Annotated in this window: 236 protein-coding genes, 6 tRNA genes, 1 other RNA gene and 3 pseudogenes (1 of these 246 cut by a window edge); 126 read left to right on the top strand and 120 right to left on the bottom strand. The window is 50.4% G+C overall.

Features of this window, described 5'->3' with window-relative positions; translation table 11 throughout:
- Together groL and K0335_RS09420 are read left to right on the top strand one after the other, a co-directional pair.
- Positions 1-910 carry the 3' portion of a chaperonin GroEL gene (gene groL, locus K0335_RS09425; protein ID WP_000729132.1) on the top strand. The gene continues 737 nt to the left of window position 1, outside the view, so only the last 910 of its 1647 coding nucleotides appear in the window; the start codon falls outside the window, past its left edge; it ends in the stop codon at positions 908-910.
- A gap of 134 nt (positions 911-1044) precedes the next feature.
- The gene (locus tag K0335_RS09420; RefSeq protein WP_002431742.1) at positions 1045-1398 is read left to right on the top strand and encodes a DUF4156 domain-containing protein; all 354 of its coding nucleotides are present in this window, start codon (positions 1045-1047) and stop codon (positions 1396-1398) included.
- Positions 1399-1451: 53 nt separating this feature from the next.
- Here the strand turns inward: K0335_RS09420 and yjeJ are convergent, their stop codons facing one another.
- Positions 1452-2318 carry a YjeJ family protein gene (gene yjeJ / locus K0335_RS09415; RefSeq protein WP_001008087.1) on the bottom strand — a complete coding sequence of 289 codons (867 nt, stop codon included), beginning with the start codon at positions 2316-2318 and terminating at the stop codon, positions 1452-1454.
- A 374-nt stretch (positions 2319-2692) separates the two neighbouring features.
- The gene (gene epmB / locus K0335_RS09410) at positions 2693-3721 is read right to left on the bottom strand and encodes an EF-P beta-lysylation protein EpmB (RefSeq protein WP_000940515.1); all 1029 of its coding nucleotides are present in this window, start codon (positions 3719-3721) and stop codon (positions 2693-2695) included.
- Between the two features lie 41 nt (positions 3722-3762).
- Between epmB and efp the strand changes: the two genes are divergently transcribed.
- The 4 genes from efp (at position 3763) to sugE (ending at position 5256) form a co-directional block, all read left to right on the top strand.
- A complete protein-coding gene (gene efp, locus K0335_RS09405; RefSeq protein ID WP_000257278.1) occupies positions 3763-4329 on the top strand; it encodes an elongation factor P in 567 nt (188 codons plus the stop codon).
- Positions 4330-4380: 51 nt separating this feature from the next.
- Positions 4381-4506: a lipoprotein antitoxin entericidin A gene (gene ecnA, locus K0335_RS09400; protein WP_000977757.1), complete on the top strand. Its 126-nt coding sequence runs from the start codon at positions 4381-4383 to the stop codon at positions 4504-4506.
- Between the two features lie 110 nt (positions 4507-4616).
- Positions 4617-4763 (top strand): lipoprotein toxin entericidin B, encoded by a 147-nt coding sequence (gene ecnB, locus K0335_RS09395; protein ID WP_000239596.1) that lies wholly within the window; start codon positions 4617-4619, stop codon positions 4761-4763.
- Positions 4764-4938: 175 nt separating this feature from the next.
- The gene (gene sugE, locus K0335_RS09390) at positions 4939-5256 is read left to right on the top strand and encodes a quaternary ammonium compound efflux SMR transporter SugE (protein ID WP_000118482.1); all 318 of its coding nucleotides are present in this window, start codon (positions 4939-4941) and stop codon (positions 5254-5256) included.
- Here sugE and blc read toward each other — a convergent pair.
- The 6 genes from blc to frdA form a co-directional block, all read right to left on the bottom strand.
- Positions 5253-5786 (bottom strand): lipocalin Blc, encoded by a 534-nt coding sequence (gene blc, locus K0335_RS09385; RefSeq protein ID WP_001238369.1) that lies wholly within the window; start codon positions 5784-5786, stop codon positions 5253-5255. The two genes, sugE and blc, sit on opposite strands and share 4 nt — an antisense overlap.
- An 88-nt stretch (positions 5787-5874) precedes the next feature.
- Entirely contained in the window at positions 5875-7008 is a 1134-nt protein-coding gene (locus K0335_RS09380) for a BlaEC family class C beta-lactamase (protein ID WP_104919872.1), read from the bottom strand.
- A gap of 62 nt (positions 7009-7070) precedes the next feature.
- Complete coding sequence (frdD, locus tag K0335_RS09375; protein ID WP_000609663.1) at positions 7071-7430, bottom strand: fumarate reductase subunit FrdD; 360 nt, start codon at positions 7428-7430, stop codon at positions 7071-7073.
- Positions 7431-7440: 10 nt separating this feature from the next.
- Positions 7441-7836 (bottom strand): fumarate reductase subunit FrdC, encoded by a 396-nt coding sequence (gene frdC / locus K0335_RS09370; RefSeq protein WP_000208757.1) that lies wholly within the window; start codon positions 7834-7836, stop codon positions 7441-7443.
- 10 nt (positions 7837-7846) lie between these two features.
- The gene (gene frdB, locus K0335_RS09365; RefSeq protein ID WP_000829498.1) at positions 7847-8581 is read right to left on the bottom strand and encodes a fumarate reductase iron-sulfur protein; all 735 of its coding nucleotides are present in this window, start codon (positions 8579-8581) and stop codon (positions 7847-7849) included.
- Entirely contained in the window at positions 8574-10382 is a 1809-nt protein-coding gene (frdA, locus tag K0335_RS09360) for a fumarate reductase (quinol) flavoprotein subunit (protein WP_001192973.1), read from the bottom strand. The genes frdB and frdA overlap by 8 nt, the downstream gene beginning before the upstream one ends.
- A gap of 325 nt (positions 10383-10707) precedes the next feature.
- On the opposite strand from frdA, the gene epmA reads away from it, so the two are divergent.
- From epmA to K0335_RS09345, 3 genes are all read left to right on the top strand, one after another.
- A complete protein-coding gene (gene epmA, locus K0335_RS09355) occupies positions 10708-11685 on the top strand; it encodes an elongation factor P--(R)-beta-lysine ligase (protein ID WP_000004800.1) in 978 nt (325 codons plus the stop codon).
- A 218-nt stretch (positions 11686-11903) separates the two neighbouring features.
- Positions 11904-13406, top strand: coding sequence for a glutamate/gamma-aminobutyrate family transporter YjeM (gene yjeM, locus K0335_RS09350; protein ID WP_104919873.1), 1503 nt, complete (start codon positions 11904-11906; stop codon positions 13404-13406).
- Positions 13407-13503: 97 nt separating this feature from the next.
- The gene (locus K0335_RS09345; protein WP_001276181.1) at positions 13504-13818 is read left to right on the top strand and encodes a YjeO family protein; all 315 of its coding nucleotides are present in this window, start codon (positions 13504-13506) and stop codon (positions 13816-13818) included.
- A 28-nt stretch (positions 13819-13846) separates the two neighbouring features.
- Here K0335_RS09345 and mscM read toward each other — a convergent pair whose 3' ends face one another.
- The 3 genes from mscM to rsgA all read right to left on the bottom strand — a co-directional run bounded on the left by mscM (position 13847) and on the right by rsgA (position 19309).
- Entirely contained in the window at positions 13847-17170 is a 3324-nt protein-coding gene (gene mscM / locus K0335_RS09340; RefSeq protein WP_104919874.1) for a miniconductance mechanosensitive channel MscM, read from the bottom strand.
- A 21-nt stretch (positions 17171-17191) separates the two neighbouring features.
- A complete protein-coding gene (gene asd / locus K0335_RS09335) occupies positions 17192-18160 on the bottom strand; it encodes an archaetidylserine decarboxylase (protein WP_000934929.1) in 969 nt (322 codons plus the stop codon).
- Between the two features lie 96 nt (positions 18161-18256).
- Positions 18257-19309, bottom strand: coding sequence for a small ribosomal subunit biogenesis GTPase RsgA (gene rsgA, locus K0335_RS09330; RefSeq protein ID WP_000041957.1), 1053 nt, complete (start codon positions 19307-19309; stop codon positions 18257-18259).
- Positions 19310-19403: 94 nt separating this feature from the next.
- Here rsgA and orn point away from each other — a divergent pair, with 94 nt between their 5' ends.
- The gene (orn, locus tag K0335_RS09325; protein WP_160193808.1) at positions 19404-19949 is read left to right on the top strand and encodes an oligoribonuclease; all 546 of its coding nucleotides are present in this window, start codon (positions 19404-19406) and stop codon (positions 19947-19949) included.
- Between the two features lie 39 nt (positions 19950-19988).
- Here the strand turns inward: orn and K0335_RS09320 are convergent, their stop codons facing one another.
- Positions 19989-20729 carry an arginine ABC transporter substrate-binding protein gene (locus tag K0335_RS09320; RefSeq protein WP_000810815.1) on the bottom strand — a complete coding sequence of 247 codons (741 nt, stop codon included), beginning with the start codon at positions 20727-20729 and terminating at the stop codon, positions 19989-19991.
- Between the two features lie 283 nt (positions 20730-21012).
- On the opposite strand from K0335_RS09320, the gene K0335_RS09315 reads away from it, so the two are divergent.
- The 4 genes from K0335_RS09315 (at position 21013) to K0335_RS09300 (ending at position 21599) form a co-directional block, all read left to right on the top strand.
- Positions 21013-21088, top strand: a tRNA-Gly gene (locus K0335_RS09315).
- Between the two features lie 36 nt (positions 21089-21124).
- Positions 21125-21200, top strand: a tRNA-Gly gene (locus K0335_RS09310).
- Between the two features lie 36 nt (positions 21201-21236).
- Positions 21237-21312: transfer RNA gene (locus K0335_RS09305), tRNA-Gly, on the top strand.
- Positions 21313-21545: 233 nt separating this feature from the next.
- Complete coding sequence (locus K0335_RS09300) at positions 21546-21599, top strand: hypothetical protein (RefSeq protein WP_104917837.1); 54 nt, start codon at positions 21546-21548, stop codon at positions 21597-21599.
- On the opposite strand, the gene queG is transcribed toward K0335_RS09300, so the two are convergent.
- Complete coding sequence (gene queG / locus K0335_RS09295) at positions 21582-22721, bottom strand: tRNA epoxyqueuosine(34) reductase QueG (protein WP_001294196.1); 1140 nt, start codon at positions 22719-22721, stop codon at positions 21582-21584. The two genes, K0335_RS09300 and queG, sit on opposite strands and share 18 nt — an antisense overlap.
- On the opposite strand from queG, the gene nnr reads away from it, so the two are divergent.
- From nnr to K0335_RS09190, 22 genes and pseudogenes are all read left to right on the top strand, one after another.
- A complete protein-coding gene (gene nnr / locus K0335_RS09290; RefSeq protein WP_160193809.1) occupies positions 22720-24267 on the top strand; it encodes a bifunctional ADP-dependent NAD(P)H-hydrate dehydratase/NAD(P)H-hydrate epimerase in 1548 nt (515 codons plus the stop codon). The genes queG and nnr overlap by 2 nt on opposite strands.
- Entirely contained in the window at positions 24239-24700 is a 462-nt protein-coding gene (gene tsaE / locus K0335_RS09285) for a tRNA (adenosine(37)-N6)-threonylcarbamoyltransferase complex ATPase subunit type 1 TsaE (protein WP_000981977.1), read from the top strand. The genes nnr and tsaE overlap by 29 nt, the downstream gene beginning before the upstream one ends.
- Before the next feature lie 18 nt (positions 24701-24718).
- The gene (gene amiB / locus K0335_RS09280) at positions 24719-26056 is read left to right on the top strand and encodes an N-acetylmuramoyl-L-alanine amidase AmiB (RefSeq protein WP_032185741.1); all 1338 of its coding nucleotides are present in this window, start codon (positions 24719-24721) and stop codon (positions 26054-26056) included.
- A 9-nt stretch (positions 26057-26065) separates the two neighbouring features.
- Complete coding sequence (gene mutL, locus K0335_RS09275) at positions 26066-27913, top strand: DNA mismatch repair endonuclease MutL (RefSeq protein WP_104919877.1); 1848 nt, start codon at positions 26066-26068, stop codon at positions 27911-27913.
- Positions 27906-28856: a tRNA (adenosine(37)-N6)-dimethylallyltransferase MiaA gene (miaA, locus tag K0335_RS09270; protein ID WP_001280339.1), complete on the top strand. Its 951-nt coding sequence runs from the start codon at positions 27906-27908 to the stop codon at positions 28854-28856. Before mutL ends, miaA begins: the two co-directional genes overlap by 8 nt.
- An 85-nt stretch (positions 28857-28941) precedes the next feature.
- Positions 28942-29250, top strand: a complete 309-nt coding sequence (hfq, locus tag K0335_RS09265; RefSeq protein ID WP_001051883.1) for an RNA chaperone Hfq — start codon at positions 28942-28944, stop codon at positions 29248-29250.
- Positions 29251-29326: 76 nt separating this feature from the next.
- The gene (hflX, locus tag K0335_RS09260; protein WP_104919878.1) at positions 29327-30607 is read left to right on the top strand and encodes a ribosome rescue GTPase HflX; all 1281 of its coding nucleotides are present in this window, start codon (positions 29327-29329) and stop codon (positions 30605-30607) included.
- A gap of 85 nt (positions 30608-30692) precedes the next feature.
- Positions 30693-31952: an FtsH protease activity modulator HflK gene (hflK, locus tag K0335_RS09255; protein WP_000312477.1), complete on the top strand. Its 1260-nt coding sequence runs from the start codon at positions 30693-30695 to the stop codon at positions 31950-31952.
- 2 nt (positions 31953-31954) lie between these two features.
- Positions 31955-32959: a protease modulator HflC gene (gene hflC / locus K0335_RS09250; protein WP_136740639.1), complete on the top strand. Its 1005-nt coding sequence runs from the start codon at positions 31955-31957 to the stop codon at positions 32957-32959.
- 81 nt (positions 32960-33040) lie between these two features.
- Positions 33041-33238, top strand: coding sequence for a DUF2065 domain-containing protein (locus tag K0335_RS09245; protein ID WP_001089292.1), 198 nt, complete (start codon positions 33041-33043; stop codon positions 33236-33238).
- Between the two features lie 103 nt (positions 33239-33341).
- Positions 33342-34640, top strand: a complete 1299-nt coding sequence (gene purA, locus K0335_RS09240) for an adenylosuccinate synthase (RefSeq protein ID WP_000527955.1) — start codon at positions 33342-33344, stop codon at positions 34638-34640.
- A gap of 204 nt (positions 34641-34844) precedes the next feature.
- On the top strand, positions 34845-35270 hold the full coding sequence (nsrR, locus tag K0335_RS09235) for a nitric oxide-sensing transcriptional repressor NsrR (RefSeq protein ID WP_001177637.1): 426 nt from the start codon (positions 34845-34847) through the stop codon (positions 35268-35270).
- 38 nt (positions 35271-35308) lie between these two features.
- Positions 35309-37750 carry a ribonuclease R gene (gene rnr / locus K0335_RS09230; RefSeq protein WP_104919879.1) on the top strand — a complete coding sequence of 814 codons (2442 nt, stop codon included), beginning with the start codon at positions 35309-35311 and terminating at the stop codon, positions 37748-37750.
- Between the two features lie 58 nt (positions 37751-37808).
- Positions 37809-37907, top strand: a pseudogene (locus K0335_RS22615) (hypothetical protein); the annotation flags it as partial.
- Positions 37908-37930: 23 nt separating this feature from the next.
- Entirely contained in the window at positions 37931-38662 is a 732-nt protein-coding gene (rlmB, locus tag K0335_RS09225) for a 23S rRNA (guanosine(2251)-2'-O)-methyltransferase RlmB (RefSeq protein ID WP_219393800.1), read from the top strand.
- A gap of 126 nt (positions 38663-38788) precedes the next feature.
- Positions 38789-39184 (top strand): YjfI family protein, encoded by a 396-nt coding sequence (locus K0335_RS09220; protein WP_219393799.1) that lies wholly within the window; start codon positions 38789-38791, stop codon positions 39182-39184.
- An 18-nt stretch (positions 39185-39202) separates the two neighbouring features.
- The gene (locus K0335_RS09215; protein ID WP_000511991.1) at positions 39203-39901 is read left to right on the top strand and encodes a PspA/IM30 family protein; all 699 of its coding nucleotides are present in this window, start codon (positions 39203-39205) and stop codon (positions 39899-39901) included.
- A gap of 165 nt (positions 39902-40066) precedes the next feature.
- Positions 40067-40726, top strand: a complete 660-nt coding sequence (locus K0335_RS09210) for a YjfK family protein (RefSeq protein ID WP_000012528.1) — start codon at positions 40067-40069, stop codon at positions 40724-40726.
- Positions 40727-40743: 17 nt separating this feature from the next.
- Complete coding sequence (locus tag K0335_RS09205; protein WP_000547766.1) at positions 40744-41142, top strand: DUF350 domain-containing protein; 399 nt, start codon at positions 40744-40746, stop codon at positions 41140-41142.
- Positions 41143-41151: 9 nt separating this feature from the next.
- Positions 41152-41799 carry a DUF1190 domain-containing protein gene (locus K0335_RS09200; RefSeq protein ID WP_001085610.1) on the top strand — a complete coding sequence of 216 codons (648 nt, stop codon included), beginning with the start codon at positions 41152-41154 and terminating at the stop codon, positions 41797-41799.
- Positions 41800-41801: 2 nt separating this feature from the next.
- Entirely contained in the window at positions 41802-42965 is a 1164-nt protein-coding gene (locus tag K0335_RS09195; RefSeq protein WP_104919880.1) for a glutathionylspermidine synthase family protein, read from the top strand.
- A gap of 83 nt (positions 42966-43048) precedes the next feature.
- Positions 43049-44674 carry an isovaleryl-CoA dehydrogenase gene (locus tag K0335_RS09190; RefSeq protein WP_160193813.1) on the top strand — a complete coding sequence of 542 codons (1626 nt, stop codon included), beginning with the start codon at positions 43049-43051 and terminating at the stop codon, positions 44672-44674.
- A gap of 142 nt (positions 44675-44816) precedes the next feature.
- Here the strand turns inward: K0335_RS09190 and yjfN are convergent, their stop codons facing one another.
- Entirely contained in the window at positions 44817-45092 is a 276-nt protein-coding gene (gene yjfN, locus K0335_RS09185; protein ID WP_024256572.1) for a DUF1471 family protease activator YjfN, read from the bottom strand.
- A 228-nt stretch (positions 45093-45320) separates the two neighbouring features.
- Positions 45321-45692 (bottom strand): biofilm peroxide resistance protein BsmA, encoded by a 372-nt coding sequence (gene bsmA, locus K0335_RS09180; protein WP_001007725.1) that lies wholly within the window; start codon positions 45690-45692, stop codon positions 45321-45323.
- 183 nt (positions 45693-45875) lie between these two features.
- Between bsmA and yjfP the strand changes: the two genes are divergently transcribed.
- Entirely contained in the window at positions 45876-46625 is a 750-nt protein-coding gene (yjfP, locus tag K0335_RS09175; protein WP_000569738.1) for an esterase, read from the top strand.
- Here the strand turns inward: yjfP and ulaR are convergent.
- Both ulaR and ulaG read right to left on the bottom strand, forming a co-directional pair.
- A complete protein-coding gene (gene ulaR, locus K0335_RS09170; protein WP_000133647.1) occupies positions 46622-47377 on the bottom strand; it encodes an HTH-type transcriptional regulator UlaR in 756 nt (251 codons plus the stop codon). The two genes, yjfP and ulaR, sit on opposite strands and share 4 nt — an antisense overlap.
- Before the next feature lie 107 nt (positions 47378-47484).
- Positions 47485-48549 (bottom strand): L-ascorbate 6-phosphate lactonase, encoded by a 1065-nt coding sequence (gene ulaG / locus K0335_RS09165; protein ID WP_002431733.1) that lies wholly within the window; start codon positions 48547-48549, stop codon positions 47485-47487.
- A 351-nt stretch (positions 48550-48900) separates the two neighbouring features.
- On the opposite strand from ulaG, the gene ulaA reads away from it, so the two are divergent.
- Genes ulaA through ulaF form a run of 6 tightly spaced genes read left to right on the top strand, consistent with a single transcriptional unit; the run spans position 48901 to position 53307 of the window.
- Positions 48901-50298 (top strand): PTS ascorbate transporter subunit IIC, encoded by a 1398-nt coding sequence (ulaA, locus tag K0335_RS09160; protein ID WP_046082068.1) that lies wholly within the window; start codon positions 48901-48903, stop codon positions 50296-50298.
- A gap of 15 nt (positions 50299-50313) precedes the next feature.
- Positions 50314-50619 carry a PTS ascorbate transporter subunit IIB gene (ulaB, locus tag K0335_RS09155; RefSeq protein ID WP_000218362.1) on the top strand — a complete coding sequence of 102 codons (306 nt, stop codon included), beginning with the start codon at positions 50314-50316 and terminating at the stop codon, positions 50617-50619.
- Between the two features lie 9 nt (positions 50620-50628).
- Positions 50629-51093 (top strand): PTS ascorbate transporter subunit IIA, encoded by a 465-nt coding sequence (gene ulaC, locus K0335_RS09150; protein ID WP_000776505.1) that lies wholly within the window; start codon positions 50629-50631, stop codon positions 51091-51093.
- 13 nt (positions 51094-51106) lie between these two features.
- Positions 51107-51757 carry a 3-keto-L-gulonate-6-phosphate decarboxylase UlaD gene (gene ulaD / locus K0335_RS09145; protein WP_000056740.1) on the top strand — a complete coding sequence of 217 codons (651 nt, stop codon included), beginning with the start codon at positions 51107-51109 and terminating at the stop codon, positions 51755-51757.
- Positions 51758-51766: 9 nt separating this feature from the next.
- A complete protein-coding gene (ulaE, locus tag K0335_RS09140) occupies positions 51767-52621 on the top strand; it encodes an L-ribulose-5-phosphate 3-epimerase UlaE (protein ID WP_000949498.1) in 855 nt (284 codons plus the stop codon).
- Positions 52621-53307 carry an L-ribulose-5-phosphate 4-epimerase UlaF gene (gene ulaF, locus K0335_RS09135; RefSeq protein WP_160193814.1) on the top strand — a complete coding sequence of 229 codons (687 nt, stop codon included), beginning with the start codon at positions 52621-52623 and terminating at the stop codon, positions 53305-53307. Before ulaE ends, ulaF begins: the two co-directional genes overlap by 1 nt.
- Positions 53308-53435: 128 nt before the next feature.
- Here the strand turns inward: ulaF and yjfY are convergent, their stop codons facing one another.
- Positions 53436-53711 carry a DUF1471 family protein YjfY gene (gene yjfY / locus K0335_RS09130; protein ID WP_000492914.1) on the bottom strand — a complete coding sequence of 92 codons (276 nt, stop codon included), beginning with the start codon at positions 53709-53711 and terminating at the stop codon, positions 53436-53438.
- A 327-nt stretch (positions 53712-54038) separates the two neighbouring features.
- Here yjfY and rpsF point away from each other — a divergent pair, with 327 nt between their 5' ends.
- From rpsF to rplI, 4 genes are read left to right on the top strand one after another with little or no spacing between them, the layout of a single operon-like run.
- Positions 54039-54434, top strand: coding sequence for a 30S ribosomal protein S6 (gene rpsF / locus K0335_RS09125; protein ID WP_001216676.1), 396 nt, complete (start codon positions 54039-54041; stop codon positions 54432-54434).
- 6 nt (positions 54435-54440) lie between these two features.
- Complete coding sequence (priB, locus tag K0335_RS09120) at positions 54441-54755, top strand: primosomal replication protein N (protein ID WP_104919883.1); 315 nt, start codon at positions 54441-54443, stop codon at positions 54753-54755.
- Between the two features lie 4 nt (positions 54756-54759).
- Positions 54760-54987 carry a 30S ribosomal protein S18 gene (gene rpsR, locus K0335_RS09115; protein ID WP_000135199.1) on the top strand — a complete coding sequence of 76 codons (228 nt, stop codon included), beginning with the start codon at positions 54760-54762 and terminating at the stop codon, positions 54985-54987.
- Between the two features lie 41 nt (positions 54988-55028).
- Entirely contained in the window at positions 55029-55478 is a 450-nt protein-coding gene (gene rplI, locus K0335_RS09110) for a 50S ribosomal protein L9 (RefSeq protein WP_001196062.1), read from the top strand.
- 111 nt (positions 55479-55589) lie between these two features.
- On the opposite strand, the gene K0335_RS09105 is transcribed toward rplI, so the two are convergent.
- Genes K0335_RS09105 through K0335_RS09070 form a run of 8 tightly spaced genes read right to left on the bottom strand, consistent with a single transcriptional unit; the run spans position 55590 to position 64513 of the window.
- Positions 55590-56561, bottom strand: coding sequence for a TRAP transporter substrate-binding protein (locus K0335_RS09105; RefSeq protein ID WP_104919884.1), 972 nt, complete (start codon positions 56559-56561; stop codon positions 55590-55592).
- A gap of 52 nt (positions 56562-56613) precedes the next feature.
- Complete coding sequence (locus K0335_RS09100; RefSeq protein ID WP_032304372.1) at positions 56614-57915, bottom strand: TRAP transporter large permease; 1302 nt, start codon at positions 57913-57915, stop codon at positions 56614-56616.
- A gap of 42 nt (positions 57916-57957) precedes the next feature.
- Positions 57958-58434, bottom strand: a complete 477-nt coding sequence (locus K0335_RS09095; protein WP_001244359.1) for a TRAP transporter small permease — start codon at positions 58432-58434, stop codon at positions 57958-57960.
- Positions 58435-58454: 20 nt separating this feature from the next.
- Entirely contained in the window at positions 58455-60536 is a 2082-nt protein-coding gene (locus K0335_RS09090) for an FAD-binding protein (protein WP_104917794.1), read from the bottom strand.
- Positions 60533-62074: an acyl CoA:acetate/3-ketoacid CoA transferase gene (locus tag K0335_RS09085; RefSeq protein WP_219393798.1), complete on the bottom strand. Its 1542-nt coding sequence runs from the start codon at positions 62072-62074 to the stop codon at positions 60533-60535. Before K0335_RS09085 ends, K0335_RS09090 begins: the two co-directional genes overlap by 4 nt.
- A gap of 9 nt (positions 62075-62083) precedes the next feature.
- On the bottom strand, positions 62084-62860 hold the full coding sequence (locus K0335_RS09080; protein WP_219393797.1) for an enoyl-CoA hydratase/isomerase family protein: 777 nt from the start codon (positions 62858-62860) through the stop codon (positions 62084-62086).
- Between the two features lie 9 nt (positions 62861-62869).
- Complete coding sequence (locus K0335_RS09075) at positions 62870-63712, bottom strand: sugar phosphate isomerase/epimerase (RefSeq protein ID WP_104919887.1); 843 nt, start codon at positions 63710-63712, stop codon at positions 62870-62872.
- Positions 63713-63721: 9 nt separating this feature from the next.
- Positions 63722-64513 carry a 3-ketoacyl-ACP reductase gene (locus tag K0335_RS09070; protein ID WP_000843391.1) on the bottom strand — a complete coding sequence of 264 codons (792 nt, stop codon included), beginning with the start codon at positions 64511-64513 and terminating at the stop codon, positions 63722-63724.
- A 210-nt stretch (positions 64514-64723) separates the two neighbouring features.
- Here K0335_RS09070 and K0335_RS09065 point away from each other — a divergent pair, with 210 nt between their 5' ends.
- Positions 64724-65362, top strand: coding sequence for a TetR/AcrR family transcriptional regulator (locus K0335_RS09065; protein WP_104919888.1), 639 nt, complete (start codon positions 64724-64726; stop codon positions 65360-65362).
- On the opposite strand, the gene K0335_RS09060 is transcribed toward K0335_RS09065, so the two are convergent.
- Positions 65363-65992 carry a LysM-like peptidoglycan-binding domain-containing protein gene (locus K0335_RS09060; protein WP_001119493.1) on the bottom strand — a complete coding sequence of 210 codons (630 nt, stop codon included), beginning with the start codon at positions 65990-65992 and terminating at the stop codon, positions 65363-65365.
- Between the two features lie 218 nt (positions 65993-66210).
- On the opposite strand from K0335_RS09060, the gene fklB reads away from it, so the two are divergent.
- Together fklB and cycA are read left to right on the top strand one after the other, a co-directional pair.
- The gene (gene fklB, locus K0335_RS09055) at positions 66211-66831 is read left to right on the top strand and encodes an FKBP-type peptidyl-prolyl cis-trans isomerase (protein ID WP_104919890.1); all 621 of its coding nucleotides are present in this window, start codon (positions 66211-66213) and stop codon (positions 66829-66831) included.
- A gap of 307 nt (positions 66832-67138) precedes the next feature.
- Positions 67139-68551 (top strand): D-serine/D-alanine/glycine transporter, encoded by a 1413-nt coding sequence (cycA, locus tag K0335_RS09050; RefSeq protein ID WP_000228377.1) that lies wholly within the window; start codon positions 67139-67141, stop codon positions 68549-68551.
- 44 nt (positions 68552-68595) lie between these two features.
- Here cycA and ytfE read toward each other — a convergent pair whose 3' ends face one another.
- The 3 genes from ytfE to qorB all read right to left on the bottom strand — a co-directional run bounded on the left by ytfE (position 68596) and on the right by qorB (position 71300).
- Positions 68596-69258, bottom strand: coding sequence for an iron-sulfur cluster repair protein YtfE (gene ytfE / locus K0335_RS09045; RefSeq protein ID WP_000331457.1), 663 nt, complete (start codon positions 69256-69258; stop codon positions 68596-68598).
- A gap of 107 nt (positions 69259-69365) precedes the next feature.
- On the bottom strand, positions 69366-70331 hold the full coding sequence (locus K0335_RS09040; protein WP_046076428.1) for a DMT family transporter: 966 nt from the start codon (positions 70329-70331) through the stop codon (positions 69366-69368).
- 108 nt (positions 70332-70439) lie between these two features.
- On the bottom strand, positions 70440-71300 hold the full coding sequence (qorB, locus tag K0335_RS09035; protein WP_104919891.1) for an NAD(P)H:quinone oxidoreductase: 861 nt from the start codon (positions 71298-71300) through the stop codon (positions 70440-70442).
- An 88-nt stretch (positions 71301-71388) separates the two neighbouring features.
- Between qorB and K0335_RS09030 the strand changes: the two genes are divergently transcribed.
- Positions 71389-71769: a helix-turn-helix domain-containing protein gene (locus K0335_RS09030; RefSeq protein WP_000084623.1), complete on the top strand. Its 381-nt coding sequence runs from the start codon at positions 71389-71391 to the stop codon at positions 71767-71769.
- Between the two features lie 124 nt (positions 71770-71893).
- Here K0335_RS09030 and cpdB read toward each other — a convergent pair whose 3' ends face one another.
- The gene (gene cpdB / locus K0335_RS09025; RefSeq protein WP_104917785.1) at positions 71894-73837 is read right to left on the bottom strand and encodes a 2',3'-cyclic-nucleotide 2'-phosphodiesterase; all 1944 of its coding nucleotides are present in this window, start codon (positions 73835-73837) and stop codon (positions 71894-71896) included.
- Positions 73838-74025: 188 nt separating this feature from the next.
- On the opposite strand from cpdB, the gene cysQ reads away from it, so the two are divergent.
- Positions 74026-74766: a 3'(2'),5'-bisphosphate nucleotidase CysQ gene (gene cysQ / locus K0335_RS09020; protein WP_000893392.1), complete on the top strand. Its 741-nt coding sequence runs from the start codon at positions 74026-74028 to the stop codon at positions 74764-74766.
- On the opposite strand, the gene K0335_RS09015 is transcribed toward cysQ, so the two are convergent.
- A complete protein-coding gene (locus tag K0335_RS09015) occupies positions 74756-75313 on the bottom strand; it encodes a YtfJ family protein (protein ID WP_000175262.1) in 558 nt (185 codons plus the stop codon). The genes cysQ and K0335_RS09015 overlap by 11 nt on opposite strands.
- A gap of 324 nt (positions 75314-75637) precedes the next feature.
- Here K0335_RS09015 and K0335_RS09010 point away from each other — a divergent pair, with 324 nt between their 5' ends.
- On the top strand, positions 75638-75844 hold the full coding sequence (locus tag K0335_RS09010) for a DUF1107 domain-containing protein (protein ID WP_000689228.1): 207 nt from the start codon (positions 75638-75640) through the stop codon (positions 75842-75844).
- A 60-nt stretch (positions 75845-75904) separates the two neighbouring features.
- On the opposite strand, the gene K0335_RS09005 is transcribed toward K0335_RS09010, so the two are convergent.
- Positions 75905-77248: a hemolysin family protein gene (locus K0335_RS09005; RefSeq protein ID WP_000934982.1), complete on the bottom strand. Its 1344-nt coding sequence runs from the start codon at positions 77246-77248 to the stop codon at positions 75905-75907.
- A gap of 252 nt (positions 77249-77500) precedes the next feature.
- Here K0335_RS09005 and yjdN point away from each other — a divergent pair, with 252 nt between their 5' ends.
- Complete coding sequence (gene yjdN / locus K0335_RS09000) at positions 77501-77947, top strand: VOC family metalloprotein YjdN (RefSeq protein ID WP_001131297.1); 447 nt, start codon at positions 77501-77503, stop codon at positions 77945-77947.
- A gap of 44 nt (positions 77948-77991) precedes the next feature.
- Here the strand turns inward: yjdN and yjdP are convergent, their stop codons facing one another.
- Positions 77992-78321 carry a DDRRRQL repeat protein YjdP gene (yjdP, locus tag K0335_RS08995; RefSeq protein ID WP_000847205.1) on the bottom strand — a complete coding sequence of 110 codons (330 nt, stop codon included), beginning with the start codon at positions 78319-78321 and terminating at the stop codon, positions 77992-77994.
- Positions 78322-78388: 67 nt separating this feature from the next.
- Positions 78389-78838, bottom strand: coding sequence for a bifunctional allose-6-phosphate isomerase/ribose-5-phosphate isomerase RpiB (rpiB, locus tag K0335_RS08990; RefSeq protein WP_000716786.1), 450 nt, complete (start codon positions 78836-78838; stop codon positions 78389-78391).
- Between the two features lie 360 nt (positions 78839-79198).
- Here rpiB and alsR point away from each other — a divergent pair, with 360 nt between their 5' ends.
- The 13 genes from alsR (at position 79199) to yjcO (ending at position 95584) form a co-directional block, all read left to right on the top strand.
- Positions 79199-80089: a D-allose utilization transcriptional regulator AlsR gene (gene alsR, locus K0335_RS08985; RefSeq protein WP_000083220.1), complete on the top strand. Its 891-nt coding sequence runs from the start codon at positions 79199-79201 to the stop codon at positions 80087-80089.
- 56 nt (positions 80090-80145) lie between these two features.
- Complete coding sequence (gene alsB, locus K0335_RS08980; RefSeq protein ID WP_046082056.1) at positions 80146-81081, top strand: D-allose transporter substrate-binding protein; 936 nt, start codon at positions 80146-80148, stop codon at positions 81079-81081.
- A gap of 63 nt (positions 81082-81144) precedes the next feature.
- The gene (gene alsA, locus K0335_RS08975) at positions 81145-82677 is read left to right on the top strand and encodes a D-allose ABC transporter ATP-binding protein AlsA (protein WP_000258618.1); all 1533 of its coding nucleotides are present in this window, start codon (positions 81145-81147) and stop codon (positions 82675-82677) included.
- A complete protein-coding gene (gene alsC, locus K0335_RS08970) occupies positions 82656-83636 on the top strand; it encodes a D-allose ABC transporter permease (protein WP_046076422.1) in 981 nt (326 codons plus the stop codon). Before alsA ends, alsC begins: the two co-directional genes overlap by 22 nt.
- Positions 83637-83646: 10 nt before the next feature.
- Positions 83647-84342, top strand: a complete 696-nt coding sequence (alsE, locus tag K0335_RS08965) for a D-allulose 6-phosphate 3-epimerase (RefSeq protein ID WP_000684966.1) — start codon at positions 83647-83649, stop codon at positions 84340-84342.
- Positions 84326-85240 carry an allose kinase gene (gene alsK, locus K0335_RS08960; protein WP_104919893.1) on the top strand — a complete coding sequence of 305 codons (915 nt, stop codon included), beginning with the start codon at positions 84326-84328 and terminating at the stop codon, positions 85238-85240. Before alsE ends, alsK begins: the two co-directional genes overlap by 17 nt.
- 239 nt (positions 85241-85479) lie before the next feature.
- Positions 85480-87465, top strand: a complete 1986-nt coding sequence (locus K0335_RS08955; protein WP_104919894.1) for an alkyl/aryl-sulfatase — start codon at positions 85480-85482, stop codon at positions 87463-87465.
- Between the two features lie 206 nt (positions 87466-87671).
- Positions 87672-87947, top strand: a complete 276-nt coding sequence (locus tag K0335_RS08950; protein WP_024256574.1) for a YtcA family lipoprotein — start codon at positions 87672-87674, stop codon at positions 87945-87947.
- A gap of 20 nt (positions 87948-87967) precedes the next feature.
- Entirely contained in the window at positions 87968-88999 is a 1032-nt protein-coding gene (gene mdtN, locus K0335_RS08945; protein WP_000446399.1) for a multidrug transporter subunit MdtN, read from the top strand.
- Complete coding sequence (gene mdtO / locus K0335_RS08940; protein WP_104919895.1) at positions 88999-91005, top strand: multidrug efflux transporter permease subunit MdtO; 2007 nt, start codon at positions 88999-89001, stop codon at positions 91003-91005. Before mdtN ends, mdtO begins: the two co-directional genes overlap by 1 nt.
- Positions 90999-92459 carry an MdtP family multidrug efflux transporter outer membrane subunit gene (locus K0335_RS08935; RefSeq protein WP_219393809.1) on the top strand — a complete coding sequence of 487 codons (1461 nt, stop codon included), beginning with the start codon at positions 90999-91001 and terminating at the stop codon, positions 92457-92459. The genes mdtO and K0335_RS08935 overlap by 7 nt, the downstream gene beginning before the upstream one ends.
- 197 nt (positions 92460-92656) lie before the next feature.
- Complete coding sequence (locus K0335_RS08930) at positions 92657-94804, top strand: formate dehydrogenase H subunit alpha, selenocysteine-containing (RefSeq protein ID WP_015953946.1); 2148 nt, start codon at positions 92657-92659, stop codon at positions 94802-94804.
- A gap of 90 nt (positions 94805-94894) precedes the next feature.
- Complete coding sequence (yjcO, locus tag K0335_RS08925) at positions 94895-95584, top strand: Sel1 family TPR-like repeat protein YjcO (RefSeq protein ID WP_015953947.1); 690 nt, start codon at positions 94895-94897, stop codon at positions 95582-95584.
- A gap of 73 nt (positions 95585-95657) precedes the next feature.
- Here yjcO and gltP read toward each other — a convergent pair whose 3' ends face one another.
- The 8 genes from gltP to nrfA form a co-directional block, all read right to left on the bottom strand.
- On the bottom strand, positions 95658-96968 hold the full coding sequence (gene gltP, locus K0335_RS08920) for a glutamate/aspartate:proton symporter GltP (protein WP_046083076.1): 1311 nt from the start codon (positions 96966-96968) through the stop codon (positions 95658-95660).
- A 350-nt stretch (positions 96969-97318) separates the two neighbouring features.
- Positions 97319-97906 carry a heme lyase NrfEFG subunit NrfG gene (nrfG, locus tag K0335_RS08915; RefSeq protein ID WP_046083075.1) on the bottom strand — a complete coding sequence of 196 codons (588 nt, stop codon included), beginning with the start codon at positions 97904-97906 and terminating at the stop codon, positions 97319-97321.
- The gene (gene nrfF / locus K0335_RS08910; protein ID WP_046083074.1) at positions 97903-98286 is read right to left on the bottom strand and encodes a heme lyase NrfEFG subunit NrfF; all 384 of its coding nucleotides are present in this window, start codon (positions 98284-98286) and stop codon (positions 97903-97905) included. The genes nrfG and nrfF overlap by 4 nt, the downstream gene beginning before the upstream one ends.
- A complete protein-coding gene (locus K0335_RS08905) occupies positions 98279-99997 on the bottom strand; it encodes a heme lyase CcmF/NrfE family subunit (RefSeq protein ID WP_072274185.1) in 1719 nt (572 codons plus the stop codon). The genes nrfF and K0335_RS08905 overlap by 8 nt, the downstream gene beginning before the upstream one ends.
- A gap of 19 nt (positions 99998-100016) precedes the next feature.
- Positions 100017-100973: a cytochrome c nitrite reductase subunit NrfD gene (nrfD, locus tag K0335_RS08900; protein WP_000195167.1), complete on the bottom strand. Its 957-nt coding sequence runs from the start codon at positions 100971-100973 to the stop codon at positions 100017-100019.
- Entirely contained in the window at positions 100970-101641 is a 672-nt protein-coding gene (nrfC, locus tag K0335_RS08895; protein WP_000220281.1) for a cytochrome c nitrite reductase Fe-S protein, read from the bottom strand. The genes nrfD and nrfC overlap by 4 nt, the downstream gene beginning before the upstream one ends.
- The gene (gene nrfB, locus K0335_RS08890) at positions 101638-102204 is read right to left on the bottom strand and encodes a cytochrome c nitrite reductase pentaheme subunit (RefSeq protein ID WP_001296647.1); all 567 of its coding nucleotides are present in this window, start codon (positions 102202-102204) and stop codon (positions 101638-101640) included. Before nrfB ends, nrfC begins: the two co-directional genes overlap by 4 nt.
- A 44-nt stretch (positions 102205-102248) precedes the next feature.
- Positions 102249-103685, bottom strand: a complete 1437-nt coding sequence (gene nrfA, locus K0335_RS08885; RefSeq protein WP_104919897.1) for an ammonia-forming nitrite reductase cytochrome c552 subunit — start codon at positions 103683-103685, stop codon at positions 102249-102251.
- Positions 103686-104077: 392 nt separating this feature from the next.
- On the opposite strand from nrfA, the gene acs reads away from it, so the two are divergent.
- From acs to actP, 3 genes are all read left to right on the top strand, one after another.
- Positions 104078-106036, top strand: a complete 1959-nt coding sequence (gene acs, locus K0335_RS08880; RefSeq protein WP_046083071.1) for an acetate--CoA ligase — start codon at positions 104078-104080, stop codon at positions 106034-106036.
- A 225-nt stretch (positions 106037-106261) separates the two neighbouring features.
- Positions 106262-106576, top strand: a complete 315-nt coding sequence (locus K0335_RS08875) for a DUF485 domain-containing protein (RefSeq protein ID WP_001014565.1) — start codon at positions 106262-106264, stop codon at positions 106574-106576.
- Positions 106573-108222, top strand: coding sequence for a cation/acetate symporter ActP (gene actP / locus K0335_RS08870; RefSeq protein ID WP_000832551.1), 1650 nt, complete (start codon positions 106573-106575; stop codon positions 108220-108222). Before K0335_RS08875 ends, actP begins: the two co-directional genes overlap by 4 nt.
- Before the next feature lie 40 nt (positions 108223-108262).
- On the opposite strand, the gene msrA is transcribed toward actP, so the two are convergent.
- Positions 108263-108901, bottom strand: a complete 639-nt coding sequence (msrA, locus tag K0335_RS08865; RefSeq protein WP_104919899.1) for a peptide-methionine (S)-S-oxide reductase MsrA — start codon at positions 108899-108901, stop codon at positions 108263-108265.
- 205 nt (positions 108902-109106) lie between these two features.
- Here msrA and tamA point away from each other — a divergent pair, with 205 nt between their 5' ends.
- The 4 genes from tamA to K0335_RS08845 all read left to right on the top strand — a co-directional run bounded on the left by tamA (position 109107) and on the right by K0335_RS08845 (position 116579).
- The gene (tamA, locus tag K0335_RS08860) at positions 109107-110840 is read left to right on the top strand and encodes an autotransporter assembly complex protein TamA (RefSeq protein WP_001269286.1); all 1734 of its coding nucleotides are present in this window, start codon (positions 109107-109109) and stop codon (positions 110838-110840) included.
- Positions 110837-114613, top strand: a complete 3777-nt coding sequence (gene tamB / locus K0335_RS08855) for an autotransporter assembly complex protein TamB (protein WP_104919900.1) — start codon at positions 110837-110839, stop codon at positions 114611-114613. Before tamA ends, tamB begins: the two co-directional genes overlap by 4 nt.
- 2 nt (positions 114614-114615) lie before the next feature.
- Positions 114616-114957 carry a gamma-glutamylcyclotransferase gene (locus K0335_RS08850; protein ID WP_001219160.1) on the top strand — a complete coding sequence of 114 codons (342 nt, stop codon included), beginning with the start codon at positions 114616-114618 and terminating at the stop codon, positions 114955-114957.
- Between the two features lie 149 nt (positions 114958-115106).
- Positions 115107-116579 (top strand): tetratricopeptide repeat protein, encoded by a 1473-nt coding sequence (locus tag K0335_RS08845; protein WP_219393796.1) that lies wholly within the window; start codon positions 115107-115109, stop codon positions 116577-116579.
- 412 nt (positions 116580-116991) lie between these two features.
- On the opposite strand, the gene ppa is transcribed toward K0335_RS08845, so the two are convergent.
- Complete coding sequence (ppa, locus tag K0335_RS08840) at positions 116992-117522, bottom strand: inorganic diphosphatase (RefSeq protein WP_000055072.1); 531 nt, start codon at positions 117520-117522, stop codon at positions 116992-116994.
- A 309-nt stretch (positions 117523-117831) separates the two neighbouring features.
- On the opposite strand from ppa, the gene ytfQ reads away from it, so the two are divergent.
- The 4 genes from ytfQ (at position 117832) to yjfF (ending at position 122441) form a co-directional block, all read left to right on the top strand.
- Entirely contained in the window at positions 117832-118788 is a 957-nt protein-coding gene (gene ytfQ / locus K0335_RS08835) for a galactofuranose ABC transporter substrate-binding protein YtfQ (protein ID WP_000265933.1), read from the top strand.
- A 132-nt stretch (positions 118789-118920) separates the two neighbouring features.
- Positions 118921-120423, top strand: coding sequence for a galactofuranose ABC transporter, ATP-binding protein YtfR (gene ytfR, locus K0335_RS08830; RefSeq protein ID WP_104919903.1), 1503 nt, complete (start codon positions 118921-118923; stop codon positions 120421-120423).
- Between the two features lie 13 nt (positions 120424-120436).
- Entirely contained in the window at positions 120437-121459 is a 1023-nt protein-coding gene (ytfT, locus tag K0335_RS08825) for a galactofuranose ABC transporter, ATP-binding protein YtfT (RefSeq protein ID WP_219393808.1), read from the top strand.
- Complete coding sequence (gene yjfF, locus K0335_RS08820; RefSeq protein WP_000596013.1) at positions 121446-122441, top strand: galactofuranose ABC transporter, permease protein YjfF; 996 nt, start codon at positions 121446-121448, stop codon at positions 122439-122441. The genes ytfT and yjfF overlap by 14 nt, the downstream gene beginning before the upstream one ends.
- 32 nt (positions 122442-122473) lie before the next feature.
- On the opposite strand, the gene fbp is transcribed toward yjfF, so the two are convergent.
- Positions 122474-123472, bottom strand: coding sequence for a class 1 fructose-bisphosphatase (gene fbp / locus K0335_RS08815; protein WP_000853758.1), 999 nt, complete (start codon positions 123470-123472; stop codon positions 122474-122476).
- A gap of 175 nt (positions 123473-123647) precedes the next feature.
- On the opposite strand from fbp, the gene mpl reads away from it, so the two are divergent.
- Positions 123648-125021: a UDP-N-acetylmuramate:L-alanyl-gamma-D-glutamyl-meso-diaminopimelate ligase gene (gene mpl, locus K0335_RS08810; protein ID WP_001219809.1), complete on the top strand. Its 1374-nt coding sequence runs from the start codon at positions 123648-123650 to the stop codon at positions 125019-125021.
- A gap of 82 nt (positions 125022-125103) precedes the next feature.
- Here the strand turns inward: mpl and yjgA are convergent, their stop codons facing one another.
- A complete protein-coding gene (gene yjgA, locus K0335_RS08805; RefSeq protein WP_219393795.1) occupies positions 125104-125655 on the bottom strand; it encodes a ribosome biogenesis factor YjgA in 552 nt (183 codons plus the stop codon).
- A 93-nt stretch (positions 125656-125748) separates the two neighbouring features.
- Between yjgA and pmbA the strand changes: the two genes are divergently transcribed.
- The 3 genes from pmbA (at position 125749) to K0335_RS08790 (ending at position 127971) form a co-directional block, all read left to right on the top strand.
- Positions 125749-127101, top strand: coding sequence for a metalloprotease PmbA (gene pmbA, locus K0335_RS08800; protein WP_001162157.1), 1353 nt, complete (start codon positions 125749-125751; stop codon positions 127099-127101).
- A gap of 52 nt (positions 127102-127153) precedes the next feature.
- Positions 127154-127540 (top strand): cytochrome b562, encoded by a 387-nt coding sequence (gene cybC / locus K0335_RS08795; protein WP_001232264.1) that lies wholly within the window; start codon positions 127154-127156, stop codon positions 127538-127540.
- 191 nt (positions 127541-127731) lie between these two features.
- Entirely contained in the window at positions 127732-127971 is a 240-nt protein-coding gene (locus K0335_RS08790; RefSeq protein ID WP_000212716.1) for a type II toxin-antitoxin system RelB/DinJ family antitoxin, read from the top strand.
- Here the strand turns inward: K0335_RS08790 and nrdG are convergent, their stop codons facing one another.
- The 15 genes from nrdG to arcA form a co-directional block, all read right to left on the bottom strand.
- Positions 127972-128436, bottom strand: a complete 465-nt coding sequence (gene nrdG / locus K0335_RS08785) for an anaerobic ribonucleoside-triphosphate reductase-activating protein (RefSeq protein WP_219393794.1) — start codon at positions 128434-128436, stop codon at positions 127972-127974.
- Positions 128437-128669: 233 nt separating this feature from the next.
- Positions 128670-130808, bottom strand: a complete 2139-nt coding sequence (nrdD, locus tag K0335_RS08780) for an anaerobic ribonucleoside-triphosphate reductase (protein ID WP_219393793.1) — start codon at positions 130806-130808, stop codon at positions 128670-128672.
- 393 nt (positions 130809-131201) lie between these two features.
- Positions 131202-132857 (bottom strand): alpha,alpha-phosphotrehalase, encoded by a 1656-nt coding sequence (gene treC / locus K0335_RS08775; RefSeq protein WP_046076416.1) that lies wholly within the window; start codon positions 132855-132857, stop codon positions 131202-131204.
- 50 nt (positions 132858-132907) lie between these two features.
- Positions 132908-134329 carry a PTS trehalose transporter subunit IIBC gene (gene treB, locus K0335_RS08770; RefSeq protein ID WP_072274311.1) on the bottom strand — a complete coding sequence of 474 codons (1422 nt, stop codon included), beginning with the start codon at positions 134327-134329 and terminating at the stop codon, positions 132908-132910.
- Between the two features lie 118 nt (positions 134330-134447).
- On the bottom strand, positions 134448-135395 hold the full coding sequence (treR, locus tag K0335_RS08765; protein ID WP_046076414.1) for a trehalose operon repressor TreR: 948 nt from the start codon (positions 135393-135395) through the stop codon (positions 134448-134450).
- A 122-nt stretch (positions 135396-135517) separates the two neighbouring features.
- A complete protein-coding gene (locus K0335_RS08760) occupies positions 135518-135973 on the bottom strand; it encodes a transposase (protein ID WP_104919906.1) in 456 nt (151 codons plus the stop codon).
- A gap of 65 nt (positions 135974-136038) precedes the next feature.
- A complete protein-coding gene (gene ridA / locus K0335_RS08755) occupies positions 136039-136425 on the bottom strand; it encodes a 2-iminobutanoate/2-iminopropanoate deaminase (protein ID WP_000047539.1) in 387 nt (128 codons plus the stop codon).
- 71 nt (positions 136426-136496) lie between these two features.
- On the bottom strand, positions 136497-136958 hold the full coding sequence (gene pyrI, locus K0335_RS08750) for an aspartate carbamoyltransferase regulatory subunit (RefSeq protein WP_000148581.1): 462 nt from the start codon (positions 136956-136958) through the stop codon (positions 136497-136499).
- A gap of 12 nt (positions 136959-136970) precedes the next feature.
- On the bottom strand, positions 136971-137906 hold the full coding sequence (pyrB, locus tag K0335_RS08745) for an aspartate carbamoyltransferase (RefSeq protein ID WP_000013065.1): 936 nt from the start codon (positions 137904-137906) through the stop codon (positions 136971-136973).
- 35 nt (positions 137907-137941) lie between these two features.
- On the bottom strand, positions 137942-138043 hold the full coding sequence (gene pyrL, locus K0335_RS08740; RefSeq protein WP_032243432.1) for a pyr operon leader peptide: 102 nt from the start codon (positions 138041-138043) through the stop codon (positions 137942-137944).
- A gap of 89 nt (positions 138044-138132) precedes the next feature.
- On the bottom strand, positions 138133-138621 hold the full coding sequence (locus K0335_RS08735) for an arginine repressor (RefSeq protein ID WP_000666045.1): 489 nt from the start codon (positions 138619-138621) through the stop codon (positions 138133-138135).
- 125 nt (positions 138622-138746) lie between these two features.
- A complete protein-coding gene (locus tag K0335_RS08730; RefSeq protein ID WP_104919907.1) occupies positions 138747-140150 on the bottom strand; it encodes a YfcC family protein in 1404 nt (467 codons plus the stop codon).
- Between the two features lie 56 nt (positions 140151-140206).
- A complete protein-coding gene (argF, locus tag K0335_RS08725) occupies positions 140207-141211 on the bottom strand; it encodes an ornithine carbamoyltransferase (protein ID WP_160193819.1) in 1005 nt (334 codons plus the stop codon).
- 23 nt (positions 141212-141234) lie between these two features.
- A complete protein-coding gene (gene arcC, locus K0335_RS08720) occupies positions 141235-142167 on the bottom strand; it encodes a carbamate kinase (RefSeq protein ID WP_104919909.1) in 933 nt (310 codons plus the stop codon).
- A gap of 10 nt (positions 142168-142177) precedes the next feature.
- The gene (arcA, locus tag K0335_RS08715) at positions 142178-143398 is read right to left on the bottom strand and encodes an arginine deiminase (protein WP_046083064.1); all 1221 of its coding nucleotides are present in this window, start codon (positions 143396-143398) and stop codon (positions 142178-142180) included.
- A gap of 676 nt (positions 143399-144074) precedes the next feature.
- Between arcA and K0335_RS08710 the strand changes: the two genes are divergently transcribed.
- The gene (locus K0335_RS08710; protein ID WP_000635213.1) at positions 144075-144527 is read left to right on the top strand and encodes a YhcH/YjgK/YiaL family protein; all 453 of its coding nucleotides are present in this window, start codon (positions 144075-144077) and stop codon (positions 144525-144527) included.
- Between the two features lie 44 nt (positions 144528-144571).
- On the opposite strand, the gene argF (K0335_RS08705) is transcribed toward K0335_RS08710, so the two are convergent.
- Entirely contained in the window at positions 144572-145576 is a 1005-nt protein-coding gene (gene argF / locus K0335_RS08705) for an ornithine carbamoyltransferase (RefSeq protein ID WP_000094241.1), read from the bottom strand.
- A gap of 162 nt (positions 145577-145738) precedes the next feature.
- On the opposite strand from argF (K0335_RS08705), the gene rraB reads away from it, so the two are divergent.
- Positions 145739-146155: a ribonuclease E inhibitor RraB gene (rraB, locus tag K0335_RS08700; protein WP_104919910.1), complete on the top strand. Its 417-nt coding sequence runs from the start codon at positions 145739-145741 to the stop codon at positions 146153-146155.
- A 46-nt stretch (positions 146156-146201) separates the two neighbouring features.
- Here rraB and K0335_RS08695 read toward each other — a convergent pair whose 3' ends face one another.
- On the bottom strand, positions 146202-146705 hold the full coding sequence (locus K0335_RS08695; protein ID WP_000096223.1) for a GNAT family N-acetyltransferase: 504 nt from the start codon (positions 146703-146705) through the stop codon (positions 146202-146204).
- Between the two features lie 172 nt (positions 146706-146877).
- Here K0335_RS08695 and K0335_RS08690 point away from each other — a divergent pair.
- Positions 146878-148053 (top strand): annotated as a pseudogene (locus tag K0335_RS08690) (YjgN family protein).
- Between the two features lie 58 nt (positions 148054-148111).
- Here K0335_RS08690 and valS read toward each other — a convergent pair.
- From valS to pepA, 3 genes are all read right to left on the bottom strand, one after another.
- The gene (valS, locus tag K0335_RS08685; RefSeq protein ID WP_046082035.1) at positions 148112-150967 is read right to left on the bottom strand and encodes a valine--tRNA ligase; all 2856 of its coding nucleotides are present in this window, start codon (positions 150965-150967) and stop codon (positions 148112-148114) included.
- Complete coding sequence (gene holC / locus K0335_RS08680; RefSeq protein WP_000786399.1) at positions 150967-151410, bottom strand: DNA polymerase III subunit chi; 444 nt, start codon at positions 151408-151410, stop codon at positions 150967-150969. Before holC ends, valS begins: the two co-directional genes overlap by 1 nt.
- A 133-nt stretch (positions 151411-151543) precedes the next feature.
- Positions 151544-153055, bottom strand: a complete 1512-nt coding sequence (gene pepA / locus K0335_RS08675; RefSeq protein WP_046076408.1) for a leucyl aminopeptidase — start codon at positions 153053-153055, stop codon at positions 151544-151546.
- Between the two features lie 153 nt (positions 153056-153208).
- Here pepA and K0335_RS08670 point away from each other — a divergent pair, with 153 nt between their 5' ends.
- The 3 genes from K0335_RS08670 to lptG all read left to right on the top strand — a co-directional run bounded on the left by K0335_RS08670 (position 153209) and on the right by lptG (position 155504).
- Positions 153209-153259, top strand: a complete 51-nt coding sequence (locus K0335_RS08670; protein WP_212734113.1) for a hypothetical protein — start codon at positions 153209-153211, stop codon at positions 153257-153259.
- A 62-nt stretch (positions 153260-153321) separates the two neighbouring features.
- Entirely contained in the window at positions 153322-154422 is a 1101-nt protein-coding gene (gene lptF, locus K0335_RS08665) for an LPS export ABC transporter permease LptF (protein ID WP_000584139.1), read from the top strand.
- Entirely contained in the window at positions 154422-155504 is a 1083-nt protein-coding gene (gene lptG / locus K0335_RS08660) for an LPS export ABC transporter permease LptG (protein WP_002431714.1), read from the top strand. Before lptF ends, lptG begins: the two co-directional genes overlap by 1 nt.
- 143 nt (positions 155505-155647) lie before the next feature.
- On the opposite strand, the gene dolP is transcribed toward lptG, so the two are convergent.
- The 4 genes from dolP to lpoA are packed head-to-tail and all read right to left on the bottom strand — an operon-like array spanning position 155648 to position 159223.
- Entirely contained in the window at positions 155648-156223 is a 576-nt protein-coding gene (gene dolP / locus K0335_RS08655; protein WP_000646051.1) for a division/outer membrane stress-associated lipid-binding lipoprotein, read from the bottom strand.
- Between the two features lie 9 nt (positions 156224-156232).
- Complete coding sequence (gene diaA / locus K0335_RS08650) at positions 156233-156823, bottom strand: DnaA initiator-associating protein DiaA (RefSeq protein ID WP_001158034.1); 591 nt, start codon at positions 156821-156823, stop codon at positions 156233-156235.
- 19 nt (positions 156824-156842) lie between these two features.
- Positions 156843-157238, bottom strand: a complete 396-nt coding sequence (locus tag K0335_RS08645) for a YraN family protein (protein WP_000246848.1) — start codon at positions 157236-157238, stop codon at positions 156843-156845.
- Positions 157196-159223 (bottom strand): penicillin-binding protein activator LpoA, encoded by a 2028-nt coding sequence (lpoA, locus tag K0335_RS08640; RefSeq protein ID WP_104919912.1) that lies wholly within the window; start codon positions 159221-159223, stop codon positions 157196-157198. The genes K0335_RS08645 and lpoA overlap by 43 nt, the downstream gene beginning before the upstream one ends.
- A 64-nt stretch (positions 159224-159287) precedes the next feature.
- Here lpoA and rsmI point away from each other — a divergent pair, with 64 nt between their 5' ends.
- Complete coding sequence (gene rsmI, locus K0335_RS08635) at positions 159288-160151, top strand: 16S rRNA (cytidine(1402)-2'-O)-methyltransferase (protein WP_032281647.1); 864 nt, start codon at positions 159288-159290, stop codon at positions 160149-160151.
- Positions 160152-160200: 49 nt separating this feature from the next.
- Here rsmI and K0335_RS08630 read toward each other — a convergent pair whose 3' ends face one another.
- The 12 genes from K0335_RS08630 to kbaZ all read right to left on the bottom strand — a co-directional run bounded on the left by K0335_RS08630 (position 160201) and on the right by kbaZ (position 170630).
- A complete protein-coding gene (locus K0335_RS08630) occupies positions 160201-160968 on the bottom strand; it encodes a galactosamine-6-phosphate isomerase (RefSeq protein ID WP_072157066.1) in 768 nt (255 codons plus the stop codon).
- Entirely contained in the window at positions 160969-161760 is a 792-nt protein-coding gene (gene agaD / locus K0335_RS08625; protein WP_104919913.1) for a PTS galactosamine transporter subunit IID, read from the bottom strand.
- Entirely contained in the window at positions 161750-162553 is an 804-nt protein-coding gene (gene agaC, locus K0335_RS08620) for a PTS galactosamine transporter subunit IIC (RefSeq protein ID WP_104919914.1), read from the bottom strand. The genes agaD and agaC overlap by 11 nt, the downstream gene beginning before the upstream one ends.
- A gap of 39 nt (positions 162554-162592) precedes the next feature.
- The gene (gene agaB, locus K0335_RS08615; protein ID WP_000098011.1) at positions 162593-163069 is read right to left on the bottom strand and encodes a PTS galactosamine transporter subunit IIB; all 477 of its coding nucleotides are present in this window, start codon (positions 163067-163069) and stop codon (positions 162593-162595) included.
- A 166-nt stretch (positions 163070-163235) separates the two neighbouring features.
- On the bottom strand, positions 163236-164096 hold the full coding sequence (kbaY, locus tag K0335_RS08610; protein ID WP_000022766.1) for a tagatose-bisphosphate aldolase subunit KbaY: 861 nt from the start codon (positions 164094-164096) through the stop codon (positions 163236-163238).
- Positions 164097-164108: 12 nt separating this feature from the next.
- The gene (locus tag K0335_RS08605) at positions 164109-165263 is read right to left on the bottom strand and encodes an AgaS family sugar isomerase (RefSeq protein WP_104919916.1); all 1155 of its coding nucleotides are present in this window, start codon (positions 165261-165263) and stop codon (positions 164109-164111) included.
- Positions 165264-165613: 350 nt separating this feature from the next.
- Positions 165614-166747 (bottom strand): N-acetylglucosamine-6-phosphate deacetylase, encoded by a 1134-nt coding sequence (gene nagA, locus K0335_RS08600; RefSeq protein WP_104919917.1) that lies wholly within the window; start codon positions 166745-166747, stop codon positions 165614-165616.
- Positions 166744-167178, bottom strand: coding sequence for a PTS galactosamine/N-acetylgalactosamine transporter subunit IIA (gene agaF / locus K0335_RS08595; protein ID WP_032303830.1), 435 nt, complete (start codon positions 167176-167178; stop codon positions 166744-166746). The genes nagA and agaF overlap by 4 nt, the downstream gene beginning before the upstream one ends.
- Before the next feature lie 17 nt (positions 167179-167195).
- Complete coding sequence (gene agaE / locus K0335_RS08590; protein ID WP_001295548.1) at positions 167196-168074, bottom strand: PTS N-acetylgalactosamine transporter subunit IID; 879 nt, start codon at positions 168072-168074, stop codon at positions 167196-167198.
- Positions 168064-168843 carry a PTS N-acetylgalactosamine transporter subunit IIC gene (agaW, locus tag K0335_RS08585; RefSeq protein WP_000406214.1) on the bottom strand — a complete coding sequence of 260 codons (780 nt, stop codon included), beginning with the start codon at positions 168841-168843 and terminating at the stop codon, positions 168064-168066. Before agaW ends, agaE begins: the two co-directional genes overlap by 11 nt.
- 10 nt (positions 168844-168853) lie before the next feature.
- Positions 168854-169327, bottom strand: coding sequence for a PTS N-acetylgalactosamine transporter subunit IIB (gene agaV, locus K0335_RS08580; RefSeq protein ID WP_032303829.1), 474 nt, complete (start codon positions 169325-169327; stop codon positions 168854-168856).
- A 22-nt stretch (positions 169328-169349) separates the two neighbouring features.
- On the bottom strand, positions 169350-170630 hold the full coding sequence (gene kbaZ / locus K0335_RS08575) for a tagatose-bisphosphate aldolase subunit KbaZ (RefSeq protein ID WP_104917761.1): 1281 nt from the start codon (positions 170628-170630) through the stop codon (positions 169350-169352).
- A gap of 248 nt (positions 170631-170878) precedes the next feature.
- On the opposite strand from kbaZ, the gene agaR reads away from it, so the two are divergent.
- Positions 170879-171688 carry an aga operon transcriptional regulator AgaR gene (gene agaR, locus K0335_RS08570; protein ID WP_000072187.1) on the top strand — a complete coding sequence of 270 codons (810 nt, stop codon included), beginning with the start codon at positions 170879-170881 and terminating at the stop codon, positions 171686-171688.
- Positions 171689-171742: 54 nt separating this feature from the next.
- Here agaR and yhaV read toward each other — a convergent pair whose 3' ends face one another.
- The 3 genes from yhaV to garD all read right to left on the bottom strand — a co-directional run bounded on the left by yhaV (position 171743) and on the right by garD (position 174262).
- Positions 171743-172207, bottom strand: a complete 465-nt coding sequence (gene yhaV / locus K0335_RS08565; protein WP_000347270.1) for a type II toxin-antitoxin system ribonuclease toxin YhaV — start codon at positions 172205-172207, stop codon at positions 171743-171745.
- A complete protein-coding gene (gene prlF / locus K0335_RS08560; RefSeq protein WP_104919918.1) occupies positions 172207-172542 on the bottom strand; it encodes a type II toxin-antitoxin system antitoxin PrlF in 336 nt (111 codons plus the stop codon). Before prlF ends, yhaV begins: the two co-directional genes overlap by 1 nt.
- Before the next feature lie 148 nt (positions 172543-172690).
- Positions 172691-174262 (bottom strand): galactarate dehydratase, encoded by a 1572-nt coding sequence (garD, locus tag K0335_RS08555; protein ID WP_104919919.1) that lies wholly within the window; start codon positions 174260-174262, stop codon positions 172691-172693.
- 470 nt (positions 174263-174732) lie between these two features.
- Between garD and garL the strand changes: the two genes are divergently transcribed.
- The 3 genes from garL to rnpB all read left to right on the top strand — a co-directional run bounded on the left by garL (position 174733) and on the right by rnpB (position 176956).
- Complete coding sequence (gene garL, locus K0335_RS08550) at positions 174733-175503, top strand: 2-dehydro-3-deoxyglucarate aldolase (RefSeq protein ID WP_001058567.1); 771 nt, start codon at positions 174733-174735, stop codon at positions 175501-175503.
- Between the two features lie 24 nt (positions 175504-175527).
- Positions 175528-176418 (top strand): 2-hydroxy-3-oxopropionate reductase, encoded by an 891-nt coding sequence (gene garR, locus K0335_RS08545; RefSeq protein ID WP_000178100.1) that lies wholly within the window; start codon positions 175528-175530, stop codon positions 176416-176418.
- 161 nt (positions 176419-176579) lie between these two features.
- An RNA gene (rnpB, locus tag K0335_RS08540) (RNase P RNA component class A) lies at positions 176580-176956 on the top strand.
- Positions 176957-177133: 177 nt separating this feature from the next.
- Here rnpB and K0335_RS08535 read toward each other — a convergent pair.
- Entirely contained in the window at positions 177134-177835 is a 702-nt protein-coding gene (locus K0335_RS08535) for a pirin family protein (RefSeq protein WP_104919920.1), read from the bottom strand.
- A 104-nt stretch (positions 177836-177939) separates the two neighbouring features.
- Here K0335_RS08535 and yhaJ point away from each other — a divergent pair, with 104 nt between their 5' ends.
- Positions 177940-178836 (top strand): DNA-binding transcriptional regulator YhaJ, encoded by an 897-nt coding sequence (gene yhaJ, locus K0335_RS08530; protein ID WP_001041001.1) that lies wholly within the window; start codon positions 177940-177942, stop codon positions 178834-178836.
- Positions 178837-178869: 33 nt separating this feature from the next.
- Here the strand turns inward: yhaJ and K0335_RS08525 are convergent, their stop codons facing one another.
- The 11 genes from K0335_RS08525 to exuT all read right to left on the bottom strand — a co-directional run bounded on the left by K0335_RS08525 (position 178870) and on the right by exuT (position 186146).
- Positions 178870-179238 carry a DUF805 domain-containing protein gene (locus K0335_RS08525; RefSeq protein WP_002431712.1) on the bottom strand — a complete coding sequence of 123 codons (369 nt, stop codon included), beginning with the start codon at positions 179236-179238 and terminating at the stop codon, positions 178870-178872.
- A gap of 123 nt (positions 179239-179361) precedes the next feature.
- Entirely contained in the window at positions 179362-180348 is a 987-nt protein-coding gene (locus tag K0335_RS08520; RefSeq protein ID WP_000531226.1) for a glutathione S-transferase family protein, read from the bottom strand.
- A 69-nt stretch (positions 180349-180417) separates the two neighbouring features.
- Positions 180418-180810, bottom strand: coding sequence for a DoxX family protein (locus K0335_RS08515; RefSeq protein ID WP_000732228.1), 393 nt, complete (start codon positions 180808-180810; stop codon positions 180418-180420).
- A gap of 186 nt (positions 180811-180996) precedes the next feature.
- A complete protein-coding gene (locus K0335_RS08510) occupies positions 180997-181296 on the bottom strand; it encodes a YqjK-like family protein (protein ID WP_000014523.1) in 300 nt (99 codons plus the stop codon).
- The gene (locus tag K0335_RS08505; RefSeq protein WP_000785897.1) at positions 181286-181690 is read right to left on the bottom strand and encodes a phage holin family protein; all 405 of its coding nucleotides are present in this window, start codon (positions 181688-181690) and stop codon (positions 181286-181288) included. Before K0335_RS08505 ends, K0335_RS08510 begins: the two co-directional genes overlap by 11 nt.
- Before the next feature lie 2 nt (positions 181691-181692).
- Positions 181693-181998: a YqjD family protein gene (locus K0335_RS08500; protein WP_000031408.1), complete on the bottom strand. Its 306-nt coding sequence runs from the start codon at positions 181996-181998 to the stop codon at positions 181693-181695.
- A gap of 37 nt (positions 181999-182035) precedes the next feature.
- Complete coding sequence (locus tag K0335_RS08495) at positions 182036-182404, bottom strand: DUF1090 domain-containing protein (RefSeq protein ID WP_000877304.1); 369 nt, start codon at positions 182402-182404, stop codon at positions 182036-182038.
- A 147-nt stretch (positions 182405-182551) separates the two neighbouring features.
- The gene (mzrA, locus tag K0335_RS08490; RefSeq protein WP_001176809.1) at positions 182552-182935 is read right to left on the bottom strand and encodes an EnvZ/OmpR regulon moderator MzrA; all 384 of its coding nucleotides are present in this window, start codon (positions 182933-182935) and stop codon (positions 182552-182554) included.
- A 3-nt stretch (positions 182936-182938) separates the two neighbouring features.
- Positions 182939-183601 carry a DedA family general envelope maintenance protein YqjA gene (gene yqjA / locus K0335_RS08485; protein WP_000422144.1) on the bottom strand — a complete coding sequence of 221 codons (663 nt, stop codon included), beginning with the start codon at positions 183599-183601 and terminating at the stop codon, positions 182939-182941.
- 345 nt (positions 183602-183946) lie between these two features.
- Positions 183947-184723, bottom strand: coding sequence for a transcriptional regulator ExuR (gene exuR / locus K0335_RS08480; RefSeq protein WP_000406500.1), 777 nt, complete (start codon positions 184721-184723; stop codon positions 183947-183949).
- A 124-nt stretch (positions 184724-184847) separates the two neighbouring features.
- Complete coding sequence (gene exuT, locus K0335_RS08475) at positions 184848-186146, bottom strand: hexuronate transporter ExuT (RefSeq protein WP_001226464.1); 1299 nt, start codon at positions 186144-186146, stop codon at positions 184848-184850.
- Between the two features lie 470 nt (positions 186147-186616).
- Here exuT and uxaC point away from each other — a divergent pair, with 470 nt between their 5' ends.
- From uxaC to K0335_RS08460, 3 genes are all read left to right on the top strand, one after another.
- Positions 186617-188029 (top strand): glucuronate isomerase, encoded by a 1413-nt coding sequence (gene uxaC / locus K0335_RS08470; protein ID WP_000187461.1) that lies wholly within the window; start codon positions 186617-186619, stop codon positions 188027-188029.
- A 14-nt stretch (positions 188030-188043) separates the two neighbouring features.
- A complete protein-coding gene (uxaA, locus tag K0335_RS08465) occupies positions 188044-189531 on the top strand; it encodes an altronate dehydratase (protein ID WP_046083051.1) in 1488 nt (495 codons plus the stop codon).
- A 76-nt stretch (positions 189532-189607) separates the two neighbouring features.
- Positions 189608-190174, top strand: a complete 567-nt coding sequence (locus K0335_RS08460; RefSeq protein WP_000219551.1) for a YgjV family protein — start codon at positions 189608-189610, stop codon at positions 190172-190174.
- Between the two features lie 3 nt (positions 190175-190177).
- Here K0335_RS08460 and sstT read toward each other — a convergent pair whose 3' ends face one another.
- The 5 genes from sstT to K0335_RS08435 form a co-directional block, all read right to left on the bottom strand.
- Positions 190178-191422: a serine/threonine transporter SstT gene (sstT, locus tag K0335_RS08455; protein WP_000211670.1), complete on the bottom strand. Its 1245-nt coding sequence runs from the start codon at positions 191420-191422 to the stop codon at positions 190178-190180.
- Positions 191423-191629: 207 nt separating this feature from the next.
- The gene (gene alx, locus K0335_RS08450) at positions 191630-192598 is read right to left on the bottom strand and encodes a TerC family membrane protein Alx (protein ID WP_001098799.1); all 969 of its coding nucleotides are present in this window, start codon (positions 192596-192598) and stop codon (positions 191630-191632) included.
- A gap of 283 nt (positions 192599-192881) precedes the next feature.
- Positions 192882-193868: a Gfo/Idh/MocA family protein gene (locus tag K0335_RS08445; protein WP_219393792.1), complete on the bottom strand. Its 987-nt coding sequence runs from the start codon at positions 193866-193868 to the stop codon at positions 192882-192884.
- A gap of 78 nt (positions 193869-193946) precedes the next feature.
- The gene (locus K0335_RS08440; protein ID WP_046076396.1) at positions 193947-194639 is read right to left on the bottom strand and encodes a vancomycin high temperature exclusion protein; all 693 of its coding nucleotides are present in this window, start codon (positions 194637-194639) and stop codon (positions 193947-193949) included.
- Between the two features lie 76 nt (positions 194640-194715).
- Positions 194716-195219, bottom strand: a complete 504-nt coding sequence (locus K0335_RS08435) for a M48 family metallopeptidase (RefSeq protein ID WP_104919921.1) — start codon at positions 195217-195219, stop codon at positions 194716-194718.
- Positions 195220-195303: 84 nt separating this feature from the next.
- Between K0335_RS08435 and rlmG the strand changes: the two genes are divergently transcribed.
- Both rlmG and K0335_RS08425 read left to right on the top strand, forming a co-directional pair.
- Positions 195304-196440 (top strand): 23S rRNA (guanine(1835)-N(2))-methyltransferase RlmG, encoded by a 1137-nt coding sequence (gene rlmG / locus K0335_RS08430; protein ID WP_104919922.1) that lies wholly within the window; start codon positions 195304-195306, stop codon positions 196438-196440.
- Between the two features lie 162 nt (positions 196441-196602).
- Positions 196603-197391, top strand: a complete 789-nt coding sequence (locus K0335_RS08425) for a hypothetical protein (protein ID WP_219393791.1) — start codon at positions 196603-196605, stop codon at positions 197389-197391.
- Between the two features lie 83 nt (positions 197392-197474).
- Here the strand turns inward: K0335_RS08425 and opgB are convergent, their stop codons facing one another.
- From opgB to K0335_RS08395, 6 genes are all read right to left on the bottom strand, one after another.
- The gene (gene opgB / locus K0335_RS08420) at positions 197475-199766 is read right to left on the bottom strand and encodes a phosphatidylglycerol--membrane-oligosaccharide glycerophosphotransferase (protein ID WP_104919923.1); all 2292 of its coding nucleotides are present in this window, start codon (positions 199764-199766) and stop codon (positions 197475-197477) included.
- A gap of 253 nt (positions 199767-200019) precedes the next feature.
- The gene (locus K0335_RS08415) at positions 200020-200514 is read right to left on the bottom strand and encodes a DUF2501 domain-containing protein (protein WP_000858933.1); all 495 of its coding nucleotides are present in this window, start codon (positions 200512-200514) and stop codon (positions 200020-200022) included.
- A gap of 50 nt (positions 200515-200564) precedes the next feature.
- Positions 200565-201302: a DNA replication protein DnaC gene (gene dnaC, locus K0335_RS08410; RefSeq protein ID WP_002431706.1), complete on the bottom strand. Its 738-nt coding sequence runs from the start codon at positions 201300-201302 to the stop codon at positions 200565-200567.
- A gap of 2 nt (positions 201303-201304) precedes the next feature.
- Complete coding sequence (gene dnaT / locus K0335_RS08405; protein WP_000098569.1) at positions 201305-201844, bottom strand: primosomal protein DnaT; 540 nt, start codon at positions 201842-201844, stop codon at positions 201305-201307.
- Positions 201845-201951: 107 nt separating this feature from the next.
- Positions 201952-202425 carry a threonine/serine exporter gene (locus tag K0335_RS08400; RefSeq protein WP_000538172.1) on the bottom strand — a complete coding sequence of 158 codons (474 nt, stop codon included), beginning with the start codon at positions 202423-202425 and terminating at the stop codon, positions 201952-201954.
- Positions 202416-203192 carry a threonine/serine exporter ThrE family protein gene (locus tag K0335_RS08395; protein ID WP_001192845.1) on the bottom strand — a complete coding sequence of 259 codons (777 nt, stop codon included), beginning with the start codon at positions 203190-203192 and terminating at the stop codon, positions 202416-202418. Before K0335_RS08395 ends, K0335_RS08400 begins: the two co-directional genes overlap by 10 nt.
- A gap of 289 nt (positions 203193-203481) precedes the next feature.
- Between K0335_RS08395 and pobA the strand changes: the two genes are divergently transcribed.
- The 4 genes from pobA to bglJ all read left to right on the top strand — a co-directional run bounded on the left by pobA (position 203482) and on the right by bglJ (position 207148).
- Positions 203482-204666 carry a 4-hydroxybenzoate 3-monooxygenase gene (gene pobA, locus K0335_RS08390; RefSeq protein ID WP_000857123.1) on the top strand — a complete coding sequence of 395 codons (1185 nt, stop codon included), beginning with the start codon at positions 203482-203484 and terminating at the stop codon, positions 204664-204666.
- 10 nt (positions 204667-204676) lie between these two features.
- The gene (locus K0335_RS08385) at positions 204677-205591 is read left to right on the top strand and encodes a helix-turn-helix domain-containing protein (RefSeq protein WP_176912998.1); all 915 of its coding nucleotides are present in this window, start codon (positions 204677-204679) and stop codon (positions 205589-205591) included.
- A 202-nt stretch (positions 205592-205793) separates the two neighbouring features.
- A complete protein-coding gene (locus tag K0335_RS08380; RefSeq protein WP_000936673.1) occupies positions 205794-206519 on the top strand; it encodes a response regulator transcription factor in 726 nt (241 codons plus the stop codon).
- A complete protein-coding gene (gene bglJ / locus K0335_RS08375) occupies positions 206477-207148 on the top strand; it encodes a DNA-binding transcriptional activator BglJ (protein ID WP_024256742.1) in 672 nt (223 codons plus the stop codon). The genes K0335_RS08380 and bglJ overlap by 43 nt, the downstream gene beginning before the upstream one ends.
- A 59-nt stretch (positions 207149-207207) precedes the next feature.
- Here the strand turns inward: bglJ and fhuF are convergent, their stop codons facing one another.
- Complete coding sequence (gene fhuF / locus K0335_RS08370; protein WP_104919924.1) at positions 207208-207996, bottom strand: siderophore-iron reductase FhuF; 789 nt, start codon at positions 207994-207996, stop codon at positions 207208-207210.
- Between the two features lie 140 nt (positions 207997-208136).
- Here fhuF and K0335_RS08365 point away from each other — a divergent pair, with 140 nt between their 5' ends.
- Positions 208137-208373 carry a DUF1435 domain-containing protein gene (locus K0335_RS08365; RefSeq protein ID WP_141095959.1) on the top strand — a complete coding sequence of 79 codons (237 nt, stop codon included), beginning with the start codon at positions 208137-208139 and terminating at the stop codon, positions 208371-208373.
- Positions 208374-208411: 38 nt separating this feature from the next.
- On the opposite strand, the gene K0335_RS08360 is transcribed toward K0335_RS08365, so the two are convergent.
- The 4 genes from K0335_RS08360 to rsmC all read right to left on the bottom strand — a co-directional run bounded on the left by K0335_RS08360 (position 208412) and on the right by rsmC (position 209965).
- Positions 208412-208498, bottom strand: a tRNA-Leu gene (locus tag K0335_RS08360).
- Positions 208499-208532: 34 nt separating this feature from the next.
- A tRNA-Leu gene (locus K0335_RS08355) sits at positions 208533-208619 on the bottom strand.
- Between the two features lie 28 nt (positions 208620-208647).
- A tRNA-Leu gene (locus K0335_RS08350) sits at positions 208648-208734 on the bottom strand.
- Positions 208735-208933: 199 nt separating this feature from the next.
- Positions 208934-209965, bottom strand: coding sequence for a 16S rRNA (guanine(1207)-N(2))-methyltransferase RsmC (rsmC, locus tag K0335_RS08345; RefSeq protein ID WP_104919926.1), 1032 nt, complete (start codon positions 209963-209965; stop codon positions 208934-208936).
- A 102-nt stretch (positions 209966-210067) separates the two neighbouring features.
- Here rsmC and holD point away from each other — a divergent pair, with 102 nt between their 5' ends.
- The 5 genes and pseudogenes from holD to K0335_RS08325 all read left to right on the top strand — a co-directional run bounded on the left by holD (position 210068) and on the right by K0335_RS08325 (position 213197).
- Positions 210068-210481 carry a DNA polymerase III subunit psi gene (holD, locus tag K0335_RS08340; protein WP_219393790.1) on the top strand — a complete coding sequence of 138 codons (414 nt, stop codon included), beginning with the start codon at positions 210068-210070 and terminating at the stop codon, positions 210479-210481.
- The gene (gene rimI, locus K0335_RS08335) at positions 210450-210896 is read left to right on the top strand and encodes a ribosomal protein S18-alanine N-acetyltransferase (RefSeq protein WP_104919927.1); all 447 of its coding nucleotides are present in this window, start codon (positions 210450-210452) and stop codon (positions 210894-210896) included. Before holD ends, rimI begins: the two co-directional genes overlap by 32 nt.
- A 14-nt stretch (positions 210897-210910) precedes the next feature.
- Positions 210911-211588 carry a pyrimidine 5'-nucleotidase gene (yjjG, locus tag K0335_RS08330; RefSeq protein WP_000870712.1) on the top strand — a complete coding sequence of 226 codons (678 nt, stop codon included), beginning with the start codon at positions 210911-210913 and terminating at the stop codon, positions 211586-211588.
- Between the two features lie 90 nt (positions 211589-211678).
- Positions 211679-211747 (top strand): annotated as a pseudogene (locus K0335_RS22695) (hypothetical protein); the annotation flags it as partial.
- 226 nt (positions 211748-211973) lie between these two features.
- On the top strand, positions 211974-213197 hold the full coding sequence (locus K0335_RS08325; RefSeq protein WP_001218281.1) for a site-specific integrase: 1224 nt from the start codon (positions 211974-211976) through the stop codon (positions 213195-213197).
- 260 nt (positions 213198-213457) lie between these two features.
- On the opposite strand, the gene K0335_RS08320 is transcribed toward K0335_RS08325, so the two are convergent.
- The 6 genes from K0335_RS08320 to K0335_RS08295 all read right to left on the bottom strand — a co-directional run bounded on the left by K0335_RS08320 (position 213458) and on the right by K0335_RS08295 (position 217835).
- Positions 213458-213790, bottom strand: a complete 333-nt coding sequence (locus tag K0335_RS08320; RefSeq protein ID WP_073527871.1) for a FlxA-like family protein — start codon at positions 213788-213790, stop codon at positions 213458-213460.
- Between the two features lie 202 nt (positions 213791-213992).
- Positions 213993-214268 (bottom strand): hypothetical protein, encoded by a 276-nt coding sequence (locus K0335_RS08315; protein ID WP_071529091.1) that lies wholly within the window; start codon positions 214266-214268, stop codon positions 213993-213995.
- 234 nt (positions 214269-214502) lie between these two features.
- Positions 214503-215039: a 5'-deoxynucleotidase gene (gene yfdR / locus K0335_RS08310; protein ID WP_181198707.1), complete on the bottom strand. Its 537-nt coding sequence runs from the start codon at positions 215037-215039 to the stop codon at positions 214503-214505.
- 128 nt (positions 215040-215167) lie between these two features.
- The gene (locus K0335_RS08305) at positions 215168-215992 is read right to left on the bottom strand and encodes a YfdQ family protein (RefSeq protein ID WP_000081304.1); all 825 of its coding nucleotides are present in this window, start codon (positions 215990-215992) and stop codon (positions 215168-215170) included.
- A gap of 65 nt (positions 215993-216057) precedes the next feature.
- The gene (yfdP, locus tag K0335_RS08300; protein ID WP_000135680.1) at positions 216058-216420 is read right to left on the bottom strand and encodes a protein YfdP; all 363 of its coding nucleotides are present in this window, start codon (positions 216418-216420) and stop codon (positions 216058-216060) included.
- A gap of 722 nt (positions 216421-217142) precedes the next feature.
- Positions 217143-217835, bottom strand: a complete 693-nt coding sequence (locus K0335_RS08295) for an XRE family transcriptional regulator (protein ID WP_050922063.1) — start codon at positions 217833-217835, stop codon at positions 217143-217145.
- 97 nt (positions 217836-217932) lie between these two features.
- Between K0335_RS08295 and K0335_RS08290 the strand changes: the two genes are divergently transcribed.
- From K0335_RS08290 to essD, 17 genes are all read left to right on the top strand, one after another.
- The gene (locus tag K0335_RS08290) at positions 217933-218193 is read left to right on the top strand and encodes a helix-turn-helix transcriptional regulator (protein ID WP_001191669.1); all 261 of its coding nucleotides are present in this window, start codon (positions 217933-217935) and stop codon (positions 218191-218193) included.
- Entirely contained in the window at positions 218186-218737 is a 552-nt protein-coding gene (gene ymfL, locus K0335_RS08285; RefSeq protein ID WP_219388854.1) for a protein YmfL, read from the top strand. The genes K0335_RS08290 and ymfL overlap by 8 nt, the downstream gene beginning before the upstream one ends.
- 145 nt (positions 218738-218882) lie before the next feature.
- Positions 218883-219062, top strand: a complete 180-nt coding sequence (locus tag K0335_RS22475; RefSeq protein ID WP_223671932.1) for a DUF4222 domain-containing protein — start codon at positions 218883-218885, stop codon at positions 219060-219062.
- On the top strand, positions 218992-219882 hold the full coding sequence (locus K0335_RS08280; protein ID WP_223671933.1) for a Rha family phage regulatory protein: 891 nt from the start codon (positions 218992-218994) through the stop codon (positions 219880-219882). The genes K0335_RS22475 and K0335_RS08280 overlap by 71 nt, the downstream gene beginning before the upstream one ends.
- Entirely contained in the window at positions 219879-220103 is a 225-nt protein-coding gene (locus K0335_RS08275) for a hypothetical protein (RefSeq protein WP_000620696.1), read from the top strand. Before K0335_RS08280 ends, K0335_RS08275 begins: the two co-directional genes overlap by 4 nt.
- Positions 220100-220918, top strand: coding sequence for a helix-turn-helix domain-containing protein (locus K0335_RS08270; RefSeq protein ID WP_219388855.1), 819 nt, complete (start codon positions 220100-220102; stop codon positions 220916-220918). The genes K0335_RS08275 and K0335_RS08270 overlap by 4 nt, the downstream gene beginning before the upstream one ends.
- Positions 220919-220920: 2 nt before the next feature.
- The gene (locus tag K0335_RS08265) at positions 220921-221400 is read left to right on the top strand and encodes a PerC family transcriptional regulator (RefSeq protein ID WP_219388856.1); all 480 of its coding nucleotides are present in this window, start codon (positions 220921-220923) and stop codon (positions 221398-221400) included.
- A complete protein-coding gene (locus K0335_RS08260) occupies positions 221400-222053 on the top strand; it encodes a phage N-6-adenine-methyltransferase (protein ID WP_000066917.1) in 654 nt (217 codons plus the stop codon). Before K0335_RS08265 ends, K0335_RS08260 begins: the two co-directional genes overlap by 1 nt.
- The gene (locus K0335_RS08255; RefSeq protein ID WP_000210156.1) at positions 222050-222376 is read left to right on the top strand and encodes a LexA family transcriptional regulator; all 327 of its coding nucleotides are present in this window, start codon (positions 222050-222052) and stop codon (positions 222374-222376) included. Before K0335_RS08260 ends, K0335_RS08255 begins: the two co-directional genes overlap by 4 nt.
- A complete protein-coding gene (locus K0335_RS08250; protein WP_000767113.1) occupies positions 222373-222762 on the top strand; it encodes a RusA family crossover junction endodeoxyribonuclease in 390 nt (129 codons plus the stop codon). The genes K0335_RS08255 and K0335_RS08250 overlap by 4 nt, the downstream gene beginning before the upstream one ends.
- A gap of 19 nt (positions 222763-222781) precedes the next feature.
- A complete protein-coding gene (locus K0335_RS08245; RefSeq protein WP_001061438.1) occupies positions 222782-223591 on the top strand; it encodes a KilA-N domain-containing protein in 810 nt (269 codons plus the stop codon).
- Between the two features lie 7 nt (positions 223592-223598).
- A complete protein-coding gene (locus K0335_RS08240) occupies positions 223599-224588 on the top strand; it encodes a DUF968 domain-containing protein (protein ID WP_001360050.1) in 990 nt (329 codons plus the stop codon).
- A gap of 13 nt (positions 224589-224601) precedes the next feature.
- The gene (locus K0335_RS08235) at positions 224602-225354 is read left to right on the top strand and encodes an antitermination protein (RefSeq protein WP_001047112.1); all 753 of its coding nucleotides are present in this window, start codon (positions 224602-224604) and stop codon (positions 225352-225354) included.
- A 280-nt stretch (positions 225355-225634) separates the two neighbouring features.
- On the top strand, positions 225635-226060 hold the full coding sequence (locus tag K0335_RS08230; RefSeq protein WP_000217632.1) for a hypothetical protein: 426 nt from the start codon (positions 225635-225637) through the stop codon (positions 226058-226060).
- Positions 226061-226283: 223 nt separating this feature from the next.
- Positions 226284-226487 (top strand): hypothetical protein, encoded by a 204-nt coding sequence (locus K0335_RS08225; protein WP_000917724.1) that lies wholly within the window; start codon positions 226284-226286, stop codon positions 226485-226487.
- Between the two features lie 150 nt (positions 226488-226637).
- Positions 226638-227690: a site-specific DNA-methyltransferase gene (locus K0335_RS08220; RefSeq protein WP_000799656.1), complete on the top strand. Its 1053-nt coding sequence runs from the start codon at positions 226638-226640 to the stop codon at positions 227688-227690.
- A gap of 66 nt (positions 227691-227756) precedes the next feature.
- The coding region (gene essD / locus K0335_RS08215; RefSeq protein ID WP_001666404.1) for a phage lysis protein EssD at positions 227757-227965 on the top strand (209 nt) is incomplete at its 3' end.

Raw genomic sequence — 227965 nt, 5'->3', positions numbered from 1 at the left:
GCTGCTGATCATCGCTGAAGATGTTGAAGGCGAAGCGCTGGCAACTCTGGTTGTTAACACCATGCGTGGCATCGTGAAAGTCGCTGCGGTTAAAGCACCGGGCTTCGGCGATCGTCGTAAAGCTATGCTGCAGGATATCGCAACCCTGACCGGCGGTACCGTAATCTCTGAAGAGATCGGTATGGAGCTGGAAAAAGCGACCCTGGAAGACCTGGGTCAGGCTAAACGTGTTGTAATCAACAAAGACACCACCACCATCATCGATGGCGTGGGTGAAGAAGCTGCAATCCAGGGCCGTGTTGCTCAGATCCGTCAGCAGATTGAAGAAGCAACTTCTGACTACGACCGCGAAAAACTGCAGGAGCGCGTAGCGAAACTGGCAGGCGGCGTTGCAGTTATCAAAGTAGGTGCTGCTACCGAAGTTGAAATGAAAGAGAAAAAAGCACGCGTTGAAGACGCCCTGCACGCGACCCGTGCTGCGGTAGAAGAAGGCGTGGTTGCTGGTGGCGGTGTTGCGCTGATCCGCGTAGCGTCTAAACTGGCTGACCTGCGTGGTCAGAACGAAGAGCAGAACGTGGGTATCAAAGTTGCACTGCGTGCAATGGAAGCTCCGCTGCGTCAGATCGTCCTGAACTGCGGTGAAGAACCGTCTGTTGTTGCTAACACTGTTAAAGCTGGCGACGGCAACTACGGTTACAACGCAGCAACCGAAGAATATGGCAACATGATCGACATGGGTATCCTGGATCCAACCAAAGTAACTCGTTCTGCTCTGCAGTACGCGGCTTCTGTGGCTGGCCTGATGATCACCACCGAGTGCATGGTTACCGACCTGCCGAAAAACGATGCAGCTGACTTAGGCGCTGCTGGCGGTATGGGTGGCATGGGTGGCATGGGCGGCATGATGTAATTGCCCTGCACCTCGCAGAAATAAACAAACCCTCAGGCAGAAATGTCTGGGGGTTTTTCTTTTAGTCATCTTTTTAGTATAAGATTCACACACAGACGCGAGTGGCGTCCAGCTCATTGATTATGGGGAATAACATGCACGTAAAATACTTAGCAGGGATTGTCGGTGCCGCGCTACTGATGGCGGGTTGTAGCTCCAGCAACGAATTGAGTGCTGCCGGTCAGAGTGTACGCATTGTAGACGAGCAGCCAGGTGCAGAGTGCCAGCTGATTGGTACTGCGACAGGTAAGCAAAGTAACTGGCTTTCCGGGCAACACGGTGAAGAAGGCGGTTCTATGCGTGGTGCGGCAAACGATCTGCGCAACCAGGCAGCTGCAATGGGTGGTAACGTGATTTATGGTATCAGCAGCCCGACACAAGGTATGTTGTCCAGCTTTGTTCCGACTGACAGCGAAATCAGCGGTCAGGTTTACAAGTGCCCGAACTGATTAATGTGAGAGATGATGAACCCCATCGCTGGGGTTCATTGGTATATCTGCTATTACTTTTGTTCAGCAGCTTTTTGGGCAGTTTGGACTCGCAAATGATGCAGGGCACGTAAACACTGCTCCTGAGTCAATTGTTGCGAACTGTTAGCCGTTAACGTTCTGACAGACACCTGGCACGGTGTTTGCGCGATTTTCTTCAGACGTGGGCTAAAATCAAGCAGTCGACGGGTGATGCCCTCAACTTCTTTACCGCCTGAGGGCGCGCGGGATTTCACAATAGAACCGCAAAACTGTTCTTTGCCTTCCTGATCCTGATAACGATAAATAACTGCCAGATAATGGCTAAATAAATTATGTTTCCACTCTGGCTGATCATAAGAGTCATATTCCAGATTACCGTTATCCTGACAATCGACATCAAATAAAGGTAAGAAATCTAATAAAGAAGTCATTCTCTGAGCCAGTTCGAGCATTTCAGCATTATTGATGGCATGAATGATCGCTCTTGCTATCATTTCAATTTGCAGTTCATTCACCTGTAATTCACATTGACTTCCGTCATGTAAAGTTAATGCGAAAATTAAATCTTCACCCTGATTACTGATTAATGAAAGCGTTTTAATTCGACGATTAATATCGGCATTTTTCAGTTCCTCTACCTGAAGTTCCGGGATGTTTTCAACCATCTTTTTGTTGGCTTTATCGCGGGCTTTCTCGTAGTTCTGTCGCTCATCAGCATTTATCTGCTGTTTTTGCCAGAGTCTGCTTTCAAGCGCGATCAGCAGGTCACGCAGCTCCATAACGGAAAAGAAAAATAATGATTCTTTATTGCGTGGTTCGCGAATTTTTAATGCCAGCGCAATAAAAGTATCTTTTTGACGAATAACACCAGTATTTACGCCTTTAATACTTATGGCCATTGTAGGTTCTCCCTAACCATTACTAAATCTAATTATTATTGAAGATTTATATAGTTAATGAATGATGTAGTGGTAAAGGCGATTAAAATAACACAAATTTGAATGTTTACTCTATGGGTTGAGTAACAAAAAGCATCCAGCAAATTTAATGGTTAAGTTGCAAGCCATAAATAAAGGCGCCTGAAAAAGACTCCTTATATTGAGGACAAAGTGCATTGTACCCATTGCCGGATGCGGCAGAAATGGCTTATATGGCCTACAAATCTAGAAAATTCAATATATTGCAGAAACCATGTAAGCCCGATAAGCATAGCGTATCGGGCAATTTCGCGTGTGTCATTAGCTGTAGGTGACTGAAAAATCCATCTTTTGGTTTAATGCTGACGTAATTGCAGATCCAGCGGCGTTTTACTGGGTTCGCCGCCAATTTCACGCGCCAGTTTCGGCACCAGATATCCCGACACCAGTGTCAGCAACTCACGCATAATCTGCCGTGCTTCGTCATCACTCACCATAAAATGCGCCGCGCCCTGTACTTTATCGAGCACATGCAGGTAATACGGCATCACGCCCGCATCGAACAACGCATTACTCAGGTTTGCCAGCGTTTGTGCGTTATCGTTCACACCACGTAACAGAACGCTCTGGTTCAGCAAAGTAACGCCTACCCGGCGCAACTTAGCCATAGCCTGGCGGAATGTTTCATCTACCTCATTGGCATGGTTGATGTGATTCACTAGCAAGATTTGCAGCGTAGAATGTGAAAAGCGTTCAACCAGCGCATCTGTGATGCGTGCCGGGATCACAATCGGCAGACGGCTGTGAATCCGCAGACGTTTGATATGCGGGATGGCTTCCAGTTGTGTAAGCAACCAGTCCAGCTCGTGATCTTTCGCCATCAGCGGATCGCCGCCGGAGAAAATCATCTCGTCCAGTTCCGGATGCGCAGCAACATACTCAAGTGCAGTCTGCCAGTTACGCTTGTTGCCCTGATTTTCGGCATACGGGAAATGGCGACGGAAGCAATAGCGGCAATTTACCGCGCAGCCGCCTTTGACCAGCAAAAGCGCCCGGTTGTGGTATTTATGCAACAAACCAGGCACTACGCTGTGCTGTTCTTCCAGCGGGTCGGTGGAGAATCCGGGCGCGACGACAAACTCATCTTGCGAGGTAAGTACCTGACGCAAAAGCGGATCGTCCGGATTACCTTTCTCCATGCGATCGATAAATGAGCGGGGCACACGCAGGGCAAACAGCTTTTTGGCGCTGCGTCCGGCCAACAGTTTTTCGTCCGCGTCTATATTCAAAAGACGCAGAAGTTCATCAGGATCGGTCACAACATCGGCAAGTTGCGTTAACCAATCTTCTCTGGATGGGGTATTTAGGGTTACAATATGCGCCATTTTGTGGCTTAGCTACCAATTAACAAATTTCAGAGGGCCTTATGGCAACGTACTATAGCAACGATTTTCGTGCTGGTCTTAAAATCATGTTAGACGGCGAACCTTACGCGGTTGAAGCGAGTGAATTCGTAAAACCGGGTAAAGGCCAGGCATTTGCTCGCGTTAAACTGCGTCGTCTGCTGACCGGTACTCGCGTAGAAAAAACCTTCAAATCTACTGATTCCGCTGAAGGCGCTGATGTTGTCGATATGAACCTGACTTACCTGTACAACGACGGTGAGTTCTGGCACTTCATGAACAACGAAACTTTCGAGCAGCTGTCTGCTGATGCAAAAGCAATTGGCGACAACGCTAAATGGTTGCTGGATCAGGCAGAGTGTATCGTAACTCTGTGGAATGGTCAGCCGATCTCCGTTACTCCGCCGAACTTCGTTGAACTGGAAATCGTTGATACCGATCCGGGCCTGAAAGGTGATACCGCAGGTACTGGCGGCAAACCGGCTACCCTGTCTACTGGCGCTGTGGTTAAAGTTCCGCTGTTCGTACAAATCGGCGAAGTCATCAAAGTGGATACCCGCTCTGGTGAATACGTCTCTCGCGTGAAGTAATGCGGTTGTGGTGCGGCCTGCAGGCTGCACCATCACTTATTCAGGTCAGAGATGATGAAACGCCTTATCGTTCTTGTTTTGCTTGCCAGCACGCTGCTCACGGGCTGTAACACCGCTCGCGGTTTCGGCGAAGATATCAAACATCTCGGCAACTCCATCTCCCGCGCTGCCAGCTAATTTTTCTTCTCTTCCGAAAAATCATCAGATTTCCATCATTTTTGGCGATGTTGTCTATTATTAATTTGCTATAGGCAAACATAAATAACATTACCTAAAAGGAAGACGTTATGGTGAAGAAGACAATTGCAGCGATCTTTTCTGTTCTGGTGCTTTCAACAGTATTAACTGCCTGCAACACCACGCGTGGCGTTGGTGAAGACATTTCTGATGGCGGTAACGCGATTTCTGGCGCAGCAACGAAAGCGCAGCAATAAGCAATAACGGTACGACAGCTGTGTCGTGCCGTTTGTTTTTTCTGCGATAGTCACTAAGGTAATAGTTGAAATTCCCCTGTCACCTGGCAAAATATTCGTTCAACCAACCGCTTTGCAGGACGACCTGCAAACGCGTCTTTTCACCGGGGACGGCCCCAATTCTCCGGAGCCTGATATGTCCTGGATTATCTTAGTTATTGCTGGTCTGCTGGAAGTGGTATGGGCCGTTGGTCTGAAATATACCCACGGTTTTAGTCGTTTGACGCCAAGTGTTATTACCGTGACGGCGATGATTGTCAGTATGGCACTACTTGCGTGGGCGATGAAATCGTTACCGGTAGGGACAGCTTATGCCGTGTGGACGGGTATTGGCGCAGTCGGCGCGGCCATCACCGGTATTGTGCTGCTCGGTGAGTCCGCTAACCCGATGCGCCTGGCGAGCCTGGCGTTAATCGTATTGGGGATTATTGGTCTGAAACTCAGCACTCACTAACTACCGGGCTGCTGTACCCAAATAAACTTACTGACATCAAACCCTTCCCGGGTCGCGACTGCCAGCATTTCCTGTTTCACTTCGTCAGAAATGGTTGGCGTGCGGGAGAGTATCCACAGGTAGTCGCGGTCCGGGCCGCAAACCAGCGCATGGCGGTATTCCCGATCGAGTGCAATAACGTTATAACCGCCATAGAAAGGACCAAAGAATGACACTTTCAGCGCAGCGCGGGTAGGCGCGCCGGTAAAGTACGCTTTCCCTTCACTCTGCTGCCACATTTCTCTGTCAGGATTATAGCCTTTATTAATGACATTCAGGCCGCCGTCATCCCGTAGGCTGTATGTTGCGGTGACTTTTTCCAGTCCACGTTCAAAGCGGTGATCAAAACGGGCAATCTCATACCAGGTACCGAGATAGCGTTTAGCGTCGAAATTATTCACTACGGTCACGCCACGCGGTGGCGTAGGAGAACTGCAGGCAACGACCAGAAATGCAGCTGTCGCTGCGGCAACGAGAGGGAGCAGGCGCATAAATGTTTCCTTACTGGTTTTTTTCTAAGTGTAGATGACAGCAAGGAAAAGCGGAGAAAAGGTCCGAAAATTCGGACCCGATGAAATTTTACTGTAGAGCGTTGAGAATCTGCCAGGCGGCGGTAACTCTCGCTGGATTGGGATAATTTTTGTTAGCCAGCATCACGATACCCAGCTCTTTTTCTGGAATAAACGCGACATAGCTACCAAATCCGCCGGTCGCCCCCGTTTTATGTACCCATGATGCGCGTACTGCAGGAGTTGGGGGCGTAATCGCTTTTACGGGGCGTGCTGCCAGTGCAATTTTATTATCACTGCCGTTTATGATGGTGTCAGGATTTACCGGCCAGTCCAGCATTTCCCAGCCCAGGCCCTGATACATATCGCCGGTTTGCCAGTAGCGAGATTGTGCCAGTTGTATCCCTTGTTGAAGTGTTTTCTCAGTGATATCACGGGGGTTTAAATTGCTTTGCACCCAGCGGGCCATATCTTCAATGGTCGACTTCACACCATAAGCTTCAGCGTCTAATGCCCCTGGCGAAACATGCACTGCCTTACCTTCGCGATATCCCCAGGCGTAATGCTTTTCTTCTGCGGACGGCACATTAATCCACGTATGGTTGAGTTTGAGAGGCTGGAAGACACGAGTTTGCATCGCCTGCTCAAAACTTAAACCAGACGGCTTCACAGCCATTGCGCCGAACAAACCGATACTGGCGTTGGCATACAAACGTTGTGTTCCTGAAGCCCATTCAGGCTGCCAGTTTTGATAGAAGCGCAGCAAGTCGCTTGAGGATTTAACATCATCCGGCACCTGTAACGGCAGGCCGCCAGCGGTGTAGGTCGCAAGATGTAATAGTGTGATCCCATTCCACTGTTTAGCGGTAAGTTCAGGCCAGTATTTTGTTGCGGGATCGCTTAGGTTGATTTCCCCTCGCGCAATAGCGTCGCCACCAAGCACGCCCGTAAATGTTTTGCTGACCGAGCCTAACTCAAACAGCGTTTGCTGCGTGACGGGCTGCTTTTTATCTACGTCCGCATAGCCCCAGGTAAAGTAATAAGGTTTGCCCTGATAAATCACCGTCACCGCCATACCGGGGATCTTTTGTTGCTCTATAAGCGGGGTAATTGTGCGATGCACAATCTCGTTGAGCTGTTGCGGGGCGGAAAGTGCGGAGCAAGAGGCGGTAATTAATAAGGCGCAGAGCGTCGTTTTGAACATAGCGTCTGGTTTCCATACAAAACGGCCCGCCATAGGCGGGCCGGATTTACATTGGCGATGCGTTAGATTGTAACGACACCAATCAGTGTGACAACTGTCAGGATAGCAGCCAGACCGTAGAAAACCCATTTGCCCGCAGGTACGTGGATTTTCAGATCGTGCATCGCGTGGTGCATACGGTGTAAACCACACCACAGCGGCAGAACGATCATCAGGAACAGGAATACGCGACCAATGAAGCTCTGCGCGAACGCCAGAACGCGCTCGTAGCTCAGCGCATCACCCGGAAACAGCCCCAGCGGCAGCAGAATACCCACCAGCAGGATCATCACCGGCGCAATGATGGCGCTCCACATACCACCGGCCCCGAAGAGGCCCCAGAATACCGGTTCGTCAGAACGCTTTGGATTTGGATTAATCATCTCAGGCTCCTTACCAGTACAGGGCAACAAACAGGATTACGATGGTGGCAACCACGGTTACCGCCCAGAGACTTTTGATAATTGGCTCTGGTCCCATTTTTTCGTCTTTTACAATGATATTGGCCGCTTTCGGTGCCAGCTCAAACCAGGTTTTGGTGTGCAGCAGAGCTGCTGCCAGAGTGATCAAGTTAATGATCACGATAACCGGGTTTTGTAAAAAGTCGACGAATCCCGCCCAGGCTTCCGGGCCATTTTTCAGGGCAAACAGCCCGAAAATCAGTTCAATGCTGAACCACACAGCCGGAACTGCCGTGCCTTCGCGCAGCATGTAAAAGCGATAAAACGGCAATTTTTTCCACCAGGTGGACGTCATTGGCCGTACATACGGTTTACGTTTAGTCGTCATGTTGCACTCCTTAGCGTGGTTTCAGGGTCGCGATAAGAAAGTCTTTCGAACTTTCTACTTTGCCCTGCTGAATGGCCGCAGCCGGATCGACGTGTTTCGGGCAGACTTCGGAGCAGTAGCCCACGAAAGTACAGCTCCATACGCCATTCTGGCTGTTCAACTGCGCCATACGCTCCTTCTTACCGTGGTCGCGGCTATCTTCGTTATAACGATGCGCCAGCGTAATGGCAGCCGGACCGATAAACTCTGGGTTCAGGCCAAACTGCGGGCACGCGGCGTAGCACAGACCACAGTTGATGCAACCGGAGAACTGGTGATACTTCGCCATCTGCGCCGGGGTCTGGATGTTAGTACCCTGATCCGCAGTGCGGGAGTTGCCGATGATGTACGGTTTGATCGCTTCCAGACTTTCGATAAAGTGAGTCATATCGACCACCAGATCGCGTTCAATCGGGAAGTTAGCTAACGCTTCAACCTTCATACCGTCGGTGTAGTCACGCAGGAAGGTTTTGCATGCCAGTTTTGGCACGTTGTTAACCATCATGCCGCAGGAACCACAAATCGCCATACGGCAGGACCAGCGGTAGCTCAGGTCCGGTGCCAGGTTGTCTTTGATATAGCCCAGCGCATCCAGTAATGAGGTAGTTGCGTCATAAGGCACTTCATAGAATGCGCTATGCGGTGCGGTATCGACTTCCGGGTTATAGCGCACCACCTCAATTTTCAGGTTTTTCATCTCAGCCATTCGCCTTCTCCTTCTTATTGGCTGCTTCCGCCTTATCGGCTGCATCCGCTTCGCCACCGTAAACGCGTTTAGCTGGCGGCAGCGTAGTAATCTTCACGTCGCTGTACTCCAGGCGAGTAGTGCCATCAGCATCGCGGAAGGCGAGGGTGTGTTTGAGGAAGTTGACGTCATCACGCTCGGTGCAACCTTCGTCCAGACGCTGGTGCGCGCCGCGAGACTCTTTACGTGCCATTGCAGAGTGCGCCATACATTCAGCAACGTTCAGACCGTGGCCCAGTTCAATGGTGTAGAGCAGGTCGGTGTTGAACACGCTGGAAGTGTCGGTGATGCGCACGCGCTTGAAGCGTTCCTGTAGCTCAGCCAGCTTGTCGATGGTTTTCTGCATCAGTTCCGGCGTACGGTAGATACCGCAACCTTCTTCCATAGCCAGGCCCATTTCGTCGCGGATCTTCGCCCAGTTTTCGCCGCCATCCTGGTTAACCAGATCTTTCAGACGTTGTTCAACGCCAGCAGCCTGCGCTTCAATTGCCGCTTCGTTGCCATTACCGGCAGTTGCTGCACGTTCTGTCGCTTGTTCACCGGCCAGACGACCGAAGACCACCAGTTCCGCCAGGGAGTTGGAGCCCAGACGGTTTGCACCGTGCAGACCAACAGAGGAACATTCACCCACGGCGAACAGACCTTTAATGCGGGTTTCACAGTTCTGATCGGTTTCGATACCGCCCATGGTGTAGTGTGCGGTCGGACGTACTGGAATCGGTTCTTTAACCGGATCGACGCCAACGTACGCTTTCGCCAGTTCGCAGATGAACGGCAGACGTTCATGCAGTTTTTTCTCGCCGAGGTGACGCAGGTCGAGATAAACCACATCGCCACGCGGCGTGGAGATGGTGTTGCCTTTACGCCATTCGTGCCAGAAGGCCTGAGAAACTTTGTCGCGTGGACCCAGTTCCATATATTTGTTTTTCGGCTCGCCCAGCGGAGTTTCCGGGCCCATGCCGTAATCTTGCAGATAACGGTAGCCATTTTTGTTGACCAGAATACCGCCTTCACCGCGGCAGCCTTCGGTCATCAGGATACCGGAACCTGGCAGACCGGTTGGGTGATACTGAACGAATTCCATGTCACGCAGCGGAACGCCGTGGCTTAGCGCCATACCCATACCGTCACCGGTAACGATACCGCCGTTGGTGTTGTAACGATAAACGCGACCCGCACCGCCGGTAGCCATAACGACCGCGTTAGCGCGGATCTGCACCAGCGTGCCTTCCATCATGTTCATTGCCACCAGGCCGCGAACATGACCATCATCAACCAGAATATCCAGTACGAAGTGCTCGTCAAAACGCTGGATCTGCGGGAATTGCAGAGAGGTCTGGAACAGCGTGTGCAGCATATGGAAGCCGGTCTTATCGGCGGCGAACCAGGTACGCTCGATTTTCATGCCACCGAAGCGACGTACGTTGACGCTACCATCCGGGCGACGACTCCACGGGCAGCCCCATAACTCAAGTTGAGTCATTTCAGTAGGGCAATGATGAACAAAATAGTCCACGACATCCTGTTCACACAGCCAGTCGCCACCGGCTACTGTATCGTGAAAGTGGTATTCAAAGCTGTCATGATCTTGCGCGACAGCGGCAGACCCCCCTTCTGCAGCAACAGTGTGGCTGCGCATTGGGTATACTTTTGAGATTAGTGCGATTTTTGCATTAGGATTTGCCTGCGCGGCAGCAATTGCAGCACGTAATCCCGCGCCACCGGCGCCTACAATGGCAAGATCGGCTTGAAAGGTTTGCACGACATTCCTCCAGATTATTGTTACTTCGCAGCCTCATAATTCCAGGCAAAGCGCCTGAAAAATACCGACTACGAACGCTATTCCACTGCTCCTTTATAGGTACATCAGTATAGTCTTACGCACTCCTGGAAAATTTGACGTGTTCGAATTTTTTGGCAGGCAAGTGGCCTGAATTATCACTGATTTTGATTAATTTAATTACGAAACCAGCGGTTTGCACTTTTTTTAATCTTTCTTTTTCATCTGAATAATAACGTGCAAAATTTGTCTCCCCGACGCGATACGAGTAGACTTCCTGCCCTTGTCATAAACAGGAGAAAGCATCATGAGCGAAACGGCAACCTGGCAGCCGAGCGCATCCATCCCAAACCTTTTAAAACGTGCAGCGATTATGACGGAAATTCGGCGTTTCTTTGCCGATCGCGGCGTACTGGAGGTGGAAACGCCTTGTATGAGCCAGGCAACGGTTACAGATATTCATCTCGTCCCGTTTGAAACGCGTTTCGTAGGCCCTGGGCACTCTCAGGGGATGAATCTTTGGTTAATGACCAGCCCGGAATACCACATGAAACGCTTGCTGGTAGCCGGTTGCGGGCCAATCTTTCAGTTGTGTCGTAGTTTCCGCAATGAAGAGATGGGGCGACATCACAATCCTGAATTCACCATGCTGGAGTGGTATCGTCCCCACTATGACATGTATCGACTGATGAATGAAGTGGATGATCTACTGCAACAAGTTCTTGATTGTGCCCCTGCGGAAAGTCTTTCATATCAGCAGGCCTTCCAGCGTTATCTGGAGATTGATCCTCTCTCTGCCGACAAAGCGCAGCTTCGGGAAGCGGCAGCAAAACTCGATTTGAGTAACGTGGCTGACGAAGAAGAAGATCGTGACACTTTGCTACAACTGCTCTTTACCTTTGGTGTAGAACCAAATATTGGTAAAGAAAAACCGACATTTGTGTATCATTTTCCGGCCAGTCAGGCATCACTGGCGCAAATCAGTACCGAAGATCATCGGGTCGCTGAACGCTTTGAGGTTTACTATAAAGGTATTGAGCTGGCGAATGGTTTCCATGAATTAACGGATGCTCGTGAACAAGAGCAACGATTCGAGCAGGATAACCGCAAACGTGCCGCGCGCGGGTTACCGCAGCATCCTATTGATCATAACCTGATTGAGGCGCTGAAAGTTGGGATGCCTGACTGCTCTGGCGTGGCGCTGGGGGTGGATCGCCTGGTCATGCTGGCGTTGGGGGCTGAGCGTTTGTCTGACGTTATTGCCTTTAGTGTCGATCGGGCATAATTCTGAAAAATTACTGAATCAACCGCGAAGAATGGCGTGATAGGCGCCATTCTGTAGCATATATTTTCATTTTTCCGCTAAAGACCACAATTTAAGACTGGATATTTGATATCATCCAGGTATCAATTCTGTATTGGTTTTCACGCTGCCCGCTCAATGTTGGGCAGTGCAGTTCAGTGGGCGCGTTTTATACACGCGCTGAAATGAAGGATGGTTTCATGCCTCACACGATAAAAAAGATGAGTCTGATAGGACTCATATTGATGATCTTTACTTCCGTATTTGGATTTGCCAATAGCCCATCGGCTTATTACTTAATGGGTTATAGTGCGATTCCCTTTTATATATTTTCTGCATTGTTATTCTTTATTCCATTCGCCTTAATGATGGCTGAAATGGGAGCTGCTTATCGCAAAGAAGAAGGCGGTATCTATTCCTGGATGAATAATAGTGTCGGACCACGTTTTGCCTTCATTGGTACATTTATGTGGTTTTCCTCTTATATCATCTGGATGGTGAGTACCTCCGCGAAAGTTTGGGTACCGTTCTCAACATTCCTCTATGGTAGCGACATGACCCAGCACTGGCGTATTGCCGGACTGGAGCCTACGCAGGTGGTTGGTCTGCTGGCAGTGGCATGGATGATTCTGGTCACCGTCGTTGCTTCAAAGGGGATTAATAAAATTGCCCGCATTACTGCGGTGGGCGGTATTGCAGTAATGTGTCTGAATTTAGTATTGCTGTTAGTAAGCATTACTATTTTGTTATTAAATGGTGGGCATTTCGCGCAGGATATTAATTTCCTTGCATCACCGAACCCAGGTTATCAGTCCGGTCTGGCAATGCTATCGTTTGTGGTATTTGCTATTTTTGCCTATGGCGGAATTGAAGCGGTTGGTGGTCTGGTCGATAAAACGGAAAATCCAGAAAAGAACTTTGCCAAAGGTATTGTTTTTGCCGCTATTGTTATTTCAATCGGTTATTCGCTGGCAATATTTTTATGGGGCGTCAGCACAAACTGGCAGCAGGTATTAAGTAATGGTTCCGTTAACCTCGGCAATATTACCTATGTGCTGATGAAGAGCCTCGGAATGACTCTGGGTAACGCACTGCATTTGTCACCTGAAGCGTCATTGTCGCTGGGTGTGTGGTTTGCGCGTATTACCGGACTGTCGATGTTCCTCGCCTATACCGGTGCGTTCTTTACGCTTTGCTATTCACCGCTGAAAGCCATCATCCAGGGGACGCCGAAAGCATTGTGGCCGGAACCGATGACTCGCCTGAATACGATGGGTATGCCTTCTATCGCAATGTGGATGCAGTGCGGGCTGGTTACTGTCTTCATCCTGCTGGTTTCGTTTGGTGGCGGTACCGCATCGGCGTTCTTTAACAAACTGACGCTGATGGCGAACGTGTCTATGACGCTTCCTTACCTGTTCCTCGCGCTGGCTTTCCCATTCTTTAAAGCACGTCAGGATCTCGACAGACCGTTTGTGATTTTCAAAACACATATGTCGGCAATGATTGCGACAGTGGTTGTCGTACTGGTGGTGACATTTGCGAACGTGTTCACCATCATTCAACCTGTGGTTGAAGCCGGAGACTGGGACAGCACATTGTGGATGATTGGCGGCCCTGTCTTCTTCTCGCTGTTAGCGATGGCGATTTACCAGAACTATTGCAGCAGAGTGGCAAAAAATCCGCAGTGGGCGGTGGAATAACCCGATGCCCTATCGTCTGCCTGACGATAGGGCGCAATGACAGGGAATTAGCGGGATTTCGTATGCGCTATAGCGAAATTAAGCGACCGATTATCTCATGAGTGCGCGCATGTTTGTCTTGTGCTGCATCTGGTTTGTTGTAGCGATCCCCTGGATAGTCATCACTTCCACGCTGGACAAAGAGTGGATGATTGATGAAGGTGGGGTTAAAAATATCTGCCATGTGCTGGAGTATCTGGAAAATGACGATACCCGTGATGTCGGTGTGATAATGACGTTACCGCTCTTTTTCCCCTTTTTCTGGTTCGCGCTGTGGCGAAAAAAACGCGGTTGGTTTATGTATGCCACCGCACTGGCTATTTTCGGCTACTGGTTGTGGCAGTTTTTTCTGCGCTATCAGTTTTGCTTGTGAGCCGGATGGGGTCATCCGGCACAAAACCTTACAAACTTCCTGCCTGACGACCTTTGCCCGCAGAAGTTAATGTTCTTCCCGTTTGCTTACCGTTGAGGCTTTCCAGACGCATCTGGAAGGGCGGGAATGGCATATCAATACCGTGGGTATGGAATCCTGCCAGAATCAGCTGGTGAATCTCATGGCGTAGTGGCATGCGGTGACCCATCTCAGCGGCGTAAATACGCAGCTCGAAAATCTGAATCCCCTGTTGCAGATCCACCAGGAAGACTTCCGGTGCTGGGTTATCGATTACCAGCGAGCAGCGACGCGCTGCGGTTAGCAGGATTTCCGTCACTTCTTCACTGTTGGCATCGGCAGGGGCCGGAATTGTCAACACCACGCGCGTGACCGAGTCAGAGAGAGACCAGTTGATAAACTGCTCGGTAATAAACGCCTTGTTTGGCACGATTATCTCTTTACGGTCCCAGTCGCTGATGGTGGTGGCGCGGGTGTTAATTTTCGTCACACTACCGGTAAGATCGCGGATCGTTACCGTATCGCCAATGCGAATCGGTTTTTCGAACAGGATTATCAGGCCAGAGATAAAGTTGGCGAAAATTTCCTGCAAACCAAAACCGAGACCAACACCGAGCGCGGCGACCAGCCACTGCAATTTCGACCACTCAATACCAATCATTGAGAAGCCGACCAGCCCGCCAATCAGCATCAGCAGATATTTGGTGATGGTGGTGATGGCGTAACCAGTGCCCGGCGTTAAATCGAGGTGCTGCAAAATCGCCAGTTCCAGCAGCGCGGGCAGGTTGCGCACCAGCTGCGTGGTGATGATAAACACCAGAATGGCAATCAGCACCGCACCGAGGGTAATCGGCTCCAAACTTTCTACGCCCTGTACCGTGGAAGTGACATCCCACAGCGAAATATTTTCAAGGAAGCCGAAAGCGGAATGGATTTCTGACCACAGCACAATGACCGAAAGCAAGGCGATCAACATCAAAATTGAGCGCACCAGCCGCAAGGATTGCGCACTGATGGCATCGAGATCGACTTCACTTTCATCGACTTCAATTGCCCCTTCCGGGCTACTGTGATGATGCGCTTCCTCTTCGCCACGCGCACGCTGCGCTAACATCTCTGCCCGGCGATGCTTCGCCCGGTCAAACGCCAGCCTGCGGCGTTGGATCAGCATCCAGCGGCGGATAACGTGATAAACCACTAATAGTAGGAACCAGATGGCAACTGAGGTTTCAAGCCTTGCTAACAGTGCCTGCGCCGTTGCCAGATAACCCACCGCCGACGCCAGAATGGCAACCAACGGCGCGCCAATCATCATGTTCCACAGCATATGGTTGGTAATGTTGTCGCCGCTGCCTTCTTTGTTGAGATACAACGGAATCCCGGCCTTTTTCAGGCTGAGGGTGACTACCGCCAGTGCACCGCAAATGAGGATAAAACAAAGCCGTCCCAGCGAACCGGAGAATTCACGGTCGTCGAGGTTATCGAACATCATCAGCGCCATAATCAGCGGCACAATAAGCCCGATGCTCATCAGGTAGTAACGCATCCCACGGGAAACCCGTTCGCGTGGCCAGCCGAAATGAGCGATAAACAAGCCGTTCGGACGGGCAAAGGTGGCACAAATCATCACTACCCACAGCAGCGGTACGGTGGCCGTTACGCCATCACCAATTGCGACCGCCAGCGGATAAGGCCACGCCTCGCGCAAGCCGTAACCCAGCGTCATCCACAGCACCGGTAGCGGTGATGCGACGAGAATCGACCAGAAAAGGGTGCGCAACGTCAGCCAGAAGTGATCCTGAGTCACTTTGCCGACTTTCGCCGCCGAACGTTCAAGAAAACGGGTGAAATAGCGGCGTGAGTAAATACTGCAACCGACCAGAATCAACGCGCCAAACAGCGGCAAAATCGTCTCTTTGCTGGTCAGCATCATTACGCTGGCTTTGCCCAACTGACTGAAGGTGTCCAGCGAAATGAGACGACGCAGATCCTGGGCGATCTCCAGCGGCCAGGCGATGGTCATCGGGCGCACGTCAGAAGTCCAGAACAGGTATCGGTGCGTCGCTTCATTCACTTCTTTCAGCGCATCTTCCAGTTGCCCGTTGGAGACTTTCAGCTTGGTCAGCTCCAGCAGTAACGTATCGCCGCCCTGTAACAATGAGTTAAGTAACTCACGCTGAGTGCGTAGCTGTGCTTCCAGAATACGGTTTTGCTCGGCGGTCAGCGGCTGACCGTCTGCCTGATGGATTTGTCGTAGCAGCGGCTGTTTATTAAGCAGATCCTCATAACGTAACCGTTGCACACGCAACTGCGCCATTTCGGTATCAAGCTGTTGTGGTTTTGGCATTTCCGGCAGCCGTGCCACCTGCGCCCGCAACGCTTCGCCGAGCAGGTTGGACGATCCCAGCCATTGTGATTGTTCACGCAGCGTATTCAACGCCTGCCGGACCTGTAACGTCTGGCTGGCAGCCTGACGCTGTTGCGAGGCAACGAGATCCATCCGCTGCGCCTGTTGATTCAACGCCGCCGACAGCTCGCGGTTAATTTTGAATTGCGCGACGATATCTTTCGGCAAATCGGCACTGTTTTCCGCCAGAAGTTCGGTGCTTTCCAGCGCCCGCTCCGCCTCAAGCTGACGTTGGCTGTTCAACTGATTACGCAAGGCCTGCAAATATGCATCCAACTGCTGGCTCTCTTTTTCCGCCAGCTCTGAGCGTAAACGCGCTAATTCCTGGCGGTTATTGGCAGACAGCTGCGCCAGTTCCAGTTCATCAACGAGCGCCTTCAGTCGCGCAGAGTCAGACTGCAAAGCAAAATTTTGCGCCTGATTAAGCGGGGTATTGCCGGTAAGCGTTCCAAGGCGGCGCTCGATTTCATTCAACTGGCGGCGGGCGTCAGTTTGCTGTTGCGGCAGTTGATTCAGCGAATCGGCAATCTCGCGGGCGCGCTCTTGCTCTTGCTGGGCCTGACGGCTCTTATCCAGTAACTGACTGCTGACCTGGAGAATTTCCTGATTCAGCGCGTCGGTAGACATTCCCGGCGTTACGCTGCGCGGCTCGTCACGCATGTTGTTTAATTGCGCGCGCAGAGTAGCGGAGAGTTTCGGGTAATTATCAATGACTTCTTGATATTGCTTGATGCGCTCAAGGGAACCTTTTCGTTCCTCAAGCGCATTTAAGGCGGACTGGAGTGCCTCTACGACTTCCGGCTGAGCGGGTTTCGCCGCTTTTGCCTGCTCCAGTTCCTGGGTGATTTGTTTACTATCGGGGGCCGTCGCGGCGTACGCCCCCCAACTGAGGCACCAGGCCATCAGAAAAGTGATAATCAGGCGCACGTCAGCGTTTCCTTTGATGGATTAGACCTGGTCTTTTTTATCGTCAACCAATGGGCTGGCGTCGTGTTCTGCCTCGATCTCTTCAGCAGGAAGCGGGGCAGGTTCAGAGTCTGGCGTAACAAAGGTTTCGGTAGATACTGCCAGCGGCTGGCCAATTTTCGTGACAGACAGGCTTTCCAGTTGCTCAACCAGATTAACTTTACCCGGTGCAAACAGGTTGATAACGGTAGAGCCGAGTTTAAAGCGCCCCATTTCCTGGCCTTTCAGCAGCGCCACAGAACCGTCGTTTTCTCCGGCAGGCCAGGTCCAACGCTTGATGATGCCTTCGCGCGGCGGCGTAATGGTGCCCGCCCAGACAGTTTCAATGCTGCCAACAATCGTCGCCCCGACCAGAATCTGCGCCATCGGGCCAAATTCGGTATCGAACAGGCAGATCACGCGTTCGTTACGGGCAAACAGATTCGGCACGTTCTGAGCGGTGAGATGGTTAACGGAGAAGAGATCGCCCGGCACATAGATCATCTCACGCAGAATACCGTTGCACGGCATGTGTACGCGGTGGTAGTCACGCGGGGAGAGGTAAGTGGTCACAAACGTACCGTTACGGAAAAGATCCGCCATCAGATAGTTCCCTGCCAGCAGAGCTTCGAGGCTGTAGTTGTGGCCTTTAGCTTGCAGGATTTTATCTTCTTCGATTTTACCTAACTGGCTGATAACGCCATCGGCAGGCATGACCAGTACATTAGGATCGGTATCGATTGGGCGTACTTCGTCACGCAGCGGACGGACAAAGAATTCGTTAAAGGTGCGGTAGCTGGCGGTGTCCGGCTTTTGCGCCTCTTTCATGTCGACCTTGTAGTATTTAACGAACAGATCGATAACCAGTTTTGTCAGCCATCCTGCCCGCTTGCTTGCGCCCCAACCCGCCAGGCGAGTAAGCCATAATTTCGGCAGAATGTACTGTAGCGAAAGTTTAAATGAATTTAACAAGGTAGCCTCCAGGCCATTGTTTTGTCGTTCCTGATCCGGCCTACATGCCGGATCCTGAAAAAAAGGGGACGATTCTAACGACGGTTAGCTTAATTGTCAGTCATCCGTATCAGAAAAGTTTTTACGCGTTTTTACCTGCGCCATGCTTTCCAGAATACGGTGATAGTTTTCGAAACGGGTTTCCGCGATTTTCCCTTCCTCAACCGCTTCCCGGATAGCGCAGCCCGGATCGGTATCGTGTTTGCAATCGCGATATTTACACAGACCTAAGTAGTCATGGAATTCGACAAAGCCCTGAGTGATTTGTTCCGGCTCCAGGTGCCAAAGGCCGAACTCGCGCACACCAGGGGAGTCAATCACATCACCGCCGTGCGGGAAGTGATACAGCCGAGCGGCGGTCGTGGTGTGCTGACCGAGACCCGAGTTGTCAGAGACGTCGTTGGTCAGGATCTCTTTTTGCAGCCCCAGCAACGCGTTCAGCAGGCTGGATTTGCCTACGCCAGACTGCCCGGCAAAAATACTGATGCGCCCGGTCAACGCCTCTTCCAGCGGTTTCAGCCCATCCTGAGTATGGCTGGAAACCATCAATACGCGATAACCGATATTGCGGTAGATATCCATCTGCTCGTTGACGAATGCCATGCCTTCGTCGTCCAGCAGGTCTATCTTGTTGAGCACAATAATCGGCTCAATTTGCAAGGTTTCGCAGGCCACCAGGTAACGGTCGATAATATTGAGCGACAGCTCCGGCAAAATGGCGGAGACAATAACAATCTGGTCGATGTTGGCGGCAATAGGTTTCACGCCATCGTAGAAATCCGGGCGCGTTAACACCGAGGTGCGCTCATGCACCGCTTCCACGATCCCTTTGACATTTACGCCTTCCGCCGCCAGTTTACCCGGACGCCAGACTACGCGGTCGCCGGTCACCAGCGAACGGATGGTACGGCGAATATTGCAGCGGTGAACGTCGCCATCGGCGGATTCCACATCAGCGTGCATACCAAAGCGGCTGATGACGATACCTTCATCAGGCTCGCCAAACAAATTGTCGTCGTAGTCGGGCTTCTCCTTAGACGTTTTAAGACGACGCTGGTGATTGGCGTTCACGCGGCGCTGCTGGCCTTTGGAGAGTTTATTTTTACTCAATCGTACTGACTCCTGGTCGCCCCTGATGGGCAAAACATCTATGATACACGCAATTGTGGATCAATATAGTCACTGTGAATGGGTGGAAAATAGCATGAGTGCCAATGAAAACAACCTGATTTGGATCGATCTTGAGATGACCGGTCTGGATCCCGAGCGCGATCGCATTATTGAGATTGCCACGCTGGTGACCGACGCCAACCTGAATATTCTGGCAGAAGGGCCGACCATTGCAGTACATCAGTCCGATGAACAGCTGGCGCTGATGGATGACTGGAACGTGCGCACCCATACCGCCAGCGGGCTGGTGGAGCGCGTGAAAGCGAGCACGATGGGCGATCGGGAAGCTGAACTGGCAACGCTCGAATTTTTAAAACAGTGGGTGCCTGCGGGAAAATCGCCGATTTGCGGTAACAGCATCGGCCAGGATCGTCGCTTCCTGTTTAAATACATGCCGGAGCTGGAAGCCTACTTCCACTACCGTTATCTGGATGTCAGCACACTGAAAGAGCTGGCGCGCCGCTGGAAGCCGGAAATTCTTGATGGTTTTACCAAAAAGGGGACGCATCAGGCGATGGATGATATCCGTGAATCGGTGGCGGAGCTGGCTTACTACCGCGAGCATTTTATCAAGCTGTAATACGAAATCGGGGCGTGGTGATTACGCCCCGGCAAATGATTACTGTGTAAACCACTTCTCTTGCATTTGCGCGTATTCGGGCGAGGCTTTGACCTTATCAAGTGCCGCGTTGATTTCTGCCAGCAACGCATCATTGCCTTTGCGTACCGCGATACCTAAACCTTTACCGTAATACTCCGGATCTTTTGCCCGTTCGTCCATGATGGCGTAATCCGGGTTGTTTTTAAGCCATTTGCCAATGGCTGCAACATCACCAAAAACACCATCCAGTCGGTTGCTTTTCAGATCGGTAAATGCATTCAGATAACTGTCATAGGCGACAGCTGTAATCTCTTTTTGCTTATCTTGCAGATATCGCTGATGAGTGGTGCCATTTTCCAGACCGATTTTTTTGCCTTTCAGTTCTGCGAAACTGTTGTAAGCCCCTTTGCGAGTGACAACCACAGCTGATAGCCCTTCATAGTAGGGTTGGCTGAAAGAAACCTGTTGTTCTCGTTTGGCTGTCATATCCATCCCCGCGATGACGGCATCAAACTTTTTGAAGCGTAATCCGGGGATAAGGCTGTCAAAGCTCTGATTTGTAAACTGACACTCTGCCTGCATCTCTTTGCAAACTGCTTTGGCAACATCAATATCGAATCCTACGATTTGATTGTCTGCGTCAACAAATTCATACGGAGCATAGGTTGCAGAAGTGCCGAAATGCAGTGTTTTGGTGTTTGCGGCAGTAGCCTGAAAGGAGAGCCCGGCGAGGAGCATGACAAGTAATTTTTGTTTCATCTGATTCCCTGATATTCCATGTTGTGTTGTGGACTGCCCAAGGCTGTGTGCTACGCTTTTATCTGCCTGGGGCAACAGACAGATTCTGTCCTTTTAGGCGGAGAGTGAAAAGTTTTTTGTTAAGCTGTTCGTTTTTCGCTAGATTTGTCGAATAAATCAGCATTCAAACAATTTTTGCGAAAAAATTCGTTTGGGGGGTTGCAGAGGGAAAGATTTCTCGTATAATGCGCCTCCCGTAACGACGCAGAAATGCGAAATTACGAAAGCAAAAATTAGGTAGTACGCGGGAATAGCTCAGTTGGTAGAGCACGACCTTGCCAAGGTCGGGGTCGCGAGTTCGAGTCTCGTTTCCCGCTCCAAAATTTGCAAAGTGCTGTAAAGCACAGACCACCCAAGCGGGAATAGCTCAGTTGGTAGAGCACGACCTTGCCAAGGTCGGGGTCGCGAGTTCGAGTCTCGTTTCCCGCTCCAAAATTTGAAAAGTGCTATAAAGCACAGACCATCCAAGCGGGAATAGCTCAGTTGGTAGAGCACGACCTTGCCAAGGTCGGGGTCGCGAGTTCGAGTCTCGTTTCCCGCTCCAAATTCTTCTCCAAGTAAAATATCCACAGCGATGCGATGCGTTATTGCTGGTTTTTATTGTCTCTGACAAACTCTTGTAAACAGAGTTATCCACAGGCTCAGGCTGATATCTTAATCTCAAAGAAACTTCGCACGGTGAATAGTATTTTTTTAACTTATTGATATATAAGTTGAAAATTAAGATCTCGTTTTGTCGAGTCGATCACTTGACGATTTTATTCGTCTTGAATTGCAATGCGTTTTTATTTTTATTCACAAGCTGTGGATGAATCAGGCATCTCGTGGTAATCCCTTTTCAATGACCCGAACCAGACGCTGTTTTTTCGGTAGTTGTACCTCCACGACGCACGCATTTCGCCTCTCGATTTGCTGCGCAATCGCCCACGCTATGTGCTCATCAAGAAGTGGGTGCTCACCTTTACGACTTTCCAGCGCTGTCAAAATCGTTTTATCCCAGGGGGCATTGCCTAATGCCACGGCGATATTACGCAGCCAACGCAGGTGACCTATACGGCGAATCGCCGAACCTTCCGTGACTTTTAAAAACTTCTCTTCACTCCAGGCGAATAACTCAATGAGTTCCGGTGCGTGTAGTGGTTTGCGCGGGCTGAAATCGTCTTCTTTAGTGAGTTGCGAATAGCGATTCCACGGGCAGATAAGCTGGCAGTCATCGCAACCGTAAATACGGTTTCCCATCAATGGACGCAGCTCTTCCGGGATCGCCCCTTCCAGTTCAATGGTGAGATAAGAGATACAGCGGCGAGCATCGACGGTATATGGCTCGACGATGGCGCCGGTCGGGCAAATCGTCATACAAGCCACGCATTTACCGCATCCTTCCTCGACCGGTTGATCCACGGGCAGCGGAATATCGACCAGTAATTCACCTAAAAAGAAGAACGAACCGGCCTCGCGATTGAGGATAAGTGAGTGCTTACCTGTCCAGCCAAGACCTGCTTTTTCAGCTAACGGGCGCTCGAGAATAGGCGCAGAATCGACAAACGGTCTAAAATTCAGCGAAACACAATGTTGCTGAATCATCTCGCCCAGCTTTTTGAGTCGGTTGCGCAGAAGTTTGTGATAGTCACGGCCCAACGCATAACGACTTACATAGCCGAGTTTGGGGTTTTTCAGCGTGCTGGCAAATGCGGCGTTAGCAGGAAGGTAATTCATCCGCACGCTGATGACGCGCAGCGTACCGGGCAATAACTCGTGGGGGCGGGCGCGCAGCATACCGTGACGCGCCATCCAGTCCATTTCGCCGTGGTATTGTTTGTCCAGCCATGCTTGCAGTTTGGGCTCGGACGCGCTGAGATCGGTATCGGTAATGCCTACCTGCTGAAAGCCCAGTTCTAGCCCCCACTGTTTAATTTTTTGCGCTAACTGATTGAGATCGAGGGGCTCTGACATGACGGACCATACAATGAAGAAAAACCCCGTAAGTATACCACATACCGTCTGGCACGCCGACGATATCCGCCGCGGCGAACGCGAGGCGGCAGATGCGCTGGGGCTTACACTCTATGAATTGATGCTTCGCGCTGGTGAAGCCGCATTTCAGGTGTGTCGTTCGGCTTATCATGATGCCTGCCACTGGCTGGTGCTGTGCGGTCATGGCAATAACGGCGGCGATGGTTATGTGATTGCGCGGCTGGCAAAAGCGGTCGGCATTGAGGTCACGCTGCTGGCCCAGGAAAGTGACAAACCGTTACCGGAAGAGGCCGCGCTGGCACGCGATGCATGGTTAAACGCGGGAGGCGAGATCCATGCTTCGAATATTGTCTGGCCTGAGTCGGTAGATCTGATTGTTGATGCGCTGCTCGGTACCGGATTGCAGCACGCGCCCCGCGTATCCATTAGCCAGTTAATCGACCACGCTAATACTCACCCTGCGCCGATTGTGGCGGTTGATATCCCTTCCGGCCTGCTGGCTGAAACTGGCGCTACGCCAGGCGCGGTAATCAACGCCGATCACACCATCACTTTTATTGCGCTGAAACCTGGCTTGCTCACCGGGAAAGCCCGGGATGTTACCGGAAAACTGCATTTTGACTCGCTGGGGCTGGACAGTTGGTTGGCAGGTCAGGAGACGAAAATTCAGCGGTTTTCGGTAGAACAACTTTCTCACTGGCTGAAACCGCGTCGCCCGACTTCGCATAAAGGCGATCACGGGCGGCTGGTGATTATTGGTGGCGATCACGGCACGGCGGGGGCTATTCGTATGACGGGGGAAGCGGCGCTGCGTGCTGGCGCTGGTTTAGTCAGAGTGCTGACCCGCAGTGAAAACATTGCGCCACTGCTGACCGCACGACCGGAATTGATGGTGCATGAACTGACTATGGATTCACTTACCGAAAGCCTGGAATGGGCCGATGTGGTGGTGATTGGTCCCGGTCTGGGCCAGCAAGAGTGGGGGAAAAAAGCCCTGCAAAAAGTTGAGAATTTTCGCAAACCGATGTTATGGGATGCCGATGCATTGAACCTGCTGGCAATCAATCCTGATAAGCGTCACAATCGCGTGATTACGCCGCATCCTGGCGAGGCCGCACGGTTGTTGGGCTGTTCCGTAGCAGAAATTGAAAGTGACCGCTTACATTGCGCCCAACGTCTGGTACAACGTTATGGCGGCGTAGCGGTGCTGAAAGGTGCCGGAACCGTAGTTGCCGCGCATCCTGACGCTTTAGGCATTATTGATGCCGGAAATGCAGGCATGGCGAGCGGCGGCATGGGCGATGTGCTCTCTGGTATTATTGGCGCATTGCTTGGGCAAAAACTGTCGCCGTATGATGCAGCGTGCGCGGGCTGTGTCGCACACGGTACGGCAGCTGACGTACTGGCAGCCCGTTTTGGAACGCGCGGAATGCTGGCGACCGATCTCTTTTCCACGCTACAGCGTATTGTTAACCCGGAAGTGACTGATAAAAACCATGATGAATCGAGTAATTCCGCTCCCTGATGAGCAGGCAACATTAGACCTGGGCGAGCGGGTAGCGAAAGCCTGCGATGGTGCAACCGTAATCTATCTGTATGGCGATTTAGGCGCAGGTAAAACCACCTTTAGCCGGGGCTTTTTACAGGCTCTGGGTCATCAGGGTAATGTCAAAAGCCCCACTTATACGCTGGTCGAACCCTATACGCTCGACAACTTAATGGTGTATCACTTTGATTTATACCGCCTTGCCGATCCCGAGGAGCTGGAGTTTATGGGGATCCGCGATTATTTTGCCAACGATGCCATCTGCCTGGTGGAGTGGCCACAACAAGGTACAGGTGTTCTTCCTGACCCGGATGTCGAAATACACATTGATTATCAGGCACAAGGCCGTGAGGCGCGCGTGAGTGCGGTTTCCTCTGCGGGTGAATTGTTGCTGGCGCGTTTAGCCGGTTAACCTTTGAAAGGTGGCGGGATGATGTATCGCATCAGAAATTGGTTGGTAGCGACGTTGCTGCTGCTGTGCGCGCAGGCTGGCGCCGCTACGCTCTCTGATATTCAGGTTTCTAACGGTAATCAACAGGCGCGAATAACATTGAGTTTTACTGGCGATCCTGATTACGCGTTTAGCCATCAAAACAAACGCACCGTGGCGCTCGATATCAAACAAACGGGCGTGATTCAGGGGCTACCGTTGTTGTTCAGCGGTAATAATCTGGTGAAGGCGATTCGCTCTGGAACGCCTAAAGATGCACAAACGCTACGGCTAGTGGTCGATCTCACCGAAAATGGTAAAACCGAAGCGGTGAAGCGGCAGAATGGTAGCAATTACACTGTCGTCTTTACGATTAACGCCGATGTTCCGCCACCGCCTCCTCCGCCGCCTGTGGTTGCGAAACGCGTTGAAACGCCTGCGGTTGTCGCACCGCGCGTCAGCGAACCGGCGCGCAATCCGTTTAAAACGGAAAGTAACCGCACTACGGGTGTTATCAGCAGTAATACGGTAACGCGTCCGGCAGCGCGCGCGACGGCTAACACTGGCGATAAAATTATCATCGCTATTGATGCAGGACACGGTGGTCAGGACCCTGGCGCTATCGGCCCCGGTGGTACGCGGGAGAAAAATGTCACCATCGCCATCGCACGTAAATTGCGTACTTTGCTCAATGACGATCCAATGTTTAAAGGCGTTTTAACCCGTGACGGGGATTACTTTATCTCGGTGATGGGGCGCAGCGATGTGGCACGTAAGCAAAACGCCAATTTCCTCGTGTCGATTCACGCTGATGCCGCACCGAACCGCAGTGCGACTGGCGCTTCCGTATGGGTGCTCTCTAACCGTCGCGCCAACAGCGAAATGGCCAGCTGGCTGGAGCAGCATGAGAAACAGTCGGAGCTGCTGGGCGGAGCGGGCGATGTACTGGCGAACAGTCAGTCTGACCCGTATTTAAGCCAGGCGGTGCTGGATTTACAGTTCGGTCATTCCCAGCGGGTAGGGTATGATGTAGCGACCAGTATGATCAGTCAGTTGCAACGCATTGGCGAAATACATAAACGTCGACCAGAACATGCCAGCCTTGGCGTTCTGCGTTCGCCGGATATCCCATCAGTACTGGTCGAAACCGGTTTTATCAGCAACAACAGCGAAGAACGTTTGCTGGCGAGCGACGATTACCAACAACAGCTGGCAGAAGCCATTTACAAGGGCCTGCGCAATTATTTCCTTGCGCATCCGATGCAATCTGCGCCGCAGGGGGCAACGGCACAAACGGCCAGCACGGTGACGACGCCAGATCGCACGCTGCCAAACTAAGGATTATTGATGCCAATTCAGGTCTTACCGCCACAACTGGCGAACCAGATTGCCGCAGGTGAGGTGGTCGAGCGACCTGCGTCGGTAGTCAAAGAACTGGTGGAAAACAGCCTCGATGCAGGTGCGACGCGTATCGATATTGATATCGAACGCGGTGGGGCGAAACTTATCCGCATTCGTGATAACGGCTGCGGTATCAAAAAAGATGAGCTGGCGCTGGCGCTGGCTCGTCATGCCACCAGTAAAATCGCCTCTCTGGACGATCTCGAAGCCATTATCAGCCTGGGCTTTCGCGGTGAGGCACTGGCGAGTATCAGTTCGGTTTCCCGCCTGACGCTCACTTCACGCACCGCAGAACAGCAGGAAGCCTGGCAGGCCTATGCCGAAGGGCGCGATATGGACGTGACGGTTAAACCGGCGGCGCATCCGGTAGGAACGACGCTGGAGGTGCTGGACCTGTTCTACAACACCCCGGCGCGGCGCAAATTCCTGCGCACCGAGAAAACCGAATTTAACCATATCGATGAGATCATCCGCCGCATTGCGCTGGCGCGTTTCGACGTCACTATCAATCTGTCGCATAACGGCAAAATAGTTCGCCAGTACCGCGCAGTGCCGGAAGGCGGGCAAAAAGAACGGCGTTTAGGCGCGATTTGCGGCACCGCTTTTCTCGAACATGCGCTGGCGATTGAATGGCAGCACGGCGATCTCACGCTGCGCGGTTGGGTGGCAGATCCAAACCACACCACGCCCACACTGGCAGAAATTCAGTATTGCTACGTGAATGGTCGCATGATGCGCGATCGCCTGATCAATCATGCGATCCGTCAGGCCTGCGAAAACAAACTGGGGGCCGATCAGCAACCGGCATTTGTGTTGTATCTGGAGATCGACCCACATCAAGTGGACGTCAACGTGCACCCCGCCAAACACGAAGTGCGTTTCCATCAGTCGCGTCTGGTGCACGACTTTATCTATCAGGGCGTGCTGAGTGTGCTACAACAACAGCTGGAAACGCCGCTGCCACTGGACGATGAACATCAACCTGCACCGCGCACCATTCCGGAGAACCGCGTGGCCGCCGGGCGTAATCATTTTGCTGAACCGGCAGTTCGTGAACCGGTAGCTCCCCGCTACTCTCCTGCGCCCGCCTCTGGTGGTCGTCCAGCAGCTTCCTGGCCGAATGCGCAGCCAGGCTACCAGAAACAGCAAGGTGAAGTGTATCGCCAGCTTTTGCAAACGCCTGCGCCGATGCAAAAACCAAAAGCACCTGAACCGCAGGAGCCAGCGCTTGCGGCGAACAGTCAGAGTTTTGGTCGGGTACTGACTATCGTCCATTCCGACTGTGCGTTGCTGGAGCGCGACGGCAACATTTCACTTTTAGCCCTGCCAGTGGCAGAACGTTGGCTGCGTCAGGCGCAGTTGACGCCGGGTGAAACGCCAGTTTGCGCCCAGCCGTTGCTTATTCCGTTGCGGCTAAAAGTTTCTGGCGAAGAAAAATCGGCATTAGAAAAAGCGCAGTCTGCCCTGGCGGAATTGGGTATTGATTTCCAGTCCGATGCACAGTATGTGACCATCAGGGCCGTGCCTTTACCCTTACGCCAACAAAATTTACAAATCTTGATTCCTGAACTGATAGGCTACCTGGCGAAGCAGTCCGTATTCGAACCTGGCAATATTGCGCAGTGGATTGCACGAAATCTGATGAGCGAACATGTGCAGTGGTCAATGGCACAGGCCATCACCCTGCTGGCGGACGTGGAACGGTTATGTCCGCAACTTGTGAAAACGCCGCCGGGTGGTCTGTTACAATCTGTTGATTTACATCCGGCGATAAAAGCCCTGAAAGATGAGTGATATCAGTAAGGCGAGCCTGCCTAAGGCGATTTTTTTGATGGGGCCGACGGCCTCCGGTAAAACGGCGTTAGCCATTGAGCTGCGTAAAATTTTACCAGTAGAGTTGATAAGCGTTGATTCTGCCCTTATTTACAAAGGGATGGATATCGGGACGGCGAAGCCGAACGCTGAAGAGTTACTCGCCGCGCCGCACCGATTGCTGGATATTCGCGATCCGTCGCAGGCTTATTCGGCCGCTGATTTTCGCCGCGATGCGCTGGCGGAAATGGCTGATATCACCGCGGCGGGGCGGATCCCACTATTAGTGGGCGGTACGATGTTGTATTTCAAGGCATTGCTGGAAGGGTTGTCGCCGCTACCGTCGGCAGACCCCGAAGTGCGGGCCAGAATTGAGCAACAGGCGGCAGAGCAAGGTTGGGAGTCATTGCATCGTCAACTTCAGGAGATCGATCCGGTTGCGGCAGCAAGGATTCATCCAAATGATCCACAAAGGCTTTCCCGGGCACTGGAAGTTTTTTTCATTTCGGGTAAAACTTTAACGGAACTGACGCAAACGTCAGGAGACGCTCTACCGTATCAGGTGCATCAGTTCGCCATCGCCCCGGCGAGCCGTGAACTGCTCCATCAACGAATTGAGCAGCGTTTTCATCAGATGTTGGCTTCAGGTTTTGAAGCAGAAGTCCGGGCGCTTTTTGCCCGAGGAGATTTGCATACGGACTTGCCTTCCATTCGTTGTGTGGGTTATCGCCAGATGTGGTCTTACCTTGAAGGCGAAATCTCATACGATGAAATGGTTTATCGAGGTGTTTGCGCCACGAGACAGTTGGCGAAGCGGCAGATAACCTGGCTGCGTGGTTGGGAAGGGGTTCACTGGCTTGACAGTGAAAAACCAGAACAGGCGCGTGACGAAGTATTACAGGTTGTTGGTGCTATCGCAGGCTGAATGTGTACAATTGAGACGTATCGTGCGCAATTTTTTCAGAATCGAAAGGTTCAAAGTACAAATAAGCATATAAGGAAAAGAGAGAATGGCTAAGGGGCAATCTTTACAAGATCCGTTCCTGAACGCACTGCGTCGGGAACGTGTTCCAGTTTCTATTTATTTGGTGAATGGTATTAAGCTGCAAGGACAAATCGAGTCTTTTGATCAGTTCGTGATCCTGTTGAAAAACACGGTCAGCCAGATGGTTTACAAGCACGCGATTTCTACTGTTGTCCCGTCTCGCCCGGTTTCTCATCACAGTAACAACGCCGGTGGCGGTACCAGCAGTAACTACCATCATGGTAGCAGTGCGCAGAATACTTCCGCGCAACAGGACAGCGAAGAAACCGAATAAGGTTTCATGCTGTTTTTTTTACACGGGGAGCCAGCGATCCTGCGTTCCCCGCTGATCTATTTAGAGGGTTATACGCTTGTTTGACCGTTATGATGCTGGTGAGCAGGCGGTACTGGTACACATCTATTTTACGCAAGACAAAGATATGGAAGACCTCCAGGAGTTTGAATCTCTGGTCTCTTCCGCCGGTGTCGAAGCATTGCAGGTGATTACCGGTAGCCGTAAAGCGCCGCACCCAAAGTATTTTGTAGGTGAAGGTAAAGCAGTTGAAATTGCGGAAGCTGTCAAAGCGACGGGTGCTTCGGTCGTTCTTTTTGACCATGCCCTGAGCCCGGCGCAAGAGCGTAACCTGGAGCGTTTGTGCGAGTGTCGTGTTATCGACCGCACCGGCCTTATTTTAGATATTTTCGCCCAACGTGCGCGTACCCATGAGGGTAAGTTGCAGGTTGAGCTGGCGCAGTTGCGCCATCTGGCTACGCGCCTGGTGCGTGGCTGGACCCACCTTGAAAGACAGAAAGGCGGGATCGGTTTGCGTGGTCCGGGTGAAACCCAGCTCGAAACCGACCGTCGTTTGTTGCGTAATCGCATCGTGCAGATACAGTCGCGCCTGGAAAGAGTTGAAAAACAGCGTGAGCAGGGGCGGCAATCGCGTATCAAAGCCGACGTTCCTACTGTTTCGCTGGTGGGATATACCAACGCCGGTAAATCTACCCTTTTCAATCGCATCACCGAAGCGCGGGTCTATGCGGCAGACCAGTTGTTTGCCACCCTCGACCCGACGTTGCGGCGTATTGACGTCGCGGATGTCGGTGAAACCGTGCTGGCAGATACCGTAGGGTTTATTCGCCACCTGCCGCACGATCTGGTGGCGGCATTTAAAGCCACGTTACAAGAGACGCGGCAAGCCACATTGCTGCTGCACGTCATTGACGCGGCAGATGTGCGAGTACAAGAAAACATCGAAGCGGTGAATACGGTTCTTGAAGAGATCGATGCTCACGAGATCCCAACCCTGCTGGTGATGAACAAGATCGATATGCTGGAAGATTTTGAACCGCGTATTGATCGGGACGAAGAGAACAAACCGATCCGTGTCTGGCTTTCTGCGCAGACCGGAGCGGGGATACCACAGCTTTTTCAGGCTTTGACGGATCGTCTTTCCGGCGAGGTGGCGCAGCATACATTGCGTCTGCCGCCGCAGGAAGGGCGTCTGAGAAGTCGTTTTTATCAGCTTCAGGCAATAGAAAAAGAGTGGATGGAGGAGGACGGCAGCGTAAGTCTGCAAGTTCGTATGCCGATCGTTGACTGGCGTCGCCTCTGCAAACAAGAACCGGCGTTGATCGATTACTTGATCTAACGGCGTAGCGTCTGAAGCGTGGAGTCATATCCTCTGGCGTCGAAAGACAACAGGGATCACCGCATAACAAATATGGAGCACAAACATGGCGTGGAATCAGCCCGGTAATAACGGACAAGACCGCGACCCGTGGGGAAGCAGCAAACCTGGCGGCAACTCTGAGGGAAATGGAAACAAAGGCGGTCGCGATCAAGGGCCACCTGATTTAGATGATATCTTCCGCAAACTGAGCAAAAAGCTCGGTGGTCTGGGCGGCGGTAAAGGCACCGGATCTGGCGGTGGTAATTCATCGCAAGGCCCGCGCCCGCAGCTTGGCGGTCGTGTCGTTACCATCGCAGCGGCAGCGATTGTCATTATTTGGGCGGCCAGTGGTTTCTACACCATTAAAGAAGCCGAACGCGGCGTGGTAACACGCTTTGGTAAATTCAGCCATCTGGTTGAGCCGGGTCTGAACTGGAAACCGACGTTTATCGACGAAGTCAAACCGGTGAACGTGGAAGCCGTGCGTGAACTGGCTGCTTCCGGTGTGATGCTGACGTCGGACGAAAACGTGGTGCGCGTTGAGATGAACGTACAGTACCGCGTCACCAATCCGGAAAAATATCTATATAGCGTGACCAGCCCGGATGACAGCCTGCGTCAGGCTACCGACAGCGCCCTGCGTGGGGTTATCGGTAAATACACCATGGACCGCATTCTGACGGAAGGTCGTACCGTGATTCGTAGCGATACTCAGCGTGAACTGGAAGAGACGATTCGTCCGTATGACATGGGTATCACTCTGCTGGACGTCAACTTCCAGGCAGCTCGTCCGCCGGAAGAAGTAAAAGCGGCGTTTGACGATGCGATTGCCGCGCGTGAAAACGAACAGCAATACATTCGTGAAGCAGAAGCGTATACCAACGAAGTTCAGCCGCGTGCGAACGGTCAGGCGCAACGTATCCTCGAAGAGGCGCGTGCGTACAAGGCTCAGACTATCCTGGAAGCCCAGGGTGAAGTGGCACGCTTTGCTAAACTTCTGCCGGAATATAAAGCTGCGCCGGAAATTACCCGCGAGCGTCTGTATATCGAGACGATGGAAAAAGTGTTGGGCAACACCCGCAAAGTGCTGGTTAACGATAAAGGTGGCAACCTGATGGTTCTGCCGTTAGACCAGATGCTGAAAGGTGGTAACGCCCCTGCGGCGAAGAGCGATAACGGTGCCAGCAATCTGCTGCGTCTGCCGCCAGCCTCTTCCTCCACAACCAGTGGAGCAAGCAACACGTCGTCCACCAGTCAGGGCGATATTATGGACCAACGCCGCGCTAACGCGCAGCGTAACGACTACCAGCGTCAGGGGGAATAACGATGCGTAAGTCAGTTATCGCGATTATCATCATCGTGCTGGTAGTGCTTTACATGTCTGTCTTTGTCGTCAAAGAAGGTGAGCGCGGTATTACGCTGCGTTTTGGTAAGGTACTGCGTGACGATGACAACAAACCTCTGGTTTATGAGCCGGGTCTGCATTTCAAGATACCGTTCATTGAAACGGTGAAAATGCTCGACGCACGTATTCAGACCATGGACAACCAGGCCGACCGCTTTGTGACCAAAGAGAAGAAAGACCTGATCGTCGACTCTTACATCAAATGGCGCATCAGCGATTTCAGCCGTTACTACCTGGCAACGGGTGGTGGCGACATTTCGCAAGCGGAAGTGCTATTGAAACGTAAGTTCTCTGACCGTCTGCGTTCTGAAATTGGTCGTCTGGATGTTAAAGATATCGTCACCGATTCCCGTGGTCGTCTGACCCTGGAAGTGCGTGACGCGCTAAACTCCGGTTCTGCGGGTACAGAAGATGAAGTTACTACCCCGGCAGCGGATAACGCCATTGCCGAAGCGGCAGAGCGCGTAACGGCTGAGACGAAGGGCAAAGTTCCGGTCATCAACCCGAACAGTATGGCGGCGCTGGGTATTGAAGTTGTCGATGTGCGTATCAAGCAGATTAACCTGCCGACCGAAGTGTCTGAAGCGATCTACAACCGTATGCGCGCCGAGCGTGAAGCGGTAGCACGTCGTCACCGTTCACAAGGTCAGGAAGAAGCGGAAAAACTGCGCGCGGCTGCCGACTATGAAGTGACCAGAACGCTGGCAGAAGCTGAGCGTCAGGGCCGCATCATGCGTGGTGAAGGCGATGCAGAAGCAGCCAAACTGTTTGCTGATGCATTCAGTAAAGATCCGGACTTCTACGCATTCATCCGTAGCCTGCGTGCTTATGAGAACAGCTTCTCTGGCAATCAGGACGTGATGGTCATGAGCCCGGACAGCGATTTCTTCCGCTACATGAAGACGCCGACTTCCGCAACGCGTTAATATAACGACTGCGGTACAGGTCAATAAAGCCACCGCATCCTCAGGGATGTCGGTGGTTTTCTTTTTCTATAAGGATAATGAATGAATTCGACAATCTGGCTGGCGCTTGCCCTGGTTTTGGTGCTGGAAGGTTTAGGGCCGATGCTTTACCCGAAGGCATGGAAGAAGATGATCGCTGCGATGACCAATTTGCCCGATAATATTTTACGTCGTTTTGGCGGTGGACTTGTGGTTGCGGGCGTTGTGGTCTACTACATGTTGAGGAAAACGATTGGCTGAACAAAAAACAGACTGTTCGAGGTCATTTTTGAGTGCAAAAAGTGCTGTAACTCTGAAAAAGCGATGGTAGAATCCATTTTTAAGCAAACGGTGATTTTGAAAAATGGGTAACAACGTCGTCGTACTGGGCACCCAATGGGGTGACGAAGGTAAAGGTAAGATCGTCGATCTTCTGACTGAACGGGCTAAATATGTTGTACGCTACCAGGGCGGTCACAACGCAGGCCATACTCTCGTAATCAACGGTGAAAAAACCGTTCTCCATCTTATTCCATCAGGTATTCTCCGCGAGAATGTAACCAGCATCATCGGTAACGGTGTTGTGCTGTCTCCGGCCGCGCTGATGAAAGAGATGAAAGAACTGGAAGACCGTGGCATCCCCGTTCGTGAGCGTCTGCTGCTGTCTGAAGCATGTCCGCTGATCCTTGATTATCACGTTGCGCTGGATAACGCGCGTGAGAAAGCGCGCGGCGCGAAAGCGATCGGCACCACGGGTCGTGGTATCGGGCCTGCTTATGAAGATAAAGTGGCACGTCGTGGTCTGCGTGTTGGAGACCTTTTCGACAAAGAAACCTTCGCTGAAAAACTGAAAGAAGTGATGGAATATCACAACTTCCAGTTGGTTAACTACTACAAAGCTGAAGCGGTTGATTACCAGAAAGTTCTGGATGATACGATGGCTGTTGCCGACATCCTGACTTCTATGGTGGTTGACGTTTCTGACCTGCTCGACCAGGCGCGTCAGCGTGGCGATTTCGTCATGTTCGAAGGTGCGCAGGGTACGCTGCTGGATATCGACCACGGTACTTATCCGTACGTAACTTCTTCCAACACCACTGCAGGTGGCGTGGCGACCGGTTCCGGCCTGGGCCCGCGTTATGTTGATTACGTTCTGGGTATCCTCAAAGCTTACTCCACTCGTGTAGGTGCAGGTCCGTTCCCGACCGAACTGTTTGATGAAACTGGTGAGTTCCTCTGCAAGCAGGGTAACGAATTCGGCGCAACTACGGGGCGTCGTCGTCGTACCGGCTGGCTGGACACCGTTGCCGTTCGTCGTGCGGTACAGTTGAACTCCCTGTCTGGCTTCTGCCTGACCAAACTGGACGTTCTGGATGGCCTGAAAGAGGTGAAACTCTGCGTGGCTTACCGTATGCCGGATGGTCGCGAAGTGACTACCACTCCGCTGGCAGCAGACGACTGGAAAGGTGTAGAGCCGATTTACGAAACCATGCCGGGCTGGTCTGAATCCACCTTCGGCGTGAAAGATCGTAGCGGTCTGCCGCAGGCGGCACTGAACTACATCAAGCGTATTGAAGAACTGACCGGTGTGCCGATCGATATCATCTCTACCGGCCCGGATCGTACTGAAACCATGATTCTGCGCGACCCGTTCGACGCGTAATTCTGGTACGCCTGGCAGATATTTTGCCTGCCGGGCTAACAGTGTGATACATTACTGTGTCGGGTAAGCCATTACGCTATCCGACACAGTGTTAAATCCTCGCTTTTTTCCTTCCCCGAACTGAAATAAATTAGCGACACAGCTTGTGGCTGGTTTATCATCAATATAAATGTATTTTTTCCCGCTTTCCCTTTTGAGGTTGATGTGCAGTTAACGAGTTTCACTGATTACGGATTACGTGCGCTGATCTACATGGCGTCATTGCCAGAAGGGCGGATGACCAGTATTTCTGAAGTGACTGACGTCTACGGCGTCTCCCGTAATCATATGGTCAAAATAATCAATCAACTTAGTCGTGCCGGCTACGTGACTGCTGTTCGTGGAAAAAATGGCGGCATTCGCCTGGGTAAACCGGCGAGTGCGATACGTATTGGTGATGTGGTGCGCGAGCTGGAACCTTTATCGCTGGTGAATTGCAGCAGTGAGTTTTGCCACATTACACCTGCCTGTCGGTTGAAACAGGCACTTTCTAAGGCCGTGCAAAGTTTTCTTATGGAACTGGATAACTACACGCTTGCCGATTTGGTTGAAGAGAATCAACCGCTTTATAAATTATTGCTGGTGGAGTGACGAAAATCTTCATCAGAGATGACAACGGAGGAACCGAGATGTCACAAGATCCTTTCCAGGAACGCGAAGCTGAAAAATACGCGAATCCCATCCCTAGTCGGGAATTTATCCTCGAACATTTAACCAAACGTGAAAAACCGGCCAGCCGTGATGAGCTGGCGGTAGAACTACACATTGAAGGCGAAGAGCAGCTTGAAGGCCTGCGTCGCCGCCTGCGCGCGATGGAGCGCGATGGTCAACTGGTCTTCACTCGTCGTCAGTGCTATGCGCTGCCGGAACGCCTCGACCTGGTGAAAGGTACCGTTATTGGCCACCGTGATGGCTACGGCTTTCTGCGGGTTGAAGGGCGTAAAGATGATTTGTATCTCTCCAGCGAGCAGATGAAAACCTGCATTCATGGCGATCAGGTGCTGGCACAGCCGCTGGGCGCTGACCGTAAAGGCCGCCGTGAAGCGCGTATTGTCCGCGTGCTGGTGCCAAAAACCAGCCAGATTGTTGGCCGCTACTTTACCGAAGCGGGTGTCGGCTTTGTGGTTCCTGACGACAGCCGTCTGAGCTTCGATATTTTAATCCCGCCCGATCAGATCATGGGCGCGCGGATGGGCTTTGTGGTGGTGGTTGAACTGACCCAACGCCCGACTCGCCGTACCAAAGCGGTGGGTAAAATTGTCGAAGTGCTGGGCGACAATATGGGCACCGGCATGGCGGTTGATATCGCCCTGCGAACCCATGAAATTCCGTACATCTGGCCGCAGGCTGTTGAGCAACAGGTTGCCGGGCTGAAAGAAGAAGTACCGGAAGAGGCGAAAGCTGGCCGTGTCGATCTGCGCGATTTACCGCTGGTCACCATTGATGGCGAAGACGCCCGTGACTTTGACGATGCAGTTTACTGCGAGAAAAAACGCGGCGGTGGCTGGCGTTTGTGGGTCGCAATTGCCGATGTCAGCTACTATGTGCGTCCGCCAACACCGCTGGACAGAGAAGCGCGTAACCGTGGTACGTCGGTCTACTTCCCTTCGCAGGTTATCCCGATGCTGCCGGAAGTGCTCTCTAACGGCCTGTGTTCGCTCAACCCGCAGGTAGACCGCCTGTGTATGGTTTGCGAGATGACGATTTCGTCGAAAGGCCGCCTGACCGGCTACAAATTCTATGAAGCGGTGATGAGCTCTCACGCGCGTCTGACCTACACCAAAGTCTGGCATATTCTGCAGGGCGATCAGGATCTGCGCGAGCAGTACGCCCCGCTGGTTAAGCATCTCGAAGAGCTGCATAACCTCTATAAAGTGCTGGGTAAAGCCCGTGAAGAACGCGGCGGGATCTCGTTTGAGAGCGAAGAAGCTAAGTTTATTTTCAACGCTGAACGCCGTATTGAGCGTATCGAACAGACCCAGCGTAACGACGCACACAAGTTAATTGAAGAGTGCATGATTCTGGCGAATATCTCGGCGGCGCGTTTCGTTGAGAAGGCCAAAGAACCGGCACTGTTCCGTATTCACGACAAGCCGAGCACCGAAGCGATAACCTCTTTCCGTTCAGTGCTGGCGGAACTGGGGCTGGAATTGCCTGGCGGTAACAAGCCGGAACCGCGTGACTACGCGGAACTGCTGGAATCGGTTGCTGACCGTCCTGACGCAGAAATGCTGCAAACCATGCTGTTGCGCTCAATGAAACAAGCGATTTACGATCCGGAAAACCGCGGTCACTTCGGTCTGGCATTGCAGTCCTATGCGCACTTTACTTCGCCGATTCGTCGTTATCCTGACCTGACGCTCCACCGCGCCATTAAGTATCTGCTGGCGAAAGAGCAGGGGCATCAGGGGAATACCACTGAAACCGGTGGCTACCATTATTCGATGGAAGATATGCTGCAACTGGGTCAGCACTGTTCGATGGCGGAACGTCGTGCCGACGAAGCAACGCGTGATGTGGCTGACTGGCTGAAGTGTGACTTCATGCTCGACCAGGTAGGTAACGTCTTTAAAGGCGTGATTTCCAGCGTCACTGGTTTTGGCTTCTTTGTTCGCCTGGATGACTTGTTCATCGATGGTCTGGTCCATGTCTCTTCGCTGGACAATGACTACTATCGCTTTGACCAGGTAGGACAACGCCTGATGGGTGAATCCAGCGGCCAGACTTATCGCCTGGGCGATCGCGTGGAAGTGCGCGTCGAAGCGGTTAATATGGACGAGCGCAAAATCGACTTTAGCCTGATCTCCAGCGAACGCGCACCGCGCAACGTCGGTAAAACCGCGCGCGAGAAAGCGAAAAAAGGCGATACAGGCAAAAAAGGCGGCAAGCGTCGTCAGGTTGGTAAAAAGGTAAACTTTGAGCCAGACAGCGCTTTCCGCGGCGAGAAAAAAACGAAGCCGAAAGCGGCGAAGAAAGACGCGAGAAAAGCGAAAAAGCCATCGGCGAAAACGCAGAAAATAGCCGCAGCGACCAAAGCGAAGCGTGCGGCGAAGAAAAAAGTGGCAGAGTGATCATTACCCTCTTCAAACAGAAGAGGGTCAGATTGCTGACAAAATGCGCTTTGTTCATGCCGGATGCGGCGTGAACGCCTTATCCGGCCTACATAATCACGCAAATTCAATACATTGCAGGGATCATGTAGGCCTGATAAGCGTAGCGCATCAGGCAAAACGTAAACAACGAGTACATTAATGAGCGAAATGATTTACGGCATCCACGCAGTGCAGGCCCTGCTGGAGCGCGCCCCTGAACGTTTTCAGGAAGTCTTTATTTTAAAAGGCCGTGAAGATAAACGTCTGTTGCCGCTGATTCACGCCCTTGAGTCCCAGGGCGTGGTTATCCAGCTGGCAAACCGCCAATATCTCGACGAGAAAAGCGACGGTGCCGTGCATCAGGGCATTATCGCCCGTGTGAAGCCAGGACATCAGTATCAGGAAAACGATCTGCCGGATCTGATCGCTTCGCTCGATCAACCGTTCCTGCTGATCCTCGACGGTGTGACCGATCCGCACAACCTCGGCGCGTGCCTGCGCAGCGCGGACGCCGCTGGCGTTCATGCGGTGATTGTGCCGAAAGATCGCTCCGCACAGCTCAACGCCACGGCGAAAAAAGTGGCCTGCGGCGCGGCGGAAAGCGTTCCGCTGATTCGGGTGACTAACCTGGCGCGCACCATGCGTATGTTGCAGGAAGAGAATATTTGGATCGTCGGTACGGCAGGAGAGGCGGATCATACGCTCTATCAGAGCAAAATGACCGGACGGCTGGCACTGGTGATGGGCGCAGAAGGTGAAGGCATGCGTCGCCTGACCCGTGAACATTGCGATGAGTTGATCAGCATCCCAATGGCAGGAAGTGTTTCTTCGCTGAACGTTTCTGTGGCGACAGGCATTTGCTTATTTGAAGCGGTACGCCAGCGTAGCTAATTTCTCGGAATTGTGAAAAGCCATCCAAAATTGGATGGTTTTTTTTTATCTATAGCTGATAAGATAATTATTGAAATAAAACATTCATTATATTAATCATTAACCTCAATTTATATGGAATAATATATGGCATGGAACCCATTAGCGCTGGCTGATGCGCTACAAACCTGGCCTGATATTGATATTAAAAATAGTGAAAACGCATTAATCATGAAAATAAATGATTATGGCGATTTACAGATCAATATCATATTTACTTCGCGACAAATTATTATAGAAACATTTATTTGCCCTGTAAGTTGTATTAAAAATCGTGAAGAATTTAATCTGTTTCTGTTAAGGAATCAGAAATTAATGCCGCTTTCTTCGGTAGGAATCTCCAGTATTCAGCACGAAGAATATTATGTGGTATTTGGTGCTTTATCACTCAATTCCTCACTCAGCGACATTATGCTTGAGATTACTACGCTGGTCGATAACGCGATGGATCTCGCTGAAATCACAGAAGAATACTCACATTAATTACAAGGACCAGTATTTATGGGGATTTTAAAAAGTTTATTTACGTTGGGTAAATCTGTGATCTCGCAAGCGGAAGAATCCATTGAAGAAGCACAGGGCGTTAGAATGCTCGAACAGCATATACGTGATGCCAAAGCAGAATTGGATAAGGCCGGTAAATCACGCGTCGATCTACTGGCAAGAGTGAAATTGAGCAACGATAAACTGAAAGATTTACGTGAACGTAAAGCCAGCCTGGAAAAGCGTGCTCTTGAAGCCTTAAGCAAAAACGTCAACCCGTCTTTGATTAATGAAGTTGCAGAAGAGATCGCCCGTCTGGAAAACCTCATCAATGCTGAAGAACAAGTGTTGGCAAATCTTGAAATCTCACGTGATGGTGTGGAAAAAGCAGTATCTGCTACAGCTCTGCGGATCTCTCAGTTTGAGCAGCAGCTGGAAGTGGTGAAAGCGACAGAAGCAATGCAGCGAGCGCAGCAGGCTGTTACCTCCTCAACGCTGGGTGCATCTTCCAATGTTTCTACGGCGGCAGAGTCATTAAAACGTCTGCAAGTACGTCAGGCTGAACGTCAGGCCCGACTGGATGCTGCGGCAGAGCTGGAAAAAGTTGCAGATGGTCGCGATCTGGACGAAAAACTGGCAGAAGCGGGGATTGGTGGCGCCAATAAAAGCAGTGCCCAGGATGTACTGACAAGATTGCAACGCCAACAGGGTGAGTAATTTATTTGCCAGCCTTTATACCAGGCTGGTAGTTATATATTCGTCATGCTTCAAGTTGCTTATGCTGTGTTTGCGGGTTATTCGCCCTTTCAAAGCTAACACCAGTGTTTTGTTCTGTAATTTTAATTAGTTAGAGTATATTTCATTAGGCTTTGAGGATTAAATATGTCTGGTTTTTTCCAGCGTCTGTTTGGCAAGGATGATAAGCCGGTCATCGTTCGAGGTCCGCTAGGTCTGCATTTGAATAGTGGTTTTACGCTCGATACTCTGGCGTTTCGTCTGCTGCAGGATCTGTTACTGGTGGATCTACCGGGTGAAGAATTCACAGTTGCTGCTATTAGCCGTATCGATCTTGGCGGCGGTAGTCAGATTTTCCGATATTACACTTCTGGTGATGAATTCCTGCAAATTAATACTACTGGCGGAATGGACTTTGATGATATTGAAGATATCAAACTCTTTGTTTATGAAGAGAGTTATGGCATCAGTAAAGAGAGTCATTGGCGTGAAACGATTAGTGCCAAAGTGATGGGGACGAAGACATTGCACTGGCAGGAAAAACAGTGGCAGCGCTTTTTTAACAGTGAAGAACCTGGAATTATTGAGCCTATCTACATGCTGGAAAAAGTAGAAAATCAAAACAATGCTAAATGGGAAGTACATAATTTCACAATGGGTTACCAACGGCAGGTAACAGAAGATACCTTTGAATATTTGTTATTAAATGGTGAGGAGTCATTTAGCGATCACGGGGAGCCAGAATGGATATTTTCTCGCGCCCTGGGCGTTGATATTCCTCTGACGTCTCTTAATATTATTGGCTAATTTCAGGGAAGTTTACGATGCATATACTGGAATCATTACTGGCTTTTTGTTCATACTTTTTTATTGGCATAGCTATGGTGATCTGCTTTCTCTTTATCTATTCCAAAATCACACCACATAATGAGTGGCAATTAATTAAAAATAATAATACGGCAGCAGCACTAGCTTTTGGAGGAACATTGCTGGGCTATGTTATTCCATTATCCAGTGCGGCAATTAATGCAGTAAGTGTCCCGGATTATTTTGCCTGGGGTGGAATTGCATTGGTTGTTCAACTATTGATATATGGCGGTGTCAGGTTATATATGCCGGCACTAAGTGAAAAAATCATTAATCATAATACGGCAGCGGGAATGTTTATGGGCACCGCTGCGTTAGCTGGCGGTATTTTTAATGCTGCCTGCATGACATGGTAATGGATGATCATGGCTAAAAAACGCAAATCTACAAAAGGCAATAATACACTCAAACATGCCACCGCCAGCCGTATCAATCGGCCAGCAGGTGCCACGTCTGCCAAACGAACACGTTATACAGAAAAATATCTGACACTGGCGTTAATGGGTACAGCTGCATTTTTTGTACTTAAAGGTTGTAACGACAGTGGTGACGTTGATAACAATAACGACGGCGACGGTACTTATTATTCCAGTGTGCAGGATTGTATTTATGCAGGTAACGATTCTACCGTTTGTGCTGACGGATGGAACAACGCTAAAACCCTATTTTATGCCGATGTGCCGAAGAATTTGTCGCAACATGGCTGCCTGATGCAGTATCAAAATTGCTATTTCGATAGTGGCAATCAGGCCTGGCTACCGGTTGTGTCCGGGTTTCTGCTTAGCCGGACAATTCGTAAAGATCGCGATGAACAGTACGTTTATAACAGCAGTGGATCGTCATACTCATCCCGCCCGGTCTGGCTTTCTACCTATGGGAAATACACCTGGCGCTCAGGGGCAGGAAATAAAAGTACAGCCAGCACCAGTAGTTTTTCAACGAAAAAGGCGTCGACTGTCTCCCGTGGCGGTTATGGGCGTTCGTCCAGTGCGCGTGGGCATTGGGGAGGCTGATCATGTTAAGACATGATATTTCTGTACGTCGCGATCTGGATCGAATTGCCGCCGATCATGGCTTCGACTTTCATATTATCGACGATGAAATCTATTGGGATGAGAGCAGAGCATACCGTTTCACCCTCAGGCAAATTGAAGAACAGATTGAGAAACCGACCGCAGAGCTGCATCAGATGTGTCTTGACGTTGTGGATCGTGCTGTTAAAGATGAGCAGATTATGCAGCAGCTGGCGATCCCACCACTATATTGGGATGTGATCGCTGAAAGTTGGCGTGCCAGAGATCCTTCGCTGTATGGTCGGATGGATTTTGTCTGGTGCGGTAATGCGCCTGTAAAATTGCTCGAATACAACGCTGACACACCCACCTCATTGTATGAAGCATCTTACTTTCAGTGGTTGTGGCTGGAAGATGCTCGACGTAGTGGTGTAATTCCCCGTGATGCCGATCAGTACAACGCAATTCAGGAGCGTCTGATCTCACGCTTTGCTGAGCTTTATAGTCGCGAGCCTTTTTATTTCTGCTGTTGCCAGGATACCGACGAAGACCGTACCACTGTTCTGTACTTGCAGGATTGCGCACAACAGGCAGGCCAGGAATCCCGGTTTATTTATATCGAAGATCTTGGACTTGGTGTTGGTGGGGTACTGACAGATCTGGATGATAATGTGATTAAACGTGCATTCAAGCTTTATCCGCTGGAGTGGATGATGCGTGATGATAATGGCCCACTATTGCGTTCTCGTCGTGAACAGTGGGTGGAACCGCTATGGAAAAGTATCCTCAGTAACAAAGGGCTGCTACCGCTGCTATGGCGCTTTTTCCCCCATCATCCCAACTTGTTACCTGCCTGGTTTGAAGGTGAAAAATCACAAGTCAATGCAGGTGAAAACTATGTGCGAAAACCTATATTTTCTCGTGAGGGTGGTAATGTCACTATCTTTGACGGTAATAATGCCGTTATAGAGCATGCTGAGGGTGATTACGCCGATGAGCCAATGATTTATCAGGCATTTCAGCCTCTGCCGCGTTTTGGTGATAGCTACACACTGATCGGCAGCTGGATTGTTGATGATGAAGCATGTGGCATGGGTATCCGCGAAGATAACACCTTGATCACAAAAGATACTTCACGTTTTGTTCCTCATTACATTTCTGGCTAGGAATGTGTTAGCGATTCCTCTCTGTCATGAATGAATGGCAGTGACCATACTTAAGGTTACTGCCATTGATGGAGGGAGACATAGTGCACTGGCAAACTCACACTATATTCAATCAACCTGCACCGTTGAATAACAGTAATTTGTATTTGTCTGATAGCGCGCTTTGCGAAGCCGTAAACCGTGAAGGTGCAGCCTGGGATAACGAGTTGCTTGCCAGTATTGGCCAGCAACTGGGGACCGCAGAATCTCTGGAGCTTGGGCGGCTGGCGAATATCTATCCGCCAGAGCTGCTGCGCTACGATGCTCAGGGGAGACGGTTAGATGATGTCCGTTTTCACCCTGCCTGGCATTTACTGATGCAGGGATTATGTGCAAATCGGGTACATAATCTTGCATGGGAAGAAGATGCCAGAGTCGGATCATTTGTGGTGCGGGCTGCCCGCTTCATTATTCACGCCCAGGTTGAAGCCGGGACGCTTTGCCCTATTACTATGACCTTTGCCGCCACACCTTTGTTGTTAGAGTTATTACCCGCGCCGTTTCAGGACTGGAAAACACCATTATTAAGTGATCGCTATGATTCTCATCTTTTGCCCGGAGGGCAGAAGCGAGGGCTGCTTATCGGCATGGGAATGACTGAAAAGCAGGGTGGGTCAGATGTATTGAGCAACACAACTCAGGCCGAACGTCTGGAGGATGGCTCGTATCGATTAGTGGGACATAAGTGGTTCTTTTCTGTGCCACAAAGTGATGCACATCTGGTGTTGGCACAGACGAAAGGTGGACTTTCTTGTTTCTTCTTGCCGCGTTTTTTACCTGATGGTCAACGCAATACCATTCGTCTTGAGCGGCTGAAAGATAAGTTGGGCAATCGTTCTAACGCCAGCTGCGAAGTGGAATTTCAAGATGCGATTGGCTGGCTGGTGGGCAATGAGGGGGAAGGTGTTCGCTATATTCTTAAAATGGGCGGTATGACACGCTTCGATTGTGCATTAGGTAGCCATGCCATGATGCGTCGAGCTTTTTCACTGGCTATTTATCATGCTCATCAGCGACAAGTTTTCGGTAAACCTTTGATTGAACAACCACTCATGCGCAATGTCCTCTGCAGGATGGCATTGCAACTTGAAGGGCAAACTTCTCTGCTCTTCCGTTTGGCGCGGGCGTGGGATCGACGTACCGATGAAAAAGAAGCGCTTTGGGCGCGTTTATTTACTCCAGCGGCAAAATTTGCAGTGTGCAAAGCAGGAATGCCTTTTGTGGCAGAAGCAATGGAAGTGTTGGGGGGAATTGGTTATTGCGAAGACAGTGAGTTGCCCCGACTTTATCGGGAAATGCCAGTAAACAGCATCTGGGAAGGGTCTGGTAACATCATGTGCCTGGATGTACTGCGCGTTTTAAGTAAGCAACCAGGCGTCTATGATCTACTGACGGATGCTTTTGCTCAGGTTAAAGGCCAGGACCGGCATTTTGATCGGGCAGTCAGACGTTTCCAGCAGCTGCTGCGCAAACCATCTGAAGAGCAAGGGCGGGAGATCACCCTACAACTTTTCATTTTAGGCTGTGGAGCACAAATGTTACGCCATGCTTCGCCGCCCATTGCTGAAAACTGGTGTCAGTTGATGTTAGGTCATCGTCGGGGTGTTCGGATAAGCGAACAAGTTCAGAATGATTTGTTGCTACGGGCGACGGGAGGCGTTTGCCTGTAGTTTATTGTTCAGCATCGCATCTGGCATTAAGTGCCTGATGCGATGCTGGTACGCATACGCAACTATTTGAAAACGTTACCTTTGTTGGCCGGATAAGGTGCTTTCACCACATCCGGCATTCTTGACCTGGCAATTGTGATGTTCAGGCGTAAAGTATCGCCTGGACACGCCAGTTATCAGGCTGTTGCTCCTCGTACATCTGAATAATTCGGTACCAGGATGCACCTTGCTCATCGGCTTTCAACGCTACGACACGTTCCACATCTTGTGGGTCGCCTGAAATATTTCTGACAGAGATAAGCCCAATTTCATTAAGACCTGTAACGCAATCAGCACTGGCGAATTCGGCAGACTGTGCCGTGGTATCCATCAGGCCGGTTGCTAACCGTGGAGAGGATAAGGCAAGTGATTGTTTCATCGTCAGCTCCATTTTCGTTTCCCCTGAACAGGAGGGGTTATCCATTGTGGAATAAATTTCCGGCTTCCAGCAGGGAATCTATATTGCCCAGATAAACGAATAGAGACGCAAACTAATGTAAAGCTGATAATAATTTCATCTACAACTATACCCGTCATACTTCAAGTCGCATATGCTGCGCTTACGCTCGCTCATCCCAGTCACTTACTTATGTTAGCTCCTGCGGACTCACTCACTTATCGCTTTCCTGTCACTTGAATTATTTAGAGTATTTTGTCGATATAAAATAGCTTGTGAATACCACTGTCCTGTTACGATGGTTTCATCCACCATTATTACGACATAATAATCAGCTTTTGCTGCTGCAGCTTTCGCTCTGATTTCTGCCAGCGCATCATCCGGAGAACCATGTACCATGGCACTCACTGTACCCATCCGTTGTAAGCCTTGGGTCTGATCGCGGCGGATTTCCTGAGGATGGTCTGCGACAGGTGGTGCAGGTTGTGGCGTTCCCTGTAGCGCACTACATCCACTTAACAATAAAACCAGTATCAGAGCGGCAAACCGAAGCATAACTCTCTCTCGTTTCCTGATAGCCATAGTGTAGTACCTAATTAATTTCCCTTAAGAGGGAATGTTCGTGAAGTGTTAGCTGACACGCGATTTTCGAATGAAAATGTTGTGAAAACGTAATCTGCTTCTCAACATTATGCTCCACTCTGCCAGCAATTATTGTTGCGTTAGGTATTTCCTCATGGCATACCAAATTAAAAGGGGGAACACATGATAGAAATAGAAACGCAAAGACTGGCAGATATTCCTGTACTTCACGCTTATCCGGCAAAACAAAATGAAAAGCCGTTACCATGCATTGTTTTTTATCACGGCTTTACTTCCTCCAGCCTGGTTTATAGCTATTTTGCTGTTGCTCTGGCGCAGGCGGGTTTTCGCGTCATTATGCCTGATGCACCTGATCATGGCTTACGCTTTTCTGGCGACGCCGGACGACGGATGTATCATTTCTGGCAAATTCTGCACAAAAACATGGAAGAGTTTTCTGCGATACGCGAGGGGATTATTGCAAAAAACTGGCTGCTTGATGGGCGTCTTGCGGTGAGTGGCGCATCGATGGGCGCAATGACTGCTCTGGGGATTAAGGCCCGCCATACATCGATTCATTGTGCTGCCAGCCTGATGGGGTCAGGATATTTCACCCAACTCGCTCAAACTCTGTTTCCCCCACTCGTACCAGAAACACCTGCTCAGCAGAAAGAGTTCGAGGCGATTCTTGCTCCGTTGGGGCAGTGGGAAGTGACAAAAAAGCTATCACACCTTGCAGACAGCCCCCTGTTGCTATGGCATGGACGGGATGATGATGTCGTTCCGGCCATTGAATCTTATCGCCTGGAGCAGGCGTTAACACAAGCAGGGCTGGCGGATAATCTGACCTGTCAGTGGCAGGAAGGCGTAAGACACCGCATTACACCAGAAGCGCTGGCGGCAACGGTGAACTTTTTCCGCCAGTATCTTTAAACCCGTAAAACGCGGACCCCTTGCGCTTCCAGCTGTTGCAGGATTTCCGGGTTCGCGTTTTTACCTGTGATCAAGGTATCAATTTGGTCGGCACGACTAAACAACATGCCAGCTCGTTCACCCACTTTGCTACTGTCGACCAGTACTACCAGTTTGCCGACTACACTAAGCATCTTTTGCTCTGCCATGGCGGTTAGCATGTCTGTTTTATATAAGCCATCTGCTGTCAGTCCTTTACCGCTGGTAAACATCCAGTGTCCGGCGTACAAACTGTTCTCGCTACCCTGAGGACTTAAGGTAATGGACTGGCTTTTATTATACTGCCCTCCCATGATGATCACGCTTTCATGCTCTTGATCGATAAGATAATTCGCCAGCGGTAAATAATTGGTGATGATTTGAACCGGTTTGCCGCACATTTCACGGCCAAGCAGGAACGCCGTAGAACCGCAGTTAATTACGACACTTTCACCAGGATTCACTAGTTGTGAAGCCGCTTTAGCAATACGCACTTTTTCATCATGATTTTGCGCCTGATGCAAATTCATCGGTGTCCAGCGCGGCCTTTGCTGAGCAATACCCTCAGCACCGTTACGTACTTTTTTTAGCTTGCCACTTTCGTCAAGTTTATTGATATCCCGACGTGCAGTTGCAGGGGAGATTCCCAGGCGTTCGACAACATTCTCTACGGTGACAAAACCCAGCTGGGCCAGCATCTCCAGTAGAATTTGATGCCTTTGTGCTTCTGTCATGAGCTATTCCGATACAATATGATTTATTTAGATGATATTTGAAATAGCCTGAAAATACTACGCCGGATGGCGCGAAGAACGCGACTCCATCCGGCATAGCACGCTGATTACAAGAAAGATTTGAACGGCAGATCAGGTTCAATGGTAAAGCAGTCATCAAAACCGCGTGGATAATGATATTCAAAGTTATCTTTATCCAGAGGCCAGGTAAACTTACCGCCAACCTGCCAGATAAACGGTTTAAAGCCATACTTCAGACGATCTTTTTTCATCTCCCACAACACACGGATCTCTTGTGGATCAGCCTGGAAGTTAGACCAAATGTCGTGGTGGAACGGGATCACAACTTTCGTATTTAGCGCTTCTGCCATGCGCAGGATATCGGCGCTGGTCATTTTGTCAGTAATACCGCGCGGGTTTTCACCGTAGGAGCCCAGAGCTACATCGATCTGATGCTCATTACCATGCTTCGCATAATAGTTGGAGTAGTGGGAATCGCCACTGTGATACAGGGTGCCGCCAGGGGTTTTGAAAAGATAGTTAACCGCACGCTCGTCCATACCATCTGGCAGTACACCAGCTGCTTTTTGCTCGGCAGGAAGGGTGATCAGTGCTGTACGGTCGAAGGCATCAAGCGCATGAATTTCAATGTCTTTCACTTTCACCACGTCGCCTGGTTTAACTACGATGCAACGCTCTTTCGGCACACCCCAGCCAATCCATAAATCCACGCAGGTTTTCGGTCCGATAAATGGTACGTCATCAGCGCAGTTTTGCATCACGGCGGCGGCCACGTTGACGTCGATGTGATCGTTATGATCGTGAGTAGCCAGTACGGCGTCGATCTGGCGAATCGCAAACGGATCAAGAACAAACGGGGTAGTACGCAGGTTCGGCTGCAGTTTTTTCACACCAGCCATGCGCTGCATCTGATGCCCTGCTTTCATCAGTGGATTGCCGTGACTTTGTTTACCCGTTCCGCACCAGAAATCGACGCACACATTGGTGCCACCTTCAGATTTCAGCCAGATCCCGGTGCAACCGAGCCACCACATCGCAAAGGTGCCCGGCGCAACTTGCTCTTGCTCAATCTCTTCATTCAGCCAGCTTCCCCATTCAGGAAAGGTGCTCAGGATCCATGATTCACGTGTGATGCTTTTCACTTTACTCATCGCCATTTACCTTCTCGAGTGTGCAAATTAAATCAATATGTGATTTGTTTTGATTGATACTGGCACTAATTTTTCAAGGTGGCAATGGTGAAATTTTACGGAATGTGATGTAAGTGGAACGATTTGCATTCGTTAATAGAACGTTTTATGACGTGATTTATTTTTTATATATATGAATAAAAAGAAAATTATAACTTCGCCATCTATCCCGCAAATTTAGTGTGTATTTAATTTGCGTACTACGTCACGTTTAATCAAATTTAATCTTGTTGTGATTTAATTTGAAAACTAGAGTGTGGGCACCATCCTGGGCATGGCCTTGCTCAGCAACTCTGATCACTGGAGAGCATCATGGAGATCCTCTACAACATCTTTACCGTGTTTTTTAACCAGGTCATGACCAATGCCCCGTTACTGCTGGGTATTGTGACCTGTCTGGGTTATATCCTGCTGCGCAAAAGTGTCAGCGTGATTATCAAAGGTACGATTAAAACCATTATTGGTTTCATGTTGTTGCAGGCCGGGTCCGGCATCCTGACCAGCACCTTCAAACCGGTGGTGGCGAAAATGTCGGAGGTTTATGGCATCAATGGTGCGATTTCCGATACTTACGCATCCATGATGGCTACCATCGAGCGTATGGGCGATGCCTATAGCTGGGTGGGCTACGCGGTGCTGTTGGCACTGGCGCTGAACATCTGTTACGTGCTGCTACGTCGCATTACCGGTATTCGCACCATCATGCTGACGGGTCACATCATGTTCCAGCAGGCGGGGTTGATTGCCGTTACGCTGTTTATCTTCGGTTACTCCATGTGGACGACCATTATCTGCACCGCGATTCTGGTTTCGCTCTACTGGGGTATTACCTCTAACATGATGTACAAGCCGACTCAGGAAGTGACGGACGGCTGTGGTTTCTCCATCGGTCACCAACAACAGTTTGCATCATGGGTTGCTTATAAAGTCGCGCCGTTCCTCGGCAAAAAAGAGGAAAGCGTTGAAGACCTCAAACTGCCAGGCTGGCTGAACATTTTCCACGACAACATCGTCTCCACGGCGATTGTCATGACCATCTTCTTTGGTGCCATTTTGCTCTCCTTCGGTATCGACACCGTGCAGGCGATGGCAGGTAAAGTGAACTGGACGGTGTACATCCTGCAAACCGGTTTCTCCTTTGCGGTGGCGATCTTCATCATCACTCAGGGCGTGCGCATGTTTGTGGCGGAACTCTCTGAAGCGTTTAACGGTATCTCCCAGCGCCTGATCCCCGGTGCGGTTCTGGCGATTGACTGTGCGGCCATCTATAGCTTCGCGCCGAACGCTGTGGTCTGGGGCTTTATGTGGGGCACCATCGGTCAACTGATTGCAGTTGGCATCCTGGTTGCCTGCGGCTCTTCCATTCTGATTATCCCTGGCTTTATCCCGATGTTCTTCTCTAACGCCACTATTGGCGTGTTTGCTAACCACTTCGGTGGCTGGCGCGCGGCGCTGAAGATTTGTCTGGTGATGGGGATGATCGAAATCTTTGGTTGCGTCTGGGCGGTGAAACTCACCGGTATGAGTGCCTGGATGGGCATGGCGGACTGGTCGATTCTGGCACCGCCGATGATGCAGGGCTTCTTCTCCATCGGTATCGCCTTTATGACTGTCATCATTGTCATTGCACTGGCTTATATGTTCTTCGCTGGCCGCGCGCTGCGCGCAGAAGAAGATGCAGAAAAACAACTGGCAGAACAGTCTGCTTAATAAGGAGTTTTGATTATGACCGTACGTATTCTGGCTGTGTGTGGTAACGGACAAGGCAGTTCCATGATCATGAAGATGAAAGTGGACCAGTTTTTAACCCAGTCGAACATTGACCACACGGTAAACAGCTGCGCGGTTGGCGAATACAAAAGCGAGTTGAGCGGCGCGGATATCATCATCGCTTCTACGCACATCGCGGGCGAGATCACCGTGACGGGCAACAAATATGTCGTTGGCGTGCGCAACATGCTCTCTCCTGCCGACTTTGGCCCGAAACTGCTGGAAGTGATCAAAGAACATTTCCCACAGGACGTGAAGTAAGGGCGCGCTATGAAATTACGTGATTCGCTGGCGGAGAATAAATCTATCCGTCTGCAGGCTGAAGCTGAGACATGGCAGGACGCAGTGAAAATCGGCGTTGACCTGCTGGTGGCGGCGGATGTTGTCGAGCCGCGTTACTACCAGGCGATTCTGGATGCGGTTGAACAACACGGCCCGTACTTTGTGCTCGCACCGGGCCTGGCAATGCCGCATGGTCGCCCGGAAGAGGGCGTTAAGAAAACCGGTTTTGCGCTGGTGACGCTGAAAAAGCCGCTGGAGTTCAACCACGAAGATAACGACCCGGTGGATATCCTCATCACGATGGCGGCGGTCGATGCCAACACGCATCAGGAAGTGGGCATCATGCAGATCGTCAACCTGTTTGAAGATGAAGAGAATTTCGACCGTTTACGCGCCTGCCGTACCGAGCAGGAAGTCCTGGATCTCATTGACCGCACCAACGCGGCTGCTTAAGAAGGAATTGAAAATGTCATTACCGATGTTGCAAGTCGCGCTGGACAACCAGACTATGGCTAGCGCCTACGAAACTACTCGCCTGATTGCCGAAGAAGTCGACATTATCGAAGTGGGCACCATTCTGTGCGTGGGCGAAGGCGTGCGTGCGGTTCGCGATCTGAAAGCGCTTTATCCGCACAAAATCGTGCTGGCAGACGCCAAAATCGCCGATGCGGGCAAAATCCTTTCTCGTATGTGCTTCGAAGCCAACGCTGACTGGGTGACCGTGATTTGTTGTGCAGATATCAACACCGCCAAAGGCGCGCTGGACGTGGCAAAAGAGTTTAATGGCGACGTGCAGATCGAACTGACCGGTTACTGGACCTGGGAACAGGCGCAGCAGTGGCGCGACGCAGGTATCCAGCAGGTGGTTTATCACCGCAGCCGTGACGCGCAGGCCGCAGGCGTGGCGTGGGGCGAAGCGGATATCACCGCGATCAAACGTCTTTCCGATATGGGCTTCAAAGTCACCGTCACCGGTGGCCTGGCGCTGGAAGACCTGCCGCTGTTCAAAGGCATTCCGATTCATGTGTTTATCGCTGGGCGTAGTATCCGTGATGCCGCCTCTCCGGTTGAAGCCGCGCGTCAGTTCAAACGTTCCATCGCCGAACTGTGGGGCTAAGGAGCGGATATGTTGTCCAAACAAATCCCGCTTGGCATCTACGAAAAAGCACTCCCCGCCGGGGAGTGCTGGCTGGAACGGCTGCAACTGGCAAAAACGTTAGGCTTCGATTTTGTCGAGATGTCGGTAGATGAAACGGACGATCGCCTCTCGCGTCTTGACTGGAGCCGCGAGCAGCGTCTGGCGCTGGTGAACGCGATTGTTGAAACCGGCGTGCGCGTACCATCCATGTGCCTTTCTGCTCATCGCCGTTTCCCGCTGGGCAGCGAAGATGACGCAGTGCGGGCGCAGGGGCTGGAGATTATGCGCAAAGCTATCCAGTTCGCCCAGGATGTCGGTATTCGCGTGATCCAACTGGCGGGCTACGACGTTTACTATCAGGAAGCCAATAACGAAACGCGTCGTCGTTTCCGTGACGGCCTGAAAGAGAGCGTTGAGATGGCGAGCCGCGCGCAGGTGACGCTGGCAATGGAGATCATGGATTACCCGTTGATGAACTCCATCAGCAAGGCGCTGGGTTACGCGCACTATCTTAACAACCCGTGGTTCCAGCTCTACCCGGATATCGGCAACTTGTCGGCGTGGGACAACGACGTGCAGATGGAATTGCAGGCCGGAATCGGGCATATCGTCGCGGTGCATGTGAAAGACACCAAACCAGGCGTCTTCAAAAACGTGCCGTTTGGCGAAGGCGTAGTGGATTTCGAACGTTGCTTTGAAACGCTCAAACAGAGTGGCTATTGCGGGCCGTACCTGATTGAGATGTGGAGCGAAACGGCGGAAGACCCGGCGGCAGAAGTGGCGAAAGCGCGTGATTGGGTGAAAGCGCGCATGGCTAAAGCAGGCATGGTGGAGGCGGCATAATGCAAAAGCTAAAACAGCAGGTGTTTGAAGCCAATATGGATCTGCCGCGTTACGGGCTGGTGACCTTTACCTGGGGCAACGTCAGCGCCATTGACCGCGAACGCAGGCTGGTGGTGATCAAGCCCAGCGGCATTGCCTACGAAAGCATGAAAGCGAACGATATGGTGGTGGTTGATATGAGTGGCAAGGTGGTGGAAGGGGAGTATCGTCCGTCTTCCGACACCGCGACGCATCTTGAACTCTACCGCCGTTATCCGTCGCTTGGCGGCATTGTCCATACCCACTCCACGCATGCCACCGCATGGGCGCAGGCGGGGCTGGCTATCCCGGCATTAGGCACCACGCACGCTGACTACTTCTTTGGCGATATCCCCTGTACGCGCGGGTTAAGCGAAGAAGAAGTGCAGGGGGAATACGAGCTAAACACTGGCAAAGTGATTATCGAAACGCTGGGTGATGCCGAGCCGCTGCATACGCCGGGAATTGTGGTGTATCAGCACGGGCCATTCGCCTGGGGGAAAGATGCTCACGATGCGGTGCATAACGCGGTGGTGATGGAAGAAGTGGCGAAAATGGCGTGGATTGCCCGCGGCATTAACCCACAACTGAATCACATCGACAGCTATCTCATGAATAAACACTTCATGCGTAAGCACGGTCCTAACGCCTATTACGGGCAGAAGTAAAACACGCGCTGCGGAAATTTCCTTCTTCGGGAGATAACTGGTCTAAGTCCGCAGCCGTTTTTCAAAAAAAGCCCCCTGAGAAGGGGGCAAAGCAAACTATGGCAATGTTTCGTTGGTTATACCTGGTGCTAGCGATAAATATCCGCGCTGGCGTGCATGTTTCCGTTACTCCCCGGTTCCCGCATCAGAATCACGTGGTAGTACGTTGCGCCCTGCGCATCGGTCTCTTCATTTAATGCCTGACGTGCTTCGCTTTCAGTGGCGAAATTATGATTGATATAAATCACGCCTAAGCTTTGCACATCGTCCATATTTCTGGCCTGGTGGTTATTAATTTCAATGGCTGCCCATGTATTTGCACTTAGCAAAAGCACAGCCAGAAGGGCTAAAACACGGCTGAACATAGATACCTCCTCGACGGCTGACTTTGAGTGCTCTCCTCTTGTGGTGATCTTCTGATTTAATTTTAATCAATGATAAAGAAGTTGATGGTGACCATTTCTGATGCAGTTGTTCAAAAAAACACCATGATGAAGTGTGATGAACTTCAAATCAGCGTGTTAGTACGATTTGGTGAAAGATGAGATTTATTTGTCGGCTGGCCTTGAGTTTAGCGGGGTATGTCAGTACTATAACGCGTCATTTTTCAGCCGACCTTTAACACGTTCCTTGCCTCCCCGGGATTCGGCTGACCCAGACAGGAGGCTGAATAATCCGTAAGGAGCAATTTGATGCGTCATTACGAAATCGTTTTTATGGTCCATCCTGACCAGAGCGAACAGGTTCCGGGCATGATCGAGCGCTACACTGCTGCCATCACTGGTGCAGAAGGCAAGATCCACCGTCTGGAAGACTGGGGCCGCCGTCAGCTGGCTTACCCGATCAACAAACTGCACAAAGCACACTACGTTCTGATGAACGTTGAAGCTCCGCAGGAAGTGATCGATGAGCTGGAAACTACCTTCCGCTTCAACGATGCCGTTATCCGCAGCATGGTTATGCGTACCAAGCACGCTGTTACCGAAGCATCTCCGATGGTTAAAGCGAAAGACGAGCGCCGTGAGCGTCGCGATGATTTCGCAAACGAAACCGCTGATGATGCTGAAGCTGGGGATTCTGAAGAGTAATTTCTGATGACCAACCGTCTGGTGTTGTCCGGCACCGTGTGCAGGACTCCCCTTCGAAAGGTCAGTCCATCAGGAATTCCTCACTGCCAGTTCGTGCTTGAGCATCGTTCTGTGCAGGAGGAAGCCGGCTTTCACCGGCAGGCGTGGTGTGAAATGCCCGTTATTGTTAGCGGACACGAAAACCAGGCCATTACTCACAGTATAACGGTCGGCAGTCGCATAACCGTTCAGGGGTTCATTTCATGCCACAAGGCAAAGAACGGACTGAGCAAAATGGTTTTGCATGCCGAGCAGATTGAATTGATAGATTCTGGAGACTAGCCATATGGCACGTTATTTCCGTCGTCGCAAGTTCTGCCGTTTCACCGCGGAAGGCGTTCAAGAGATCGACTATAAAGATATCGCTACGCTGAAAAACTACATCACCGAAAGCGGTAAGATTGTCCCAAGCCGTATCACCGGTACCCGTGCAAAATACCAGCGTCAGCTGGCTCGCGCTATCAAACGCGCTCGCTACCTGTCCCTGCTGCCGTACACTGATCGCCATCAGTAATCGGTCACGGTCCATTAATACGACTTTGAGAGGATAAGGTAATGCAAGTTATTCTGCTTGATAAAGTAGCAAACCTGGGTAGCCTGGGTGATCAGGTAAACGTTAAAGCGGGCTATGCTCGTAACTTCCTGGTACCGCAGGGTAAAGCTGTTCCAGCTACCAAGAAAAACATTGAATTCTTCGAAGCACGTCGCGCTGAACTGGAAGCTAAACTGGCTGAAGTTCTGGCAGCTGCTAATGCTCGCGCTGAGAAAATCAATGCACTGGAAACTGTTACCATCGCGTCTAAAGCTGGCGACGAAGGTAAACTGTTCGGTTCCATCGGTACTCGCGACATCGCTGACGCTGTAACTGCAGCTGGCGTTGAAGTGGCTAAGAGCGAAGTTCGTCTGCCGAACGGCGTTCTGCGTACCACTGGCGAACACGAAGTGAGCTTCCAGGTTCACAGCGAAGTATTCGCGAAAGTGATCGTAAACGTAGTAGCTGAATAATTCGTTATTCAACGAGACGTAAAAACGCCGACTATTGGTCGGCGTTTTGCTTTTATAGCGAGCACTTGCTGATATCGATAAGGGCCACAATAAGCAGCCCCATGAAGGTAATTACTTAGCCGCCTGAATATCAGCCAGCATTGGGGCAAGGGCAGGGTTATCTTTAGCGAAGTTTGCGTACATCGGTTGTACTTTCTCGATAAACGGTGCTTTATCAACCGGGTAGACTTTTACGCCCATTTTATCCAGTTTTGCAAATTCTTGTTTCTCTTGCTCGCTCCATAACTCCTTCATGTAACTCATCGATTCTTTCGCTGCTTTTAATATAACTGCCTGATTTTCAGGGCTGAGTTTATCAAATGCAGCATTGCTCATCAGAACCACATCGGGCACCATGGTGTGCTCATCAAGGCTAAAGGATTTTGCCACTTCACCGTGACGCATAGTGGTCAGTGCCATCACGCTGTTTTCTGCCATATCGACCACGCCCTGCTGTAAGGCCGTATACAGCTCGCCGTAATCCAGTGGCGTCGGGTTACCGCCCATGACTTTGATCATTTCAACTGCGCCAGGACTTGGCTGGACACGGACTTTCATGCCTTTCAGATCGTCTGGTTTCAGTACCGGTTTATTACCGTAGAAACTGCGGGCGCCTCCATCATAGAAAGTCAGCCCGAAATAACCTTTGCTTTTCGTTGAGTCGAGGATTTTCCTTCCGATATCGCCCTGCATGACCTGATAGTAATGATCACGATCGCGGAACAAATAAGGCAGGCTAAATAATTTATAGGAATTTTCAAATGCTTCCATTTCTGCCGCATTGGTTTTTACCAGTGGAATAGCGCCAGAACGAATCAGCTCCATTGTTTCTCGTTGAGTACCCAATGTTCCATTTGGATAAATACGAATAGTAATATCACCGTTAGAGTACTCTTTACTTTTTTTTGCAAAGAACTCCATCGCTTTATGAACAGGATGCGACTTATCCTGATTATGGCTAAGTTTTAATGTTACTGCCCAGGACTGGCCTGCAGATAACATAAGAACAGCACCGATAATGCCAGCGGATACTTTTATTTTCATAGATGTTCCTTTTCTAATAAATATGGCGGCAGGTGCCGCCAGTGAATGCATATCAGTAGCCCAGTGCTCTTGGCAATGCCATACTGATTTGCGGAATATAGGTAACCATTGCCAGCACCAATACCATCACGGCATAGAATGGCAGCATAGGTTTGATAATTTTATTAATCGGTAATTTAGATACACTACAACCGACAAATAACACACTGCCTACAGGCGGAGTACAAATACCGATACACATGTTCAGTACCATGACAATACCAAAGTGAATCGGGTCCATACCCAGTTCGGTGACAACGGGTAAAAATATCGGCGTAAAAATCAGTACTGCCGGTGTCATATCCATAAATGTGCCGATAATCAACAGGATAATATTGATAATAAGCAGGATGATTATTGGATTGTCAGAAATAGTGTTAAGCAAATCGAGAATCAGGAAGGGAACGTCAGCGTTTGACATTGCCCATGACATTCCCATTGAAGAACCAATTAACAACAAAACAATTGCTGTGGTAATGACGGATTCCAGAAATATCTTAGGTAAATCTTTAACTGATATTTCACGATAAAGAACCAGTGCAAGGAAAAGGGTATAAATTACCGCAATTGCAGATGCTTCTGTCGGGGTAAAAATACCGCTTAGTACACCACCCATAATTAATACAATCAGGAAAATACTGGGGATCGCCATCCATATTGCCACTCCAGCCTGGCGCAAAGTCGGACGTTCTGGTTTTGGATAACCCCGGCGTACCGCGATAATACCAGCCACAGTCATCAGCGCCAGGCCCAATAAAATTCCCGGGACATATCCTGCCAGGAACAGTGCGGCAATAGAAGTACCACCACTGACCAGTGAAAAGACAATTAACGTATTACTTGGGGGAATAAGCAAACCCGTCGGAGCAGAGGCAACGTTAACTGCTGTGCTGAACGCGGGATCGTAGCCCTCTTTCACTTGTTGTGGATGCATTACACCGCCCATCGCTGCGGCAGATGCCACTGCTGAACCGGAAATAGCGCCAAACAGCATATTGGCAAGAATATTACAGTGAGCAAGTGAGCCTGGCAGTCGACCGCCAAGAATTCTGGCAAAGTTGATTAATCGTCGCGCTATTCCTCCGTGATTCATAATGTTGCCAGATAAAATAAAAAATGGGATTGCCAACAATGTAAAGCTATCTAACCCGGAGGCTAACTTTTGGGAAACCACACTCAATGCTGAGTTGAAATCGAGTTGTGTGGAAATTGATGCCAGTGTCGATAAACCAATGGCATAAACAATAGGTACACCTAATGCCAACATAAAAAAGAAGGCACCAAATAACACAATAATCGGTAACCAGTAATCCATAATTTCTCCATTCCTACTATGGTTGGTTGTTGTTTGTTATCTTTAGAGTGGTTGTTTAAGTTCGGTTAAAACCATATCTATGGTGTATATAATAATAAGTAAACCACTAATCGGGATGCTCATATAGATATATCCCATCTGCCAGCCTAAAGCGGGCGAGGTTTGACCTGAATCGAATGTGTCCATCGTTAATAGCCCACCACCATATACCATAATGATGGTAGCGAAGATAATAACGATAACCTGAATACACAAAAATAAATGACGCCGGGCTTTTCCTTTCAGCATCATAGGAAGCAGATCAATCGCCAGATGCCGGTTCTGCCCCGCGGTATAGGCACCACCAAAAAGGCCAAGGCAAATAAAAAGCAAACGACTGAGTTCATCCGTAAATATGCTGGGGCTTTTAAATATAAATCGTGCTACCACCTGCCATGTCACACATGTCACAATGATCGCCAAAATGGTAATATTCAATGTTGCAAGCAGAGCATTAATAGATCTAATTATATTTCGCATAGTGATTAACCTTTGCAATATCATTCATCCTGTGGCTGGTAAATTGTCCCATTAAGAAAACCAGGCCAGTTTTTTTCAAACCAAATGCCGCGGATAATGGGAAACTCACGAACAGGTGCTTTTCTGACGTGAAAGATACCATTGCAATAATGAATAAGTAGTTTATCTTTTTTATCCTCAGTACGCTCTGAACGAAAGCGCCAGGCATCACAAAAACCATTTCGTGTTTGCGGAATAGAATTTCCATCACTGTCGAGAATAATACGTGCTCCCCGGCTACCACCACCTGCGTCAATATAATGCGTCAATTGCGTTAATACGGCGGTAGACGTCAGTGCCATATGCCGCCACATAAACAGCTCGGCAACTTCGCCCACATGTTTGATTGCCAATCCATGCTGTTGGACAAATTCACTCAATAGCAGGGCATCACGAGTGGCACGTCGAACTTTATCGGCATGGCAAATAAATCCCGCATAGTCAGACATTCGTGCCTGAATTTTTTCTCTCACAATCGACAACGGCATCCCGGTCCCGTTATCGTGCGCCTGAGTAATGATCTCTCTTATAGAAGCCAGTGCCGGAGCTACCAGCTGTGCTATATCTCCATCAATATTACGTTTTTGCGTGCAACCAATAAAACGTGCCAGACGAACAGCAAAAACCTGCCCGGCATTCAATGCCGCACCACCAGGGCGAGTGACGCCGTGTGTGCCAGCAACTTCCCCCACGGCGAAACAGCCGGGCAGGGAGGTTTGCCCCCAGATATCCACTTCAATGCCGCCATTCATATGCTGATTATTCATGGCAAACTGCAATGGCTGCGTGGTGAGATCGTAACCGTGCATCTTATACAGCGAGATAGACAGCGGATTCATTCGTTGCAGTCGTTCGATGGGCGATGGTGCCAGAGCGTCGTTATTTTCCAGATACGCGCGAACGTCGTCGTCCAGTCGATCTAATGAGAACGGCATGTCACCCGGCACAGGTTCAGGATTGCGATTGAAATCCATAAATACCTGACGCCCTGATTGCTGCTCTTGCGCTACTGCCATATCTAACAAGCTGGAGCCAAAATCCATCACTCGTGTGGCGTGAAACGGCCACTGATAGCCTTTACGGAAGATGTTTGAAGCCAGCTCCTGGGTGGTGCGATAGTAATCTGCGAGGAAGTTATACTCGTTGCCCCCGGCATCCACGGAATAGATATATGGGATCACCTGTACATAGGTGCCGGACAAATTCCACGGAAACGTGCTGCGCGGCGTGCCTATACCAAACTGGCTTTCGGTCAGATTGGTTAGCGTCAGACCTTCTTCCAGCGCCAGCCCCAGCGAGCCGAAGCATTTATGTGGGTACACACTGTCTCGATAAAGCTCGCCAGGCCCTCCTGTTGCCAGCACCACATTGGGCGCAGTCACAATTGCCAGCCCCCATGGGTTATGGGCGCGATGACCGGTCGCGAGGATTGCCCCCGCCACGCAGTCTTCGCCGTTTTCGTCACGCTGATGCAGCAGTTTAATCACTGTTGCACTGGTCAACACTGGAATGGCGAGGCGCTGTACTTCTTCCAGCAGCACTTTCACCATTAACCTTGAGGTACGTGGCCCACACGAGGTTGCTCGCCCGGCTTCGTCATGATCGGTTTGATAACGAAGAATCGCGCCATAGCGATCTTCCGGTAATTCCAGACCAAGATATTGCAACCCGCCAAGAGTGTGCAGAGAACCTACCGCTTCGACATAAGCGGTGTCGTGATCCATCGCCCCACCGCTCGCCAGTGCCTCTGCCAGTTTGGTGAAGTTGTCGCCATTGCCCGCGGTAGCGGCGGTAAACAGTGTCTGTTTATCGGAACCAGAACATGCCGACGTCCCCATATATAACCCGGCAGTGGCGATCAACACATTTTGCTGGCGGCGTTTAAGTTCCACAGCTGCACGCAGCCCGGCTGCACCACTGCCGACTACCAGGGCATCTGTTTGCCAGAGTGGGTAATCAACACCGTCTACCGTGACAACCCATGCGGGTTCTGCCTGTGCAAAACCCTTCGGGAAAGTGACGTGCGTCAGCGCATCAAGGATGGTGTCATCAAGCTGACTCATGCATCCTCCATCGGCGTAAACAGGCTACTTTCCATCAGGCGTGGCTGATTGATAATTGGACGGAAAGCCATATATGGCAGAATGTCGCGCTCAATCTCCACACCTGGTGCGATTTCAATTAATTCAACGCCTTCTGCCGTTAACTGGAATACTGCACGTTCAGTGATATACAACACTTCCTGACCGCTTTGCTGTGCGTAGGCGTCGCTAAAAGTGATTTTTTCCACCTGGGTAACCAGTTTAGGGATTTGACCTGACTGGGCGATATGCAAGCCATCTGGTGTTACATCAATCTTGCTACCTTTGGCGTCGAACGTGCCACAGAACACCACTTTACGGGCGTTTTGCGCAATTTCGAGAAATCCGCCGGGGCCAATGAGATTGCCATTGAGATGGGAGACGTTGACGTTACCGTACTCATCCATCTCACCCATACCGAGGAAAGTAATGTCGATGCCGCCGCCGCTGTAGAACTCGAACTGATCGAGTGACGGAATAATGGCATCGGCGTTGCGGGCGCAGCCGAACAGAGCATCATCCAGCATCATGCCGTTATGTACGCCCTGTTCTACGCTCAGCCATAAACTTTGATAAGGCACGCCTTCGCGCAGCGCTACTCCTGGAATACCGCCCGGAATACCAAAGCCAAAGTTGGCTGAAGCGCCAGCCACCAGTTCGCGTGCTGCCCGACGGGCAATCAGGCGGCGCACCGGATGACTAACCAGTTCAATTGCGTCGTTAGAACTTAGACGGCGATGCTGACCGCTAATGGTCAGATCGTAACCGCCAAGATAGGTTTGTGGTTGTTCGCGGTGTTCAACGATGCCATCAACCAGAATGCCCGGTAATTTGACCCGGCGTGGTTCAATGGCACCAGCTTCCAGCACATCGCGCACCTGTACGAACACTTTGCCGCCGCTGTTGTGTGCTGCCAGCGCCATGGAATAGCTATCCATATCAATCGCCTCTTCTTCAAGGCTGACGTTGCCTCGAGGATCGGCATAAGTGCCACGCAAAATCGCGTAATCCACTTTGAAAGGGCGATAACGAAGTTTGGTTTCACCGTCGATTTCAATCAGTTCTACCAGATCCTCAGTGGTGCTGGCGTTCGACTTACCGCCGCCGTTGCGCGGATCAACAAACGATCCCAGCCCAACGTGGGTAAAAAGCCCTGGACGTCCGGCACCGATCTCCCGCAGCAGTGCCTGAATTACGCCACCAGGGAAGCAGTAGGCTTCAATAGCATTGTTTTTTACCAGATCCTGCATCTTGGGCGACCAGGTAAAATGTCCGGCAATGATGCGTTTGAGCATATCTGCATGAGCGAAGCGGTTAGTGCCTTTGCAGTCGCGATCGCCAATGCCCAGCGAGTGGATTAATGTCAGATCGCGCGGGTGTCCGGTTTGCAGGAAACGCGCTTCAATAGCAGCCAGAATATGGTCCGCTTCAACCATGCCGCCGCCATTACCGCTAATGGCAATGGTTGCGCCGTCCTGAATTTGCGCCGCCAGTGTCTCGGCGGTTGTTATCTTACGCATACAATTTCCTTATTGATTATGGAAGCTCACGCTGGCTTTTTCGGCAAATGCGCGCGTCGCCTGCTGGCAATCCTGAGTGGCGGACATTAATCCAGCCAGTAACTGGTGCGGGTAATCGGTGTGTTTATTTTCCAGCGCCAGAATCAGTTGCTTAATATGTGCCAGCGCTACCGGACCACATTTTTCCAGTTGCGCTAACTGATTCATCATCCAGCTTTCTACCTGGTCTTTTTCCACCACTTCATCAATTAAATTTGCCGCCTGAGCTTCCTGCGCCGTCAGGCGTTTACCCAGCATCAGCATCTGGCGACCGACCACCGGACCGACCTGATTAAGCACGCGTTCAATGCCCATCCAGCCAGGTACCATGCCGAGCATCACTTCCGGGTTAGAGAATTTCGCGCCGGGGCGGGCAATACGAATATCGCAGCACAAGGCAAGTTCAATACCACCGCCGATGGTATGACCGTTGAGATTCGCAACCGTTAATTGAGGTAAATTGCGCAGGCGATTAAAAACGTCATTGCCGCGTTTAATCCATTTTCTGCCCATATCTAATGGCGAATAGGCTGACCACGATTTAATATCGCCGCCCGCACAAAAGAATTTATCGCCGGTTGCCGTTAATTCGACTAATCGTAATGTGGTGTCGTTTTCAATTTCATTTAAATAATGGTCGAGAGATTCGATCATTTCTTCATTAATAGCATGACATTTATCTTCACGGTTCAATGTCAGGCGGCAAGAAGCCGCCGCTCTGCTGAACAGAACGGGTTGGTCATTCATGATCATTCCTTAGCAATAATGCGCGATGCGATCGACGCTAATATCCAGTGTGCTGTTAATATCTTTTTGCCACCAGTATGGTGAGAATATTTCCAGTTCAATAGCGCCATTAAATCCGGCGTTTTCAACCAGCCGACGAATTGACGGAATATTGATGACACCATCTCCCGGCATTCCACGGTCATTGACCAGATCGGTGGTCGGCACTAACCAGTCGGAAACATGAAACGCGAGGATGCGCTTTCCGGCACGCAGGATCTGACTGGCGAGATCCGGGTCCCACCAGACGTGATAAACATCCACCGCCACGCCGAGGCCAAACTCCCCATCGGGATCGAGTTCATCACACCAGTCCAGCGCCTGACGTAACGTGCACAGGCAAGAGCGATCGGCGGCGGTCATCGGGTGCAGCGGCTCCAGCGCAATTGGCACGCCGACATCTTTCGAATGTGGCAGCAACTGGCGAATCCCTTGTTTCACCTGTTCCCGCGCTTCGTACAGATCTTTTGTTCCCATTGGCAGACCGCCAACCACCTGCATATAACAGGCGGCGTTCAGTACAGCGGCGTCGTCCAGCGCCCGGCGGTTATCATCAATCGCCAGTTTGCGTTCCGCCAGCGTCGGCGCGGTGTAGTAAGTGCTACGGCACAAACCGGAAACGCTCATGTTACTGGCAGCAAGCTGGCGGGCGATTTGCTGGAGATCTTCACCCTGCAACTCTCTGCGCCAGGGGGCAATCGCGCCAATACCGCGTGCGGCGCAGGCATCAATAATGGCAGGTAGCGGCGTTTTATAGCCCAGTGTCGCGGTATTGATACTGAATAAATCCGGGCGTTGTAACAGATCTCTCATGATTCAGCCTCAGAAGCGCGGCATACTTAAGCCGCCGTCGATGGCGACCGCCTGACCGCAGGTGTAAATCAGTTTACCTTCCGCCATCGCGCGGACAGTGGAAGCAATATCAGCCGGATAACCCCAACGTCCCCACGGCACCAGACCTTTGGCAATCAGTTCGTCGTAATAAGCTGTTGCCGGAATAGTCATATCAGTTTTGATTAGGCCAGGGCGCACTTCATAAACGCCAATTTGTTCATTGCAAAGGCGAGCGGCAAACAGACGAGCAGCGGCGGAGACGGCAGTTTTGGCAATGGTATATTCGCCGCGATTCATCGCCAGCATGATGGCATTAATGGAACTGACAAAAATAATCGAGCGGTGTGGTAGCTCCTCTTCCGGCTTTGGTTGTGCCAGTAAGCGCTTACTGAATGCCTGAGCGAGAAAGAACGGTGCGCGGGTGTTAATGGCAATGTTTTGGTCGAAGCTGTCTGGTTCGAGGTCGAGGAGGTCACCGCGTTTTTTCACTGAAATTCCCGCGTTATTGAGCAGACAGTCCAGACGCCCCCACTGGTTTTGCGCCGCGTCGAGCATCTCTTCATGCAGGGAGAGATCACCAACATCAGCAGGGAAGCAAATCACTTCCACGCCTTCTGCCAGACATTCCTGTTGTGTGGCATGTAATTTTTCTATGCTGTCGGCATCTGGACGATCATTAATCAGCAGATTAAATCCGCCACGCGCAAGCTCCAGGGCACAGCCCTTTCCAATACCACGTGCGGCTCCAGTGATGACAGCAACAGGACGTGTTGACTTCATACGATAACCCTCTTTTTGAATATTATTTCCTTAAGTGACGATTAGCTTGCAATGTGTGGCAAGAAAGATCAACCATCTAGTTGGTTGATCTGCGAGAGTGATCACAGGTAATTTGATAACTCAATGAAATTACGACTTTTATCCTTTTTGCTGTCGCTGAGATCAAATCCGGTTATGATAGCCATCACGAAGAGGAAGTGGGGAAGTGGAATGTATCTTGATACCAGTCACGCACAAAACCTGAAGGAAAAATTGCTGCTATGCGCGGTTAATGAATTTGCCGAATATGGTTATGAAGGGGCCAGAGTAGATAATATTGTAAAGGCAGCAGGGTGCAGTAAACAGACGGTTTATCACCACTTTGGTAATAAAGAAAATTTGTTTATTGAAGTACTGGAATATACCTGGAACGATATTCGCGAAAAAGAGAGAGAGCTTGACATTTCAGGGCTTTCGCCGGTTATTGCGATCGAGAAAATAATTGATTTTACTTGGGATTATTACATCAATAACCCGTGGTTTTTAAAAATAGTCCATAGTGAAAACCAAAGTAAGGGCGTGCATTATAAAAAATCAAAACGCCTTGCTGAAATTAACCATGCACATTTGCAGTCAATGGCTTCATTATTAGAAGAGGGGCAGCGGCAGAAAACCTTTAAGAAAAATATTGATCCCTTACAAATCAATATTAATATCGCCGCACTGGGTGCATATTATTTAATAAACCAGTACACACTGGGGATGGTATATCACATTAGCATGGTTTCACCTGAGGCTTTGGAAGCCAGACGCAGGGTGATCAAAGAGACCATCCTGAGCTGGCTTTTGGTGAACCCGGCACGTGGGTAATCAGCGCGCGCGGATGAAATTACCATCAGGTTGGCGGGTGAACAGGACTTGCTGATTATTTCCTGTATCAATGGTTAAGCCGGTAACCACCCCATTCGCATTTTGACGGATTTTAACAATCTGACCATTTTGCAGGTTACTGAGCGGTTTATCCGCGCCCTCGACCTGGGCCATAGCGTACACGTCTGTAGGCGGCAAATTGTGGTCGCGGAACAGCTGGGCAAGGGTTTTACCTGGCTCTACGCGATATGTCCGCCACTGTTGATCAATACCACTTTCCGGTTGGAAAGATTGTGTCTCTGCAACAGGTGGCTCTTCAGGTTGACCTTCCTGAATAGGTTCCGGCGCGACCGGGGCGACCTGATCCGGATCGTTTTGCGGCGTCACTAAATGTGCCTGTAGCTGTGCTTCACCTGGGGAAGGGGATTGCATATCTAACTGCGCTTCGCGGGTGACAACAGGCATCTGGCGTGTTTCATCTCCAGGCAGAAGAATACCGATAACCAGCACTATTGCCGCAATAATGATCCCGCGGCGATGCATCGGCGGCAACGGGTCCATGAGGCGAAAGTTATCTGGTGCGTGCCAGATTTTCACCAGAGTTGGTTTTAGTTCAAAGCGCCCAGGCATGGTTTTCCTCCTGCTCCGCGTCGTGTTCCTCAATCATAGCGTAGTAATAAGCTAACGCTATGATGTCCGTGGTATTACCGCTGTTTTTGTATTCATGCGGATTATCCCTATTGTTTCTGTTTCCCTGGGATTTGTCACTCATCCCGCGACAAAGTTTTACCGGAAGAAGTGTGGCTGATATCCTGCCCGCTACTTTATACCCGAAGAAAGGAAATACGATGACCACCCCAACTTTTGACACCATCGAAGCGCAAGCAAGTTACGGCATTGGTTTACAGGTAGGCCAACAACTGAGTGAATCTGGCCTGCAAGGGCTGCTGCCGGAGGCGCTGGTGGCTGGTATTGCAGACGCGCTGGAAGGCAAACATCCGGCTGTTCCGGTTGATGTGGTACACCGTGCACTGCGTGAAATTCACGAACGTGCCGATGCCGTTCGTCGCCAGCGTTTCCAGGCGATGGCTGCCGAAGGTGTGAAATATCTTGAAGAAAATGCCAAAAAAGAAGGTGTGAACAGCACCGAATCTGGCCTGCAATTCCGCGTGATCACCCAGGGCGAAGGCGCAATTCCGGCACGTACCGACCGCGTTCGTGTTCATTACACCGGAAAACTGATCGACGGCACTGTGTTTGACAGCTCCGTTGCTCGTGGCGAACCGGCTGAATTCCCGGTTAACGGCGTGATCCCTGGCTGGATTGAAGCACTGACTCTGATGCCGGTAGGTTCTAAATGGGAACTGACCATCCCGCAGGAACTGGCATATGGCGAGCGCGGCGCAGGCGCGTCCATCCCGCCGTTCAGCACCCTGGTGTTTGAAGTCGAACTGCTGGAAATCCTCTAAGCAGTGCATTCTGTTCCCCTCAGATTTGAGGGGAATGGACAACAGAGCGTAAAAACTAGAATTTGCTTACTGTCGATATTTTATGTTGCAAATGGCTCTGTTGCGGTTATTTTTGTGAGCTGTTTCGCGTTACCAGAGTGATATGACCCTCAAATTAAACATATAATTAACATTATATTTAAATCTTAGTATTCATCCCGCTTATTCTTACCTAATATCGATGAGTCCCGATACAGATTCGTCGTATCATAGACGTACAAAAGGCCGCAGAGCCTGAACAACACAGACAGGTACAGGAAGAAAAAACATGGTAGATCAGGTAAAAGTCGTTGCCGAAGAACAGGCTCCGGCTGAACAGTCGCTACGGCGCAATCTCACAAACCGACATATCCAGCTTATTGCCATTGGTGGGGCCATTGGTACGGGGCTGTTTATGGGTTCCGGTAAAACAATCAGTCTTGCCGGACCGTCGATCATCTTCGTTTATATGATCATCGGTTTTATGCTCTTTTTCGTGATGCGGGCAATGGGGGAATTGCTGCTTTCGAATCTGGAATACAAATCTTTTAGTGACTTCGCTTCCGATCTACTGGGGCCGTGGGCAGGGTATTTTACTGGCTGGACCTACTGGTTCTGTTGGGTAGTAACCGGGATGGCAGATGTCGTTGCCATTACCGCATATGCGCAATTCTGGTTCCCTGGGCTTTCTGACTGGGTTGCTTCGTTATCCGTGATCATTCTGTTACTGGTTCTAAACCTCGCCACGGTAAAAATGTTCGGTGAGATGGAGTTCTGGTTTGCGATGATCAAAATTGTCGCCATCGTGTCACTGATTGTTGTCGGTTTGATCATGGTGATGATGCACTTCCAGTCACCGACTGGCGTGGAAGCATCATTCACGCATTTGTGGAATGATGGCGGCTGGTTCCCGAAAGGCTTAAGCGGCTTCTTTGCTGGATTCCAGATAGCGGTTTTCGCTTTCGTGGGAATTGAGCTGGTCGGTACAACAGCTGCGGAAACCAAAGATCCGGAGAAATCACTGCCGCGCGCAATTAACTCCATTCCAATTCGCATCATTATGTTCTATGTGTTTGCGCTGATTGTGATCATGTCTGTAACACCGTGGAGCTCCGTTGTTGCTGAGAAAAGCCCGTTCGTTGAACTGTTTGTATTGGTGGGGCTGCCTGCTGCCGCAAGCGTGATTAACTTTGTGGTGCTGACGTCTGCGGCCTCTTCCGCTAACAGCGGCGTCTTCTCTACCAGTCGTATGCTGTTTGGTCTGGCACAGGAAGGTGTGGCGCCGAAAGCGTTTGCTAAACTCTCTAAGCGCGCCGTACCAGCGAAAGGGCTGACCTTCTCTTGTATCTGTCTGCTTGGCGGCGTGGTGATGTTGTATGTGAATCCAAGTGTAATTGGCGCGTTCACGATGATCACGACTGTTTCCGCGATTCTGTTTATGTTCGTCTGGACGATTATCCTTTGCTCGTACCTGGTGTATCGCAAACAGCGTCCGCACCTGCATGAGAAATCAATCTACAAGATGCCGCTCGGCAAGCTGATGTGCTGGGTATGTATGGCGTTCTTTGTGTTCGTGATCGTGCTGCTGACACTGGAAGATGACACTCGCCAGGCGCTGATAGTTACCCCGTTATGGTTTATCTTGTTGGGGCTGGGCTGGTTATTTATTGGTAAGAAGCGGACTGCTGAACTGCGGAAGTAACGGCTTTCTCATGCTGGATGGCGCAATGCCATCCAGCTTTTAGATCACTCACCCGCCAGCGCACGTGGGAACAGTACATTATTTTCCAGACTGATGTGCTCCATCAGGTCATCAATCAGTTCATTAATACCGTTATACATCGCTTTCCAGGTAGTGCAGGCTTCTGGCGGCGGAGTGACGTTATTGGTAGTGTGTTTAATCACTTCCAGCAGTTCGCCCGCTTCATCGTGCTCGCTTTCCATCACGCTAATTGGCCCCATTGCCTGGCTGCCCATGCCTTGTTTGATCATCGGGAAGAGGATCTGCTCTTCTTTCATCATGTGGCTGGAAAGCTCTTCATGCAGCATAGTCAGGTATTTTGTCAGCCCTTTTGGCACGCTCGGTTTGTCGGCGTGAACGCGCTCGACTTTGGTAGCTTGCAGGATCAGCTCCGGCAACTGCTCGCGGTGACGATCGTGGTAGCGCACGATGATATGGTCGATGATTTCTGCCAGTGGGGCGCTACGCCAGTCTTTCTCAATCGGTTGTTCAGCAAGCTTTGCCAGTTCGGCTTCAATGACCTCAACATCCAGTTCTTTACGTGCCGCCGCGCGCGCCAGCGTTTGCTTACCGCCACAGCAGTAATCCATATCATATTTACGAAACAGAGCCGAAGCGCGAGGAATAGAGAGCGCCAGTTCACCTAAAGGTTGGTCGCGATAAGCCATAGCTGATACCTCATTCTTAATAAGATAAGATGTATTTTAAATGCATCTTTAAGGTGAATGCTATAACCCTTACGTAGCAGAGGCTTATTTAACTCACTGCCAGCGTGTCAACTTTCAGAGACAGGTTCAGTTAAGGGTTTTTCCGGTTTTGCTCTGACCGCAATGACTACGCCAACCACTAACAGCGCGATACCGCTCAGTGTCATCAGCGGCGGCATTTGCTGGCGGAGTAAAAAGGTGTACAGCAAACCTGCCAACGTTTCGAAAACAATCAGCGGCCCGAGAATCACCGTTGGTAATCGCTGGCTGGCGACGTTCCAGCAAAGTGCGCCGACCCATGAGCAAAGCACAGCTATCGCAATCATCAGGCTAATAAACACCAGCGGACGGGGGCCAAAAGGTAGGGAGAAGTCCGGCGTTTGCGTATTCAGCCAGTAACAGGCGACGAGATAACCGATGAGCGAAACCGGCAGCGTGACCAGCGCCTGCGCCGTCGCCCACATCATCGGATGTTTGTCTGGGTTTTCCCGCAGCCAACGGGCGTTGCGCAAGGCATACCACGCCCAGCAGACCACGGAGACTAGCGCCAGTACGATGCCTGAGGCATAACGTGCCCAGTCAAAATCGGGGAGTCCGTGGTCTAACTCAGCAATATTTACACATGCAAGACCGATGCCAATACAAACCAGCGCTGGGGTGAGTTTCCCCCACGCGAGTTTACCGTCACGCTGGCTATAAAGCAGATTGGCGAAGACAGGAATCACCACCGGCAGGGTGCCGATAATCATCGTGGAAACAGGCGCGCCAGTACGTTGAATGGCACTGGCAAGACAGAAGTAATAGATAAGGTTGCCCATCATAGTGAGCATCAAGGCGGTAAGCCAGTCGCGACGCGCCAACTGACGCAGACGCACGCGCCCCAGCCAGGCAATGGGTAGCGCAATTAACCCTAACGCCAGATAACGGCCCATCGACTGCAACATCGCCGGGTATTCCGGCACGATCAACGGCCCGACAAAAATAAGCCCCCACATCAACCCTGCTAACAGGGCGTACAGCACGCCGCTAATCATTACTGGCATCCATTGGTCTGTCAGAAGAAATATTCAGGGAACAACCGTAGTCGTTCCCCGCATCCCGTCATTATCAGAGAGGATACGGGAGGATGCCACTTTAATTAACTAGTTATTAACATTAAAAAGATTGCTTACGCTCTCGGCTAATGTTGTCGTTGGGCGGCCAATCAATTTGCTAAGCGTTTTGCTGTCATCAAACAGGCCGCCTTTCGATGCGCCAACGTCAGAATCTGCCAGCATATCCGCCAGCCCGTCAGGCAGACCGACGCTTTTCAGCGCCGCGGCGAAATCGGCTTCGCTCAGGTTTTGATAGGTAACCTGTTTGCCGCTCTGTTTGGTGAGTTCCGCCGCTAACTGTGTCAGTGTCCAGGCGCTATCGCCTGCCAGTTCGTAAACCTTGCCTTCGTGACCTGCTTCGCTAATTACGCGCGCCGCAGCTACCGCATAATCAGCTCGCGTAGCTGAGGCAATTTTGCCATCGCCTGCGGCACCGATAAATACGCCGTGTTCCAGTGCTGCCGGGGCGCTGGCGAGGTAGTTTTCGGTGTACCAGCCGTTGCGCAGCAGGGTGTAAGCGATGCCAGAATCAGCCAGCATTTTCTCCGTCTCGATGTGCTCATCGGCGAGGCCGAGCGGGGAGGTATCCGCATGCAGCAGGCTGGTATAAGCGATAAATTTCACGCCCGCCGCCTTTGCGGCATTAATAACATTTCGATGCTGCGGGGCACGTTGCCCCACTTCGCTGGAAGAGATCAGCAGTAATTTTTCCACTCCCTGAAGCGCAGATGTCAGTGCGGCTTCATCGCCGTAGTCAGCCTGACGTACAGTAATGCCTTGCGCGCTCAATGCCTGTGCTTTTGCCGGGTTACGTGCGATAGCCACTATTTGGCTGGCAGGAACGGTTTTCAGTAAGGAGTTAATAACATGGTGACCAAGTTGGCCGGTTGCGCCGGTAATTGCGATCATGGGAAGCCTCCATCGGTTTGTCTTGTGTTTAAATACGCTACCACCTAAACTTACTTTTAGTAAGTACGTACAAAAAGGTAAGTATGAAATGAGTCAGGTTAGCCTGTCGCAACAACTGAAAGAGGGTAACCTCTTCGCCGAACAGTGCCCGTCGCGCGAGGTGTTGAAACACGTCACCAGCCGTTGGGGGGTATTGATTCTGGTCGCGCTTCGCGAAGGTACGCACCGTTTTAGCGACCTGCGCCGCAAGATGGGTGGGGTGAGTGAAAAGATGCTTGCGCAGTCGTTACAGGCGTTAGAGCAGGATGGGTTTCTTAACCGTATCTCTTATCCGGTGGTGCCGCCGCATGTGGAATACAGCCTCACGCCGCTGGGCGAGCAGGTGAGCGAAAAGGTTGCTGCACTGGCGGACTGGATTGAGTTGAATTTGCCCGAGGTGTTGGCAGTGCGGGATGAACGTGCGGCATAACAGCCGGATGCGCTGCGCTTATTCGGCCTACGGTTCATGACCTGTAGGGCGGATAAGATGCAGCAGCACCGCATCCGCCAATAAATGCCGGATGCGGTTCATATTTATAGACGGGAAAAGTGTTTTACTTACTCAAATCCACCTGATAAATCGCAAAGCCGATATCATCGGTCGCGACTTTATTCATCGGATACTGCCCTTTCTCTTTAATAAACTCTGCGGCTTTATCTGACGGAGAGGTTTCGAAACGAATATCCAGTTTCTTATCGCCGGGAATCGGTGCTAAACGCCAGTTGTTATCTGCCGCCGGGTGAATTTCTCCCGCACGCTTCGACTCATCTGCAATCCACGCTGCCAGCACCGAGCGGTTCTCATCCGGTGAAGCAAAAGCGATATGGCTATCGCCCGTACCTGCAAATTTGCCGCCGTAAGCGCGATAGTTATTGGTGGCAACGAGGAACATCGCGTTCGGATCAATCGGCTTGCCGTTAAAGGTCAGGTTCTTAATCCTTTCCGCATTGGCATTAACCACCTGGCACTCGCCGTCATAGCGGGCGGGCTGAGTAACATCAATCTGATAATTCACACCATCAATGACGTCAAAGTTATAGGTGCGGAAACTATCCCAGTTGATGAGTGACTGCGGTTTCGTGCTGTTAGGATCAATCTGGTTAAACTGTCCGGCGGAGCACTCCAGCCACTCTTTCACCTCTTTACCGCTGGCTTTCACCACAATCAGCGTATTGGGATAGAGATAAAGATCGGCAGCATTACGGAAAGTCAGCTGACCTTTTTCCACTTCCACATAGCTGGCCGGGTCGTTTTTGCGACCACCGACTTTAAACGGTGCGGCAGCTGAAAGCACCGGCAGTTTTGCCAGATCCGGATCGCCCTGAATGTAGTGTTCGACATACGCTTTTTGTGCGTTGTTCACCACCTGCACGGTCGGATCGTCCTGCACCAGCGCCAGATAGCTATACATATTGTCGGCAGATTTACCGATTGGTTTGCTGACAAACTGGCGTGTGGCGTCGTGATCGGCTTTAAGCGTATCGACCAGATTACTGTCTTCCGCCGCGAGAGATTTTTTATTGGCGATATCGTAAATCGGGCGTGCTTCCGCTTTCGCTTGCGCCACCTGCCATTTTCCGCTGTCATTATTGAGTTGCAGATCGACCACGCCGAGATGATCGCCCCACATGCCCGGCATTACCGCCGGAACGCCATTCAGCGTGCCTTTGGCGATATCAGCCCCTTTGATATTCGCAAAATCTTTACTCGGGAAAACAGCGTGAGCATGACCAAACATAATGGCATCAACGCCCGGAATTTCACTGAGGTAATAAACTGAGTTTTCTGCCATCACTTTATACGGATCGGCAGACAGACCAGAATGTGCCAGAACGACAACGAGATCGGCACCTTTCTCGCGCATTTCAGGCACGTACTTGCGCACAGTTTCCGTTATATCGTTAACGGTGACTTTGCCGGACAAATTGGCTTTATCCCACCCCATAATCTGCGGCGGCACGACGCCAATATAGCCAATCTTTAACGTCTGTTTTTTTCCGTCTTTATCGACCACTTCGGTGTCTTTAATCAAATACGGTGTAAACATGGGCTGTTTGGTTTTAGCGTCAATGACGTTGGCATTTACATAAGGGAATTTCGCTCCTGCCAACGCATTTTTCAGGTAATCCAGGCCGTAGTTAAACTCGTGGTTACCGAGTGTGCCGACGGTATAGTCCAGCGTATTCAATGCCTTATAGACAGGGTGAATATCTCCGGCTTTTAATCCTTTCGCCGACATGTAATCGGCCAGCGGACTCCCCTGAATCAAATCGCCATTATCGACCAGTACGCTGTTTTTCACTTCATTGCGGGCATCGTTAATCAGGCTTGCCGTACGTACCAGTCCGAATTTTTCCGTGGCGGTGTCTTTGTAATAATCGAAATCCATCATGTTGCTATGCAGATCAGTGGTTTCCATGATACGCAGATCGACCGTCGCTGCATTCACACTGGCGGCAATCAGCGTGGCCAGGAGCGTTGCGCTAAACTTAATCATCAGGGACATCCTTTTATTATCGGGAATACGAAAGAAAAGGGAGAATAAACGTCTTACTAACAGAACAGCGAAGAATGCCACAATTTAACGCTTTGAAAATGATGACACTATCACAGTTGGCGCATTCTTTATTGATAGGGTATAAGTAAAACAACGAGTTAACACCACTGAAACAAAAGAGGTGGAAAATGTTAGAACAAGTATGCCTACTTGCACGGATGGCGGGCGACGCCATTATGCAAGTTTATGATGGAACAGTACCGATGGATGTCGCCAGTAAAGCCGATAACTCCCCGGTGACGGCTGCAGACATTGCCGCGCATACCGTCATCATGGACGGTTTACGTACGCTGACGCCGGATATCCCGGTTCTCTCCGAAGAAGATCCGCCCGGCTGGGAAGTCCGCCAGCACTGGCAGCGTTACTGGCTGGTTGATCCGCTGGATGGCACCAAAGAGTTTATTAAACGTAATGGCGAATTCACGGTAAACATTGCCTTGATCGACAAAGGCAAACCAATTCTGGGTGTGGTGTACGCGCCGGTAATGAAGGTGATGTACAGCGCGGCAGAAGGAAAAGCCTGGAAAGATGAAAATGGTATACGTAAGCAGATTCAGGTACGTGATGCTCGCCCACCGCTGGTGGTGATCAGCCGTTCCCATGCCGATGCGGAATTGAAAGAATATCTACAACAACTTGGCGAACACCAGACGACCTCAATTGGCTCCTCACTGAAGTTCTGCCTGGTGGCGGAAGGGCAGGCTCAACTCTATCCGCGTTTCGGGCCAACTAATATTTGGGATACCGCTGCCGGTCACGCAGTTGCGGCAGCGGCCGGGGCGCATGTTAATGACTGGCAGGGTAAACCTCTGGATTACACTCCGCGTGAATCATTCCTGAACCCCGGTTTTCGTGTCTCTATTTACTAAGTAATTTATGCAGCAGGTCCATTACCTGCTGCACCTCTTGCTGAGTTAAAGCACCATCCTTCGCCCATTGCACGCGTCCGTCTTTATCCAACACCGCAATGGCTGAACTCTCTTCATCCAGCTGCCAGGCTCCACGTGCTACACCATTGCTATCAACGATAAACTGCGACCACGGATAAAGCTTTTTATTACTTTCCAGAGAACTACGGACAAACATGCCGGAACCGGGAATGGCGTCGTCTGTGTTAACAATGGTGGTGGTCTGATAACGGTCATGAGGCAGCTTTGCCGATTTGATCGCTTCAATCAGTGTGGCATTTTTCTCTTTGGCCGAAGTTCGCCCGGCAATATGTTGCAGGACTCGCACTTTTCCTGGTAACTGTGCGCTGTTCCAGTTTTTATAGCTAAACTGATCTTTATCAAGAATCAGTTCACCACGGTCGGCAATCCCCACCGGTGGTACGCGCTGCCCTGTTTCAAATTTATGTGCGGAGGCCATCATCGGCAGTAACAGGCAGGAGAGCGCCAGAATCTTGCGAAGTGTCATAATTTTTCCTTCTTATCGTGTGCAGGTGATCCGACCACTTGGTCTGAGTTTTAATCATAAGTGCGATCTATTTGTTTTTCCCGCAAGTCTGATGCCAGTTTGCGGACGGGCGCACAAATCATATGAAATATGAATGCTTATACTGAAGACCGTGCTTCACTGAAAAGATAATTCTGAATAACTGTAACCATAAGGTAAAAAAACTTCTACAAAGTGGAAACATTGCGGAGATAGTCTATAGTCAGAAGGCATTAAAATTTGCGCCTCAATAATGTTGGGCCGATTGTGGCACCGCGAAGGCGTTAGACTCAGCAGGAGAAAACAATGAAAATTTTCCAACGGTACAACCCACTGCAAGTGGCGAAGTACGTAAAGATCCTGTTCCGTGGACGGTTATACATCAAGGATGTTGGCGCTTTTGAATTTGATAAGGGTAAGATTCTTATCCCAAAAGTGAAGGATAAGCTGCATTTGTCAGTGATGTCCGAAGTTAACCGTCAGGTTATGCGTCTGCAAACAGAGATGGCGTAACCAAAGTGCTATGCAGTAATAAGACGGCTCCTGAATCAGGAGCCGTTGACGTTTGGGGGGTTATGCGACGCTTTCTTCTTTATCTTTAGCGTCAGGCAGTTTTGGGGAAAGCGCAGTGGCTTTATTGTCGATGCGTGTCACCAGCAGCTGGTCGATGCGGTAGTTATCAATATCCACCACTTCGAATTTGTAGCCGGAGAACTTCACCGAATCGGTGCGTTTCGGGATCTTGCGCAGCATAAACATCATAAAGCCGCCAATGGTTTCGTAGTTGTCTGACTGCGGGAACTCATCGATATCCAACACGCGCATCACGTCATCAATAGGCGTACCACCATCGATCAGCCATGAGTTTTCATCTCGCGCCACAATCTGCTCTTCCAGACCCTGACCAACCAGATCGCCCATCAGTGTCGTCATCACATCATTCAGTGTGATGATCCCCACGACCAGCGCGTATTCATTCATGATTACCGCAAAATCTTCACCTGCAGCTTTAAAACTTTCCAGAGCTTCAGAGAGCGTTAATGTGTCTGGCACGATCAACGTATTGCGAATTTGTACGCCACTGTTCAGTGCCAGGCTTTGGTTAGCCAGCACGCGATTAAGCAGATCTTTTGAATCGACATAGCCGATGATGTGATCAATATCTTCATTACAGACGAGGAATTTCGAGTGTGGATGCTCGGCCACTTTATTCTTCAGGCTTTGCTCATCTTCATGAAGATCAAACCAAACTACATTTTCGCGTGGCGTCATGGAAGAAGGTACAGTACGGGATTCCAGTTCGAACACGTTTTCGATCAGTTCGTGCTCTTGCTTACGCAACACTCCCGCCAGCGCACCGGCTTCTACCACCGCATAGATATCATCGGAAGTGATGTCATCTTTACGTACCATCGGTAGTTTGAAGATGCGGAAGATAATATTTGCCAGGCCGTTAAAGAACCACACCAGCGGGGTGAAAACGAACAGGCAGAAGCGCATCGGGTTGATGATACGCAAAGCGACAGCTTCTGGCGCAACCATACCGATGCGTTTCGGGGTTAAATCCGCAAACAGAATAAAAAGGCCAGTCACTAACGAGAAAGAGAGGATAAAGCTCAGTTGCTCGGAGAGTTCTTCAGGCATATAGCTGGAAAACAAGCTGTGAAACGCCGGAGAAAACGCCGCATCACCCACGATACCACCAAGAATGGCGACCGCGTTCAGGCCAATTTGCACCACGGTGAAGAACATACCAGGGTTAGCCTGCATATCCAGCACCCGTTGGGCATTTATATTACCCTCATCAGCCAGCAGTTTAAGTTTGATTTTGCGCGAAGCAGCAAGTGATATCTCCGATATGGAGAAGAACGCACTTACAGCGATCAAGCAGAGTATGACAAAAATACTGTTTAACATATCTTATCCGACCGTTACGGTCAGATCCTCGGAAGGGGACGTTGATTAATTTGTGTGAAAAACACATTGAAAACTGGTTCGAAGGAAGTGAACCAGCATTTTCAGTGGCTAGTATAGCGTAATCGACTGTAATGCCGCCAGAGGGTTAAATTTTGGTTAGCAAATTTGCTGGATCTACTCATAACGTTGTATACATCTCTGTACAAAAAACGAACTACACTTAACTGGCTTCTCTAACCTGAGGTTACGATCATGCCGTTAAGTCCTTACCTTTCTTTTGCTGGCAATTGTGCCGACGCTATCGCTTTCTATCAGCAAACGCTGGGGGCGGAGCTGCTCTACAAAATCAGTTTTGCTGAGATGCCGAAATCTGCACAGGAGAGTGAAGACGGTTGCCCATCAGGTATGCAGTTCCCGGACAGTGCCATCGCTCATGCCAATGTGCGCATTGCCGGAAGTGACATCATGATGAGCGATGCTATGCCATCAGGAAATGCCCACTACTCTGGCTTTACGCTGGTGCTTGATACACAGGATGTTGAAGAGGGGAAACGCTGGTTTGGTAACCTGGCAGCAGAAGGAAAAATAGAAATGGACTGGCAGGAAACGTTTTGGGCGCACGGATTCGGTAAAGTCACTGACCGTTTCGGCGTTCCGTGGATGATCAATGTCGTGAAACAGCAGGCGCCAACAGAGTAAGTTGGTTGGGGGCGGTGTTTTACTGCACCGCCATTACTTTCAGCCTAACGCGAGTATTCCTCCTCCATTCGTCGCTCTTCATCGTCTAACTGGCGGCGTTCCTGATCAAGCTGACGCTGGCGATCTTCCAGTTGGCGACGGCGATCTTCAAACTGACGCTGTCTGTCTTCATACTGCCGCCGACGGTCATCACTGACTTGCCGTTGCCAGCTCTCATCGCGCGAGTCATCGTAATTGCGATCACTGTCAGGGTTATAAGCATCACTAATCGCCTGCTGAATATTGCCGATAGTGTCATCAATGATATCGGCCCGTACCGGCAGCGTACTTAGTGACAGCAAAGCAAATAAACAAAGTTGGGGAAAAGTTTTCATAAGCCAGCCTCAGTATCAGACAGGCTTACGTTATAAAAGTGTGAATAAAAGCAGTAGCGGAGTAATCTCAATCATCCCGCATTTCAATTGCTTTTATTGCCTCGACCCGTGCCAGATGGCGCCCACCTTCAAATTTTGCATCCAACCAGGCATCGACGATCATCTTTGCCAGCTCCAGGCCCACGACTCGCGAGCCAAATGCCAGCACGTTGGTATCGTTATGTTGCCGCGACAACTGCGCAGAGTACGGTTCGCTACAAACAACCGCCCGAATACCAGCAAATTTGTTTGCAGTAATTGAGATCCCCACGCCAGTCCCGCAAATCAAAATGCCGCCATCTGCTTCCCCCGCCACCACCGCCTGAGCAACTGCACTGGCGTAACGTGGATAATCAGTACGCTCACCAGACCACGTACCTTTATCGAGTACCTCGATTCCGCGTTGGGCTAAATGCGTAAGGATCTCCTCTTTAAGGATAAAACCCACATGATCGCAGCCGAAGGCAATCTTTTTCATTTTCTGCTCCTGAAGACCGCAAACTTCACGGATTTACATAAGTTGTGATATTTATGGCTCTATATGTGCAATAAATATACAGTTACTCTAAAAAGAATTATTTTTCTACTCCCAAAGCTATCACTGCGCAATAGTCTTACTACTTTTAGATTAAGCATTGCTGTAAAGTTGTTTAGTAATAAAAATATATATGTAATTGATTTATATAGATTATATTTGTTAATTGGATTGATGATATGTTGTTTGATTCACAAAATAACAAACTTTATGAATTTAACAGTTTTGTGAAGTTGCCAGCATCTTTTCTGTTTTTGCTGTGGTGTTATAGTGGCGTCTTTATTTCATGGACAAGAGAACGCGATGAGCCAGTCAGAGTTTGATTCAGGGCTTCCTGAGGGAATCGGGCTTGCCCCCTACCTGCGAATGAAGCAGGAAGGCATGACAGAAAACGAAAGTCGGATCGTGGAGTGGTTGCTGAAACCAGGCAATCTTAGTAGTGCTCCAGCGATAAAAGATGTTGCGGAAGCATTAGCCGTCTCCGAGGCGATGATCGTAAAGGTCTCAAAATTATTAGGGTTTAGCGGCTTTCGTAACTTGCGTAGTGCGCTGGAAGACTATTTTTCTCAGTCCGAGCAGGTACTTCCCAGTGAACTGGCTTTTGATGAAGCGCCACAGGATGTCGTGAACAAGGTGTTCAACATCACGTTACGCACCATTATGGAAGGCCAGTCGATTGTCAATGTCGATGAGATTCACCGGGCCGCGCGTTTCTTTTATCAGGCAAAACAACGCGATCTCTATGGCGCTGGCGGTTCAAACGCTATTTGTGCGGATATTCAGCACAAGTTTTTACGTATTGGTGTGCGCTGTCAGGCCTATCCTGATGCTCACATCATGATGATGTCCGCTTCGTTGTTACAAGAAGGCGATGTGGTGCTGGTCGTGACCCACTCAGGGCGAACCAGTGATGTGAAGGCGGCTGTAGAACTGGCGAAAAAGAATGGGGCAAAAATTATTTGTATCACTCATAGCTATCATTCTCCGATAGCGAAGTTGGCTGATTATATTATTTGCTCCCCGGCACCTGAAACACCGTTATTAGGTAGAAACGCCTCTGCCCGCATTTTACAACTTACTTTGCTGGATGCTTTTTTTGTTTCTGTTGCCCAGCTTAATATTGAACAGGCCAATAAAAATATGCAAAAAACGGGCGCAATTGTTGATTTCTTTTCACCAGGTGCGCTGAAGTAAAAAAGTAATCCCGCAATCGCGGGATTACCACTCAACCCTACACTGAGAACATTATTATGAATAAATATCTGAAATATTTCAGCGGCGCTGCTGTGGGCTTAATGTTATCAACCAGTGCATTTGCTGCGGCCGAATACGCCGTCGTATTAAAAACTTTATCTAATCCATTTTGGGTGGATATGAAAAAAGGTATTGAAGAGGAAGCCAAAACACTGGGGGTGAGCGTAGATATTTTTGCTTCTCCTTCAGAAGGCGATTTTCAATCGCAATTACAGCTGTTCGAAGATCTCAGTAATAAGAATTATAAAGGGATTGCCTTTGCACCACTCTCTTCGGTTAACCTGGTAATGCCCGTCGCCCGGGCATGGAAAAAAGGCATTTATCTGGTCAATCTCGATGAAAAGATTGATATGGATAACCTGAAAAAAGCGGGGGGTAATGTTGAAGCGTTTGTCACCACTGATAACGTCGCTGTTGGGGCGAAAGGCGCGGAATTTATTATCGACAAACTGGGCGCTGAAGGTGGCGAAGTAGCCATTATCGAAGGCAAAGCCGGTAATGCTTCTGGTGAGGCTCGGCGTAATGGTGCGACCGATGCTTTCAAAAAGGCCACGCAGATCAAGCTCGTCGCCAGTCAACCTGCCGACTGGGATCGTATCAAAGCGCTGGACGTTGCCACTAACGTGTTGCAGCGTAACCCAAATATCAAAGCAATTTATTGCGCCAACGATACTATGGCAATGGGCGTCGCCCAGGCTGTCGCAAATGCGGGCAAAGTGGGGAAAGTTCTGGTGGTAGGCACCGACGGTATCCCGGAAGCGCGTAAAATGGTTGAGGCGGGTCAGATGACCGCGACTGTCGCGCAGAATCCGGCAGATATCGGTGCCAGCGGTTTGAAGCTGATGGTTGATGCTGCGAAGTCAGGCAAAGTGATTGCCCTGGATAAAGCACCACAATTTAAACTGGTAGATTCTATCCTTGTGACCAAATAATAAGTTGTCATAAACCCCCTTCTGTAGCGTTATGGAAGGGGGTCATTAAAAAGGAAATTATTTATGGTCACGCCATATATATCCATGGCGGGGATCGGCAAATCCTTTGGTCCGGTTCACGCATTAAAATCGGTTGATTTAACAGTTTATCCTCACGAAATACATGCGTTATTAGGTGAAAATGGCGCAGGTAAATCAACTTTAATGAAAGTGCTGTCGGGAATACATCCACCGAGTAAAGGCACGATCACTATCAATAATACGACCTATGACAAACTGGACCATAAATTAGCGGCACAACTTGGCATCGGGATTATTTATCAAGAGTTAAGCGTTATTGATGAATTAACGGTACTGGAGAATTTATATATTGGTCGCCATCTGACAAAGAAAGTCTGTGGTGTCGATATTATCGACTGGAAAGAAATGCGTATTCGGGCGGCAATGATGTTGCTACGAGTGGGATTAAAAGTCGATTTAGATGAAAAAGTGGCGAATTTATCAATCAGCCATAAACAGATGCTGGAGATCGCCAAGACACTGATGCTCGATGCCAAAGTGATCATCATGGATGAACCTACGTCGTCATTGACCAATAAAGAGGTGGATTACCTGTTTTTGATCATGAACCAGCTGCGTAAAGAGGGCACAGCCATTGTTTATATCTCTCATAAGCTGGCAGAGATTCGCCGTATCTGTGATCGCTACACAGTAATGAAAGATGGCAGCAGCGTATGCAGTGGCATGGTGAGTGATGTCTCTAATGACGACATTGTGCGGCTAATGGTTGGACGTGAGTTGCAAAACCGCTTTAGCGCCATGAAAGAAAGCACCGGAAATGTGGCGCGGGAGACCGTGTTTGAAGTGCGAAATGTTACCAGTCACGACCGCAAAAAAGTCCGCGATATCTCTTTCTCGGTCAGTCGCGGTGAAATTCTCGGCTTTGCCGGGTTGGTAGGATCTGGCCGGACGGAGTTGATGAACTGCCTGTTCGGTGTGGATAAACGTGCCAGCGGCGAAATCCGCCTGAATGGTGCAGCTATCTCACCACGTTCGCCACTGGATGCGGTGAAAAAAGGGATGGCTTACATCACCGAAAGTCGGCGCGATAACGGTTTTTTCCCCAATTTCTCGATTGCCCAGAATATGGCGATTAGCCGCAGCCTGAAAAAGGGTGGTCTTAAAGGCGCAATGGGGCTGTTTCATGACCATGAGGAGCAGCAAATTGCTGAGGCGCAGCGGGAATTACTGGCGCTGAAATGCCATACCGTCAACCAGAATATCGGAGAACTTTCTGGCGGTAATCAGCAAAAAGTATTGATTTCTAAATGGTTGTGTTGTCACCCGGAAGTGATCATTTTCGATGAACCTACCCGTGGTATCGACGTCGGCGCGAAAGCCGAAATCTACAAAGTGATGCGCCAACTGGCGGACGACGGAAAAGTCATCCTGATGGTGTCATCTGAGCTTCCTGAAATTCTCGCCGTCTGTGACCGCATCGCTGTGTTCTGCGAGGGGCGACTGACGCAAATCCTGACCAACTGCGATGACCTGAGCGAAGAGGAGATTATGGCATGGGCATTACCACAAGAGTAAAAGGCGAGGTCGCGGAGAAAAAACCGTTCAACTTCGCGCTGTTCTGGGATAAGTACGGCACGTTTTTTATCCTCGCTATCATCGTCGCCATCTTCGGTTCTTTGTCGCCGGAGTATTTTTTAACGACGAACAACATTAGTCAGATCTTTGTTCAAAGCTCCGTTACCGTATTGATTGGTATGGGCGAGTTCTTTGCCATTCTGGTAGCAGGTATTGACCTTTCTGTCGGCGCGATTCTGGCGCTCTCCGGTATGGTGACGGCCAAACTGATGCTGGCGGGGATTGATCCGATCATCGCAGCACTGATTGGTGGTGTGCTGGTAGGTGGCGCTTTGGGGGCTATCAACGGTTGCCTGGTCAACTGGACAGGTCTCCATCCGTTTATTATCACTCTTGGCACAAACGCCATTTTTCGTGGCATCACCCTGGTGATTTCTGATGCCAACTCGGTGTATGGCTTCTCCTTTGATTTCGTTAACTTCTTCGCCGCAAGCCCACTTGGGATCCCTGTTCCGGTGATCTTCTCTCTGCTGATTGCGTTGGTCCTCTGGTTTCTCACTACCCGGATGCGGCTTGGGCGCAACATTTATGCCCTCGGCGGCAATAAAAACTCGGCGTTCTATTCCGGGATCGATGTGAAGTTTCACACTTTGGTGGTGTTCATCATCTCTGGTGTTTGTGCCGGACTGGCGGGCGTGGTTTCCACGGCGCGTCTGGGCGCGGCAGAACCTCTCGCCGGTATGGGATTCGAAACCTACGCCATTGCCAGTGCCATCATTGGCGGGACCAGTTTCTTCGGTGGCAAAGGGCGCATTTTCTCGGTGGTTATTGGCGGGTTAATTATCGGCACTATCAATAACGGTCTCAATATTCTGCAAGTACAAACCTACTACCAGCTGGTGGTGATGGGTGGATTAATTATCGCGGCTGTCGCCCTCGACCGTCTTATCAGTAAGTAAGGAATAGAACATGAAAATCGCTCCCTCATTAATGTGTATGGATCTGCTGAAATTTAAAGAACAGATCGAGTTTATAGACAGTCACGCAGATTATTTTCACATCGACATAATGGATGGTCATTTTGTACCAAACCTGACTTTGTCACCGTTTTTTGTCAGCCAGGTGAAAAAACTGGCGAGTAAACCGCTGGATTGCCACCTGATGGTGACTCGACCGCAGGATTACATCAGCCAGCTGGCGCAGGCTGGGGCTAATTTCATCACGCTGCACCCGGAAACCATTAATGGTCAGGCGTTTCGCTTGATTGATGAAATCCGTCGCTTGGGAATGAAGGTCGGGCTGATCCTTAACCCTGAAACACCGGTTGAAGCCATGAAATACTACATCCATAAGGCCGATAAAATTACGGTGATGACTGTTGATCCGGGCTTCGCCGGGCAGCCATTTATTCCTGAGATGCTGAATAAAATTGCTGAACTAAAAGCATGGCGCGAGCGTGAAGGTTTGCATTATGAAATCGAAGTGGATGGCTCTTGTAATCAGGCTACTTATGACCGACTGATAGCGGCAGGTGCGGACGTGTTTATCGTTGGCACATCCGGGCTGTTTAATCATGCAGATAATATTACTGATGCCTGGCAGGTAATGACCACGCAGATCCTCAATGCCCGTAAAGGAGTGCAGAGTTATGGCAAAACAGCGTAGCGTGGTGGCGGGCGTGGATATGGGGGCGACTCATATCCGCTTTTGCCTGCAAACGGCTGCGGGGGAGATTGTGCATTGCGAAAAGCGCCGTACCGCAGATGTATTGGTCCCCGATGTCGCCAGCGGAATCGCTGCTATGCTGCATCAACAGTTCGTGCATTACGATGTGACCTGTTGTGGGCTAATCATGGGTTTACCGGCACTGGTTGGCAAAGATCAACGCAGCATTATTTCGACTCCCAACTTGCCATTGTCGGCCGGGGAGCTACATGGCCTGGCTGATAACCTGCAAGCTTCACTGAAATGCCCGTTAGCATTTTCCCGTGATGTAAACCTGCAACTCTCCTGGGATGTGCAGGAAAATCATCTGGTCGATCAACTGGTCCTGGGAGCCTATCTGGGAACCGGAATGGGATTTGCCATCTGGATGAATGGTGCGCCATGGACCGGAGCGCATGGTGTTGCAGGAGAATTAGGGCACATACCGCAAGGTGATATGACTCAACACTGTGGCTGTGGCAACTCTGGCTGCCTTGAGACAGTCTGTTCGGGGCTGGCATTAAAACGGTGGTATGAACAACAACCTCGTAACTACACCTTGAGCGAGTTGTTTGTCCATGCCAGTGATGAGTTGTTTGTGCAGTCGCTGCTCGATCACGCCGCTCGCGCAATTGCTTCCAGCGTAAATTTGTTTGATCCCGATGTGGTGATTCTCGGTGGCGGTGTAATGGATATGGTAGCGTTTCCGCGAGAAGCATTGATTGACAAAATTAAGCGTTATTTGCGCCGCCCGTTACCGTATCAGGAAGTCTGTTTTATTCCGGCATCGTCTTCGGCATTTAATGGTGCGCAAGGGGCCGCGACACTGGCAAGCGGACGTTTCTTTGCGAAGCAATGATATTTACAGGACTCAGTGGTGCTGAATATATAATTTTCATATGAATTACATATATACATTATCCACGCAAATCTATTTGCTATTGCGGGAAAAGTTCGCACTAATACCTAACTAAATTATCCACTCAGCTCACACTTCATTTTCTCAAAATGACATTCTCGCCTTTATTATAAGGCGAGGATATTTTTCATTTTGCCGCTTTAAATATTGATGCCATAAATAATTAAATGGAGATTAAGATGAATAACTCCCGGTTATTCCGTTTGAGCAGGGTTTTTATTGCGCTTACCGCCACTGGTGGGCTGCTAATCAACAGCGTCAGTGCCAGCGAATCGACGCACAAGGCGTCTCAATATACTCAACAAATTAACCAGAATTACACAAACTCGCTGCCGTTCAATGATCGTCAGGATTTTGATGATGCACAACGCGGGTTTATCGCGCCATTGCTCGATCAGGGGATTTTGCGCACACCAGATGGCAAAGTGTACTACCGTGGCGAAGATTTTAAATTTGATCTCAATGCGCCAGCACCGGAAACCGTTAACCCAAGTTTGTGGCGCCAGTCGCAGTTAAACGGCATATCTGGTCTGTTTAAAGTCACCGACAAGATGTATCAGGTTCGTGGTCAGGATATTTCCAACATTACCTTCATTGAAGGGGATACGGGCATCATCGTGATCGACCCGCTTGTTACGCCCCCGGCCGCTAAAGCGGCATTTGATCTCTACTTACAGCATCGCCCACAGAAACCTATTGTGGCGGTGATTTATACCCATAGTCATACCGACCATTATGGTGGTGTTAAAGGCCTGGTTTCAGAAGACGATGTTAAAGCCGGGAAAGTGCAGATCATCGCTCCGGCAGGCTTTATGGATGAAGCGATTAGCGAAAACGTGATGGCCGGTAATATCATGAGCCGTCGCGCACTTTACTCCTATGGCCTGTTACTACCACGTAACCCCGAAGGTACTATTGGCAATGGTCTTGGTGTAACGCTGGTAACGGGTGATCCTTCAATTATTGCACCAACAATCACCATAACGAAAACCGGTGAAAAACGGATTATCGACGGTCTGGAGTTTGATTTCCTGATGGCACCAGGCAGTGAAGCGCCGTCAGAAATGCATCTCTATATTCCGGCACTGAAAGCGCTGTGTACCGCAGAGAACGCCACCCATACGCTGCATAACTTCTACACTTTGCGTGGCGCTAAAACCCGTGATACCAGTAAGTGGACGGAATACCTTAATCAGACCCTGGATATGTGGGGTAATGAAGCAGAAGTCTTGTTTATGCCGCATACCTGGCCGGTCTGGGGTAATAAACATATCAATGATTATGTAAGTAAATACCGCGACACCATCAAATACATTCATGACCAGACTCTGCATTTAGCCAACCAGGGCTACACCATGAATGAAATTGGCAACATGCTCAAGTTACCACCGTCACTGGCAAATAACTGGGCCAGCCGTGGTTATTACGGTTCTGTCAGCCATAATGCCCGTGCGGTGTATAACTTCTATCTGGGCTACTACGACGGTAACCCGGCGAATCTCAATCCATATGGTCAGGTGGATATGGGGCAACGCTATGTGAAAGCGCTGGGGGGTTCTGCCCGGGCCATTAACCTGGCGCAGGAAGCCTATAAACAGGGCGATTACCGCTGGGCGGCAGAGCTGCTCAAGCAAGTGATCGCTGCGAATCCGGGTGATCAGGTAGCGAAAAATCTGCAGGCGAATACCTTTGAGCAACTTGGTTATCAGGCGGAATCAGCCACCTGGCGTGGCTTCTACCTGACCGGAGCGAAAGAGTTGCGTGAAGGCGTCCATAAATTCGCTCACGGCACCACCTACTCTCCAGATACCTTGAAAGGAATGTCGGTAGAGATGCTGTTCGATTATATGGCCGTGCTTCTCGATAGCGAGAAAGCCGAAGGTAAGAGCGTCAATCTGAACTTCAATATGGATAATGGCGATAACCTGAACCTTACGCTTAATAACAGCGTGCTGAACTACCGACAAACCCTGCAACCAAACGCCGATGCTTCGTTCTATATCAGCCGAGCGGATCTGCATCAGTTCTTGACCGGGCAGGCAAAAATGGCCGATCTGATCAAAGCGAAGAAAGTGAAAGTGATTGGTAAAGCGGCGAAGCTGGATGAAATTTTTACCAGCCTCGATCAATTTGAGTTGTGGGTAAATATCGTTACACCAAATTAATTAGCGTATAGCTTCCGGGGGTGACCCCCGGAAGCGATTTTTTCAATAAATAGTTTTCACAAAACAATAATGTTAATGAATAAGTTCTGAATGCGGTAAAAGATTAAAGCCATTTCGCAGGTATTAAAAAATCGCCATACTGTGCTCCGGTTTCGCTATTCATATTGACCAGGGATATTATTCGCCGTAAACGGGATGTTTTTATGATGCAAAGAATTAAATCCATTTTAGGAACGCAGTTAAAAAAATTGTTTCTGCTCATACCAGCAATATTATTAACCGGTTGTAAGTTATCTCCTGCAATTCCCGTCATCGGTGCTTACTATCCTGGCTGGCTTTTCTGCCTGATTGCAGGCGTCGTTCTTACCCTTATTACGCGGCAAATCATACTGCGCACTTATAACAACCTGTCATGTGCCGGGCTGGTTTACACCGCGCTGTTTGCCCTCTACTCCACGCTGTTCTGGCTGGTTTTTTTCTAACTTATTTTTGAGATGCGCTCATGGAAAGTACGCCAAAAAACGCTACGCGCAATAAATTACCCGCGTTGATCCTGACCGTTGCGGCAGTCGTTGCTCTTGTTTATGTGATCTGGCGTGTCGATAGCGCCCCGGCAACTAACGACGCTTACGCATCTGCGGATACCGTTGATGTGGTGCCAGAAGTCAGTGGCCGCATTGTGGAACTTGCGGTCAAAGATAACCAACTGGTGAAACAGGGCGATCTTCTATTTCGTATTGATCCGCGCCCCTATGAAGCAAGCCTCGCAAAAGCCCAGGCGTCGCTGACCGCGCTGGATAAACAAATTATGCTCACCCAGCGTAGCGTTGAAGCCCAGCAACTCGGAGCCGCGGCAGTGAAGACATCGGTGGAGAAAGCCCTGGCGATTGTTCATCAGACCAGTAAAACCTTTCAACGTACCGAGTCTCTGTTGGCAGAGGGCTATGTATCAGATGAAGATGTGGATCGCGCCAGAACGGCCCATCGCTCAGCACAGGTTGACTATGCAGCACTGTTACTACAGGCACAATCTGCGGTCAGTGGTGTGGGAGGCGTGGATGCGCTGGTCGCCCAGCGTGAGGCCGTTCTTGCCGATATTGCACTGACAAAGTTGCATCTGGAGATGGCTACCGTTCGTGCGCCTTTTGATGGACGCGTGGTGTCGCTGAAAACATCTGTCGGGCAGTTTGCTTCGGCGATGCGGCCGATTTTCACACTGATCGACACCCGCCACTGGTATGTCATCGCTAACTTCCGTGAAACAGAGCTGAATAATATCCGCGCCGGAACACCCGCGACAGTTCGCCTGATGAGTGACAGCGGTAAAACCTTTGAAGGCAAAGTCGATTCCATTGGTTATGGCGTATTACCAGACGATGGCGGCATGGTATTAGGTGGGCTACCACGTGTATCTCGCTCAATCAACTGGGTACGTGTTGCCCAGCGTTTCCCGGTAAAAATCATGGTAGATAACCCTGACCCTGAGATGTTCCGTATAGGTGCTTCGGCGGTTGCTAACCTTGAGCCACAATAATGAGCGCGCTCAACTACCTTCCGCTACCAATGGTTCGGCTGTTGGCTTTTCTTCATGAGGAGTTAAACGAACAGCGACCGGGGCGTATGGCACAAACCTTCCAGCTATGGGCTGGCTGTCTGCTGGTTGTGCTGATCTCCATGACGTTTGAGATCCCGTTTATGGCAATCTCACTGGCAGTGCTGTTTTATGGTGTGCAGACAAATGCCTTCTATACCAAATTTGTGGCGATCCTGTTTGTGGTTGCTACGGTGCTGGAAATGGGTAGCCTGTTTTTGATCTATAAATGGTCTTACGGCTACCCGCTGATGCGTCTGGTGATTGCCGGGCCGATATTGATGGGCTGCATGTTTATGATGCGTACCCATCGGCTGGGGTTGGTCTTTTTTGCTGTGGCAATTGTCGCTATTTACGGGCAAACCTTCCCGGCGATGATCGATGTGCCGGAAATTGTTGTACGTCTGACGCTGTGGTGCATCGTGGTTGGGCTTTACCCGACCTTGCTGATGACGTTAATCGGTGTGTTGTGGTTTCCCAGTCGGGCAGTAAATCAGATGCATAAAGCGCTAAGCGAGCGTCTGGATGATGCGTTACGTCATCTCACCAACGAGGCTTCACCGTTAGCAGAAAAATATATTGAACGGGAAGCGCTGGCGCTGCAAAAGCTGAACGTCTTCTGTCTTGCCGATGACGCGGAGTGGCGTAAGAAAAGCGCCTGGTGGCAGAACTGTGTTGCTACGGTCACTTATCTCTATACCAGCCTGAATCGTTACGATGTCCGTGCCTTCCCGGAATCCCCGGAAATGACTGTTTTACGTCAGAAGCTGATCAGTGAAGTGCAGTCGCTGCAACAAGCCATTTGCGCAGGTGAAACCTGGCAAAGCAACTGGCAGCTTCGGGAAGATGAACTTACGCTTGCTCATCAATGTGGTTTGTTCAGCCATTGTCAGATGTTGCTGCAACTGGGGCACATGGACCCAGCGACACCCCCCACACCAGCAGCAAAACCGCCATCAATGGTCGCGGATGCATTTACCAATCCTGATTATTTGCGTTATGCCCTGAAAACATTGCTGGCATGTTTGATTTGCTACACCTTTTATTCCGGTGTCGATTGGGAAGGTATTCACACCTGTATGCTGACCTGCGTGATTGTCGCTAACCCCAATATTGGCTCGTCATATCAGAAAATGGCATTACGTTTTGGTGGCGCATTCTGTGGGGCGATTCTGGCGCTGGTGGTCACTATTTTTGTGATGCCGTGGCTGGACAATATTGTCGAGTTACTGTGCGTGCTGGCCCCCATTTTCTGGATTGGCGCAAGGCTGGCAACCAGTTCAGAGCGTTCGTCTTATATCGGCACCCAGATGGTCGTCACTTTTGCCCTCGCCACGCTGGAAAACGTCTTTGGCCCGGCGTATGACCTCGTGGAGATCCGCGATCGTGCCATCGGTATTTTGATCGGAACGGCAGTTTCAGCAGTCATTTACACTTTTGTCTGGCCGGAAAGTGAAGCTCGCGCTTTACCACAAAAACTGGCCGGAGCAATGGCGATGCTCAGCAAACTGCTGCGTATTCCACGCCAGCCGGAAGCCGCCATGGAACGAACTTATCTGAAATTGCGGATTGGCTTACATGCAGCGTTCAACGCCAGTGAAGAGATGTATGAACGCGTCGCGCTTGAGCGTCAGCTTGCAGGAGCAGAACGGGAAGCTCTCCTGCAGCGAGCGAAGGGTGTCATTACTCTTGGTCGGGAAATTATTCACACCTGGGATAATACCGGGATTAACTCGCTTACCCCTGAGCGCGTGAATCAACTTGTCGGAGCGCTGGAATTTTACGCCGCAGGATTGCCACAACATACCAGCCTTTCCCCCACGCTTGTCATGAGTGAATTAAATCAACAGGAGCAGCGCGTCATGCAGTTAATCGCCAGTCTACCTGACTGGACTTCCCCAACGCTTACGCCTGCCACGCAACACGTGCAAGGAGCTACACCATCATGAGCCGTCATCTTTCCCGCTTAATTCTCTGTGGTCTGTTAGGCGGCGCGACGCTGCTTTCTGGCTGTGCCCTGGTACGCAAAGATTCTGCGCCGCATCAGCAGTTAGCCCCCGAGCAGATTAAACTTGCCGATGACATTCACCTGGCAAGCGCCGGTTGGCCACAAGCGCAGTGGTGGCGACAATTTAACGATCCGCAGCTTAACGCCCTTATCGAGCGAACTTTGCAGGGATCACACACGCTTGCAGAAGCCAAATTACGCGTTGAGAAGGCGCAATCGCAGGCGGATTTACTGGAAGCTGGTTCACAATTGCAAGTTGCTGCGCTGGGAATGTTGAATCGCCAGCGTGTCTCGGCGAATGGTTTTTTAAGCCCCTATGCGATGGATGCACCGCATCTTGGTATGGACGGGCCGTATTATACCGAAGCCACCGTTGGCGTATTTGCCGGGATGGATCTGGATCTGTGGGGCGCTCACCGTTCATCGGTCGAGGCCGCCATTGGCGCACAAAATGCCGCGCTGGCCGAGTCTTCGGCGGTGGAGTTATCACTTACCACGGGTGTGGCACAGCTTTACTACAGTATGCAGGCCAGCTACCAGATGTTGGATTTGCTGGAGAAAACACGCGATGTGATTGATTACGCAGTAAAAGCGCACCAAAGCAAAGTCGCCAGTGGTCTGGAAGCTAAAGTGCCTTACCACGGCGCAAGGGCGCAAATCCTCGCGGTAGAAAAACAAATCGCGGCAGTAAAAGGGCAACTCCGTGAAACACGTGAATCCCTGCGTGCGTTGATGGGGGCTGGTGCCAGCGATTTGCCAGAGATCAAACCTGTTGCGCTTCCTCTGGTAAATACCGGTATTCCGTCATCACTCTCTTACGAACTTCTCGCCCGACGCCCGGATCTGCAAGCGATGCGCTGGTACGTCCAGGCATCTTTAAATCAGGTGGACGCCGCGCGGGCGTTGTTCTATCCAAGCTTTGATATCAAAGCATTCTTCGGGCTGGATGCTATTCATCTCGACAGCTTATTCAAAAACACCAGCAGGCAGTTTAACGTCATTCCTGGTCTGAAATTACCGTTGTTTGATGGTGGGCGACTGAATGCCAACCTCGAAGGAACGCGGGCGACCAGTAATATGATGATTGAACGCTATAACCAGTCGGTACTCAATACCGTTCGTGATGTGGCGATAAACGGTACGCGTCTACAAACGCTGAATAATCAGCGAGAAATACAAGCTGAGCGCGTAGAAGCCATTCGTTATACCCAGAAGGCTGCAACAGCGGCCTGGAAGCAAGGGCTAAGCAGCCGTTTGCAGGCAACGGAATCGCAGCTTCCGGTGTTAGCTGAAGAGATGTCATTGCTGATGCTGGATTCACAACGTGTTGTGCAAAGTATCCAACTGATCAAGTCGCTTGGTGGTGGCTATCAGGCAATACCTGCCAGTAAGTAATTCTCACACCGCGCGGTGAATGTCGCGCGGTATCTCACTTCGTCACGTCAAAACTGACGACAGCCTGTTTTTCGTCAGGGTTTTGACCACAATTCACCCGTAATATCAGGGTAAACCCACAAATAAAATGTGGCATAGAAGATGCATACTCAAGGCGACAGCGCGTATGCGCGATTTGATTAACTGGAGCAAGACCGATGAAAAAAGTCGTCACGGTTTGCCCTTATTGCGCATCAGGTTGCAAAATCAATCTGGTGGTCGATAACGGCAAAATCGTCCGGGCTGAGGCGGCGCAGGGGAAAACCAACCAGGGAACCCTGTGCCTGAAGGGGTATTACGGCTGGGATTTCATTAATGATACCCAGATCCTGACTCCGCGCCTGAAAACCCCCATGATCCGTCGCCAGCGTGGTGGCAAACTCGAACCTGTTTCCTGGGATGAAGCGCTGAATTACGTTGCTGAGCGTCTGAGTGCCATTAAAGAGAAGTATGGCCCGGATGCCATCCAGACCACCGGGTCTTCGCGTGGTACGGGTAACGAAACCAACTATGTAATGCAAAAATTTGCGCGCGCCGTTATTGGTACCAATAACGTTGACTGCTGCGCTCGCGTCTGACACGGCCCATCGGTTGCAGGTCTGCACCAGTCGGTCGGTAACGGCGCAATGAGCAACGCCATTAACGAAATTGATAATACCGATTTAGTGTTTGTTTTCGGGTATAACCCGGCAGATTCCCACCCCATCGTGGCGAATCATGTGATTAACGCTAAACGTAACGGGGCGAAAATCATCGTCTGTGATCCGCGTAAAATCGAAACTGCGCGCATTGCTGACATGCATATCGCACTGAAAAACGGCTCAAATATCGCGCTTCTGAATGCGATGGGCCATGTCATTATTGAAGAAAATCTGTACGACAAAGCGTTCGTCGCTTCTCGTACAGAAGGCTTTGAAGAGTATCGTAAAATCGTTGAAGGCTACACGCCGGAGTCGGTTGAAGATATCACCGGCGTTAGCGCCAGTGAGATTCGTCAGGCAGCGCGGATGTATGCCCAGGCGGAAAGCGCAGCCATTCTGTGGGGCATGGGTGTTACCCAGTTCTATCAGGGCGTGGAAACCGTACGTTCTCTGACCAGCCTCGCGATGCTGACCGGTAACCTCGGTAAGCCGCATGCGGGGGTAAACCCAGTTCGTGGTCAAAACAACGTGCAGGGGGCCTGCGATATGGGCGCACTGCCAGATACTTACCCTGGCTACCAGTACGTGAAAGATCCGGCTAACCGCGAGAAATTCGCCAAAGCCTGGGGCGTAGAGAGCCTGCCTGCACATACCGGTTATCGCATCAGCGAGCTACCGCATCGCGCAGCGCATGGCGAAGTGCGCGCCGCGTACATTATGGGCGAGGATCCGCTGCAAACGGATGCGGAACTGTCGGCAGTACGTAAAGCTTTTGAAGATCTGGAACTGGTCATCGTTCAGGACATCTTTATGACCAAAACCGCGTCGGCGGCGGATGTCATTTTACCGTCAACGTCGTGGGGCGAGCATGAAGGCGTGTTTACTGCGGCTGATCGTGGCTTCCAGCGTTTCTTCAAAGCCGTTGAACCGAAATGGGATCTGAAAACGGACTGGCAAATTATCAGTGAAATCGCCACCCGGATGGGTTATCCGATGCACTACAACAACACCCAGGAGATCTGGGATGAGTTGCGTCATCTGTGCCCGGATTTCTATGGTGCGACTTACGAAAAAATGGGCGAATTGGGCTTCATTCAGTGGCCTTGCCGCGACACATCAGATGCCGATCAGGGGACTTCTTATCTGTTTAAAGAGAAGTTTGATACCCCGAACGGTAAAGCACAGTTCTTTACTTGCGACTGGGTAGCACCAATCGACAAACTTACCGACGAGTATCCGATGGTGCTCTCAACGGTGCGTGAAGTTGGACACTACTCTTGCCGCTCGATGACCGGTAACTGTGCGGCGCTGGCGGCGCTGGCGGATGAACCTGGTTATGCGCAAATCAATACCGAAGATGCAAAACGTCTGGGTATCGAAGATGAAGCGCTGATTTGGGTACACTCGCGTAAAGGCAAAGTCATCACCCGTGCTCAGGTGAGTGATCGTCCGAACAAAGGGGCGATTTACATGACCTACCAGTGGTGGATCGGTGCCTGTAACGAGCTGGTCACTGAGAACTTAAGCCCGATTACGAAAACGCCGGAGTACAAATATTGCGCCGTACGTGTCGAGCCAATTGCTGATCAGCGTGCCGCCGAGCAATATGTGATTGACGAGTACAACAAGCTGAAAACCCGCCTACGCGAAAGCGCACTGGCGTAAATCCCTCCACAACAGCCTCCAGCCGGAGGCTGTTTTTTTTCCATGCATTCTATTTATACTGTCTACTCCTTACCCTACATAAAAATGAAAATGAAACGACTATTTGCATTGATGTTTTTACTAACATTCTTTGCCCATGCCGACGAACCGCAGCCCGGAAGCCAATATCTGCAAGCGGCAGAAGCCGGTGACAGACGAGCACAGTATTTTCTTGCTGATAGCTGGCTTAGTTCCGGCAATCTCAGCAAGGCGGAATACTGGGCGCAAAAAGCAGCTGATAATGGTGATGCTGATGCCTGTGCTTTACTGGCACAAATCAAAATCACCAATCCGGTAAGTCTGGATTATCCACAAGCAAAAATTCTGGCTGAAAAAGCTGCTCAGGCAGGGAGTAAAGAAGGCGAAGTCACGCTGGCGCATATTCTGGTAAATACCCAGGCAGGTAAACCTGACTATCCGAAAGCTATTTCATTACTCGAAAATGCCTCTGAGGATTTGGAAAACGACTCTGCCGTTGATGCTCAGATGCTGTTAGGGCTTATTTATGCGAACGGCGTGGGCATTCCCGCCGATGACGAAAAAGCGACCTGGTATTTCAAGCGCAGTTCTGCCATTTCACGCACCGGTTATTCAGAATATTGGGCGGGAATGATGTTCTTAAACGGTGAAGAAGGTTTTATCGAGAAGAATAAACAGAAGGCGCTGCACTGGTTAAATCTGAGCTGTATGGAAGGGTTTGATACCGGGTGCGAAGAGTTCGAAAAATTAACTAACGGTTAAACGGCGCATTCAGCACGAGGTCGGATACGGCGTTAACGCCTTATCCGACCTGAAAAAAACACGCTAAATCAGACTATTGCGCAGTTTTATCAAATTTGCCCAGCACTTCACGCTCATAAGCCAGCGCTTTCTTACGGTCAAATTTGTGTTCCCACTTGGCAATCACCAGCACCGCCAGGGCGTTACCCACCACATTCAGTGCCGTACGTGCCATGTCGAGGATACGGTCAACCCCGGCAATAAACGCCAGACCTTCCAGCGGGATCCCTACGCTTCCCAACGTCGCCAGCAATACCACAAACGATACGCCAGGCACGCCAGCAATCCCTTTTGACGTTACCATCAGCGTCAGTACCAGAACGATCTCCTGCCAGATTGACAGGTCAATGCCGTACAGCTGGGCGATAAAAATAGCGGCAATACTTTGATATAGCGTTGAACCGTCAAGGTTAAAGGAATAACCGGTCGGAACCACGAAACTGGTGATCGACGCCGGTGCACCGTAAGCTTCCATCTTCTCAATAATTCGCGGCAGCACGCTTTCAGAGCTGGCAGTGGAGTACGCCAGAATCAGCTCATCTTTCAGAATACGAATCAGGATCCAGACACTTAACCCGCACAGGCGCGCTACAATTCCCAGTACTACCAGCGCGAAGAACAGAATCGCGAAATGCACCAGCAGCACCAGTTTCGCCAGTGGCCACAGTGAAGAGAAACCAAAGTTAGCCACCGTCACGGCAATCAGCGCAAACACACCTACAGGTGCATAACGCATTACCATGTGAGTCACTTTAAACATCGTTTCAGAGATGGAGCGGAACACTGTCACCAGCGGTTCACGATGCGTTGCGGGCAGAGAGGAAAGCCCCAGACCAAACAGCACCGAGAAGAAGATGATCGGCAGCATTTCGCCTTTCGCCATCGACGCCACGATGTTCGTCGGCACAAGCGACAAAATCGTGCCCATAATACCGTGGGAACTGCTCTGTACCGCTTCTGTAGTGCTCTGATATTTCGAGATATCGACGGTTGCCAGCTGCGACATATCCACCCCGGCACCGGGCTGGAAGACGTTCGCCAGGGTGATCCCCAGAATGATGGCGACAGTGGTGATCACCTCGAAATAGATAATGGTTTTCGCGCCAATACGCCCGAGCTGTTTGGCATCACCAACACCCGCAATACCCACCACCAGCGTGGAAATAACAATCGGCACAACAATCATTTTGATCAGGTGGATGAAGATATCACCCGCCGGAGAGAGCAAATTGACGACCAGCCAGTCGCGGCTGTCGCTATGGTAGTGCAGGTAGCTTCCCAGGAGAATGCCCAGCACCATAGCAAACAGAATCTGCCAGGCCAGGCTGAATTTTATATTTTTCATCAGAATAACTTCCTCAATGGAGCGCCGTTCCCCGTTCAGAAACGCGAGAACGTGACATACTGCCAGGGCATGAATTGTGTTGCGTTGGTTTGTAGATTTTTTTAACGCTTATGATCAGTATCATTTGCGCGGTATGTTGCGCAACCCTTTAACAACAGAGCTTTTCGCTGCATTAATGCATAATAACGCGAGTTTATGGCAGGATTAATGAATAACCATTTGTTATGGAAAGATTTTTATTTGTTTAATCTGCAATAATACCGGTTAGTTATTATTTTGGGCATATGTTCATTCGATTATTTTTTATGCAGCTCAATAACATAATCTTCATCACCAGATGATTAATCTGATCACCGCTGCAACAGTTTCGCCAAATTAATCGACTCGACCAGCTGTGTCCGGTTGATCCGGGGTGAGTTTAAATCCATCACTTTTTGCCATAGTTCGATGGCTTGCGCGTAATTCGCCTGCATAAACGCATCGGAAGCCAGCAGCATCAGAGCGGTGATTTCGTTAGAGTCCAGCGCGAGTGCTTTGTCGATCATTGCGCGAGTCTGGGCGGTCATATGCTGGCTGCCCTGGTAATAAAGCACCGTCGCCAGCGCTGCATACAGTTCAGCGTTATCGCCACGTAGTTGCAACGCCTGACGGTACGCCAGCAGCGAATTACTGTAATCGTTTTGCCACAAATAGTACTCACCCAGTAACGCCCACTGTTCGCTGTTTTGTGGATTAGCGCGGATTTTATCCTGTAATGCCTGAAGCTGCGCTTCCGGGGTTTGCTGGCTGGCAAACTGATATAGCGGATCGTGCTGACGCTGATACTCCGCACGTACCGCCTGCCATTTTGGGCTTAACAAATAACTGCCGACACAGAGAAATACCATCAATATCGTGAGTGTTGTCAGCATTTTCACCGGTATTTGAGGCTGTTTCATCGCTTCGTCCTTACCCGCCAGAGGATCAGTATCATCAGCAGTAACAACACCACTGGCAGCGCCCACAACACCAGCGTCTGACCGGTTAACGGTGGGTTATAGCGAACAAAATCTCCGTAGCGTTCAGTCATCCAGCCAATGATTTCGACTTCACTTTTCCCCTCCGCCACCATGCTGTAAACCTGATGGCGCATACTGACTGCCACCGGCGCATTGGATTCCAGTAAGTTCTGATTCTGGCACTGCGGGCAGCGTAACTGGCTGGCAATAGTTAACGCCTGTTCCTGTTGTTGCGGATTGGCGAATTGCCAGGTGTCTACAACCTGAGCGCGCGCAAAACAGGTAAATAACAGCAGTAGCGTGAGAAGCCCTTTATTCATCGCGCTTCCTCCCCCGCCATCCGCTTAACAATGCGCCCGCAATCATCAACAATCCTCCCCCCCAGATCCAGCGCACACCGCGTTGTACATACAAACGAAAAGCGTAACGATCCGGTCCGGTTTTCTCGCCCATGACCGCATACCAGTCATGGATGCCGTTCCAGCGAATTGCCGGTTCCATCATTTGCTGACGACGTGCTTCGTAAAAACGCCGCTCCGGCGTCAGTTCACCAATGCGTTGCTGATGGTCAAACAGCGCCACTATCGCTTTTTCGCTGGTGTAATTACCTTTGGCTTGCAGATCGAGGCGCTCAAAACGGAAGGTATATCCTGCCAGAGTCACCTGCTGACCCGGCTGTAAATTCAGGCTGATCTCCTGACGGCTGACGCTTGAAACCACGATCCCCGCGGCAAATAACAGCACACCCGCATGCGCCAGCAGCGCCGGAAGCTGCACGCGTTTGCCAGAGACAAACGTCGCCAGCACAATCACCACCAGCATCAACAGACCAAACGGTAACGTCGCGCGGTTAAAATACGGCGCGCCAACGGAGAGGCGTCCCCAGCCCAGCAGGCCGTAAATCATCGGATAAAGCGTTCCCATCAGCACGATCAGTAGCACTGCGCAAAACAGCAACAGCGTAGCGAGGATTAACATTTCCCGCGATAACCCCGAAAAACGCACCGCCGGGCCACCGTCCCGCGCTCGCCAGCCATACAGAGCCAGAGACGCAAGGCTAATCAGTGCAAACAGGCTGAACAACGGCACGGCGCGGACGTTATCCAGCGCGAACGCATGAACCGAAACCAGAATGCCAGAACGGACAATTAAGGTGCCCAGCAGCGACAGCATCAGAGTAACTATCGCCAGCAACAGCGACCAGTGGCGGAAAATCCCCCGCTGGCGTGTCAGGGACAAACTGTGCAGCAGCGCAGTGGCAGAAAGCCAGGGTAATAAAGAGGCGTTTTCCACCGGGTCCCAGAACCACCAGCCGCCCCAGCCCAGTTCGCAATAGGCCCACCAGGAACCGAGGATGATCCCCGCCGTTAATGCCCCCCAGCCTGGTAGCGCCCAACGCCAGCAAATTCGGGCGCTGGCAGCATCAAACTCACCGCGCAGTATACTCGCCAGCGCCACACTCGCCGCCACCATCAAACCACCATAGCCAAGATAAAGCAGGGGCGGATGGAAGATAAGGCCAGGATGTTGCAGCATCGGATTGAGATCGCGACCTTCGATTGCTGGCGGAAATATCCGCGCAAACGGATCGGACCACAGCACCACAAACAGCAACAGTGCGGCGAGCATGAGAGATAAAACGGCTAATGTCAGCGGAAATAGCAGATCGGTTTGCTGCCGATAATGCCAGGCAAACAGCGCGCTCCACGCGGAAAGGAGTAGCACCCAAAGTAGCAACGAACCTTCATGCCCTCCCCACACTGCCGCCAGTTTGAGTTCCCACGACAGCAGGCTGTAGCTATGTTGGGCGACATAAATGACCGAGAAATCGCTGATGAGAAAACAATACGTCAGTACGCCAAAAGCGATCAGCAGGAGCGCGAACTGTGCCAGAGTGCCGATGCAAGTGAGTCGCATCATGGCAGGCCAGCTCAACCGCACTCCCGCAAAGGTTGTCAATGGGGTCAGCACGTTGACCCCAAGACTTAACAACAACGCCAGAAAACCGACTTCAGGAAGGAATACGTCCAGAAACCACCTCTTTTCTGGCTTACGCCACCGTTAACTGCCCGGCATAGAGAATGAAAAAGCGCAGCATCAATACACCGACCAGACTGGCTCCACACGCTGCCAGCACGGCAGGAATGCCGGAACTGCGATTCACCCACGGTTTGAGCAACATTGGCACAATCAGCCCCAGCCCAGCGACACCAAGCCAGAACCACCACGTCCAGAAACCACCGCCCAATGCCGCCACCAGCGCACGCACTTTGCCGTCATCGCCCAGCGCCAGTCCAACAAAAAACGCCACCAGCAGGAAGATTTCGCCCCATACCACAGGGATCTCCATACGGTGTACAAAGTGCGCTTCTGTGGAGTGCGGATTACTGCGCTGGCGTATCGCCATAGCGATCAACGCCACCGCCGCACCGGACGAAATGCCGGAGAAGAGGAACAGCACCGGTAAAATCGGATTATTGAGGAACGGATATGATTTCAGCGCCGACAGCAGAAAGCCGGTATAAGCCCCCAGCAACACCGCCAGCACCAGCATTAGCGTTTCCAGTCCGCGGTGAACGGGCGTCAGCAGACTCAGAACCTTTTGTACGATCCCCAGCTTCGGCAACCAGCGTTGTTGCAGGGCAAGCAAATCATGTTCAAAGATTTTCGCCAGCCACAGCACCAGCACCACCATGTAGAGCTGAAACAGCATCACCCCCATCGACATCACCGAGGTAAAACTGTAATGGAACATCAGCTTCCAGAAGGTCCACGGTCTTGTCAGGTGGAAGACGAGAATCAACAGACCGAGGATCACCGCGCCAGGCCCGACAATCAGCGTGGTGCGCAACAACGTACTGTCTGCACCGCCCGCCTGCGGGTAGAAGCGACGTAACAGCACGGCCAGCGTCACCAGACCGGCAGAAATACCAATCAAAAACAGGTAGATGGCAATCGGCCAGTCCCACACCAGCGATTCAAAATGAAATGCGGAAGTCTGCGTCATTGGCTCACCTCCCCGTATTTAAACGGTACGCGGTACAGCTTCGGTTTGGTTCCCAGCGCCAGCTTGTAGCGGTAAGTGGGCTTCTGGCGTAGCAGTTGCGAAATCTCACTGTTGGGATCGTCCAGATTGCCAAACGTCAGCGCCTTCGTCGGGCAAGCCTCAACGCACGCGGGGAGCTTACCGGCCTGCAAATTGGTCTTACGGCAGAAATCGCATTTGTCCGCCGTCTTCGTGACCGGATGGATAAAGCGCACGCGGTACGGACAGGCGGCGATGCAGTACTGACAACCGACGCAGAGATCCGGGTTAACATCGACAATCCCGCTGGCTGCATCGCGAAAAGACGCACCCGTTGGGCAGACGTCAACGCACGGTGCATGGTCGCAGTGCTGGCAAGACTTACGAAAGAAGCGATATTTCACATCAGGAAATTCGCCCTGCGGCTCGCTACGAATAATTGTCAGGCGCGAGACGCCTTCCGGCACCTTGTTCACTTCCCGACAAGCATCCATACAGGCAGTACAGCCGATGCATAACGACTCGTCATGCACCATGCCGTAACGCACCCCATTGATATTCAACGTTTTCGCCACCACGCGTCCTGCGGTGCCGCTGACGGCTGCCAGCACGCCGACGCCGGTGAGAAACTGGCGACGAGACCAGGTCATGGCTGCTCCTTAAGCAACGGAACAGACGCCGGGTTAAAGTTCGGATTGGTGCGCTGATCGCTGTGGCAATCGACGCAAATCTTAATCCGTCCTTTGTCACTTAACGTCTGCATCGTATCTTGCTGTGGATGCAGGGAATGGCAGCTGGCGCACGCCACTTTGGTTACGTGGACATCGTGCGGCCAGAACGCTTTTTGCAACTGTTCCGGCAGATGGCAGGACATACAGACGCTGTTCTGCTCTCCAACCTTGTACATCGGCTCGTTAAAGCGCATCACATCTTTCACCCCTTCGCGGTGTTGCGGTGATGGCTGGCCGTGACAGTTGGTGCAGGTGACCGGCAGTTTGTTATTCGGGTTGATAACGGAAGCATGTTTGCCATGCATACCTTCGGTATCTGGTTTATGACAGTCCAGACAGGCGGCATCCGGGTTACGCTGCTGGGTAACTTCGTAGCGATCACCAGATGCCTGCGCCGCAGGGGTAGCGGTAATTCCGTTCAGGCTCCACAACAGGCCCGACGCCAGCACCCCGGCAGTTAATAACGAACGTAATACGCTCATATTCACTCCATTGTGTTTTCCGCCCCTTGTGAGGCGGAACGGGGTTATTGGCTTAACAGACCGTTTTTACGTGCCTGCTCTTCCCACTGCGGGATCACCGTTTTGATAAAGTCCTGCTTCTCAGCCTTGATTTGTTCCATGTTCAGGCCAATGGCCTGCTGGGCTTTCTCTTTGGTTGAGATATCCGGGATCTGGATTTCATGGGTGATGCCTTTGGTCGCCAGCAGGCGCGCCAGTTTGGTGCGCGCATCCGCCGCTTTATCCAGCGCCGTACCGAGAATCCTCAGACCTTCTTCCGGTGCGTGCATATGAATGCCGTGGGAAGCGATCGCCAGATCCCAACGCCACTGAGCATGACGGATATCGTCCTGAATCGGTTTCATTTCGGCTTCCGTCGCGCCTGCATCCAGCGCCGCTTTCGCTTCGAAGTGAGCGTGAACCAGTTGATCTTCAACCTTGATTTTCAGGTCGTTAATCGACTGCTTACGTTCCGCGACAACTTTTTGCAAAGCAGCTTTGTCCTGGGTATGGCAGTTCGCACAAGTCTGGGCGAAGTTATCAAACGGATTACCAATTTTATGGTCGGTGTAGAGTTTGCCTTCAGCGTTCTGCACTTTTGGCATATGGCAGTCGATACAGGTCACGTTGTTTTTGCCGTGAATGCCCACTGTCCAGGTTTCATATTCCGGGTGCTGCGCTTTCAGCATTGGCGTTTTCGACAGGGAGTTAGTCCAGTCAGAGAAGGCAATTTTGTCGTAATACTGCTCCATATTTTCGACTTTCATGCCGTCATCCCATGGGAATTTAACGGCTTTGTTTTTGCCATCGAAGTAATACTCCACATGGCACTGACCGCAGACCATCGATTGCTGGTCGAAACGTCCGGCTTTCTCAAAAGGTTTACCAATGGCTTCCATCGCGCGAGCAGCATACGGACGGGAAAGGGTTAACTCCGGTTTGCCTTTGGCGAACTCTGGTGAGGCAGTGTTATGGCAATCGGCACAACCTAAGTTGTTGACGATTTCCGGGCCGCCGCGCGCCCATTTACCATGGAAGTAGCCATCTTTGCCGTCTTTCTGGATCAGACGCGCCACATCCGGGCTTTTACAACTCCAGCATGCCATCGGTAGCGGACCATCTTCAGCGTTTTTCGGCGCACCGGTACGCAGGGTTTCACGCACATCGGTCACAGCAAAGGCATGCCCACGCGGCTTGTTGTAATCGCGCGAGAAAGGATACCCCGCCCACAGGATCACCAGCCGTGGATCTTCCGCCAGGGCGTCAACACGCTCTGACTGTTCCGAGGTGGCTTTCCAGGAGAGATATTGATCGGGATGCTGCGGAGCGAAGGTTTCATTCTTCGCTTCCACGGTTACAGGTTTCGTGGGAGCGGCCGTTTGTTCAGCGTGAACAGAAGTGAAAAAGAAAAAAGGAATCAATAAGCTGAAGATACGGCGTGCGTTTATTTTTATCCTTGTCATAGGGGCTTCATCCGAATTGCGCCATTGTTGCAATGGCGGTTTTTATTGTTTTTCACGACAGTAACCGCACCTACACTGTCATGACATTGCTCGCCCCTATGTGTAACAAATAACCATACTGTGAATGTTGTCTTTAATCAATTGTAAGTGCATGTAAAATACCACTTTAGAGTTAGTCAGTATCTTCCTCTTTTTCAACAGCATGCATAACTGCATGTTCCTCAAAGAATTAATCAACTTTTGTTGGTGACCTTCAAAAATTACCCTGCCGTTTATTTGCACAATTCTACTTTTGCGTGATCTGTCGCCCAAATACTAAACAAAACTGCCAATACCCCTACATTTAACGCTTATGCCACATATTATTAACATCCTACAAGGAGAACAAAAGCATGAGTCAAATTCACAAACACACCATTCCTGCCAACATCGCAGACCGTTGCCTGATAACCCCTCAGCAGTACGAGGCGATGTATCAACAATCTATTAACGCACCAGATACCTTCTGGGGCGAACAGGGAAAAATTCTCGACTGGATCAAACCTTACCAGAAGGTGAAAAACACCTCCTTTGCCCCGGGTAATGTGTCCATTAAATGGTACGAGGATGGCACGCTGAATCTGGCGGCGAACTGCCTTGACCGCCATCTGCAAGAAAACGGCGATCGCACCGCCATCATCTGGGAAGGCGACGACGCCAGCCAGAGCAAACATATCAGCTATAAAGAGCTGCATCGCGATGTTTGCCGCTTCGCCAATACCCTGCTCGAGCTGGGTATTAAAAAAGGTGATGTAGTGGCGATTTATATGCCAATGGTGCCGGAAGCCGCGGTCGCGATGCTGGCCTGCGCCCGCATTGGCGCGGTGCATTCGGTAATTTTCGGCGGCTTCTCGCCGGAAGCCGTTGCCGGACGCATTATCGATTCTAACTCACGGTTGGTGATCACTTCTGACGAAGGTGTGCGCGCCGGGCGCAGTATTCCGCTGAAGAAAAACGTCGATGACGCTCTGAAAAATCCGAATGTCACTAGCGTTGAGCATGTGGTGGTACTGAAGCGTACTGGCGGAAAAATTGACTGGCAGGAAGGGCGCGATCTGTGGTGGCACGACCTGATTGAGCAAGCGAGCGATCAGCACCAGGCGCAAGAGATGAACGCTGAAGATCCGCTGTTTATTCTCTACACCTCCGGTTCTACCGGGAAGCCGAAAGGCGTGCTGCACACTACCGGCGGTTATCTGGTGTACGCGGCGCTGACTTTTAAATATGTCTTTGATTATCATCCTGGCGATATCTACTGGTGCACCGCCGATGTGGGCTGGGTTACCGGGCACAGTTATTTGCTGTATGGCCCGCTGGCATGCGGCGCGACCACGCTGATGTTTGAAGGCGTACCGAACTGGCCGACGCCTGCCCGTATGGCCCAGGTGGTGGATAAGCATCAGGTCAATATTCTCTATACCGCGCCCACGGCGATTCGCGCGCTGATGGCAGAAGGCGATAAAGCGATCGAAGGCACTGACCGTTCGTCGCTGCGCATTCTCGGTTCCGTAGGCGAGCCAATCAACCCGGAAGCGTGGGAGTGGTACTGGAAGAAGATCGGCAACGAGAAATGTCCGGTGGTCGATACATGGTGGCAGACCGAAACTGGCGGTTTCATGATCACGCCACTGCCTGGCGCTACCGAGCTAAAAGCCGGTTCGGCGACGCGTCCGTTCTTCGGCGTGCAACCGGCGCTGGTCGATAACGAAGGTAACGCGCTGGAAGGGGTTACCGAAGGCAGCCTGGTGATCACCGACTCCTGGCCGGGTCAGGCGCGTACATTGTTTGGCGATCACGAGCGTTTTGAACAGACCTACTTCTCCACCTTCAAAAATATGTATTTCAGCGGCGACGGCGCGCGTCGTGATGAAGATGGCTATTACTGGATCACCGGGCGTGTGGACGACGTGCTGAACGTCTCCGGCCATCGTCTGGGAACAGCGGAGATTGAGTCGGCGCTGGTGGCACATCCGAAAATTGCCGAAGCCGCTGTCGTCGGTATTCCGCACAATATTAAAGGTCAGGCGATCTACGCCTACGTCACGCTTAATCACGGGGAGGAACCGTCACCAGAACTGTACGCAGAAGTCCGCAACTGGGTGCGTAAAGAGATTGGCCCGCTGGCAACGCCAGACGTGCTGCACTGGACCGACTCCCTGCCTAAAACCCGCTCCGGCAAAATTATGCGCCGTATTCTGCGCAAAATTGCGGCGGGCGATACCAGCAACCTGGGCGATACCTCGACACTTGCCGATCCTGGCGTAGTCGAGAAGCTGCTTGAAGAGAAGCAGGCTATCGCGATGCCATCGTAACCCACCATTGCCGGATGTGGCGTAAACACCTTATCCGGTCTACACGCCCCTTTCTTTATAGTGGGAAAGGGCAAATATAAAAATTCTCCTAAGTATTTCGCGTTGCAGGCAGGAAGCAAGCGAGCATCTCCCCAGGAGCATAGAAAACTATGTGACTGGGGGAGGCGAGTGCGGCTGACGAACCTGCGGCGTGAAAGACGACGGGGAACCTCTGGAGAATCTGTGATGAATGGCACTATTTATCAGCGGATAGAAGACAATGCGCATTTCAGGGAGTTAGTCGAAAAACGGCAACGGTTTGCCACCATCCTGTCGATTATTATGCTGGCAGTTTATATCGGCTTTATTTTACTGATCGCCTTCGCGCCCGGCTGGCTGGGCACCCCGCTGAATCCGAACACCAGCGTCACACGCGGTATTCCGATTGGTGTTGGAGTGATTGTGATCTCCTTTGTTCTCACCGGTATCTACATCTGGCGGGCAAACGGCGAATTCGACCGTCTTAATAATGAAGTCCTGCATGAGGTACAAGCATCATGAAAAGAGTTCTGACGGCGCTTGCCGCCACACTCCCTTTCGCAGCTAACGCCGCGGATGCTATTAGCGGGGCCGTAGAGCGCCAGCCAACGAACTGGCAGGCAATTATTATGTTCCTGATTTTCGTCGTGTTTACGCTCGGTATTACCTACTGGGCGTCAAAACGCGTACGTTCGCGTAATGACTACTACACCGCAGGCGGCAATATCACCGGTTTCCAGAACGGGCTGGCGATTGCCGGGGACTATATGTCTGCCGCCTCATTTTTGGGTATCTCCGCGCTGGTGTTTACCTCCGGCTATGATGGTTTAATTTACTCGCTGGGCTTCCTGGTGGGCTGGCCGATCATTCTGTTCCTGATTGCCGAACGTCTGCGTAACCTCGGTCGCTACACCTTTGCCGATGTAGCCTCTTACCGCCTGAAACAAGGGCCGATCCGTATTCTTTCGGCCTGTGGTTCTCTGGTGGTCGTGGCGCTTTATCTTATCGCCCAGATGGTAGGCGCAGGTAAACTTATCGAGCTGCTGTTCGGCCTTAACTATCACATTGCGGTAGTGCTGGTCGGCGTGCTGATGATGATGTACGTCCTGTTCGGCGGCATGCTGGCGACCACCTGGGTACAGATTATCAAAGCTGTGCTGTTACTGTTTGGTGCCAGCTTTATGGCCTTTATGGTGATGAAACACGTCGGCTTTAGCTTCAACAATCTGTTCAGCGAAGCGATGGCGGTACACCCGAAAGGTGTCGATATCATGAAGCCGGGCGGACTGGTGAAAGATCCCATCTCCGCGCTGTCGCTGGGGCTGGGGCTGATGTTTGGTACGGCTGGCTTACCGCACATTCTGATGCGTTTCTTTACGGTCAGCGATGCCCGTGAAGCGCGTAAGAGCGTGTTCTACGCCACCGGATTTATGGGCTACTTCTATATCCTGACCTTTATTATCGGCTTTGGCGCGATCATGCTGGTCGGTGCGAATCCGGAATATAAAGACGCGGCGGGCCATCTGATTGGTGGCAACAACATGGCGGCAGTTCACCTGGCCAATGCTGTGGGCGGCAACCTGTTCCTCGGCTTTATTTCAGCGGTTGCTTTCGCCACCATTCTTGCGGTGGTTGCGGGTCTGACGCTGGCGGGCGCATCCGCGGTTTCGCATGACCTGTACGCTAACGTCTTCAAAAAAGGTGCGACCGAACGTGAAGAGCTACGGGTATCGAAAATCACCGTCCTGATTTTGGGCGTGATTGCGATTATCCTCGGTGTGCTGTTTGAGAATCAGAACATCGCCTTTATGGTGGGCCTGGCGTTTGCCATCGCGGCGAGCTGTAACTTCCCGATCATTCTGCTTTCCATGTACTGGTCGAAACTGACCACTCGTGGCGCGATGATGGGCGGCTGGCTGGGGCTGATTACCGCAGTGGTACTGATGATTCTCGGCCCTACCATTTGGGTACAGATCCTCGGTCACGAAAAAGCCATCTTCCCGTACGAATACCCGGCGCTGTTCTCTATCACCGTGGCATTCCTCGGCATATGGTTCTTCTCGGCAACCGATAACTCAGCGGAAGGTGCGCGTGAGCGTGAACTGTTCCGTGCGCAGTTTATCCGCTCCCAGACTGGCTTTGGCGTTGAGCAAGGCCGCGCGCATTAATCTCTACCCTTCCCCGGTCGTTTGACCGGGGAATTTCTCTTCAGGCATCAGGCGGCAGACAGACGCCAATCCCACCGATACCGCAATAACCATACGGATTTTTATGCAGATATTGCTGGTGGTCATCCTCGGCATAATAGAATGGCGTGGCGTTGGCTATTTCAGTGGTGACAGGGCGATCATCATTAGCGGCGATCATCGCGGCCTGAAAACGTTCCCGGCTGGCACGGGCGGCCGAATCTTGTTCCGGTGTCAGCGGATAAATCGCCGAACGATACTGCGTGCCGTGGTCATTGCCCTGACGCATACCCTGGGCGGGATCGTGATTCTCCCAAAATACCTGTAATAGCTGCTCATAGCTGATTACCGAAGGATCGTAAACAATACGTACCGCTTCGGCATGGCCTGTTTCTCCAGAGCACACTTCCCTGTAAGTAGGATTCGGTGTATAGCCTCCTGTATAACCAGCGGCAGTGCTGTAAACACCAGGAAGCTGCCAGAAAAGTCGCTCCACGCCCCAGAAACAGCCCATCGCAAAAATGGCGATGTCCATTCCGTCAGGTACGTTGGTCATTGAGTGACCGTTGACCGCATGCAAGGTGGCTACGGGCATCGGGGTGTTACGTCCAGGCAGGGCATCGGCGGGGGAAACCAGATGCTTTTTATCAAATAAACTCATGGTGTCGTTCTCCCGAAAATCGGTCATTGGCGTTAAGGTTGTAACAAGAGACGTATTTGCACACAATAACCGCTGTGAATAGGTCTAAAGTAAAACATAAGAAATATTTGGGATTTAGTCTGCTTTTTAATCCATGATGTTGGGTTTTTATTAAGCCGTGAAGCGGTGTTCAAGGGGCTGGAATAAAGGATATTCAGGAGAAAATGTGCGCTATATCCGACAGTTATGCTGTGCAAGCTTACTCTGCTTAAGCGGCTCTGCCGTTGCCGCGAATGTCCGTCTGGAAGTCAAAGGGCTATCAGGGGCGCTTGAGAAGAACGTTCGTGCCCAGCTTTCTACTATTCAAAGTGATGAAGTTACACCAGATCAGCGCTTTCGTGCGCGCGTGGATGATGCCATCCGCGAAGGTCTGAAAGCGTTGGGGTATTACCAGCCAACCATTGAATTTGATCTCCGTCCACCGCCAAAGAAAGGGCGGCAGGTTTTGATCGCCAACGTCACGCCAGGCGTTCCGGTGTTAATTGGTGGCACCGATGTGGTATTGCGCGGCGGCGCGCGGACCGATAAAGACTATTTGAAATTGCTCGATACTCGCCCGGCGATTGGCACTGTTCTGAACCAGGGCGATTATGAAAATTTCAAAAAGTCCTTAACCAGCATTGCGTTGCGTAAAGGCTATTTCGATAGCGAATTTACCAAAGCGCAGCTGGGCATTGCGCTCGGCCTGCATAAAGCCTTCTGGGATATTGATTATAATAGTGGCGAACGTTACCGCTTTGGGCATGTGACCTTTGAAGGATCACAAATTCGTGACGAATACCTGCAAAATCTGGTGCCGTTCAAAGAGGGCGATGAGTACGAATCGAAAGATCTGGCGGAACTGAACCGCCGACTTTCTGCTACCGGCTGGTTTAATTCGGTGGTGGTGGCACCACAATTTGATAAAGCGCGCGAAACGAAAGTATTACCGTTGACGGGCGTGGTTTCGCCGCGCACAGAAAACACCATCGAAACCGGGGTCGGTTACTCTACGGACGTGGGGCCACGAGTTAAGGCGACGTGGAAAAAACCATGGATGAACTCGTACGGTCATAGCCTGACCACCAGCACCAGTATTTCTGCACCGGAGCAGATCCTTGATTTCAGCTATAAAATTCCACTGCTTAAGAACCCCCTGGAACAATATTATTTGGTGCAGGGCGGTTTTAAGCGTACTGACCTGAACGATACCGAGTCTGACTCCACGACGCTGGTGGCTTCTCGCTACTGGGATCTTTCCAGCGGCTGGCAACGCGCGATTAACCTGCGCTGGAGTCTCGACCACTTTACTCAGGGCGAAGTCACCAACACCACGATGCTGTTTTATCCGGGGGTGATGATTAGCCGCACGCGTTCTCGCGGTGGCCTGATGCCAACCTGGGGCGACTCGCAACGCTACTCTATCGACTACTCCAACACCGCCTGGGGCTCAGATGTCGATTTCTCCGTTTTCCAGGCGCAAAACGTCTGGATCCGTACACTGTACGATCGCCATCGTTTTGTTACGCGCGGTACGTTGGGCTGGATTGAAACGGGTGACTTCGACAAAGTACCGCCGGATCTGCGTTTCTTCGCCGGGGGCGACCGCAGTATTCGTGGCTATAAATACAAATCTATCGCCCCGAAATACCCGGACGGCGACCTGAAAGGGGCCTCGAAGTTGATAACCGGATCGCTGGAGTACCAGTACAACGTCACCGGAAAATGGTGGGGCGCGGTGTTTGTCGATAGCGGCGAAGCGGTGAGCGATATCCGTCGTAGTAACTTTAAAACTGGCACCGGGGTTGGCGTGCGCTGGGAATCGCCAGTCGGGCCAATCAAACTCGATTTTGCCGTACCGGTCGCGGATAAAGACGAACACGGGTTACAGTTTTACATCGGTCTGGGGCCAGAATTATGAGTTTATGGAAAAAAATCAGCCTCGGCGTGGTTATCGTTATCTTACTGTTGCTGGGATCGGTGGCGTTTCTGGTGGGCACCACCAGCGGCCTGCATCTGGTATTTAAAGCGGCAGATCGCTGGGTGCCGGGGCTGGATATTGGCAAGGTCAGCGGCGGCTGGCGCGATCTCACCTTGTCTGATGTTCGTTATGAGCAGCCAGGCGTGGCGGTAAAAGCGGGTAATCTACATCTGGCAGTCGGGCTGGATTGTCTGTGGAACAGCAGCGTTTGCATTAATGACCTGGCGCTGAAAGACATTCAGGTCAACATCGACAGCAAAAAAATGCCCCCTTCTGAACAGGTTGAAGAAGAAGACAGTGGGCCGCTGGATCTCTCCACGCCCTATCCCATCACCCTGACGCGGGTGGCGCTGGACAACGTCAACATCAAGATTGATGACACCACGGTGTCGGTGATGGACTTCACCTCCGGCCTGAACTGGCAGGAGAAAACCCTGACCCTGAAACCGACGTCGCTGAAAGGCCTGTTGATTGCTTTGCCGAAAGTGGCGGAAGTGGCGCAGGAAGAAGTGGTCGAACCGAAGATTGAAAATCCGCAGCCGGATGAAAAACCGCTCGGCGAAACGCTGAAAGATCTCTTTTCTCGCCCGGTATTGCCGGAAATGACCGACGTGCATTTGCCGCTCAACCTGAATATTGAAGAGTTTAAGGGTGAGCAGCTGCGCGTGACGGGCGACACGGACATCACCGTGAGCACCATGCTGCTGAAAGTGAGCAGCATCGACGGTAATACCAAACTGGACGCCCTGGATATCGATTCCAATCAAGGGATCGTCAACGCCAGCGGCACGGCGCAGCTATCAGACAACTGGCCGGTGGATATCACCCTCAACAGCACACTGAACGTGGAGCCGCTGAAAGGCGAAAAGGTGAAGCTGAAAGTGGGCGGTGCGCTGCGCGAACAGCTGGAGATTGGCGTTAACCTTTCCGGTCCGGTGGATATGGATTTACGCGCCCAGACGCGACTGGCGGAAGCAGGATTGCCGCTCAACGTGGAAGTGAACAGCAAACAGCTTTACTGGCCGTTCACTGGTGAGAAACAGTATCAGGCGGATGATCTGAAATTGAAACTCACCGGTAAAATGACCGATTACACGATCTCTATGCGTACGGTAGTGAAGGGGCAGGAGATCCCGCCCGCGACCATTACCCTTGATGCCAAAGGCAATGAACAGCAGGTCAATCTCGACAAACTCACCGTCGCGGCGCTGGAAGGGAAAACTGAACTCAAGGCGCTACTCGACTGGCAGCAGGCAATTAGCTGGCGCGGTGAGTTAACGCTTAATGGCATTAACACCGCGAAAGAGTTCCCGGAGTGGCCGTCGAAACTCAATGGTTTGATTAAAACGCGCGGTAGTCTGTATGGCGGCACCTGGCAGATGGACGTGCCGGAGTTGAAGCTGACCGGTAACGTCAAACAGAACAAAGTGAATGTTGACGGTACACTAAAAGGCAACAGTTACATGCAGTGGACCATCCCTGGGTTGCATCTGGAACTGGGGCCAAACAGTGCCGAAGTGAAAGGTGAACTGGGGGTAAAAGATCTCAATCTTGATGCCTCCATCAACGCGCCGGGGCTGGATAATGCGCTACCAGGACTGGGTGGTACAGCGAAAGGGTTGGTGAAAGTACGCGGCACGGTGGAAGCGCCACAACTACTGGCAGATATCACCGCGCGCGGCCTGCGCTGGCAGGAACTTTCCGTGGCTCAGGTTCGCGTGGAAGGCGATATCAAATCCACTGACCAGATTGCGGGTAAACTTGACGTACGCGTTGAGCAAATCTCGCAGCCGGATGTGAATATCAACCTCGTCACCCTGAATGCGAAAGGTAGTGAAAAGCAGCATGAGTTACAGTTGCGGATTCAGGGTGAGCCGGTTTCCGGGCAGCTTAATCTGGCAGGCAGTTTTGATCGCAAAGAAGAACGCTGGAAGGGAACACTTAGCAATACCCGCTTCCAGACACCAGTCGGTCCGTGGACGCTGACCCGTGATATTGCGCTGGACTACCGCAATCAGGAGCAAAAAATCAGCATCGGGCCACACTGCTGGCTTAACCCGAATGCAGAACTGTGCGTGCCACAAACCATTGATGCCGGGGCTGAAGGGCGTGCGGTGGTGAATCTCAACCGCTTCGACCTGGCCATGCTGAAACCGTTTATGCCAGAAACCACTCAGGCCAGCGGTATCTTCACGGGTAAAGCGGATGTCGCCTGGGACACCACCAAAGAGGGACTGCCGCAGGGCAGTATCACACTTTCGGGGCGTAACGTGCAGGTAACGCAAACCGTCAACGATGCGGCGCTGCCCGTGGCGTTTCAGACGCTGAATCTGACGGCGGAACTGCGTAACAACCGTGCTGAACTGGGCTGGACCATCCGCCTGACCAATAACGGCCAGTTTGATGGGCAGGTGCAGGTGACCGATCCACAAGGCCGCCGTAATCTTGGTGGTAACGTCAATATCCGTAACTTCAACCTTGCGATGATAAACCCCATCTTTACCCGTGGGGAAAAAGCAGCGGGGATGGTGAGTGCCAACTTGCGTCTGGGGGGTGATGTACAAAGCCCGCAGTTGTTTGGTCAGCTCCAGGTTACGGGTGTGGATATCGACGGCAACTTTATGCCGTTTGATATGCAGCCGAGCCAGCTTGCGGTTAATTTTAACGGTATGCGCTCGACGCTTGCCGGTACTGTGCGGACCCAACAGGGAGAAATCTACCTGAGTGGTGACGCCGACTGGAGCCAGATTGAAAACTGGCGGGCGAGGGTAACCGCGAAAGGCAGTAAGGTACGGATCACCGTGCCGCCGATGGTACGAATGGATGTATCCCCAGATGTTGTATTCGAGGCTACACCAAACCTGTTTACTCTCGACGGTCGCGTGGATGTCCCTTGGGCGCGCATTGTGGTGCATGAGCTGCCGGAAAGCGCGGTGGGCGTTTCCAGCGATGTGGTGATGCTTAACGATAACCTGCAACCGGAAGAGCCGAAAACGGCGTCGATTCCGATTAACAGCAACCTGATTGTCCACGTTGGCAACAATGTGCGCATTGACGCTTTCGGCCTGAAAGCGCGGCTGACGGGCGATCTCAACGTCGTACAGGACAAACAAGGACTGGGCCTGAACGGGCAGATCAACATCCCTGAAGGTCGCTTCCATGCCTATGGTCAGGATCTGATTGTGCGTAAGGGTGAGCTACTGTTCTCTGGTCCGCCGGATCAACCGTATCTTAATATCGAAGCTATTCGTAACCCGGATGCTACAGAAGACGACGTAATCGCCGGAGTTCGAGTCACTGGTCTGGCGGACGAACCGAAAGCGGAGATCTTCTCTGACCCGGCGATGTCGCAACAGGCCGCGCTTTCCTACCTGCTACGTGGACAAGGGTTGGAGAGCGATCAGAGTGACAGTGCGGCGATGACCTCAATGCTGATTGGTCTGGGGGTTGCACAAAGTGGTCAGATTGTGGGTAAAATCGGCGAGACGTTTGGCGTAAGCAATTTAGCGCTCGACACAGAGGGAGTAGGCGACTCCTCCCAGGTGGTGGTCAGCGGCTATGTATTGCCAGGTCTGCAAGTGAAATACGGCGTGGGTATATTTGACTCAATAGCAACACTCACGTTACGTTATCGCCTGATGCCTAAGCTATATCTGGAAGCCGTGTCTGGTGTAGACCAGGCACTGGATTTGCTCTATCAGTTCGAGTTTTAGCAATGCGAATATTTGTCTACGGCAGTTTACGCCACAAACAAGGCAACAGTCACTGGATGACCAATGCCCAGTTACTGGGCGATTTCAGTATCGATAACTACCAGTTGTATAGCCTGGGCCACTATCCAGGCGCAGTTCCGGGGAACGGAACAGTACACGGTGAAGTTTATCGTATTGACAACGCCACGCTGGCCGAACTTGATGCCTTGCGCACCAGGGGCGGTGAATACGCGCGCCAGTTGATTCAGACGCCGTACGGGAGTGCATGGATGTACGTTTATCAACGACCCGTCGATGGATTAAAGCTAATTGAAAGCGGCGACTGGTTAGACAGGGATAAGTAACCATATGCATACGCCACCTTCGGGTGGCGTTGTTTTATCCAGCTGCCTGAATGTATTCCGAATTTGACGCCATTCTTATCTTTTCTTAAATGCTGATTTGTTGTGCAGTGTTATAAACACCTGGCACGCTCAACAAGGACGCGACCTCAATGAAAAAATCTCTTCTGGCTGCACTGCTGACAGGACTGTTTGCACTCGTTTCTCTTCCCGCTTTGGGAAATGTCAATTTCGAGCAATTAAAGCAAAAAGCTGAACGTGGAGAAGCGAAAGCACAGCTGGAGCTGGGATATCGCTATTTTCAGGGTAATGAAACGACAAAGGATCTCACCCAGGCGATTGACTGGTTTCGCCGTGCCGCAGAGCAGGGATACACCCCGGCAGAATTTGTACTGGGGTTACGCTATATGAGCGGTGAAGGTGTGCCGCAAGATTATGCTCAGGCGGTTATCTGGTACAAAAAAGCAGCACTGAAGGGGCTTCCACAGGCGCAGCAGAATTTGGGTGTAATGTACCATGACGGTAAGGGTGTGAAGATTGATAAAGCCGAATCTGTGAAATGGTTTCGCCTGGCAGCAGAGCAAGGTCGTGACAGCGGCCAGCAAAGTATGGGAGATGCATATTTTGAAGGCGATGGCGTAACGCGGGATTACGTTATGGCACGTGAGTGGTATAGCAAAGCAGCGGAACAAGGTAACGTCTGGTCCTGTAATCAGCTTGGTTATATTTATTCCAAAGGTTTAGGTGTTGAAAAAAACGATGCTATATCGGCGCAATGGTATCGAAAACCAGCGACATCCGGCGACGAGTTAGGGCAGCTTCATTTGGCTGATATGTACTATTTCGGTATCGGTGTTACTCAGGATTACACTCAATCGCGGATATTGTTTACCCAGTCGGCAGAGCAGGGAAATGCTATTGCACAGTATCGACTGGGATACATATTAGAAGAAGGTTTGGCGGGTGCGAAAGAGCCGTTAAAAGCACTGGAGTGGTACCGTAAATCGGCAGAACAGGGCAATGCTATTGGGCAATATTATTTAGCTGAAATATATATCAGGCGCGCAGAAGGCATTCCCTATAACCGTGAGCAAGCTATCTATTGGTACACCAAATCGGCAGAACAGGGGGATACTGATGCTCAGGTTAATCTCGGGGCATTATTGTATCGACATGGTTCCGAAGAAGAACAGAGAAGGGCCGTGGACTGGTATCGCAAGGCGGCTGAAGAGGGAGTGGCAATGGCGCAATTTAATTTGGGTAATGCTTTACTCCAGGGAAAAGGTGTTAAAAAAGATGAGCAACAAGCCGCAATCTGGATGCGAAAAGCCGCAGAGCAAGGATTTAGTTCAGCGCAGGTGCAATTAGGTGAAATCTATTATTATGGCTTGGGCGTAGAACGTGATTATGTGCAGGCCTGGGCGTGGTTCGATACCGCATCGACCAATGATATGAATCTTTTTGGTACGGAAAACCGCAATATTACAGAGAAAAAGCTGACAGCCAAACAACTGCAACAGGCTGAATTATTATCGCAACAATATATAGAAAAATATGCCCCGGAAGCCTGGGCGAGAATGCAAAAGCTTAACGCACGATCTACTGTAACGACGGGTAATAAATAACGGGTAACTGTCAGATCAGGTTTGCGCTAATACCACTCAACCAATGCCACCTGCGGGTGGCGTTATTTTTTTGCGAGACGAATCGTATTCTTTTTTGTAACTTCCTCGCCTTTTGCTTTTCCTTCCGAGCCGCTTTCCATATCCGTAAACGCATAAAAAACTCTGCTGGCGTTCACAATTACGCAGGGGTAAAACGGGTACACGCTTTGAACGGTGAGAATGAGTGAGGTTGGCTAACTTCCAGCAAGCGGCTATGAACAGCAAAATGGTGGTCGGGTTTGCTTGTTCTTACCGTTCAAGCCTTTCAACTGCTGAGAATAATGATAGTGGAATAGAGAGTTTATATATTCCGGGCATAAAAAAACCCTTACTAACCGAAGCCCGGCGTTCAGGGTTATTACGCTTGAAGAACTTATTTATTCTTGGCGCGCTCGAAGGAAGCAACGATTTCAGCTTTAGCGGCTTCTGCGTTTTCCCAACCTTCAACTTTTACCCACTTGCCTTTTTCGAGGTCTTTGTAGTGCTCGAAGAAGTGAGCGATCTGAGCTTTCAGCAGTTCAGGCAGATCGTTTACGTCTTTAATGTGATCGTATTCTTTGCTCAGCTTAGTGTGCGGAACAGCAATCAGTTTCGCATCTTCACCGGCTTCGTCGGTCATTTTCAGAACGCCAACCGGACGGCAGCGGATCACTGAACCCGGCTGCAGCGGGTACGGAGTTGGGACCAGTACGTCAACCGGGTCACCGTCCAGAGACAGGGTGTGGTTGATGTAACCGTAGTTGCACGGATAGAACATCGCGGTGGACATGAAGCGGTCAACGAACAGTGCGCCGCTCTCTTTGTCGATTTCGTATTTGATCGGATCTGCGTTAGCCGGGATTTCAATAACAACGTAGATGTCTTCCGGCAGATCTTTACCCGCAGGGACGTTGAGTAAGCTCATGTCTGTTTCCTTTAAAAATATGTGGCAAACAAGTGCCGAGTATTATAGCCAACTCGCGGCGAAAGTCTTCGCTTGTTTTCGCTCACTTTGTACTTCCGCCATCGTTTTAAGACGCTTCGTATAGCAGGAATATCCATAACAACAGTCGCTTTTTTAATGGCGTTATGAAAGCGATTACAAACTTGTGATTAACGTTTTATTTACTTTTTTGAAGTGTGATGTAACGCAATTCGTTACATGACCGATTGTCTATAGTTTTTTCGCGAACATCTTTTAACCAATAATAACTACCCCGACGAGGACAACCCTATGTGGAAACGCTTACTTGTAGTCTCTGCAGTCTCGGCAGCCATGTCGTCTATGGCGTTGGCCGCTCCATTAACCGTTGGATTTTCGCAGGTCGGATCGGAATCCGGCTGGCGTGCCGCTGAAACCAACGTGGCGAAAAGTGAAGCCGAAAAACGCGGTATCACGTTGAAAATTGCCGATGGTCAGCAAAAGCAGGAAAACCAGATTAAAGCGGTACGTTCCTTCGTTGCACAAGGGGTGGATGCGATCTTTATCGCTCCGGTGGTGGCGACTGGTTGGGAACCGGTATTAAAAGAGGCGAAAGATGCCGAAATCCCGGTCTTCTTGCTCGATCGTTCCATCGATGTGAAAGACAAATCTCTCTATATGACCACCGTGACTGCCGACAACATCCTCGAAGGTAAGTTGATCGGTGACTGGCTGGTAAAAGAAGTGAATGGCAAACCGTGTAACGTGGTGGAGTTGCAGGGCACCGTTGGAGCCAGCGTCGCCATTGACCGTAAGAAAGGCTTTGCCGAAGCCATTAAGAATGCGCCAAACATCAAAATTATCCGCTCGCAGTCTGGTGACTTCACCCGTAGTAAAGGCAAAGAAGTGATGGAGAGCTTTATCAAAGCGGAAAACAACGGCAAAAACATCTGCATGGTTTACGCCCATAACGATGACATGGTGATTGGCGCGATTCAGGCAATTAAAGAAGCGGGCCTGAAACCGGGCAAAGATATCCTGACAGGCTCTATCGACGGCGTGCCGGACATCTACAAAGCGATGATTGATGGCGAAGCGAACGCCAGCGTTGAACTGACGCCGAATATGGCAGGCCCCGCTTTTGATGCGCTGGAGAAATATAAAAAAGACGGCACCATGCCTGAAAAGCTGACGTTAACCAAGTCCACCCTTTATCTGCCTGATACTGCAAAAGAAGAGTTAGAGAAGAAGAAAAATATGGGGTATTGAGGGGCATCAATACCTGATGCCGACTTGTATGCTGCCGGATAAGGCGTGTATGCCGCATCCGGCGGTTGTGCAAGATGCCTGATGCGACGCTGTTGTGTCTTATCTGGCGCACGCTTTACAACGGGGGAAACTATGAATACTAACCAACACCTGGAAATCCTCCACACCGAAGGATTAAGTAAATTTTTCCCCGGCGTCAAAGCGTTAGACAACGTTGATTTCAGCCTGCGCCGTGGTGAAATCATGGCGCTGCTCGGTGAAAACGGGGCGGGAAAATCAACGCTAATCAAAGCATTAACCGGCGTTTACCACGCCGATCGCGGCACCATATGGCTGGAAGGTCAGGCTATCTCACCGAAAAACACCGCCCACGCACAACAGCTAGGCATCGGCACCGTCTATCAGGAAGTCAACCTGCTACCCAATATGTCGGTTGCTGATAATCTATTCATAGGTCGCGAACCCAAACGTTTCGGCCTTCTACGCCGTAAAGAGATGGAAAAGCGCGCCACTGAACTGATGGCATCTTACGGTTTCTCCCTCGACGTGCGGGAACCGCTCAACCGCTTTTCAGTCGCGATGCAGCAAATCGTCGCCATTTGTCGGGCCATTGATCTCTCCGCCAAAGTGCTGATCCTCGATGAACCCACCGCCAGCCTCGACACTCAGGAAGTAGAGTTACTGTTTGGCCTGATGCATCAGTTGCGCGATCGCGGCGTCAGCCTGATCTTTGTCACTCACTTTCTCGATCAGGTCTATCAGGTCAGCGATCGGATCACTGTCTTACGCAACGGCAGTTTTGTTGGCTGTCGGGAAACCCGCGAGCTACCGCAGATCGAACTGGTAAAAATGATGCTGGGGCGCGAACTGGACACCCACGCGCTGCAGCGTGCCGGGCGAACATTGTTAAGCGACAAACCCGTTGCCGCGTTCAAAAATTACGGCAAAAAAGGAACAATCGCACCGTTCGATCTCGAAGTGCGCCCCGGCGAGATCGTCGGACTGGCAGGTCTGCTGGGATCCGGACGTACCGAAACCGCCGAAGTGATCTTCGGTATCAAACCTGCTGACAGCGGCACGGCGTTGATCAAAGGCAAACAGCAAACCCTGCGATCCCCACATCAGGCGTCGGTACTGGGTATCGGCTTCTGCCCGGAAGACAGGAAAACCGATGGCATCATCGCCGCCGCCTCGGTGCGGGAAAATATCATCCTCGCTCTCCAGGCCCAGCGCGGCTGGTTACGGCCGATTTCGCGCAAAGAACAGCAAGAGATTGCCGAACGCTTTATCCGCCAGCTTGGCATTCGCACACCTTCCACCGAACAGCCGATTGAGTTTCTCTCCGGTGGCAATCAGCAAAAAGTGCTGCTCTCTCGCTGGCTGCTGACTCGTCCACAATTTCTGATCCTCGACGAGCCAACGCGCGGCATTGATGTTGGTGCCCACGCTGAGATCATCCGCCTGATTGAAACGCTATGCGCCGATGGTCTGGCGCTGCTGGTGATCTCCTCCGAACTGGAAGAACTGGTGGGCTATGCCGACCGGGTGATTATCATGCGCGATCGCAAACAGGTTGCGGAGATCCCGCTGGCAGAGCTTTCCGTTCCGGCGATCATGAACGCCATTGCGGCGTAAGGAGAACTGTGTGATGCCTCAATCTCTCCCGGACACTACGCCGTCGAAAAGGCGCTTTCGCTGGCCAACGGGAATGCCGCAGCTGGCGGCGCTATTGCTGGTGCTGCTGGTCGATAGCCTGGTGGCCCCGCATTTCTGGCAGGTCGTGCTTCAGGATGGGCGTTTGTTCGGTAGCCCCATCGACATTCTTAATCGCGCCGCCCCGGTTGCGCTACTGGTGATTGGCATGACGCTCGTTATCGCCACCGGTGGTATCGATCTCTCCGTAGGGGCGGTGATGGCTATCGCCGGAGCCACAACGGCTGCGATGACGGTCGCGGGATTCAGCCTGCCAATTGTTTTGTTAAGCGCCCTGGGCACTGGCATCCTGGCGGGATTGTGGAACGGCATACTGGTAGCGATCCTCAAAATTCAGCCGTTTGTCGCCACCTTGATCCTGATGGTCGCCGGGCGCGGCGTGGCGCAACTGATCACCTCCGGGCAGATCGTCACGTTTAACTCGCCGGATCTCTCATGGTTTGGCAGTGGATCGCTGTTGTTCCTGCCAACGCCAGTCATTATTGCGGTGCTGACGCTTCTTCTGTTCTGGCTGTTGACCCGCAAAACGGCACTGGGGATGTTTATCGAAGCTGTTGGTATCAACATTCGGGCGGCAAAAAATGCCGGAGTCAACACGCGGATCATCGTCATGCTCACCTACGTGTTGAGCGGGCTATGTGCGGCGATTGCGGGCATTATCGTGGCGGCGGATATTCGCGGTGCCGATGCCAATAACGCCGGATTATGGCTGGAGCTGGACGCCATTCTTGCGGTGGTGATTGGCGGTGGATCGCTGATGGGCGGACGCTTTAACCTGCTGCTCTCGGTGGTGGGTGCGCTGATTATTCAGGGAATGAACACCGGGATCTTGCTTTCTGGCTTTCCGCCGGAGATGAACCAGGTGGTGAAAGCGGTGGTGGTGCTTTGCGTACTGATTGTTCAGTCGCAACGCTTTATAAGTCTGATTAAAGGAGTGCGTAGACGTGATAAAACGTAACCTGCCGCTTATGATCACCATCGGCGTCTTTGTGCTGGGCTATCTCTACTGCCTGACGCAGTTCCCCGGTTTTGCTTCCACAAGAGTGATCTGCAATATCCTGACCGATAACGCCTTTCTTGGGATCATCGCCGTCGGCATGACTTTTGTGATCCTCTCCGGTGGGATTGATCTCTCCGTCGGTTCGGTGATCGCCTTTACTGGTGTGTTTCTGGCAAAAGTGATTGGCGATTTCGGCCTCTCGCCGCTGCTGGCGTTTCCACTGGTGCTGGTGATGGGCTGTGCCTTCGGCGCATTTATGGGGCTTCTGATTGACGCGCTGAAGATCCCCGCGTTCATCATTACCCTGGCAGGGATGTTCTTTTTGCGTGGCGTTAGCTATCTCGTTTCGGAAGAGTCGATCCCGATAAACCATCCCATTTATGACACGCTTTCAAGCCTGGCGTGGAAAATCCCCGGCGGTGGTCGCTTAAGCGCGATGGGGTTGCTGATGCTGGCAGTGGTGGTAATCGGCATATTTCTCGCGCATCGTACTCGTTTTGGTAATCAGGTATATGCCATTGGTGGCAACGCGACGTCGGCGAACCTGATGGGGATTTCCACTCGCAGCACCACTATCCGCATTTATATGCTCTCCACCGGGCTGGCAACGCTGGCGGGGATAGTCTTCTCGATTTATACCCAGGCCGGATATGCGCTGGCGGGCGTAGGTGTGGAACTGGACGCTATCGCCTCAGTAGTGATTGGCGGTACGTTGTTAAGTGGTGGGGTAGGAACGGTGCTGGGAACGCTTTTTGGCGTGGCGATTCAGGGGCTCATTCAGACTTATATCAACTTTGATGGCACGCTAAGCTCCTGGTGGACGAAAATCGCCATCGGTATTTTGTTATTCATTTTTATTGCCTTACAGCGTGGGTTAACGGTGCTGTGGGAGAATCGTCAGAGTTCGCCAGTGACAAGAATCAATATTGCGCAGGAATAATAACGCCTCTCCGTGTGGAGAGGCGCAGGAGATTACGCGTCCGGGAACTCACGGATAAAGCGTTCGACATCTTCAACCATATGGTCATTGCCAACGAAGAATGAACGGCGCTGGTGCAGGGTTTCCGGGATGATATCCAGAATACGCTCTTTGCCATCGCTCGCTTTACCGCCCGCTTGTTCCGCCAGGAATGCCATCGGGTTGCACTCATACAGCAAACGCAGTTTACCGTCCGGGTGGCTGGCGGTGCTTGGGTAGAGATAAATCCCACCTTTCAGCAGGTTACGGTGGAAATCTGCGACCAGTGAACCGATATAACGTGAGGTATATGGACGGTTGGTGGACTTATCTTCTTCCTGGCAGAATTTAATGTACTTCTTCACCCCGTTCGGAAACTTAATGTAGTTCCCTTCGTTGATGGAGTAGGTTGAGCCTTTCTCCGGGAAACGCATTTTTTCCTGGCACAGGCAGAAAACGCCGAGTGACGGATCATAAGTAAAGGCGTGGACGCCGCAGCCAGTGGTGTAAACCAGCATGGTAGATGAGCCGTATACCACGTAACCTGCCGCAACTTGTTTGTTACCAGGCTGGAGGAAATCTTCTTCCGTTACCGGCGTGCCAACAGGTGTAACGCGGCGGTAGATGGAGAAAATGGTACCGACAGAGACGTTAACATCGATGTTGGACGAGCCATCCAGAGGGTCCATCAGCACAACGTATTTTGCGTGTTCACAGCCATCAAAGACGACAATCCCATCTTCTTCTTCGGATGCAATGCCCGCAACGATATCGCGCGCTTTCAGTGCGGCTTTCAATTTTTCATTAGCGAACAAGTCGAGTTTCTGCTGAACCTCACCCTGCACATTCTCAGCACCGCTGGCACCCAGGATATCAACCAGTCCTGCTTTGTTGATATCGCGATGGATAATCTTGGCGCCCAGTTTTATTGCCGACAGCAAAGCAGTGAGCTCACCGGTAGCATGAGAAAACTCGTGCTGCTTTTCGACAATAAATTCACCTAACGTTTTCATAAAACTTTCCCTGCAATGATTATAGAGTAAAGCGACCGCCACAATCTTAACAAATAATCTGAATGTTGCGCTCAGGTGAATCGCGCCAGCAAATTACGGATTATCCTGAAATGCGTTTCTCAGTTGCCCGACATATGCGTAAAATGAACGGCAGATTAAAAAAGGATAGTGACGTATGCGCATTCATATTTTAGGAATTTGTGGCACGTTTATGGGCGGTCTGGCGATGCTGGCGCGCCAGTTAGGCCATGAAGTAACGGGTTCGGACGCCAATGTGTATCCGCCGATGAGCACCTTACTTGAGAAGCAAGGCATTGAACTGATTCAGGGTTACGATGCCAGCCAGCTCGATCCACAGCCGGATCTGGTGATTATTGGCAACGCCATGACCCGTGGAAATCCGTGTGTGGAAGCGGTACTGGAAAAAAACATCCCTTATATGTCAGGTCCACAGTGGTTGCACGATTTTGTGCTGCGCGACCGCTGGGTGTTGGCCGTTGCCGGTACACACGGCAAAACCACCACCGCGGGAATGACGACCTGGATTCTGGAACAGTGCGGTTACAAACCGGGATTTGTGATTGGTGGTGTGCCGGGGAACTTTGAGGTTTCGGCGCGTCTGGGCGAAAGTGACTTCTTTGTTATTGAAGCGGATGAGTATGACTGTGCCTTCTTCGACAAACGCTCTAAATTTGTCCACTACTGCCCGCGTACGCTGATCCTCAACAACCTTGAGTTCGATCATGCAGATATCTTTGACGACCTGAAAGCGATCCAGAAACAGTTCCACCATCTGGTGCGTATCGTTCCGGGGCAGGGGCGTATTATCTGGCCTGAAAACGACATCAACCTGAAACAGACCATGGCGATGGGCTGCTGGAGCGAGCAGGAGCTGGTGGGCGAGCAGGGGCACTGGCAGGCGAAAAAGCTGACCACTGACGCTTCCGAATGGGAAGTCTTGCTGGATGGCGAAAAAGTGGGCGAAGTGAAATGGTCGCTGGTGGGCGAACATAATATGCACAACGGCCTGATGGCGATTGCGGCGGCCCGTCATGTTGGCGTAGCGCCAGCAGATGCTGCTAACGCGCTGGGTTCGTTTATTAACGCTCGTCGTCGTCTGGAGTTGCGCGGTGAAGCAAATGGCGTGACGGTGTATGACGATTTTGCCCATCACCCGACGGCGATTCTGGCAACGCTGGCGGCGCTGCGTGGCAAAGTTGGCGGTACGGCGCGCATTATTGCCGTGCTGGAACCGCGCTCGAATACCATGAAAATGGGGATCTGCAAAGACGATTTGGCACCGTCGTTAGGTCGTGCCGATGAAGTCTTCTTACTGCAACCGGCGCATATTCCGTGGCAGGTCGCAGAAGTGGCAGAAGCCTGCGTTCAGCCTGCACACTGGAGCGGCGATGTTGATACGCTGGCAGATATGGTGGTGAAAACCGCTCAGCCGGGCGATCACATTCTGGTGATGAGTAACGGCGGTTTTGGTGGTATTCATCAGAAACTGCTGGATGGACTAGCGAAGAAAGCGGAAGCCGCGCAGTAATTCGGCCTCAGCCTGAGATAGTATTGCCGGATAAGGCGTTCACGCCGCATCCGGCAAACCATACTCACATCAACAACGAAAATTACCCTTCGTTTTCCGCTAACTCACGCAGATATTGGAAAATCTGGCGCGCGGATTTCGGCGGCTTATTCCCTTCTTTCTCTTTCTTCGCGTTGCGGATCAGAGTACGCAGTTGCTGACGATCGGCATCGGGCCACAGATTTAATACTTCAGCAATGGCGTCATCACCCTGGTCGATCAGACGATCGCGCAGGTTTTCCAGTTTATGGAACAACACCACCTGCTGGTTGTGGCGATTTTTCAGCTTATCCAGCGCCTGACGGATCGGTTCTACGTCGCGCTGGCGCAGCATCTTACCGATGAGCTGCAACTGGCGGCGGCGACCTTCCATCTTAATACGCTGGGTGAGCTCAATAGCCGCGCGCAGATCCGTGTCTAACGGGATCTTATCCAGCGCGTTTTTCCCCAGATCAACAATTTCTGCGCCAAGGCGTTTTAGCTCCTCGGCATCACGTTTAATTTCACTTTTACTGACCCAGATAATTTCATCGTCTTCGTCTTCGATGTCATCACCGGGAACGTCGTCGAGCCAGTCTTCGGGCTGCTTAGTCATCTCAGGCTCCTTAAAAAAAGAGGCTAATGTTACCAGTTAAGATGCGCACTGAAAAACGGTTCTCTGTTAGACTTCAGAGAAACTCTCTACATTATGGCACTTGCAATGAAAGTAATCTCTCAAGTTGAAGCGCAGCGCAAGATTCTGGAAGACGCAGTTTCCACTGCGCTGGAGTTGGCCTCAGGCAAATCGGACGGTGCGGAAGTTGCCGTCAGCAAGACCACCGGCATTAGCGTTAGCACGCGATATGGCGAAGTGGAGAATGTCGAATTCAATAGCGATGGCGCGCTGGGGATCACTGTTTATCACCAGAACCGCAAAGGCAGCGCATCGTCTACCGATTTAAGTCCGCAGGCCATTGCCCGCACCGTACAGGCAGCGCTGGATATTGCCCGTTATACCTCGCCAGATCCCTGTGCCGGCGTGGCAGACAAAGAGCTGCTGGCCTTTGACGCACCGGATCTCGACTTATTCCACCCTGCGGAAGTTTCCCCGGATGAAGCTATTGAACTGGCTGCTCGCGCAGAACAGGCAGCATTACAGGCGGATAAACGCATCACCAATACCGAAGGCGGCAGTTTTAACAGCCACTACGGCGTAAAAGTTTTTGGCAACAGCCACGGCATGTTGCAGGGTTATTGCTCAACGCGTCATTCACTCTCAAGCTGCGTAATTGCCGAAGAAAATGGCGATATGGAGCGTGATTACGCCTACACCATTGGTCGCGCGATGAGCGATCTGCAAACGCCAGAGTGGGTCGGGGCCGACTGTGCTCGCCGTACTTTATCGCGCCTGTCACCGCGTAAACTTTCCACCATGAAAGCACCGGTAATTTTTGCCAATGAAGTGGCAACCGGGCTTTTTGGCCATCTGGTTGGGGCGATAGCGGGTGGATCGGTCTACCGTAAATCCACCTTCCTGCTGGATTCGCTGGGTAAACAAATTCTACCGGATTGGCTGACTATTGAAGAGCATCCGCATTTGCTGAAAGGGCTGGCATCGACGCCATTCGACAGCGAAGGTGTGCGCACCGAGCGTCGCGATATTATTAAAGATGGCATTCTGACCCAGTGGCTGCTGACCAGCTATTCCGCGCGCAAACTGGGGCTGAAAAGCACCGGACATGCGGGTGGTATTCATAATTGGCGGATTGCCGGGCAAGGGCTAAGCTTCGAACAAATGCTCAAAGAGATGGGCACCGGGCTGGTGGTGACGGAGCTGATGGGCCAGGGCGTGAGTGCCATTACCGGTGATTATTCCCGTGGTGCTGCGGGCTTCTGGGTAGAGAATGGCGAAATTCAGTATCCGGTTAGCGAAATCACCATCGCAGGTAATTTAAAAGATATGTGGCGCAATATTGTCACCGTCGGTAACGATATTGAAACACGCAGCAATATACAGTGTGGTTCTGTGCTGTTGCCGGAGATGAAAATCGCCGGGCAGTAAAAAAAGGCGCGACCTGCCGCGCCAAATCTTAATAAGAAAAAGGAAGTGAGCAATGCGTAAAAGCCTGTTAGCTATTCTTGCAGTCTCCTCGTTGGTATTAAGTTCGGCGTCGTTTGCCGCTGATCTTGAAGACAATATGGAAACCCTCAACGACAATTTAAAAGTGGTCGAAAAAGCCGATAACGCGGCGCAAGTCAAAGACGCGTTAACCAAAATGCGCGCAGCGGCGCTGGATGCGCAAAAAGCAACGCCGCCCAAGCTCGAAGGCAAATCGCCAGACAGCCCGGAGATGAAAGACTTCCGCCACGGTTTCGACATTCTGGTCGGTCAGATTGACGACGCGCTGAAGCTGGCTAATGAAGGTAAAGTAAAAGAAGCGCAGGCTGCCGCAGAGCAACTGAAAACGACCCGCAATTCATATCACAAGAAGTATCGTTAATTCCTCATTGGGCGGTGAAGCATCGCCGCCCAACGCTCTCGTCTCCCTTTGTAAAATCACCGCAAAATCTCTTTTCACTACGGCATATTCCTGCGTGTCGTCCTCATTTTTGCGAGGCGTTTTCCAGAAATGAATGTAATGCATATGTAATGCTATAATGCATTACACTTTTCATAATTACCGGAGGCATAATGGCCACACTTAACGTCCGCCTGGATGACAAACTGAAAAATGAGGCTTATGCGGTGCTGGAAAAATTAAATATCACGCCTACCGAAGCAGTACGGCTGCTGTTTCAGTACGTTGCGGAAAACGGGCGAATGCCGGTAAAAACGCTCACTGTCAGTGATAGTGAAGAAGCTTTGTTACGCACTGTCAGGGAACGACTGGCTAATCCACAAGAGGCCAGTAAGGTCCGACTGGAAGAGTGATTAACGCAAATGATGCACCACCTGATTGCTGCTGCCGCGCCAGATCAGGGAAGGGTCTTTTAAATCCTGCATAAACTTGCCGTCGACCAGAACGTTAATCAAATCAACAACTTGCATTTGCGTCGCGTTGAGTTCGTCGAGTTTATAGCCTGTCCATACCCAGATGTCTTTACCAGGGCACTCGGCGCGGATGCGTTGTACCAGCTTCAGAATATCCGGCACGTTTTGCGGATGTAGCGGGTCGCCGCCAGAGAGGGAAATACCCTGGCGTTTGATGCGGGTGTCATTCAGATCGTTGATGATCTGGTCTTCCATTTCTTTGGTAAATGGCTGACCGGAATTTACCCGCCAGGTGCTTTTGTTATAGCAACCAGGGCATTCATGAATACACCCGGAGACAAACAGGGTGCAACGAGTGCCGGGGCCGTTGACGATGTCGACAGGATAGTACTGATGATAATTCATTATTTCGCCTGGCTTATCAGTCCGCGTGTAGGCCGGATAAGGCGTTTACGCCGCATCCGGCAATCAATGCCTGATGCGACGCTGTCGCGTCTTATCAGGCCTACAGCCGTTGCTACAGTCTGGAATTTGTAGGATTTGTAGGCCGGATAAGGCGTTTACGCCGCATCCGGCAATCAACGCCGGATGCGACGCTTTCACATCACATCCGGCATTTGCTTAGCGCAGAGTGAAGATCAACCTATCTGCCCATTTCCCAAATGTTTAACGCGGCGCTTAACTTCTTCCTGCTTGCCGGCGTTAAACGGACGCGCATCCGGGCTACCTAAATATCCGCACACGCGACGAGTCACCGACACACGGGAGGTGTCATGGTTACCACATTTCGGACAAGTGAAGCCTTTGCTGGTGCACTCAAACTCGCCGGTAAAGCCACACTCATAGCATTCATCGATCGGCGTGTTGGTGCCGTAATACGGTACATGCTGATAGCTGTAATCCCAGACATCTTCCAGCGCCTTCAGGTTGTGCTGAATGTTTGGATATTCGCCGTAGCAAATGAAGCCACCGTTCGCCAGCGGCGGGTAAGGCGCTTCAAAGTCGATCTTGTCGTACGGGTTCACCTTCTTCTCGACATCGAGGTGGAAACTGTTGGTGTAGTAACCTTTATCAGTCACGCCCGGCACCACGCCAAACTCCGCGGTATCGAGACGGCAGAAGCGGTCGCACAGGTTTTCACTTGGCGTGCTGTAAAGGCTAAAACCGTAACCCGTTTCTTCTTTCCACTGATCCACCGCCTGACGCAGACGTTCAACAATCGTGATACCTTTCGCGCGAAGCTGCTCATTGTCATACACATGCTTGCCGCCGAACAGCGCGTTGATGGTTTCGTGGATGCCGATGTAACCCAGCGAAATAGACGCACGACCGTTTTTGAAGATTTCAGAAACGTCGTCGTCAGCATTCAGACGAACGCCACAAGCACCTTCCATATAGAGGATCGGGGCCACGCGCGCTTTAACGCCTTCGAGACGAGCGATACGGGTCATCAGCGCCTTACGTGCCAGCACCAGACGTTCATCCAGCAGCTTCCAGAAGGTGGCTTCATCGCCTTTCGCTTCCAGCGCAATGCGCGGCAGGTTCAGGCTGATCACGCCGAGGTTGTTACGACCATCGTGGATCTGTTCGCCGTTTTCATTTTCCCACACGCCGAGGAAGCTACGGCAGCCCATCGGGGTTTTAAACGAACCGGTGACTTTCACTACCTGATCGTAGTTCAGGATATCCGGATACATGCGCTTGCTTGCACACTCCAGCGCCAGCTGTTTGATATCGTAGTTCGGATCGCCTTTTTTATGGTTCAGGCCATCGCGAATCGCAAACACCAGTTTCGGGAACACCGCAGTTTTGCGGTTTTTACCCAGGCCCGCGATACGGTTACGCAGGATAGACTCCTGAATCAGGCGAGACTCCCAGCTGGTGCCCAGACCAAAACCAAAGGTCACAAACGGTGTTTGACCGTTGGCGGTGTGCAGGGTGTTTACTTCGTACTCCAGCGACTGGAAGGCATCGTAGCACTCTTTGATGGTACGAGAGTTAGCGTAGCCTTCGGCGTCCGGGATGTTCCACTCTTCTGCGGTCTTGCGGTGTTTGTTGTAGCTGGCGGTGACAAACGGTGCCAGCACTTCATCGATACGGTTAATGGTGGTGCCGCCATAAATATGACTGGCGACCTGAGCAATAATCTGCGCTGTTACCGCGGTTGCCGTAGAGATCGACTTCGGTGGTTCAATCTCGGCGTTACCCATCTTAAAGCCCTGGGTCAGCATACCTTTCAGGTCGATCAACATGCAGTTGAACATCGGGAAGAACGGCGAGTAATCGAGATCGTGATAGTGAATATCGCCACGCTCATGCGCCTGCACCACGTCACGCGGCAGCAGGTGCTGACGTGCATAGTGTTTAGCCACAATCCCGGCCAGCAGGTCGCGCTGGGTTGGAATCACCTTGCTGTCTTTGTTGGCGTTTTCGTTGAGCAACGAGGCGTTGGTCTGCTCGACCAGACCACGGATCTCCTGATTCAGGCGACCGCGCTTTTCACGTTCAATGTCGCGATCGTGACGGTACTCGATGTAAGCACGAGCCAGTTGTTTGTATGGACCCGACATCAGCTGGTTTTCAACGGCGGTCTGGATCTCGTTGATATCCACCTGGCTGCGGCCCTGCATCTGCTCGCTGACAACCGCGGCAACAGTGGCGCAATAATCTGCATCATCGACTTCCGCTGCTTTAGCTGCACGCAGAATCGCTTCTTTGATGCGCTCTGATTTAAACGGCACTTTGCAGCCGTCTCGTTTCATCACATGCGGTGTCATGATCGCTCCATATTTTTAAGAACAGGTTATCCACAGAAATTGGGAAAGGTGTTTTCCGGTTTTTTCGTTTCGTTTTCCGGCGCTTTCCGCAATCGCCATCCGCTTATCCACAACGCCGCACCTTTTTCGTGGGGAGTTGTAGTAGCAATTATAGTCGATTAATACAACATATTGGGTCGGGGCGCATTTTAAAGTCTATATATAGTGCTTTGCATCAAGGATGTTTGAACTTTTTTTGATGTAGCTCAAAGTAAAAAGCAGAGCGTACGGATGACGGGCGCTACAGCGTTATGTAAATTTTTTAATGAATTTTTTGATTATAAAATCAACAAAAACAACATACTGAAAGGCAAAACCCCGGAATGACCAGTATTACCGGGGCTTAGCGGATACTTACTTCTGTAACCACCAGACGGCCTCAAAAGGCCGTAAAGTCATGGCACAGGGTTGTGCTGAGGCTTCTTCGTAGTTATGCATCACAAGCTGCCAGTTTCCGCGCATTTGCCCTGGCTGCCAGGGTTGGATCTCACGGCTAAGGTTGGCAATGACCAGCAAGGTTTGCCCCTTCCATTCACGGCGATAGCACCACAATACAGGGCTGTCTGGCAGCAGATCCTGGTAATTGCCCCATGTCAGGACGGCTTCTTGCTTACGCAGTGCGATTAACTTTTGGTAGGTGTAAAACACCGAGAACTCATCGGCCAGCGCAGCTTCTACGTTGATTTCTTGATAGTTATCGCCCAGGCCAATCCACGGTTCACCCGTTGTAAACCCGGCATTATCGCCGTTGCTCCATTGCATTGGCGTGCGACTATTGTCACGGGATTTACTGGCGAGGATTGCCAATAACTCGTCGGCGTCACGCCCATCGTTGCGCAGTTCGGCAAACATATTGAGGCTCTCCACGTCGCGATAGTCAGTAATGCGCGTGAAATGTGGGTTAGTCATGCCAATCTCTTCGCCCTGATAGATATATGGCGTTCCCTGCATGCCATGCAGCACCATCGCCAGCATTTTTGCCGCAGGTTCGCGGTAGTCCCCTTCATCACCAAAACGAGAAACAATGCGCGGCTGATCGTGGTTACACCAGAACAAGGCATTCCATGCCACGTTGTGCATTCCTTGTTGCCAGTGGCGGAACAATGCTTTCAACGCCACAAAGTCAGGTTTAGCCAGCGTCCATTTTTCACCACCGGGATAATCGACCTTCAGGTGATGAAAATTAAAGGTCATCGACAATTCACTGCCTGTTAGTGCCGCGTATCGCTGGCAATGCTCAAGGCTGGTGGAGGACATTTCACCCACGGTCATTAAACCGCGAGGCGTAAACACATCGCGGTTCATCTCATGCAAAAACTCGTGTGCTCGTGGCCCGTCGGTGTAGAAGCGACGCCCATCGCCATCCAGGTCATTAGGAAAATGCAGATCTTTAGAGATCAAATTCACTACATCCAGGCGTAACCCATCGACCCCGCGATCGGCCCAGAACTCACAGACTTTTTTCAGTTCTGCGCGTACCGTCGGATTCTCCCAGTTGAGATCCGCCTGTTCTGGTGCAAAGAGATGCAAATAGTACTGTTCGCTTTCTGCATGCCAGCGCCACGCACTACCGCCAAATTTTGAACGCCAGTTATTCGGTGGCGTTTCTGGTTCACCATCGCGCCAGATATAAAACTGACGGTAAGGGCTTTCTTTGCTCAGCGCCTCGCGAAACCAGGCATGTTGGGTAGAAGTATGATTAAACACCATATCGAGAATGATACGAATGCCGCGTGATTTCGCCTGCGTCACCATTTCGTCAAAATCGTCCAGCGTACCGTAAGTGGGATCTATCGCCGTATAGTTCGCTACGTCGTATCCGTTATCGACCTGGGGAGAGACATAAAAGGGGGTTAGCCAGATAGCATCGACGCCCAGGTTATGCAGATAGTCCAGGCGTTGGATAACGCCACGTAAATCACCGGTGCCGCTACCCGTGGTGTCCTGAAAACTCTTGGGATAAATCTGGTAGATAACGCCGTTTTGCCACCAGTGGGGAAGATTTGTCATTACGTTATTCCTGCAAATGCGAGGGGGGCGCAATTGCGCCCCGAAGAAAATTAAACAATGTCCAGCGTGCCCAGGCGGTATTTCCGCTGGTAGATAAACGAGGTGAGTACAATCGGGATGATGATGGCGATAGCCATTGCCAGCGCAAACACTTGCCAGTAGCTCGGTTGAATAGAGAGAATTCCCGGCAGGCCGCCTACGCCGATGCCATTCGCCATAACGCCGTTCAGACCACATAGCAATCCTGCCAGACCAGAACCAATCATCGCGCACAGCATCGGGAAGCGATATTTCAGGTTGATGCCGTACATTGCAGGCTCAGTGACCCCAAGCCAGGCGGAGATAGCGGCAGGTACGGAGATCTCGCGTTCATTGCTCTTGCGGCTGGAAATGATAATGCCTATCACGGCGGAGCCCTGAGCGATATTCGACAGCGCAATAAGCGGCCACACTGGCGTGCCACCCATGCTTTGAATCATCTGCAAATCTATAGCAAGCGTGGTCTGGTGTACGCCGGTGATCACCAGCGGTGCGTAAAGGAAGCCAAACAATGCCGCACCAATGGGGGCAAAGCTGCCGGTCATCAGGTGACGTACCGCAAAGGCAACGCCATCGCCAATCATGCGACCAAACGGACCGATCAGCGCATGGGCGAGGAAGACCGCGAGGATCAGCGAACAGACCGGCACCACCACCAGATAGAGGTAATCCGGCACGATACGCTTAAGGCGAGTTTCTATAACGCCCAGCGCCAGCCCGGCTAACAGTGCCGGAATAACCTGTGCCTGATAGCCCACTTTGGCGATGCTGAACATGCCAAAGTTCCATACTTCCGGTAGCTGCTGCCCGAGCAGATAAGCGTTCATCAACTGTGGGGAAACCAGCGTCACGCCAAGCACGATACCGAGGATCGGCGTGCCGCCCATTTTTTTCACCGCTGACCAGCAAATTCCGACCGGCAGGTAGAAGAAGATCGCTTCACCGATCAACCATAGAAAATCGTAGATCGTTTGCAGGGAAGGGTACATTTGCGCCAGCGTTTGACCGTTGCTCATGGGCAAATCGCCGATCACATTGCGAAAACCGAGGATCAAACCACCACTAATCAACGCGGGCAGCAGCGGGAAGAAGATCTCCGCGAAATGAGAGATCAACTGCTCATGCCATTTCATATTCTGCCGGGCGGCTTTTTTCACCTGCTCTTTATCAACCTGCGCCTGTCCGGTCGTCGCTATCAGCGCTTGATAGTAATCACCCACGTTGGTGCCTATTACCACCTGAAATTGCCCGGCATTGGTGAAACAGCCTTTCACCATGGGGAGTTGCTCAATCTCTTTCGGTCTGGCATTGGCCGGTTGGTTGAGGACAAAGCGCAGGCGAGTAATACAGTGGCTCACCGTCGCAATATTGCCGCGCCCTCCGACCAGTTCAATCAACCGCTCGATATCCGTTTGGTTTATTTTGCTCATCATAAAGCCCCATGGCAGATGACATTTTTGGTTGGCTGCAGAATATAGTGCGCGGAAAAATTTCAAAACGGGAACGTTCCCGAAACGCAGCGAAGATCACAATTTATCGTTCAGGAAACGATCAGGACAGGGTGGCGGGGATGATGATTTGTTGCGGTTCGCTGCGCCCGGTTACCTGCGCAATTAACTGGCTGGCCGCCTGGCGTCCGGCTTCGGCGTAACCTGGGTCAACGGTGACGATCTCCGGATGGAGGAATTTCATTAACGGTGTATTACCGACGCTCGCCAGTTGCAAGGTGTCGATGCGTTGCTCTTGCAGGTATTTACTTGCGCCAAGTGCCAGCGTGTCGGTTGCGCACAGTAACGCGGTGGTTTCAGGGGTAATCACTTTTGTGACATTCTCATAACCTTGCTTCATCGCAAGGCCTGGCAGAGCGGCGACAGGATGAAGTTTATGCGCTTTGCAGAACGCCAGGTAGGCTTCGTGACGTCGCTTACCAGTCGTCACGTCACTGTGCGGCACGCCGAGATAACTGATATTACGATGCCCCTGGTCATACAGCCGTTGCATCAGGATTTTGATTGCCCCTTCGTCGTCATAACAGACCGAAGCAAAGCCTTTTGCGTCACGTGCCAGCAGAACCAGCGATGACTGCCAGTGGGCTAACATGTCTTCGGTTATGCCGGTAAAACCGAACAGCACTACGCCGTCGATATTACGCCGTTTCAGCACCCCCAAATGTTCGGCAACTAATTGCGGAGAAAACTGACTTTCCATCATGATCGGGTCGTAACCTTGTTCATAGAACGCTGGCAGCATGGTTTGGACGGCGAGATTTTCTGACAACGAATCCAGACGGGTCACGATGATGGCGACGACTTTATCGCTTTGCCCACGCATCGCGCGTGCGGAGCGGGAAGGGGAAAATCCATGCTGATTCATCACTGCTTCCACGCGCTCGCGCGTGCGCTGACTCACGCCGCTTTCGTTATTCAGCACCCGGGAAACCGTAGATTTCCCCACGCCGCTTAAGCGTGCGATGTCTATGATAGTCAGCCGATTTTGCATCCTGTTATCCCGTAACGTGTTGTTTAATTATTTGAGCCTAACTTTACCCGCGCATTCAGCAATGGGCAAAGTCTGGTTTATCGTTGGTTTAGTTGCCACCGGGTATTATATCGGTATGACTGCTACGAAAATATCTGAACAAAAAAATAAATTACTGCAAAAATAAAAAAACAAATAAACGTCCAACTTAAATTATAAAGGGCGCTATGGCTTTTATTAATAGAACGAGAGAGATAGATGTCTTCTTTTTTAATGTGTCTGCCAGAGATGTTGCGATACTCGCGGATATAATAAACACAATAGATTAATAAAGGCGGAATTACCCATCCACCTGTAGGTTTGTCAAATATAAGAGTCAGTAGAACAGCGATAGCAAAGAAAACCAGAAAGACGATTTGCGCTTTGGATTCTGTTTTTTTTAATTCGCTTCTGATGCCTTCAGTGTGCTGTTCTTGCCAGCGCCGCAGCGTGCTAACGCTAAATTGATAGTGTTCACATAGCTCCTTATTAGACGCCCCCTCTTTTGACTGCTGTAAAATTTCAGCGATTTGTTCGTCAGTGAAACGGGGTTTAGCCATCTTCAACCCTCCCTGGTTGAATCAGATAACCCAGGCGCAATACCTGGATTATCTTTCAGTAGAGATTAGCGACGAACAGCGATCGCTTCGATCTCAATCTTCACGTCTTTAGGCAGACGGGCAACTTCAACGCAAGAACGTGCCGGGAAGGTGGCGTTGTGTTCGGTGAAGAAGGCTTCGTAAGTAGCGTTTACGGTTGCGAAGTCGTTCAGATCTTTCACAAACACGGTAGTTTTAACGATGTCGCCCACTTTCAGGCCAGCCGCTTCAACGATCGCTTTTACGTTATCCAGCGACTGACGTGCCTGTGCTGCGACGTCTGCCGGTACTTCGCCCGTTTTCGGATTTACCGGGATCTGACCGGAGGTGATGATCATATTGCCCAGATCAACGCCCTGTACGTAAGGACCGATAGCTGCCGGTGCATTTTCCGTCGCGATAGTTTTGCTCATGATTTCTCCTGAATTCAGTGGTAAAAAGTCCCGGTTATTATAGGGAGCCAGACTTTTATTACCAACCGCAATTAATTGGCCAGTACCACATTATGGGAAAACTCTTTTTCACAGTATTTGCATTTGAGCGCGATGTCATTGGCGCGTTTTCGTACTGCAAAGCTGGAAGAAACTGGTTCTGCATGGCTGATACAGTTGCTGTTCGGGCAGACCAGCACATTGTCGATGCGCTCCGGCAGGCTGGGGCGCGATTTACCCACCACTTCATAGTTGTCGATACGGTTAACCGTGGCTTGTGGCGCATACAAAGCCAGTTGGTCTACCTGATCTTCACTCAAAAAGGTATTTTCGATTTTGATCAGATCCTTACGCCCCATCTCACCAGAAGGCAGATTGAGGCCGATGGTAATACGCTGATCAGTCTCGGTAAGTTTGAACAAGGACAATAATTTGAAACCGATCTGCGCAGGGATATGGTCAATTACCGTGCCGCGTTTAATAGCTTCAACCTGCAATTTATTATCGTGTGTCATCTCTATTTCCCCTTACAGTACCAGATCGCGATTCAGAACCAGTGCCAGTAACGCCTGGCGAGCGAAAATCCCGTTGCCTGCTTGCTGGAAGTACCAGGCGTGCGGCGTTTTATCAACATCGGTGGCAATCTCATCGACACGCGGTAGCGGATGCAGCACTTTCATATTGGTTTTGGCGTTGTGGAGATCGCTGGCGCGAAGAACAAACTGCGCTTTCACGTTGGCGTACTCGGACGGGTCCAGGCGCTCTTTTTGCACTCGGGTCATGTACAGAATGTCCACTTCCGCCATCACTTCTTCAATGGAGCTGTGCAGACTCCAGGCGATCCCTTTTTCATCGAGCATATCCAGAATATATTGCGGCATTGCCAGCGCGTCCGGCGCGATGAAGTAAAAACGGTTGCCGTCGAACTTCGCTAACGCCTGGGTCAGGGAGTGAACGGTGCGGCCATATTTGAGGTCACCGACCATCGCAATGTGCAGATTGTCCAGACGCCCCTGGGTTTCCTGAATGGTGAACAAGTCCAGCAAGGTTTGCGTCGGGTGTTGGTTGGATCCATCACCGGCATTCAGCACCGGTACATTGCCGGAAAACTCAGTCGCAAGGCGTGCAGCCCCTTCCTGCGGATGGCGCATAACAATCGCATCAACGTAGGTACTAATTACCGAAATGGTATCTGCCAGCGTTTCGCCCTTTTTGCCAAGCGAGGTATTCGCGCTGTCAGAGAAGCCCACCACGCTGGCGCCCAGGCGGTGCATTGAGGTTTCAAAAGAGAGACGGGTACGGGTTGAGGCTTCGAAGAAGCAGCTGGCAATCACCTTATGCTTCAACAACTCTGGTTGTGGATTTGCTTTTAATTTCGCCGCTGTCGCCAGTACCAGATTAAGTTCATCTCGACTAAGGTCGTTTATGGAAATGATATGTTTTTGATATAGCGGATTAGCCATTTTTATCTCCTGACGCCTGGGCAAAAAAAAGCCCCTCAATTGAGGGGCTTTGTTTGGATGATCAACGGAAAGAAAAACGGCAGGCCTGCGCCCTTTTTCAGACGCGGTAAGACAAATTGTCGAACACACTGAGCCATATTTCCTCCCGGCAAATTGCCCGGCATTATACTCAGCTCTCAGAGAGGATCAAGAAGATGATGCAGTTATAAAGCAAGGCAAACGGTTATCATGAGTAAATATTCAATTTTAATAAATAATTAATCTGCTTGTGCACCAGGGCTGTGCGCTTCACCACACGTGGTGCGACCCAAACGATATTGCTGCCAGCAATCACGCCAAGAATTTCTGGCAAAGCATGGAAATCAAGGATTCGCGCTACTGCCCGACCATATCCGGCGACGGTATGGATAAGGATAAATTCACCATTATGCTCAACACTCAGGACCATTTCAGCGACGGATCGACCTGCGTCAGGTGTGGGAAGTAATTGAGGATTCACCGAATAAATTTTTTGTCCTTTTGTATTTCTAATTTTTATGACTCCCAGCAATTTCAGTAGTCGTGAAACGGTTGACTGACTGATACTGTCAAAGCCATGGTTTTGCAAATCGCGGCGGATTTCCTCCTGCGAAAGATAACTTTTTTCGGTAATCAGGCGCTGACAGACCGCCAGTTGCTTCTTTTCTTTGGCGGAGTAATCATCGTATTCCTTCATAGTGCACCTTTTATTTATTATTAATATCAATGTCCTGATGATATTTTTCACATTTTAAAATGTGAGAGTGGCTCATTTATCACTACACCAGATTTGAAGGCCGCTTTGATAAGCGGCCTGTCGCGTTAAATCATCGCGGCGATACTCAGCACAATCATATTCAACATCGTGAGAATCAGCAGTAGCGGTGCGACCCATTTCAGATAACGGACCCAGGGAACACGGGCAATCGCCAGACCGCCCATCACTACCGCAGAGGTTGGCGTAATTAAATTAACCACCCCGGAAGCGGACTGATAAGCGGTTACCACCAGATCGCGTTGTACATGAGCAAAATCAGCGAGTGGAGCCATTATTGGCATCGTTAACACTGCAAGGCCGGAAGATGAGGGAACCAGAAAAGAGAGCCATACTTCCAGCCAATAGGTCACGTTGATGAAAACAGTGGTGGAAAGCCCTGAGACCAGATTCTCCGCACTGTGCAGAATTGTGTGCGTAATCATGCCGTTATCCATCACGACCACAATACCGCGGGCGATGCCGATAATCAGTGCCACACCAAGGAGATCCCGCGCGCCGTCAATAAAGGTGCTGGTGAAGGTTTCTTCGCCCATGCGGGCAATGACACCCACGATAACCGCAGCTGCCAAAAAGACAGCAGAGATTTCCGCCATCCACCAACCCAGTACCGCTACGCCGTAAATCATAAAGGCAAAGGATGCAGCAAAAAGTATCAGGATTGCTTTGCGCGTGGGGGTAAATTCCAGCATCGTTTCTGAACGATTTCCCAGAAAATGCGCCTGGTTTTCAGCCATCTTATCCGCCACGATAGAGCTTTCCGGGCTATTGCGAACTTTGCGGGCATAACGCATAACCCAGTAAACACAAATCACGTAGCCTACTAACAGCAAAATAACACGCAGCAAAATGCCCTGAGTAAAGGGGATCCCGGCGGCGTTGGCAGCAATGACGGTAGCAAATGGGTTAATGGTTGAGCCCAGCGTGCCAATGCCCGATCCCAATAACACGGTGGCGGCAGCGACCAGAGGATCAAAGCGGGCAGCCATCATGACGGGTACCAGCAACGTGTAGAAGGGGAGTGATTCTTCCGCCATCCCATAAATTGTACCGCCAGCAGCGAAGAGCGCCATCAGGATCGGAATCATCCACTCTTCCCGACCATTAAGGTGAGTTGTCACTCGTTCGATACCGGCATCTATTGCCCCGGTTTTATTTACTACTCCCAAAAATCCACCGATGATCAGGACAAACAGCGCGACATCAATCGCTCCCGCAGTGTAGGTTTGATGGTTGTACAAGCCGTCGATGGGCGCTAACAGGACAGCAGTAATACCCTGTGGTTGTGCCTCAACAGGTGCGTAAGTGCCTGCAACAGGAACTTCCTTTCCCAGTGCGGCATTTGTCACCATCTGATATTTTCCCGCAGGTACAACCCAGGTCATTGCCGCAACTAACGCAATCAGCACGAACAAGATGGTATAAGCGGTGGGAAATTTGAATTTACCCATAATGTGATCTCCATAATCACGGGCATACGCCACTCGTCGACGTATGCCCGTCAGGGTTAGTCGCCGAGAGTTGCTACCATCACCGCTTTAATGGTGTGCATCCGGTTTTCTGCTTCATCGAAAACAATGGAGTGGGCAGATTCAAAAACCTCTTCAGTAACTTCCAGTCCTTTGAGGCCGTAGGCCATCTCGATCTCGCGCCCTACTGTGGTGTGCTCATTATGGAAGGCGGGCAGGCAGTGCATAAATTTAACTTCAGGGTTACGCGTGGCAGTAATCACCTGTTGATTGATCTGATAAGGTGTCATCAGACTCACTCGTTCTGCCCAGGCTTCTTTTGGCTCTCCCATAGAAACCCAAACATCCGTATAGAGAAAATCAACGTCGTATACGCCTTCTTCCACATCCTCTGTCAGGGTGATTCTCGCCCCAGTCACGCTGGCGATCTCACGGCATTGTGTTACCAGCGCTTCATCAGGCCAGAAAGATTTTGGTGCCACCAGACGGATATCCATCCCCATTTTTGCAGCACCAACCATCAGCGAGTTCCCCATGTTATTTCGGGCATCACCAAGATAGGCAAAGCTCAGCTCTGGCAGCGTTTTGCCTGGCGCATGCTCCAGCATGGTCATTAAATCCGCGAGGATCTGTGTCGGGTGAAATTCATTGGTCAGTCCGTTCCATACCGGAACACCAGCGAACTCACCTAATTCTTCAACGATATTCTGACCATAACCGCGATACTCAATACCGTCATACATGCGTCCGAGTACGCGAGCGGTATCTTTCATTGATTCTTTATGGCCGATTTGTGAGCCGCTGGGGCCGATGTAAGTCACCTGCGCACCTTGATCAAAGGCCGCGACTTCAAAGGCACAGCGGGTACGGGTAGAGGATTTTTCAAAAATCAACGCAATGTTTTTACCGACCAGCGTTTGTTTTTCGTTTCCAGATTTCTTGGCGGCTTTAAGATTGATAGCCAAATCAATCAGGTATTGAATCTCTGCAGGGGTGTAATCAAGCAGCTTAAGAAAATTACGGTTTTTCAGTGAAGTATCCATGGGTATGTCCTTATAAAAATAGATCAAGCGTGGTTATGGGTGGTATCAAGGCGAATAAGAGTGCCTTTGTCTCCGGCGAGAATTTCCGGACCATCTGCAAGAGAGCCGATCCCCGCAATGCCCTGGCACTGACTAACAAACTTTGCGCAGGCGGTGACTTTCGGCCCCATAGACCCGGCATCAAATTGCATTTCGTTGAGTAATTCCGGCGTGACCTGGGCCAGCGGGCGTTGGGTTGGCTTGCCCCAGTCGAGATATACTGCGTCCGCATCAGTGAGGATCAACAAGGCGTCAGCATGGATCTGACTTGCCAGTAGCGCGGCTGAAAGGTCTTTGTCGATCACCGCTTCAATCCCATGGTATCCATCGGCTTTTTCAACCACTGGAACACCACCGCCACCATTACAGATCACCAGATGATCGTGGGCGATCAGTGTCTGGATGGCATCCTGCTCGACGATGCGTTTAGGCTGTGGAGAAGGTACGACCCGGCGGAAAGAGTGGCCATCTGCTTTGAAAATCCAGCCTTTTTCTGCCTGTAGTACCTGAGACTGAGCATGGTCATAAATTGGGCCGATGTACTTAGTTGGGGTATTGAAGGCAGGATCGTTGGCATCCACTTCAACCTGCGTCAGCAACACGCTGATCTCACGTTGTGGTAGTTGATTTTTCAGCGCCTGTTGTAGCATGTAGCCGATCATCCCCTGGCTTTCGGCCCCCAGAATGTCGAGTGGATAGGGAGCGACATGGGCATAGGCGCTGTTTTGAAGTGCCAGAAGTCCAACTTGTGGGCCATTCCCGTGAACCAGTACAACCCGCCAGTGTTGAGTCAGTTGGGCGATAGTTTTAGCCGCAAGATCGATATTTTTACGTTGGATTTCTGCTTCGAGTGGTTCGCCTCGTTTAAGCAGGGCATTACCGCCGAGAGCGATAACCAGTGTTGGTTTGTTTTCCATGATGTCTTCCTTAGATACCGTCACGATGCAAAGGGCAGCTCATGCAACGTGCGCCGCCACGTCCGCGGCCTAATTCATCACCGGGGATGGGTAAAACAGTGATGCCTGCTTTGTCATATTTTTCGTTAGTCCAGATGTTGCGCTCGTAGCCCACTACCACGCCCGGCCGAAGCGTGAGCACATTGTTAGCGTCATTCCACTGTTCGCGTTCTGCCTCAAAGGCATCACCACCCGTGGTGATTAAACGTACCTGGTCAATACCGATGGCTTTTTCGATAGCATGGAGGAGTGTGCTTTCTTGAGTACGTTTCAGGCCGCCGTGACCGTCAGGCGTTAGCGTCCAGCAATTAACATCCGGGCGCACAACTTCGGGATAAACCGAGAAGGTGTCGATATCGATATGAGTCATAACGGTGTCAAGATGCATACAGGAGCGGTGTTTAGGCAGTTCAACAGCGATCACCCGTTCAGCCTGACGATGTTTAAACAATGCCTGAGCAAGAAACTCGATTCCTTGTGGCGTGGTGCGTTCAGACATGCCGATCAACACGGCCCCCCGACCAATCACCAGCACATCACCACCTTCTAACGTGGCGTGGTCATAATTAATATTCTCGTCGCCGAAATATTTAATAAATTCGCCGCCAGCAAATTGTGGATGCCAGCGATAAATAGCGCGTAGATTATTGGTTTCACGTTGGCGAGCAGGTTTTGCCATTGGATTAATAGATACACCGTTATAAATCCAACATGAGGTATCACGCGTAAATAAATGATTCGGTAACGGCTTCATAATGAAATCATTAATATCGTGGGTATCAACCACCATATTTTTAATTGAGGCGGGAATTTCACCATAAGTCAGCCCACCACTTAAATGACGAGCAAGGTCCCGGTGTGACATCTCTGCAAGCCAGGCGCGAACGTCAGTAGCAAACGTAGGGCCGAGTCGGTAATCTGAGATTTGCGTTTCCAGTAACCAGTTTTTGGCTTCCGTGATATCTAATGTTTGTGTTAGTAAATCAGTGAGTAAAAGAACTTCTATCCCTTGCTGGCGCAGCGTGTTGGCGAAAATATCATGCTCTTCACCTGCCCGCTCAACGGACAATACATCGTCAAATAACAACTCCTGGCAATTGGATGGTGTTAGACGTTTCAGACTGAGATTTGGGCGATGCAACATAACGCTGCGTAGTTGTCCAATTTCAGAACCAACATAATGCTTTTCCATCATTATTCCTTTAACACTTTTTCAAAAATAAAGAGGAGATGGCTGCAAACAAATTAAATGCTTGTAGTCAGGTCTGTTCAGTAATTTTCAGATGCAATGATTCAGTTTATTTCTTCCAGGAAATGTGACGACTTTCACACCAGCGGGGATATTAACAATCGAAGTTAATAATATTTGATGCGGTTCGGATAAATGATAAAAAGACAAAATACGATAATGCATTAATACGCAAATATACGCAGAGTTATTCTTCGTTGTTAATTGATTGTTTTATTTTGAGGAAATGTGTTTGAGTATAACGCATTGATATTTATGTATATTTTAATATTTATTGCATATCTATGCGAAAGGATAAGGTGATTATTTTTCACAGCAAGATTTTCACGGGATAACTATGACAGCACGGACATTAAAAGCTAAGAAAATGAACTGTGATCTGACTGAGAGTTTTCTTTTAACGTATGCAATAACAAGGTATTAGGACCAAAACACATAGCTAAGTTATAAGATTTATGCAGCAAAATTGCATACAAAATTACTCATGCTTAACATCAGTACAACATCTCCAGCAATAAACATGCGCAAGGGCAAAACCTGATGATTTTGCTGTGGTGAGAGGTGGCTTTTTTTCGTATAAGGAAAGAAGTGAAACACTGTTTTAATAAAGGAAGATATTATGATTGTTGGCAACATCCATCACTTACAATCCTGGCTGCCGGAAGAACTTCGCGAAGCAATTGAGTACATCAAATCACATGTCAGCGATGAGACAGCAAAAGGTAAGCACGCTATTGACGGCGACCGTCTGTTTTATCTGATTTCTGAGGATACGACTGAACCAGGTGAACTGCGTCGTGCTGAGTATCATGCTCGTTATCTCGATATCCAGATTGTGTTGAAAGGTCAGGAAGGGATGACATTTAGCACGCAACCAGCAGGCGCACCAGAGACTGACTGGCTGGCAGATAAAGATATTGCTTTTATCGCGCAGGGAATCGATGAAAAAACAGTGATTCTTAATGAAGGGGATTTTGTCGTTTTCTATCCTGGCGAAGTTCACAAACCGCTTTGTGCGGTGGGAGCTCCCGCTCAGGTACGGAAAGCAGTAGTTAAGCTATTAAAAGCGTAAGTGATCACTGCCGGGGGCGACCAATGCCGCCGCCCGGCAAAATGTTATTTTGCTAAAGTAGCGACCATAATAGCTTTTATGGTGTGCATCCGGTTTTCTGCCTGGTCAAAGACAATACTTGCCGGAGATTCAAAGACTTCATCGGTGACTTCCATTCCACCATACAGACCAAATTCTGCGGCCATTTTTTTACCCAGCGTGGTTTGATCATCATGAAATGCAGGCAGACAGTGGAGGAACTTAACCTGCGAATTACCGGTCAGGGCCATCATTTTGCTATTCACCTGGTAGTCACGCAGCAGGGCAATACGCTCCGCCCATTTCTCTTTGGGCTCACCCATAGATACCCAGACATCGGTATAGATAAAGTCTGCGCCTTTAACCCCAGAGGCGATATCTTCCGTCAAGGTGATTTTACCCCCGTGTTTTTGTGCCAAAGCACTGCATTCGGCGACCAGCGATGCTTCCGGCCAGCAGGCTTTTGGCGCGACTAAACGCAGATCCAGCCCGGTCAACGCCGCAGCTTCCAGCATTGAGTTCCCCATGTTGTTACGAGCATCTCCGGCGTATACCAGCGTCATTTCATTGAACGCTTTACCTGGCAGATGTTCCTGCATCGTGAGGAGATCTGCCAGCAGCTGTGTCGGGTGAAACTCATCCGTCAGGCCATTCCACACAGGTACTCCCGCATATTCAGCCAGTGTTTCGACAATTTCCTGACCGTAGCCGCGATACTGAATCCCATCGTACATCCGACCAAGAACACGAGCCGTATCTTTAATCGATTCTTTATGCCCGATCTGGCTACCGCTTGAACCGAGATAAGTGACACGTGCCCCTTGATCATATGCGGCAACTTCGAAAGAGCATCGTGTACGAGTCGAGTCTTTTTCGAAGATGAGCGCGATATTTTTACCCGTTAATTTGGCTTCTTCAGTGCCGTTTTTCTTCGCGGATTTTAGTGTTGCGGCAAGTTGCAGCAGGGTAGTGAGTTCTGAAGAGGTAAAATCGAGTAACTTCAAAAAATGCTTCTGATAAAAACTGGACATACTTCCCTCCCATGGCATACGCCTTTGATGAATTAAAATTCAATCTATATGAATGATTATTCATTTGCAAGCTTGATAAATAAAACTTTGTGACAAAGGTGGAGGCATTGTCAGGGGTGTGTGACAATAAGAGTATCGGCAGGACATTAAGAGGAAAGAGCCATGGCAAACCTGGAACTACTGGAAGAGCAGCGTGAAGAGACGCGTCTGATTATTGAAGAATTACTGGAAGATGGCAGCGATCCAGATGCGCTGTACACCATTGAGCACCATCTTTCCGCAGACGACCTTGAAACGCTGGAGAAAGCAGCGGTAGAGGCGTTTAAACTCGGATACGAAGTCACCGATCCGGAAGAACTGGAAGTAGAAGATGGTGATGTGGTGATTTGCTGCGACATCCTCAGCGAATGCGCCCTGAATGCCGACCTGATTGATGCTCAGGTGGAACAACTGATGACGCTGGCGGAGAAATTCGACGTCGAGTACGACGGTTGGGGCACCTACTTTGAAGATCCAAATGGTGAAGATGGCGACGATGAAGAGTACATCGACGATGACGATGACGGTGTTCGCCACTAATTAATGGATTGAAATGCCCGATAGCTCACACTGTCGGGCATTTTTTTTAGAGATCACGTAGCATCCGTACTTCACAGTCGACATGTCCCGTGCAGCCAAGTGCGTAGTCGATATGTTGAAAGCCTAAATGCTCATACAGAGCAATTGCTTCTGTCAGAAAAGCCGTTGTCTCCAGGTAACAGCGTTTGAAGCCCATCTCCCGCGCGTGATCCATCGCCATTAAAGCAAGTTTTTTTGCCAGACCTTTGCCGCGAATAGCAGAAAGAAAATACATCTTTTGTAATTCGCAAATATCCGAGTCACTACTTGTTAATGGTGCAATCCCGCCACCGCCGACTACTTCGCCATTGTAATCCACCACCCAGTAAGCATGGCCTGGCTGGCTGTAAACCTGATATAGCTCATCGAGATTAGGATCTGCCACGGTATAGCCTTTGTCCGCTGTCAGACCATATTCTGCAGATACCTGGCGGATAACGTGGGCGATGGCTGCGTTATCCTCAGCGGATATCCGTCGCAGGTTAATGGATTGCACAACTTTTGAACTCATGATAATTCTCAATATAAAATGCTAAACCATAATATTGATTAATATCACTCTTTTTTCCCTATCGCAATTGATTTAATTGGATTGTGATAATCGCTATTTCTGGGGTATTGTGTTCGGGCAAGGAATTGTTTTTTTATTCAGATTGTCAATTAATTTAAAGGATACAAATATAATGAGTGATGTTATTCATCACAAGGATAAATTACGCCATCCATTTACCTTTCATGGCGAGGGCGCTAGTTATTTTATTATTTGCCTGGTGAATTTATTCTTGTCAGTTATTACGTTGGGGATTTACGCACCATGGGCAATGGTTCGTTGTCGCCGTTATATTTATGAAAATACAGAGTTGCATGGGGTCAGGTTTAATTATCACGCAACGGGTGGTGCGTTAATTATTAGCTGAATGTTAATGACGTTGTTATATTTATTGGTGGCATTTATCGCGAGTGTTTCTTCTGAAATTGTCTCAGTGGTAATATTCATCATGTTATTAATGGTAATCCCATTTTTTATTGTAAAAAGTCTGCAATATCAAGCCATAATGACGTCACTGAATAATGTTCGATTTGCATTCCGTGGTTCCATGGGTGAGGGGTGGCGAGTAATTGCTGGATTGCCAATAGTGTTAATCATTGCACAATTTATAGTGTTGATGATTTTCGCATTTTTACCAGCAAATTCACTTGAGGGATTGATTTTCAAATTAGGTACAATAATTGTCCTTTCAATGTTTATGGGGGCGGTTATGAATGGCGTCCTGTACTCCCGTTGGATGCAGTTTATCGGAAATAATGCCAGCTTTGGTATTCATCGTTTCAATAGCGAAGCGAACAGAATGTTTTGTGTGAAGGCATTTTTGATCGCGATATGCATCATGATTCCATTCGCTGCGGTGATGTTTTATATCATGTCCTCCTCAATGTTTGGTCTTATCTTTAGCCGTTCTTTATCGAGCGGAATCTCGTCTGATGCTGTGATGGGTATTCTGACAGGGTATTTTGTTTATCTGCTGGGGGCTTTGGTTGCTGCAGCTTATATCTGGATGTCCATGCGTAACCATTTCATGAATACACTTAGCCTGGCTGATGGGAAAATTCGCTTCCAGTCGACAATCAGTTTTCATGCCATGGTGTTGCAGTTCATGGCAGTATTTTTCGTATCGTTGATAACCCTGGGGCTGGCTTATCCATGGATGAAAATGCGTTATCTGCGCTTTATGGCGAATAACTCGTTCGTGATTGGCGATCTTGATGAGATTACCCTGGCTGATCATGATGATCAGGTTGATACCGGTGCTTTTGCTGTTATCGCACGCGGTGCTTTACCTGTCACTCCATTTATCTAAGTGCGTAAAAAAGCCGAAGCGTGTGCTTCGGCTTTTGTCTTTCTGACTGGCTGAGAAATTACAGCGCAGCGATCACAGCCTGCTGTTCAATCAGTTTCGCTTTCGCTTCCGCATAACCTTCAAGCTTCTCACGCTCTTTCGCGATGACCGCTTCTGGTGCGCGCGCTACAAAGCCTTCGTTCGCCAGTTTGTTCTCGATGCGGCTAATTTCGCCTTCGATCTTCGCCACTTCTTTTGCCAGACGCGCCAGCTCATCTTCTTTGTTAATGAGGCCTGCCATCGGGATCAGCAGTTCTGCACCATCGACGATCTTAGTAACAGAAACCGGACCTTTGTCATCGGCAGGCAGCACGGTGATGCTTTCCAGACGCGCCAGCGTTTGCAGGAAGCCACGGTTTTCATTTACGCGACGTTCTGCATCCGCGCTGCAACCACGCAGCAGCAGCTCCAGCGGTTTACCCGGTGCGATGTTCATTTCTGCACGGATGTTACGTACCGCAACGATCGCCTGCTTCAGCCACTCGGTGTCAGCCAGCGCCGCTTCATCAACCTGAGACGCATCGTACTGCGGGAACGGCTGCAGCATGATGGTGTCAGCAGTGATACCGCAAAGTACTTTCACACGCTGCCAGATGGTTTCGGTGATGAACGGAATGATCGGATGCGCCAGGCGCAGCAGACCTTCCAGCACGGTTACCAGCGTATGGCGAGTACCGCGCAGTTCGGCTTCGGTGCCACCGTTCATTACCGGCTTGGTCAGCTCCAGATACCAGTCACAGAACTGGTTCCAGGTGAACTCATACAGAATGCCTGCGGCGATATCGAAGCGGAAGCTGTCCAGCGCTTCGCGGTACGCTTTGATGGTCTGGTTGAACTCCGCCAGAATCCAGCGGTCCGCCAGCGACAGCGTCATTTCGCCGCCGTTGAAGCCACAATCCTGACCTTCTGTGTTCATCAGCACAAAGCGGCTGGCGTTCCACAGCTTGTTACAGAAGTTACGGTAACCTTCCAGACGCTTCATATCCCAGTTGATGTCACGACCGGTAGAGGCCAGCGCCGCCAGAGTGAAGCGCAGCGCGTCAGTACCGTGCGGCTCAATGCCGTTCGGGAACTGCTTCTCGGTGCGCTTACGGATTTTATCCGCCAGCTGCGGCTGCATCATATTGCCGGTACGTTTTTCCAGCAGTTCTGGCAGTGAAATACCGTCAACCATATCCAGCGGGTCAATAACGTTACCCTTGGATTTAGACATCTTCTGGCCTTCGTCATCACGAATCAGGCCGGTCATGTAAACGGTGTGGAACGGCACCTGAGGTTTGCCATTTTCATCTTTGATGAAGTGCATGGTCATCATGATCATGCGGGCAATCCAGAAGAAGATGATGTCGAAGCCGGATACCATCACGCTGGTTGGGTGGAACTGGCGCAGTGCGTCGGTGTTTTCCGGCCAGCCGAGCGTGGAGAAGGTCCACAGCGCGGAGGAGAACCAGGTGTCGAGAACGTCTTCGTCCTGACGCAGGGCAACATCAGCACCGAGGTTATTTTCTTTACGCACTTCGTCTTCGTTGCGGCCAACATAAACGTTACCCGCGTCGTCATACCATGCCGGGATACGGTGACCCCACCACAGCTGACGAGAGATACACCAGTCCTGAATATCGCGCATCCAGGAGAAGTACATGTTTTCGTACTGCTTCGGTACGAACTGAATGTCGCCGTTCTCAACCGCTTCAACCGCCGGTTTCGCCAGTACGTCGGCACGTACGTACCACTGGTCGGTCAGCATCGGTTCGATAACCACGCCGCCACGGTCGCCGTAAGGAACGGTCAGGTCGTGCGGTTTAATTTCTTCCAGCAGGCCGAGTGCGTCAACCGCGGCAACGACCGCTTTACGCGCAGCAAAACGCTCCAGTTTCTGGAACTCTGCTGGGATCTCGCTGGAATAAACGTCAGATTCGTTACCTTTGGTATCGAACACCTGGGCGCTTTCACGGATATCGCCGTCAAAGGTCAGGATGTTGATCATCGGCAGGGCGTGACGTTTACCGACTTCATAGTCGTTAAAGTCGTGCGCTGGGGTGATCTTCACGCAGCCGGTGCCTTTTTCCATGTCGGCGTGTTCGTCGCCAACGATTGGAATACGACGGTTAACCAGCGGCAGAATGACATATTTGCCAATCAGATCTTTGTAACGCGGATCTTCCGGGTTAACGGCCACGCCGGTATCGCCCAGCAGGGTTTCCGGACGGGTAGTCGCAACCACCAGATAATCTTTACCGTCTGCGGTTTTCGCGCCATCAGCCAGCGGATAGCGGATGTGCCACATCGAACCTTTCGATTCGCGGTTTTCCACTTCCAGGTCGGAGATAGCGGTGCGCAGTTTCGGGTCCCAGTTTACCAGGCGTTTGCCACGGTAAATCAGGTCTTCTTTATACAGACGAACGAAAACTTCTTTCACCGCATTGGACAGGCCTTCGTCCATCGTGAAGCGTTCACGCTCCCAGTCGACGGAGTTACCGAGACGACGCATCTGACGGGTAATGGTGCCGCCGGATTCCGCTTTCCATTCCCAGATTTTGTCGATGAAAGCTTCGCGGCCGTAGTCGTGACGGGTTTTACCTTCTTCTGCGGCAATCTTGCGCTCAACGACCATCTGGGTAGCGATCCCGGCGTGGTCAGTACCGACCTGCCACAGGGTGTTTTTGCCCTGCATGCGCTGATAGCGGATCATGGTATCCATGATGGTTTGCTGGAAGGCGTGACCCATATGCAAACTGCCGGTGACGTTCGGCGGCGGGATCATGATGCAGAAACTTTCCTGGCTTTCATCGCCATTAGGCTTAAAGTAGCCCTGCTTTTCCCAGTGCTCGTAAAGCGGCTGTTCGATATCTTGTGGGTTGTATGTCTTTTCCATTATTTCCAGGTTGCCGTATTCAGGTTGAAACCAGCCACGCGGTAGGCTTTATAGCGTTCGCGCGCCAGTTGTTTCAGAGAATCTTCATAAGGAACGAAGTCTACCACTTCTGTGAAAGCGGTGGCAAAATCTGCAAAGCTTGTTCGCAGACTAATCAATATATCGCGCGGGCTGCTGCTACGCTTTTGCGGCCAGGCGATCTCCACCGGCGCACCGCCGCGCGGTCCTTCTCCCGCTAAATTATGCGGAACAAAGCTTTCTGCCGGACGCGCCCACAGGGCTTCATCCAGCCGGTAAGCCTGCTTTTCATCTTCACAGGCGATGAGCACGCGCTTACCGCTGCGCCAACGTTCTGCGGCAATTTCACACACCAGCTGCTCAACGGCGCTTAAGCCATCGACGGTTGTGTCATTGTCCAGAAGGTAGAACGTTGCGTTTTTCATATATGGGGCTTCTTGTGGTGGATTTAAATATTGCTGCATTCCTCACCCTGAAAGATGAGCAATGAATTTCTATTGCACTCGATCGGTTCCCTCTCCCTTAGGGAGAGGGTTAGGGTGAGGGTAAAACGCAAACCTACTCTTCGCCGTTATACCCGGCGCGGTTGAGCAGGAACTGTGCCAGCAACGCCACCGGGCGACCGGTTGCGCCTTTCGCCTTACCAGAACGCCAGGCGGTACCGGCGATATCCAGGTGTGCCCAGTTGTACTTACGGGTAAAGCGCGACAGGAAGCAACCTGCGGTAATCGCTCCACCAGGACGACCGCCAATGTTCGCCATATCGGCAAAATTGGACTCCAGTTGTTCCTGATACTCGTCACCCAGCGGTAAACGCCATGCGCGGTCACCGGATTGTTCAGACGCGGCAATCAGCTCATGGGCCAGTGGGTTATGGTTCGCCATCAGACCGGTAATGTGATGGCCTAGCGCGATCACGCAGGCACCAGTCAACGTCGCCACGTCAATAACCGCTTCCGGCTCAAAACGCTCAACGTAAGTTAACACGTCGCACAGTACCAGACGGCCTTCGGCGTCGGTGTTCAGCACTTCAACGGTTTGACCGGACATGGTGGTTAACACATCGCCCGGACGATAGGCACGTCCGCCAGGCATGTTTTCGCAGCCTGCCAGCACGCCGATAACGTTAATCGGCAGTTGCAGCTCTGCGACCATACGCATCACGCCGTAAACCGCCGCCGCACCGCACATATCGTACTTCATCTCATCCATGCCTTCTGAAGGCTTGATGGAGATACCGCCGGAGTCGAAGGTCAAACCTTTACCCACCAGCACGATTGGGCGTGCATCTTCCGACGCGTTGCCTTTGTACTCAATCACCGACATCAGCGATTCGTTTTGCGAACCCTGACCAACCGCCAGATAGGAATGCATCCCCAGCTCTTTCATCTGCTGTTCGCCGATAACGCGGGTAATGACATTCTTGCTGTAGCTGTCAGCCAACTGGCGCGCCTGAGAGGCGAGGTAAGCGGCATTACAAATATTCGGCGGCATATTGCCGAGATCTTTCGCTGCTTTAATCCCGGCGGCAATCGCCAGACCGTGCTGGATCGCGCGCTCGCCGCTGGTCAGTTCACGGCGGGTCGGCACGTTGAAGACCATCTTACGCAGCGGACGACGCGGCTCGCTCTTGTTCGTTTTCAGCTGATCGAAACTGTAGAGCGTCTCTTTTGCCGTCTCGACAGCCTGACGCACTTTCCAGTAGTTGTTGCGGCCTTTAACGTGCAGTTCGGTCAGGAAACAGACCGCTTCCATTGAGCCAGTATCATTCAGCGTGTTAATGGTTTTCTGAATGACTTGTTTGTACTGGCGCTCATCGAGTTCACGTTCTTTACCGCAACCGATGAGGAGAATTCGCTCGGAAAGTACATTTGGAACATGGTGCAGCAACAGTGTCTGCCCCGGTTTTCCTTCCAGTTCGCCCCGACGTAGCAGGGCGCTGATGTACCCATCGCTGATTTTATCGAGCTGTTCTGCAATCGGAGAAAGGCGACGTGGTTCGAAGACGCCCACGACGATGCAGGCACTCCGCTGTTTCTCCGGGCTACCGCTTTTTACACTAAACTCCATGCACTACGCTCCTGAATCTTAAAGACAACAGCAGTGGCTACGGATAGAATTGCAAGCTTTCGTAACTCATATCCGCTGTTGCGGTGACTTCGTGTTAATCTTAACGTTATTACGGTACTGGCACGTCAGAATAAATTCTGCGAGCGCAATCCGCTGAGTATAAATATCTTAGCGATGATTTCGACGACTCAAGAGAATAAATGACGTTTAAGCCATGAAACAAGCTAAATTCGTACAAAAGACGGGTTTTTACGGGCGTATTAAAAGTGATAATCATAAGATATCTGGTGCGGGAGACGCTCAAAAGCCAGCTGGCGATACTCTTCATCTTGCTTTTGATCTTCTTTTGTCAAAAGTTAGTGAGGATCCTCGGCGCGGCGGTTGATGGCGACATTCCGGCAAATCTGGTGCTTTCCCTGCTGGGATTAGGCGTGCCCGAAATGGCGCAGCTCATTTTGCCTCTCAGTCTGTTCCTTGGGCTGCTGATGACGCTGGGCAAACTTTATACCGAAAGTGAAATAACGGTAATGCATGCCTGTGGACTGAGCAAAGGCGTGCTGGTTAAAGCTGCAATGATCCTGGCGTTATTTACTGGCATCGTTGCGGCAATCAACGTGATGTGGGCTGGCCCATGGTCGTCCCGACATCAGGATGAAGTTCTCGCAGAAGCCAAAGCCAATCCCGGAATGGCAGCTCTGGCGCAAGGGCAATTCCAACAGGCGACGAACGGCAGTGCTGTTTTGTTTATTGAAAGCGTTGACGGTAGCGATTTCAAAGATGTTTTTCTGGCGCAGATTCGCCCGAAAGGCAACGCGCGCCCTTCTGTAGTCGTAGCGGATTCCGGACATTTAACTCAACTACGTGACGGCTCTCAGGTCGTTACCCTCAATCAGGGTACGCGCTTCGAAGGTACGGCATTACTGCGCGATTTCCGCATTACCGACTTCCAGGATTACCAGGCGATTATTGGTCACCAGGCAGTGGCGTTAGATCCAAACGATACTGATCAAATGGACATGACCACGCTGTGGAACACGGACAGTGATCGTGCCCGCGCGGAACTGAACTGGCGGCTTACGTTGATATTCACCGTGTTTATGATGGCGTTGATGGTTGTGCCGCTGAGTGTGGTAAACCCGCGTCAGGGGCGTGTGTTATCAATGTTGCCAGCGATGCTGTTGTATCTGCTGTTCTTCCTGATCCAAACTTCGCTGAAATCTAATGGCGGCAAGGGCAAGCTGGATCCGACGCTATGGATGTGGACCGTTAACCTGATTTATCTGGCCCTGGCGATTGCTCTTAACCTTTGGGATACGGTGCCAGTACGCCGTCTGCGTGCCAGTTTTACGCGTAAAGGAGCGGTGTGATGCAACCTTTTGGTGTACTTGACCGCTATATCGGTAAAACCATTTTCACCACCATCATGATGACGCTGTTCATGCTGGTGTCGCTGTCGGGCATTATCAAGTTTGTTGATCAGCTGAAAAAGGCCGGGCAGGGGAGCTACGATGCGTTAGGCGCAGGAATGTATACCCTGCTTAGCGTGCCGAAAGATATCCAGATCTTCTTCCCGATGGCGGCCCTGCTGGGCGCATTGTTGGGGCTGGGGATGCTGGCGCAGCGCAGCGAGCTGGTGGTGATGCAGGCTTCTGGCTTCACCCGTATGCAAGTCGCGTTGTCGGTAATGAAAACCGCGATACCGCTGGTATTACTGACTATGGCGATTGGTGAATGGGTCGCACCGCAAGGTGAGCAGATGGCACGTAACTACCGTGCGCAGGCGATGTACGGCGGATCGCTGCTGTCTACTCAGGAAGGTCTTTGGGCGAAAGACGGCAAAAACTTTGTCTATATCGAACGTGTTAAAGGTGAAAAAGAGTTAGGCGGTATTAGCATTTATGCCTTTAACGATCAGCGTCGCCTGCAATCTATTCGTTATGCCGCTTCTGCGACGTTTGATCCTGACAACAAAGTCTGGCGTCTGTCGCAGGTTGATGAATCTGACCTGACCAATCCAAAACAGATCACCGGCTCACAGACCGTGAGCGGTACCTGGAAAACCAACCTCACGCCGGACAAACTGGGCGTGGTGGCGCTGGACCCGGATGCACTCTCCATCAGTGGTTTGCACAACTACGTGAAGTATCTGAAGTCGAGCGGTCAGGACGCCGGACGTTATCAGCTCAATATGTGGAGCAAAATCTTCCAGCCGCTTTCTGTGGCGGTGATGATGCTGATGGCATTGTCGTTTATCTTCGGCCCACTGCGTAGTGTACCGATGGGCGTGCGCGTGGTCACCGGTATCAGCTTCGGTTTTGTCTTCTATGTACTGGACCAGATCTTCGGTCCATTGACGCTGGTTTATGGCATCCCGCCGATTATCGGCGCGTTGCTGCCAAGCGCCAGCTTCTTCTTAATCAGCTTGTGGTTGTTGATGCGTAGAGCGTAACCGGACCAATAAATAAAGGGAGCGAAAGCTCCCTTTTGGATCGTTGATAAAGTGCGCTTTGTTTATGTCTGATGCGGTGTGAACGCCTTATGTTTACCCTTGCACAGGTCTGATAAGACGCGGCAAGCGTCGCATCAGGCAAGCTATTTAATAAACGTAAACGCCGTGGTTACCCGCTTCACGCCGCTCACCCGGCTGGCAATATCTGCCGCCGCTTTCGCTTCACGTTCAGTCACCAGCCCCATCAGGAACACTTCACCGTTTTCGGTGGTCACTTTCACGTTGGACGATTTCACCAGATCGCTGGTTAAGAGCTGCGAACGCACTTTGGTGGTGATCCACGTATCGTTAGACGCTTCGCCCAGACCAATCGGCTGGCCCTGACGAATCTCGTTATACACTTCGTTGGCACCGTCTACGCCCATCGCAATTTGTTTAGCGCGAGCCGAAAGTTCAGAGTTTGGTGACTGCCCTACCAACAGCACTTTGCCCTGATATGCCGTGACATTAATACGGGTTTCTTTCTTAATCTGTTCGTCTTTCGACAATGCACTGTTTACGCGCACTTCCAGGGTCCCATCGTCCACCTGGGTGCCGACACTGCGTGGGTCAGTTGCGGCTTTGGTACCCACAGCAGCGGTACCCACTACGGCAGCGGCAACACAACCTTGCAACAGCAGCGCGGAAAGAAGGACTGCGATTGGCGATAATGCCTTCATGTATTCTCCTTAATCATCCTGGTGAGGGAAAAGCGTGTTATCGATCAGATCGCACAGGCAATTTACCGTCAGCATATGCATTTCCTGAATGCGAGCACTACGATGCGAAGGAATGCGGATTTCCACGTCCTGTGGCCCTAACAAACCTGCAAGTTCGCCGCCGTCATAACCGGTCAATGCCACAATGGTCATATCACGCGTAACGGCGGCTTCAACTGCTTTAACAATATCGCGGCTGTTGCCACGGGTGGAAATGGCTAATAACACATCTCCCGCATGACCCAGCGCCCGCACTTGTTTTGCATACACTTCATCATGCAAACGATCGTTGGCAATCGCCGTTAAGACAACATTATCAGTATTTAGTGCAATGGCAGGTAAGCTGGGCCGCTCCGTTTCGAAACGGTTGATCATGCTGGCAGCAAAATGCTGTGCATTGGCAGCGGAAGTTCCATTACCACAACAGAGGATTTTGTTGCCATTGAGCAGAGACTGAACCAGCGTCATGGCTGCACGGGAGATGGCATCCGGAAGCGCCTCTGCCGCCGCAATTTGAGTTTGAATGCTTTCAGTGAAGCAAGCTTTAATTCTTTCTTGCACGCTAATCCTTAAACCTTAATTATGAGTGGTCATTAAAGGCATCCTTAATCCACTCAACCTCATTCCCGGTGAAGGCTACCACATCGAACCGGCAATCCACAGTATCAAAACTCCCATTATGACGCGCGAGCCACAAGCGGGCAGTCTGTAATAATTTGTGTTGTTTGCTGCGGGTCACACTGGCCGCCGCACCGCCGTAAAGGGCAGATCGGCGGTAACGCACCTCGACAAAAACGGTGGTCTGGCCTTCACGCATTATCAGATCGATCTCGCCGCCACGCTCGTTCACGTTAGCGGCGACAAACCGCAGTCCTTTGCCTTCCAGCCAGCGACGCGCTTGTACTTCCCACGCATCGCCGGTTTGTTTAGTGGTTAACTGGCGGGGACTACCTGACCTTGTTGGTACTGTAGCCATGATAACTTCCTGTTAATCACGCAATCCGGGTTCGCCGTCAGGCTGCCGGTATTGCCGTTGATTTCAAAACCCTGAACCTGGCGCATTTGTGAGAAATGATTTGCCAGCGACCAGGCATCGACGCCCATCGCATACATGCGAGCCAGTGAATAATCGTTATTCACCGCGCTGAGTGCCTGCTGCATTAACGGCAGATTACCGCCTGCCAGCATCGGGATTTCGCTGTACTGCAGACCTTCCATCTCCAGTCGGAAATCCGGGCCAGCGGTGCCTTGTGCGCTACGGGAACTGGCGTACAGCGTCGCACCGCTGTGACTGCCGTTACGCATGGCGATCATCGGTTTGATAAAGGCGATTTCGCCCGGCGTTGCCACAATGTAGACCGCATCGACACGACCGCCATTGTTAGTGAATTGAGCGTCGGTGGGTGTCGTTTGCAGGGTTGGGTTACCCGTTGCCGCGCCAGAATCGACAGTCATGCTGGTGGCTACCGGACTACCCGTTAACGCAATCCCTGAACCACCATTCACGCCCGCGCGTAATTCATTGGTGGAACCAAATTTCTGCTGTAAAACCGTGCCGCCGCCCAGTTTCTGCCACTCCTGCGCAAACGCATTAGCTACGCGATCGCCCAACGAACTGCGTGGGATCAGCACCAGCGGCGCTTGTTTACCCTGGTCACGAATATGACGCGCCGCATCGCGCGCTTCATCTTCTGGCGACAGCGCGAAGTAACAGATATTGGCGCGGTTTTCGATATTTTCCGGCTGATTCAGTGCCAGCACGTTCAGTGGAGTGTTGCTCTTAAGCAACTCTTCAACGTTATTTTTCAGCAGCGGACCGACCACAATGCTCGCGCCATCCTGCTGGACCTGGCTTAAGATCTGGCTAAGCGGTTGTGATGAGGTATCGTAGATTTTCAGTTCTGCGGATGGATTCGCTGGCGCGCTTACCGCTGCGGTGGTTGCTGCCGGGGTGCTTACAGGCACTGGCTGTGCCGCAGGCTGTTCACCAGTCAGATCGCTAACTGAGGCTTGTGCCGGGCTGGCAACGCCGTCTACGGTTTGCGGCTGAGGTTGTTCTGCTACGTCTGCGGCAGCTACCGGAGCCGCTACTGGCTGAGTGCCGATATTTTTCGCCGCTTCAAAGCCTTGCTGAATAGTGCGACCAAATACCGCAGCCTGACCATTGAGTGGAATCAACAGGGCTATTCTATTGGTTGACGCGGGTTTAAATGCTTTTACGTTTACCAACTGCGTTGGCAGCATTTTCGCGCCCGGATTGTGCGGATAACGTTTCTGCCAGTCGGCAATCCCGGCTTTCATCATGTCGGGATCGTTACGGTTATCAAACCAGACACGCTGCAGATCCAGCCAGCCTTGCAGAATATTTTCGTCGGCGTTGATCACCAGCGTATTCGCCTGATCCTGCGTCATGGAGGAGAGCGCTTGCCAGGTGGCGTCGATATTTTTCTGTTTTTCTTTTGCACCGAGCAGGGGTTCCTGAGCAATTAACGCGCGCAGTAAATCAATGGAAGGACGCCCCTGACTGGCATCGATTTTTGCCTGCCAGTAACGCGCCTGCTGGTTTTGTTCTAAATCGGCAGGTGTCATTTTAGCCAGCAAGTTTTGCGCGCCAGCAAAATCTTTCTGCGCCAGTTTAATCTCTGCCGCCAGCAGTGTTTTCTCGCGACGCTGAGAATCGTTCAGTTCTTGCGGTAGTTGGTTAAACAGCTCCACCGCCTGCCCGGTTTTACCTTCTTTCACCAGTGCACGAATGGCGAGTAATTGCCAGTTGATCCTGGTATCATCAGAGCTTTGCTGCATCTGTTGCAGGTAAAAGGCAGAATCAGCCTGCGCCGTTCCCTGCATATAAGCAGTGGACTGATCGGGAGTATGGGTGCCACAACCGGCGAAAATCAGGGCTGCCAGAACAACAGGCAGACAACGCGCGGCTTTCAAACGAGAAAATGTTGAGGGTACCATAATGTATCCAGTGATATTTTTTTTACGCAATGCTCAATATTAAATCGGCAATACGGACGACACAATGAAACAACACCAATCGGCGGATAATTCTCAGGGCCAGCTTTACATCGTACCAACACCGATCGGCAATCTGGCGGATATCACCCAGCGTGCGCTGGAGGTGTTACAGGCTGTAGATCTGATTGCCGCCGAGGATACTCGTCACACCGGTTTATTGCTGCAACATTTTGGGATTAATGCCCGGTTGTTTGCGCTGCACGACCATAACGAACAACAAAAAGCCGAAACGCTGCTGGCGAAGCTGCAAGAGGGGCAAAACATTGCGCTGGTTTCCGATGCCGGAACGCCGCTAATTAACGATCCTGGCTACCATCTGGTGCGTACCTGCCGTGAAGCGGGGATTCGCGTGGTGCCGCTACCCGGGCCGTGTGCTGCTATCACTGCGTTAAGCGCCGCAGGTTTACCCTCTGACCGTTTCTGTTACGAAGGCTTTTTACCTGCCAAATCAAAAGGCCGCCGTGATGCGCTAAAAGCCATTGAAGCGGAGCCGCGCACGCTGATTTTTTATGAATCTACCCATCGTCTGTTAGATAGCATGGAAGATATCGTTGCGGTATTAGGCGAATCCCGCTACGTGGTTCTGGCGCGTGAGCTCACCAAAACCTGGGAAACCATTCACGGCGCGCCCGTTGGCGAGCTGCTGGCGTGGGTCAAAGAAGATGAAAACCGCCGCAAAGGTGAAATGGTGCTGATTGTTGAAGGCCATAAAGCACAGGAAGAAGACTTACCTGCCGATGCCCTGCGCACGTTGGCGCTGTTGCAGGCAGAACTGCCACTGAAAAAAGCGGCGGCGCTGGCCGCAGAAATTCACGGCGTGAAGAAAAATGCGCTGTATAAGTATGCGCTGGAACAGCAGGGGGAGTGATTACAGGCGTCGCAGCAAGAATAGAGCTGCAACGCCTACACCGGGCGATTTAACGACGACACATCTCATCAATCATGCATGTGAAATAGTTATGCAGCCATAAAAACGAAGCCGGGATAGCGGTAGAGACTTTAGCCGTGAGAAAACGTTCTGTCGCATCCTGCTTTCCTTCGCCAGTTATCAGTAACAAAACTTCGCGGGCATTGAGAATATCCTTCAGGCCTAAAGTGATCCCACGAGTCACGGGACGGCCCGCGGTTTTTAACATCTCATGTTGTTGCGTTCTGGTATCAAGCTGGCTGATATGGCTTGCTGGTTGCAGACTTTCTCCCGGTTCGTTCAGCCCAAGATGGCCGTTTTTTCCCAATCCGAGAACGCATAAATCCAGACCGCCTTTGCGCGCAATCAGGTTCGTTACCCGTTCGCACTCTGTCTCATTTATCTCTTCAGAGCGAAAGCTGATGAGCTGGTCTTCACGTAGCCCCAGCGGCTGCACGATATGCTGTTGAAGGAAAGTTTCGCAGGTGCCAGGCATCGTTAATGGCAGATCCACCCATTCGTCGAGCTTCACGAAGGTCAGTTGGCTGACATCAACCTGCTGCTGGTGGATTTTTTCTACCAGATAATGATACGTCAGTAATGGCGTGGCTCCGGTCGCCAGGCAAATCACAGCATCCGGTTTGCTACGGATCACGGCCAATAAATATTCGCTGGCACGTTCACTTAACGCCGTATAGTTTTCAACTTGTTGAAGGGTTTGCACAGGATGAAATTCCTTTAGTAAAGAGGCACCACCAGACGCAGTGCCTCGTTCCATTTACAAAATGCCGAATGCGGAACAAACAATAGAGAGCACAAAAGTCACGCCGATTAACAGCACCGGATGCGCTTTTTTCACCCGCAGGAAGTAATACATCAACAGGGTGTAGGCCATCGGTAAAATGTTCGGGAAGACTTTATCGAAGAAATCCTGCTGCAGCGCGACGCTGTGGGTACTGTCGATGGCAAACGATGTCACCACGTTAATATGCACATACGAAGCGATCAGCCCGCCGATTACCGTGATCCCGAGGATGGTTGCCGAACGAGCAATCATCTGCGAGTTCTCTCGCACTTTATCGATCGCCTTCACGCCGACTGAATAACCGACGTGGGTCCAGCCGACGCGCAGGAAGAAGATAAGCAGGTAAACGGCGAAAAATAGAATCGGCCCCAGCAAGTTTCCCTGGCTGGCAAATGATGAGCAAATTCCCGCCATAATCGGCAATAAGGTAAACCAGAAAATCGCATCGCCAATCCCGGCGATTGGGCCAAACAGTGCCACTTTGAGGCCTTTAATGGTGTCGCGGTTTTCTCCTTTTTCTTCCATCGAAATTAATAACCCCATCAGGAATCCGACCAGATTCGGGTGAGTATTAATAAATTCGAGGTTATCTTTCATCGCCGCGCTTAGGCCCGGTTTGTCGTCCTTATAAATCTTTTTCAGGAGCGGCAACATCGCCCAGGTAAAACCGCCCGCCTGCATCCTTTCGTAGTTAAAGCTCGCTTGCAGGAGTGACGAACGAAAGCCCAGACAGGTGATATCTTTTTTACTGATTTCAGATCCCATTGCTGTAGTCCTCTTCTTCATTTTTACTGGCAACGGGCTGCGGTTGCGCTTGCTGCCGGGATTTCGCATTGAAAAACTCATACACCGCAAAGCCTGCGCCCAGTACGGCAACCGGCAACAGGTTGCTGACCTGGATGTAGCAAACAAACAGGAAACCGGCGATCAGGTAAGGGATATATTGCGCTTTGAACATTACGCGCAGCAGCAAGCCAAAACCAACGGCAGGCAGAATACCGCCAGCCACTTCAAAGCCGTGGGTCAGCCAGGCGGGCATCGCTTTCACCAGCGCCTGCATCGCCCCCTGTGCCAGGTAAGTACAGAGGAAAGCAATCACCGCATACGCTGAAGCGACGATGAGCATCGTTGTCCAGTTAAGTCGGGAAAACGCTGCCGTATCCGCATCTTTCGCGCATTTATCGGCTTTGGTCATAAATAATGAGAAAGCGGAATAGAAGAACAGAATGACGTACTGCATTAACAAACTAAACGGCAGACCAAGACCAATTGCCGTTTTGGCATCGACGCCCGTAGACCATGCAATGACGGTGGTCATCAGACCCGCCATAATTGGGTTGGGCGGCTGAACACCACCTGCGGGGGTTAATCCGGCGAAAGCCAGTTCTGTCAGGCCACCGGTAATTAAGCCAGTCTGAATATCACCGAGAATAGCACCTGTAAGGGTACAAACGATTATCGGGCGGAATAAAAATAAGGCTTCCAGCCAAAAATCAATCCCCAGAACGAAAACTAACGCCGCCAGGGATAATCCCTGAATTAGGGTTATTTCATGCATTTTTATTACCTCAAACCAGTATTAAGGCGATTTTTGAATTTAGTCAGGGATTTGTTCTTTTTGATCGCCGGGGACGTCCTGAATAAAAATATTCACACCGCGTTGTTTAATAAAGCGTAAGTCCGCGAGATCTTGATCGTCGATATAAACTTTACTGCTGATTTGCTTTTTACCTTCCGAGAAATGCATATTGCCGACGTTGACATCTTTCAGGTCAATGCCACCTTCTATCAATTTACGTACCGTTTGCGGCGTACGGCAAATCAAGAAGATTTTCTGATGCGGTGCAGCTTTGCCGATGACGTTAATGGTTTTTTCGATAGTAAAGAAACGAATGCCAAAGCCGTAGGTTTCCGCGGTAATACCCATTAATTTCTGTTGAATATCATCGTTAGCGACAACATCATCCACGACTACCAGCAGATTTGCACCGATGGTAGATGTCCAGGTCACACCAACCTGACCGTGAACCAGACGGTTATCAATACGGGTTAAGAGAATATTTGGACTGCTCATTGTGTAATCCTCACCATAAAGTTGAATAATATAATTTTTTTAAATATATTATTGTTGCGATATTTTACTGATGTATTTATTAAGGTTTAGTTATCTCCTTTACCATTAAGGCACTCCCCGATATTAATCGGGAAGTACATTGGGATAAATCATAAAAAACTAATGATTATGCTGAAATTCGATTTGCTGAACCACAGACATTAATTTTATTTCTGACAACTTCTTTCATCGCATCCATACCGACGCGCATATAATAACGAGGATCATTACCCTGCGGATTTTCCGCAAACCAGGCTTTAACCGCGCCAGCGAAGGCTATTTTTAATTCTGTGGCAACGTTCACTTTTGTGACGCCAAGTTCAATAGTGCGACGGACAAATTCATCTGGAACATCGCTGGCACCATGCAGCACCAGAGGAACATCCACCACTTCACGAATTTCCGCCAGCCGCTGGAAATCAATCTTCGGCGTTTTGCTGTATAAGCCGTGCGCCGTACCAATCGCTACCGCCAGGCTGTCGACGCCAGTCAGTTCGACAAAGCGTTTAGCTTCTTGTGGATCGGTCAGGAATGCACTTTCGGCGTCAACGCTCATGTCATCTTCAACACCGCCCAGGCGGCCCAGTTCTGCTTCCACGCTGCAATCCTGTGAGTGGCAGAAGTCGACAACCGATTTCACCAGCTTCACGTTCTCAGCAAACGGGAAGTGGCTGCCGTCGATCATCGCACTGCGCACGCCTGCGTGGACTTTACGGCGAATATCATCCAGCGATTCGTGGTGGTCGAGATGCAGCGCCAGTGGCATGTTGTAGGTTGTGGAATAGGCACTACACAGGGCGTAGATCTCTTCCAGCGCGATATGTTTAAAGGTCCCCGGCGTCCCGGCGAGGATCACCGGCGATCGCATTTCACTGCACACTTCGAGGATCGCCTGGATCGTCTCGGCGTTATGAATGTTAAAAGCAGGCACCGCGTAGCCATTGGCCTGGGCGTCCTGTAACAGATATTTGGTGGAGATAATGCTCATAATGCGATCCTCTTATGCCTGCCACGGATGAATGATTACGCCTTGCACCACACGGTTAACGGTACCGCTGGCTGATGGGGTATCCGGCGTATTGCCCATGTGCAGCGACTGCATCAGTGCAAACGTCTGGGCGTACATCAGGAAGCAAAATGCCTGCTCAACGTCGATAAAGTGACGTGACGGCGGCAGGATGATATGTGGACCGGCGGTAATAACGTCGTTGCCTTCCGCGGCGATGGCGATTACGCGCATTGCCTGGTTGTCACGGCGGAGTTCTGCCAGCAGATCAAGATCATACTGACGCGTATAGGGGTGGCTGGAGACAAACACCACCACCAGCGTTTCGTCATCGACCAGTGATTTAGGCCCATGACGGAATCCGGTCGGGGAATCATAAAAGGCCGCCAGTTTACCCGCCGTTAGTTCAAGCACTTTCAGCGCCGACTCGCGTGCTGCACCCTGTAATCCACCACTGCCGAGATAAACGATCCGTTTCCACGGTGCGTAACCAAACACACCTTCGCTGAAATCGCCCAGTGAGGTCAGGATTGCCTGGCAACGATCCGCTACGTCGCGGAAGGTCTGGCTATTGATTGTCTCAGGTGCGAAAACCGCGAGGCAGCTGGCCATCATAGTGGTAATGCTGCTTGTCATCGCAAAGCCGCGATCGTGCGTTTCTGCGGGCATCAGCAGGGCAAACGCGTTGTCGCTGTTGATCGCGTTTTGGTAAAGAGCGCCCGCTTCGTTGCAGGTGATCGGCAGGTGATAGCATTCCGGTACAAACTGATTCGCCAGTTCCACGGCGGCGACGCTTTCCGGGCTGTTGCCGGATCGACCGAAGGAGATCAACAGCAGTGGATGCGCTGGGTTCAGGTATTCCATTGGATTGGTGACCAGATCGGTGGTCGGTACGGCGCTGACGTTTTTGCCGGTATGGCTGGCAAGCCACGGCGCGATGATGTCACCGATAAATGCCGAGGTTCCGGCTCCGGTCAGGATGATCCGCAGATTCTCTTTGCGCAGTAACGGTTCAAGGAAGTTATTGAGCGCTGTACGTAACGCGTCGATGTTGGTGAGTGAACGGAGCCATGCGCGAGGCTGATGGCGGATCTCTTCTTCAGTCCATGTGCCGGTGGTGGCGGCCGCTGGGGTGTAATTTTCTGGCATAACTCAATCCTTAGTCTGATGAACTTGACTTCCGGCATTGCAGGCTTTGCTTGCCTTTCGTTTCATTTCACTTGGTGATTCGTTTCGTTGATTAAAATCTATAGAAAAGAAATCGAAAGTTCAATGGAGAAAAAAGAAATAAAACGAAATTTGTGATCATTGAAAGAAAAGACAAGGGAAGATTAAAGGATTGCGTGATGACGTCGCTATGTGTACCGATTGCTGGAAGCGGCGTACCGTAGAGCGGATAAGACGCGCCAGCGTCGCATTCGACACCACTGCACAGATTAAAACGAAAGAAAAAGAAAGGCCTTACGGGGGAAGTGAAGGCCCAATAAAGGAGCAAACCATCAAAACGAAGCTAATTGACCCTGAATCCAGATTTGTTGCACATGCAGTCCGCTATCCAGCGCAACGACGCTGGCGCGTTTGCCCGGTTTAAGTGATCCCAAAACACCATCAACACCCAGCATTCGCGCCGGATGCAGCGACGCCATATGGATGGCTTCCGCTGGCGTTACGCCCGTCAGCTCGACCATATTGCGAACAGCCGCATCAACAGACAGCGTACTGCCCGCCAGTCCACCGGACGCGGTACGGACAACGCCGTCGTGCATCTGCACCTCTTCACCACATAACGTATATTGACCATCCGGCATCCCGGCTGCCTGCATCGCGTCGGTGATCAGCACGATTCTCTCTTTCGCACAGCAACAACACAGCGACATCGCCGCCGGATGTACATGATGCCCATCGGCTATCAATTCCAGCCAGGCGCGCTTGTCCGTTAAACCCGCGCCAACCATTCCCGGTTCGCGGTGATGTAATCCTGTCATCCCGTTATAGCAATGCACCAGGCCGTCGGCACCAACATCAAATGCGGCGCGGGTTTGTTGCCAGGTTGCTGCGCTATGTCCCAGCATTACCCGCACGTTCTGCTGTTTAAGATGACGAATGGCTTGTAACGCGCCCGTTTTTTCCGGTGCCAGCGCCACCACGCGCAAGGTATGCCGTGAAACAGCAATCAATTGATCCAGCTCGGCAATTTCCAGCTCGCGAAACAGCTCCGGCGGATGTGCGCCTTTATTCTGCGGCGTGAAGTACGGTCCTTCGAGGTAACTCCCCAGCACTTGCGCACCAGGTCCACCGCGCTGGCAGCGTAGAGCAATACGTTCCAGCGCCGCATGAATGGTATTAAGCGGCGCGGTTACGGTAGTCGGCAACCAACTGCCGACACCTTCCCGTGCCTTGTGCATTGCCAGCTTGTCGAGCACATCCGGCGCGTCATCCATAACATCAACGCCCGCACCACCGTGTACATGGGTATCGATATAAGCGGGGCAGAGCAGTTCCGCATCGCGTTCAGCCACGCCCACTGGAATCGGTTCGATTGCTGCAATTACACCGTCAGCAATATGCAACTGATGATCATCAAGCCAGCCCTCCTCAGTCAGCAGTCTTCTGGCGCGCAGAACGTGTGTCATATTCCTTCCTCGACCGGACATTCTTCATGGCAGCGGCCTAATTCATCCACCAGACTGGTCAGCCCACGGTGTCCACACTCCAGCGCCTGTACACGGAATTCTTCACCGCTTAACCCTTCGCGCTCCAGCACCATTTCCAGCAACAGTTGCAAATTGGTGCCGGTGATCACTTCATAGCCCGGTTTTTGCATCGCCAGCGTTGAAGCCACGCGAAACGGTGTGCCGCCCAGCAAATCTGTCAGAAAAACAATGCCGTCTTCACAATCCAGTTGGGCGATGGCCTCTTCAAGCTGCGATGTAAGCAGCGCAGTGCTTGAGGTTTCCGGAAAATCAATGGCGATAAACTGCGACTGCTCGCCGAGGATTTGCTTCATTGCTTTTTCCATGCCGCTGGCAAATCCGCCATGCCCTGTCAAAATAATACTTAACATCTAATACCTCATTGTATTTAAAGGAAATGACAGAATTTACCGACGATGCCAAGAACCACGGTAACCGCAATCAGGCGCAGCGGACTCCAGCCGCGGCGTACCAGCCAGAACATGGTCAGGGTGTAGACCAGCGGTAAGAAGGCAGGCATCAGTTTGTCGATAACGTCAGCCTGCAGCTTAACCACTGCGTCGCCCGCCGTGATTTCCAGCGTGGTGCTTAAACGAACATAGGTTGCCACCAGCGCGCCGATCACCGTCATCCCAACGATAGACGCTGCATGGCCGACTTTTTTGGTATTCGCTTTAATGAGTGGGATCGCCGCCACGCCCATGCGGTAAGCATAATGCGCCAGACCAAAACGCAGCCCCAGGTGTACCACGTTAAACAGCACAATAAACACGACTGCGCCAAGAATAGAGCCTTGCAATGCCAGACTGGCACCAATCCCGCCACAAATCGGCAGTAAAGTTAGCCAGAACATGGCATCGCCAATCCCGCCGAGCGGCGCACCGACGGCAATTTTGGTGCTCTGAATACTGTTAACGTCCTGCTTAGAACGCTCCATCGCGAGGATAATGCCAATAACAAACGTCACCAGAAACGGATGGGTATTGAAGAAACCCATATGCCCCTTCATGGCGCGCGCCAGGTCGCGTTTATTAGTGTGGATCTTTTTCAGAGCAGGCAGCAGACCGTACAACCAGCCGGAAGCCTGCATACGCTCGTAGTTAAAAGAAGCTTGTAACAGCATGGAACGCCAGGCGACGCGGTTGATATCTTTTTTTGTTAGCTCCGCGCCAATGCTCTGATCTTCGTATACGTTTTCATTGACGCCTGTCAGTAGTGTCTCTTCATTTTCGCTGACGTTCGGCAGGGTGGTTTGATTAGATGCCATCTTCAAATTCCTCTTTCTGTGCCGCAGGTTGAGTCGGTTCAGGAGATTTACGCAGCAGGTCGATCAGCGCCATCGCCAGCGCGGCGGCAGCAATAGCCAGCACCGGTAACTTGAGCCAGGCGGCGGCAACGAAGCCCAGGATGAAGTAGGGGATGTAGACGTTTTTCATCATGATTTTCAGCAGCACGGCAAAACCGATTGCTGGCATGATGCCGCCCGCGACGCCAAGGCCGTCGATTAACCGTTGCGGCAGGACATCAATGATGGTTTTTGCATGTTCCGCGCCGAAGTAGATAGGCAGGAAAGCGCAGAGAAAATAGAACGTGCCGAGTGCCAGCAATGCCAGATAGTTCACGCGTTCAATGCCGCGAGTATCGGCGTTCTCCGCCATCCGGTCGCAGCGGGACATCACGCCAGACATCACCGAGAACAGGAAGGTAATCCCCATCTGTACTGCGACAGCGAAAGGTACGGCGACACCGACCGCGACATCCGGTTTCACGCCAGTAGTAATGGCAAACGCCGTGCCGACGATAGTTCCGATAATCACGTTAGGCGGCTGTGCGCCCGCCAGCGGTGCCAGCCCCATCCACACCAGTTCCAGCGTACCGCCGGTTAAAATACCGGTATGCAGATCGCCAAGCACCAACCCAACTAACGGGCCTAGGACCACCGGGCGGTGCATATGGGTCAAGCCGTTAAACATATCCAGGCCAGCGATAAAGGCGATAATGCCCAACGCAAATGCCTGCAACAGACTGATTTCCATAATGAATCCCTCAAAGTAATTTAAAGAGGTCCACAGCAGGTTCTGTCGGAACGCCCTGAACGAAGCATTCCACCCCAGCGGCTTTCAGGTCGTTAAATGCCGCGATATCGCTCGCATCCACAGAAACCGTTTTGGCAATTTGCTGCTTGCCATTGGCATAGTGCATGTTGCCAACGTTAATGCGACTCACCGGGACCCCACCTTTAACCAGCGTCAGGAAATCGGCAGGTGTTTTACAAACCAGCAGAATTTTCTGCCGATCGGCGGCGCGGTGGATGTTGTCGATCACTTTTTGCAGCGTCCAGAAACGTACGGCGATCCCTTCTGCCAGTACCATTTCCATCAGGTTTTGTTGTACCGGATCTTCGGCAACCTCATCATTGGCTACCAGCACCAGATTTGCCCCCGCAAATCCGACCCACTGAACGCCGACCTGACCGTGAATCAAGCGTTCATCAATCCGGCTTAAAACAATATTTGGCATAGCGTGTTCCTCTTTGTTTTGGTTATTGGCCTTCACAGGCTGTGTGGTACTGCGCCAGGATGTCCTGAATATGGTTGATAATGAGTTCCCGTGGCGTTGGCTGCAGCTCGCCGGAGCGAACTTTCACGTATTGCAGCGGCAGGTACTGACTGATGAGCGGCAGCGGAATTGGTGCATCCGCCAGGTTACGAACCAGATGGGCGAAAGCGTCATCAATCTGGCTGTCCGGCCAGTAGTAGCGCACGCGATCCGAGTAGCTATAACCACGCGCCAGGCGTCGCGCGTTGCCATCACCGTGGTAGTGGCTTTGCCAGTATTCCGGGCGGTCGAGCATCACGTTTTCCAGCACCTGACGCAGACCGGAACAGGCTTTTGCTGGCACCAGTTCTTCTTCAATCGCCGCCAGAGAGAACAGAGCTTCACGCAGGGCGAAGGTGAGCGCCGGACCAACTTTCAGAATGGCAAAGTGGTCAATCACCAGCTGGCGCAGCGATTGCGGCGTTTGGTAATCGGTAGAGTGCGCTTCGAAAATCAGCGTTTCGTAGTTTTCGACCATCTGGCTTAAGGCGGTCGCTTTAGCTGGCTGATAATCAATAACGTTGGTGTGATCGAATTCGACGCCGGGTTGTACCACCAGAGCAATGATGCGTGGCCAAATGGCATTCAGACCTTGCTTTTCAAAGGCGTGACGATGGGCTTCCAGCGTGGCGCGGGCGGCATCCGGCGTAGTGACCGCCAGCTCGCTTAAGGTTTCATGCGCGCCGCCAGGTACCGGCACTTCGGTACCAATGACATACACCAGATCGGCTTCGCCAAAGTGTTCACGGCAGGTTTCTTCCGCGACTTTAGCCAGTCGGGCGGCGCGTTCAGCCACGATGTCATCGGTTAAGGGAACCGGATCGTCCTGACAGGACATGCTGCAATCAAGGTGAATTTTTTTGAATCCTGCCGCCACGTAGCTTTTAATCAAATCATCGGCATTGGCCATTGCCTGAGCGGCAGGCAGATTTTGCCAGCGGTTTGGCCCCAGATGGTCGCCTCCCAAAATCAACGCATCCTGTGGGAAATTCAACGAGTCGGCGAGCTGACAAACAAAACCGCGAAAATCGGCGGGCGTCATTCCGGTATAACCGCCGAACTGGTCCACCTGATTGGAGGTTGCTTCAATCAGTAACGGCGTTTGGTTTGCACTGGCGTAGCGGATTGCAGCTTCCAGCACCAGCGGATGTGCGGAACAAACGGCATAAATCCCATTTGTTTTGCCCTCTTTGTGCTGTCTCACCATTTCTGTCAAATGTTTCACTTTCCTCTCCAGTTCAGATTACTGCGATATTAATCTTTCGTTTTGTTTCAGTTGATACTGCGTCATGGTGAGATAAAAATAAAACGAAAGATAATAGTTTTCTGATCTGATTCACAAAAGAAACATAATGAAAGTCACTGAAACGAGAGTAGCTTGCGTCAATGGGCAAGGTGGGCTTGCATTTGCTCAATAGAAAGGCGTTAATAGGCAAAACGAAATGAAACGAAAGTTTTACGAAAGGACTTACTATGAGTAATACCGACGCTTCAGGCGAGAAGCGAGTGACAGGCACCAGCGAGCGACGAGAACAAATCATTCAGCGCCTGCGACAGCAAGGGAGTGTGCAGGTTAACGATCTGTCGGCATTGTATGGCGTATCTACTGTGACGATCCGCAACGATCTGGCGTTTCTGGAAAAGCAGGGGATCGCTGTGCGGGCCTATGGCGGCGCGTTGATCTGCGATAGCACGACGCCGTCAGTCGAGCCATCAGTGGAAGATAAAAGCGCGCTGAACACGGCGATGAAACGCAGCGTTGCGAAAGCTGCCGTTGAGTTGATTCAGCCAGGTCATCGGGTGATCCTCGATTCCGGGACCACCACTTTTGAGATTGCTCGTCTGATGCGCAAGCACACTGACGTAATTGCGATGACCAACGGTATGAACGTGGCCAATGCCTTGCTGGAAGCGGAAGGCGTTGAGCTGCTGATGACCGGCGGGCATCTGCGGCGTCAGTCACAATCTTTTTATGGCGATCAGGCTGAACAATCGCTGCAAAATTACCACTTCGACATGCTGTTTCTCGGGGTAGATGCTATTGATCTGGAGCGCGGCGTCAGCACGCATAATGAAGATGAAGCTCGTTTAAATCGCCGGATGTGCGAAGTTGCGGAACGGATCATCGTGGTCACCGATTCCAGTAAGTTCAACCGTTCCAGTTTACATAAGATCATTGATACTCAACGTATCGACATGATCATTGTTGATGAAGGCATTCCTGCGGATAGTCTGGAAGGCCTGCGAAAGGCTGGGGTTGAAGTGATTCTGGTCGGGGAGTGAGAAAGGGTGCCCGCTGGTCAACACGAATGCGTTCGGCGGGCATTGTGAATATTATCAATGGGCTTCTTCTGTCTCTCGGGTGAGGGTTTCCCAGTCGGCAGGAGGATGTCCTCTTTTTAACATTTTGCTGAATACGGTATAGGCATCTGTTTTTTTACCGTAGGTGCGCAGAGTGTTTTCATCGTTCATCCATCCCAGAATGATGACTTTCTCTTTTTCGCTGTAACGAAAGAAGAGACGATAACGACCAGCACCAAATTTTACCCGTGACCAGTCTTTATTTTTCCCAGAGCCTAACGACTTGCCATGACGGAATGCCGGTGATGATGGATTGACCGTGATATGCTCCTCAATCACTTTATGGACTACCGCCAATAACTTTGTGGCGGCTTTTCTCTGATAATTTTCAGGATCTTTTCCCTTTAATGTCTCGACTTCGGCAACTAAAGCGTCGTAGGTTTCCTGAAAACAGGGATGAGCATATAGCGCCCAACCATTAACCCTTTGTGGAAAATCCATTATTCGTCGTCGCCAATCTCATCATCAATGTTGACGTCCATGCCAGCGACAAGTTTCCTTCCTTGTTGAATGTCGAATGGACGAGTTTTTTGCGGGTTGTTCTGGATATCTGCATCCAGAAAACGCAAAAATGCATTCATAGTATGATCCTCCTGTTCATCTCCCAGTCGGCACATAAATACTTGCCCACCAGGCAGAATTTCGTAATGAATGCTGTCCAGCCCTGGCTTCAGTTTTAAGGCCTCACGCACTGGCGCGGGGATAGTTGTTTGTCCGCGTATCGTGACCTTTGATTCAGTGGTCAGTACAGCGTTAGAGCGAGCATTAGCGGGCATTATTCACTGTCCTTTTACAGCCTGTTTTCTGCTCAAATTATAAGCTTGAACTACGGTAATGCAAATGCATTATTAATGGATGTGGGGACTTTAAACAATAAAAACATGGCACTAAGGCCATGTTTTGCGAGGCGCTTTCCAGAAAAGATCAGGTCACAGGTGCCGGGTTAAACACTGCCAGTTGGTTATGCAATCCCCATTGATCCGAGAAGGTTTTTTTCTTTCCACTGGCGACATCCAGAATAAAATGGAACAGCTTCCAGCCTACCTCTTCTATGGTTTCTTCGCCGGTGGCGATGGTGCCCGCGTTGATATCCATTAAGTCAAACCAACGATTTGCCAGCTCAGTACGTGTTGCCATTTTAATGACCGGTACTGCCATCAGGCCATATGGCGTGCCGCGTCCGGTAGTGAAAACCTGTATGGTAATACCCGAAGCCACCTGTTGTGTGCCACAGACAAAATCGCTGGCTGGCGTCGCGGCGTAAATTAATCCACGTTTGGTCGGACGTTGACCCGGTGACAGCACTTCAACAATCGCACTTTTACCCGATTTCGCAATGGAACCCAGCGCTTTTTCTACGACGTTCGCCAGGCCACCTTTTTTGTTGCCAGGAGAAGGATTCGCACTGCGATCTGTTTTCCCCATATCGAGATAATTATCGTACCATTCCATCTCTTCGAGCAGCCGTTTACCAACCTCTTCATTAATTGCGCGTGGTGTCAGTAAATGGATGGCATCGCGTACTTCGGTCACTTCAGAGAACATCACCGTAGCACCACAACGTACTAAAAGATCTGAAGCGTAGCCTACAGCCGGGTTTGCCGTTACTCCAGAAAACGCATCGCTGCCACCGCATTGCATCCCAACCACCAGTTCCGAAGCCGGGCAAGTTTCCCGCTGACGCTGATTCAGTTTTTGCAGATGGCGTTCAGCAACCTGCAAAATATCATCCACCATGGATTTAAAACCAACGTGCTGTTCATCCTGCAATCTCACGATGCTGGCATTTTCAAGGGCTATTCCCTGAACATCCGTAGTGCCTTCCAGCAGACGCTCAGGTTGCAGTTTTTCGCATCCAAGGCCAATGACCATCACTTCACCACCAAAATTGGGGTTCAGAGAGATGTTATGGATAGTGCGAATTGGCACCATCGCTGCCGGAGCGTTGATGGCTACACCACAGCCGTAGAGATGATTTAAGCCGACTACTCCATCAACATTCGGGTATTTTGGCAGTAGATCGCGCTCAATAATTTTAACAACGTAATCAACCACGCCCGCCACACAATGAACGCTGGTGGTGATGCCGAGCAGGTTTTTACTGCCAACGCTGCCATCAGCATTGCGATAACCCTCAAAGGTATAACCTTCGAGAGGCGGCAGTGGTTCTGGTACTTTGGTTGCCAGAGGCAGCGTATGCAAAGGTGGTGCTTCTGGCAGAATAACCATAGATTCATCTATCCAGCTCCCACGCAGGATTGCGCGTGCGGCATAACCAATTACTTCACCATAACGAATAATTTCGCCATCAGCAGGTATATCTACTAATGCGACTTTATGCCCCTGAGGAATATGTTCAATTAATTCCAGTCCGTCCGGGAAACATGTTCCTGCTTTCAGACCATTGTCATTAACAATAATTGCTACATTATCTGTGTCATGCACTTTAATATAAAAGGCCGTTGGTGATTCATTTTTTATTGTGATGTTGACCATTGTCTTGTTATCTCTAACTGGTATTTGGTTTATGCTGATGGATGGGCAATATATACTCGTTATATTGAAATAAGAATGGCAGGAGATTACCTATCAGTTTGTGATCAAAATCACTGATTAATGTGCTGACAGGCCCGGCGTGACGGGCAATACATAAATATGTGCATTAGCGCGCAGGCCACCGGGCATATGCTCAAAAAAATATGGATATATTGGCGTGGATAATGAGCAATTGCACAATGCCTGTTGTTTATCGACTGATTATACTAATTAACGTAATTATAATTATTATGCATTGGCAAAAGTTTAATTATCAAGAAAATATTTAAGGGGAGGAGCGATTTATTCTCGTTAAATATATAAAAGGATACTCACTGTTTTTATTTTGAACCTATTTTAATAATTGAACCGGGATGGTGGTTGGCGACATCAACTATATGGAATTGCAGAAATAAGCAAAGGTAAAAGCGATGAATAACGAGGTTTTTCCAAACAAATTCAAGGCCGCACTGGCTGCTCATCAGGTACAGATTGGTTGCTGGTCTGCTCTGGCAAATCCCATTAGCACGGAAGTGCTGGGACTTGCAGGTTTCGACTGGTTGGTACTGGATGGCGAACATGCGCCAAATGATGTCACAACACTTATCCCACAACTGATGGCACTAAAAGGAAGTATCAGTGCTCCTGTGGTACGTGTACCCACGAATGAACCTGTGATCATCAAACGGATGCTGGATATTGGATTTTATAACTTCCTGATTCCATTTGTGGAAACGAAAGAACAGGCCATTAATGCTGTGGCAGCAACGCGCTATCCACCAGAAGGTATTCGCGGCGTCTCTGTTTCTCATCGCGCCAATATGTTTGGCACCGTGCCGGACTACTTCGTTCAGTCAAACAAAAACATCACCATTCTGGTGCAAATTGAAAGCCAGTTGGGGGTTGATAACGTCGATGCCATTGCAGCTACCGAAGGCGTCGATGGCATTTTTGTCGGGCCGAGTGATCTGGCGGCGGCGTTAGGCCATTTGGGGAACGCCTCACATCCACAGGTACAGAAAGCGATTCAACACATTTTTGCCAGAGCTAAAGCGAACGGCAAGCCGAGCGGCATCCTTGCCCCAGTGGAAGCGGATGCCCGTCGCTACCTGGAATGGGGAGCTACATTTGTTGCTGTAGGTAGCGACCTTGGGGTTTTCCGCACGGGTACTCAACGTTTGGCTGATTCCTTTAAAAAATAACCACGAGTGAAGAGAGAAAACGATATGACGATGAAAGTTGGTTTTATTGGCCTTGGGATTATGGGTAAACCAATGAGTAAAAACCTCATTAAAGCAGGTTACTCACTGGTGGTTGCTGATCGTAACCCGCAAGCCATTGCCGAAGTTATAGAAGCTGGAGCAGAAACGGCGGCTACTGCCAAAGCAATCGCTGAACAGTGTGATGTGATTATTACCATGCTGCCTAACTCCCCACATGTGAAAGAAGTTGCGCTCGGGGAAGGCGGCATAATTGAAGGTGCAAAACCGGGTACAGTCCTGATCGACATGAGTTCTATTGCACCGCTGGCAAGCCGTGAAATTAGCGAAGCACTTAAAGCGAAAGGTATCGAAATGCTGGATGCGCCGGTTAGTGGCGGAGAACCAAAAGCCATCGACGGAACGCTTTCGGTGATGGTGGGGGGCGACAAGGCGATTTTCGATAAATATTACGATCTGATGAAAGCGATGGCGGGATCTGTGGTGCATACCGGGGAAATCGGCGCGGGTAATGTCACCAAACTGGCAAATCAGGTGATTGTAGCACTGAACATTGCCGCGATGTCAGAAGCATTAACACTGGCGACCAAAGCGGGTGTTAATCCTGATTTGGTCTATCAGGCAATCCGGGGTGGTCTGGCAGGTAGCACCGTACTGGATGCGAAAGCGCCAATGGTCATGGATCGCAACTTCAAGCCAGGTTTCCGTATTGATCTGCACATTAAAGATCTGGCGAATGCTCTGGATACTTCTCATGGTGTGGGGGCACAGCTGCCATTAACGGCAGCGGTGATGGAAATGATGCAAGCGCTGCGCGCAGATGGTCTTGGAACTGCGGATCACAGTGCTCTGGCCTGCTATTACGAAAAACTGGCGAAAGTGGAAGTGGCTCGCTAATGATGTTACGCCTGGCGGCTCGCAAAAGCGGCTAAGTAAAACGCCATCGGCATTGGGTGGTAACATATTTACCGGACTTTGTGCAATATTGCCGTCACGTTGGCAACAGGAATGCGTAACGCGGGGTGACAAAGGCGCACGAACCTTCTATACTGCGCGCCGAAGCTGACCAGACAGTCGCCGCTTCGTCGTCGTCCTCTTCGGGGGAGACGGGCGGAGGGGAGGAAAGTCCGGGCTCCATAGGGCAGGGTGCCAGGTAACGCCTGGGGGGGAAACCCACGACCAGTGCAACAGAGAGCAAACCGCCGATGGCCCACGCAAGTGGGATCAGGTAAGGGTGAAAGGGTGCGGTAAGAGCGCACCGCGCGGCTGGTAACAGTCCGTGGCACGGTAAACTCCACCCGGAGCAAGGCCAAATAGGGGTTCACAAGGTACGGCCCGTACTGAACCCGGGTAGGCTGCTTGAGCCAGTGAGTGATTGCTGGCCTAGATGAATGACTGTCCACGACAGAACCCGGCTTATCGGTCAGCTTCACCTGATTTATGTAAAAACCCGCTTCGGCGGGTTTTTGCTTTTGAATACTGCCTGCTGCGCTGCACTTATCAGACTTGCATAATATCTGCAATATAATGAATTTCCATGCTTTTATAGGCGGAATAAGGCGTTCACCTGCATCCAGCATAAAGCAATATCAACACTATCTAAGTGATGACATCACACTGGCAAATCAATCAACAAAGCCCGAAGTGGCGTATCGGCAGTTAACGTCAAATTACTCTCTTCCTGAATAAATGCACCATCACCACAGGTTAATGCCACGTTATCCGTACTGGGTGCCGTTGCGTGAAACGTACCGTGAATCGATTGCAAATAAGCACGTGGGCCATGCAAGTGAACGTTAACACTTTCCCCTTGCTCCAGTTGAATATGGTGTAGCCACACCTGCTGTCTTAACTGCAAACTGCCATGTTCACCATCAGGTGACGCCAAAAGCTGCTCGTTAACGTTACGCAACTCCATTTTCTGAATCAGCGGATTTTCGCGCTCAGGGCAGGCATCCAGCCAAAGTTGCATCCGGGTTAGCGGCTTATCCTTACTGATATTTGCCTCGCTATAACTAATACCCGGCTGAGTGGCCAGAAGCACAGCTTCTCCCGCTTTAGCCAGAATATTATGACCTTCGCTGTCGCGGTATTCCGCCTCACCGTCAAGAATCAGATTGAGAATATCTACTTTCGGGTAAGTGCGTGGCTGGAAGGATGCGCCAGCTGCCAGCACTTCCTGGTTGAGCACGCGCAAAGAGGCATAGCCGAGAAGTTTCGGATCGAAATAGTGTCCAAAGGAAAAGGTGTAACGTGCCTGCAACCATCCGTAGTCGGCCTTACCGCACTGTTTGGCTGTTCGGGTAATAATCATAATAGTGAACCTCTTTTTACCTGCTTTTATGGTAAGAGACTGGACGCTGCATTGTTAGCCAGATATTCTGCCCGGTATGTTCAAATTTACTGAATGAGAACGAGATGGCCAAAGAAAGAGCGTTGACGCTTGAGGCATTACGCGTGATGGACGCAATTGACAGGCGCGGTAGTTTTGCGGCGGCGGCAGATGAGCTGGGGCGAGTACCTTCTGCGCTCAGTTACACTATGCAAAAACTGGAAGAAGAACTGGATGTGGTACTGTTTGACCGTTCAGGACATCGCACAAAATTCACTAACGTGGGGCGGATGTTACTTGAGCGCGGGCGAGTGCTGCTGGAAGCTGCTGATAAACTGACCACGGACGCCGAGGCGCTGGCGCGGGGCTGGGAAACCCATTTAACCATTGTTACTGAAGCGTTGGTGCCAACCGCAGCATTTTTTCCACTCATCGATAAACTGGCAGCAAAAGCGAATACCCAACTGGCGGTAATGACGGAAGTACTGGCCGGCGCATGGGAACGGCTGGAGCAGGGGCGAGCAGATATTGTCATTGCCCCGGATATGCATTTTCGTTCGTCGTCAGAAATTAACTCCCGCAAGTTGTATACCTTATTGAACGTTTATGTTGCTGCACCGAATCATCCGATTCACCAGGAGCCAGAGCCGTTGTCAGAAGTGACACGAGTGAAATACCGTGGCATCGCCGTTGCAGACACCGCCAGAGAACGACCGGTATTAACGGTGCAGCTGCTCGACAAACAGCCGCGTTTAACGGTCAGTACTATTGAGGATAAACGGCAGGCATTATTGGCGGGGCTGGGTGTTGCCACTATGCCTTATCCTCTGGTGGAAAAAGATATTGCTGAAGGGCGATTGCGTGTCGTCAGCCCGGAATCGACCAGCGAGATCGACATTATTATGGCGTGGCGTCGTGATAGCATGGGGGAGGCGAAATCCTGGTGTCTACGGGAAATTCCTAAACTGTTTGCGTCAAAATAACCGAACAAGCACCTTTTGCAAGGTGCTTGCTAATTATTCCTGTTCCAGTTTTGGATCTGGTCCGAAACGGTTATCACCAGGTGTACCCGCCTGGCAATTAAAGATGATAATGATCAGCCAGCCGATGAACGGAATTAAAAATAACAACGCCCACCATGCTGAACGATCGGTATCGTGAAGACGGCGAAATTGCACTGCCCACCAGGGTAAGAAGACCAGAATTCCGTAAATGGTGGTCAGTATCCCCTCTCCACCAGCTCGCTGCCAGCCTAACATTTTATCCAACACCCCCAGCACAAAAGTAAAGATGATGTTGACCAGAATAAACATCCAGTACTCTTTACGCCGGGCGCGCCCTTTAAATCCAATGTAGTTTTTGATGACTTTTAAATACCAATCCATTTTCGCCTCGATTGAGTTCAATCACTTGTTTTTAAAGCAATCAAATTAATAATAGGCGTGAATGAAATTGTGGTAAATATTTATCAGTTCAATAAAAAAGGCACCATTCCTGGTGCCAGTAAACTAACCAAAACGTTCGTCGCGGCCGTGAGGTTCATCGAGGTCTTGCCAGGGGCCAATGGAGATAATTCCCGTTGGGTTAATGGTCTTATGGCTGCGGAAATAGTGGTTACGAATATGCGCAAAGTTTACGGTTTCAGCGATGCCGGGTATCTGGTAGATATCGCGCAGGAAACCATAAAGATTAAGGTAATCGCTGATGCGATGCTTATCGCATTTAAAATGCGTGACATATACCGGATCAAAACGTATCAGCGTGGTCCACAAACGAATGTCCGCTTCAGTTAATTGATTTCCGGTCAGATAACGCTGCTGGCCAAGGATTTGTTCCAGGCGAGTCAGAGATTTAAAGACGTTCTCAACCGCTTCATCATAGGCTTGCTGACTGGTCGCGAAACCTGCTTTGTAGACGCCGTTATTTACAGTGTCATAAATCCAGTCATTAAGTTCGTCGATTTTGCTTTGCAATGCAGGGGGATAATAGTCACCGGCCTTAGCGCCCAACGCATCAAAGGCAGTATTGAACATACGGATGATTTCCGCCGATTCATTGCTGACGATGGTGTGATTTTTTTTATCCCACAACACAGGCACGGTGACGCGACCGCTGTAATGAGGATCAGCATGAAGGTAAAGCTGATAGAGAAATTCGTGCTGGTAGAGTGTATCGCCTGTTGCGCCAGGGAAGTTGTCATCAAAGGTCCAACCGTTTTCCAGCATCAACGGATTCACTACGGAAACGGAAATAAACGGTTCCAGTCCTTTGAGTTTACGCATGATCAGTGTGCGGTGCGCCCACGGGCAGGCCAGCGAAACATACAGGTGATAGCGATCTTTTTCAGCGGCAAATCCGCCTTTACCGGAAGGACCAGGCGTGCCATCGGCGGTGAGCCAGTTACGAAAGGCCGATACCGAACGTTGAAATTTACCCCCGGTGGATTTGGTATCATACCAGGTGTCGTGCCAGACGCCGTTAATCAATTGCCCCATTTTTTCTCCTCCAGATAGCAAAAACGAGGAGTTTTCCCCCTCGTTTTTAGTAGTAAGTATAGCGTCTGCTTACCATTTTTTATTCAGCAGACGGTCGATGCTATATGCGCCTGGACCTGTGATACCCAACAGCAGAAAACCGCCTGCAATGGTCAGGTTTTTCATAAACATTAGTGAGTTCATACCTTCAGCAAAATTGCTATGGAACAAAAACGCAGTTAGCAGGGTAAAGCCCGCAGTAAAAAGCGCTGTGGTACGTGTCAGGAAACCAAACAGAATCGCCAGACCACCACCAAATTCAAGCAAAATAACCAGCGGCAACATAAAGCCCGGAACGCCCATTGCTTCCATGTACTGCTGGGTTCCTGCATAAGCGCTGATTTTCCCCCAGCCAGCCGAAATAAATAAAATTGGCATTAAAATACGCGCTACCAATACACCAACATCTTCTAATTTTTTCATCTTTCTCTCCAGGATGCCTGTCAAGCTAATGCTTGTTTTTTTCAGCAATGACGCGGTATTCACGTCATTGCTTTCGATGGAGAGAATCATAAACTTGGTGGATAACTATTGTTAGCAAGGAAAACTGTCAAAAATTTTCAAATTTTTTGAGTAATAAGGCCGGAAGATATCCGGCCCTGGAAGAGATTAACCGCGCAGCTGCTGTTGCCTGAGCGTACTTTTCACCAGTCGCCATGCACTCCATGCACCAAAACCGCGTCTGGCCCAGCGTACAAGCATGTTCGGATGACGAATAGTCCAGATTGCCATCACACTGCTGCCCACCAGTGCCCAGGAGCGCAGACTCAACAGCATATTCCAGCGGCGATCATATGCGCCTGTGGCCTCCAGCCAGTCTCTGCGACTGGCTGAAAGATCCAGCCGTTGTTGTTGGATCTGGCTAAGCAGTTGCGCCTTACGTTTTTCTCGTTCGGCTTTACCGCTCACGGCTATCCTCCTCAAGAAGTTGCCTGTCGTTCGCCAGTTCATGCCGGGTATGGCGTAATAAAGTAGACTTACGCGCTTTGCGTAACGTCCATATGCCGCCAATCAATGCCAGAACCAGTAGCACGACTGTGGTCGCGATCATCGCATTCAGACGATATTGCGGATCAACTGCCCAGATGATCAGCACCATCAGGCTCATGAGTCCAAATGCAGCGAAAAGCATCGTGAGGCCAAGCATCAATAACAACTGAAAGAGATTTGCTTTTTCTTCTTCCAGTTCCACCACTGCCAGGCGCAGTCGTGTTTCAACCATCTCAACGATAATCGTGACAATTCGCTGCCCGATACCCAGAACGCTTTTACCGGGTCCTTGTGCGTGTTGAGTGTCCGCCATAATTAACGACGCGACAGTAGAACGCCCAGCACAAGGCCTACGGCCGCGCCAATACCTACGCCAGTCCATGGATTTTCACGGACATATTCGTCCGCTCGCGCTGCCGCTTCCCGGGTCTGTTTAGCAATGGCATCGCCAGTTTCGCCCAGGCGATAACGGCTCTCTTTTAGTGCCTGTTCAGCTTTGCTACGAATCTTACTCAACTCTTCTTTCGACTTCTCGCCAGAGGAGCTAAGCACCTCTTCCAGCGTATCGGCCAGGGATTTCAACTCAGCACGCAGATGTTCCGTAGTGTGTTCTTTCGACATAGTATTCTCCAGGTGAGTATGTAGTGATGGTTGATAATCAGTAGCTACGCGCTTCCAGTTCCTTCAGCTCTTTTTCCGCTTCGGCCAGTTTATGCTCGCGTTTCTTAATTTTATCCGCATCGCCTTTTTGTTTTGCCTCACGCAGATCACGCTGGCGTTCGGTGATCTCTTCTTTCTGCTCAGCAATTTTTTCCTGATGGTCTGCACGCAGTTTGCTGTCTGTACAATTTGCCCGCACTTCACTGAGCGCTCTTTTCAGACCATTAATGCGGTTCTGATTATTGTGCTTCTCGGCGTAGCTGATTTCCTTTTGGATATCCTGCTCTTTTTGCTGGCACAGCGTGTTGGCATAGCTGCCTGCACTGAGTGTGAAAAGGGATAAAACTAAAGCAATACGGTATTTCATTCCTGAACTTTCCATTGTGGTTCGTCCCCGGAAACGGGGTGCGATGATCCAGACCAATAAGGCGGTTAAGTTAACAACCGCCTTATTAATCATAGTCAGTAAACGGGGAATCACCAAAGCGGGTGATATGATTCGGATTTTTGGAGGTTATCCGAAGCGGTGAGACGTGTCTCGCAACAGTGAAAGCCACTGAGATGCCTGATTATCTTCATCTTGCTGAGCAATGATATAACCGTGCGGGAAGGTACGGTCTAAAACTACTTTTGCGGCGGCGCTTTGGGCGCTGGAGTCGAAGGTAATCAGGAGGGTGTCGTTTTTAGGCGTGATACTTTTGAAGCGAATACCATTGGCATCCAGATGATGCCAGACCGAAAATCCGTCTGGCATTGTCGTGCCCTGGTTAATGGCGCGAATCGCCAATGTTGACTCCTGATGGCGAAAAGCAGACCAGAGCAAAAGCGTTATACCAAGCAGTACAATCGCGGAGGTTGTCCATGTCATTTGGCGAAGCGTTACGCGTGGTAGCTGCATCCTTTATCCCCGATTTCCGTATTTCTTTTTCCATAGAACAACCAGAGAACCTGCTAACCCAAACAGCAACAACACCACGGGTAACAGCATCAGACATGACATGAGCTGGTCTTCATATTTCAGGAAGACCGGCGTTTTACCTAACAAATAACCCAGCGTCGTGAGGATCAACACCCATAACAGCCCACTCATCCAGTTAAAGAACTGGAAACGTGCGTTATTGAGGCCCGATAAACCGGCGATGGTGGGTAGCAACGTACGGACAAAAGCAATAAAACGACCGATCAGTAATGCGGAAAGCCCATGCTTGTGGAAGAGATGATGCGCACGCTGGTGATAATGCGCAGGAAGATGCGACAACCAGTTCTGCACTGTTCGGGTATTCCCTAACCAGCGTCCCTGGATATAACTCAACCAACAGCCAAGGCTTGCTGCGGCGGTCAGTAGCATAATGGTTTGCGGATAGCCCATTGCGCCTTTGGCAATCAACACGCCAACTAAAATAAGCAAACTGTCGCCGGGTAAAAAGGCTGCGGGGAGCAGGCCATTTTCCAGGAACAAAATAACAAATAATACAAAGTAGAGCATGCCAATCATGGAAGGATTGGCCAGGGTTTCAAAATCCTGAGCCCACAAGGCGTTCAGCAATTGAGTCAAAAGTTCCATTCAGTATTCCTGGTAAATCGGTTAACGTCATGCCGGTTTCTGTACAATGTTTAGCCGCGACATTATTGATATTGTTGTCTTTTGCGGTCCGAAACATATAAGCGGCCTGAACTAATCCTTGTTAAATGGTTAAGTAAGTAAACACTCAAAATCATCGCGTCGAATTGCATCTGATTGTAACAAAGGTCAAGGAAGTCCGTTACAGAAATTACATGTCCGTGGAGTCTGATTTTGCTCATCACAAGGGAGTGAGGCGAGAGGATTTACACAGGCTGACACTTTATACTTAACGCTTACTGAATCAGACCAACAGGCGCATTGCTACGCCTGTTCACTGCACTGTAGTTACTTGCTGGTGCTGGTGGCGGGATCGAGATGTACCACTGGGTTTTCCGCAAAAAGATAGCGGTCAGCATTGAACTCAAAATCATCGCTGGTTTCGTTAAATAACATCACTTTGGTGTTTTCAAGGTGCTGCCACATTGCCAGTTTGGCGGCGTTAGGATCTTTACGGATGAGCGCCTTGAGGATCTTGTCATGATCGTCACACCAGTTATCTACGGTACGGGTATCGATATGCTCGTGTAATTTTTTCCAGTACGGGTTATGAGTACGCTGGATCCACATTTTTTCGACAATTGCCGCCAGTGCTGAGTTTTGTGTTGCTAATGCCACCTGGACATGAAACTTGAGATCCCACTCAGAATCACGGAAGCATTGCTCGTTACGCGCATTCTCCTGAATCGCCATCAGTTTCATGATGTCTTGCTTCGTCACCTGAGTCGCCGCGAACTCAGCAATATTGCTTTCAATTAACTGACGGGCTTGCAGTAACTCGAAGGGGCCGTAGTTAGCAAACTCAAGCGATTCATCGGTTGGTTGATGATGGCGAGGATGATTAGACACGACATGAATGCCGGAGCCTTTACGCACTTCAACGTAGCCTTCCACTTCCAGCATAATGATGGCTTCGCGCACCACTGTGCGGCTAACGTTTTTCTCTTCAGCAATAAAGCGTTCAGCGGGAAGTTTATCACCCACCAAATAAACGCCTTGCTCAATGCGCTCTTTCAGATCAGCAGCAAGTTGTTGATACAAACGACGTGGTTCGGTGATTTCCATATGCGCTCCAGGCAGGGTATGGCAGACTACATTTGTTATACCACTTTTGCCAGATAGTCTCTACATATCAGAATAAAAAGCCGCCTCTAAAAGGCGGCTTCGTCATTACAGCTTACATCTGGCGTTAATGTTGCGGTGCGGGATCGTTATGTGTTTCCTGCGCCACCTCAATCGCCGGTTTGTTCTGCAATACCGTCCAGATAACCAGTGCCCCCAGTAGGTCGAATACCGCAAGTACTGCGAACAGCGGGCTAAAGCCGATGGTGTCAGCCAGTGCACCAACCACCAGAGCAAACAGCGTACTTGCCAGCCATGCAGACATCCCGGTCAGACCATTTGCCGTTGCCACTTCGTTACGACCGAATACATCAGAAGAGAGGGTAATCAGCGCGCCAGACAGAGCCTGGTGAGCAAAACCACCGACACACAGCAGCATAATTGCTACATACGGGTTGGTGAACAGGCCGATCATACCCGGGCCAATCATCAGTACCGCACCCATGGTCACAACCAGTTTACGGGAAACAATCAGGTTCACACCAAACCAACGCTGGAACAGTGGCGGCAGGTAACCACCGAGGATACAGCCAAGGTCAGCAAACAGCATTGGCATCCAGGCGAACATCGCGATCTCTTTCAGGTTAAAGCCGTAAACTTTAAACATGAACAGCGGGATCCACGCGTTAAAAGTACCCCAGGCCGGTTCTGCCAGGAAACGCGGCAGCGCGATACCCCAGAACTGACGGTTACGCAGGATCTGACCAACGGACATTTTCTTCGCCGTGCTCACCTGGTGCTGGGCTTCCTGACCATTAATAATGTAGTCGCGTTCTTCATCAGTCAGATGCTTCTGGTCGCGCGGATGCTTGTAGAAAATCAGCCATGCCATCGCCCAGATAAAGCTCAGCGCACCGGAGAGAATGAACGCCATCTGCCAGCTGTGCATTACAATGGCCCAAACGACCAGCGGCGGAGCAATCATCGCACCAATGGAAGATCCCACGTTAAAGTAACCGACCGCGATAGAACGCTCTTTTGCCGGGAACCATTCAGAGCTGGCTTTCAGACCCGCCGGGATCATTGCTGCTTCTGCGGCACCAACGGCACCACGTGCAATTGCCAGACCACCCCAGCTGCCAGCCAGCGCCGTGGCACCACAGAAAACCGCCCACAATACCGCAAACATTGCATAACCGATCTTCGTACCAAGCACGTCCAGTACGTAGCCAGCAACAGGTTGCATGACCGTATAAGCCGCAGAATACGCTGCGATGATATAGGAATACTGTTGGGTGGAGATGTTTAACTCTTCCATCAGAGTTGGTGCAGCTGCCGCCACAGTGTTACGCGTCAGGTAGCCAAGCACGGTGCCAAGCGTCACCAGTGCAATCATGTACCAACGTAACCCTTTAATTTTACGCATGTAAAACCTCATCGTGAATTATTGCCGCCATGTGTGCGGTCATCTTCCTGCGCGAAGCAGTGGATTCTGTTACAACCGGGTAACCTAAAAAAAACCGGTACCCCCCGAACGTTGCCTTAGGTGTCAGTGCTAATTCGGCGTCCGTACCGGTGAAATTCGATTCATGAATGAATCAGCAATTTGCATTCAGTCGGTGTATATATCGCGACGGCAGAAAGATAACTTGTCATACAACTTTAAAAGGTGAGTGCCATCACAAATGTGTGAATCTTTGTGTGGACATTGTCAGGCTGCGTCAATGCCAGAACTGGCGCGGCCTGCGGCGTGATTTACTACTTTGAGGGTAATTTTTTTGTTCAGGTTTATTGATCTAACTCACGAAAATAGCTTCGGACTATGGAAATTGGTGTGATAACTTTGTCAGCATCGCTATATAAGCAAGCTGACTCACTCGTGAGAGGAAGACGATAATGACTCCGTTTATGACTGAAGATTTCCTGTTAGATACCGAATTTGCCCGCCGCCTGTACCATGAATACGCCAAAGATCAGCCGATTTTTGACTACCACTGCCATTTGCCACCGCAGCAAATCGCGGAAGACTACCGTTTCAAAAACCTGTATGACATTTGGCTGAAAGGCGATCACTATAAATGGCGTGCAATGCGTACTAACGGTGTGGCAGAGCGTCTGTGTACTGGCGACGCATCTGACCGTGAGAAATTTGACGCATGGGCGGCAACGGTTCCTCACACTATCGGCAACCCGTTATACCACTGGACGCACCTGGAGCTGCGTCGCCCATTTGGTATTACAGGTAAACTGCTTTCTCCTTCTACTGCTGATGAAATCTGGAATCAGTGTAACGAACTGCTGGCACAGGATAACTTCTCTGCGCGCGGCATCATGCAGCAGATGAACGTGAAAATGGTCGGCACCACCGACGATCCGATCGATTCTCTGGAGCATCACGCAGAGATCGCCAAAGACGGCTCTTTCACCATTAAAGTGCTGCCGAGCTGGCGTCCGGACAAAGCCTTCAACATCGAACAGGCGACCTTTAACGACTACATGGCGAAGCTGGGTGAAGTTTCCGATACGGACATTCGCCGCTTTGCTGATCTGCAAACTGCCCTGACCAAACGTCTGGATCACTTCGCCGCTCACGGCTGTAAAGTGTCTGACCACGCGCTGGACGTGGTGATGTTTGCAGAAGCGAACGAAGCGGAACTGGACAGCATCCTGGCGCGCCGTCTGGCTGGCGAAACCCTGAGCGAGCACGAAGTGGCACAGTTCAAAACTGCGGTGCTGGTGTTCCTTGGTGCCGAATACGCGCGTCGCGGTTGGGTGCAGCAGTACCACATTGGTGCGCTGCGTAATAACAACCTGCGTCAGTTCAAACTGCTGGGGCCGGATGTAGGCTTTGACTCCATTAATGACCGTCCGATGGCGGAAGAGTTGTCTAAGCTGCTGAGCAAACAGAACGAAGAAAACCTGCTACCGAAAACTATTCTCTACTGCCTGAACCCGCGCGATAACGAAGTGCTGGGCACCATGATCGGTAACTTCCAGGGCGAAGGTATGCCGGGCAAAATGCAGTTCGGTTCCGGCTGGTGGTTTAACGACCAGAAAGACGGTATGGAACGTCAGATGACTCAACTGGCGCAGCTCGGTCTGCTGAGCCGCTTTGTCGGTATGCTGACTGACAGCCGTAGCTTCCTGTCATACACCCGTCACGAATACTTCCGCCGTATTCTGTGCCAGATGATCGGTCGCTGGGTGGAAGCGGGCGAAGCACCAGCGGACATCAACCTGCTGGGCGAGATGGTGAAAAATATTTGCTTTAACAATGCGCGTGACTACTTCGCCATTGAACTGAACTAAGGTCTGGGGTTGATATGCAATACATCAAGATCCATGCGCTGGATAACGTCGCGGTCGCTTTAGCTGATTTGGCTGAAGGCACAGAAGTCAGTGTCGATAACCAGACTGTTACGCTGCGCCAGGATGTTGCTCGTGGACATAAATTTGCGTTAACGGATATCGCAAAAGGGGCCAACGTCATTAAATATGGCCTGCCGATTGGTTATGCATTGGCGGATATTGCGGCGGGGGAACACGTTCACGCCCACAATACGCGCACGAATCTGAGCGATCTGGATCAGTATCGCTATCAACCTGATTTTCAGGATCTGCCTGCGCAAGCGGCAGATCGTGAAGTGCAGATCTATCGTCGCGCGAACGGCGATGTCGGGGTGCGTAACGAGCTGTGGATCCTGCCAACCGTAGGCTGTGTCAACGGCATCGCACGACAGATCCAGAACCGTTTTCTGAAAGAGACCAACAACGCCGAAGGCACTGACGGCGTGTTCCTCTTCAGCCACACCTACGGCTGCTCGCAGCTGGGCGACGATCACATCAATACCCGCACCATGCTGCAAAACATGGTGCGCCACCCGAACGCAGGCGCGGTGCTGGTAATTGGTCTGGGCTGTGAAAACAACCAGGTTGCCGCATTCCGTGAAACGCTGGGTGATATCGATCCTGAACGCGTTCATTTCATGATTTGCCAACAGCAGGATGATGAGATCGAAGCCGGGATCGAGCATTTGCATCAGTTGTATAACGTGATGCGCAACGACAAGCGCGAGCCGGGCAAACTCAGCGAACTGAAGTTTGGTCTGGAATGTGGTGGTTCTGACGGTCTTTCTGGTATTACCGCTAACCCAATGCTGGGGCGTTTCTCTGACTACGTAATTGCTAACGGCGGTACTACCGTACTAACCGAAGTGCCGGAGATGTTTGGCGCAGAGCAGTTACTGATGAGTCATTGCCGCGACGAAGCAACGTTTGAAAAACTGGTCACCATGGTCAATGACTTCAAGCAGTACTTTATTGCGCATGACCAGCCGATATACGAAAACCCATCACCGGGGAACAAAGCGGGCGGTATTACCACACTGGAAGACAAATCCCTCGGCTGTACACAAAAAGCGGGTTCCAGCAAAGTGGTTGACGTGCTGCGTTACGGCGAGCGTCTGAAAACGCCGGGGCTAAACTTGTTAAGTGCGCCGGGTAACGATGCCGTAGCGACCAGCGCCCTGGCGGGTGCGGGCTGCCATATGGTGCTGTTCAGTACTGGTCGTGGTACGCCGTATGGTGGATTTGTGCCAACGGTGAAAATTGCCACCAACAGTGAACTGGCGGCGAAGAAAAAACACTGGATCGACTTTGACGCTGGTCAGCTGATCCACGGTAAAGCGATGCCGCAGTTGCTGGAAGACTTTATCGACACTATTGTTGAGTTTGCCAACGGTAAGCAAACCTGCAACGAGCGTAATGACTTCCGAGAACTGGCAATTTTTAAAAGCGGCGTAACGCTATAAACCTGATATATTTTAATAAACGGCGTTTCATTTATTGAATCGCCGTTTATTTTTCCATTACTGACAAGGATCTTCCATGACCGTCTACTGGTTGGCCCAGGGGGTTGGCGTCATAGCCTTTCTGATTGGGATCACCACCTTCTTCAACCGCGATGAGCGTCGCTTCAAAGTACAGCTTTCCATCTACAGTGTATTTATTGGCATACATTTTTTTCTGCTGGGGGTATTTCCTGCTGGAGCCAGTTCTATTCTTAATGCTATTCGTACGTTAATTACTTTACGTACGCGTAGTCTGTGGGTTATGGCGATATTTATCGTTTTGACAGGTGGCTTTGGTCTGGCGAAGTTTCAGCACCCAATGGAATTACTACCCGTAGTCGGTACTGTCATCAGTACCTGGGCATTATTTCGCTTTAAAGGCCTGACTATGCGCTGTGTGATGTGGTTCTCCACCTGTTGCTGGTTAACTCACAATATTTGGGCTGGATCGATTGGTGGCACGATGATTGAAGGAAGCTTTCTGCTGATGAACGGCCTGAACATTATTCGTTTCTGGCGTATGCAGAAGAGAGGAATTGACCCGTTTATCGTCGAGAAAAACAAGCAAGAAAAAGCCCCTTCCGCCGTAGACGAAAGGGGCTAAGATTTAGTTACGTAGCGCGTTGTTTGACAGACGTTCGTCTTCCGCCATGCAGGCCGCAGCAGTGAACAGTACGTCAGTGGAGGAGTTCAGGGCGGTTTCACAGGAGTCCTGCAATACGCCGATAATAAAGCCAACGGCAACCACTTGCATGGCAATATCGTTCGGAATACCGAACATATTGCAGGCCAGCGGGATCAGTAACAGCGAGCCGCCCGCGACGCCGGAAGCACCACAAGCACACAGCGAAGCCACTACACTCAATAATAATGCTGTCGGCAGATCCACCGGAACACCCAGAGTATGTACCGCTGCCAGTGTTAATACGGTGATGGTGATTGCCGCACCTGCCATATTGATGGTAGCGCCCAGTGGAATAGAAACGGAATAGGTATCGCGATCCAGATTCAGTTTTTCACATAACGCCATATTCACCGGAATATTGGCCGCAGAGCTGCGGGTAAAGAAGGCGTATACGCCACTTTCGCGCAGGCAGGTCAGCACCAGCGGGAACGGATTACGACGAATTTTCCACCATACCAGTAACGGGTTTATCACCAGTGCAACCAGCAGCATACAGCCAACCAACACCATTAGCAGTTGCGCGTACCCCCACAGTGCATCAAACCCGGTAGTTGCCAGTGTGGAAGAGACCAGGCCGAAAATACCAATGGGAGCGAAGCGAATCACCAGTTTCACCATAAAGGTGACGGCACTGGACATATCATTAATCAGGTTTTTTGTTGTCTCGTTACCGTGGCGCAGTGCAAAGCCGAGGCCAATTGCCCATACCAGAATGCCGATATAATTACCTTTCAGCAGAGCATCAATTGGGTTAGATACCATGCTCATCAGCAGGCCGCGCATGACTTCCACAATGCCGGATGGCGGTGTGATATCGCCTGCACCAGTGGTGAGTTGTAGTGTTGAAGGGAAGGCGAAGCTGAAAACTACCGCCGTCAGTGCAGCAGTAAAAGTACCTAACAGATAGAGAAACAGAATCGGGCGAATACTGGTTTTTTGCCCGTGCTGGTGGTTAGCAATAGAAGCCATAACCAGCATCAGCACCAGAACCGGAGCAACCGCTTTCAGTGCGCCAACGAATAAGGTGCCTAACAGACCGACAGCTTCAGCTGCAGGTTTTGAAACCCATGCCAGAATGATCCCGAGAACGAGACCGACCAATATTTGTTTTACCAGGCTTCCCTGAGCCAAACGCTGAAGCAGCCCCGGCGAACGTTGCGTAGTCATTTTTGTGATCCTTGGTGTGATGTTGCTCATCCAATGTGCGCTTTGTTAGTGCATCTTTCTGGATGTAATAAGGTGTTTACCTGAGTGAGTATAAGGAAAGATTACGTTCGGGGAAGCGTAAAATGCTGGAAATTACGCGGCGCGTCATAGTTTTTAACTAAATTATTACATTTGTGCCGGGAAGCGTTGCACTTCCCGGCGCTTTGGTTACTGCATCTGTTGTTTTTTATCGTGCTGATAATTCACCCAGGCATTGACGATAAGAGTCAGTACCAGAATGCCAAACACCACACCCAGCGAAACGGCGATCGGAATATGGTAGAAGTCGACAATCAGCATCTTGATACCGATAAACACCAGAATCACCGCCAGACCATATTTGAGCATCGAGAAACGTTCTGCTACGCCCGCCAGCAGGAAATACATCGCACGCAGGCCGAGGATCGCAAACAGGTTTGAGGTCAGCACAATAAACGGATCGGTGGTCACGGCGAAGATAGCCGGAATGCTATCCACGGCGAAAATCACGTCGCTCAACTCCACCAGAATCAGTACCAGCATCAGCGGCGTGGCATACAACAAACCATTCTTACGCACAAAGAAATGCTCGTTGTCGATGGTGTCGGTCATGCGCAAATGACCGCGCAGCCAGCGCACCAGCGGCTTGTCGCCAATGCCTGATTCATCTTCATGGGCGAGCGCCATCTTCACACCGGTAAACAGGAGGAAGGCACCGAAGATATACAGGATCCAGTCGAACTGCGAAATCAGCCAACTGCCAGTGAAGATCATGATGGTACGCAGAACAATCGCCCCGAGTACGCCATACACCAGCACGCGCCGTTGTAACGCCGCCGGGACAGAGAAATAGCTGAACAACATCAGCCAGACAAAGACGTTATCGACCGCCAGCGATTTCTCAATCAGATAACCGGTGAGAAAGGCTAGTGCCTGTGGATCGGCAACGGCGCGACCTTCGGTTTGCACCAGATACCACCAGAAAGCGGCGTTAAACAGTAATGACAGCGTCACCCAGACCAGCGACCAGGCCGCAGCCTGTTTCATGGTCATGGCATGTGCCCCACGACGCCCCTGTAACAACAGGTCGATAGCCAGCATAATGGCGACAACAACAGCGAATCCGCCCCATAACAATGGCGTGCCGACAGTATTCATAGAAGTTCCTTACACATAAAAAAAACGGCCAACGTCGGAAGACGTCAGCCGCTGCTTTTTATGCATAGACCTCGCCTTCCGGCAAGGTCTCACTTACAACAAAAAAGGAATACGTCTGCGTATTCCTTTCGGGTTGCCCGGTGACCGGATGTGGTTTTTCACACATCGTAATGACGATCGACCGACAATGAAGTTACTCCCCTTTGCAGGTAACAAAGTATGACAGACCATTCACCCAGTCAATGGTCTGTTACATGCCTTTTACACTGCTTTACGGTAACCATTATTGTTTTACGCTATCTGCCGGAAAAATCACCCCCGTCTGGCGGCGGATCTCGGTCAGCAGTTTGGCGGTGATGCGACTGACCGCCAACCCTGGATGATCCACCAGATGTTCATCCACCAGTTCAGCAAACAGCTCTGCTTCGTAGAGCATGGTATTAATATGCTGCGGCTGAGTGAGATCCTGCATCTGGCTGCCGCGCGGCACAAAACACACTTTCTGGCATTCAGACAGTTTTTCAATCACCAGCGATCCCGCTTCGCCCTGAATCTCGCTTGCCAGGACAGAATCGCTCACTTTTGAGTGCTGCAACGTAACGCTGAAATCACCGTAATCCATCACCACCACGCCGTGGGCATCCACACCGCTTGCCAGCAAACTGGCGGTCGCTTGCACGCTTTTCGGCTCACCAAATAACGCCACCGCCGACGCCAGACAGTAAAAGCCGATATCCATAATTGAACCGTTGGAGAATGCCGGATTGAAGGTGTTGGGATTCTCGCCGTCCAGATAACGCTGATATCGCGAGGAATACTGGCAATAGTTGAAAAAGACTTTACGCAATTTGCCGACTTTCGGCAGCGCCTGGCGCAACAAATGAAAATTCGGCAGGCTGGCGGTTTTAAATGCCTCAAACAGCACCACCTGATTTTCCCGCGCACAGGTAATGGCTGCATCCACTTCCGCCAGATTCGACGCCAGCGGTTTCTCGCAAATCACATGTATCTTGTGGCTAAGGAAAAGTTGTGTCTGGGAAAAGTGCAGGGCATTCGGGCTGGCAATATACACCGCGTCAATGGCATCGCTTTTCGCCATCGCTTCCAGCGACGTAAACAGATGCTCGACAGAAAAATCATTGGCGAAGTGCTGGGCCTGTTCAAGGCTGCGGGAATAGACGGTGGTTAACTTGTATTTACCGCTCTCATGGGCGGCCTCGACGAACTGGCGGGTGATCCAGTTCGTGCCAATCACAGCGAAACGTATCATAACGCGTGGATACTCCATAAAGGGATTCTGCCGTCAATGTAGCACGCCTTTTTCATCTTCGACGTGCGCAGATACGCATTATTTCTGCGCCGGACAGCCATGCTGGCTAAACGGCCCAATCATGACCGACGGCCCGAGATATTTCGGCTGTCGATGGAGGATTTTCGCATCAATCACCGCGCTGACTCTGGCAAGTTTTTCCCGCAGTTGAGTATATAAACCGTGCTTCATATTCAGGTCCGGCGCGTTAAAGCCGATGGCATCAATGCCGTATTGCTTTGCCAGCCAGATGGCGCGTTGGTTATGAAATTCTTGCGAAATAATGGTGATATGGTTTTCCCCAAACACTTTTTTGGCACGCACTACCGAATCAAGCGTTGAGAATCCGGCATAGTCGCAGAAGATCACTTTTGCTGGTACGCCTTTAGCGATCAAAGCCTGCTGCATGCCTGACGCTTCATCGTAATTTTTACGTCCGTTATCGCCACTGACCAGCAGCCATTTCACTTTTCCGGCGTGGTACAACTCTGCTGCGGTATCAATACGTCGGGTAAAGTAGCGATTACCCGGCCTCGCCCCCAACAATAAACCCACGTTACGCGCCGGAACGGCGTTAACATCGCTCCAGGTCAGCTGTTTGCTGGCGTTGACCATTGCGCGATCGGCGATAAAAATTGTCGCTCCTGCCACAAGTAACAGTAAGCAGGCAATCTTTAGAGTCCGGCGAGAAAAACAAACGCGGCGAAGAAGGCGGGCAAATGCGCGCAGCATGGTCGTTATCCTTAACGAAAGGGGGGAGGTCGATTTTAGGCGCTAAAGGAGGAAAAGATAACGCCTGAAATTATTTTCAGATTTTGTCCTGCCCAAGCGACAACTGCGTTAGCCACAGCCGGGTGTCGAACTCAAGCTGGTGGTACTGCGGTTCCATATGACCGCACAACTGGTAAAACGCTTTGTTGTGCTCTTTCTCCTTCAGGTGCGCCAATTCGTGCACCACGATCATGCGCAAAAACGGTTCCGGCGCGTTACGAAACACAGTAGCGACGCGGATCTCTGCTTTTGCTTTCAGCTTGCCGCCCTGCACACGCGAAACAGCGGTATGTAACCCGAGCGCGTTTTTCAGCACATGAATCTTATTGTCATACATCACCTTATTGATCGGCGGGGCATTGCGCAGAAACTGATTTTTTAGATCCTGGGTATATTGCCAGAGGGCTTTATCGGTGGCGTAGTCGTGTGTTCCCGGATAGCGTTTTGCCAGCACATCGCCCAGACGCTGTTCGTTAATCAGCGTTCGCACCTGGGAAAGCAGCTGCTCGGGATAACCCTGAAGATAAGTAAGATTGCTCATAACCGCCCACGAAAAAGAGAAAAAGGGTATACTCACGCACCCTTTTCAGGGGCAATGTCAAAATTTTACCATTCAGGAGGGCCGATGAGCCACTTAGACAACGGTTTCCGTTCACTGACACTAAAACGTTTTCCGGCGACGGATGACGTTAACCCGCTACAGGCGTGGGAAGCGGCAGATGAATATTTGCTGCAACAGTTGGACGACACAGAAATCCGCGGCCCGGTGTTGATCCTGAATGATGCCTTTGGTGCGTTAAGCTGTGCGCTGGCGGAACATAAGCCGTACAGCATTGGCGACTCATACATCAGCGAACTGGCAACGCGTGAGAATTTACGCCTCAACGGGATTGATGAATCGAGCGTGAAGTTTCTCGACAGCACCGCCGACTACCCGCAACAGCCGGGAGTGGTGCTAATCAAAGTACCGAAAACACTGGCATTGCTGGAACAGCAACTGCGTGCGCTGCGCAAAGTGGTCACGTCGGATACACGTATTATTGCCGGTGCCAAAGCCCGTGACATTCACACCTCCACGCTGGAGCTGTTCGAAAAAGTGCTCGGCCCGACCACCACCACGCTGGCATGGAAGAAAGCGCGCCTGATTAACTGCACTTTCAACGAGCCGCCGCTGGCTGATGCGCCGCAGACCGTTAGCTGGAAGCTGGAAGGTACTGACTGGACTATCCACAACCATGCGAATGTCTTCTCTCGCACCGGGCTGGATATTGGCGCGCGCTTCTTTATGCAACATCTGCCAGAGAATCTCGAAGGTGAGATTGTCGATCTCGGTTGCGGTAATGGCGTTATTGGCCTGACGCTGCTTGATAAAAACCCGCAGGCGAAAGTGGTGTTTGTCGATGAATCACCGATGGCGGTTGCTTCCAGCCGTTTGAACGTAGAAACCAACATGCCAGAGGCGTTGGATCGCTGTGAGTTTATGATCAACAACGCGCTCTCCGGCGTGGAGCCTTTCCGCTTTAATGCTGTGCTCTGCAACCCGCCGTTTCATCAGCAACATGCGCTGACTGATAACGTCGCCTGGGAGATGTTCCACCATGCCCGCCGCTGCCTGAAAATCAACGGCGAGCTGTATATCGTTGCCAACCGTCACCTGGATTACTTCCATAAACTGAAGAAGATTTTCGGCAACTGCACCACTATTGCGACGAATAAAAAATTTGTGGTGCTGAAAGCGGTGAAGCTGGGGCGTCGTCGGTAAGTCTTGTTTGTAATGCCGGATCAGGTGTCAGTTCCTGGTCCGGTAAATATTGGTTTACTTCTTGCTTGCCGGGTACTGGTCATTGGTGACGTTGCGTGAAAGTAATTAAAGCGTATTATTCCACAAGAAATAATGCACTTTAATTATAGGTCGTGTGAATATATGAAGGGATTCTTTAAAGCAAAAGGAATTAATGGCGCAATTAATATTGGTGCGTTCATTAGTTTTATTACCTCTTTTATGACCTTTCTCCCCTTTTTTTTACCGTCAAGTTTAGTTTCGAATAACATTTTCTACACGGTGATAAATATATTTATCGCCATAATGTGGTTAATTATTTCCGTTGGGATTTATAAAAAAATACAGATTTGTGCCTGGCTGTCCATATTTTTTTATATTGTAAATCAATGTGCTATTATTTTTGATACGGGATACACACGGTTCAATCTGCTGTGGCCTTTGGGTATTTATTTTTTTTGCTGCACCGTTGTGGCTGTTCGACTTTCTTCTCGGGAGAGAAAAGAAGGAATTAGTCTTGAATACCGACTGAGGAAAGATGCTTTTAAACTCTTCATCGCTATGGTGTTGGTTTTTGGGGCCGGAGTGTTTATCTCGATGAAAATAAATGATTACTTAGTCCAGAATCTTTGGGGAGAGTATGTCAAAGCTATTGAGGTCGAAAGAGAAAGATCTAAACTACCGATTAAAATTGACAATAATGTAACGTTAATGAATTTTTATATTGAAGATAAATCATTGGTTATGGAATATGACACAAAGAATTTAAAAACATTAAATGCTACAGAATGGTACGATAAAACAAAAAGCGACTTTAAGCGTTTTTGTTGGGTAAACGTTATTCAGGTAAAAGGGTTTCAGGTAATATATCGTTTTACCCAGGGATATGAAAAAAGAGAGTTTAAATATAACGTTCTTGATTGTCGTAATTAAAAATTAATAGAAACAGCATGAGCGCGTTATCTGCCAGCGGTGGCGTACAAGTACTTGCACGCCACCGCTGGCACTCAAGCTCGCTAACCTTCACGCTCAACAACTTTGATTTCAACCATACCAATCCCCAGTTTTCGTGGTGAATGCCCCAGGATATTCCCCTCGTTGGTGGCGATGGGTTCCGGCGGCACAATTACTACGGTACTGGCGCTGTTGGGGTTATCAAAATGCAGCGTGGTAGTAGTGACTTCATTACCCAGCACCATTGTCTGTTCTTCATTACCAATGCGAACGGGTATCGGTTTGCTGGCGTTCGTGCCGTAGGCTTTGGCAGTAATCACCAAATCAAATTTCTTCGGCAGCGGTGCGTTGTATTCAATTTTCACTTCATCACCCAGTTGGGCGTTGGACCAACGTCCCCACGACTCCGGGCGGGAAATGCCACTGAATTGTTTTACCTCTTCCGGCGCGCCTGCGACATTAAAGATAAAACTGTCGGCTTTATAACGGATATCGTTATCAACAATTTTCAGCGTATCGACGTTATCTTTATAGCGCTCCATATCGATAACCGTATCTTTGAAAGCGGTTTTACCCTGCCATTGTGGTTTATCAACATGCTGTACACGTTGTTCTCCGCCCAGTTGCCCTTGAGAAACACACCAGTCGGTAGAGAGCGATAATTCAGGTGCCCACAGCCGCGCCATTTTGTAGCAGCGATCGACCCAGACAAAGTTATCGCGTGGGGCGAAGTCTGCCAGCTGGAAGCGCAGTGGGGCGGAATATTCACTTTCAGGCAGTGGTTCTACACGTTTATCGGAAACACGTAGCAGCAGCGGTAAGCGGAAATGGCTGCCAGAAAACGCAATGGTGTTTTTATCCTGATCGATTGTGAAAGACTTTATCTCTTTCGGGAATTTCCACAGGCGAATTATATCTGGCTTCCAGGCCAGTGTTTTCTCTTTGATATTCAGGAAAATTTCTGACATCGACTGCCCGGACAGACTGCTACGGCCAAGACCAAGAAAATTATCGCCACCAAGAATATCCAGTACGGTTGCGCCGTTATCCATTGTATTACGCTTCACCGCCAGCGTTTCCTGTTGTGGTTTATCACCGCGCAGTACAAAAAACAGGTTATTACGATCCTGTTTGTTCAGGTATTTCCACGCCGTGTTATTCATTGCCAGATGATCTGACGAAACCACAATCACCGTGTTTTTAAACCACGGCGATGCTTTGATTTTATTAATGAAAGTAGCAATGTTTTCCTGGCTGCAGCTCACTGCGCTAAACGATTGATTTTGTTTACCATCAAAGTCATACCGTTTGCGATTGCAGGTACGGGAGATAAAACCGTCAGGGTGGTGAGTGTCCACCGTCAGTGTGAATAATGAAAACCGCTGACCAGACCGGGAAAGCTCTTCAAATTTTTTCCAGGCTTCATCAAGCACCGTATCGTCGTAAAAGCCCCAGTCATTGCGGTAGGTTGGATCGGCTACGACACCTTTTAACTCTTCTGCACCGTACAGATGATCAAAACCGTGAGATTTCAGGAACACATCTTTGCCCGCAAAGCGCAAATTGGCCCCCTGGACAAAATAATTCTGATAACCGGAGTTTTTCAGGATATCGCCAAGACAGATATTTTGTGGAAAGAAGCTGGAAACTGACGCCGAGGCGTTACCCTCAAAAGGCGCAAACAGAGGAATTCCACACTGCGAGGCAACCATTCCGGCAATGGTGTAATCCGTACCAGGTAGCTGCATCGTGTGGCTGAAATCCATGCTTTCATTTTTAATTGCCCCCAGCTCTGGCGTCAGATCCGGGAAGGCCTCGTTATCAAAATAGGTGCGCTCAAGACTTTCGCCATAGATATACACCAGATTCAGTTTCGGATTCGGGATCGTTTTTGCCGGTTCTTTGTAGTAAATAGCAAAATCGGGATCGCCATCGCGAGTCTGCGACTTAACCAGTTCCGTAATCTGCCGAAATGCCGGACTGGCATCTACAGAGCCCAGCGCTAAGAGCAGAGCCAGTAAGCTATAACCAAAATGGTGCGGGTGATGACGACGACGGCGCAGGATCCAACCCAGCGAAACAAAAACTGCAGTCAGCGCCAGCACAATACCAACGCCTGGCAGAATATACTTGCCAATGCCCGCGCCAGTCAGGCTATTTGTCAGCGTGTAAAGCACTGCATCATTGATGCCGTCACCAGTAAAATAATCGCTGGCATATAGGGTGATATTGAGCACAACAAATAACCCAAGCACCGTCAGCGTGGCGGCAAACCACCAGGTGTTACGACCTGCTTTCCAGGCATAAATCAGCACGGAAGCGAGGAAAAGGGCAAAGGAGAGTAACTCTGACAACTGACGATCCTCTTTCAATCCAGCGGGCAACTGGCAGACAATCTTTTTACTGGTTGCACAATGTAACGACGATGTCACATTGCCGCAATTGTAGTGTCAAAAAAATCAATTTTTGTTCAGATTTGGTTTATAAATAAACTTTTTTGATCACCGTCACTGCTTGTGAGCGAGTGGCTGAAAGGACCTGGAGATAAGAAAAAATGCGGTTAACGCCACGTTACTCCTCAAAAGGTTAAAACGTGGCGTTGAATTATCAGGAAATAAAGTTCAGCCCTTGTTTTAAGACCAAATCGCAGGCCTTAGTTTTCACTTTTTCCGCCAGTGGTGTTGAGCCAATATTGTCGAGATTCAGTTGCTGACCATCTTTGGTTTTCAACAAACCAGCGATGCCATCCAGATAGTTGCTATCCTCTTTTTGCTTTTCGCTACTGAGTCCCAGTTTTTCCAGCACCTGATTTTTGACATTTTCAGCATCGGTAACGGAAGCCAGTTTTTGCTTCACGCAGTATTGCAGAATACCCGCTACGTTATTCATATTGCCTGAGCTGAGTGCCTGATTGTCGCCATTAAGCAGGCCCGTTAGCGTGGCAAGAGAAAGCCCGCCTTGTTGTCCAGACGAGGTGTTTTGCTTATTCAGTTCACTGGCGGCGCTGGCAAGAGAATCTTTCCATGACGCAGCAAAAGTACTGGTGCTTAATAATGCACTGGCGGCAAACGCGCAGCACAGCAGATATTTTGTTGTTTTCATCCTGATGACTCTTTGTGTTGTTGCTTCTGGCGCAACGGCGCGCCAGAGAATTAATATTCTTTACCGGTCACACGGCTGCGGTAACTTTCCCAGTTGAAGATCACCCATAAGCTATTGCCCAGGCGCATACGATCCATCACGCGTTCGCCAAGTAGCTTTGTCATCTCTTCCATATTGCTGTTGGTTAACATTCCGGTTGGACGCTTGGAGGATGAGCGGCGATCCACGATCTGGTTAATGATCACTTTTTCATAGCGCGATTCAGTTTGTACCCCGATCTCGTCGATCACGAGTAGATCGACATTACTGAGATCATTAAGCAGTTGTTCTTCCGTTGTTTCACGATTTGTGAAGGTGTCTTTCATAGCAGACATAATGTCTGCAACGGTAATGATTAATACCGATTTCCCACGTAGCAGCAGTTCATTACAGATTGCCGCCGCCAGGTGGTTTTTACCTGTTCCCGGTTTGCCAGAGAAGATAAAGCTGGCGATGTTACCGTCAAACTCTTCCACATACTGTCGTGCTTTGCTCAGAGCGTTCATTTGCCCTTCGCACTCCACAACGTAGTTTTCAAACGAACAGTTTTGATGCAAAGGACGAATACCTGAACGGTTGAAGGTACGCTGCATTTTCATCGCCCGGTTTTCTCGAGCCAGGGCGGCGGCACGGATCGCGCCCTGTTCTTTCTGCCAGGCCAGCAGTTCTTCACCTGTGGTAAAAGCAGGCTTGATATGCTCAGGCATCATCTTTTGCAGACGTTTCATCAGATCGCCAACGTTTTTCATGGTCATCCTCTAAAACCGGGTGGAATTTGATTGTCAGGTTCACTGACCGTGTTTACATCTCGTTTCGGCATACCGCCATTGCTGGCCCGGCTGATTTGGACACTGCGTGCCAGCTTTTGTTGCCACTGTACATGATGAAAAACTTTCCCTTCCGCCTGCCAGTAAGCAACAAAAGAAGCCAGTTCTGCCGCTGTGACGGGTTCTCTTAATGCAACACCCCATAGTGCCGCCAGTCGCTGAAAATCAGCATCTGGCTGCCAGTCGGCATACATGGCAAATTTCCCCATCGGCACTGCAACAGGAGTAGATTGTGGTTCTTCAAACAACTGCGCATCCAACGCGACATCACTACCTGGTTGCGATAATTTTTCTTCAAGTGCCAGCAATGCCGCCAGACGATCCGGGGTGATGGCGTAAAAGGCGGGAGCATTATTGGCAAATACCGCTACCGTACCACTCGCAGATTTGGCCAGCACGGCAGCATGATCCTGTACCAGGGCGTCAATGCCGATAACGTCCGGGGTCAAAATTCTGGAAGACATACTATTTCTCAAAAGTGGAATAACACACGAGAAGGGAGATCTACTAATAGTATCACACAGAAGACAGAGATCGGCAGGATGCTGCGCCGATCTCCAACATCACGTCGTTATACCCGTGGGCGTTTGCGATACAACCATAGCCCTGGTACAGAGAGGCCAATAGAAAGCGCCCCGACGATAGAAGAGGCTTTCAGGAAATTGGTCAACAGGGTAATCATTAATGTTTCGCTGTACCCAAAATGGCTAATTTGTACTGCCGATATCATCGCTGTATACGCCGGAATACCTGGAAACATCGGAATCACTGCTGCCACAGTAAAAACCTTTGGATGCGCGAGATACCAGCGCGACCACTGAATACCGATACTGCCAACCAACAGTGAGGCCATAAATGTTGACCATTCAATATTGAAATCAGCAGCCATCATAATCATCCGCGAACCATGACCAATGGCACCGAGGAGCCCACACCATGGCAGTGCCCGATGCGGCACATTAAACACCATGGCAAAGCCGATGGCAGGAATTGCCGCCAGAATCATGTCTTGCATTAGTGCAAGCAGAAAATCAATCACACCCATCCGCGAAGTCCCCATGCAGTTAATGCCATGACTACCCCCACACACGTTGCCAGCGTTAGCAAACTGGCGATTGCCCAACGCGCAAGACCTGTATTGATATGCCCTTTAAACATATCAGCGACAGAGTTGATTAACGGAAAGCCCGGCACCAGGAGCAACACACTGGCTGCCATCGCAATATTGGGCGTGTGGCTGAACATGGGGAGATTTAATAACAAACCCGAAATAGTGGTGGCGATAAAAGCTGTAATACAAAAGGTAATTTGGGGATGAAGGTGTCGTTGTGCCAGTGTCAGTCGTATATACATCGCTATCAGGCTGGCAAAAAATGTTACGACTGCGCCATCCCAACCCCCATTATTCAATTTACAAAAGCAGGCGCAGGAAAGACCGACCATGAATGCAACCAGCCATCGTGGATAGCGTAATGGTTTTATTTGACTGAAACGTCTCTCCACCCCTTTGTAATCCAGCAGCTTGTGTTCTGCGAGGATGACGATGTGTTGTACCTCTGTCACCACGTGCATATTTATACCGTGATCCTGGTTTTTACGGGTGGTGGTCAGGCAGTGCCCATCTTTAATGGTCGTCAGGACGATTGCGTTAGATGAGATTGCGCTTTCCACGCTGTCCATACCCAGCGCCCGACCAAGGCGGGTAGAGAGCTCCTCAACCAGTGCGCTTTCCGCACCATGTTGCAGCAAAAAAAGCCCGCACTGAATACATAATCGTGTGATCGACCGTTGTAACGATTGCTCTGTTTGCATGACTCACTCTGTTGTAAATCGCGATGACGTCTCGCCGGGTAGCAAAAGGCTTCTTTGTATCATGAAGCGTAACGACGGAGCCCACGTAAAAGATCAAATTTGCGGCGGAAAAATAAGCGTTCTGTGCAAAATCAGAACATGACCTGTGCCACAAAACGTACAAATTGGTGAAAAGTCCAAAAACTGTCGTCGATTTGCCCTTCTTTTTTTCTCCAGCTTCTCAAAAATGCAACATGAAACTTCCATTAAACATTATTGATACAAATAATTAACCATATGTGGAGGATTGATGAAAACTCAGGTGACTATTATAGGCGCAGGGCCTTCCGGGCTGTTATTGGGGCAGTTGTTGCATAAAGCGGGTATCCGCACCCTGATTATTGAGCGGCAAACACCAGAATATGTGCTTGGGCGGATTCGGGCCGGGATTCTGGAAAGTGGAACGGTAGATTTGTTGCGGGAAGCGGGTGTCGCGAAACGTATGGATCGGGAAGGGCTGATACATCATGGCGTGGAATTTATTTTTGATGGTAAACGCATTCCAGTTCCGCTCAGTGAATTGACCGATGGCAAAAACGTGATGGTCTACGGGCAAACGGAAGTCACTCGCGATTTGATGCAAGCGCGAAATGAGAGTGATGCGCCCACCATTTATGGCGTCAGTCAGGTCATGATTCACGATGCCAAAAGTGACCGACCCTCTGTCACCTTTGAAAAAGATGGCGAGCACTGCCGTGTAGAGTGTGACTTTATTGCCGGATGCGATGGTTTTCATGGCGTATCCCGGCAAAGTATTCCCCGTGATGTGATTCGTGAATACGAAAGTGTGTGGCCGTTCGGTTGGCTTGGTTTGTTGGCGGATACACCCCCGGTCAACCCGGAACTGATTTACGCGCATCATCAGCGTGGTTTTGTACTTTGTAGTCAGCGCTCACTAACCAGGAGCCGTTACTATTTGCAGGTGCCCCTCAGCGAGCAGGTCGAGGCATGGAGTGATGAACGTTTCTGGGCGGAGTTAAAGAGCCGTTTACCTCATGAGTTGGCAGAAAAGTTAGTGACTGGTCACTCACTGGAGAAAAGTATTGCGCCTTTGCGTAGTTATGTGGTGGAACCCATGCAATATGGCAAATTATTTCTGGTGGGGGATGCCGCACATATCGTGCCACCAACGGGAGCAAAAGGGTTAAATCTGGCTGCGTCTGATGTGAATTATCTCTGGCGTATCCTGACACAGTATTACCATGCCGGGCGGACCGATTTGCTGGCGCGTTATTCGCAACTGGCTTTGAATCGTGTCTGGAAGGGGGAACGTTTTAGCTGGTTTATGACGCATCTTCTGCATGACTTTCAGGACAAAAGTGAATTTGATCGCAAAATGCAGGAAGCAGATCGCCATTACTACCTGGAATCCGTTGCCGGACTGACCACTATTGCCGAGAACTATGTCGGTTTACCCTTTGAAAATGTTGGATAAAAAAGAAAATATGCAAAGTGTGGCAACAGTTCCGGTTTTTAAGCTCTATGGCGAACGGCAAGGCTGGCCCACGCCTGAGCTGCTGCATTGTGAATCTATTCATCAACGCAGCAGTCAGTATGAGTGGCATATTCGCGTGCATCAACATGCGGAACTGGTGCAGTTGCTCTATCTTCATCATGGGCAAGCGGAAATTGAAATTGAAGGTAAAACTACGGTCATGCAAGAGGCTTGCCTGCAAGTCGTTCCCGCATTATGCGTACATGGTTTTCGCTTTTCACCTTGCACTGAGGGTTATGTTCTCTCACTGGCCCCGCCACTGTTAAGTCATATGGAATCGCAATTTCCACGCCCGCTTTCGTTGTTAAACACTGCACAATGTTTTCCGGTCGGGCGGTCTCACGAGTACATCCGTACATTATTTGCGGCGTTACAACAGGAATATCATGAAGATAATGATGCCCGGGAAATGATGATGTTCTCTCTGTTGAGTGCACTGTTGGTATGGTTAACCAGGCAGGAACAGCCTCTTCGGCCACGTTCAGGGAGCAGTGAACGTAAGCGCAGTGTGATGCGCTTGTTCGCAAGGCAAATCGAAAGCCAGTATCGGGAACATTTACCGTTAAAAGAATATGCCCGGCGGACTGGTGTCTCGGTTACGCATTTAAATCAATTATGTCGTGAATTTCATAACTGTAGTGCATTAATGGTATTACACGAACGGTTGATTCTGGAGGCTAAACGCTGTCTGCAATACACCCAAATGACCATCAGCCAAATCGCAGATTATTTGGGTTTTAGCGATGTTGCTTATTTCTCGCGATTTTTTAAACGTCACACGTTGCTGTCACCTAAAGCATATCGTGGAATTATGAATAATTCAGATGACATTAGTGAAACTAACAATTTAATTAAGTTATTTTAAATGTGTTAGCGCTATAGCATAAGGTATTATGTGATACTACTCTCTTGATTTATACAATGAGGATTGTAGTATTATCGGCGAGTAAAAGGTATATTACGGACGAATTATTCACGGAGTCTATTAATTCATTATTTCCATCATTTTGATGTATATATTTATGGAACATGATTAACGACAAAACCAGTGAGACCAGGGAGGAAATATGTTGCCAGGATGCTGCACAAATGGAATTATTATCAGCAAAATACCTGTTATTCAAAGCGGGTTAAAAGGAATAATGAACACTCATTTTCCTGATTGTGATCTCTCATTCAGTTCGACGCCAGAAGAGGTCACGTTGTTGCAACTGCGTCGTTCTGATATCGCCATCGCAGATTTAACGGGTGAATGTAAAAATCCCCGGGTCATTTGCGAACAATTTTATACCTTAATTTCACAATATCGCGAGATCCACTGGATATTTCTGGTATCACGCTCTTATTACGCGCAGGCGGTCGAGTTTCTGATGTGTCCGACTGCGACGCTGCTATCGGATGTTGAACCTATCGATAGCCTGGTCAAAACCATTCGTACCGGTAATCTCCGTGGCGACAGAATCAGCAAAGCGTTGCTTTCTCCGGTTATTGACGAACCTCATGATTACAGTTTCCGTCCCGTTATTTTAACGCTCTCAGAGCGGAAGGTATTAAGGCTCCTTGGAAAAGGTTGGGGAATCAATCAGATCGCCTCCTTATTAAAGAAGAGTAATAAAACCATTAGCGCCCAGAAAAACAGTGCCATGCGTCGATTAGCAATTCATAGTAATGCTGAAATGTACGCATGGATCAATAGTTCTCAGGGAGCCAGAGAGCTGAACTTGCCTTCAGTCTACGGAGAAGCCACGGAATGGAAATCAACAGGAATTCAAAGAGAAATGTCGCACTTGTAGAAAAGTGTGTCATGAGCAGTGTGGGTATTAAAAGTTTATTTGATACTTTCCCTGGTTATCCTTACAGGTTATATACCTACTCGACACAAGATGCTTTTCGCATGGCGATGATGACAACAAGTTTTTCGGCTGTCATTTTTTCACTCTCAGCTATTCGTAAAGAACGCAGAGTGGGGTTGTCTTGCCTGAATGAACTGGCAAATAAAAATCCGCGTATGCGGCGGTTGGTTATTGCCGATGATGATATGGAAGCGCGCTTAATTAATTCATTATCACCATCACCGCTCGATGGGGTTTTAAGTAAGGCTTCAACATTACGGGTATTGCAAGAGGATCTTTATAACTCGTTAACCTGTATACGGCAGAAAAAAGATAGCGCGGGAAATCCGTGGTATCTCGACATGTTAAGCCCTACAGAGCGTGAAATATTACATTACATGTCGCGTGGATATTCAATGATGCAAATCGCTGCACAATTGAAACGTAATATTAAAACAATTCGGGCGCATAAATTTAACGTAATGGCGAAGTTGGGTGTCAATTCTGATGCTGGCCTACTTGATGCCGCCGATATTCTTCTTTATATGCACGGCACGCAATCCGAAAGTGCATTACCAACTGCAGTCTAAACGATAATGCCGGGTAAGTTGACCCGGCAGCGCGATTACTGGCAAATATTCACCCTCAGTTATTTCAGCGTACAGTCACCACATTGCTGCACATCCGGTAAGCGATAACGCTGGCAGCAAGTGCGGCGCACCAGCAGGCCGTCGCGCAGCACCACGGTACGCCAGAGTGGATTATCTTCACTGGTAGTGAGCGTTTTCTCAAAAAAGAGGGCATGGCGCAGCGATTCAACCGTCGCCTCGCCGAGCAACTGTTTCATCTCAGTCAGATACCAGTTGATCAAATAACCGGTATTACTCCAGATAAGTTTACCGTTAATTTCTCCAGTCGGTTCTAATGCTTGCACAACCGGAACAAGCGCCTTGCTAATTAACGTTTCCATTCGCTGCTGCGGTGAATGTGGTGTTGCGTTTTTATCTTCATACACATCGACCCAGAAACAGGCGGCGCGTCCGGTTTCGTGAAACTCAACGTGGAAATGTTCCGGCGACACATCTAATGCTTTTTCCTGCGTCAGCAGCGCCAGCATTAATGGCGGCACCATCAGGCCGATATACCATTGTGCCCATAGTGAGATCAGCGGTTTGTTCTCGCGGATCATCATCGGTTGATTGCGGTAGATATGATCGGAATAGACCGCCAGTAGAGAACTTAGCGTATTCGGTGATGACCATTGCGCCAGCGTCATGGCGTTAAGCGGAGCGGGTTCATCCAGACGGATAAACTCGAGCAAATGTTCACGATGTTCGGCGATCGTCGCCCGTACGGCTTGTGCAAGCCCAGCATCCTGCGGCTGGAGATGCGTTCGCCAGATAACATCTTCATAGAGCGGTGCGGAACGATAGGCCATAATCGGGATAGTAATCTAAATGATAATGATTGCTAATCCTAACGATAGGTTTATCCGATAGCAAGGGATTTCTCTGGCTTGCAAATGATAAAAATTATCATATGATATTGGTTATCATTATCAATGAAAGAGATGAAACCATGTTGCAACGTATGCTGGGCAGTGGTTGGGGAGTGTTGCTGCCGGGATTGCTGATTGCAGGGCTGATGTATGCGGATTTATCGCCGGATCAGTGGCGGATTGTCATTCTGATGGGATTGGTGTTGACGCCGGTGATGTTGTATCACAAACAGTTACGGCATTACATTTTGCTACCATCGTGCCTGGTGCTTATTGCTGGCGTCATGCTGATGATAATGAACGGGAATCAGGGATGATAAATCAAGGAAGAAACAAGAGAGGAAGTAAAGATAATTGGTGCGAGGGGGGGGACTTGAACCCCCACGTCCGTAAGGACACTAACACCTGAAGCTAGCGCGTCTACCAATTCCGCCACCTTCGCACAGTCATCTTACTTTTTTGGATATCGCCTCGTTTGGTGCGAGGGGGGGGACTTGAACCCCCACGTCCGAAAGGACACTAACACCTGAAGCTAGCGCGTCTACCAATTCCGCCACCTTCGCCCAGTGCGAGCAATATCAACGTGGTTTTTGGTGCGAGGGGGGGGACTTGAACCCCCACGTCCGTAAGGACACTAACACCTGAAGCTAGCGCGTCTACCAATTCCGCCACCTTCGCATACCATCAATTCTTAAAAAGAATTGCTACCACGGAGGCGCATTCTAGTGGTTTTCAGCTTTTCGTCAATAGTTAATTATCGCCAGATGTGTAATTGCTGGAAAAATGGCCATCGGCGGATTGTGGATAATTCGTTTGTCGGTCGGATAAGGCGTGTACGCCGCATCCGACACAGTATGCGGCGACAGATATCAGATACTTAACCTTTCTTCGCCTGGCGGGTCATAATGGCGCGATACACCTTGAATCGCCCGGTTTGCGCGATCACTTCGTGGAAGCCAAATGTCTCATCCAGCACGTCCGGGTAAGGCAGGAAGGCATTCGCCACAATTCTCAGCTCGCCGCCGCTGTTAAGATGACGCACCGCGCCGCGAATCAGCGTTTGCGCCGCATCCAGGCTGGTTTGCATCCCATCGTGGAACGGCGGGTTGGAGATGATCATATCAAAGCGACCTTTCACCTCGGAAAAGACGTTGCTTGCAAAGACTTCACCTTCAATACCGTTGGCCGCAAGTGTTGCACGGCTGGCTTCAACTGCTGGCGCAGAAACATCGCACAACGTGAGACGAATCTTCGGTGAGTGGCGTGCAAAGGCAACTGAAAGAACGCCTGCACCGCAGCCGACATCCAGCACTTTACCTTTCGTGTGCGGAGTTAACGTCGAGAGCAGCAACTGGCTACCGACATCCAGACCGTCGCGGCTAAACACGCCAGGCAGCGTTTTCACCGTCAGGCCATCGACGCTGTATTCGCCCCAGAATTTATCGGCATCAAACATCGGCTGCTTTTCCAGACGACCAAAATAGAGGCCACAGCGACGGGCGCTGTCGACTTTATTCAACGGCGCATAATCTGCCAGCATCTGCTCGGCGCTGCGCACGCCGCTGCGGTTCTCGCCAACGACAAAAATATCCGTCCCCACCGGCAGCAGAGAAAGTAAATTCATCAACTGGAACTGGGCTTCCGGTTTGTTCTTCGGCCAGTAGTAAATCAGCGTATCGCAATCTGCGACGTCATCCGCCGTTGCCACCAGGCTAAAACGGGCGTTATCCCCCATCTGGCGGCTTAACACCTGCCAGTGGTGGAACTGCTGGGTATGAGCACGGCTGGCCGCGGTATCTAAACGCGCGGGCAGGTCATCCTGTAAGTCTCCGGCAAACAGAATACGGCTTTGTTCGAAATCATCACTGTGACGCAGCAAGACTTCACTTGCCGGGGTAAATGCAGACATGGAATGCTCCTCAATTGATACTGGCGGCGATTATAGCCATATGTTGGCGCGGTATCGACGAATTTGCTATATTTGCGCCCCTGACAACAGGAGCGATTCGCTATGACATCCCGACGAGACTGGCAGTTACAGCAACTGGGCATTACCCAGTGGTCGCTGCGTCGCCCTGGCACGTTGCAGGGGGAGATTGCCATTGCGATCCCGGCACACGTCCGTCTGGTGATGGTGGCAAACGATCTTCCCGCCCTGACCGATCCTCTGGTGAGCGATGTTCTGCGCGCATTAACCGTCAGCCCCGATCAAGTGCTGCAACTGACGCCAGAAAAAATCGCGATGCTGCCGCAAGGCAGTCGCTGCAACAGCTGGCGGTTGGGTACTGACGAACCGCTATCACTGGAAGGCGCTCAGGTGGCATCACCGGCGCTCACCGAATTACGGGCAAACCCAACGGCACGCGCCGCGTTATGGCAACAAATTTGCACATATGAACACGATTTCTTCCCTCGAAACGACTGATTTACCAGCGGCTTTCCACATTGAACAACGCGCCCACGCCTTTCCGTGGAGTGAAAAAACCTTTGCCAGTAATCAGGGCGGGCGTTATCTCAACTTTCAGTTAACGCAAAACGGCAAAATGGCGGCGTTTGCGATTACGCAAGTGGTGCTGGATGAAGCTACATTGTTCAATATTGCGGTCGATCCCGACTATCAGCGTCAGGGGCTGGGAAGGGCGCTGCTGGAACATCTGATCGACGAACTGGAAAAACGCGGCGTGGCGACACTATGGCTGGAAGTCCGTGCCTCAAACGCTGCCGCCATTGCCCTGTACGAAAGTTTAGGCTTTAACGAGGCGACGATTCGCCGCAATTACTACCCCACCAAGGACGGTCGCGAAGACGCCATCATCATGGCGTTGCCAATCAGTATGTAAGACAAGGTGGAATAATGAAGTGGGACTGGATTTTCTTTGATGCCGATGAAACGCTGTTTACCTTTGACTCGTTCACCGGCCTGCAGCGGATGTTTCTTGATTACAGCGTCACTTTTACCGCTGAAGATTTTCAGGACTATCAGGCCGTTAACAAGCCCCTGTGGGTAGATTATCAAAACGGTGCGATCACTTCATTACAGCTTCAGCACGGGCGTTTTGAGAGCTGGGCCGAACGGCTGAACGTCGAGCCAGGTAAACTCAACGAGGCCTTCATTAATGCGATGGCGGAAATTTGCACACCGCTGCCGGGCGCGGTTTCCCTGCTTAATGCCATTCGCGGCAACGCCAAAATCGGCATCATCACCAACGGCTTTAGCGCCTTGCAGCAAGTGCGTCTGGAACGCACGGGCCTGCGTGATTATTTCGATTTGTTGGTGATTTCCGAAGAAGTTGGCGTAGCCAAACCGAATAAGAAAATTTTCGATTATGCGCTGGAACAGGCGGGCAATCCTGACCGTTCACGCGTGCTGATGGTTGGCGACACTGCCGAGTCCGATATTCTCGGTGGCATCAACGCCGGGCTTGCGACCTGCTGGCTGAATGCTCACAATCGCGAGCAACCAGAAGGCATCGCGCCTACCTGGACCGTTTCTTCGTTGCACGAACTGGAGCAGCTCCTGTGTAAACACTGATTGCCTCCCCCCCATTGATGGGTAAAATAGCCGCAATTTTTCGTTTTCAACAAGCGCGGCGCGATGCCGCTTACTCAAGAAGAAAGAATTATGACGTTGTCTCCTTATTTGCAAGAGGTGGCGAAGCGCCGCACTTTTGCCATTATTTCTCACCCCAATAATTAACCCCAAATTAAAGCTCTTTTACTCTTTCAAAATCCTTTCAGTTAATTGAGGTTGAGCTATATAAATCATTTAAATACATTTAGTTATGTGGCTTCTTTAATTGAAAGTTCTTTCATGTAACTTTAAATCGATCAGCTTGCTTTCATCAAAAATCTGTACATATGCTTGTACATAATGTACAAAGCAGCAGAGGTGTTTTGCGATTTGTACAAGGTGAGTAATGGCGCTGTCTGATGCGTGGTTGCGTTCAGTCGTTGGAAAGGAACGTGATAAGGTTTTGGTTAAATCCGATCGTGATGGTCTGTCTGTTAGAGTATCACCGAAAGGTCGCGTAGTGTTCCAATATCGTTATCAGTGGGCGGGGAAAGGTGAGCGTCTTGATATCGGAACTTACCCGGCAACTGGACTAAAAGAGGCCAGAGAAGAAGTTATCCGTCTTCGTGGTGAACTCGAGTCAAACCGCAATCCACGATTGGTCAAGCAGGCTGAAAAACGAAAAGCTACTGAAGCCATGACGGTAGAGTCTGTGATCCGTGCTTGGTATGAAGCATATTGTGTAAAAAATAAAAAAGGTTCTGAACAGATACTCCGCTCGTTTGAGCTGCACCTGTTCTCTAAAATCGGGAATATCCCTCACGATGCAGCTACATTGCATGATTGGTTAGAAGTCCTGGAGCCTCTTAGCACTAAGACTCCTGCAATAGCAGACCGATTGCTAATTAACGCAAAGCAGGCCCACGTCTGGGCGTATAAGAGAAAGCTTATTGAAACTCGCCCGCTGTCGGATATCACGGGTAAAGATATGGATATCCGTAAAGGTCAGAAGAAACGGTTTCTGACACATGATGAAATTAAAATCCTTTATGCTGCGATCGATGGTTCTCGAATGGTTCCTAAATACCGGGCCTTCATTAAACTATTGCTGCATTTTGGCTGCCGTAGTTCAGAGCTAATTACCGCTAGGGTGGATGATTTTGATTTCATTAATAAGGTATGGACTGTACCGCCAGAACGACATAAGACAGGGGATATAACAGGTGAACCGCTAAAGCGCCCCATTATTGAACCGGTTGAAGAGCTTATAAAGTACGTTATCTCTATGAACAATGGTTCCGATATGCTTTTTACTAAGGAAGGATGTAGGGAACCCGTTGGTCGGACATCATTGCAGTCGCTGCCTTACAATTTAATGCAGTACGCATGGCGGCGTTTAGGGTATCAATTCCCCCATTGGTCTCTTCATGATTTGAGACGAACAGCACGAACAAACTTTTCTGATCTTACTGCGCCTCATATTGCAGAAATAATGCTCGGTCATAAACTGCCAGGGGTATGGCAGGTTTATGACAAGAGCGATTATTTAGAAGAACAGCGTAAAGCTTACCAGGCATGGTGGGAGAGAGTTGAATCGATCGTTACTTGTACTGGTTCAGACAGCAACTGACAGTCCGCTTTGAGCAAGAAGCGGAAGTTGGCAGTTTTGTGGACTGTCCCCACAAAAGTGACTACAGAAATAGTTGCAATTCATAATTGATCATGGGTTGTCAGTTAAACTCGTGGCGATTTAAATAGACTAATTGGGAGTGCGTCCATTACTTATATCTTGTAATGTTAACTATCAGAAATGATACAAAGATAATATGTCTTTAAAGAAAAGGCTGATGGCGAAAAGTGGCCCGATGAGGGCCACAATACGGCTGTCACTTAGACGTAAATATCAATGGTGCCAGCGGTATTTGTATCGTCTTTTTTCTCTTCTTTTTTATCAGGCTGAACTGTCGCGTCTTTATTCTTTTTCTCTGCCTGCTGCCTTAACAACTGCTCCAGTTGAGCCCTGAGGCTTTCAATTTGCTTCTGTACCAATGCAGCCATTTCTTTTTTCTGCTGTGTCGTCATCCCCTCTTCCGATGGGATTTTCCCAAGCTTTTCAGTCAGCACCTGAATTTGTCTTGTGATTTTGGCTATTTCTGATGTTCCTTCCGGGGCGGAGTTGTTTGAAATAACGGTTGAGGTATTCCCCTGAATTGTGACAGACATAGATTTCTCCTTTTAAAAAAGCACTATCGGCATGCACAAAAAAATCTTTAATCGTATTTCTTGTGTCATTAATTATTTGATGTTCAGATTGTTTTCCTCGCGGGCTGGCGCGCCTCAAAAAGTAAAGCTTGTTGACAGGGGTAAACGTTCGGCAATAATTTTCTGCCGCATGCGGGTGTTGCATAAAACGTGCTACGTTCCTTTATCGACAGGTCAGGTCACCGCTCACCCGCCGACGAGAAAGCAACACTGACATGCTAAAGCAAAAAATAGATGAATAAGTTGAGTTGTGCATATGTAGCCTGACCGTCACAAAGTATATGGTGTCTGTACCAGTAAGATGATGGCCGGACTCTTTAAAAACGAGCTGACCTGCACAATACAGGATGGACTTAGCAATGGCTGCTCCTGGCACAGAGCAGACAGTCAGATTTGTTTGGTCTGTGCCATATCTGTGCCAGCTCTCATTTGAGCTAATGTTTGTTACTCTATTACTCCAGCAAACCTATATATCTTGCGTGATGCCCATTTATTTGGGCAGGATTTAATATCAGGATCTGGAAAATCTGGTCTGTATTTCTGGCCAGTCCTCCTGTTTACGCTGTTCCAGCGAAGCACCGTCGATATTGAAACGCCACAGAATTCGGCGACTTGTTTTGTTGTCATTAAGTTGTTCATTGCTGCCCCTCCAGTGATTGTTCGGTTGAAAGACTCATGCACATGTGCGTAACTCCGATAACTCGTTAAAGCGCTCCATAAACATCCCGTAGGCATGGCTCGGAGCCAGTGGAATAACTTTGAACATCTCTGTTGCCGGGATGCCTTCCAGTACAGGCCAGAAAGAGCCATCATCAAGTCCGAGATCGCGGCGTTCGGTTGCCAGCATGATGAGATCGGCATATTTCACAGGTGTGCTCATAACCGGGGGTAACCCGTATTTCTCACGGATTACGGCGTCTATTTTTTCTTCCATCCGTTTATAATCAGGAAGAAGGCGTTTCAGTGTAGCCGGGATGTCCTGGCAATACGCTTCTGTTGCATCATGCATTAACGCTTCAAAAGCAAATTCCTGCGGTACCAGCTGGCTGCAAAGCACCGCATGCTGGGCGACGCTGTAGAAGTGTGAAAGATGTCCTGCAAAGCGACAGATATTTGAAAGGGAAACCGCGATATCGTTAATCACGATGTCGTCTTTATTTATCCTGTCATAATAAAAATGCTTCCCAGAAAAAGTTTTAATAAATGACATTTTGTTCTCCACGTTATTTGCGCTGCACCGCACTGAATTCTGGTAAAAGGAAGCCCTCACCATCCGGCGATTATTGAGTTAATTACGTTTCCATAAATGCCCCCGCAGGGGCATTTGCAGTAATCAAATCAGGCGGTGAAAGTACCAATAAAGGTTTCTACTTTGCTGTCTTTGAATTTCTCAACAAGCAGATCGCGAAATTCGTTAGCCATTTCTTCCTGCACAGCCTCCAGCTGAATAATGCGCAGAACAAGTACAGGACGATCGCCAGTGATAATGCTGAGGCGTAATTTAAAAGAACGTTCTTTCAGACCTTCAAACGGAACGCATTTAAATTCAAATGCCACTGGCATAATGTCTTTGGTCTTCGCTTCGACAGACTCCATCAGGGAGCGTTTGCCGCTGAAGTCATTATCTTCAAAATCAGCGGTCTGGTTTGCTTCAATCGTGATTTTACGGACAGCCGCAGCCGATTTTGTTGCCTGGATAGCGTCACCATTAGCATCAAAACCCACAAGGTAGTCGGCCCAGTCTTCAATCCATTCTGCCAGTGACTTCTGGGAGTTACGCTCGCTGTTAACAGACAACAGTGCAGAGAACGGTGCTGTCTTTTTCAGTTTGAGAGTGGCGGTGTTATCTGCGTGACCTGGTTCATCAATAGTACCTAGGTTAAGCACACTGACGGCTCGCATATTATCAGCATCGATAAAGCAGCGGGTGCCTTCATCTGCAAGATCTTTAGAATAACGGGTAAAGTCATCGATGCTGGCAGTGGAAAGCGCACCACGGAAACGGAAGCGATTTAAATTAAATTTTTCCAGATCATGAATGCGGAAATTCTCAGGCAATGCCACAGCATCGGCACCAATCTTACTGATAATTTCATTAACACCCTGAGCAGAAATAAGGGCATGGATTTGATTAATTGCGGTTGCGTCTAAGTTCTGAGACATAATAAGTCCTCACTATATAAAGATATTCAGTGATGAGATAAATAATCAGTTAATTAAGAACGATATTAATGACCTGCTGCGCGGAGTTTTCCGTCAGGTTCACCGGCAAGAGTCAGTAATTGTCCCTGGTCTTCCTGCAGAATAGTCAGGCGACCACCGCGATTGACATACATCGGCGTTTCGGTGGTGTCTTCTTCGGAAATTTTCCCGCGGTTAGTCGGGCGAACATATGATAGTTTGTGTTTGATTTTCACACGGTTCTCATCAAATGGTTCGATTTCCAGGTTGAGTGAGACCTTCCCTTTGGTTTTCGTGTTCATCACACCGGAAGCGACTTCACTGAGAACAGCGCCGATTTTGGTTTCAAATACGCCGCCGTCCAGCTCCCCGATAAATGCCTGCACATCAGTACTGCGTTCGCTAGCCATTTTGCTGCTCCTCATCATATCGACCCTGCAAGGTCGGTTGGTTTCTCCACAAAACAGAGAAGAACACCTGCGGTGACAGCCGCCCGGATGGATTGGGTTATGAGCCCGTCGTCCGGTGATGCTCTTCTCTGTTTTGTAAAAAGAGCGGTACCAGCCGGAAGCAAGTGTACAAACTGGTACCGCCAAAGCAGTGGCTGTTGTGGTGACCGGTGCTGATCTCCGGCTTGCGGTTATTTCAGACTCTCACGGGCGTTTAATTGCCCCGCCGAACAGCTCTTTTCCGCAATAGCTGCAATGTCTTTCGCGCATCAGCCTGCGCATTCACCACAACGCTGAGAGCACTTAGCCAGTTACGGCACCACACTTTGTCGCGGTTCCATAAATGCCCTCATCGTTGCACCCTGGTCTCTTCCCAGGCGTCAAACCGAATCGCCACGCTGGTTAGGCGTCTTATCAGCATCATCATTGACTTGCACATTCCGGCTACCTGGTTTGTTTGCCCGAGCAAGGAGTGGATTGTCCCCTTTAACGTCACCAGACCGCTAACGACGCATGTGCCATACGCCGTGTTACAACCAAATTTTGTTAGTACCTTGTTTGTTGGTCTGGAAAGAAAGATAAAATGAAGTTGCGCATTATGCAAGTGTTTTTATTGCGAGATATGCAATTTTGTGGGTAATGAAAAGCCACCTTCGGGTGGCTAATTGATGAGGAGGTAAGGGTTAATTGTGTCGCTTAAGGGTTTGTGACTGGCTGATTAAGACCTTTCCAAAGACCATAAACCGGTGTTCATTTTCGCTGGTAATTCCCCATTCACGGTAAATCTGGTTATCAGAAATCACCAGTAGTTTGTCAGGTATCATTTGCAGTCGTTTGACATAAATTTTATCATCAAAACCAAATACATAGATACCATCTCCATCAAACTGATTGATACTGACATCAACGAAGATGAGATCTCCTGGCTCAATGGTTGGACACATACTGTCCCCACGAACGTTGATAACTTTGATGTGATTGGCTGGTCGTCCGCCGAACATTGATACAGCATTATCAGTTCTGTATTCGATGGCATGAATCACATCAATGACATCACCGCCCTGGATAAGGCCATTTCCCGCACTGGCACTGACATCCAGCATTTCAATACGGAATACATCCTTCACCTGCGCAATATCCTCACTAATACTGTTTTTACATACAGTATTACTTTTGAAGTCTGAGGTAAAGAGATCAGCAATATCAACACCTAAGCTCCTGGCAATATTACTCAGGGCTTGTTCAGTGAATTGTTTCTGCTTACCTGTTTCCAGGCGTGAGATATTCGCCGCATCCACTCCTATTGCTTCAGCGAGATCGGCGATTTTCATGTTCTTCGCCTGGCGAAGTTGTCTGACTCGATTTCCTATGTTCATGCGTTTATTACATTTCTTTATTGCGCGTTAAGCAAATCAACTTGCGCAAAATATTTGCGTGAAATAATATGCTTATCACGCAATATGTGGAGGTTATATGCAATCACCATTACGGAATGTGCGTAAAGCGCACGGATTTACTTTGCAGCATGTTGCTGCGGGCGTTCAGGTCAATCCAGCGACGCTGAGTCGTATTGAAAGACTGGAACAAATTCCATCTATCGACCTTGCAGAACGTCTGGCCAATTTTTTTAAGGGTGAAATCAGCGAAATGCAGATTCTTTATCCGGCACGTTTTCAATCTAGCCAAAACCAGAATGGGTTTAAACCACAGGAACAGGAGGTAAGCCGTGGGTAAGCATCACTGGAAAGTGGAAAAACAACCTGACTGGTACGTGAAAGCTGTCAGAAAAACTATCGCGGCATTGCCGGGTGGTTACGCTGAAGCGGCTGACTGGCTCGATGTAACAGAAAACGCTTTATTCAACCGCCTTCGTGCCGATGGTGATCAGTTTTTTCCGTTGGGATGGGCAATGGTTTTACAGCGCGCGGCTGGCACTCACTACATTGCGGATGCTGTCGCACAGTCTGCTGGTGGGGTGTTCGTATCGCTTCCTGAAATTGAGGAAGTAGAGAACGCCGATATAAACCAGCGCCTGCTGGAGGTCATCGAACAGATCGGGAGTTACTCAAAGCAGATTCGTTCGGCAATCGAAGATGGGGTCGTGGAGCCACACGAGCAGACAGCAATTAATGATGAGTTGTATCTGTCAATTTCGAAGCTCCAGGAGCATGCAGCACTGGTCTACAAAATCTTTTGCGCTCCAGAAAAGAGTGACGCCCGCGAGTGTGCAGCTCCGGGCGCCGTGGCGTTTTGTGTCTGTGGAGAAACTAACGCATGAACAGTTTAACGGCAAATAACCGTTTGCCGCAACAGCTGGTGGTCAGCGTGGCTGAACACCTGTTGTTACGGCATGAATGCAGATTATCAAATCACCTGGCTGTAAGTAACCACAGAGAACTTTACCTGACTGTGGGGGGCGAGTTGTGCAGGAACTTAACCGCTGGTTTCGTGACGGAAGAGGGCTTTATGTCCATGTTATTCGTTGGGAGCCAGAAACACAGCGCGTTATCTATCTTCGCAAAGACTACCCGCATGAGTGCTTTAGTCCTTTGTGGAAATTCAGGCGTGATTTTGTTGAGTGCGAAGAACCACCAGCACATTGATTCTGTCATTCCGGGACGTTACACTGTTCAGGCACCTTATAAAGCGGGTGCCGGGATTGGCGTCCTGGAAATGTTATCGGCGATATATGACGCGCCAGCGTCTTTTTTATCGTCTGCGTCTGCGCACACCCAAATTATGGTGGGCTGGACGGGGGCACCGAAAGGTGCGCCGGTTTCCGATAACGCCGGTTACGCCAACCCCGTTCAGTTCACCACCAGCGAAATTGGCGTTTCCGGTGGTGAAGGTAATTCACTGTTATCGGAGGCTGCCATCATGGCTACGATCCCTGCCTTAGTACAACCTGAACTTTGCATTATTGCAGGCAAAGTTGTTACTTCTTCTCTGGCTGTTGCTAGTTATTTCGGCAAACAACACAAAAACGTCATTCAAAAAATTGCGTCTCTTGAATGCTCTGCCGAATTTACAGAGCTGAATTTTCAGCCCAGTGAGTACATCGACGCATCAGGCCGCAAACTACCTTGCTATCAAATAACCCGCGACGGCTTTGCGTTTCTTGCTATGGGTTTCACGGGTAAACGTGCTGCCCAGTTCAAAGAGGCATATATCAATGCCTTTAACCAGATGGAGAAACAGCTTTCAAAGCCCTCTGTACCGAGCGACGTTGCACATAACGCCAGCGTTCTCTGTTCCTACATTTCATCAATTCATCAGGTCTGGCTGCAGCAGCTTTATCCTATGTTGGCAAAAGCCGAATCTCCGCTGGCTGTTAGCTTATATGACTATATTAATGATGCTTCGGCGCTGGCCTGCCTCATAAATTTGTCGCTGAACCCTTCAGAGGTAAGGGGGCGCAAATGATCCGGAATATTTTCAAACGGTTTACCAATCAGACCTTCCGTTGTCCTCGTCCGGGTCAGTGGTACACCACGCCTGCAGGGCATGTTCTACGTGTTAGCCTGGTTGACCGTGAATGTCAGAAAGTGATTTGTGAACCGCTGGGCCGTAATTACCGCGTCAGTATGCCGCTTATAGCCTTTCGCTCTGGAAAAAACATGAAGCATCTCGGAGGTGCAGCATGAGTATGGAGCTGATGGTTAAAGCGATGAAAATTCGAGTGGGTAATCCATTGCGAAAACTGGTTCTGATCAAGCTGGCTGATAATGCCAGCGATCAGGGTGAGTGCTGGCCCAGCTACCAGCATATTGCTGACCAGTGCGAGATTAGCAAACGTTCTGTGATGAATCATATTGCGGCTCTTTGTGATTCCGGGCTGGTAAAAAAAGTCACCCGGAAAGGTGAAAAAGGTAACTCAAGTAATATCTATCTCCTTCATCTTGATGGTGCAGGAGATTCACTAGGGGGTAGTGCAAATAATTCACTATCTGGTGCAGCAAATTCACCAGGTAGTGCAGGAGTTGCACCAGGGGGTAGTGCAGGAGATTCACCCAGAACCAGTCACTCTTTTGAACCAGTCAATGAACCAGTCAATGAACCAATAGCTGTTGGTGCATCTGCTGATGAGTCTGTGCGAGTTCGTTCAAACCGACCGGAATACTCTCCGGAGTTTGAGCAGGCATGGCTGGCATATCCCAAACGTGCTGGTGGCAATTCAAAATCAGCGGCCTTCAAAGCCTGGAAAGCCCGTTTGAACGAGGGGGTAAACCCCGAAACCATGCTGGAAGGTGTGAAACGCTATGCGGGCTGGGTATCTGCGATGGGTAACAGCGGCACACAATTTGTGAAACAGGCTGTCACGTTCTTTGGTCCGGATCGTCATTTCGAAGAATCCTGGGAAGTTCCTGCGGTATCGGCAGCCAGATGCGAAGACCCGTACTTCAAAGCCAGTTACAACAATGTGGACTATAGCCAGATCCCGGCAGGGTTCAGGGGTTGATCATGAGCCTGATGAGTGAGATTCAAAAATTCATTGAAAGCAATCCTGGATGTACGACCGGTGATATTGCGAATGCGTTTGCATACTTTCCACGTCCCCGTGTACTGAATACGACCAGTAAGTTACGCCAGTGCAGACGTGTCGCTTATCGCAGTGAAGGCAAAACACACAAGCATTTTTCTCGCAAGGCTGTGTTGCCACCTGAGCCGGTGCTGAAGCATATGAGTGTGGCCAGTAAAAGCTACGTCGGCACTAATGATCAGCGGGTGATTTTGCGCCTGATTCAGCAGGCAGAAGATCTGGAGTCCAGAGGTTTATTCCGTCGTGCTGCAACGGTGTGGATGGAGGCATTCCGTGAAAGCCACTCCCAGTCAGAACGAAACAATTTTCTGGCGCGCCGTGAGCGGTGCTTACGGAAAAGCAGCAAGCGCGCTGTATCTGGTGATGAGTGGTATCTGTCAGGGAATTACGTGGGGGCTTAATGAGTAATAAATATTGCCAGGCGCTGGTGGAGCTGCGAAACAAACCAGCCCATGAACTGAAGGAAGTGGGCGATCAGTGGCGCACGCCGGACAACATTTTCTGGGGAATTAACACCCTGTTTGGCCCGTTTGTTCTGGATCTGTTCACTGACGGTGATAACGCCAAATGTGCCGCGTATTACACGGCGGAAGACAACGCGCTGGCGCATGACTGGTCAGAACGCCTTGCGGAGCTTAAAGGTGCTGCCTTTGGTAATCCCCCATACAGCCGCGCCAGTCAGCATGAGGGGCAATACATCACCGGCATGCGTTACATCATGAAACATGCCAGTGCCATGCGTGATAAGGGCGGGCGCTATGTTTTCCTGATCAAAGCTGCCACCAGCGAAGTGTGGTGGCCGGAAGATGCGGACCATATTGCTTTTATTCGCGGGCGTATTGGTTTTGAACTGCCTGCCTGGTTTATCCCGAAGGACGAGAAGCAGGTGCCGACAGGAGCGTTCTTCGCTGGTGCTATTGCTGTTTTCGATAAGACCTGGAAGGGACCGGCAATCAGCTACATCGGGCGCGATGAACTTGAGGCATGTGGTGAGGCGTTTCTGGCGCAGGTTCGCCAGCAGGCAGAAAAACTGGTCAGGGAGATGGCGGCATGACGACGTTAACTCAATGCCAGCAGCAGGTGCTGGATATGCTGATTTCTTACCAGAAAGAACGTGGCTTCCCGCCAACCAATCAGGAGGTGGCAACCATGCTGGGATACCGTTCGGTGAATGCAGCGGTGGAGCATCTTCGCGCACTGGAGAAAAAAGGCGTCATCACAATAAAGCGTGGCGTGGCCCGGGGGATAACGCTTCATACCGCAGTGAAGGACGACGACAGCGAGGCGGTCGGGATTATCCGCGCACTGCTTGCCGGTGAGGAAAACGCCAGGCTGCGTGCAACTCACTGGTTACATGAGAGGGGCCTGAAAGTATGAAGCTTATCCTGCCTTTCCCGCCCAGCGTGAACACGTACTGGCGACACCCTAACAAAGGGGCGTTTGCAGGTAAGAGCCTGATAAGCGCGGCGGGGCGAAAATTCCAGAGCGCGGCGTGCGCAGCAATAGTTGAGCAGTTACGTCGTCTGCCGAAACCAACGTCGGCACCTGCTTCAGTGGAGATCGTGTTGTTTCCTCCGGATAACAGGATCCGCGATCTGGATAACTATAACAAGGCGCTGTTTGACGCCCTGACCCACGCGGGTGTGTGGGAAGACGACAGCCAGGTGAAAAGAATGCTGGTGGAGTGGGGACCGGTTATCCCGGAAGGGAAGGTCGAGATCACTATCAGTAAGTACGAGAAAACGGCGGGTGCAGCCGCCTGAGCAAGAGGAGAAACGAAGTATGAATAATCTGATGGTCATTGATGGTATTGAAGTTCGTCGTGATGCTTATGGGCGTTACAGCCTGAACGATCTGCATCGCGCAGCAGTAGCATCTGGTGCAAATGCCAGAACCAAGGAGCCAGGAAAGTTTCTTTCCAGCCAACAAACTGTTGAACTTGTTCATGAATTGACCAACACCCAGAATTTGGGTGTTGACCCGGTGAGTGTGATTCATGGGGGAAATGAACGGGGAACGTATGTCTGCAAAGAACTGGTGTATGCCTATGCAATGTGGATCAGCCCGTCATTCCATCTGAAGGTGATCCGCACTTTCGACATGGTAACCAGCGCACCGGAAAAATTATCCGGGCAGGCTGCTGACAAGATGCAGGCTGGCGTGATTCTGCTGGATTTTATGCGTCGGGAGTTAAATCTGTCTAACTCATCAGTGCTTGGTGCCTGTCAGAAACTTCAGGAGGCTGTTGGCTTACCGAATCTGGCACCGCGCTATGCCATTGATGCTCCTGCTGATGCACACGATGGCTCAAGTCGCCCGACACTGTCACTGAGTGCACTGCTGAAACAGTATGGTATACGCCTGACGGCTAATCAGGCATATCACCAGATGGTGAAACTGGGGATCGTCGAGCAGCGCGAACGATACAGCCGTACCGCGATTAACAACATCAAAAAATTCTGGTCGCTGACGGCGAAAGGCTGCATGTTCGGCAAGAACATCACCAGTCCTGCAAATCCGCGCGAGACGCAGCCGCATTTCTTCGAATCCCGATTCCCTGAGCTGTTAAAGCTGCTCGATACCGTTCATTGAGGTGACCGTGAGAGCACTACTGACCCCTGAAATTGCCCCGCGTATGGGGATCGTATTGTTCAGGCCAGGTTCAGAGCTGATGCCCCTGTTTATGCAGGGGCGTGTTCTGCTGGAGCCTGAGCCGGAACGTTATTCATCTTTCGCCAGTGGTGCCGTTCCGGCGGCATCACAACCGCTGGCGGATGATCCTGCCGTTCGGGCCGTGTTCCGCAATGAGGCAGTGATCCGTCGTGCTGGTGGCGTGGAATGTCTTGAAAGCTGGTTACTTCGTGAAAAAGGCTGCCAGTGGCCTCATTCCGACTGGCACAGCGAGAACATGACCACAATGCGACACGCTCCGGGCGCAATCCGTCTGTGCTGGCACTGCGATAACCAGCTGCGCGATCAGTTCACGGAACGGCTGGAATCAATGGCAACGGATAACTGTGCCCGCTGGGTGTTGTCTGTTGTGCGTCGGGATCTCGGTTTTGATGATAGTCACGTTGTGACAATGCCGGAACTGTGCTGGTGGCTGATTCGTAATGACCTGGCGGATGCCTTACCGGAAAGTGCAGCCCGTAAGGCACTGAGATTACCGAAGCCTGTTGTGCCGTCTGTCACCCGGGAAAGTGACCTTGTGCCTTCGGTTCCTGCCACCAGCATCATCCAGGATAAGGCAAAAAAGGTGCTGGCGCTGAAAGTGGATCCGGAGTCGCCGGAGTCTTTTATGTTACGCCCAAAACGCCGCCGCTGGGTTAATGAAAAGTACACGCGCTGGGTTAAGACACAGCCGTGTGCATGTTGTGGAAAGCCTGCTGATGATCCCCACCACCTGATAGGCCACGGTCAGGGTGGAATGGGTACAAAAGCGCATGACCTCTTTGTGTTGCCTTTGTGCAGAAAGCATCACGACGAGCTGCATGCGGATACCGTGGCATTTGAAGAGAAGTATGGCTCCCAGCTGGAGCTGATATTTCGTTTTATCGATCGTGCGCTGGCAATTGGCGTATTGGCGTAAGTGGAGAACGAGCATGAACCTTGAAGCCTTACCAAAATATTACTCCCCAAAATCTCCAAAATTGAGCGATGACGCACCGGCGACAGGCTCAGGTGGTTTAACGATTACGGATGTGATGGCTGCGCAGGGGATGGTGCAGTCGAAAGCACCGCTTGGGTTTGCCTTATTCCTGGCAAAAGTTGGTGTTCAGGATCCTCAATTTGCGATTGAAGGTCTGCTCAATTACGCGATGGCACTGGATAACCCGACATTGAACAAATTGAGTGAAGAAACCCGGTTACAGATCATCCCTTACCTTGTGAATTTTGCCTTTGCTGATTATTCCAGGTCTGCGGCAAGTAAGGCTCGCTGTGAGCATTGTGCTGGTACTGGATTTCATAATGTATTGCGCGAAGTGGTGAAACACTCCAGAAGCGGGGAATCTGTTATCAAGGAAGAGTGGGTGAAGGAACTATGTCAGCATTGCCATGGTAAGGGAGAAGTCAGCACAGCGTGCAGAGGGTGTAAGGGTAAAGGTATTGTCCTGGATGAAAAAAGAACCCGGCTTCATGGTGTGCCTGTTTATAAGATTTGTGGGCGTTGCAATGGCAACCGGTTTAGCCGTTTACCAACCACACTGGCGCGGCATCATGTCCAGAAACTGGTACCGGACCTGACGGATTATCAGTGGTACAAAGGATATGCAGACGTTATTAATAAACTGGTTACAAAGTGCTGGCAGGAAGAAGCGTATGCTGAATCGCAATTGAGAAAAGTGACAAGATAGATAATTTTCGCCGAAGATGTCGACGTGATACTTGCATTTTTCAAAAAATATGGATAAGATTTTCTCAACGATGGGCCTTGTATGTCTACCGTTGGTAAATGTCAAAAACCCGCCGCTGAGCGGGTTTTTTTGTGCCTGATGTCTCATGAAACTATGAAATGGATTGGTGCGTTAAACATTTTTTCTTATTATCTTTTAGATTTTGGAGAGATGGTTAACGTCTGTATTCCAGAAACTCGATGGTTATTTAATAAATTAGTTTCAATGATGCTTCTAGGTTATGACTGTAATGAAAAAGGTATTAATAGCAGCGATAGGTTTTTGTTTAGTTGGTTGTGCAGGTATGAAATTACCTGAGTATTCGCAAGTTAAAGCAAGTCCGTATTATACAGATTGCCGTGCGTTTGCCATGGATGTTTATAAAAATGATGGATACAGCAAAATTGCGAAAACTACTATCCTTAGCATGGATGATGTGAAAGCTAGATATATTGTGACAGGGTGTGTAGTTGCTATGGGGAAAAACACTGTAGAGGAAATCAAAGCTGATCTCTCTGCTAAAGGGAGTTCTTTTGGGCTTATCAGTGGAGCTTGTTCTAGTGCGGCATGTCGGGTTGATGTAGAGCAGCAAATGAACGCTTATGTACTTGGTAGTTATTATGCTGCAAATAAAAAATTCCCGGATAAAATGAAGGCAGAGTTTTAAGCAAACCTTGTTTTCGATTATATGTCGAAGATAAATGTTAGTAACGGCATAATAAGTAAATATATAGCTGTGATAGCAACCCGCCACTGAGCGGGTTTTTTGTACCCGTAAACTTGGTGCAGTACAGTAAACACGCTGGTGGTCGTGAATACTGACTTTTTATCTTGCTGGCTTTTTAGACAAGAGTTATTGGTATGTCATGTTAACCAGAAGGGAAAAAGACATGCTAAAACAGCAAGATATGACAGAAACCGCCGCCGCAGTCCTTCATTTCTTACCTGCTGACAAGTGGGTAACGCCACGCATGATGACGAGAACTACCGGAGTAAGCGAAGCCCGGTGCCAGTTAATACTGACTCAGTTAGTTCTGGCGGGGCTGGCGAAGGATAACGGCGGGTACGGGAATAAATTCAGACGCTGCCAGTAATGGCGGTTTCCTGCTGTGAAAATGGGCGGCTGGTGGGTGTTGGTAGCACCTGCCAGCCATTCGCTCATGCTTACTGGTCACAAGCGAACCACGGCCCACTGCTTTAGCGCAAAAGCAGAGTGAGCCTACCAGAGTTACGCTTACTGATCCATGAAAAATACTGTAAAAATAAACAGTGTTGATTTAATCAACGCTGATTGCCTGCATTTTATTCAGTCCCTGCCTGATGATTCCATTGACCTGATTGTTACCGATCCGCCGTACTTCAAGGTGAAACCCAACGGCTGGGACAATCAGTGGAAAGGGGACGAAGATTACCTTAAGTGGCTGGACCACTGTCTGGCCCAGTTCTGGCGGGTGTTAAAACCTGCCGGAAGCCTTTACCTGTTCTGTGGGCATCGCCTGGCATCTGATATTGAGATCATGATGCGTGAACGTTTCAACGTGCTTAACCATATCATCTGGGCGAAGCCGTCCGGACGTTGGAATGGGTGTAATAAAGAAAGTCTGCGCGCATATTTTCCTGCCACAGAGCGCGTTCTGTTTGCTGAACATTACCAGGGGCCATATCGCGGCAAAAGTGACGGCTATGCAGCAAAAGAAAGGGAACTCAAACAGCACATAATGGCACCGCTGATATCGTATTTCAGGGATGCTCGTGCCGAACTGGGTATAACGGCAAAACAAATTGCCGAAGCCACAGGTAAGAAAAATATGGTTTCCCACTGGTTTGGTGCCAGTCAGTGGCAGTTGCCGAATGAGGCTGACTATCGGAAGTTACAGGCACTGTTTTCCCGTATAGCGGCAGAGAAGTTTCAGGAACAACAACTGGAACAACCACACCACCAGCTGGTGGCATCTTATGATTCACTGAATCGCAAATATTCTGAATTGCTGGATGAGTTTAAATCTCTCCGGCGCTATTTCTCCGTATCAGTCTCCGTGCCTTATACCGATGTCTGGATGCATAAACCCGTTCAGTTCTACCCGGGGAAACATCCGTGTGAGAAACCGGCGGATATGCTCAGGCAAATAATCAATGCCAGTAGTCGACCTGGTGATCTGGTTGCTGATTTTTTTATGGGATCCGGTTCCACAATAAAAGCAGCAATGGCGCTGGGGCGTCGGGCCTTAGGTGTTGAGCTTGAGTCAGAGCGGTTTAACCAGACAGTGAAAGAGATAAACGAGCTGGTGGGGAAATAATCTGGTGGCCACGCAGGTGGCCTTTTTATTTCCATTACACAGCACCCGCATCTGCGAGGTGGGGTTATGAAATCCATGGATAAGTTAACAACGGGTGTCGCCTATGGCACCTCAGCAGGTAGTGCCGGTTACTGGTTTTTACAGCTGCTCGATAAAGTCACGCCCTCACAGTGGGCAGCAATAGGTGTGCTGGGTAGCCTGGTATTTGGCCTGCTGACGTACCTGACAAACCTTTATTTCAAGATTAAAGAAGATAAGCGCAAGGCTGCGAGAGG

The organism is Escherichia sp. GZ89 (assembly GCF_019366485.1).
Classification (GTDB): domain Bacteria; phylum Pseudomonadota; class Gammaproteobacteria; order Enterobacterales; family Enterobacteriaceae; genus Escherichia; species Escherichia fergusonii.
The sequence above is the reverse complement of the archived record's forward strand: the minus strand, read 5'-3'. Positions and strand labels throughout refer to the sequence as shown.

Coding starts and splice junctions, on each gene's coding strand:
- yjdP (WP_000847205.1), bottom strand. CDS start 78,321: ATGAAAACTTTTCCCCAACTTTGTTTATTTGCTTTGCTGTCACTAAGT.
- ulaF (WP_160193814.1), top strand. CDS start 52,621: ATGCAAAAGCTAAAACAGCAGGTGTTTGAAGCCAATATGGATCTGCCG.
- hflK (WP_000312477.1), top strand. CDS start 30,693: ATGGCGTGGAATCAGCCCGGTAATAACGGACAAGACCGCGACCCGTGG.
- K0335_RS08520 (WP_000531226.1), bottom strand. CDS start 180,348: ATGGGGCAATTGATTAACGGCGTCTGGCACGACACCTGGTATGATACC.
- ecnB (WP_000239596.1), top strand. CDS start 4,617: ATGGTGAAGAAGACAATTGCAGCGATCTTTTCTGTTCTGGTGCTTTCA.
- yhaV (WP_000347270.1), bottom strand. CDS start 172,207: ATGGATTTTCCACAAAGGGTTAATGGTTGGGCGCTATATGCTCATCCC.
- yjdN (WP_001131297.1), top strand. CDS start 77,501: ATGCCGTTAAGTCCTTACCTTTCTTTTGCTGGCAATTGTGCCGACGCT.
- lptG (WP_002431714.1), top strand. CDS start 154,422: ATGCAACCTTTTGGTGTACTTGACCGCTATATCGGTAAAACCATTTTC.
- K0335_RS08270 (WP_219388855.1), top strand. CDS start 220,100: ATGAGTATGGAGCTGATGGTTAAAGCGATGAAAATTCGAGTGGGTAAT.
- K0335_RS08645 (WP_000246848.1), bottom strand. CDS start 157,238: ATGGCTACAGTACCAACAAGGTCAGGTAGTCCCCGCCAGTTAACCACT.
- hfq (WP_001051883.1), top strand. CDS start 28,942: ATGGCTAAGGGGCAATCTTTACAAGATCCGTTCCTGAACGCACTGCGT.
- holD (WP_219393790.1), top strand. CDS start 210,068: ATGACATCCCGACGAGACTGGCAGTTACAGCAACTGGGCATTACCCAG.
- K0335_RS08220 (WP_000799656.1), top strand. CDS start 226,638: ATGAAAAATACTGTAAAAATAAACAGTGTTGATTTAATCAACGCTGAT.
- K0335_RS08245 (WP_001061438.1), top strand. CDS start 222,782: ATGAATAATCTGATGGTCATTGATGGTATTGAAGTTCGTCGTGATGCT.
- K0335_RS08630 (WP_072157066.1), bottom strand. CDS start 160,968: ATGGAACGAGGCACTGCGTCTGGTGGTGCCTCTTTACTAAAGGAATTT.
- exuR (WP_000406500.1), bottom strand. CDS start 184,723: ATGGAAATCACCGAACCACGTCGTTTGTATCAACAACTTGCTGCTGAT.
- K0335_RS08500 (WP_000031408.1), bottom strand. CDS start 181,998: ATGTCGAAAGAACACACTACGGAACATCTGCGTGCTGAGTTGAAATCC.
- ridA (WP_000047539.1), bottom strand. CDS start 136,425: ATGAGCAAAACTATCGCGACGGAAAATGCACCGGCAGCTATCGGTCCT.
- K0335_RS08695 (WP_000096223.1), bottom strand. CDS start 146,705: ATGAGTTCAAAAGTTGTGCAATCCATTAACCTGCGACGGATATCCGCT.
- sstT (WP_000211670.1), bottom strand. CDS start 191,422: ATGACTACGCAACGTTCGCCGGGGCTGCTTCAGCGTTTGGCTCAGGGA.
- K0335_RS09320 (WP_000810815.1), bottom strand. CDS start 20,729: ATGAAACAAAAATTACTTGTCATGCTCCTCGCCGGGCTCTCCTTTCAG.
- holC (WP_000786399.1), bottom strand. CDS start 151,410: ATGAAAAACGCAACGTTCTACCTTCTGGACAATGACACAACCGTCGAT.
- blc (WP_001238369.1), bottom strand. CDS start 5,786: ATGCGCCTGCTCCCTCTCGTTGCCGCAGCGACAGCTGCATTTCTGGTC.
- K0335_RS08735 (WP_000666045.1), bottom strand. CDS start 138,621: ATGAAGGAATACGATGATTACTCCGCCAAAGAAAAGAAGCAACTGGCG.
- argF (WP_000094241.1), bottom strand. CDS start 145,576: ATGTCCAGTTTTTATCAGAAGCATTTTTTGAAGTTACTCGATTTTACC.
- K0335_RS09210 (WP_000012528.1), top strand. CDS start 40,067: ATGTCTGGTTTTTTCCAGCGTCTGTTTGGCAAGGATGATAAGCCGGTC.
- ytfT (WP_219393808.1), top strand. CDS start 120,437: ATGCCTCAATCTCTCCCGGACACTACGCCGTCGAAAAGGCGCTTTCGC.
- treC (WP_046076416.1), bottom strand. CDS start 132,857: ATGACAAATCTTCCCCACTGGTGGCAAAACGGCGTTATCTACCAGATT.
- K0335_RS08525 (WP_002431712.1), bottom strand. CDS start 179,238: ATGGATTGGTATTTAAAAGTCATCAAAAACTACATTGGATTTAAAGGG.
- yjfP (WP_000569738.1), top strand. CDS start 45,876: ATGATAGAAATAGAAACGCAAAGACTGGCAGATATTCCTGTACTTCAC.
- argF (WP_160193819.1), bottom strand. CDS start 141,211: ATGGATACTTCACTGAAAAACCGTAATTTTCTTAAGCTGCTTGATTAC.
- K0335_RS08385 (WP_176912998.1), top strand. CDS start 204,677: ATGCAAAGTGTGGCAACAGTTCCGGTTTTTAAGCTCTATGGCGAACGG.
- alsC (WP_046076422.1), top strand. CDS start 82,656: ATGGGCATTACCACAAGAGTAAAAGGCGAGGTCGCGGAGAAAAAACCG.
- K0335_RS09040 (WP_046076428.1), bottom strand. CDS start 70,331: ATGATTAGCGGCGTGCTGTACGCCCTGTTAGCAGGGTTGATGTGGGGG.
- pyrL (WP_032243432.1), bottom strand. CDS start 138,043: ATGGCTCAGTGTGTTCGACAATTTGTCTTACCGCGTCTGAAAAAGGGC.
- K0335_RS08495 (WP_000877304.1), bottom strand. CDS start 182,404: ATGAAATACCGTATTGCTTTAGTTTTATCCCTTTTCACACTCAGTGCA.
- K0335_RS08225 (WP_000917724.1), top strand. CDS start 226,284: ATGCTAAAACAGCAAGATATGACAGAAACCGCCGCCGCAGTCCTTCAT.
- K0335_RS09245 (WP_001089292.1), top strand. CDS start 33,041: ATGAATTCGACAATCTGGCTGGCGCTTGCCCTGGTTTTGGTGCTGGAA.
- yjcO (WP_015953947.1), top strand. CDS start 94,895: ATGAAACGACTATTTGCATTGATGTTTTTACTAACATTCTTTGCCCAT.
- dolP (WP_000646051.1), bottom strand. CDS start 156,223: ATGAAGGCATTATCGCCAATCGCAGTCCTTCTTTCCGCGCTGCTGTTG.
- rsmI (WP_032281647.1), top strand. CDS start 159,288: ATGAAACAACACCAATCGGCGGATAATTCTCAGGGCCAGCTTTACATC.
- K0335_RS08875 (WP_001014565.1), top strand. CDS start 106,262: ATGAATGGCACTATTTATCAGCGGATAGAAGACAATGCGCATTTCAGG.
- rraB (WP_104919910.1), top strand. CDS start 145,739: ATGGCAAACCTGGAACTACTGGAAGAGCAGCGTGAAGAGACGCGTCTG.
- K0335_RS08440 (WP_046076396.1), bottom strand. CDS start 194,639: ATGCTGCGCGCATTTGCCCGCCTTCTTCGCCGCGTTTGTTTTTCTCGC.
- K0335_RS09080 (WP_219393797.1), bottom strand. CDS start 62,860: ATGAATGACCAACCCGTTCTGTTCAGCAGAGCGGCGGCTTCTTGCCGC.
- K0335_RS08425 (WP_219393791.1), top strand. CDS start 196,603: ATGAAGGGATTCTTTAAAGCAAAAGGAATTAATGGCGCAATTAATATT.
- ytfE (WP_000331457.1), bottom strand. CDS start 69,258: ATGGCTTATCGCGACCAACCTTTAGGTGAACTGGCGCTCTCTATTCCT.
- nnr (WP_160193809.1), top strand. CDS start 22,720: ATGACGGACCATACAATGAAGAAAAACCCCGTAAGTATACCACATACC.
- rplI (WP_001196062.1), top strand. CDS start 55,029: ATGCAAGTTATTCTGCTTGATAAAGTAGCAAACCTGGGTAGCCTGGGT.
- msrA (WP_104919899.1), bottom strand. CDS start 108,901: ATGAGTTTATTTGATAAAAAGCATCTGGTTTCCCCCGCCGATGCCCTG.
- K0335_RS08325 (WP_001218281.1), top strand. CDS start 211,974: ATGGCGCTGTCTGATGCGTGGTTGCGTTCAGTCGTTGGAAAGGAACGT.
- acs (WP_046083071.1), top strand. CDS start 104,078: ATGAGTCAAATTCACAAACACACCATTCCTGCCAACATCGCAGACCGT.
- K0335_RS09100 (WP_032304372.1), bottom strand. CDS start 57,915: ATGGATTACTGGTTACCGATTATTGTGTTATTTGGTGCCTTCTTTTTT.
- K0335_RS09065 (WP_104919888.1), top strand. CDS start 64,724: ATGTATCTTGATACCAGTCACGCACAAAACCTGAAGGAAAAATTGCTG.
- yjfN (WP_024256572.1), bottom strand. CDS start 45,092: ATGAAACAATCACTTGCCTTATCCTCTCCACGGTTAGCAACCGGCCTG.
- pepA (WP_046076408.1), bottom strand. CDS start 153,055: ATGGAGTTTAGTGTAAAAAGCGGTAGCCCGGAGAAACAGCGGAGTGCC.
- K0335_RS08535 (WP_104919920.1), bottom strand. CDS start 177,835: ATGATTATTACCCGAACAGCCAAACAGTGCGGTAAGGCCGACTACGGA.
- ppa (WP_000055072.1), bottom strand. CDS start 117,522: ATGAGCTTACTCAACGTCCCTGCGGGTAAAGATCTGCCGGAAGACATC.
- pyrB (WP_000013065.1), bottom strand. CDS start 137,906: ATGGCTAATCCGCTATATCAAAAACATATCATTTCCATAAACGACCTT.
- ulaG (WP_002431733.1), bottom strand. CDS start 48,549: ATGAGTAAAGTGAAAAGCATCACACGTGAATCATGGATCCTGAGCACC.
- sugE (WP_000118482.1), top strand. CDS start 4,939: ATGTCCTGGATTATCTTAGTTATTGCTGGTCTGCTGGAAGTGGTATGG.
- K0335_RS09105 (WP_104919884.1), bottom strand. CDS start 56,561: ATGAAAATAAAAGTATCCGCTGGCATTATCGGTGCTGTTCTTATGTTA.
- nrdD (WP_219393793.1), bottom strand. CDS start 130,808: ATGACACCGCATGTGATGAAACGAGACGGCTGCAAAGTGCCGTTTAAA.
- dnaC (WP_002431706.1), bottom strand. CDS start 201,302: ATGAAAAACGTTGGCGATCTGATGAAACGTCTGCAAAAGATGATGCCT.
- rlmG (WP_104919922.1), top strand. CDS start 195,304: ATGAGCCACTTAGACAACGGTTTCCGTTCACTGACACTAAAACGTTTT.
- frdD (WP_000609663.1), bottom strand. CDS start 7,430: ATGATTAATCCAAATCCAAAGCGTTCTGACGAACCGGTATTCTGGGGC.
- K0335_RS08295 (WP_050922063.1), bottom strand. CDS start 217,835: ATGAACATAGGAAATCGAGTCAGACAACTTCGCCAGGCGAAGAACATG.
- nrfD (WP_000195167.1), bottom strand. CDS start 100,973: ATGACGCAGACTTCCGCATTTCATTTTGAATCGCTGGTGTGGGACTGG.
- rlmB (WP_219393800.1), top strand. CDS start 37,931: ATGAGCGAAATGATTTACGGCATCCACGCAGTGCAGGCCCTGCTGGAG.
- K0335_RS09015 (WP_000175262.1), bottom strand. CDS start 75,313: ATGACACTTCGCAAGATTCTGGCGCTCTCCTGCCTGTTACTGCCGATG.
- qorB (WP_104919891.1), bottom strand. CDS start 71,300: ATGATCGCAATTACCGGCGCAACCGGCCAACTTGGTCACCATGTTATT.
- K0335_RS08255 (WP_000210156.1), top strand. CDS start 222,050: ATGACGACGTTAACTCAATGCCAGCAGCAGGTGCTGGATATGCTGATT.
- arcA (WP_046083064.1), bottom strand. CDS start 143,398: ATGGAAAAGCATTATGTTGGTTCTGAAATTGGACAACTACGCAGCGTT.
- mutL (WP_104919877.1), top strand. CDS start 26,066: ATGCCAATTCAGGTCTTACCGCCACAACTGGCGAACCAGATTGCCGCA.
- pobA (WP_000857123.1), top strand. CDS start 203,482: ATGAAAACTCAGGTGACTATTATAGGCGCAGGGCCTTCCGGGCTGTTA.
- nrfB (WP_001296647.1), bottom strand. CDS start 102,204: ATGAGCGTATTACGTTCGTTATTAACTGCCGGGGTGCTGGCGTCGGGC.
- nrfA (WP_104919897.1), bottom strand. CDS start 103,685: ATGACAAGGATAAAAATAAACGCACGCCGTATCTTCAGCTTATTGATT.
- yhaJ (WP_001041001.1), top strand. CDS start 177,940: ATGGCCAAAGAAAGAGCGTTGACGCTTGAGGCATTACGCGTGATGGAC.
- yqjA (WP_000422144.1), bottom strand. CDS start 183,601: ATGGAACTTTTGACTCAATTGCTGAACGCCTTGTGGGCTCAGGATTTT.
- K0335_RS08850 (WP_001219160.1), top strand. CDS start 114,616: ATGCGAATATTTGTCTACGGCAGTTTACGCCACAAACAAGGCAACAGT.
- ytfR (WP_104919903.1), top strand. CDS start 118,921: ATGAATACTAACCAACACCTGGAAATCCTCCACACCGAAGGATTAAGT.
- lpoA (WP_104919912.1), bottom strand. CDS start 159,223: ATGGTACCCTCAACATTTTCTCGTTTGAAAGCCGCGCGTTGTCTGCCT.
- nrfF (WP_046083074.1), bottom strand. CDS start 98,286: ATGAATAAAGGGCTTCTCACGCTACTGCTGTTATTTACCTGTTTTGCG.
- K0335_RS08380 (WP_000936673.1), top strand. CDS start 205,794: ATGTTGCCAGGATGCTGCACAAATGGAATTATTATCAGCAAAATACCT.
- efp (WP_000257278.1), top strand. CDS start 3,763: ATGGCAACGTACTATAGCAACGATTTTCGTGCTGGTCTTAAAATCATG.
- alsK (WP_104919893.1), top strand. CDS start 84,326: ATGGCAAAACAGCGTAGCGTGGTGGCGGGCGTGGATATGGGGGCGACT.
- frdC (WP_000208757.1), bottom strand. CDS start 7,836: ATGACGACTAAACGTAAACCGTATGTACGGCCAATGACGTCCACCTGG.
- alsE (WP_000684966.1), top strand. CDS start 83,647: ATGAAAATCGCTCCCTCATTAATGTGTATGGATCTGCTGAAATTTAAA.
- miaA (WP_001280339.1), top strand. CDS start 27,906: ATGAGTGATATCAGTAAGGCGAGCCTGCCTAAGGCGATTTTTTTGATG.
- purA (WP_000527955.1), top strand. CDS start 33,342: ATGGGTAACAACGTCGTCGTACTGGGCACCCAATGGGGTGACGAAGGT.
- K0335_RS09195 (WP_104919880.1), top strand. CDS start 41,802: ATGTTAAGACATGATATTTCTGTACGTCGCGATCTGGATCGAATTGCC.
- cpdB (WP_104917785.1), bottom strand. CDS start 73,837: ATGATTAAGTTTAGCGCAACGCTCCTGGCCACGCTGATTGCCGCCAGT.
- K0335_RS08320 (WP_073527871.1), bottom strand. CDS start 213,790: ATGTCTGTCACAATTCAGGGGAATACCTCAACCGTTATTTCAAACAAC.
- K0335_RS08250 (WP_000767113.1), top strand. CDS start 222,373: ATGAAGCTTATCCTGCCTTTCCCGCCCAGCGTGAACACGTACTGGCGA.
- epmB (WP_000940515.1), bottom strand. CDS start 3,721: ATGGCGCATATTGTAACCCTAAATACCCCATCCAGAGAAGATTGGTTA.
- K0335_RS08515 (WP_000732228.1), bottom strand. CDS start 180,810: ATGAAAAAATTAGAAGATGTTGGTGTATTGGTAGCGCGTATTTTAATG.
- K0335_RS08730 (WP_104919907.1), bottom strand. CDS start 140,150: ATGGGTAAATTCAAATTTCCCACCGCTTATACCATCTTGTTCGTGCTG.
- epmA (WP_000004800.1), top strand. CDS start 10,708: ATGAGCGAAACGGCAACCTGGCAGCCGAGCGCATCCATCCCAAACCTT.
- K0335_RS09095 (WP_001244359.1), bottom strand. CDS start 58,434: ATGCGAAATATAATTAGATCTATTAATGCTCTGCTTGCAACATTGAAT.
- valS (WP_046082035.1), bottom strand. CDS start 150,967: ATGGAAAAGACATACAACCCACAAGATATCGAACAGCCGCTTTACGAG.
- mdtO (WP_104919895.1), top strand. CDS start 88,999: ATGAGCGCGCTCAACTACCTTCCGCTACCAATGGTTCGGCTGTTGGCT.
- yjeM (WP_104919873.1), top strand. CDS start 11,904: ATGCCTCACACGATAAAAAAGATGAGTCTGATAGGACTCATATTGATG.
- K0335_RS08760 (WP_104919906.1), bottom strand. CDS start 135,973: ATGGCTAAACCCCGTTTCACTGACGAACAAATCGCTGAAATTTTACAG.
- kbaY (WP_000022766.1), bottom strand. CDS start 164,096: ATGAGCATTATCTCCACCAAATATCTGTTACAGGACGCCCAGGCCAAT.
- tamB (WP_104919900.1), top strand. CDS start 110,837: ATGAGTTTATGGAAAAAAATCAGCCTCGGCGTGGTTATCGTTATCTTA.
- uxaA (WP_046083051.1), top strand. CDS start 188,044: ATGCAATACATCAAGATCCATGCGCTGGATAACGTCGCGGTCGCTTTA.
- yjgA (WP_219393795.1), bottom strand. CDS start 125,655: ATGACTAAGCAGCCCGAAGACTGGCTCGACGACGTTCCCGGTGATGAC.
- fhuF (WP_104919924.1), bottom strand. CDS start 207,996: ATGGCCTATCGTTCCGCACCGCTCTATGAAGATGTTATCTGGCGAACG.
- ytfQ (WP_000265933.1), top strand. CDS start 117,832: ATGTGGAAACGCTTACTTGTAGTCTCTGCAGTCTCGGCAGCCATGTCG.
- K0335_RS08955 (WP_104919894.1), top strand. CDS start 85,480: ATGAATAACTCCCGGTTATTCCGTTTGAGCAGGGTTTTTATTGCGCTT.
- yfdP (WP_000135680.1), bottom strand. CDS start 216,420: ATGGCTAGCGAACGCAGTACTGATGTGCAGGCATTTATCGGGGAGCTG.
- K0335_RS08365 (WP_141095959.1), top strand. CDS start 208,137: ATGTTGCAACGTATGCTGGGCAGTGGTTGGGGAGTGTTGCTGCCGGGA.
- alx (WP_001098799.1), bottom strand. CDS start 192,598: ATGAATACTGTCGGCACGCCATTGTTATGGGGCGGATTCGCTGTTGTT.
- treB (WP_072274311.1), bottom strand. CDS start 134,329: ATGATGAGCAAAATAAACCAAACGGATATCGAGCGGTTGATTGAACTG.
- K0335_RS08445 (WP_219393792.1), bottom strand. CDS start 193,868: ATGATACGTTTCGCTGTGATTGGCACGAACTGGATCACCCGCCAGTTC.
- nrfC (WP_000220281.1), bottom strand. CDS start 101,641: ATGACCTGGTCTCGTCGCCAGTTTCTCACCGGCGTCGGCGTGCTGGCA.
- K0335_RS08265 (WP_219388856.1), top strand. CDS start 220,921: ATGAGCCTGATGAGTGAGATTCAAAAATTCATTGAAAGCAATCCTGGA.
- agaW (WP_000406214.1), bottom strand. CDS start 168,843: ATGGAAATCAGTCTGTTGCAGGCATTTGCGTTGGGCATTATCGCCTTT.
- alsB (WP_046082056.1), top strand. CDS start 80,146: ATGAATAAATATCTGAAATATTTCAGCGGCGCTGCTGTGGGCTTAATG.
- agaB (WP_000098011.1), bottom strand. CDS start 163,069: ATGAGCAGTCCAAATATTCTCTTAACCCGTATTGATAACCGTCTGGTT.
- garL (WP_001058567.1), top strand. CDS start 174,733: ATGAATAACGAGGTTTTTCCAAACAAATTCAAGGCCGCACTGGCTGCT.
- nrfG (WP_046083075.1), bottom strand. CDS start 97,906: ATGAAACAGCCTCAAATACCGGTGAAAATGCTGACAACACTCACGATA.
- orn (WP_160193808.1), top strand. CDS start 19,404: ATGAGTGCCAATGAAAACAACCTGATTTGGATCGATCTTGAGATGACC.
- bglJ (WP_024256742.1), top strand. CDS start 206,477: ATGGAAATCAACAGGAATTCAAAGAGAAATGTCGCACTTGTAGAAAAG.
- K0335_RS08605 (WP_104919916.1), bottom strand. CDS start 165,263: ATGCCAGAAAATTACACCCCAGCGGCCGCCACCACCGGCACATGGACT.
- K0335_RS09030 (WP_000084623.1), top strand. CDS start 71,389: ATGAGTCAGGTTAGCCTGTCGCAACAACTGAAAGAGGGTAACCTCTTC.
- agaD (WP_104919913.1), bottom strand. CDS start 161,760: ATGGGATCTGAAATCAGTAAAAAAGATATCACCTGTCTGGGCTTTCGT.
- yjeJ (WP_001008087.1), bottom strand. CDS start 2,318: ATGGCCATAAGTATTAAAGGCGTAAATACTGGTGTTATTCGTCAAAAA.
- cybC (WP_001232264.1), top strand. CDS start 127,154: ATGCGTAAAAGCCTGTTAGCTATTCTTGCAGTCTCCTCGTTGGTATTA.
- K0335_RS08230 (WP_000217632.1), top strand. CDS start 225,635: ATGACTGTAATGAAAAAGGTATTAATAGCAGCGATAGGTTTTTGTTTA.
- K0335_RS09420 (WP_002431742.1), top strand. CDS start 1,045: ATGCACGTAAAATACTTAGCAGGGATTGTCGGTGCCGCGCTACTGATG.
- K0335_RS08235 (WP_001047112.1), top strand. CDS start 224,602: ATGAACCTTGAAGCCTTACCAAAATATTACTCCCCAAAATCTCCAAAA.
- nrdG (WP_219393794.1), bottom strand. CDS start 128,436: ATGAATTATCATCAGTACTATCCTGTCGACATCGTCAACGGCCCCGGC.
- K0335_RS08415 (WP_000858933.1), bottom strand. CDS start 200,514: ATGAAAACAACAAAATATCTGCTGTGCTGCGCGTTTGCCGCCAGTGCA.
- ulaC (WP_000776505.1), top strand. CDS start 50,629: ATGAAATTACGTGATTCGCTGGCGGAGAATAAATCTATCCGTCTGCAG.
- amiB (WP_032185741.1), top strand. CDS start 24,719: ATGATGTATCGCATCAGAAATTGGTTGGTAGCGACGTTGCTGCTGCTG.
- K0335_RS08395 (WP_001192845.1), bottom strand. CDS start 203,192: ATGCAAACAGAGCAATCGTTACAACGGTCGATCACACGATTATGTATT.
- K0335_RS09215 (WP_000511991.1), top strand. CDS start 39,203: ATGGGGATTTTAAAAAGTTTATTTACGTTGGGTAAATCTGTGATCTCG.
- K0335_RS09075 (WP_104919887.1), bottom strand. CDS start 63,712: ATGAGAGATCTGTTACAACGCCCGGATTTATTCAGTATCAATACCGCG.
- rnr (WP_104919879.1), top strand. CDS start 35,309: ATGTCACAAGATCCTTTCCAGGAACGCGAAGCTGAAAAATACGCGAAT.
- yjfY (WP_000492914.1), bottom strand. CDS start 53,711: ATGTTCAGCCGTGTTTTAGCCCTTCTGGCTGTGCTTTTGCTAAGTGCA.
- agaR (WP_000072187.1), top strand. CDS start 170,879: ATGAGTAATACCGACGCTTCAGGCGAGAAGCGAGTGACAGGCACCAGC.
- K0335_RS08435 (WP_104919921.1), bottom strand. CDS start 195,219: ATGAGCAATCTTACTTATCTTCAGGGTTATCCCGAGCAGCTGCTTTCC.
- arcC (WP_104919909.1), bottom strand. CDS start 142,167: ATGGAAAACAAACCAACACTGGTTATCGCTCTCGGCGGTAATGCCCTG.
- K0335_RS09200 (WP_001085610.1), top strand. CDS start 41,152: ATGGCTAAAAAACGCAAATCTACAAAAGGCAATAATACACTCAAACAT.
- priB (WP_104919883.1), top strand. CDS start 54,441: ATGACCAACCGTCTGGTGTTGTCCGGCACCGTGTGCAGGACTCCCCTT.
- yjjG (WP_000870712.1), top strand. CDS start 210,911: ATGAAGTGGGACTGGATTTTCTTTGATGCCGATGAAACGCTGTTTACC.
- agaV (WP_032303829.1), bottom strand. CDS start 169,327: ATGCCAAATATTGTTTTAAGCCGGATTGATGAACGCTTGATTCACGGT.
- pmbA (WP_001162157.1), top strand. CDS start 125,749: ATGGCACTTGCAATGAAAGTAATCTCTCAAGTTGAAGCGCAGCGCAAG.
- K0335_RS08950 (WP_024256574.1), top strand. CDS start 87,672: ATGCAAAGAATTAAATCCATTTTAGGAACGCAGTTAAAAAAATTGTTT.
- rpiB (WP_000716786.1), bottom strand. CDS start 78,838: ATGAAAAAGATTGCCTTCGGCTGCGATCATGTGGGTTTTATCCTTAAA.
- agaF (WP_032303830.1), bottom strand. CDS start 167,178: ATGTTAAGTATTATTTTGACAGGGCATGGCGGATTTGCCAGCGGCATG.
- ulaA (WP_046082068.1), top strand. CDS start 48,901: ATGGAGATCCTCTACAACATCTTTACCGTGTTTTTTAACCAGGTCATG.
- dnaT (WP_000098569.1), bottom strand. CDS start 201,844: ATGTCTTCCAGAATTTTGACCCCGGACGTTATCGGCATTGACGCCCTG.
- pyrI (WP_000148581.1), bottom strand. CDS start 136,958: ATGACACACGATAATAAATTGCAGGTTGAAGCTATTAAACGCGGCACG.
- uxaC (WP_000187461.1), top strand. CDS start 186,617: ATGACTCCGTTTATGACTGAAGATTTCCTGTTAGATACCGAATTTGCC.
- K0335_RS09220 (WP_219393799.1), top strand. CDS start 38,789: ATGGCATGGAACCCATTAGCGCTGGCTGATGCGCTACAAACCTGGCCT.
- K0335_RS09090 (WP_104917794.1), bottom strand. CDS start 60,536: ATGAGTCAGCTTGATGACACCATCCTTGATGCGCTGACGCACGTCACT.
- yfdR (WP_181198707.1), bottom strand. CDS start 215,039: ATGTCATTTATTAAAACTTTTTCTGGGAAGCATTTTTATTATGACAGG.
- K0335_RS09005 (WP_000934982.1), bottom strand. CDS start 77,248: ATGTTAAACAGTATTTTTGTCATACTCTGCTTGATCGCTGTAAGTGCG.
- fbp (WP_000853758.1), bottom strand. CDS start 123,472: ATGAAAACGTTAGGTGAATTTATTGTCGAAAAGCAGCACGAGTTTTCT.
- ulaD (WP_000056740.1), top strand. CDS start 51,107: ATGTCATTACCGATGTTGCAAGTCGCGCTGGACAACCAGACTATGGCT.
- K0335_RS08790 (WP_000212716.1), top strand. CDS start 127,732: ATGGCCACACTTAACGTCCGCCTGGATGACAAACTGAAAAATGAGGCT.
- K0335_RS09085 (WP_219393798.1), bottom strand. CDS start 62,074: ATGCGTAAGATAACAACCGCCGAGACACTGGCGGCGCAAATTCAGGAC.
- hflC (WP_136740639.1), top strand. CDS start 31,955: ATGCGTAAGTCAGTTATCGCGATTATCATCATCGTGCTGGTAGTGCTT.
- gltP (WP_046083076.1), bottom strand. CDS start 96,968: ATGAAAAATATAAAATTCAGCCTGGCCTGGCAGATTCTGTTTGCTATG.
- K0335_RS09345 (WP_001276181.1), top strand. CDS start 13,504: ATGAGTGCGCGCATGTTTGTCTTGTGCTGCATCTGGTTTGTTGTAGCG.
- ecnA (WP_000977757.1), top strand. CDS start 4,381: ATGATGAAACGCCTTATCGTTCTTGTTTTGCTTGCCAGCACGCTGCTC.
- mdtN (WP_000446399.1), top strand. CDS start 87,968: ATGGAAAGTACGCCAAAAAACGCTACGCGCAATAAATTACCCGCGTTG.
- garR (WP_000178100.1), top strand. CDS start 175,528: ATGACGATGAAAGTTGGTTTTATTGGCCTTGGGATTATGGGTAAACCA.
- rimI (WP_104919927.1), top strand. CDS start 210,450: ATGAACACGATTTCTTCCCTCGAAACGACTGATTTACCAGCGGCTTTC.
- K0335_RS08290 (WP_001191669.1), top strand. CDS start 217,933: ATGCAATCACCATTACGGAATGTGCGTAAAGCGCACGGATTTACTTTG.
- mpl (WP_001219809.1), top strand. CDS start 123,648: ATGCGCATTCATATTTTAGGAATTTGTGGCACGTTTATGGGCGGTCTG.
- queG (WP_001294196.1), bottom strand. CDS start 22,721: ATGTCAGAGCCCCTCGATCTCAATCAGTTAGCGCAAAAAATTAAACAG.
- frdB (WP_000829498.1), bottom strand. CDS start 8,581: ATGGCTGAGATGAAAAACCTGAAAATTGAGGTGGTGCGCTATAACCCG.
- K0335_RS08845 (WP_219393796.1), top strand. CDS start 115,107: ATGAAAAAATCTCTTCTGGCTGCACTGCTGACAGGACTGTTTGCACTC.
- K0335_RS08505 (WP_000785897.1), bottom strand. CDS start 181,690: ATGGCGGACACTCAACACGCACAAGGACCCGGTAAAAGCGTTCTGGGT.
- cycA (WP_000228377.1), top strand. CDS start 67,139: ATGGTAGATCAGGTAAAAGTCGTTGCCGAAGAACAGGCTCCGGCTGAA.
- K0335_RS08305 (WP_000081304.1), bottom strand. CDS start 215,992: ATGTCTCAGAACTTAGACGCAACCGCAATTAATCAAATCCATGCCCTT.
- K0335_RS09010 (WP_000689228.1), top strand. CDS start 75,638: ATGAAAATTTTCCAACGGTACAACCCACTGCAAGTGGCGAAGTACGTA.
- K0335_RS08280 (WP_223671933.1), top strand. CDS start 218,992: ATGAGTGCTTTAGTCCTTTGTGGAAATTCAGGCGTGATTTTGTTGAGT.
- tsaE (WP_000981977.1), top strand. CDS start 24,239: ATGATGAATCGAGTAATTCCGCTCCCTGATGAGCAGGCAACATTAGAC.
- cysQ (WP_000893392.1), top strand. CDS start 74,026: ATGTTAGAACAAGTATGCCTACTTGCACGGATGGCGGGCGACGCCATT.
- alsA (WP_000258618.1), top strand. CDS start 81,145: ATGGTCACGCCATATATATCCATGGCGGGGATCGGCAAATCCTTTGGT.
- garD (WP_104919919.1), bottom strand. CDS start 174,262: ATGGTCAACATCACAATAAAAAATGAATCACCAACGGCCTTTTATATT.
- ulaE (WP_000949498.1), top strand. CDS start 51,767: ATGTTGTCCAAACAAATCCCGCTTGGCATCTACGAAAAAGCACTCCCC.
- nagA (WP_104919917.1), bottom strand. CDS start 166,747: ATGACACACGTTCTGCGCGCCAGAAGACTGCTGACTGAGGAGGGCTGG.
- rpsF (WP_001216676.1), top strand. CDS start 54,039: ATGCGTCATTACGAAATCGTTTTTATGGTCCATCCTGACCAGAGCGAA.
- agaE (WP_001295548.1), bottom strand. CDS start 168,074: ATGGCATCTAATCAAACCACCCTGCCGAACGTCAGCGAAAATGAAGAG.
- treR (WP_046076414.1), bottom strand. CDS start 135,395: ATGCAAAATCGGCTGACTATCATAGACATCGCACGCTTAAGCGGCGTG.
- ulaB (WP_000218362.1), top strand. CDS start 50,314: ATGACCGTACGTATTCTGGCTGTGTGTGGTAACGGACAAGGCAGTTCC.
- alsR (WP_000083220.1), top strand. CDS start 79,199: ATGAGCCAGTCAGAGTTTGATTCAGGGCTTCCTGAGGGAATCGGGCTT.
- prlF (WP_104919918.1), bottom strand. CDS start 172,542: ATGCCCGCTAATGCTCGCTCTAACGCTGTACTGACCACTGAATCAAAG.
- fklB (WP_104919890.1), top strand. CDS start 66,211: ATGACCACCCCAACTTTTGACACCATCGAAGCGCAAGCAAGTTACGGC.
- K0335_RS09060 (WP_001119493.1), bottom strand. CDS start 65,992: ATGCCTGGGCGCTTTGAACTAAAACCAACTCTGGTGAAAATCTGGCAC.
- K0335_RS09380 (WP_104919872.1), bottom strand. CDS start 7,008: ATGTTCAAAACGACGCTCTGCGCCTTATTAATTACCGCCTCTTGCTCC.
- K0335_RS08460 (WP_000219551.1), top strand. CDS start 189,608: ATGACCGTCTACTGGTTGGCCCAGGGGGTTGGCGTCATAGCCTTTCTG.
- mzrA (WP_001176809.1), bottom strand. CDS start 182,935: ATGCAGCTACCACGCGTAACGCTTCGCCAAATGACATGGACAACCTCC.
- rsmC (WP_104919926.1), bottom strand. CDS start 209,965: ATGTCTGCATTTACCCCGGCAAGTGAAGTCTTGCTGCGTCACAGTGAT.
- K0335_RS08260 (WP_000066917.1), top strand. CDS start 221,400: ATGAGTAATAAATATTGCCAGGCGCTGGTGGAGCTGCGAAACAAACCA.
- K0335_RS08275 (WP_000620696.1), top strand. CDS start 219,879: ATGATCCGGAATATTTTCAAACGGTTTACCAATCAGACCTTCCGTTGT.
- K0335_RS09070 (WP_000843391.1), bottom strand. CDS start 64,513: ATGAAGTCAACACGTCCTGTTGCTGTCATCACTGGAGCCGCACGTGGT.
- K0335_RS08400 (WP_000538172.1), bottom strand. CDS start 202,425: ATGGGTGTGATTGATTTTCTGCTTGCACTAATGCAAGACATGATTCTG.
- K0335_RS09205 (WP_000547766.1), top strand. CDS start 40,744: ATGCATATACTGGAATCATTACTGGCTTTTTGTTCATACTTTTTTATT.
- exuT (WP_001226464.1), bottom strand. CDS start 186,146: ATGCGTAAAATTAAAGGGTTACGTTGGTACATGATTGCACTGGTGACG.
- actP (WP_000832551.1), top strand. CDS start 106,573: ATGAAAAGAGTTCTGACGGCGCTTGCCGCCACACTCCCTTTCGCAGCT.
- bsmA (WP_001007725.1), bottom strand. CDS start 45,692: ATGGCTATCAGGAAACGAGAGAGAGTTATGCTTCGGTTTGCCGCTCTG.
- K0335_RS08710 (WP_000635213.1), top strand. CDS start 144,075: ATGATTGTTGGCAACATCCATCACTTACAATCCTGGCTGCCGGAAGAA.
- agaC (WP_104919914.1), bottom strand. CDS start 162,553: ATGCATGAAATAACCCTAATTCAGGGATTATCCCTGGCGGCGTTAGTT.
- ulaR (WP_000133647.1), bottom strand. CDS start 47,377: ATGACAGAAGCACAAAGGCATCAAATTCTACTGGAGATGCTGGCCCAG.
- rpsR (WP_000135199.1), top strand. CDS start 54,760: ATGGCACGTTATTTCCGTCGTCGCAAGTTCTGCCGTTTCACCGCGGAA.